Source organism: Paenibacillus sp. S28, assembly GCF_016624415.1.
Classification (GTDB): Bacteria; Bacillota; Bacilli; order Paenibacillales; family Paenibacillaceae; genus Paenibacillus_AQ; species Paenibacillus_AQ favisporus.
Genome location: NZ_JACVTM010000002.1, coordinates 574627 through 805312, shown reverse-complemented (window position 1 = coordinate 805312; position 230686 = coordinate 574627). Strand labels below are relative to the sequence as shown.

Genomic DNA, 230686 nt, shown 5'->3' with positions numbered 1-230686 from the left:
CGTAGGCGCAGGCACGACATATTCCGTACATCAAGCAAATGCTGCTGCGGCAGCCGATGCGGGTTACGCATCCAAACAGGCACTCCAGACGCTGAACAGCTTCTACAAACCGGCGCTGAAAGGCCAGTTCCCGGGGGCAGTTAGCGGCCTCACCGTTGGTAACAGCACCCGGCAGGACGTCCTTCACAAGATCGGGGAACCCGAAAATCCGATGAAGGATGCCGATGGGTTCGATGTATACAGCGCGAATATGGGCAATCCCGGCTACGCCATCAATTATAAGCTCGGCAAAATCCGTGAGATGCGCTACTTCGGCACCAACGTCGAACGCCAGACCAATATCGGCGGCATTACGATGAAGATGCTGAAGCAGAACTGGTATGCACCAAGTTCGGTGTCCACCTTCAAAACCGGGAACAAGACACAGACCAAGCTGACATACAACCGCGGCAACTATAAGCTCGAGTTTATTTTCAACAGCAGCACGGAGCTTGATCATATTAACCTTTTAACCAAATAACAGCCTTCGCCGAAGACAGTGGTTCACCTGGAGCCGCTGTCTTTTTGCGTGTATAGATGAGGTTCAAGCGGGCTAAGTATTTATTATACGTGATGGTCCTTCGATCGAAAATAGCCATTGGAGCATCGTCCGAACCTTGTCCGGGAGGCGTCAGTTTGCCATAATGTATAGGCGGCATCATGCCACAAAAGCCATACTTAACAAAGGAAGATTCCGATGAATATATCTGCACTCGCTTCAACGATCGCACCGGTCGACCTGAGAAGCTGCCTGATCAGCCAAAACGGCAGGCTGGTGTTTGAGCACTACCGTCATCCCCGCATCCCTGACGAGAAGGCGAAGGTTAATTCCTGCACCAAAAGCTTTCTGTCAGCCCTGATCTGCGCCGCAATGGACCAAGGCATCCTGCCGGGTGCGGAGACGCCGATCACCGAATTTTTCCCGCAGCTACGTTCCGCTTCCGATTCACGCAAGCGGGAGATTACGCTGGAGCATCTGCTGACGATGTCAGCCGGCTTTGAATGGAGCGAATTCGGCGGGATCAAATCGTTTCCGCGCATGACCAGAACCGGCAATTGGGTCGAATTTGTGCTCGAGCAGCCGATTTCCGATACACCTGGGACCCGGATGGAGTACAGCTCGGGATGCTCCCAGCTTCTGTCCGCGATCCTGGTTCAAGCCGCCGGCAAGTCAACGGCCCGGTACGCCGAGGAAAATCTGTTTGGACCGCTGGGCATCGAAGACTATCGATGGGAGTCTGACCCCCAGGGCAACCACACCGGAGGCTACGGCTTATGGCTCCGTCCTGGGGATTTGCTGAGGTTCGGGCAGCTGTATCTACAGCAGGGACGCTGGGAGCAGCGGCAGCTGATCACCCGTGACCTTGTGAACAGGTCCGTACAGCCGTCCATCCCCGCTGGTCCGCCAAACCGCGGCTTTTATGGCTGGCATTGGTGGACGGATACTTTTGGAGCCGAGCTTGGTGGTCATTCCGCTGCAGCATCCCCGCTTTCATTTGACTATTTTTACGCCCGCGGATATGCGGGACAGTTCATCTATATCGTCCCCGTCCTGGAGACGGTAGTAGTCCTGACCGATGACAAGCGTAAAAAAGAGCGGCATCCGGCGAATGTGTTCCGCGATTTCATCGCACCGCTGCTGCTCGAAGATTTGAAATAAGCTGCGCCGATGCATGGTAAACCGCCGTTGCCAGCATGTACATCGCCGCGGACCATGAAGAAAGGGGCTATCGCCAATCGATAGCCCCTTGTCTTCGTTCCCGCCGCATACCGCTTATTTCTGTGCAAACTCCCGCGGATGGCGGCGCTTCAGCTCATCCACGGCATGCCCTCTCCCGGTCTGTTCCAGCCGCTCGATGTACATCGGCAGATGCCCTTTCGCATGATACGGCCCGCCTTCCTGAATGACCGTCCACAGCGGATCGACGTCAAACTTCATCGACATCATCATCTCGTCATGCCACTCGTTCAGCAAGTAGACCGCTTCCCTGCACAGGTCCCTCCGTTCCTGAGCCAGGTTGTTCTGCTCGTGGGCATCCTCAGTAAGATTGAACAGCATCTCCTTGTCAAAAAGATGATATCCGTCATGGTACGTGCGGGTATACAGCCAGTCCCCGAACCGTACGCTGCGCTGGCATACGTGGGCGCACTGCGAGACGACGAGGTACTCCCTTCCGCCGGACTCTCCGCTGCGGAGCGTACCGGCGTAGCTGCGGCCGTCCCAGCTTTGCGCAGGTTGAACGCCCAGCAGTTCCGCGACGGTCGGCACCAGATCGAGATGATAGTGCAGGGAATCATCGGAAATCCCCTTTTGCATCCCCGGCCACCGGATGATCATCGGGATCCGGCAGGTGCCCTGGTCGGCGGTGCCGTGCTCGCCGTAAATGCCGAGCTCGCCCATGTTTTCGCCATGGTCGGCGGTGATGATGATCACCAGGTCGTCCATAACCCCCTTCTCCGTCAAACGATCGAAAATCATCCCGATGTTGTCATCCATATGCCGGATGCCGCAGTCATAGCCATCGATCATCCTCCGCAAATCGTCCATGTTCTGAATGTTGCCGGGATGACGGGGAAAATGAGGCGACGTGCTGCTGTTATACATATTGATTTCGTTCGCGCCATGTGGGCCAACCTTTTGCTTGTGACGCTCCAGCACTTCTTCCGTAATCCACTCCGGAAGCGGTTCGTCTTGAAACGGATTGCCGAACGATGCCGGCGCCCGGTAAGGGGTGTGCGGATCCCAGTAGTTCACGTACAGCAGCCAGTCTTCCTGGTCTGCGTTCCGCTCGATCCAATCCAGCACAACGGGAGTGACCTCCTCGGCCGACTCCATACCGCCCTTGCCCGTATTGTAAATTTCGTTGAATCCCGCATAAAAGGTCCATGCTGAATGCCGCTCCCCAAATGGGCTGACTAGGGCCGTCCGCATGCCCGCGCGGCGGAAGACCGCCGGGAAGCTCTCTGACGCGAGCTTGTCGTGGAAATCGCGGTCAGCTCCTTCGTACCGGACGTCCGCCGCCGTCCCGCCGTGTCCCACGACGCCGTTATGTATGCCGAAACGGCCCGTCATTAATGCCGTACGCGACGGGAAGCACGGGGCGTCCGATGTATAGTAGTTGTCAAAGCGTACGCCTTCGGCCGCGACCCGGTCGATATGCGGCGACGTATTGCGGTGGTAGCCATAACAGCCAAGGTGGTCCGGTCTCGTTGAATCCAAATCCAGCAGTAACACTCTCATCGTTCATCCGTCCTCTCCGGATAATATGAAATGCCTTTGCAGCTGAATTATAGGCGTGACGCTCCATATGCGTCCATGTACATTTCATTGATCTGATGTACATTTCTATCGCAATCTATAAGATTTATGCCGAATGCAAGGAAGCATAATTTACGAGAAGTCGGCATTATGATAGGGTTTTAATAAGTTATGGGATAAAGAGGTGCAGCTGCATGCTTCAAATCATGAGTGTAAATTTCGACAATGAAATCCCCCAATGGAGGACCAACCTTGAGACGATTCCGTACAACGTTCTGGTCGTCGTCCGGCAGGGCCAGGTTCGGTACGAGATTAATGGCAGTGTTGTGATCGCCGAAGCGGAGGACGTGCTCTTCATCCCCCGCGGAGCCCGCCGTTCAGGAGAGAACAAGGACGGCATTCCCCACCAAAAGCATACCGTTTTATTTACATGCGAGCCCGGGGCTGAGACGGGAATTCCGTTCGTGGATCAAGGACATTTCATCAAGTTCAGGCTCTCCCCAAGCCAGTACGCCTATCACCGCTGCGACAGGCTGTACGAAGAGATGCGGGGCGGGAAAAGCTACCGTTCCATCATCTGTCTTGGTATATTGCAGGAGCTCTTGGGCATGATTGCCCGGGAACTCGAACAGCCCGCACTGACACCGAGCAAGCTGAAATATGCCGAAGCGGTCAAAGCCTATCTGCTGGAGAATTACCGGGAGCAGATCGAGATTGCCCGGCTGGCCGCTTTGATAAGCCGCTCGCCCAATTACGTAACCGCCGTCTTCAAAGAAGTGTACGGCCGGTCCCCGATCCGCTATATGCATGAGCTGCGCATGCAGGAGGCCTGCAGCCTGCTGCTGGGCTCAAATATGACGGTCGCGGGCATATCGCAGTACCTCGGTTACTACGATACTTCGTATTTCCACCGGGTGTTCAAAAAGTACTGCGGCCTCTCCCCTACCGAATACGTTGCACAGGCGCAGCGGTCAGGCATGCCTCCGCTCATCAACACGATCACATGATATGACAGCTTCACTGGAACATTTCTCCATTGACTTCTCCTGCCTGTTTGTTAGAATCATAAATACCGATAAAACAAAGTGAATTACTCGTATATAAGCAAAGGAGGAGAATGACGTCATGTTGATGTTAACAGGCCTGCTGTGCGGCGCCCTGCTCGGCTTCGTCATGCAGCGTGGACGGTTCTGCCTGACAGGCGGATTCAGGGACATGTATCTGACCAAGGACAACCGCATGTTTTATGCCCTGCTGATTGCCATTTCGATTCAGAGCATCGGCGTGTTTGCGCTGATCCAGCTTGGACTCATCGAATTCAGCGCCGGCACGTTCCCTTGGGTGGCTACCGTGGTCGGCTCGTTTATATTTGGGATTGGTATTATTTTGGCCGGGGGATGTGCGACTGGAACCTGGTACCGGGCCGGTGAAGGACTGATCGGCAGCTGGATCGCACTGTTCGGCTATATGGCGATGAGCGCCACGATGAAATCGGGTGCCTTGGCGCCGCTCAATAACGGAATCAAGAAAGTAAAAGCTCCGGCCAACTCCATTCCGGACACCTTCGGCATTTCGGTTTGGCCGTTTATCGCCCTTTTAGCTATCATTACGATCGTGATGGTCATCCGTACACTGCGCAAACCGAAGGTGGCCATTCCGGCGATGAAGCCGAAGCGTACCGGACTCAGCCATCTGCTGTTCGAAAAACGCTGGCATCCGTTCTTTACCGCCATTCTTGTCGGCCTGATCGCCCTGCTGGCCTGGCCGCTGAGCGAGGCGACCGGACGCATGTCGGGTCTTGGGATCACGACGCCTTCCGCTAACATTTTGCAGTACTTGGTTACAGGAGACAGCGATAAGTATGTGAACTGGGGCATGTTCCTGGTGCTGGGTATCCTTGTCGGATCCTTTATCGCCGCCAAAGGCAGCCGGGAATTCCGCTTCCGCGCCCCGGATGCAAAGACGGCGGTTTCGAGCTTTGCCGGCGGCATCCTGATGGGCTTCGGCGCCAGCTGGGCGGGGGGCTGCTCGATCGGTAACGGTCTCGTCATGACCGCCATGATGACATGGCAGGGCTGGGTATCCCTCGTATTTATGATTTTGGGCACATGGACGGCTTCTTATTTCGTGTACGTCCGCCCTCGCACCAAAGCCAAGCTGAAGCAGTCCGCTTCGCTGCAAACCACGACAACCTAATTAGGAGCTTTACGTTAAACTAGTCACATCTTAAGGAGGTTACTTCCATGAAACAACAAAAACTAGCCGTTCTGGGCATGGTCTGTCCGTTCCCGTTAATTGAAGCCAAGCAGGCGATCGAAGAGCTGAACAGCGGCGACGAGCTGGTCATCGACTTCGACTGCACGCAGGCCACCGAAGCCATACCGCGCTGGGCTGCAGAAGCCGGCCACTCCGTCACGAATTTCGAACAGATCGACGATGCATCCTGGACGATTACGGTCCAAAAGAAATAATGTAACGCATAAGCAGGCGACCTTCCGTCATATTGGGGAGGCCGCCTTTTTGCATGTATTGGTTTGTTTAACCGCAAAAATCGCAGCGACCATGCCCGGTGTTCTTTTTTTCAATAAATTGACCGTAGCAGGACTACCTTATATACTCTACTCATTGGAAGAAATAGGAATGCTAGGAGGACCCCATGGACGATTGCGCAAATGATGGAGATATGAATTTGGATACGGCCGTATCCGCCTTGAACAACGCCTATTCATTAGAAAATTGGACTCTTCTGATTCGGCGATCGGATCAACTCTACAACGACGCGTATCAATCATTTATTCACAATAAACAGGCACAAAAACCGATTATTTATTATATAGGATATAGTCTGCTGATGAAGGGAATCGGCTATCAAAAAGACAAGCAATACGGGGAATCTCTGAAGTGTATTGAGCAGTATAAAGATCTTGGCCGGTTTTTGGACGGAAGCGAACGCAGCCAGCGGATACTCGACCAATATGCTTTTTATGCTTATGCCAATTCGCTGTCTGTACACCTTCTATCGGGAAATCTTACAAAACTCGAAGAGTACGCCCAATTTCTAAATCAGCATCCATCCGAAACGTTATCCGGATTGCTGACCCTTTTAGAATGTGCCCTTTCCCAGGATCTTAACGTCGATGAGTATATCGCGCCATTGACGGAGCGCTTTGATGCTTATCAGCATGACGATATGCGTCCGGAAGAGCAGACCATCTACCTGTCGATTCTCATGATGCTTTCCCGCTACTGCAGAAACAGGAAGCGGCTTGAAGAAGCACAGAAATACACGCAACAATTTTTATCCCTATCGTTCGATAGAGGGCCTGGTCAACAAGCATCAACATCTGCTGCTCCGCTTGAATAGAAAGCGACCTATTCGTAAAAATAACAAATGGTTCTCAAGGTAGGTAAGATATTTCTGAGAATAAAGGCGACCATCCCATTAACTGGGGAGATCGCCTTTGCTGTCATTCCGGGCGCAGGTATCGTTCCAGTATAGCTTCGACCGCTGTCCTGTCCCGTTCCAGCCGTGCAAGTTCGGCACCAATGGCCGGAATCTGCTCGCGCAGCACCTCAGGGCCGTCCGTACCTTCATCGTACCGGGTCATAAAATGCAGGAACACGTCCACGTTCCGCAGCTTCATCAGTACCGGGATCGCCCGGATTTCATCCGGGTCCATGCGGACGCGGCTGCCGAAGCCGCGGCAAAACTGAACGGCAGCCTCCATGCCGGTATCGGGATCATCCCCCAGCAGCCCTGGAAGGATGACCGCGGGCTCCATTGCCCGTACGTCACGGGTGCAAAATTCAAAGTCGAGCAGCGCCGTAACCTGCTCAGGCTGATCTGCATCCACCAACAAATTGGAGGCGTTCAGGTCCCCGTGCACAAGCTGCTGCGGCAGGCGCTCCAGCCCTTCAAGTTCGCGGATGACCTCTCTATGAGCTTCCCCGATCCTGCGAAGCGGGCCCTCCAATCCGCGGAAGGGCTCAGGCGGCGCGATGCAGAACTGCCCCACCCGCTCCTGGCTGCACCCCGGATACGAATGGGCAAGCTCATAGTAGGGCCGGTAGGCGGGTGACGGAGCAACCACGAGCCGGCTGAGCGCACCGGAGAGGCTGCCCGCCGCTTCGCCGAAGGAATACGCGGCCCGAAAACCGGTGGATTCGGGACGGATGCCGTCAATGTATTTGAAGAGGCAAGCATAACGCCCGCTCCCGTCATCCAGCTGGACGATCGTTTCGCCCGTTAGGGCAGGTATGGGTACAGGGGTGCGGAAGTCCAGTTTGTCCTGGGCGAGCAATGCCAGCACGGCGTGCTCAAACCGGATTTTATCGATGTCCCGATGCGTTTCGTAAATTCGCAGGACGCCGCGCCCCTCCGCTCCTTCGATAAACCGGGTCGTATTGTTCCAGCCGCTTGCCCCCTGTGTAATCTCACCTCTCCAGCAGGAATGATATTGGTTTAATATCGATGTCAGCATGATCAGTATTCGATTTCCTCCAATTGGGCCAGATTGCGGTTGGACTCCCGCAGCAATGACGTGAACGAGTCGGCCGTGTAATACACGAAATCCGGATCATGGATGTAGCTGATGATCTGCCCGTACGTCCCCTCTTCGCTCGGATCCAGGTCCAGCATCAGGTACAGCGACCCTCCGGCCATGCTCGCAAATGGGTACCACTGGCGGTGGAACAGGTAGGGCTTGAGTTCGCGATCCAGCTTGGCGATCTCCTCCGGTGAATAATATTCCTCCAGCAGTTCATCCCTCTCGCAGAAATATCGCTTGACGTCCTCCATTTCGGCGAGGGACATGAGATAAAAAGGAGCCGCCTCTTCCGCGTCCTCACCCGGATACAGGATATGAAAGGCATAGCCGCTTCCGTCTTTTTGTTCATAAAAGGCGCGAAAATCCTCCGGCAGAAGGATGCCGAATTTGTTCTCAAACTCATCCAGACGCGAAGGTGCCACCCCGCCATGAACCCTATATTGATCGTATAGACCTAGGATTTCCTCGTCCTGGATTTTGCCGGGGAGCAGCGTTTCCAGCTCCTCTTTCAGGGGAAGAACCCGGCTGCGCACGTATTCCCGGTAACCTTGGAACGCTTCCTCCCCTCCGCCATTTTCCAAAAGGATCATGACGGCATAGGATATCAGGTTCAGCCACGTTTCCATCGTTTCGATCTGTTCCTTCGAAAGCAGGCCGTTCGAACGCAGCATGCCTTCCGGTTCCAAAGCCCAGGCCCGGGCCAAATGGTAGAGGCCCCACAGGCTGGATATCAGTTCCCGGTTCACCTGGTCCCGGCCCAACTCGTCCGACAGCGCGCGCAGGGCGGCCATTACCTCATGAAGGTTCCCCTCGCGCAGCTCCCCGCGGAAGGGACGGAGGCTGCCCAGAAAGCCGTTTTCCATTTTCCAATGCTCTATGCGGTCATGGGTAAAAGCATGGCATTTCAGCAGCAGCTGTGCATCTTCAATATTCATCGTCGTTCTCTCCTCTCCCAACACCGGCGATGTATACTTACGTAGAAGCGTACTGTACGATCACGGCTTCCCTCGTCTCTTCATCATAAGCGATCCAAAGGTCATCGCCGACTTCCACGCCGTATACCGGCTCGATGGACTGCTCGATTCGGTACGAAATTCCGTTTCTTGTAACGGTAATGCGGGCAAATGGCCGTTCGCCGACGGTGCCATCAAACTGTACTGCCGTCACGTTGGCGCTGCCCTGCTTACCCCGAAGGAGGCGAAGCTCTTGTTCATACTCCGTCTTGTTCAACGACACCGGGATGACCGCACCTACCGCAACTGGCAGGCGAACCGGCACGAACTGGCTGTTAACCTTGCGTGACCTTTGATCGCCATGGGAAAGCAGCAGCTCGAACAGCATCAGATGTCTGTTCACGCTCTCCACGGGAATATGTTCGATCCGGATCACTTCACCTTCCAGCGTCAGCTGGTCTGCCCCTCTCGGGTCACGTGTCCTATTATAATTGTACAGCCGGGTGACGCCGCCGATTTGCATGAGATCCGCCTTATCCCCGGTCCGGTAGGCAAACCCGTTCGCCTGCACTACCGGGATGGCATAAGTTTGTCCGCCGGTATCGAAATGAAGCAATAGCGCTTCACCGCGGCCTGCCTTGCCATAGCTGTCGATCCGCGCCAGGACGGCGTCCCGGATGACCTCGGGCTCGGTTGGCGGCAGATCGTCACCGGTCACGAAAACCGCGCGATTTTTCTTTCGGTTGTAGCTGATCAACACGGGATCGCCCACGCGCGGGGCATGAAGGTATGAAGCCACTTTCTTAATGCTCGTTTCCTTCATCATTCCTTCATCCTCGAAACGGATGTCAAAGCGGATCATCGGTTGTTCGTTTACGTAGGTCCCGGTCTCTTGCAGACGGGTTACCGTCCCCTGCACAATCGTTCCTTCGGCCGTAAACTTCTTCTGTCTGGCTGTCATGATCCGGATCAGCAGTCCGATACCGCCAAACAGCACCAGCGGGATCAGCAGCCAAATCGCCCAGTTGATGACAAGCGCATTGCCGCGCTTCAGATAATGGGCGAAGCTTGTCCATGAGATCCGGTCGGCGCCCTCGGCAATCTGCCAGGTTTGCAGCGCTTCGCCGGTCATGCGGGTGAGCGTGCCCCCTTTGACGTTCAGCCAGCCGGCCGACTTTTCTGCGTCGGTAAAGTATAGCGTCGCATCTCCGGTTTCCTTGAAAAAGGACAGCGTACCGCTGCTTACATCCTCCGGTTCCAGGCTAGACAATGGCTGGGACAAGTCTGTAAACGACCGGGTCTGCCGATCGTAGAGATATCCGGTGACTTGACCTTTCCGTTCGTCCTTTGCCGTCGAGCCGAAGATGAGCGTCTCGCGGTCGTTCAGCGGAAAGACGGCAGCCTGATATACCGGAGCAGGGGTCTTAACGACACTCCCCCAATCCCCCTTGACCGCATCGTAGGTCCGTACCTGCTTTGGTTCACCGGATTCGGTCCTCCACAGCCGGGCAGGATCCACACCGGCAAGTGCGGCAAACTGCTGCTCCGCTAGATCCTCTGCATCAAAGCCAGATCCTCCCTCCGGAATGATCCGCATGGCTGCTTTGTGCTGTGCATTCAATAGGCCGCTGACGTATGCGGCGCTGCCATCTTTCAGATCCAGTTCATAAAGGGGGACGGCTCGGCTGTCGTTAAAACTGCCCATGACTTCGGACATTGACGTCGGCCTTGCGGGCAGTCCCGTGTCTTCGTTGAGATATGCCGTTTGGAATACTCCGTCCTTCACCTCGCCGACGACGAAGGTGTCATTTGCCGTTTCCCCTCCGACCAGCATGCGGCCATTCCAATGATGAACGGCCGATGTTAAAAAGCCGTCAAATTCCAGCGTACCTTTAACAAGCTCGTCCACATGGCCGTCGGGGCCAATGACGTTCAACTGCAGCCCCGAACTGTCATCCGTCATAGCGATCACAAGATTTCCTTTCTGATAGGTGCCTACAAACTGATTATGTATGTTGGAGCGCAAATGGATCGTGGTTACTTCCTCATGCGTCGCCGCATCGTAAAGAATGGCATCCATACCGTCAGAGCCATCCGTCAGGCTGATGACCTTGCTTCCCCCATCCAGGTAAAACAAACCCTCCACCGTCTGCAGACGGTCCTCAACACGGGCTACGTCCTGCTTGTAATCGTTCCAAACCGCGAAGCTTAAAATGACCGCAGGTACAAAAAATACGAGATTCAGCAGGTTGATCCTTTTCTTCATCGATTCCTCCCCTTCATCCATTCCCTATGAACTTATCATAGACGCGGCTGCGAATGCCAGGTAATGACAATATTTTTACCGCCCTACCGGACAATTTCCGGCTTCTTTTGCAGCTGTCTGAAGCATTCTTCTTGTTATACGAATTGCGGAAAGAAAATGTTGAATTTTTTTGTCGATAACCCTTTACAGACTTTTACATTTTCTGATAATATTGTCGTAGACAAGCTAATCAGAGGTTTGCAGATTTGACTACACCGTTGTCTAAAAAAAATTACCTATGGGAGTGAATTAAAAGATGAAAAAAACGATTCTCTCGACAGTAATCTTGCTTGGACTTCTTAGCGGACTCTTAGCGGCGGTGGCTTCGGCGGACGCAATCAAGCCGTTCAATCACGGTGCAAACTACGGCACACAGGATGCAATCAAGCCGTTTAATCACGGCGCTAATTACGACACGAAGGACGCAATCAAGCCGTTCAATCACGGCGCAAACTACTAAGTCTTACTTTCATAATTGGTGGTCATACTTAGATAAAAGGAAACGGCTCATGAACGGATATTCCATCCGCCATGAGCCGTTTTTCTTTTGGTTCCCTCTCATCCCCTGCAGCTTTACTTGAACCGCTTCGGACCGAGCTCGATCTGCCGGGTGATCTCCGCCGCGATTTTCGGTTCCGGAGCGAAGTCCCGCTCCCAATGGTCCGGCTTGATCACTTTGCCCACTTCGTTATAATGCGGCTTTCCGTCCGGAAAGAGCTTGCCCATGTTGGCGGTATGGACATGCTCAAAAATCTTGTCCGGCTCCACGCCCGCTTCGACGAATCCGCCGTTGGCAAAGTAGAGAATGTCGGTGAATGCATCGATCTGGCCGATCAGCTTGTCCTCCGGATAGGCTTTTTGCTGCTGCTTGCGGTATGTATCCTGCGCCCGTTCCATCAGTTCGGCAAAAAATGCCTTGAACCTGTCGTCATTGCCGGCCGTAGCATGCAGCAGTTCAACCACTTCCTCCATAATAAAGGCGGCGCGGTTCATCGCCAGCTTGTCGTTCAAAGCCTGCGGCTCTTCCGGAGCGGGGCAGTCAAAGCCCAAATGAAACTCGCGGACCTGCTGAAATTGGGTTTTTCCCAACGTTTTGGATTCCGTCATGTTAATTTCTCTGGCTCCTTTATCGGTGTAATCTCTAGTATTATAGCAAATTTATCGGCACAGCATTTTGGTAGAAAATAGATGCGTGCCGTTTCCGATAAAGAACGCCGCGAATATCATAGGTTCAGTCCTGTACTCAGAAAGGGGGAATTGACCATGACCAAGGATAAGTCCTTCGATGCCATATTCAGTCTTGGCAGCAGCTGCCAGGTCGCCTCCCAGCTGCGGAGGAACGGGCTGCGCACGGCTGCCGGTCCTTTCGACTGGTTCAACTTCGCCTCAACCCCGGGCTTCTGCCAGGTGCTTGAATCGCGATTTGAACGGTTTATGCTGCTGATCCGGACGGTCAAGCATACCGAAGATGCCTATCACATATTCGAGACGATCGAGAACAGCTACATGAATCCACATCTCCGATATTTATTTGTATTGCACAGCGGTGATCCGGATACGGCCGAGATCGATTCGGGACACCCGCAGATCCGCATCGTTCGGATGCCCGCCGGAGCGACCTGGGAAGGGGATGCCGAAGCTTGGAAAAAGGTGCTTGCTCCCTATTGTATCCGCCGCTGCCCCGGCAGTCATCCTTTTTAAATTTCCCTGGGATGCGCTGGCAGCCGCTCTTCCAGCTCCGCTTGCTGCCGCAAATGGTGGCGGAAGTGCATGCCGATCAGCCGGTACCATTCCTGCGCATTCAGCCAGCCGAAGCCGCCGTGCCGGACTTTGCCGCCCGGGTGAACCTCTTCCAATTTCAGCTCCCACTCCCGCATTCTTGCCATCACCTTCGCCAGCCCCTCGTCCAGTTCTTCGCTGCTTAACGCGTTATTCGGACTGGCGGCCTGCGCTCCTTCCAGCTTGATCTTGACCGGCGGAAAGCCGCCGCGCCGGAACACGTCATCTCCAGCCGGCGTTTTGCCCAGCGGCTGCTCCTCCGTACTCTCTGCACAAGTTTGGACAAAGTCCAGGTACTCCATGGCAACGGCGATCAGATGATCGTACATCTGGCCGATCGACCAGATCTCCGGTCCGGGAATGTACCGCAGCTGCCGGGCGGAATACTTTTGCAAATCAAGCCGGTATCGTTCAATCAACTCGAAGTCATCCATATTTAATGCGCACCTCATTCCGATTTTCCTATGCATTATACGCCCCTCTGTACCTACCTATTTCTTCCGTATTGCTGAAATATCCTGCTTCCTGCGGATCGTTCAGGTATCCGTCGTGATAGCCCGTACTGCCATGGAGCCCGGCCGACATGACGATTCATAGCCAAGCGACGGTATGAGAAATTTATCCTTATCTTAAGGCTTACAACGAAAAAAACCTCCTTTATCATGCCGACATATGCCGCAAGGAAAGGAGGTTTTGCTATAGGCCGCCAGTTGGCGGTCGACTTCACGGTTCACCGGTTGGTCATGCGGCTATTTTGCTTCCCGCAGACGATTCAGCGCCATCAGCACCGCGCCGTTGGCCGCGTCTTTTTTGGGCGTGATGCAGGTGATTTCCGGATAGCGCTCCTGCAGCCGCTCCAGAAAAGCGTCCCGGATATACACGTTGTTAAGCAGCACGCTTCCGGCCATGGCCAGTGCCCCTGCCTGCAGCGCCAGCTTCTCGGCAACGGGCGTTACCAGCTCGGAGAGCGAAGCCGCGCTGCGCTGCGCAATTCCCAGAGCAGCAGGGTCACCGAGCTCGCATGCCCGGGTCAGCAGCGGCGCCAACGCGGCGATGTCCTTTTTGCTTCGGGCTGGATCGTACACGTAGCCGATGATATCGCGTACCGATTTCAGTCCCAGCTTCGCGTAGACCAGGTCCGTAATGACTGTTTCCGGCAGCCGGCCGTCATAGGCCCGGACCAGAACGGACAGCAGATCCCGCCCGATCGCGTACCCGCTGCCCTCATCATCGATCAGGTGACCGCAACCGCCGGTGCGATGGGTCTCGCCGCGTTCATTGCGGCCGTAGCAGATCGACCCCGTGCCCGCGATCAGGATCATGCCGTACTCGCTTTCATGTGCGCCGCTCAATGCCGTTTCCTGATCGCCGGTGATCAGGAGGCCGCCCGCATAGCCGCTTTCCCTGACCTTGGCGGTCAGGCGGGCGCTCACGGCGGGATTGCTGACCCCCGCTGCACCGATGCACAGATAGGCGCAGCGGTCCAGCCCGCCGGCGGCCTCGCCGATCCGCCCCAGCATGTCGCGCAGGCTGGCTTCGATGCTGGCCTCGTCCTGCCCGTTGTAATTGATGCCGCCGGATTCGAAGGCAGCGATTACTGCGCCGCTCTCATCGGCGACAGCGACCGCCGTTTTCGTTCCGCCGCCGTCCAGCCCGGCTACGTACCGCATCGTCATCCCTTCCTTCGTCTGTCTAATAGATATGATACTGCTGCTTCATGTCAGCAAACGAGCGCGCTTCCTCACGGAACTGTTCCAGCAAGGCCGGCAGATCCAGCGGCTCGCTCCGGTACAGATCATCCCCGCCCAGAAGATCAATGAACGGCAGCTTGTTGCCCTTGTGCGGCGGCAAAAATTCGAATGCTTCATAGTTCCGCTTCAGCGTATACATCAGCCGGATTCCCGTCTCGAGCGGCTGCAGCGCCCGCTGGTCGGTAATATGCAGCTGCACGCCGCCGCACTGCTCGCCCTCATGCTTGGAGAACGTCGGCTTGAAATAAACCGGCCGGAAAATGACGCCGGGCAGCTTCATTCCGTTCATCTCGTCCGCCAGCTTCTCCGCCTCAACAAACGGTGCGCCAACGATTTCAAAAGGTGCCGTCGTTCCCCGTCCTTCGGACAGGTTCGTGCCCTCGAACAAACAGGTTCCCGGATAGAGGAGCGCGCTGTCAAAGCGCGGCAGCCCGAGCGACGGCATGACCCAGAGGTTTCCCGTTTCGGGAAACAGCATGTTCCGGTCCCAGCCGCCGCATGGAACGACATGCAGTTTGGCGTTCCAGCCCATTTGCTCGTTCGCCATCGACGCCACCTCGCCGGCTGTCAAGCCATAGCGGACGGCGAGCGGGTAATTGCCGACGAACGATTCAAAGCCGGGCTTCAGGACGTTGCCTTCCACCGTTACCCCGTCCAGCGGGTTGATCCGGTCGAGGACGATGAACTCTTTTCCCGCATTGGCGCAATCCTCCAGGGCGTACAGCATAGTATAAATGAACGTATAGTAGCGCACACCCACATCCTGGATATCGTAAACGACGGCGTCCACTTCGTCCAGCATTTCCGCGCTCAGCCGCTTGGAGTCCTTGCGGTACAAGCTATACACCGGCACGCCGGTAATCGGGTCCCGGTAGGTTTCAACCTGCGCCCCTGCTGCCTGATCCCCCCGAACCCCGTGTTCCGGCGAAAACAGCGCCGTCAGCTGGAACCGCTCATGCAGGATTTGAATGGTGGATTCAAATTTACGGTTTAAGCCCGTCGGTGACGTAATCAGCCCGAGCCGCTTCCCTTGGAGCAGATGGGCATAATCTTCGATCCGGTCAATTCCGTTAGCGATCATTGTGACCTCCTGGTAGTGAAATTAGTGTACGCCCCTAAAAAAATGACTGTAACAGAGGTATCGTCACAGTCACAAGCGCGCATGAAATGCCTGGCTCCGCTTACAGTTCGCTTTGGCGCAGGCGCATCGTTTCCGCCGGAATCATAAACGTTTCCGCGTACTCCTTACGCGCTTCGATTCCGCGCACGCGTGCCAGATGCTTATAGTACTCGAGATATGGGAAGGACTTGCTGTTCGTGACGAACCAGTGCTGCGATACCGCTTTCACCCACAGGTCAAATGCCTCCTGTGAAAAGTCCACGTACACGTACGGCTTGTAATCCACCGCATCCTCCCAGTTTTCCGCATAGTAGAGCTTGGAAGCGAAAAACGCGGGCAGTTCCCGCTCAAAGGACGCCAGGCCGGCAAAAAAGCGCGCATCGTTTACGATGTTATGCGTCGTCGCGTGGTCCTTGTGCATGCTGTTCTTCCAGTGGGTAATGATGATGTTCGGCTTCACGCGCCGGATTTCGTCGCATACTCTCAGACGCATGTCCTCGGTATCCTTCAGCTCGCCGTCGGGAATGTCGAACACGATGGACTCGCCCCCTAGCATGTCGGCAAACGCCTTGGCCTCGTTCACCTTTTGCTGGCGGTACTCCGCCATATCCTGACCTGCGGGCACGCCGCGTTCCCCTGCCGTCAGTGCCAGCGTGACGATGCGGTCGCCCTTCAGAGAATGGCTGGCAAGCACGCCGCCCGCCGTCAGTTCCGCATCCCCAACATGGCCGCCAATCGCCATTATCGTTAATTTCTGTTCGCTCATTGCTTTAAAACTCCCTTCTCAAGATCGAAAATGTCCGGACCGTCTTAAACCCTGCCTTCTCGTAAATCCGGATGGCCGGATTGGTGCTGCCGGTATACAGGGACATATAATCCGTCCCGATTTGCTGAAATGCTTCGCACAGCTTAAAAAAAAGGATGCTGCCGAGGCCGTGTCCCTCATGCTCGGGATGAACGCCGATGCCGGCAAAATAGCCGCGCCCGCTCTCCTGGCGGATAACCGGACCGGCGAAGCCGACCACCTTACCGTGGTGCGCCGCCACGACGACAGGCACCGCGTCCTCGGTCGATTGGGCGATTTCCTTCTGCCACAGCGGATTATCAAAGCCCTGCAGCATGTCCGTAACGCCGTGATGCTTGCCTTGGTCAAACAGCTCTACCGTGTATCCCTCGGTATTGGCCTTCTCTTCTTTCCCGCGAATCTCTTGCGGGATCGAGAACGAAGACAGGTTCAGGTACATCGCGCATTCCTGGGCCCTCTCCACGTATCCCTGGCCCAGCAAAAACGAATGGAGCCTGCTGCCTGTCGGCACACCGGGCGCATTGTTATGCTCATGGCGCGGCGTTTCCGGTATGTACCAGGGCAGCATCATCGGATTGAAAAACAGTACGTCGGCCTGTTTTTTGCCCAACGACTGAAAGCGCCCTTCCAGATGCTCCAGCATCATCTTGTAGTTGTCATCCGTGCGGACTTCGTCGGCAAGTACGATGCAGGTGATGTACCCCGCATGATCTCCAAGCGGCAGATCGCCGCCGGTGCAGCCGCAGGCAAAGCCCTTCACTTCGCCTTCTTCCACGAGAACAAACGTGTTCTCCGGATCGAAATAGCGACTATCCGTAAATATGCCGCTGAAGCTTGCCTCCGTCATCTCCTTGTAGCCGTCCCGCACAGCTACCGTGTTCCACAAACCGATGACAGCACCAGTGTATTGGTCACTCCAAGTGGTTACAACCATCTGGTGAGTTCCTCCATCCCTTTAAAAGCTGATTTTACCCATGACGACAGGTCTGGAAGCGCCGGTCACATGCGGAAGGTTATTCGGCCGGTTGGTGATCGCGTAATCCGCCAGAACGGCAACCGCCACGGCTTCCTTCGCATCGCTGTTATGGCCGATGGCCTCCTGCGTCAGCACTTGAACGCCTGCCTTCGCCATCTCCTTGCGGATCCATTCCATGAGCACCGGATTGTAGCTGCCTCCGCCGCCAACGATCATCGCATCGGCGGGATGGCCTGCCATCACATATCTGCGATAGGCGTCGCCGATCGACCAGGCGGTCAGCATCGTCACCGTTGCGACAATGTCCTCCGCCTGCATGCCGAGTGCTTCAGCATCATGCAGAAGCTTATCTATATAAGAGGAACCGAACAGCTCGCGGCCTGTCGATTTCGGCAGCGGCTGCGAATAGTAAGCCTCCTGCTGCAGCCTGCCCAGCAGACGCGGATCGGCGGTGCCCGCCCGAGCGATCGCTCCTCCAATATCCATCGTTAATTGTCCCGGATATAACCGCTCCACGACCCCGTCAATGATCATGTTTCCCGGGCCTGTGTCGAAAGCATATACCTTACCGGGGCTGCATCCGGCCGGAATCACCGTCATGTTCCCGATGCCGCCGATGTTCTGCAGCAGCAGTGTCCGGTGTTCCTCCCGGTACAGCAAATATTCGGTAAAGGGAACCAGCGGCGCTCCCTGACCGCCGACAGCCATGTCCGCCGGCCGGAAGTCCGACACGCAAGGAATCCCTGTTCTTGCCGCGATGACCGCACCTTCTCCGATCTGCACGGTGTAATGCACGTTACGGCCATGGTACGGCTCCATGCTTGGAGCATGATAGATCGTCTGACCGTGTGAACCGATCACTGAAACGTCCTCGGCGGACAGCCCCGCCTTTCCAATCACGGACAAAGCCGCCTCGGCGTACAGTTCTCCCAAAAGCACATTCATTTTTCCAACTCGGTCAACGGTTGCATTGCATGGATCGAATAAAGCAAAAATGTCTTCCCTGACACCCGCCGGGTAAGGCGAATTTTCAAAAGCGACCAGACGCACGCCTGGAGGCTCCTCCTGATTGCCGTTGATTTCCACGACTGCTGCATCGATGCCGTCTACCGACGTCCCGGACATCAGACCAACGGCATACCGGGGACGACGGAGCTCCGCTTTTTCTCCCGTTGTCCCCATATCAGCCCTTCACGGCTCCCACCGTGACTCCTTCCAGGAAGTACTTTTGCAGGCTGAAGAAGAGGATGAACATCGGCAGCGCGGAAATGGTGGCACCCGCCATCATCGGCGCAAAATAGGTCGTATTCGCAAACCGGAAGTTTTTCAGACCGACCTGAATCGTCTGCATATCCATCGTGTTTGTCACGAGGAACGGCCAGAAGAACGTGTTCCAGCTGTCCATAAAGGTCAGGATGGCCATGACCGCCAGCACCGTTTTGGACAGTGGCAGAATGATCCGGAAATAAATCTGGAACTGGTTGCAGCCTTCGATTTTGGCACATTCAAGGATTTCCCCAGGAATGCTACCCATGAACTGTTTGGCCAAGAAAATGTTGTAGACCGTGACGAGGCCCGGCAAAATCAAGGCGCTGTAGGTGTTTTGAATATTGAAAATGTTGACGATCAAAATGTAAAGCGGAACCTGGGTCACCTGATAAGGGATCATCATGGCAATCAGCAGGATCGTAAACAGAACCGTTCTGCCCTTAAACTTGATTTTGGAAAACGCGTAACCCGCCAGGCTGGCGAAAAACACATTCGATACCATAACCGTCGTCGCCACGATCAGCGAGTTCAGCAGCCAGCGGTACGAATATTCGCTGTAATCAAAAAAGAATTTATAGGAGTCCAGCGTGAATTTGGTCGGAAACAGGGAATAGTTCGCCGCCCCCGCTTCGATCGGATCGCCAAAAGACGACATGATCATGAAATAAATGGGGAAAATCGTTGCTAATGCAAATAGGATCAAAATGATAATGATCACACCGTTTCTGGCGCGCTTTGCCGCCGGCTTTCCGGTATGTTCGCTGTAAAGTGCCATGTTCGGATCTTCCTCCTTACTTAAGAGATCAGAAAGTATAACTTCTTTCGCTTAAGCATCCTGATCTCGCAAGAAAAACTTCCGCGAAGCGCGGTCTGTCTTCTGTGAAATGACGCCTTAGCGACGTATTTCTTAATATTCCACGTCTTTGCCCATAAACTTGAACTGCACCAACGAGATCAGCGCGATAATCGCCGCGAGCACGAGGGACTGGGCTGCCGCTTTGCCGAATTCGAAGTACTTGAAGGCGTTGTTAAAGATCAGGAGACCTACCATCGTCGTCGAGTTGTCCGGGCCACCGCCTGTCATAAGGTACGCATTCTGGAACACCTGGAAGGAACCGATAACCCCGGTAACCAGCAGGAACAGCGTCGTCGGCTTCAGGCTCGGAATGACGATGTACCACAGCTTCTGAAAAAAGTTGGCGCCATCCAAATCGGCGGCTTCATAATAGCTGGAATCGATGCCGAGCAGCGCCGCCAAATAAATGATAATGCTGGTGCCGTGGCTGGACAGCCAGGCCATCAGGACCAGCGAGAACATCGACGTGGCGCTGGAGCCAAGCCAGTTCTGGTTGCTGATGCCGAACAAGCTGATCAGCTTGTTGAAAATGCCTTCCGGCATCGGATCGAAGATCCACAGCCATACCACCGACAGCGCAACACCCGAAGCGACTGCAGGCAGGTAATAGACCGCCTTGAACGTCGTCTGCAGCTTTTTCTTCAGCGGCAGGATCAGAATCGCAATGGCGAAGGAGATGATTAACGATACGGGGACGGTTAAAATCGTGTACACGACCGTGTTGACCACCGATTTCCAAAACAAGGAATCCTTGAATGTGGCGATGTAGTTATCGAACCCCACATACTCTGAGCCGATCGGCTTGTATTTCTGGAAGCTGATAATAAACGCGCTCACGACCGGATAAGCGGTAAACATGGCGAAGACCACCAAAGCAACGGCGATAAAAGCATACGCCCAAGCTCCGTCTCCCCTAATTCTGCGTCTTTTGGCCGGTTTAGCTAGTTGAGCCATCTTTTGCGAAACTCCTTTCCTATCCCGTCTCACAGCATATATACCGGATAGCCGCGTGACCCGCACACGGCTATCCGCTTGATTCAGGGATTAGTCTTTCACTACTCCGTCTTCACCGAACGCGGAAACCGCGGCGGACTTGACAGCATCGTACATCTCTTCCGGCTTGATCTCGCCGGCAATGAGCGCCTGCAGCTTCGGAACGATCACTTCGTCCTCCAGCTTGATGGCTTTGGCTTCCAGTTCAGCCGGGATGTCCGGACGGGCCGGCGCCGCGTTCTTCAGCATCGTTTCAACGGCTGCCTTGTTGTCCGCATCGCGTTCAACCGTCATGCTTTCCGCCGCTTTTCTGCCGCTTTCCGTAATTTGTGCGACGAAAAGGTCGTTGTTCGTGGTTGCGGCCACTTTGCCGCTGGCCAGGAAGTACAGCGCCTTCACGACGTTTTGCTTATGGGCTTCGCTCGGTTCCTTTTTGCCGCGGAATGCGACGTAACCGTCAACGGCTACGCTCGAAACGGCTTTTTCGCCCAGGAAGGACGGAACCGGAAGAACCGTGTAAGTTACAGGAATGCTGCCTTTGACCGCACTGCCGTCGTTGGCTTTGATTTTCTCATTGTTCGTGTTTGCGGATTTTTCGAAGGTCGCCATCCCTTTACCGGTGATCATCGTTTGGCCGGTCAGGAACATGTTCCAACGTTTACCCGCGTCGATGGAGCTCAATTCCTTCGGCATGGAGCCGTCGTCGATCAATGCGCGGATATCCTTAAGTACTTCAAGATAGTTTTTGCTGGTGTACGCGTATTTCAAATCTTGCGTAAATGCGGAAGGCATACCTGCATTTTTGATCAGAATGCCCAAATAGTCTTTCGAAGTAACGCCGGCGGTAGCAAATACGAAGCCGTAACGGGACGTTTTGCCGCCTTCGGAAACGACGCCTTTCTTGATCGCTTCGCGGAACTCATCGAAGGTCCATCCTTGCTGCTGTACCTTTTTCCAATCGATGCCCGCCTTCTCGAGGAACTCGCGGTTACCGCCCAGCGCGTGGACTTCCATATAAGCCGGGAAGCCGTACAGGCCGTCGCCCTTCTTCATGTATTCCAGCGGTCCTTTGTCGTAATCGTTGATCATTTCCGGTGTGGCGATGTCCTTGATGTCAAGCGCCATGCCTTGGTCAACGTATTTGGAGATGCCGTCGGAACCAATAAACGCAATGTCCGGAGGGCTGCCGGCGTTCACCTGGGTATCAAGCTTCTGTGTCATGTCCTCCCAGCTGGCCGGTTCAATTTTCAGCGTCAGGTTCGGATATTTCTCCGTAAATTCCTTTTGAATGTCCGCGAAGGTGTCCTGGAAATTGCCCGATACCGGCGGCAGCAGCGCCGTAATGGTATCTTTCGCGTTCGGATCGGACGCTTCGGCCGATTTGGAATCGCCTTTGCCGCCGCAGGCCGTCAGTGTGGTCAGTGCCATGCTTACGGCAAATACGGATGCTAATACACGCATTCTTTTCTTCATGAACAACATGCCTCCTCAAGGATATCCTTTGGTATTAGACCACTTTCGAAAAATTGCGGATCGCCCTCTTCAGGCTCCCCTCGGCTTGATCCAGCGCTTGTTCCGCCGCCTGGGCGTCCAAGCCGGTTTTGATCATCATAATAGCCAGCTTGCAATTCATGGAAGCGCTTTCCAAATAGGAAAGTGCCGTCTTGTCATCGACCCCGGTTGCTGTCTTTATGATACGCACCGATCGGTCCCGCAGCTTGATATTGCTTGCTTTCAAGTCCACCATGAGATTGTTGTAGGTCTTGCCCAGCTTCACCATCGTACAGGTGGTCAGCATGTTCAGGACCATTTTCTGTGCAGTCCCCGCTTTTAATCTGGTTGATCCCATGATCACTTCCGGCCCTACGACAGGTGCTATGCATACGTCGCAGACGTGCTCCACTTTGGAATTTTTGTTATTGACGACGCCGATCGTAGCGGCTCCGATTTCCCCTGCCTTCTTCAAGGCAGCGATGACGAATGTCGCGCTTCCGCTGGCGCTGATGCCGATAACCGCATCCTTGTCTGTCACGCCGCACCTTTCAATTAAAGCGACCCCCTCCTCAGCATTGTCTTCATAACCCTCAACAGCAGTTCTCAGTGCTCCGTCTCCTCCGGCAATATGTCCTTGTACCAGCAAGGGATCCACGCCGAACGTGGGAGGACATTCAGAAGCGTCCAGCACACCGAGCCTGCCGGAAGATCCAGCCCCAACGTAAAACATTCTTCCACCATTCTTCAGCACATGATGGAGTGTGTCCACCGCCCTTACAATTTGCGGTATCTCTGCAGCGACTGCAGCCGGAACCTTGGAATCCTGTTCATTCATCAGGCGAACCATCTCTTCGGTTGAACATTCATCTATACTCAATGTTTTATCGTTGATCCCTTCTGTCGTTAACCCCGCCAGATACTCATCCATAGCCATCCCCCTATCCGTGTTGACTTCTATTTCTTGATTTCATAATAACGATAAATTTCATTCCGGTCAACGGTTTTTGAAATAATATTTTATTTCGGAAGTAATAATATTCTTTTATGGTAATTGTAAAAAAGTGCAGGCTGCTCCTGTTTGGGGCTGCTCCTGTTTGGGGCTGCTCTGTTTGGCCGGACTCTCTATCTTGTTTTGTGCTTCGCACAAAGCCAAAGACGTTCGCCCGTCCAAACATTCGCTGCTGTAGGGGTGGGCAATGTTGCTGTACAATCGCTTTGCTCTGTAATGAAAAAACATAAGGCAGTGAGTATTAACTCACTGCCTACTCACTGCCTGGCAACACTACACTGCCTTAGGTTCAGCGGCTAAATACTAACTCGTCCTTTCCTCATACCGAGTGAATACAACACATACGCTCCTAGGTCCGTGAAATATTATTTCACCGCAAAATAGGCCCTTTCTCTAATGAGAAAGGAGCCTTTTCCATCTTAGATTAAGGGAAGATTACACGCCTAGCGGATACTTTTCGATATAAAGATTGGGTACGCCCTTCTCGGCTTCCTTCATTTAAACAACTAAACAACATCTCTCGCTCAGGCTGTAACTCCCTGGCGAGGAGCTAACAACAAAACAACAAATTGTCCCAAACCATGAAAACGCAAAAAAGCCGCCATACCGGCGGCCTTTATTTAAGTATAGTCATGATCGCCCGATTTTTTCACCAGAGCGTAATCGCTGCAACGTTTGCCAATCGAAATCACTTTCGCCGCTGATCGTTCACCGCCCGTAGCAGGGTATGGCGGTTCGGACGGATCTGGTCGGCCTCCGCGAGGCTTCGCTTCAGCAGCTCCGAATCGATGTCCAGCTCCTGAATGGAAGCGGGGCCGCCGACCTTGCGCAGCCAGGCCCGCAGCGTATCAGGTGACGGCACCTTGGCCAGCTCCGCGCGGACGCGCTCCAACTGCTCCTCAGCAACCGGCAGGGAATTTTCCGCGTCCAGCCGGTGGTACAGCTGCGAAATTTCCGCACAGGCGACGCCGACCTTGGCCCCATGCAGTACCGCCCTTCTGCCTTCACGCAAAAACGCCATTTCCCAATAATGGGATAAATGGTGCTCCGCTCCGGAAGCCGGGTGCGACTGGCCGAACAGCAGCATGGCAAAACCAGACTCGATCAAAGCTTGCGTCAGCACCCGGATTCCTTCCGGCGTGCGGTCCGCGATCGCGTCGATGTGATCCACACACTGCTGCAGCGCTTTGGTTGTCATCTCCGCCACAATTTCGGAATAAGGCTCATCCGCCGTCAGACTCCCGAATTTCCAATCAAACAGCGACGTGCATTTGCCCAGCATGTCCCCGAAGCCGGCGGCGACCATCGTCCGCGACGCAGCCGTCAATATATCCAGGTCTGCGAAAATCGCCGCCGGACCGATCGATTGAATCGTGATTTTCTCGCCGCGGATAATGAGCGGCGCTCCCTTGGAATTAAATCCGTCCACCGATGGGGCGGTCGGCACGGATACAAACGGGATACCTGCCGAGTATGCGGCAAATCTGGATACGTCGTGCAGCGTTCCTGATCCGAGCGCAACCACCGCATCTGCCTTAGTGGATTTCACGTCAAGCAGCAGCTGCACAATTGACCGCTCGTCGGCGATGACATCGCCCTGCTCATCAGAGGAAATGAACGTAACGCTTGCGTCAACCCCTGCTTCCGTAACGGATTCCATCAGCTGTTCGCCGGCGGCTGCAAAGGTATTCTTGTCAGCCGTGACGATTACGCGGCGGTAATCCTGGTCTTTTAAAAATGCGCCCGCCTTCCGGATCGCACCGCTTTCCAGCACGACCGGGCAAATGTCGGCGAGTCGCTCATCCGCGTCATCCATACGTCCCGCCGCTTCCCTGATATCCTTCAACCAATCCGTCATTTGATTCCTTCCTTTCCCTTCAAGAGAAGCTGAAGCTCGGCCAGCGACTCCCAGACCATGTCCGGGCCTTCTGCGGCCGTCTCCGCATCCCGCCTTGTTGCCGATCCGCTCAGCACCAGCGCGGTGCGGATGCCTGCCCGGCGGCCGAGCTGGATGTCCGAGCCCAGGCTGTCCCCGATCACCAAGCACTGCTGCGGAGGCAGTCCGAGCACCTGTAAAGCCGCTTCGGCCATCAATGCCGACGGCTTGCCGATGACCACTTCGACCTCTTGGCCCGCCGTGGCGACGATGGCGGCGATCATGCCGCCGACGTCGATGCACTCCCCGTCATCCCCTGGGAACGATTTATCGTCATTGGTCGCGATGATGCGGGCACCGTTCCGCACGGCCCGGAACGCCTGATTCAGCTCCGCATAAGTCAGTTCCTCGTGCAGCGTGATGACGAGCCAGTCGGCATTCTCGGGTCTCTCAGCCAGCCCGATGCCGGCCAGTACCAGTTCATCCCGCAGTCCGTCCGGCCCCAGCACCCACGCCTGGCTTCCAGAGTGGTGCTGCTGAAGGTACCGGGCTGTTACCGTGGAAGTAAGCAGAATCTCTTCCGCAGGCACATCGATACCCATGGAAAGCAGCTTCTGATGGCACATCGCCCGTGAAATGTTCCCCCGGTTGCTGAGGAAAACCATCCGTTTGCCCTGCGATAAGAGCAGCGCAATGCTCTCCTTGGCCCCCGGAATAGCTTGCGCCCCCCGGTATACCGTCCCGTCCAAATCGATAATAAAACCGTCCACCGTCTCCAAACTCATTTTAGATCCTCCCGCCGTGTTCTTATATGTTCATTCTCCCTGTGATTGTCTGCGTTTGTCAACGATTGTTTGCTTTTGTGAACGTTTTTAAATGGCAATATATGACGATTTAAATTCAGTCAGACACGATCGCGGACCGCCGTATTATAAATAAGGAGCGATCAGCACCTCCGTCGTACCCAGCTGACGCAGAAACTCCGGGTCTGCCCCTTCATCGGTGATGAGCACGTCGATGTCCTCCATTTTGGCGGATGTAGCGATCGACCGCCGGCCCAGCTTGGTGTGGTCCACCAGCGCAACCGTTTTGCTCGAGCTCGCAATCATCAGCTTCTTCAGCTCCGCCTCGTACAGGCTGAAATCGGTCATGCCCTCCCTGATGCTCAGCCCCTCCGCAGAAGTAAAGAACAGGTCGGAATGAATCCCTTCCAAAATGCTTTTTCCCAGAACCCCCTCGATCGTTTTGGAGCCGGAGCGGAGAATCCCGCCGATCAAAATGACGTTGATGCGCGGATTCTGGTTCAGGATGGTGGCAGCCTCCAGTCCATTCGTCACGACGGTGAGATAATCATGCTCCACCAGCGCCTTCGCCAGCTCCAGCACGCTGGAGCTGGCATCCAGTATAATGCATTGGCCCCGGGTTACGAGTTCGGCAGCCCTTGTTCCGATCGCCCGCTTCTCCTCGTAGTTCAACTCGCTGCGGCTCGGATACCGGGGTTCGGCCGGCACCGGTTTGGTCCTCGCCGGAACCGCTCCGCCGTGGGTACGCTCCAGGACGCCCTCTTCTTCCAGCATCCGCAAATCCGTCCGCAGCGTCCCCTCAGACACCTGCAGCTCGCGAGCCAGCTGCTTCACCACAATTTGCTTGTCGCGCTGAAGCGCCTCCAGTATTTTTTCTCTTCGCTGGGTTGCAAACATAGTAACCTCCAACCGTTTTTCTTCATTATAAATACAAATGACAAGATATAACAACAAACGTCAATTCAAACAGAAGCATAAAACCATCAGGCCGTCTGCTGTCTGCATTCGATGCCCCTCCATGGTTCAACAGCTCGGAGGCCACATTCGACACAAACAGGCATAATGGAAACAAAAAAACAGCCCAACAAACTGTCGGGCTGTTCTTCTAAATCGTCTATAAAGTATCTTAACCTCAGCTAGCAAAACCGATTAATAGTTTGCACCGTGGTTCTGGATCGAATAGTTGGCTCCGTGGTTGGCCGTATCATAGTTGGCACCGTGGTTCAGCGTCGTAAAGGCGGATGCCGTCAGCAGACTAACACTAAATAGTCCTAATGCTACTACCGTCGAAAACAATACCTTCTTCATCTTCAATCGCTCCTTTGAGAATGTTTTTTTGGATAGACGAGTACGATTCTAGTTGAGACTGTGAAGCATGAGATCTGAAAGATTCGAATAAGGCGACGCATTTTTTGAAAATTTTGTCATCTTCAAGTTTATCAGATAATGTCAAAGCTTGTAAAGTCCTATCGAGCGCTTCTGCGTGATTTTCTTTTTTAAATCTATAAACCGCCAGCAAATACAAAAAAGAAATATAATAGGAGAGATCTACGGGATTTTGGTCAATCGGAATGAGCTGCGAATCTTCGACGACAAGAATATCAAGGATATGATCGACGTCATAGTTATGTATATTTGCTGCCTCTAAAATCGTGATTAGTCCAGGGAGAGTTTCGGATGGATTTTCCTGTATAAACGCTGAATAATCCTCCAGGCAGTCCAAATTCCCTGAAAGAATATTAAGCGTAAACATATTGGCTCTTGCGAAAAAACGGAAGTTTTCGACAGCCTGATTGTTGGCAGGAGATCCGTCAGACATGTAGCTTAGATCTTCATAGTTGGCTATGCACTGTTTAGCCTCTTGGTACATTTTCTTCTTTTGGTAGGCAAGCCCCTTCATGAGATGGCTGTACCCGAAATAATAGACGATCGGGCGTTCCGTAACCTGAAGCCGGCGATTCCGTTCCTTTTGTTCGACATACATCTCGTAAGCGGACTCATAAAGTTCGGTAGAAATTTTAATCATGTTATCCCAATTCTCAAAGGAGAAGGCCATTTTCAGCATCGTTACCAGCGTATCTATCTCAATCTTTACGGTCATGGATCTGTCTTCCAATCCGATTTCCTCCTTCGCTAATCTTTATATTATAAGAAGTATATAGTTAAATTAACGGACGGTCAATTATGTTAGTTCGTGAAAAAATGACCAAAAATGCTTGGTCAAAGCTGGTAATCTTTCTTTTTTCAGTCAATAAATCAATTTTGGGCGATAACAATCATAGATTACCCAAAAATGGAAAAATAGACACCGATTCTATCAGTGTCTATTCCGGCTTACCTGCTTTCACCTTTTAGATTTGAACGATGCCCTTGCTGACCCCCAGCTGAGGATAATTCCGCATCGCATCCGGCAGCTGCTCCAGTGTGAAGCGGTGGCTGATGAGAGGCGCGAGCCGGACCTTGCCGCGGGATACCAGCTGGATCGCATCCGTGTGGGTAAACGGGTTGATGAACGAACCCATGATCCGCAGCTCCTTCGAAAAAATGTCGAAAGGACGAATGGCGGCCTCCGCATCCGGAGCAGCCACGCCAAACAGCAGCACCTGCCCTCCCTTGCGGGCGGCACGAACGGCCGTCTGTACCGAATCCGTCCGCCCGACGCATTCGATTACGACATCGGCACTGGAAGCCAGAACGTCCGCGGTATCCGGATCGAGAGGCGATACGACCGCATCCGCCCCCAAGCCGCGCAGCGTCTCATGCTTGTAGGATGCCGGTTCGCTGACCGTAATCCGCGAAACGCCGCATTCGCGAACGAGCTGCAGGAAGATTTGTCCGATAAATCCGCCGCCGATGATCAGCACCTGATGCTGCGGCCGGATATCGAGCTTGCGAAACCCGTGCAGCACGCAGCCGAGCGGTTCAAGCAGAGCCGCTTCTTCATAGCTTATCGCGTCCGGGATCATGTAACAATTTTCCGCAGGAACAAGGCAGAATTCAGCCATGCCGCCGTCCCGCGTTACGCCAACCGCCTGCAGCCGGTCGCATAAGTGAAGCCTGCCGCTGCGGCAGTATTCGCAGCTTCCGCAGTATATATTCGGATCAACCGAAACCCGGTCCCCTTCCTTTAAACTGCTTACGCCCTGCCCGACCGCCACCACCTCGCCGGACAACTCATGCCCGAGTACGATTGGCGGATGCACTTCCGCCGAACCCGGATGGCCATGGTAAATGTGCTGGTCCGTTCCGCAAATGCCGCAGCTGTGCACCCGAATCAGCACCTCGCCTGTACCGGCCTCCGGGGTCTTCTGTTCCTTAACCTCCATTACTTCCTGGTCCACAAGCACTGCCGCTCTCATCGCCAATTCTCCCCTTCCTCATTTCGTAACCGGCCGTCGTCCATTCATCGCGACCGACGAGCTGTTTAATGCCGATACCTTCAATGTATTCCACGGAATCTCCTTGCCTTCCTTCTGTCCGACATGGATCACTCGCGTCTGTCCCGGAAGCAGGTCGAAATAATTGTCCTCCCAATCCAGCCAAGCTTCGTCCATCTCAAGCCTTACCATTCGGGCGGCATAGTCGGAGGATACCGTTACGCTCCCTTCCTCGGGGTTGACCTGAACGTTCAAGTTAACGGGCCGGAAGTTCATATCTTTATGGTCGCAAAAATAATAAAAGTTCTCTTCCCCGCAGCCGTCCATCCAGCGCACAACGCAGACGGCTTCAGCGGCGTCGAGACCTTGAAGCAGGTCGTCCAGCTTCACCACTGCGATGCGCTGTTTCCCGCATGCCTCAATCTCTGCAGCGAACGTCCGGGCATATACCTGACGGCCGTCCAAGCCGTAGACAACCAGCTCTGCCGTCTTGGAAACAGTTTTCCGCGTATCGTTCACGCCCCATAGCACGAGTTCCGCATCCCCGGGCGTATACTCTGCCGTCAACAGCAGCGGATGATAAAACTTGCGGGCGTAATGGTAAGCCGCTTTCGGTAGACCGTAATAGTCGATGACGGACCAGCTGGTGCCGGGCCAGCAGTCGTTGAACTGCCAGAACAACGCCCCGCTCGTCTCAGGCTTGTTTCTTCGGTAATGCTCAATGCCGTATTTGAGGCCTTCGGCCTGCGTCAACATGGAAAAATCGATGTATTCCTCCAAGTTGCCCGGAATCCCGGTGTATCCCTCCATCAGCATAACGCCCTTGAGATGATTGATATCCTTGTTGCGGTTCATCATTTCCGCACTGCCAAGCATCAGCTCCGTCTGCGGCACGTTCCGCTTCAGCGTGTACAAATTGGCGGAAGCATGCATGCCGAACTCGCTGGCGAACTTCGTACGGTCCTCCTTGAATTTCTTGAACGACAACCCATCCACGCTGTAGTCCTGAAGCTGGGGCTCGCCGAATACCCTCGGCTCGATGTTGCCGTGCCAGACCTGCCAGTTATGCGTGTCCCCTTCCTCACGGGAATTATGGTCGTTCCCTCCGTAAGGAGAGCTCGGCCAGAATGTCCGGGAAGGATCCAGCTGCTCCAGAAGCGCAGGCATCAGTTCATGATTGATTTTCTCACCGTAAAAAGGATGCGGGATGTCTCCGCTCACATGCAGCGCCTCATACAGCCAGTCATTTTCGTTATTGCCGCACCACAGGGCCAGGCATGTCCGGCTGCGCAGCCGCTTGACGACCTGCTGCACTTCTTCCGCGACGTTATCCATAAAATTGCGGTTATAGTCGGGATACAGGGCACAGGCAAACATAAAGTCCTGCCATACCAAAATTCCCAGGCGGTCACACTCATCATAGAAAATATCCCGCTCGTAAATGCCCCCTCCCCAGACCCGGAGCATATTCATGTTCGCTGCCTTCGCCATGTCAATCAGGCGGGAATAACGGACATCCGGCACCGCGCCGATAAAACTGTCGATCGGGATCCAGTTAGCACCCTTGGCAAATACACGAGTGCCGTTCAGCATAAAAGTAAAGGCAGGTTTTCCATCGGCATCCCGCTGCTTCAGCTCCAGCGTGCGAATCCCCAGCTTCTGGCTGCGCTTGTCCATGGTGATCCCGTCCGCGTGCACCGAAATCCGCAGCTCATATAAATGGGGCGTGCCGAGATCATGGGTCCACCACAGCTTGGGCTTCGATACGCGAAGTTTCGTTCCGCCCGCAAGGCTCATGCCGCCGGCCAATCCGGACAGCCCGCTGCCGGCGGTTCCGCTTATCTCCAACGTTTCTGCAGCCGCCACCTCCCCGCTCTCCCCGTCGAGCAGCTGAACAAGAACACTGTATGTTTTCCGGCGGTCCCATGAAGTCAATTCCACCGAAATATCGACCAGCGCCTCCATCTCGCCAACCTCCGCCGTCCGAGCATAGACATACTCTATTCTGACAGCATTGTATTTCTCGAGCCGGACTTCCTTCCAGATTCCCGCGCACAGGAGCGGTGGCCCCCAATCCCAGCCGAAATGGCTTTGGTTTTTACGGGTCCAGACCCGTTCCTTGCTAAAACCGGACCAGAACGTGGAGACGGCCTTACCGCCCACTTTCGCATGGACCGGGTCAAATTTGACGGCGATGACATTTTTGCCCGGCTTCAGCTCGCGGCTGACTTCGAACGTATGGCTGATAAACATGTTGTCCGTCGAACCAAGCTCCGCACCGTTCAAATATACGGTCGCAAAGGTGTCCAGCCCTTCGAACACCAGCAGCATTTTGTCGTCCGGCCGCGGTGCCTTGTCCAGTGTAAAAACGGTCCGGTACCACCAGATCCGCTCCTCCACCCACCGGCACTTCTGGTCGTTGTGCCCATAGAATGGATCGTCGATCAGCCCGTGGCGCATCAGCGTCGTATGGACGTCGCCCGGCACTTCCGCCGACATCCAAAAGTAATCGTCATACAGCGGCGAGGCCACTTCAAGATCCTTCGCCTCCCCTTCCCTGAAATCCCGCAGCTTCCAATGGTCTTTGATGATCATGCTGTTCCCCTCACTTCGCCCTTGCTGCAAGCCGAACCGGCTCGTCCGGGCCTGATGTAATAGAACGCCAAAACAATGATTTGTTTTGGCGTTCCGTGTCCCGATCCTAAACTTTGGCTTCGAGGTATTCGAGGCTGTCCAATATTTCCTTCACGCTGAGCTCCGCACAGGCCATGGAGGTATCTGCAACACCATAGAACATTTTCACCGTGTCACCGTCAATGACGGCGCCGCAGGAAAACACCACGTCTCCAAAAAAGCCCTGCTTTTCATATTCCGCCTCAGGCTCCATCACCGGCTTCCCGGAACGGGCGATCACCCGCGTCGGATCGTCCAGATCGAGAAGCACAGCACCCATGCAGTAGCGGTGATCCGATGTCGCTCCGTGATACAGCTCAAGCCAGCCTTTGTCGGTCTTGAACGGCACGGCGCCGCCTCCGATCCGGCCGCTGTCCCACATCCCGTCCCGGAGGCCGAGCAGATGCTTATGATTGCCCCAATAGAGCAGATTGTCGGATTCCGCGATCCAAATTTCCGGATTTCCGATGCTTTTCATCGTCGGACGATGGAGAGCGTAGTATTTGCCGTTGATCTTTTCCGGGAAAATGAGCACGTCCTTATTGTCCGGACCAAAGATCATGCCGTGATGCCGGGTCGTCACAAAGTCGGTGGTCGACACGAGCGATTCTCCGATCCCTACGGGAGACACGACGGAAAAATAAATATAGTAAGTATCGCCGATCTGCGTGACCCGTGGATCCTCGATGCCGAACGCTTCCTGTTCGTTGGACGGATAAATGAACGGCTGATCGTCCACCGTGAAGTGATGGCCGTCCTTGCTGCGGGCGATTCGGATATAAGAAAGGGACGTCAAATACTCAAACGTGCCGTTTTTGGATTTATTGCGGATCACCCGCGGGTCGGAAAAATCGTACCGGTCATCGTCTTTGCGGAAAGGAATCAGTTCAAGATCACCACGCTTTGCATTGAATACAGGGGCGATAACGACGTTCGGATCGCCGCTGACCGGACGCTCCGCCACACGCAGCAGCATCAGCGTTTCCCCTTGATACTCGGCGATGCCGGCATTAAATGCACCGATCACCTCAAAGCCCTCGCGGTGAGGCTTGACGTCGGCAGGGGTGATTAAAGGATTTTCAGGATATCGATAAATGTTCATTCGGATCAAGCTCCTTCATTGTATTAACTAGGATTCGAATCTCGCAAAAGGATCGGCTATGATCAGACGCTGTGCCTCCGCATCGCTTGTTCCTGCATACAGCACCGCCGTCCCGTCGCCCCGGCGCAGGATGCCGCCGCTGAATACGACGTCCTGAAGGTCTTCGCGCTTGGCCGGACCCGGCAGAAAATCATCCCGCACCGCAATCAGCATCATATCGGAAAACGCAGCCGTCTGCGGATCGAGTACAAAAATCATGGGATAATAATGACGATCGCCTTCGGCATCGTAACAGGCCGTATGTCCCAGCACGCCGAGAAGGCCGTTGCTTAGCACGTGGATTTCATTGGCCCCTCCCCATTCTTCGGGGATAAACTGGCCTTCCAGGAGCGGGGCTTCCTCAATCGCCTGAACAGTCAAGTCGTCCAGTGATGCGGCCTGGAAATAACCGATCTGGCCGCGCCCGCCTTTATCGCCCTGCGGGCGGGTGAATACGCCGATCCCGCCGTCCGGAAGTCCGGTGAGCCGCAGATCCTTCATGCCGTCCGGACCGGTGAAAAACAGCTTTAAATCCGCGATGCGGCCGCCCCGGTAAATTGCCGTGCGCCACATGAGCGCTCCCTCTTTCTCCGGGTGCGGGTAAATCTGAACTCCGCCCATGATCAGCTCTCCGCCGATCCGGGTATGAAACGGGTCCTGCAGTGCGAGTACCGGCGCTCCTTCAAGCGGCACCCAGGCACCGTCGTTTTCCACGAAGAACACGACCTGGGAATGCTCACTGTCGCGGGATTCCACCCGGCCCGCGATGACGGTCCGCCCATCATCCTCGAACGGAGCCGTGATGTTGTATACATCCCGGTCTCCGACGCCGGCAAAAACCAGCTTCTCCGCCTTGTGAGCAGGAGCGGTTCTCTCCCGCCCCGCCAAGTACTGTTCCAGCAGCACACGGCATGTTTTTACTTCCGTTTTGTTCACGTTTAACACGATGATCCCCCTACCTGGTCGAAGTTAAATTCATTGCATGTTATGGTTCGTGTTCGTTGCCCAGACCGCAGCCTCAAAGGGATCAATAACCAGTGAATGACAGCGATTCGAATCCGCGGACGTTTCTTTGCTGGTCAGCAGTAAGCGGTACGAAGCCGCGTCGGCTGCCAAATGGTTCAAATCGCACGGTCGGTTCCCGAAATTTAGCGCAACCCAAATCTCTTCCTCTTCCGATTGACGGCCGTAGTAAATACACTCCCCTTTCCGCTTCAAAAAAGTGTACTTCCCGGTTTGGAGAGCCTTATGCTTACCACGCAGCCGGATGAGGGAGCGGTAGAATTCCAGCAGTGAGTGCTTGCTCCCCCACTGCTTCTGGACGTGAACCTGCTGGGACGACGGGCCGAGGGGTATCCACGATCCGTGAAGTGAAAATCCGCCGTAACGGCTCCCATCCCACTGCATAGGCGTTCTGGAGTGATCCCGGCTTCGAAGGATTGCGGCGGTAAGCGCATCGGCCTCGGGCATCCCCGATTCCTTTGCCATCCGGTATGCGGTCAGCCCCTGAATATCGCGCATTTGCCCGATGTCCGCCGGCACGAAGTCCCGCATGCCGATCTCATCACCGTAATAAATGAAGGGAACGCCTTTGGCGGTCAGCATCAATGCCGCCATCAGCTTGGCGGTGCATAGGTCCAGGGAATCGTCTCCAGAAGAAAAGCGGCTATAATGCCGCGGCATGTCATGGCTGCTGAAGAAAATCGTCGGCACCTGATCCGGCCGGTGAAACTCCTCCATCCGAACAAGCTCGGCAAACATCTCATGAACCTTCAGTTCCTTGCGGCTGCCCAGATTAAAATTAAACACCACATCCAGCAGGTCCCCGCCGCTGTATCGGCGCAGCACCTCCATATCCTCGGAACCAACTTCGCCTACCATAAATACATCTTTGTTCTGAGACCGTACGAACTCGCAAATATCGCGGATGGCCTCCACAATGCCCTCCTGATTTTGGTCGAACCGGTGATCCTGTTCGCCATCCGCCGTGACCGGGTTTTCCTTAAACTGCCCGGACACCTTCAGGAAATTAATGACGTCCAGCCGGAAACCGTCAATCCCGCGGCCGAGCCAAAACAACATCACTTCCTTCATGGCCTCCCTGACCTCGGGATTCGCCCAGTTGAGATCTACCTGCTCTTTGGCGAAGGCATGGTAATAATACTGTCCGGTCGCCTCATCCCATTCCCATGCCGTCCCTCCGAAAAAGGACTCCCAATGGTTCGGTGTGCCGCCGTCCACGGCATCCTTCCAGATATACCAATCCCGCTTTGGACTCGTCCGTGATGACCGGGACTCTATGAACCAGGGATGCTCGGCGGATGTATGATTCAGCACCAGATCCGCGATCACGCGAATGCCGCGGCGGCGGGCTTCCCGGACGAAACGGTCAAAGTCATCCAGCGTCCCGAACACCGGATCCACCCCATAATAATTCGAGATGTCATAGCCGTTATCTACGCGCGGCGAGGGATAAAACGGAGTCAGCCAGATGCCCCCGATTCCAAGTTCCCGCAAGTAATCCAGCTTGGAGGTCAATCCCTGGAAATCGCCGGTGCCATCCCCGTTTCCGTCACAAAAGCTTGGCATGTAGATTTCATAAAAAACGCTGCTTTTCCACCAGGGTGTCTCTGCAGCCACCGTCTTCTCCCCCATGGAGATCCGCTCCTTCCTATCGCGCAGCGCTTATTTCAAGCTGACCTGCATGCCCTTCTGGAAGTTTTTGCCGAAGATGATGAACAGGATGATGATCGGCAGGGACAGCAGCACCGATCCCGCGTACAGCGGACCCGGATACGTTCCGTACGGACCAAACATCTGCGAAAGCAGAACGTTCAGCGTCAGCATCCCGTCGCTGCGGACCATGATCATATCCCACAGCAGCTCGGTCCAGCGCTCCATCAGCAGGAACAGAAAGACGACGCTGGTGATGGACTTGGACATCGGCATCATGATTTTGTACAAAATTTGAAAATCCCTTGCTCCGTCCAGCTTGGCCGCTTCAATAAATACGGATGGTACCGCCTTGAAGAAGTTCGTGTACATGAAGATCGCCCACAGGCTGACCCCTTTCGGAATGATCAGCGCCCAGTAGGTGTCGTACCAGCCCAGCTTTTGAATAATGAGAAAGCTCGGAATCAGCAGAATGATGGCCGGAAAAAACATATGGAACAAAATGAAGTTGTTGACGGTATCCCTGCCGCGCCATTTCAGCTTCGAAAGGGCATAAGCGACCATCACCCCGAACATCATCATGAGGAAGGTCGACAGCAGAGATACGATGATACTGTTTACAAAAGCGCCCAGCCAGGGCCGCGTGATTCCCGTCTCCCCGCCGGTAAACAGCCAGGTGTACGACTTCAGCGTATACGAACTCGGAATCAGCTTCCGATCCACCTGTGCCCAGTCGGCAAACGAATTCAGCACCATGTACAAATACGGATACACCATCACGAGCAGCAATACTCCCGCGATGATATAGCGGATGGTCAGACTGGACTTGCGGCTGCGTTTAGACCCAACCATTTCGCGCACCCCACTTTTCTAGCAGTTTCCGGATGATAAATATCGAGATAAAGGTAGCTACCGAGGCGAGCAGCGCCACCGCAGACGCATAACCGGCCTGCAGATTTTTGAACGCCTGGCTGTAAATTTCCATCTGCCACGTATTGGTGGCATTGTTTGGACCTCCGCCTGTCAGCTGGTACACCTCGGTGAAGATGCCGAAGGTGACGCCGAAAGCAAGAATCAGCGTCGTATAGAGCGCAGGGTACAGCAGCGGAAGCGTAATTTTCCAGAAGCGCTGCCGGCCGGTAACTCCGTCGATGGCAGCCGCCTCGTATACTTCGTGATCTATGCTTTCCAGGCCCGACGTCAGAATGAGCGCGTAGTACCCGGTAAATTTCCAAGCCATAATCATGCCGACGATCAGAAGTGCCGACCAGGAAGTCCCCAGCCAGTCGATGTTAATGCCGACTTTGCGCAGCGCCGTGTTGACCGGGCTGTTGAAAGACAGCAAACCTTTCACAATCAGCGCCGATACGACGCCGGAAGACAGGTACGGCAGGAAAAAGCCGATGAGAAACAAGCTTTTCAAACGCGGAAGACTGTGCACCAGAACCGAAACGACAAGCGACAGCACGATCACTAGCGGCACAAACACCATCATGAATTTATATGTCACCCAGAACGCGGCGTGCACGCCGGGCGATTTGAGTGCTTTGGTAAAATTGTCAAAGCCGACAAAGTCATATTCGGGAGCGATCAGATCCCAGTTCGTAAAAGACAAATAAAAGGACCAAACGAGCGGAATCAGGAAAAACACGAGAGAGTAAATGAGGTAGGGACTGGCGAACAGCCAGCCCAACCGGTTATTGTTTTCTTTCATTTAGAAGACTCCTTTTATTGAAGTTCCCCTTCAATGGCTTTCTTCATGTTCGCCCATCCGGCTGCCGGATCGATCTCCCCGCGGACGACCTTATTCCAGGCTTCTTGTCCAATAAAGGTCTGCAGGTCGTTATATTTCGGATTATCAATCGGCGGCACCGCATTCGGCACATTTTCGGCATAAGGCTTCAGTTCCGGGTTTTTGTCCAAAATCGCCTTGAAGGATTCGTTGGTGGTCAGGTCGTCGCGAGCCGGCGGCAGCTTCGTTTCATCGAACCACTGGGCGTCGTTTTTCGCGTCCGAATAAACCCACTTCACAAAATCCATCGCCGCCTGCTGCTGCTCCTTGGTGGCCGACGCATAGATCACAAGCCCCTTCGTATCGGCAAACGTTTTGGAATCTTTCGGGTCCACGCCGTCAGGTACCGGAGGCATGCTCAGCGTGTAATTCTGGTTGTATTTCATGTCCGGGAACTTCTCGGCCCAGTTCGTAAAGGTCCAAGGACCAAGGTCGATAAACAGGCTTGTGCCCGTCTCGAACGGATCCTGTACGTTTTGCGCCAGGATGCCCTTGTCCTTGCGGAGATCGTCAATAAACTTCAGCGTTTCGACGCCCGCTTTCTCATCCCCGACAAACTTGTTGCCTTCAATGAATTTGTTGCCGCCGGAAGCCGCGTTATACAGCATGAAGAAGTCAAACCATCTCTTCCATGCCGTCGGATCGGCGAGGTCCGCTTTGGCCCAGAAGTATTTGTCCGGATATTTCGCTTTCAGCTTCTTATTCACTTCAAGCGCTTCGCTGTACGTTTTAGGCGGCTCGTTGTACCCCAGTTCCTTCAGCAGGTCAAGGCGCCAGCCGAACAGCATCGCATTGGAGTAAATCGGAAGCACGTATTGATGCCCGTCGGCGAACTTCCATGGTTCAATCGTATTTTTCATATTACGGGTGGTGACGATATCGTTAAATCCGCTTAGCGTATCAAGCGGCACCAGCGCCTTGCTGTTTGCAAGCTGGGCGGCAAAACCGCGGTTGATGTTTTCCGAAATGGTCGGAGCGCTTCCCCCGGCAATCGCAGCCTGAATGCTGGCCTCGGAGCTTGGAGATTCCTTGATGACACTGACGTTGATTTTAACTTTGGAATTGGTCTGTTCGTACGCCTTGGCCATCTTCTCCCAGAAGGCTTGCTGCGTCGGATTGGCTGCCGCCCAAAACTCAATGGTCGTCACACCATCCGCCGTCGTTGCGCTTTGCTTTTTGGAACCGCAGGCGGCGAGCATGGAGGATAACACCAACACCAAAGCCAGAAGTCCGAGCATTTTTCTTTTCATCGAATCGTTGACCTCCTCAAAAAATTGTCTCGAAAGATTGAAACCATCATTCCAAAGACTCGAAACATTATTTTGTAACGTTACAAATTAAGATTACTTAATCTTTTGTAAGCGTTTGTGTAACCCTATTATTGTGCATTACAAAAACCTTGTCAACACTTTATTAAAGATAGAATAATCTTTTTATATAAAGGCTCTTTACTTATAGAACTTGTAACGTTACAATTTATCGTAATGTGATTTATTGAAAGGCAGGCTTCTTTTTAATTTTCTTAGAAAGAACTCCAATTATGCAGGCAAAACAAAGATTGAGGTGTCATATGAAGGATAAAGTAACCATGCAGGATATTGCGGAGCAGCTGAATATATCGAAGAATTCCGTGTCCCAGGCGCTGTCGGGAAAAGACGGGGTCAGCGAAGATACGCGGAAGCTGATCCTCGAGACGGCACACCGGATGGGATATGTGTATTCGCAAAGTCGTAAGCGCCGCTCCGGCGAGCTGGAACAGACCGGAAATATTGCGCTGATCGCTTCTGATTTTGCCTTTTCTATGAAAAGTTTCTTTGGTGAAATTTATTTGAGTATCGAACGCGAAACGGTGCGCAGGGGAAAAAATCTTCTGATCCAATCGGTCAGCAAACAGTCGGCTGATAAGCTGGCTCTCCCTTCGTTTCTGCTCAATCAATCCGTGGACGGCATCCTCATTCTGTCTCACATTACAACTGACTATATTAATACCATTACAAACATGGGTAAACCGACGGTCCTCATCGACCATCACCACCCCTCTATCCATGCTGACTGCATTTTAACCAATAACCGGTTTAGTGCATATGAGGCCATCCGTCACTTGACAGAACTGGGACATCGAAAGATCGGCCTGTTGGCCAACACTTCGTTTTCGCCAAGTTATTACGAGCGCTGGGAAGGATACGTACTGGCGATGAACGACTTCGGACTGGAGATCCACGAGCCATGGGTAATCAAGGATGCTGTAGAGAACACGGATTACATTTTGCAAAAAATAAAAACGCTGCCACAGCTCCCGACGGCATGGTTCTGCGTCAACGACGGGCTCGGCTTTTACCTGAATTCGGCCCTGCAGCAATCGGGTTACCGCGTGCCGGAGGACGTCTCCGTCGTCAGCTTCGACAACGGCTATTTGTCTCAGGTGTCCACGCCTCAAATTACGACGATGGATGTGGACCTGAAGCTCTACGGACGCAAGGCCGTGGAGCAGCTGTTCTGGCGGATGGATCATCCCGAGCATCCGTATACCGAACTACTCTTGCCCACCAAGCTGCTGAAGCGGGGGTCCAGCGGTCCAGCGCCCAGCGCTGGTACGGAGAAGCTGGAGGGTCATGAAACAGCGAACAGGAACGGGAAATAACCGTAAATAGACAGCGAAGAACTGAAATCAAAGCAAGCCGGTCCCTCAACTTGCGAGGGACCGGCTTTTTTACTGTACTTTTAAAAATTGCTAGGAGTAACGGTCGTATTCGGTCAGGTGGCAAGAAGGATCTCAATTATGGGACAAATGTGATCCCCGCGGATTACCGCCGAATGATCCCTTACGCTTACGCCCCTCCGTATAACCGCCGGTAAGCCGAAGGCGTCATCCCCTCATGCTCCATAAAACGCTTGTTGAAATAGCTCACGCTTGGATAACCCGCGTCCTCTGCGATCTGCCCGATCGTCGCACTCTTTCGCTCGAGCAGCCACTGCTTCGCCATCTGAAGGCGGCAGCGCGTGATGAACTCCATCGGCGTCATCTCGGTTACGCTGCGGAACAGCTTGCAGAAGTAGTAGGTGGATATGCCAAGTCTGCCCGCCCAATCCTCCAGGATGAACGGCTTGACCGCCTCCTGCTGCATGACCGGAAGCAGCTCCAGGATCCGGCTGCCCGAATTGTTCGATTTGACCGGAGACAACGGCGTGGCATGCTCGATAAATTCGGCCAGCAGCGCGTAAGTAAGTGTCGAGAGGCGGACCGGGTGGAGCATCCGGTGCTCTTCCGCCTCCTGCAGCAGATTTTCGTGCGCCTGCTCAAACGAAGCCGATTGGCGGATCGTCCATAAGAGGCTGTGGTGCAGACCGCGTTCGATCAAATAATCCTGCAGACCGCTCCCGTAGAAGTGAAACCAGCGGATATCCCACGGGTCTTCCTCGCTGCTGTAGTACCGCTGGCGCTGCATGGGAAAATACAGCACCGCCTCTCCCGGCCCCAGCTCGTAGACCACATCCTCCACTTCCACGTACCCTCTGCCTGCAGCCACGTAATGAATGTTGAAATTGTTCAAGGCCCCCGCCTCCCGGAATACACTGTGACCCGGATCGTTCCGGTAAAAGCCGACCGATTCGGGAAAACAGAAAAACGGCATCGACGGAAGGGTCAGCAAATGGCTTTGCCGCTTCACCTGTCCTCACCCCAAATGACAATATTGTTATAATACATTGCAAAATCGTATTATATTAATTTTAAATATAATCTTTTATAATCGCAATATAATCATAAATAAGCTTCTTGAGGAGATGATACACGAACATGAGCCAGAAATTGAAATGGGGCGTCCTGGGCTGCGCGGGCATCGCCAAGCGCTCGGTCATTCCCGGGGTGCAGCAGTCCGAGCTGAATGAAGTCGCCGCCATCGCCAGCCGCAACGAGGAGAAAGCTAAGCAGACGGCGGCGGACCTGAATATTCCGGTCGCTTACGGAAGCTACGAGGCGCTGCTTGAGGATCCGTCCATCGACGTCGTATACATTCCTTTGCCGAATCATCTTCATAAAGAGTGGACAATCCGCGCGGCGGAAGCCGGCAAGCATATCCTGTGCGAGAAGCCGCTGGCCCTAACCGAAAGCGAAGCAGCCGAAATGGCTCAAGCCGCCGCCAAAGCGGGCGTGTACTTGTCCGAAGCCTTCATGTACCGTTACCACCCCCGCTACGACAAGATCAAGCAGATTATCGACTCGGGCCAAATCGGCGAAGTCCGCGGCATCCGCAGCGCCTTTACTTTTAACAACGCCGGCGACAAAACGAACGTCCGCTACCGCAAGGATTGGGGCGGCGGCTCGATCTACGACGTCGGATGCTATCCGATCAACGCGGCTCGGCTGCTGCTCGGCAAGGAACCGATCGCCGTCACGGTGAACGCCTTTTTCTCGCCGGAGCATGACGATGTCGATATGATGGCCTCCGGCCTCATCGAATTTGACGGCTCCGTCGCACTGACCTTCGACTGCGCCATGTGGGCCGCGTCGCGCAATCCGCTGGAAATCCTCGGCACGGACGGCATCATCGAGGTGCCTTCAGCCTACGTTACACCGACGCCAGGCAGCGGCAACTTCTACTTGACCGTACGCGGGGAGCGGAGCGAAATCGAGGTTCCTCATGTAAACGCATACAGCCTGCAGGCCGATCAGCTCGCCCGGGCCATTATTAACAAGACGCCGCTGCAGTTCCAGCCCGAAGATGCGATTCACAACATGAAAGTGATTGACGCCTGCTTGCTGTCTGCACGCGAGCATACCCGGGTTGCGCTGTAACGAACCATTAAAAAACCACAATAGCTTAGGAGGGTATCATCCATGGAATACATTTCGGTCAAAGGTCTGGATAAAAAGGTTTCCCGTTTGATGAAAGGCACGGACTACTTTTACCACAATTCGTACGATAAAGCCGCGGCTAATATGGACGCGTATCTGGCCATCGGCGGCAATTCCGTCGACTCCGCCCACATCTATTGCGGCGGGGAAAGCGAAGAAGTGCTGGGCCGTTACATGAAGGAGCGCGGCAACCGGGATCAGATCGTCATCCTGACCAAGGGCGCCCATCACGACCAGAACGGTCCGCGCGTCAACAAGGAAGCCATCCGGCACGATATTACGACCAGCCTGAAGCGGCTGCAGACCGATTTTATCGATCTGTACGCGCTGCACCGGGACGATCCGAACGTGCCTGCCGGCGAAGTGATCGAAATTTTGAACGAATATGTCAAGTCAGGTACCGTCGGCGCCATCGGCTGTTCCAACTGGACGTGGCAGCGGATCAAGGAAGCCAACGATTACGCGGCCGAGAAAGGCTTGACCGGCTTTACCTTCAGCAGCCCGAACCTCAGCCTTGCCAAGCCGAACGAGCCATTCTGGAAAGGCTGCGTCTCGGCCGATGCCGAAACCTGCGCCTGGCATGAAGCCGAGCAGTTTCCACTCTTCTCCTGGTCTTCCCAGGCAAGAGGCTTCTTTACCGGCCGGTTTACGCCGGAAGTCCGCGACAACGCCGACCTGGTCCGCGTGTTCTACAGCGACGCCAACTGGGAGCGCCTGGAGCGTGCGAAGCAGCTCGGCGAGGAGCGCGGCGTGACCGCCATCCAAATCGCCCTCGCTTACGTGCTGAACCAGCCGTTCCCGACCTGCGCCCTGATTGGCGCCCAGTCGGCAGAAGAGCTGCGTTCCTGCGACGAGGGCTCCCGGATTCAGCTGAGCCGTGCGGAGCTTGACTGGCTGGACCTGACTTCGGACGAACGCTAAGCTATACAGCAGCGGTAAGCTGGGCTGCATTCCCTGACCTCTAGTCGTTCCGACGCCGAGCATGTCAAGCATAACAACAAGCCGCCTTCTCCCTAGTCTAACAGACCAGGCAGAGGGCGGCTTTTGTTCGTTATCGGCAGACGAGTTTACACGATGACGGCGGCCGACGGCTTGGGGAGCAGCTTATTTTCCGAGCTGCCGGCCCACTTGCCGTTCCGGGTTATGCCGCTCAGCATGTGCAGGTATATGTCAGGCCTCCAGTCCGGCACACCGGTCAGCGGATTGTGCTCAAACAACGGGAGCCGGCCTCCCGCCTGGCTCAAATCGAGGGTCGCCAGCACGACCGCCTCCTTGTCCTCGACCGGCGCCCCCTTGTATTCCGAGCCGATGTGGCTTGCAGGACCGACGATCATGCTGCCACCGGGAAAATACGAATCGTAATCCTGGCCGACAAGGTTCGAGCTGACGATAAACGTGCCGTTCTCCAGCGATCTCGATTTGAGCGTCGTGTAATACAGGTCCTGCCATCCTTCCACATTGTGGATCGCCGTCGGATTCAAATATATCCGCGAACCAAGCGCGGTATAATGCCGGACCAGTTCAGGGAAGCAGTAGGAATCGTAACAGATGCCGACCCCCACCGGTCCCCATGGCGTGTCGAACATGAGCGGCTCGCTGCCCTTTGTCGCCCATAGTGACTCCTTGGCTGCCGGATGGATTTTGCGGTAGGCGCCGATTACGCCTTCCGGACCGACCACGGCCGCGGAATTGTAGATGATATCCGGGTCCGCCGCATCCCGCTCCGGCATCCCAAGCACGACATACACACCGTATTCCTTGGACAGCTCTGCAAGGGCCAGCGTCGATTCGCCGGGCACCGTTTCGGCATTCTGCCTCTGCATTTCAGGGTCGTCATCCTTGACACCGTAGCCGGTTAGCGCGGTTTCCGGGAACAATATCAAATCCGCGCCCTGCTTCGCCGCCGTCCGCACATAGCCTTTCATGCGCTTCAAATTATCCGCCTTATCCCCCCATTTGGGATGAAAATTTATCGCAGCTACCGTAACGATGTCCTGAACCTCGCTAGAGCCGAACTTTGGATTTGTCATCGTATATTCACACACCCTTCTACAAATTTTGAACGGCCACCATTCCTTCGTGTACCAGCAAGCACGCCGTGTGATGACCCTCACCTACCTCAACAAGAGCCGGCACATTCTGTGCGCAGCGCGCTTCGGCGAACATGCACCGCGTCCGGAAGCGGCAGCCGGACGGCGGATTCAACGGACTCGGGAGATCACCCTTCAGCAGCACGGTTTCCGGCGCCTTGCGAACGGCCAGGTCCACCGAGGGCACCGACTTTAGAAGCGCCTGCGTGTAAGGATGCCGTGGATTCGCGAAAACTTCTTCCTTCGGCCCCTTCTCCACGACGCCGCCCAAATACATCACCATGACATCGTCGCTCATATATTCCACCACGTGCAGATCGTGGGAAATAAAGATCAGCGACAGGTCGAACTCCTTTTTCAGATCTTGAAACAGGTTCAGCGCCTGGGCCTGCACCGATTTGTCCAGCGCCGACACTGCCTCGTCGGCAATGACGATGTCCGGTTCGAGCACGAGCGCCCTGGCAATGGCCACGCGCTGCCTCTGCCCGCCGCTTAAATGATGCGGATACTTCGCGGCATAGGATTTGGGCAAGCCTACCGCATCCAAATAACGGTATGCCTGCGTACTGGCGGCAGCCCGCCCGGTTCCATTGGCCCACAGCGGGAACGCCACATTGTCCAGAATGGTCAGCTTCGGATTCAGCGAAGAATAAGGATTTTGAAACACCATTTGAATCCGTTTCCTCATTTTCTTCAAATCGGAACCGCCGAGCTTCAGCAAATCCTCGTTCTTGTATCGGACCTGCCCTTGGTCAGGCTCAATCAGTCTCATGATCAGCCGGGCCAAAGTAGACTTGCCGCATCCGGACTCGCCGACGATGCCGAGCGTACCCTTGGATTTCAGCGTGAAGGATACCCCGTTGACAGCGGACACCCCTCCCTTGCTCTGTCCGAATATTCCCCGCAGGGGAAAGGTCTTGCTGACATCGGTCACTTCAAGAATGTCCTCCATCCGTTATCCCTCCTTAACCTTTACTGTCCAGTACATCCGACAAGGCGTCGGATACGATGTTGAGCGCAAGCGATGTGACGAATATAAAGATGCCCGGGACGATCGTAACGATAGGGTCAATAAATATGACTTGCTTCAAATTGTTCAGCATAAATCCCCACTCCGGCGTCGGCGGCGATACGCCGAGTCCCAGAAAGCTCAGACCGGACGCGAGCATGAGGCAGATGCCGATCTGGGTCGTGCTGTAGACAAACAGTCGAGAAAAAATGTTGTTTACGACATGAAAACGGATGATGAGCCCCGTTCCGGCCCCGCTGGACAGCGCGGCTTCGATATACTCCTCCTTCTTCACCTCCTTCACGGCCGTTTCGGCAATGCGGGCAATCGGCGGAATGAAGACGATCGTCGCCGAGATCATGATGTTGCTGATGCCCGGACCGAGCGAAGCGGAGATGCCGATGGCCAGCAGAATCGCCGGGAACGAGAACAAAATATCCAGCGTGCGCATGATGAGCGTATTGACGATACCTTTAAAATATCCGGCGATGATTCCAAGCCCGCCACCTAGGATAACGGCGATCATGACCGGAACGATGCCTGACAGCAGGCTCAGCCGCCCCCCGTAAAAGATCCGGGTAAGCAAATCCCGGCCTTGTTCATCCGTGCCAAGAAGATGTCCCGCCGACCCGACAGGGAGAAGCCTCTCTTTGACGTTACCCGCGTAAGGATCATACGGGGACAGCCACGGGGCGGCGATGCAGGCGAGGATGATCGCGGCAAGAATGACCAGCGCGACCAGCGCCGCTCTCCGCCTGCAGAACGCCCGCCATCGTTCGGCAGCCTGCGAGGGCTGTTTTGGCAAACTTGCGGCCGAAGCCGCATCGGGAACAATGGATTGAACATTGGTAGCCATGCTGCCCACTCCTTTCAAGAATGCCTTACTCTTGGATCAAGAACCGCATGCAGTGAGTCGACTGCCAGATTGATGAGAACAAAAGCGACAGCTACCACAAGAACGCCCGATTGGACGATGGGAAAGTCCCGCTGCCCGATCGCCTGGTAGATCAACTGGCCGATGCCGGGCCAGGCAAAGACCGTTTCCACCAGGACGGAGCCGCCGATCAAATAGCCGAATTGGAGCCCGGCCACCGTCAAAATGGTCGGCATGCCGTTCTTGAGCACATGGCGCAGCACTTTGCCTGCCGGCGCACCTTTGGCCTGCAGTGCGAACACGAAGTCCTGCTGGAGCAAACCCGCGATCGTACTGCGCACCATCCTGGTCATAACGCCAAGCGTCGTCAGGGAGGCCGCAATCGTCGGGAGGATCAGGTGCCTGAAGGTATCCAGCAGCCCCCCATCCCCGATACTCTGCATCCCGGAGGAAGGGAGCCAGCCGAGACTGACGGAGAATATCCCGATCAGAATCAGCGCGGCCCAGAAATTCGGCATGCCGATTCCCGCGAGTCCCAGCACGTTGAACAGAGCAGCCGCCCACGATTTGGGACGGTATGCGCTGTAAACGCCGATGGCCAGGCCGAGGCCGAACGATACGACGGCGGAAGCCGCCGCCAGCAGCAGCGTATTTCCTACAGCCGGGAGCAGCAGTTCGCTGACCGGCAGCCGCTTGATGATAGATGTCCCCATATCCCCTTGAAACATATGGACGAGCCAATAGATGAACTGCACATAAATCGGCTTGTCGAGCCCAAGCTCGCGTGTTACCCGCATCCGCTCTTCCTCGGTCGCATCCGCAGGAACGATCGTGTTGACGGGATCTCCGGGGACCATTTGGAGCATCAGAAACACGATGACGGATACGCCAAACAGCGTGGGGATGAACAGAAGCAGACGTTTACTGATAAAAGCAACCATGCGCGTATACCCCCTTTTTTACTCGATGGAGATGCCCGTCAGATCCGCAAACCAGGACTGAGGCTGAACAAAGCCGTGAATATCCGGCGCGAGCACCCTCAAGTTCAGGTCATGCACGACGAAGATCCAAGGGGCGTCCTCCGCAATGATCGCCGAGGCCTGCTTCAGCAGCACATCCCGCTTACTGGCGTCGAAGCTGGTCTGCGCCTCGTTCAATATCCGATCCAGCTCCGGATTAGAGTATCCGCCGATATTCAAGCCTTTCGGAAACAGAGCCGACGACGAGAAGAAGTTCGGGAAGGAGTTCGGAGCAATGGTCGGAAGGGAAATATTTATTGCGCCCACTTCCTTGTCTTTGGGGAACCCTTGAAGATACTGGGTCAGCAGCGACTGCCACTCGATAGATTCGATTTTCACGTCGATCCCCACAGCCTTCAGGTCCTTCTGAACGTATTCGTTCATCTGCACCGGCCACATGTTGCCGGATCCGCTTGTCGGGACCAGGAAGGTGGTTGAGAAGCCATTGGGATAACCCGCTTCCGCCAGCAGCTTCTTGGCTTTGTCCGGGTCATAGGCATACGGCTCCGCATCGGAACTGTACCAAGCATGCCCTTTGTACATCAGCTGCGTCGCCGGGATGGAGGCGCCACCCAGCAAGTCGGCGCTCATGCCCTCTCGGTCGATGGCGTAATTCGCCGCCTGCCGCACCCTTTTGTCTTTCCATGGGCCATCGGCCGTGTTCAGGACATACGGCCAAATGTGCGGGTACGTATTGGTCAGCACCTGGAATCCCATGCTTTTCAGCTGCTCAATCGATTCGGTTGGCGGAATCTCGGCCCAGTTGACCTCCCCGGACTGAATTGCCGCGAGCCGGGCGGACGGATCGCTGATCGGCCGGAGCACCACCCGTTCCAGTTTCGGGACCGTGCCCCAGTACTTGTCGTTCTTATCCATAACCAATTCCTGCCCCTGCTTCATGCTCACGAATTTGAAGGGCCCTGTTCCGGTGGGATGATTCGCATAATCCCCGCCGTATTTCTTGACCGCTTCCGGGCTTGGTATCAGGATGCTGGCCAAGTCGTACAGCAGAAAGCTGTATGGTCCGTTGGTATAGATTCGAACCGTGTTTTCGTCCGCCTTGGCGTACTTCGCGATAAAACGAAGCGAGCTGCCGGTGGAACCGGCAATTTTTGCATCGTAATACGGGGAATCCGGCTTCAGCAGACGGTCGAGGGCAAAGATGACGGAATCCGCATTAAACGGCGTTCCGTCATGGAACTCAACCCCTTGGCGCAGATGAAAGGTCCACTCGGTCGGATCGCTGTTCGAATGTTCCCACGATTCGGCCAGGCCGCCCGTGAGTTCAGCCGGCTTATCGCCCTGCGTCAAATCCCATTTCACCAGCGCGTCGTACAGCTGATAGCCGACAAAGCGCATCCCTTCGTAGCCTTCGGTCGGCATCGTGTCCGGTACCGGGATGTTCGCGGCGGACATGGCAATCACCAAGGTCCCTTTCGCCGCCGAGCCTTCGGCGGCTGCTCCGCCTCTGCCGCACCCGCTAAGAACCATTGAGAGGCACAGGATAAGCAGCAGTGTGATGGCGTACGTTTTTTTCAAGCTTGAGTATGGTTTCATCTCCGGCACCTCCACAGGGTTCCATTATTTTTATTGGGCGTATCTTTCCCGGCCGGCAATCTGGAAGCAGGCCGCCTGCTGTGATCGTCCCGCGCTTACGTAATCCGGGACACTCTCTGTGCACCGGCTCTCGGCATAAGGACAGCGCTGTGCAAAAGCGCATCCCGGCGGCATTTCCGTAATGAGCGGCGGCTGTCCGGGGATGGTGGACAGCCTTCCCGTTTGCTTGCTCTGAGGCGTCGCCGCAATCAGCCCGGCCGTGTAGGGATGCATCGGTCTGGTCAGAACCTCCTCCGCCGATCCATACTCGACGATTTTGCCGGCATACATGACGGCGACCTCGTCGGCCATTTCGGCGGCCACGCCGATATCATGGGTGACCAGCACGATCGACATTCCGAACTCGGCCTGAAGCTCCTTGAACAGCCGAAGGATTTGCGCCTGAATGGTAACGTCCAGGGCGGTGGTCGGTTCATCGGCGAGAAGTAGATCGGGACGGCAGCCGAGCGCCATCGCAATGACCGCCCTCTGCCGCATGCCGCCACTCATCTCATGGGGGTAGGCGCGCACCCTTTCCTCCGGCGAAGGAATGCCAACCTTACGGAACAGCTCGATGACCCTATCCTTAGCTTCCCTTCTCCCCACTTTATGGTGCGCCCTGATCGTTTCCTTCAGCTGGTCGCCGACCCGGTACAGCGGGTCGAGCGCCGAGAGGGCGTCCTGGAATATCATCGCCACCCGGTTCCCGCGGATCCCCACCATTTCTTTCGGCGATTTGCCCAGCAAGTCTTCTCCTTCGAGCCGGACGCTGCCGGCAACATTCGAACCGCGCTGCGTCAGCCGCAGAATGGAACGGAGCATGACGCTCTTCCCCGAACCCGATTCCCCGAGAATAACCGTCGTCTTGCCTTTTTTGACCCGAAGGGTGACTCCCCTGACGGCATCCACCATCCCTTTCTTGGTCGAAAATGAGGTGACAAGGCTGTCGATTTCCAAAAGATTTGACATCATATTCCCTCCTTCGCAGCTTCTGAAAATTGGATCTCCCTGGCCTATGATCAATCGGTTTTTTTTGTAGCATGCCAGGAATGTTGTTTGTGTGATAAATACTAACATAAATTCTGCAATGTTAGGATATCGAAACATTCTATACCTTATTTCAGCCCCTTTTCGGCAAAATATATGTTATGTTTCTTGACAATCACCTCCCTTTACACACAAAACGATTGGATTTTTGCGTTCAAGGACCATTATTCTCCCATAGAAATGACACAGGTTGAAGGTGAATCAACTATGGGTGGATATCCTTAAAGAATCCATTTGTTCAAGTCATTCGAGAGGTAGAGCACTCATCCACAATCTTTTTTAGCAAAGGAGATGTTATCTATGACCACCATGCATCAGGAGCTGCTGTATGATACGATCGCCGGTTTATCGGAACGGATCCGCAGCCGCCGCATTTCACCCGTCGAAATTACGCAGATGCTTCTCGAACGGATTGAAACGCTCAATCCCCGGCTGAATGCGTACGTAACGGTTACGGCCGATCTCGCGCTCGCCCAGGCCAAAGCGGCCGAAGTTGAAATCATGAAAGGAGAGTACAGAGGTCCGCTTCACGGAATTCCTATCGCCCACAAAGATATTTACAATACCCAGGGAATCCGGACGGCTGTCGGCTCTAAAATCCTCGAAACATTCGTGCCGGATACGGATGCCACCGTCGTCCGTAAGCTGGCAGAAGCAGGCGCGGTCCTGCTCGGCAAAGTGCAGACCCATGAGTTTGCCGCCGGGACGCTGACGAACAGTCCTCATTTCGGTCCCTGCCGCAATCCGTGGAACCTGGAGAAATCGCCGGGCGGCTCAAGCGGTGGCTCGGGATCGGCCGTAGCGGCCGGACTTGCCTACATGGGCACAGGCACGGACACCGGCGGCTCAGTCCGCATTCCCGCAGCGGCCTGCGGCATCGTCGGCCTGAAGCCGACATACGGAAGGGTCAGCCGCCATGGCATTTTTCCGCTGTCGTGGTCGCTGGACCACGCCGGCCCGCTGACCCGCTCGATCCAAGACGCCGCCATCTGCCTTCAGGCTATGGCGGGGTATGATCCGCTGGACGATACGTCGGCCGACGTATCGGTCCCGGATTTCACCGGTATGCTTCGCGGCGATCTGCACGGCATCACCATCGGGATTCCCTCGTCCTTTTACTACGATGGCATTGATCCGGAGGTGGAGGCCGCCCTTCAGGCAGCCATGGGGCAGTTCAAGCTGCTTGGAGCGAATGTCATTGAAGTGGAGATACCGCTCCTAAGCCGTGTCAGCGCGATCGGCAACGGTATTTGCATGGGCGAAGTCGCCTCCATTCACGAGAAGTGGTACCGGGAACAGCCGGAGCAGTACGGACCGGATGTCAGGGGAATGATCGAAGGCGCCCGCCTGATCCCGGCCGTCCACTATTTGCAGTCTCAGCGGGCGCGCCGGCTCCTGCAGCAGGAGTATATGCAGGCGCTATCTGCAGCCGACGTCCTGCTTACCCCGACCCTCCCGGCAACTGCGCCTGGCATCCACGACGTCGAAATCAGCATGCGCTTCGCTGAACTGACCATGCCGACGAACGTAACCGGCCTGCCGAGCCTCGCCATGCCCTGCGGCTTCTCGGCTGCAGGGATGCCGATCAGCATGCAGCTCATCGGCAAACCGTTTGCCGAAGCGGAGCTCCTCGGCATCGGCCATGCGTATGAACAAAGCACGGACTGGCATTTCCGTCATCCGGAGCTGGACTAGTCGAAAAACCGGTTTCCGCATATCACCTGATCAGTGGACAGACGAATCAGCCTGCTACATACCATACCAGAGGAGGAATAACATGGATAACGAATACAAGCTAACAGCCACCACCCGGAAAGAAAGGGAGGCGGAAGAAAGCACCGCCGAGGTTCTGCAGGCAGCGATCATCGGCATCCCGATGGCCAAAGAGCGTATAGAAGCGGCAGCGTCTGCCGCCATTCCGCTCCTTTCGCTTCTAGGAACTTTGTATGACATCGATGTCGAGGGCATCGAGCCCGTCATCCAGCCGATGTTTAGAAAAGGTATGACAACTCCAACCGCTGCACCCGCATCATGATGAATCCGTGCACGATCGACTTCTTCGTTTGAATCCACACAAGCAAAAAAGCACCCTCCCGGCTCATTTCATCCAGGAGGGTGCTCCCATTTTGTATTTGTCTCCTTATCCATTCAAACCGCCGGAAGCGGCGGTGTGCCCTGCGCCCGGCTTGTATCTGGCAAGCAGCCTGCGCTGCAATTCGCCGATCGGCACGTCGAGCTGGACGGTTTCCGAGTATGCCATGTATACCGGCAGAGCCGGCAGCATGGAACCAAAAGGGATCATTCGGATCGGATAGGCCTCCAGGTACAACTCAGGGACGTAGCATTTGGGTACGAACGTGTATCCCTGGCCGTTGGCCACAACCCCCAGCATCATATCGCTGCTGTCCACGATTTGGAACTTGTCGGGCGTGGACCCAAACAGTCTGGACAGCACCTCCCATACATTCACGTAGGTGGCGATCGGATTTTCGAACAGCACGAACATGTCATGCTTGAGCACGTCGATAAGGTCATCATCCTTGCGGATCACGCCCCGGTAGGCTTCTTCCGAACACAGCAGCACCCATTCGTCGTCCAGAAGATGCACCGGCTGCAAATGGCGGGATTCCTTCACATCATAAAACAGCCCGATATCGATGACCCCGTACTCGATCAGATCAATGAGCAGCATGGACGAACGGGAAACATACTTACACTTCAGATCGGGGCGAATGCGCTGCAATTCGGCAACCAGAGGGTACACGAACCTGCTGGACAGTCCGGTGTCGACGCCGATCACCATCCGGTCCATGCGGGTCACTTCGGCAAGGGAGCGATCGAACTTCAGCAGGTCTGCTTTGTTCAGCATCGCGGAGGCATTGTTGAACTGGCTTACCATCTGGATCGCATAATACAGAAAATAATGCCCTTCCTGCGTCAGCTTCACTCCGTCCCACCCCCGGTCCAGCAGCTTGACTCCCATCCCCTCCTCCAGCTTGCGTATTCTCGCGCTAAGCGTCGGCTGGGTGACATGCAGCGTCTGGGCAGCCTTGGAAATGCTCTTCTCCTTGGCGATCGTTGCAAATGAATGCAGACCTTCCAGATCCATTCCATCCCCACCTTCCATAAAAATTGGTTTTACCGATCAGCAGGTCGGAGGAATTTTCGATTGTGTAAGAATAAATAACATACATCATCCTATTTATATCACACTTCTTGTGATTCAGGGTATAAAAAAGTGCGATATCCTGTAATCGGGGTTTTAATGTTATATTATTTGACATAAATACAACAATATTTATTTTGGAGGGATTTCATTTGAGTACCCATGCATGGCTTCATCCGGAGGATACCGCCCTGATCATTATTGACATGCAAAACGATTTTTGCCACGAAAACGGAGCCTGCGGCCGCGCGGGAATCGTTGATATTCCGGCGTTCCAGGCTTGTGTGCGGCCCATCCATGACCTTACCGGTCAAGCGAGGGCTAGCGGGGTGCCGGTCATCTTCGTACAAATGACGTTGGATGCGGGCACTACCTCCCAGGCATGGGAGCTGCAGCATACTGCCAGCGGCAACCCGCTTCGGATCGTCGAGAAGGGAAGTTGGGGCACGGAGCTGTACGGGCTGGAGCCCAAGGAGGGCGATTATGTGGTGGAAAAGCATCGGTACAGCGCATTTATCGGCACCAACCTCGATTTGATGCTGCGCTCTCTGGGGTGCAAATCCGTTGTCCTGACCGGCGTCCTCACAAACGTATGCGTGGAGTCGACCGCCAGGGACGCATTTATGCTCGACTATAACGTGACGCTCGTCGAGGACGCCTGCGCCGGTTCCTCTGCCGAGGCCCACGAAATGACCCTATCGAACATTGGGCATTACTTCGGAAAAATTATGAAAGCCGGAGACGTGAAGGCGGTCTGGTCGGAATTAACGGCCGGTGCTGCAGCCGTGAACGGATGAATATCCGCTCTAAAAGGCTAAGCTGTTATTTGTGTGGTTCCGCTCGATCATCAAAAAAAAGGGAGCCCGCCGGCTCCCTTTTCTTCATTAACGATTATTCTAATGCCTTATTTGACCAACTCCGCCTTAAACACGCCATCCAGCGTCTCGCCGGCGTCCAGCCGTTTCTTTAACGGAACCTTCACATCTCTGGCCAGTTCCTTGAAGAACGTTTGAACATCGCATTTGACGTCGTTCAGTTGCACATTGATGGTACCGTCGGCCGTAATGTCGCGGTTATCTTCAGAGGGAACCGACACGACAAGATCGTACTTTTTCATCAATGTCTTACTGTACCTCGTGAACACTTCGATCAGCTCCTCGTTTTCGAAGTTCCCGATGGCATTTTTGCCTTTGTTTGTAAAAATCAGTTTCATTTCCATTTCTCATTCCCCTTTTCCTGTATCACCATGGTTTTATTCGGACTCTGAGTTCCATTGGTCACGCGATGGTTCTAAACAAAGAAAGGGCCCACATTATCCAGATCAATCATATCTTTGTCTTATATATTATAACAGTCTTTATACCGATTAACTAGGCGATGCCACCATTTACAAAAAAAGAAAGCCCCGAAACGGGGCCCTCTTCACTCTTTATTTACATATTAGCCACTCTATTTTAAAAGCTGTATCAACGTCCCTGCACAATCTCACGGATCTTCTCCAGCGGAATCTTTGGCTGCCGGTCGTATGTCAGCAAACCGTTAATTTCCTGTTCGACGTCCGTCAGCTGCGTATAGCAGAAGCCCTGAAGCACGGGCGAAGCTAGAGCGCCCTGAACCACGTCGGCCAGGCGCCGTTCGAAATCTTCCTCATTCGACGCTCCGGAGTAACCCCACCCTTCCTGGTTCCCCTTCTGGAATGAGATTCCGCCGAATTCGGTAAGCAGCAGCGGCTGTCCTTCATAAGGATACCCCGGCACCAGAATCCAGCGGTTGCCCGGTTTTGCCTGAAGCGCCTGCTCCACGGTCGAATAGCGGTCTGCCAGCACTTCTTTGCGCCATTCGTAATCATGAATAGTAACCAGGTCGGTCTTGACCAGTTCCCAGCCGTCGTTAGAGATGACCGGACGTGACATGTCCAGCGATTTGGTCATGTGATACAGCGCCAGCGCATGCTGCTGCTCGGCAGGACTCACCAAAATATTCGTTACGCCCCAGCTTTCATTGAGCGGAACCCAGGCCACGATGCAGGGATGATTATAATCCCGCTCCACCGCCTGCAGCCATTCCCGGGTGATCTGACCGGCATAGGTTTCCGTGAACCGGAACGCGTTGGCCATTTCTCCCCAGACAAGCAGGCCCAAACGGTCCGCCCAGTACAGGTAACGTGGGTCTTCGATCTTTTGATGCTTCCGGGCGCCGTTAAATCCCATTTCCTTCGTCAGCTCAATGTCTTTTTTCAGCGCTTCATCGGAAGGAGCGGTCAGCAGGCCGTCCGGAAAATACCCCTGGTCCAGCACCATTTTCATATAATAAGGACGGTTATTGAGCAGAACGACGCCGTCCTCGATCGAAATTTTCCGCATGCCGAAGTAACTGGCGACGGTATCCACCGCTTCTCCGTCAACCAGGAGCGTCAGCTCCAAGTCATACAAATTCGGACGTTCAGGCGACCACCAGCGCCCCAAGCCATGATCGTTAAAATCGTGCAGGCGGATGCGGCGCATCTCGTCTTTCCCCGTCACCGAATAGGTATCTTCGGAAACGACTTGCCCCGCGAAAGAAATAACCGACTTTAATTGAAGCTTGGCCCGGGTGTCCCAGCCCTGAACGAAAGCCTGCAGGGACACTTCATTCGTATCGATATCCGGCGTCAGCCGAATCCTACGGATATGGAGGTCATGCACAGGTTCGATCCATACCGTCTGCCAAATTCCCGTCGTTCTCGTATAGAAGATCCCGGCGGATTGTTCCTCCCAGTACTGCTTGCCCCGCGGAAGCGCCGCGTCCCGGCTGTAATCGACGGCTTTGACCACGATCGAGTTGTCCGCTCCCTGAAGCAGGTCCGTAATATCCGCGTCAAACGGGGTATGACCGCCTTCGTGGATAGCCGCGAGCCTGCCGTTCACCCATACTTTGCATTCATAATCCACGGCACCGAAATTCAGAATCAGCCGCTTGCCTTGGTACGCTGTTGGCACCGTAAAGTTCCGATGGTACCACACGATATCATGGAACGAAGGATCTCCGATTCCGCTCAGCTTGCTCTGATAGCAAAACGGAACCTGGATGGTCCGCGAGAAGGAAGGATGCTCGTACCATTTTTCCCTCTCGCCGGCCGCTTCGTCATCAAATTCAAAATTCCATACTCCGTTAAGGTTGAGCCAATCCGCTCTAACCAATTGTGGGCGAGGATATTCGCCGCGCAGCATCTCTGTCATTTCTCTCTACTCCTTTGAAGTAATCACATTTAGCGCGTACGCTTGGTAACGATCCAGCTGCAAAATCCGCATACGGCGAGCCAGCCTGCCGCGTACAGCAAGCCGCCGCCGCTTCCGACGAGAAGATCCGGCCAGCTGCTTTTTACCGTAAAAATCAGTAAATTGCTGAGCACCAGATACAAAAGCACGTTCCGCCCCATCGACTCCAGAAAGCCAAACGCGTACGGAATGCGTTCCAATACCCTGGCCAGCAAATAATAACCATATAATATGAAGGCAGCACCGATAATCCAGAACAATGAAGGCGGAAACCGCGAGGGAAGCTCCCCGGCATACCGCCAATTTGCCGCAAACAGACCGGTTGCAAGCACCGATCCGGCGAGAACGAGCCAGTCGAAGCGAATCCGGTATTTGGCGAACAAGATCCCAAGCAGGTAATACGGAAAATATTGAACAGGCGGAAACGAGGCGAAATCCCTCGTGCCGACCAATAACCCAAGCTGGGGAACATGGACCGCTCCATAAGGAAACAGCGTCCCTGCAAGCAGCAGGCCTGCCGCCAGAAAACCCAGCCACTTTCGCCCGGATAGCCAGCGCAGCGGAACGAACAGCACCAAGCCGAGGACCATCAAATACGTAAAAGACACCAGGAACTCGGACCAGCCAGGAATATCCTTCAGCAGCATGATCGGCCGAATCGTGTCCCATTGGAGCGGCGCTCCGTCATGGAACACCCTGAACGCCGTTCCGGATACATAAAAGGCCAGCAGTGTTTTCAGCGCGGCTGTCAGCATCCGCGGGCAAGCGCTGCGAAACGGCTTGGAATAATAAGCAAGCTGCGATACATACCCGAAGCTGAACACAAACCCCGAGAAGGTGATGAGGTTGAAGAAATCGATCCAGCGGCTGATGGACGGGTACACGACCGGATCGCTGAAAAATTGCAGCGTGTGGCAGTACACCATCCCGACGATCAGCAGTCCTTTGAACAGATCGATGGCACGCTCGCGCCGCTTCGGCTCAATCCCGGCTACGGCCGAGCCGCTCACCCTTTAATCCCCGACAGGCTGATCCCCTTGATAATTTGCCGTTCAAAGATCACAAACAGAATAATGATCGGGATGGAAGACAGCGTGTTCACAACCATCGGCTTCACGTAATCCTCCGAGTACTGACTCATCAAGGTCGGAATTCCCATCGGCAGCGTAAACAGCTTGTCGTTTGTCAGCGACAGGAATGGCCACAGGAAATTGTTCCACGAGCCGATAAAGGTCAGAATCGCCATCGACGCGAGCGCCGGCCGGGTCAGCGGTAGCATGATCACCGCGAATATTTTCCATACGCCGCCTCCATCCATCTGCACGCTCTCAATCAGGTCGTTCGGGATGCCGTCAAAAAATCCTTTAAGCACGATAACCGCCATCGGCGAAGCCAGCGCTGTGACGATCAACCCCTGGTACGAATTCAGCAAATGCATGTCCTTGGCGACCTGATACAGCGGAATGATGGTTGCTTCGCCGGGAACGAGAAGACCCGCCAAAATGAAAAAGAACATGATGGCTTTAAACCGGAAAGGAATTTTGGACAACGCATAAGCCGCCATAGCCGCAACTAGAACGGTCAGAACCGTGACGACGCCTGCGACGAAGAAGCTGTTCCACACCCACTGCATCAGCTTGGTACCGCTGATAATTTGTCCGTACACCGCGAAAGAATATGGCGGCGTAAACCAGTCGAACAAACCGGAGACCTTCATCCCTTCCTGCTTGATCGATACGACCAGCATCCAGACCAGCGGAACCAGAAACACGCACGCCGCGATGACAGAAATGATCCGGTATACCCATTTCATGCCTTAAGCCGCCTCCTTCCGGTTGTTAACGACATACTGGATAATCGACAATACGAGCAAAATCGCAAACAGCATATAGGACATCGTCGCCGCGTAACCCAGGTCATTTTTTTTGAAACCGCTCTGGTAAATGTACTGGATGATCGGCCTTGTCGAATCCAGCGGTCCGCCGCCCGTAATGATGTAAATTTGCATGAACACTTTATAGGAAGCGATAATTTGCAGCATCAGAATCATCCGTGTGATCGAATTCATCATCGGCAGCGTGATCCGCCAGAACATCTGCCCTTTGGCCGCTCCGTCCAGCGATGCCGCCTCATAAATTTCGTCCGGAATTTCCTGCATGGCGGACAGATACAAAATAAAGTTGAACCCCACCGTCCACCACAGCGTCAGAGCGGCGACCGCAATCCAGGCCAGTGACGGCTCGGTGAGCCAGAAGATCTCTTTCCCTTCCGCCAGGATGCCGAGTCCATGCAGAATCCCGTTAATGAAGCCGGTATAGGGCTGGAACATAAACAACCCCAAATACGATGCCACCGAAACCGAAAGAATGCTCGGCAGAAAAAACGCGCTGCGGTACAGCTTCTGCAGCTTGGATTTCCGGTTCGCGATAAGTGCCAGCGCGATGGCCAGCACAATCATGGTCGGCGTCGTTAGAAAGACGAAAATCGTAGAATGCCAAACCGCAGCCCAGAACTGGTCGTCATGAAACATGCGCTGGAAATTGTCCCACCCGACATATTTCATCTTCCGGATCAGGGTCCATTTATAAAAGCTCATCTGAGCGCCCTTAATCATCGGCCAGATCGTAAACAACACATACACAATCAGAAAGGGCAGTAAAAAAATCAGTGCCTGCAAGTCGATCCGAAGCTTCTTCATGACTCACCTTCCTCTCCCACATCGCTCAGGCAGGCTTGGAGCCAGCCGCCCCAAACCTGTCTGATGGATCATACCCTCATGGTTACTCGCTTAAAACTTTACCGATCTCGGTTTGCATTTTGTCAACGGCATCCGAGCTCGACATCTTGTTGGACCAAACTTCGTTCAAATATTTAAAGAGCGCGTTATCACGGATCTGCCAGTTCTTATCGGAATGCTTGTTGAATTTAACTGTGCTTGCCACCGAGACATAATCGCTCCGGTACGGCATCTCTTTGAATTCCGGCTTGTCGAATACGGCTGGCTTCGAAGGGATATGGCCCGCTTTCGCCCAGATTTCTCCGTGGTCGGCGATCCAGTTGGCGAAAATCAGTGCAGCTTTGCGTTTCTCCGGATCTTCTTTGCTCGTTGCCGGCAGAATGATCGTATGCGAATCGCCCCATGTCGCTTCCTGATCGAAAACTTTAGGGATCGGCATGGCCCCGAATTCCAGCCCTTTCGTTTTCTCCCACGTTCCGGTCGCCCACACGCCGGTCATCATGATCGCCGCATTCCCGCTCTGGAACGTTTTATAGAAATCCGGGTCGTTCAGCTTGATGAAATTGTACTTATGGTATAAGTCCTTGATATAATCCGCGGCTTTTACGGCTTTGTCTTTGTCGATGTCGGCTGATTTCAGATCGTCGGATACGACGTCATTGCCGCCCTGCTGCGAATAAAGTGCCCACCAGAAACGGAATGGATCATCGTTGGAGCTCGAAAGCGCAAACGGATATTTGCCTTTCGGAAGCTTCTCTTTCAGCGTTGTCAGAAACTTGATGAATCCCTCGCCCGATTGCTCCAGAACCGGTTTGCCGTCTTCGCCGAGCAGCCCTGCGTCTTTAAGCAGCTTTTTATTGTAGTACATAATAAACGGATGTGTATCGATCGGAACCGCATAATGCTTGTCATCGTAAACGGAAGCTTCCAGAATGTTCTGGTTGAACGTGCTCCAGTCGATGTTGGCATCCTTTGCCGAATCGTCCAGCTCGGTGGCAACTCCCTGATTGATCAGGTCGGGAAGACGGGAAATATGGGAGATGCCCACATCCGGACCGTTGCCTGCGCCAACCGCTGTGATCAGCTTCGTATAATACTCGCCCCAGACGAGCTTCGTATTTTTCACCTGAATATCGGGATGCTCTTTATTGAACTGGTCTACCATCGCCTGCATGTTATCACCGTCTCCGCCGTCAAACAGCGTCCAGAAGGAAAGGTTCACTTTCTCGCCGCTGCCGCCGCCCGTATCCGTCGAAGCGCTTTCACCAGTACCGCCGGACGCGTCTCCGCCTGTACTGTCCGCCCCACCACTGCTGCCGCTGCCGCCGCTGCCGCAGGCGCTGAGCAATAAGGTCAGAGACAGTAATGTGATCCACATGAAGCTGAATTTTCTTCTCATACGTACCCCCCATTTTCGTCACCGTAGTCGTTCTAAAGAACAACGTTATTGTTTTATTACAATTTTATTGTTCTTATGGGGCTATATTACGGCGAAATTTCTATTTTGTCAACGCATTCATTTCATTTTTTTGTAATAAAAATTTTGATCTGTTTTTATTCTCGTGCATATCAAATTGGCTTCATCGCTTTATCAGCAAGAAGGAATTGCCTTAACCACGCTCTTTTCCCATAAAAATCCACAAGCACGGTGACAGAAACAAAAAAACCATTGTTACAAACTTGTTGTAACAAAGGTTTTACGCTTCCTCCGTGAGGGGAACATATTGAATACGCATCTTGATGTCCTGCTCATAATCGCCGAACTGCCGCCCGAAGATGTTCACCCCGCCTTTATGGACCGCATTTGGATCCACGCCGATCCGCAGGCGCAAATTCGGACGCCCTTCCAGATGAAGATCGTTGATGCCCACATCCGATACCTTTTTCATATCCAGCGTCGTTCGGTCCTCATCGACCCGCCACGTTTTCAAGAGGCCGTACTGCGTCGTCCAATCGAGCCACCAGGAGGGGTTCAGCCTGCCGCGGCGGTCCCCGAAATCCCCCGGACTCGTCCACATCCCGATCTCAAGCCCGTTCAGCCAGACCGATATGTCCGAGGGCCAATCGTTATCGAAGTTGGGCGCCTCCGAGCAGATTTCCATGGACAGCTCAAGCGATTTGATTTTGACGTTTTGCGGAAGCTCCAGCGGCAAAATGTACTCCAAGTAACCTTTCCGGAACCAGATGATCTGCGCATCGATATGCTTCGGATGGTAGAAGCTCGCCGGCTCGTCTTCCCGGATGATCATTTCGGTGCCGCTCGCCATGCCGCAGGTCGGGTATACTTCGCAATCGCTGTACAATCCGATCGGAATTTCGACCTCATACACGCCATAATTTTCCTTGGTCGATTGGATCGCCGGGTTGAGACTGATATGGATGTCATCATAACTGCGGGTGCATACCTTCATCGCCCCCCGGGCCGCTGGCAGAAGCTCTGTCGTCAGCAGCTTGGCGGCCTCCAAAATTTTGACGTTGTTCGCCACTGTCGACACCGGCAGCTTGAGTGCTTCCGAAATTTCTATTATATTCATGCTCCGCGTATAGAGCAGTTTCAGCATATCCACCCTCGCCCGGGTGGACAATGCATGGGCAACCTGAACCAGCTGATCCGGCTCATTTACATTCAGATCCAACATGCTAATCCTTCCTTCTTGTTCCAGCTCTTTTTATGCCTAAGTTTGAGTTTACCTTGTTTGGGACAGCAGAAGCAAGATCTTCGCAAGAAAACAAGAACTAGGGAATGCCGGTAATCCCGTTTCCTGATAGAGAATGGAGCCTTCGATCCGGAAATTATTTTCTTTTAGAAGGCGCAACCCTCATCGTAATGATGATACAAATTGGCTTAACTGTGACTGTTTCCTTCATCGAATTGACGTATACAATCACTGAATCCAAAAAATCCAAATTGATAGATCGAAAACGGTTTACCAGATTCTATTCTGGAATACTCCGTCATATCCTGATTATGGAAAAGGGCGTGATTATGCACGGCATCGATATGTTTATGCACTCCTTACGGCTATCCGGATACGCAAAAAAGGAGCCCGCAGGCTCCTGGAGGGGCTCTATATTTACCCCCTCTTGGTTATGGTCACCGGCAATCCGCTTCGTGCCGATTCGTTGGCAGCCAGCGTCACTTCCAGCGTGTGCATCGCTTCTTCATACGGGGCCAGAATTATGCTCTGGTCACCCGTGGCAACGGCCCGAATGAAAGCGTCGTCCTGGACTTTGTAGAAATCGGATTTACCGCGAAGAATGATCGTCTGCTCCGGTTCCAAAATGGTAAGTGATGTTCCTTCGAGCGTCAATCTGAAATCCCTTCCAATGATCTCCAGGGAGGAACGGCTGTCCGGCTGAGGTAGAAAACCGGTGTCAATGTGACCGATTGCGCCCGAATCGAACACCAGGTTGACCGAAGCGGCATCCGGCGTCGTAATACCGGGAACATCCCTGTTCAGCAGCAGGGCCATGTCGGCACTGACCTTGTGGACTGTTCCGGCCAAGTACAGCATAAGATCCACATTATGGGTCGTCTGCTCTACCAGCTGTCCGCCCGATTTGGTATGGTCCACCCACCAAGGGGTATCCGGCAACCCGCCGAACCTGTGGGCCCGCACCATGGCGATTTCTTTACCGGCCAGGTACTGTTTCGCCTTCTGTACCGGCTCCATATACCTTAGGCAGTAGCCTGTGGCCGTCATAACGCCCGCTTTCCGGATAAAATCCGCTTTTTGCCGTACAGTGCCCATATCCAGACCCAGCGGCTTTTCCACCAGCAGATGAATGCCTCTTCCTGCCGCCTGCTCTTCAATATCGCCATGGGCAAAGGGGGGGATGCACACAAAGAGCGCATCCAGCTGCTCGTTCGCCAGCATCCGCCGGATATCCGTATAAGCGACTCCACCATACCGTTTTACGGCTAATTCCGCCTGCTTCGCGGAAATATCGCACACGGCGACCAGCTCTGCCTGATCATGATCGTCAATATGCTTCAAATGCTCGGAGGCGATTCCGCCTGCCCCGACCAAACCAACACGAACCATCATGGGACCTCCTTACATACTGTTTTTCAAACACACGCAATGGGATCATTTGCTCCTGCCGCTAGGCAGCTACAATTTCGAATATCGTCCTTGCGTCTCCTGGTAAAAAGGAAGTGCAAAGGCCCCGTGAAGGGCCCTGCACTCGCTTTAACCTGTCACTTCAGATTGGCAGACCATTTCTCCGCGCGGTCCTGCAGTTCGTCCAGGAACTGCTGGATGTCCGGCGCGTTGCCGGAAGCCGCCTTGCTGATAAAGCCGTTGACGGCCGGGACGATATCGCTCATATAGAACGGATTGGCTTCGTCCATCAGCTCGGAGTGCCCGACATTGGCGATGTCCAGCGCCTTTTTCACATATTTGTCTTCCGGCTTCACAAAATCGGCCTGCTTGATCGTCGGTGTCATCGCGAAGTTCTCATACGTATATTTTTGCGTCATCGGGCTGGTCAGGAATTTGAGAACTTCCCAGGAAGCTTTCACGTCCTTGGCGTTCTTCGCCATGACGAACGGATCCACGGCCACCCAGCCTTCACCTTTCGGCCCCATATTCATCACCGGCTCGAACCGGTCCAGTAAATCCTTGTTATTGTTTGCGATAAATTCGTTCATCGTCGCGCCGCCGGTGCTGTCCAGCGCAATCGCGATGTTATTTTTCTCAAGCCCGAAGTTTTCCGCTCCCTGGGCTGTGATAAAGCCGGCCGGCGGCAGCTTTGCGGCTTCCTTAAGCCATTCCATGACCTTCACCATTTCCGGGGTGTTCAGATGCCATTTGATCGACTTTACGTCTTTCAGCGAGCCTTCGGCCCCTTTCGCTCCGAAAGCCAGGGTCAGCGCCACAAAAGTGGAGCCGTTCAGCGAGTTGCCCGACCAGTATACGCCGTAGTTCTGCTCGCCGGTTTTCGGATTTTTGCCGGTCATCTTTTTGGCTTTTTCCAAAATTTCTTCCGGGGTCGCTTTCTCCGTCAAGCCTTCGACGCCCCAGTCGCTGAACAGCTTTTTGTCATAGATCGTCATGCGGCGGCCCAGCACGGCTGGAATCCCGAACTGCTTGGATCCGTCCGGCGACTTGGTGCTGTAGGAATTGTTCATTATGCCGTCCAGATAAATGCCGGGATCAAACGATGTGTCTTCTTTGATCAGGTCGTCCAGATCACGCAGCAGTCCGTCCTGATACCATTGGGAGGCAAAAGCTCCCCCGGTGTACAGCACGTCGGCATCCCCCGACATGAGCATCGCCGTTTGCTTGGCCTTTACGTTCTCCCAAGGAATTTGGTACAGCTCCACCTTGATATTTGGGTACATTTTCTTGAACGTCTTATCCATGTACTCGGTCAGCCCGATCGTCGGATTGCCCGTCTGCGCGTTGATGCCGTTGTCGAGCTGCCATCCGGCCAGCGCCACCCGGACGGTTCCTTTCATGTCGGAGACTTGCTTGATCTCCACGCCGCCGGTCACGTCCTTGCCTGACCCTTCAGAGCAGGCTGCCAGCGTGAATACGAGCGTGCAGGACAGCAGCAGCATAAGCCATTTTTTCATGCATGTTCCCCCTTTTCATAATCAGTTTGTTCGCAATCATCATAGGTGCCGTGCGGCCCCAAGGCCGCGCTTCGCCGGGTTTACTGCTTGATCCCGGACAAAGCAATGCTTTCGATAATGTAACGCTGCAAAAACATATATACGACGACGACAGGAATGAGACTGACCGCCGTTGCAGCCATAATGATCGAGGGCTGTTGGTTGATGCCATTGTTATAGGTAAACATCGCCAGGCCGATCTGGATCGTATATTTGGCAGCGTTCTTCAGCACCAGCAGCGGCCACAGCATTTCGTTCCACACGCCCAGGAACAGGAGGATGATCATGGTGGCGATAATCGGCGTGCAGAGCGGCAAATACACCCGGCCGAAAACGGTGAACTCCCCGGCGCCGTCGAGAATGGCGGCTTCGCGCAGGCTGGACGGCAGCTGGTCGATGAAGGCTTTGGCCAAAAACGTGCCGAAGGCATAGTTAAGTGCTGGTAAATAAAAAGCCAGATAATTGTCCAGAAGCCCCAGCTTGCTGAAGAGCAGATACTGCGGAATCATGGTCATTTCAAACGGAATCATCATCGTACTCAGCGCCAGCAGAAGCACCAGGCTCGCCCCTTTGAACCGCAGCTTGGAGAGGGCATAACCGGACAGCAGCGCGGACAGCGAGCTGACAACGATAACGCCTGCGCTGACGATGATGGAATTGATGATATAGCGGAACATTTTAATGTTCGTAAAGGCCACTTCATACGTGCGTATGGACGGCTCTTCCGGCCAGATTTTCGGCGGAAACGTAATGTTCAGCCGGGCCCCCCAGTCAAAGCTGGTCACGAGCATCCACAGGAATGGCACGATCATAATAAAGGAGCCGAGAAACAGCACGATGGTGAGAATCCACTGACTGACAGGGATTTTTTTACGGCGCAGCGCCTTGGAATCGGCCGTTTGGATCATGGCGGGACCTCCTTTGCTTAAGTATGTAGTTCTGATATGACGTCGGTTTTGCCTAATGCGTCAGTCAAGGCTGTCTTTGCGTCGGTTCAACAGCATCATGACTGCGGTCAGCACCAAAATGATGATGAACAGCAGGTAAGAAGCGGCTGTGGCCAGACCCATTTGCGATGCCAAAAATGCGTTCCGGTATATGTACAGCACCACCGTCATCAGGCTTCCGCCCGGATTGCCCGCCGTACCGCCGATCAGCCACACGTCAGTGAACCGCTTCATGCCGCCGATCGTGCCCATAATGAGCATAAAGACGAAGATCGGACGTAGATAAGGGATGGTAATATGGAGCCATTTTTTGTACCCGCCCGCCCCATCGACTTCAGCGGCTTCATACAGGTCGCGCGGCACGCTTTGCAGGCCAGCCAGAAAAATGATCGTGTTGTAGCCAAGCGCCCCCCACAGGCTCATTAGCACGATGCTGTAGCGCGACACCTCCGGATTCGTAAACCAGCCGATGGGATGGTGAACCCCGAACCAGCTCAGTACAAAGTTCAGCAGCCCTTCTTTCGATGGGAAAAACAGAAACGAGAACAGGAGACTGGTCGCTACCGCCGACACGACGTTCGGCAGAAAGTAGACGGCCTTAAAAAAGTTTTTGCCGAAGTTCCATTTGAGATTGTTGATCAGGCTCGCCAGCACAAAGGATAATACGATGCCGAGCACCACGGACAAGACGCCCATCAAAAACGTATTTGTAAGCGCTTGCCAGAAAACCGGATCCTCCAGTGCATACCGGTAATTGCTGAGCCCCACCCACTTTCCGTTCAGCGACAGGCCCGACGTCTGGTGAAAGCTGATAAACAATGCGGCAAACATCGGATAGATGGCAAATGCGAGCACGCCGATAATTAATGGGGCGCTGAACAAATAGCCGGTCCAATCATTGCGCGTGAACCATTTTTTTCGTTTGGGTGTCATTTTCTTGTCAGCATTCATCTCATTGCTTACTATCAATCGGCCCTCCTCCTTCCAAAAGGATCCCTAATGCCAACAACATGCGTCATCATTGGGTGATCATCAGCTTTGGTACATATTTATGTCCGGGACAGCCGTTTATGTTCGTTTGTTATTTCGATGTAAGACTTAAAAATAACTGGCACACTCGCCCATCCCGTGAATAGACTGTGTACCATCAAAAGCTTAGGGAAGGATTGGCCGATGAACTATCCGTATGCTAAATATGGCGTCATTCACCAGTGCAAGGACATTCCGGTGGCTTTTCCGCCGGATCAGCACCAGCACGGGCAGCCGGGCATTGAATATGTGATGAACCCGCTCCCCGTATCTGAAAATCCGAACTATATCGGAACCGGTAAATTAAAGGACAAGGTGGCGATCATCACCGGAGGAGACAGCGGTATCGGCCGTGCGGTCGCCATCGCTTTTGCCAAAGAAGGCGCCGACCTTGTGATCGTATATCTTAATGAGCACAGGGATGCGCAGGACACGGAGCGGCGAATCCGCCAGCTCGGCAGAAAATGTCTATTGCTTCCCGTTGACGTGCGGTCGCCGGGTTTCGCTTCACATATCGTGGACCGCACCCTCCGGACATACGGAAAAATCGATATTCTTATCAACAATGCCGCAATTCAGTTCGTCCGGGAGTCCTTGCTGGACATATCCGAGGAACAGCTGCGCAATATTTTTGAGGTGAATATCCTTTCTTTCATTCTGCTGACCAAGGCGGTCCTCCCCCACCTTCGTCCGGGAAGCAGCATCGTGAACACCGCTTCCGTAAACGCTTATGTTGGCCATGACAAGCTGATGGACTATTCCTCGACCAAAGGGGCGATCGTCAGCTTCAGCCGTGCACTCGCCCGTAACCTGGCCAGTCAATCCATTCGAGTGAACACGATCGCTCCGGGGCCTGTATGGACGCCGCTTATCCCTGCAACGATGACGCCGGAGATGGTAGCAACCTTCGGCCGCAGCGTACCGCTGGGGCGTGCCGCCCAGCCTTACGAGCTGGCACCAGCGTACGTGCTCCTTGCTTCGGACGACGGATCTTATATCACCGGACAGACGATCCACATCAACGGAGGGCAAATGGTTACTGATTAGTGCTGAGGCAGAACCGCAAAGCGGCGGCGCTTTAGCATCGATGCAAATTCGATCTTTACGGGACAGAGAACTCGGGTCAGAATCGTCAAGCGGTTTGCAGGCAAAAAAAGAGAGCTGGAATATAGCTCTCTTTTTTGCAGCTTATGATTTTCCTTTTCCGCTGACAAGTCCAATGATCATGACGACAAGTGCCAATAAAGCGATCAGCTGATCGATCGTCATCGCCGCCCGCCTCCTCTGTGCAAGGATGGCTCTTCCCAGGCGGCTTCTCTCTCCCGTGCTGCTGGCGTACGTTCCCCATTACAAATATATGAGGTGGCCGGGTGGAATATGACCGATCCATAGAACGGTGATTACAAATCCCGCAGAAATCGCTGAACCCGCTCCTTGTACATCTCCTTATCCAAATAGCCTTGAAACAGCCTATTGCTGGTTACCTGCTGTCCCCCGAAGAAAAAGCGTTCGTAGAGCTGCTGCCGCCCGCCGAAACCGCTGCTGCTCAGCTCCCAGGCCAGCCGGAACAGCGCAGTCTTATCCCGGGCGTCCATGCTGTTGCCTTTGAGATAATTCGATAAATAGGGAGCAATCCCGGATGCCTTAAAATCCTGCTCCGACGGAATCATAATGACGCTGCTGGACCCGAGCAGCTGGATAATTTCCATCATCCGTGCATACATTTGGGGATAGATGACGGTAGCGGACCAGAGCGGCTTATAGTCGGGCAGCATGCTTCCCCACCGATCCACCTGCGCTCCCGCTTCGGAGGCGAGCAGCAGCGCCTTGAGCGACTCCAGATTTACGATCACCTCTGTCACTTGTTCGGTGACCACGCTTCCGGTTCTTTCCAGTGCGTCGACAATGGACAAAATGATTCCAAGTACAAACTCAGTCTTCGCCACGTATCGGCAGCAAACCTGGTGCGCTGCATGCACGTGAAAGCCGCTCTGTGCAAAGAAGCGTATGGACAGGCTGTCGTTGCCAAGAATAAATATACGCTCCCAAGGAACGAGCACGTGATCGAAAATGACAAGAGTGTCCATCTCCTCAAATCGCGAGCTGAGGGGATAATCGTAAGCCGAATCGCCGCCGACCAGGCTTTCCCGGCTTATCCACTTCATACCCGGAAGGTTGTTCGGGACGGCAAAAGCAAAAGTTTCAGGATTGTCTTCCTCCTGAAACATGAACGATGCCGGCGGATACACGAGTATTTCATCAGCTGTGACTCCCTGGGTCGCCAGCAGAAACGCGCCTGACACGATGACGCCTTCTGTCGTCTGGTCGACGATGCGTGCCGCGGTATTGACGATCGTTCCGTCATCAAGCATTTCGGCGGTACGGCTCGCCGCCGGCTGCACGAAGGCGTGGGACAGCGTAATGTCATTCTCTGAGCAGTAACGGTAGTAATTCCGCATGTTGTCCGCATACTTCGCATCCGCTTCAGCCAGCAGCTCCGAGGCGGCAGCGTAGGCCATAACGGCCGTATTCATATAATCCGGCGATCTGCCGAGCAGGCCGAAATGCCGCTCACCCCACAGCGTCATGGCTCTTCTGCGTCTGGCTAAATCTTCCTTGGTCTTCGGCTGTAAGTACGATAAGCCTACCGGCTCCCCGGTTTCCGGAGACGTGTATGTCAGAAGCATCGCATACTCCTCCGCGACCTGCATATCGTACAAAGACGCCTGAGTGCTCATTAACCCGCGGAAAGCCGCATGGTCGGACAGCTTTCCTTGGATTTGCTTACCTCGAAGCCAAACCTCCGGCTGTGCCTGGTCGATCCGTTCTATATACTCCTTACCGTTTTTCACCGGCATACGGATGGCTCCCTTCCTAGGAAATGTTACATTCATCCTATTCCGTGCCGCTGTATGAAGTGAGGTATGACCGCCTAATGATGGAGGCTTCGCATGAACAAAAAAACCTTGCATAAATTGCAATTCACTCTCTTTAACGCCTAATAGGAACATGATATGATAGCAGAAAATAACGAATATGGGGGAAGCAGACTATTCTTAATCCAAGTCAACTAGGCGATATCTCCGCTCTGCAGGAGCTGTGCGAGCGGGCCGATGCCATCACTCTGAAATTAAACTGGAGCATGCTGAAGTCCCGTCCTGCGGACGCAAAGCTGGACTTTTTTCATTATTCCGGCGATATGCTGACCGGTTTTCTCGCCTTATATCCGCTCGGCGGCGGTCTCGAGGTATGCGGCATGGTACATCCGGATTACCGGCGTCAGGGAATATTTACGAATCTATGGAAGGACGCCATCCGCTCGGCTAACGTTTCAGCCTATAAGACCGTCCTTCTGAATACCCCGGCTTCCTCTTCCAGCGGCATAGGCTTCATCGAGTCCCAAGGAGGGGTGTTCTGCCATTCGGAGTATCAAATGAAATGGCATGACGACGGCCAAACTGTCACGGAAGCGGACCCGTCGGTCCAACTGCAAAGCGCAGAGCTTGCCGACATGGAGGACATCATCGCTATCGATCAGGAAGGATTCGAGATGAGCCGGGAGGAATCGGCTGAAATCTACTCCTCGCTGCTGCAGGAATCGGGAACCCGGCCGCTCATCATTAAACGGGATGGGGTTACCGTCGGCAAGGTATCTCTTGAAGATACAGGATCCGATACGTGGATATACGGCTTTGCGGTGAAAGCATCTGTTCGGGGTCAGGGGATCGGCCGCAGCACATTGATGCTCATCGTATCCGAAGCGATAGCCCGGGGGCGAGACATATGGCTGGAGGTGGCGGTTCAGAACCCCAATGCGCTCCGGCTGTATGAGTCCTGCGGCTTCAAAGTGATGAGACAGCAGGACTACTACGAGTACATGGCGTCCCAATAATCGCCACAAGAAAAACCGGCTGCGCTTGGCATGTCCAAGGCGCAGCCGGTTTATTGCGTTGTGCGGGGCAGGATGGACTGGGGTTTACACCCGCTCCGCATTCAGCTTGGCTTCCATCGATAGAACGGCCTGGAATTCGTAGACCAGCGCCCCGTTATCCGCTACCCGTAAATGGACCTGACCCTTGCGGCGCATCGCTTCCAGCGCCTCGCCGGCCTGCTCCATGCTGAGCGCCGTATTCAAGGCAACGTCCGCAGCGGTCAGCAGGTTCTCCTGCTCCGCAGCCAGGTGGAGAATGCTCTTCTCCATCTCGGGGGTGATCTCCATCCATGCTCTCGCTTTTTTCGTTTTCGTGCGCAGTATAAGTCCGATTCCAAGCGGAAGCACGGCGAAGACAAGAAAGCCAAACCAATCCTTCGTGCCGCCACGGACCGCCAGATTGACATAAAGAATGCCGCAAAACAAGCCAAACAAAGTGAGAATCCACGATATTTTCCGTCTGCTGCTCACCGGCAAGTCCTCCTTTCGCGAGGGGTTATCTTTATTATACCTTTACCCGCCCCGAGTATGAAGAAAGTGCATTGTATGTACGAAATGTTGTACAATATAAGCTAAATGAAATTAAAGAACAGAAGGATGGAATGCATTCATGTATGTAGCACGCGATTGGCAGGATTATGAATTGATTGATACCGGGGACGGGGAAAAGCTGGAGCGTTGGGGAGACGTCATTCTCCGCAGACCCGACCCGCAGATTATATGGCCGCTCACCAACGAAACGGGGCAGTGGCGCCAAGTTCATGGACATTACCACCGAAGCTCTTCGGGCGGCGGCCAATGGGACATGAAAAAGCTGATCCCCGACCGCTGGACCATTTCCTACGACAAGCTGAAGTTCCATATCCGCCCTACCAACTTTAAGCATACCGGTTTGTTCCCCGAGCAAGCAGCCAACTGGCGCTGGATGATGGACAAGATTGCCGGGGCGGGCCGGCCGATCCAGGTGCTGAACCTGTTCGCCTATACCGGCGGAGCCAGCGTGGCGGCAGCTTCCGCAGGTGCCCATGTCGTCCACGTCGACGCCGCAAAAGGCATGGTTCAATGGGCCAAGGAGAACCTGCAGCTGTCCGGCCTCGGGGACCGTCCGGTCCGTTTCATAACGGACGACGTGTTCAAATTCGTGCAGCGCGAACAGCGCCGCGGCAATAAATACGATGCGATCATCATGGACCCACCATCCTACGGCCGTGGACCCGGCGGGGAAATGTGGAAGCTGGAGCAGAGCCTCTATCCTTTCGTCGAGAGCTGCATGAGCATTATGTCGGACAACCCATTGTTTATGCTCATTAATTCGTATACGACCGGTATTTCGCCGACCGTACTGCATAACATCCTGTCCATGACGGCAGCCCGCCGGTTTGGAGGAAGCATTTCCTGCGGCGAGCTCGGACTGCCGATTACTGCCTCCGGACTGAATCTGCCGTGCGGTATTTTGGGAAGATGGGAGTCTTAAACCATGAGCAGAGCCGATGGTCAGGACGTCCGCATTCCGATTTTGTATGAGGACAATCATTTATTAGGCATCGTGAAGCCGGTCAACGTTCCTACGCAGGAAGATGCCTCCGGGGACGCCGATCTGGTCAGCCTGCTCAAGGAGGACATCAAGATCCGGTATAACAAGCCCGGCAACGTATTTGTCGGCCTGGTGCATCGGCTGGATCGTCCCGTCGGCGGGGCGATGGTGTTTGCCAAGACATCCAAGGCCGCCTCTCGGCTGTCGGAAACGGTACGCTCCCGCAAGTTCCGCAAAGTTTACGCGGCCGTCGTACACGGGAGGCTGCCTGCGCCGACAGGTAGCCTGAAAGACTTCCTGCTCAAGGATGCCAAGACCAATACCGTGTCTGTGGTGAAGCCAGGAACATCCGGCGCGAAGGAAGCGCTGCTGGATTACGAAGTGATCGCAGAGGCGGACCGCTATAGCTTGGTCAAGGTGGAGCTACATACCGGCCGGTCCCATCAGATTCGGGTTCAGATGAGCCATGCCGGCTGTCCGCTCTACGGCGATCAGAAATACGGCAAAGGGCTCAATAAGCCGGGGCAGCAGATCGCCCTGTGGTCTGTCATCGTCGGCGTTCCTCATCCCATCACAAAGGAAGAGATCGTTCTTGCCTCACTTCCGCCTGCAGAGCATCCCTGGAATTTGTGGCCGGAAGCGACCCTGAACGCTTTGACGGACAAGGAATCATAATTCATCCCGCCCGGCGGCTGTAATCGGCCGCAACAGTATAAAAGCCGGAGAGCCCTGCATATGCAGGCTCTCCGGCTTTTTTATGATTTTAATAAGAATAAGTTCTGCGGAACTGACAAAAGACGGTAACGAACCAACTTCGGCATTATGCCGGCATCCAACGTCTGTCTCGTTGGCCATTCTTTTTCCCGTCAGTTTCTTGTCAGCACCAGCATAGAGGATGCTCCGCGCTGGAACTCGTAGTCCGACGGCCGTTCCTCGGCTGACCATCCGTTTCCAGCGGCGAACGTCAGCAGCTTCCCCATGTCCTCGTACCTGCGGCTGCTCTGGTCCACCAGCGGAAAAATCCGGATTTCCTTCTTCGTCACCCGCATCAGCTCACCCACCGTCTGCTCATGAAACGCGTAATCCAGCTTGTCGCTGTACATAAACAAAAAATGCGCCGACAGCGTCATGTCAAACTGCCGGTCTGCAAAGGGCAGCACCGGCAAAACCGCGGCAACGTATCGCTCAGGATGCTGTTCCATATCCTCGACCGTGGCGGTCAAGGCCATTGTACGCTCGCTGCGGAGCCCCTCGGGACCGCCGAATTCGTCCCACCGGTACTGATCGCCCAGGCTCTCCACATGCTGCACCGCATGTCCGATATCGAGCCTTCCCTTCGCCTCAAGTGCCGCAGGATCAAACTGATAGGCTATATCCGCAGCAACGGCTTCAATGCCGATCTGCCTCGCTTTGGCCGTAAACGAGCATGCCCCACCGGGGCAATCCAGGACGGTTCGTCCCTTCAAGTCCTCGGGCTTCAAATTAAACATCCGCAAATATTCGTCATAGGTTCTACCGATGAAGACGATCCGCTCCAGCCGGATGTCCCCCGCATCCCCTTCGGAAAGGCTAAACTGATCACGGCTTGGCTCCTCATCGGCCAGCCCTCTGCTTGTCATCCCTGCTGCGGTACCTTGTTCTGCGGTACGCTCATTCTCGTCAATCTCTGCTCTTCTCAACTCTTCTCGGCTCATCTCCAGGGCCACAACCTTTCTGCTCACATCTTAATCCCAACAGGATTTCACAAATTGTATCCGCCAGAGCCCCATGTTGTCAATATCCCCCTTGGTGTCAAGACGCGCCTGATGTGCTTTCGCACCGAGTGCCGGCTTACTGCTTCGATAATGCTGCACAAAAAAAGACGGGCGCTGCAGTGATGGCAGCAGCCCGTCCGGCTTGTCTTGGAATCCATGCTATTATTCAAAATGATAAGTCCAGAACCGCTCTTGGCTGAAGCGCTCCAGCACGGCTTTATCCAGTTCCGACTGTCCGCTCGTCTCCCAGCGGAACTGCGACTGATGGGCGCGGATCGAGGCAAACTTCTGCGGCAAATAATCGCGCACATCCACGAAGACATCCGGTTTGCCAAGGATCTTCTCGCACCCGTTAGAGAACGCCAGGCAGTGCACTTTCGGCCGCTCTTTCTTCGGCATGGCCGTCACGGTCCGGATAACCGCGGCTCCGGTCGCGTCGTGGTCCGGATGAACGGCGTAACCCGGGTAGAACGTGATGATCAGCGACGGCTTCACTTCGTCAACCAGCGCGCGCAGGCGGCTGGTGAGCATCTCCTGATCCTCAAACTCCACCGTCTTGTCATGCAGACCCATGAGGCGAAGATCCTGGATGCCAATCGCCCGGCAGGACTCCTCCAGCTCCTTCCGGCGCAGCTCAGGAAGCGTCACGCGGTTCGCCAAGATGGGATTGCCCATGTTGCGGGCCATTTCCCCCAGGGTTAAACAGGCGTACGTCACCTGGGTTCCGGCCTGAATATGCTTAGCCAGCGTCCCCGACGTGCCGAACGACTCATCATCGGGGTGGGGAAACACCACAAGGATATGTTTTTCCATATGTCTAACCTTCTCTCTCGTTAAAATGGTTGGCGGCTCAGCTGAAGCGCCACGACGAGCTTGCCGTCGCTGTCATGTCCGGCCATGATCAGCCGATCCGTTTCCGTTTCTTCAAAATGGGTCAAGCCTTGGGAATAAACCCAGCCCTGCTCCATCTTGAGGCCGACCCGGTAAGGGCCAAAGCCGGCGATGGAGCCCTGCGAATATCGGACGACGCCGTTATGAATAAACGTCGATGCGGTAAATTTGGAAGAATCGTTGTGTGAAGCGTAAGCACCTGTTGTCATTTCAAGGTGTATATAAAGGTCCTGGTTTTTCAATGAATCTAGCATCTCCTGGACCATGCCGGGATTGATCAGCTGCATATTCCTTCCCCCATTCTGATAGCGTCTAACTGCAACAATATTTATTATAATTCAAAACAACCGGAAATCACAATCAAACCCGTAGATTTAGTCATCTTGGGCGGAAGAACGAGCGTGGCAAAGTCCAAAAATATGCATGACGAAAAAGGAAAGAAGCTGCCCGGGACAGCTTCTTCAACACATGACGTATTTATTGCCGTTTAATCGGCCAGTTCCTTGCCTTTGGTTTCCTTACCAAGAAGCAGCACTCCGATTGCACCGATCAGCACAATAACAAAAAACATGCCGAAAATGGTATCGATGCTGATGCCCTTGCCAACCATCACGCCTACGAGCAGCGGGGCAATGACGCCGCCGACCCGGCCGACCGATGTGGCCAGCCCCACGCCGGTGGACCGCACCCGGGTCGGGTACAGCTCCGGCGTATAGGCATACATGCCGCCCCAGGCACCGAGGTTAAAGAAGGATAAGCAGATGCCCGCGGCAATCAGCATGCCTTCTGTGTCTGCATAACCGAACCACAGCGCACTCAGCGCCGTCAGCGTCAAATAAGCAACCATAACGAACTTGCGTCCGAACTTCTCGATGAAGTAAGCCGCGGTAAAATAACCGGGCAGCTGGGCAATCGTCATGATCAGCACGTATTCAAAACTTTTGACCAAACTGAAGCCTTTGAGAACCATGACCGACGGCAGCCACAAAAACATGCCGTAATAGGAAAACACGACGGTAAACCACAGAATCCACAGCATCAGCGTGGAGCGGCTGTGCTCTTTAGCCCAAATCGACTTGAATTTGGTCCCGAAGGACAGCTTCGAGACGCTTGCCTGCTGTTCCTTGAAACGCGGCGCATCTTCGATGGATTTGCGTAAATATATGGCATATAGCGCAGGTAAAGCCCCGATGACAAACGCAATCTGCCATCCGTACTTCGGAATAACGAAGTACGACACCAGCGCAGCGACCAGCCATCCTCCCGCCCAGAAGCTCTCCAGCAGGACGACGGCTCTGCCGCGGTCGCGTGCCGGCATCGACTCCGAGACGAGCGTTGAAGCCACTGGCAGCTCGCCGCCAAGACCGATGCCGGTAATAAACCGCAGCAGGCACAGCACGGCAAAGCTTGCGGCCAACGCGGACAAGCCGCTCGCCACCGAAAAAATGAGCAGGGTCCACATCAGGATCGTCTTGCGTCCGAACCGGTCAGCCATATAACCGGCAGCAGCCGCTCCGATTACCATGCCGACGGAGTTCATGCTGGTCAGGACCCCGACCTGCTGCGGTGACAGCTTCCATTCGACCGTTAATGCCGTTACGATAAACGATATGATGCCGACATCCATAGCGTCGAACAACCAGCTGAAGCCGGCGCTAAAGAGCAGCTTTCTTTGCTTGGGGTGCCGCAAAAGCTCTAACTTACTCATCCATGATGACTCCTCTTGAAGAAATAATAGGGATATAAGCATCGTTATCCATACGATGCCCTAAACGGCGCCTTCCAACACGCCTGGCCCGGTTTAGGCCGTGATTTTGCCCAATAGATACACCAGCAGCTGCTGGTTGTGAAGCGAGATTCGGCTCAGCACGCCGGACAGGAACGCATCGCGGATCTGCAGACCGCGGAGCACTTCGTTCTTGCCCTTTTCCGAAATGGACACCCATACGATCCGCCGGTCGTTCAAATCCCGCTCACGCTGGATCAGCCCGTTCTTCTCCATACGGTCCAGCAGCATGGTGACCGCGGCAGGGCTTGTCGCCAACAGCGGGGTCAAGTCCGAAGGCTTCATCCGTTCCTGATCGCTCAGCACTTCAAGCACGGTTAGCTGGGACTCCGTCAGGGCCGGGGCGAGCTCGTTTTCCATATGTAATTTGTAATCTTTGCTTAGTTTAGACCACATTTTCGCAAATTCGGAAGTCTGCACTGTATATCCTTCCTTTCGCTCAGTATCTTGTAATCGCCATGATTTACATGATTAAGTTTCGCGCAATTTAAAGCAATTCCTTCTTCACCATGAAAAATTTCTTTGTTTGGTTCGTGAAAACTGTGTAAATTTACAGGAAAAACATCCCCTATAACGCGGCTCCGATGGCCTTCCCGTGCCCATTTAGAACCTTTTCGGGGAGCCACGAAATTTTTAAAAATTTTCGGTTAAAAACAAAGGGCATCCCGCAGCCCGGGATGCCCTTTCAGTTATTGATTTTATGATTTGGACTCCGTCCGGCTCGGTTCGGAGCCGGTCACGAGCAAATCGATAATCTCGTCCTTCTTCTCCACATGCACGAGCAGCTTTCCGATCGATTTCCGCTCGGCGAGCGGCGCCTGCTCCGAATTAAAGCTGAAGCTTTGGCCGGCCTGGGTCATGGCCGTGATCTCGAGCGGCTCGCGGCAATAAAACGCTCCTGCGATGCGGGTTCCGTTCGGCTTCACTCGCTTACCTTCCTTGAACTCGAACGTAGCCAGTCCCTTGCCGCCGCGGCTCTGCGGCAGATAGTCCGCCAGCAGCGTCCGTTTGCCGTAGCCCAGATCCGTCAGAGTGAGGATTTCGCCTTCGTCCTCTTCCACCCACAGGGCGGATACGACCTCATCGCCTTCCTTGAGCTGAATTCCGCGGACCCCGGCGGATACGCGGCCCATCGCATTAACCTCCTGCTCCTTGAAGCGGATGCTCATGCCGTCCCTGCTGACCAGCAAAATGTCTTTGTCGTTATTGCTCATCGTTACCGAAAGGACCGCATCGTCGCTGCCGACCTTGCAAGCGGCAACCGCGCTGGAGCGGTTTGTCATGTATTCTTTCAGCTCCGTCCGCTTCACTTGGCCCTTACGGGTCACGAAGACGAGCGATTTATCGGGCTGGTCAAAATTGTTGACAGGGATGGCCCCGACGATCTCATCTTCCTTCGCCAGGTTGATGACGTTGACGATCGCCGTTCCCGGGTCCTTCCACTTGAACTCCGGCACCTGATGCACCGGCAGTAGGAAGAATTGGCCACGCTGCGTAAAGATCAGCAGATTATCCAGCGTGTTGACCTCCAGCACCCTGTTGACATAATCGCCTTCCTTCACCCCGGAGCTGTCCAGCTCCCCGCCGGAACGCGTAAACGACAGCATGCTCGTCCGCTTGATGTATCCATCGTTGGACAGAGTTACGAGCACATCCTCCGAGCTGACCATGACTTCCAGGTTGACCTTGATTTCCTCAACCTCGCCCTGGATCGAAGAGCGCCGGTCCACGCCGTACTTGTCGCGGATTTCGAGCAGCTCCTTGCGGATCAGCGCGATCAGCTTCTTGTCGCTCTCCAGAATCGCCTGGTACTGGGCGATCTTCTTATGCAGCTCGTCCAGCTCCTTCTGCAGTGTCGTGATCTCCAGGTTGGTCAGACGGTACAACTGCAGGGTCAGAATCGCATCGGCCTGACGCTCCGTAAACCCGAACATCCATTGCAGGTTGTTCTGCGCATCCTGGCGGTTGCTGGAAGCCTTGATGGCCGCGATGACTTCGTCCAGAATGTTCAGCGCCTTGACAAGACCTTCGAGCACATGGGCTCTCGCCTCCGCCTTCTCGAGGTCAAACTGCGTCCGGTAGGTCACGACCTCGCGCTGATGCTCGATGTAGGCTTGCAGCATCGCTTTCAGTCCAAGCTGCTGCGGCGCCTTGTTGACGATGGAAACCATGTTGAAGTTGTACGTCACCTGCAAATCGGTCTTCTTAAGCAGATACGCCAGAATGCCCTGGGCATCCGCTTCCTTCTTGATTTCGACAACGATGCGCAATCCTTCGCGACCGCTTTCGTCACGAACCTCCGAAATTCCCTCGATTTTTTTCTCGAGTCGAATATTCTCCATTTGTGTCACCAGACGCGATTTGACGACCTGGTACGGAATTTCGGTAATGACGATTTGCTGCTTGCCGCCGCGCAGAAACTCAATGTCCGCTTTAGACCGGAGATAAATCCGTCCCTTGCCTGTCTGGTACGCTTCCTTGATGCCGTCTCCGCCCATGATCAGGCCGCCCGTCGGAAAATCGGGACCTTTGATAAAGGTCATAATCTCGTCCAGTTCGATTTCCGGCTTCTGCATGACGGCGATGCATGCGTCGATCACCTCGCGCAGGTTGTGCGGCGGAATCTCGGTTGCAAAACCCGCGGAAATGCCGCTGACCCCGTTGACCAGCAGATTCGGATACCTGGAGGGAAGAACGACCGGCTCCTTGGCGGTATTATCAAAGTTGTCCTTGAACTGCACGGTGCGCTTCTCAATATCCCGCAGCAGCTCCATGGCGATCGGCGACAGGCGGGCTTCCGTGTACCGCATCGCTGCGGCCGGGTCATCGTCAATCGAACCCCAGTTGCCGTGACCGTCCACCAGCACATGCCCCATCTTCCAAGGCTGGGCCATCCGGACCATGCCGTCATAGATGGACGCATCCCCGTGGGGATGATAGTTGCCCATGACGTCCCCGACGGTTTTGGCGGATTTGCGGTAAGGTTTATCCGGTGTGTTGCCCGAATCGTACATCGCGTACAGAATCCGGCGCTGAACAGGCTTCAGGCCGTCCCGCACGTCGGGAATAGCCCGGTCCTGAATAATATATTTGGAGTACCGGCCAAAGCGGTCGCCGACGACCTCCTCCAGAAAGGCCGGCAAAAATTGTTCCGATAAGCTCATCCATTCACCTTCTATTCCTCGAACTCTCTAAAGTCCACGTTTTCCACGATCCAGCGCTTGCGCGGATCAATCTTGTCGCCCATAAGCGTGGAGACGCGCCGTTCGGCCTTGGCGGCATCCTCGATCTGCACCTGCAGCAGCGTTCTGGTGTCCGGGTTCATCGTCGTTTCCCACAGCTGTTCGGGGTTCATCTCGCCCAGTCCCTTGTAGCGCTGAAGCTCGTAGTTTTTACCGAATTCTTTTAAATAGTTTTGCAGCTGCTCGTCGTTATATGCATAACGGATCGTCTCCAGCTTGCCGGACTTCCGCGTAATTTTGTACAGCGGAGGCTGAGCGATATACACTCTTCCGGCATCGATCAGCGGCTTCATGTAACGGTAGAAAAAGGTCAGCAGCAGCACTTGAATGTGCGCACCGTCCGTGTCTGCGTCGGTCATAATAATAATTTTGGAGTAATTGCTGTCTTCGATTTCAAACTCGTTGCCGATGCCGGCCCCGATGGCGGAAATGATCATCCGGTATTCTTCGTTCTTCATAATGTCGGCGAGCTTCGCCTTCTCCGGATTCATCGGCTTCCCCTTCAGCGGAAGGATTGCCTGAATTTTGGAATCCCGGCCCTGCTTGGCCGATCCGCCCGCAGAGTTCCCTTCCACGACAAACAGCTCCGTACGGGTAAAATCCTTCGACTGCGCCGGCGACAGCTTGCCGCCCAGATTCGAACTCTCGCTGCGCTTCTTGCCGCTGCGCATATCGTCGCGCGCTTTCCGCGCGGCTTCCCTCGCTTTGGAGGCCTGAATCGCCTTTTTGATCAGCGTCTGGGCCACCTGCGGATTTTCCTCAAGGAAAATCTGCATTTTCTCCGACACGACCGCATCGACGGTGCTCCGCGCGGAAGCGCTGCCGAGCTGGTCCTTGGTCTGGCCCACGAATTCGACCTCGGCCATCTTAACGCTGATGACCGCCATCATGCCTTCGCGCAGATCGTTCCCCTCAAGGTTTTTGTCCTTTTCTTTCAGCAGGTGATTTTTGCGGGCATAATCGTTCATCACGCGTGTGTAGGCCGTTTTAAAGCCTGTTTCATGCGTACCGCCGCCGCGAGTCGGAATCGAGTTGACGAAGGAGGCGATCGTTTCGGTATATCCTGCGTTATACTGCAGGGCGACCTCGACCTCAACGTCTTCCTTTTCCCCGTAAAAGTGAATGACGTCATGCATGACGTCTTTGCCTTCGTTCAGAAATTCGACGAACTGGCTGGCGCCGCCTTCATAGAAAAACTCGTCCTGACGGTCCGCACGCTCGTCCTTCAGGACGATCCGCAGCCCGGAGTTCAAGAATGCAATTTCCTGAAGCCGTTCGGCGAGGGTATCGTAAGTTACGTTGATACCGCCCTGAAACACACGCGCGTCAGGCTTAAACGTCACCTTGGTGCCGGTCTTGTTCGTATTGCCCAGCACTTCCAGGCCGGTCACCGGCTCGCCGACGTGCTCCTTGCCTTTCTTGTCCTGCCAATATTCAAAACGCATCCGGTGGATCTTGCCTTCCCGGTAAATTTCCACCTCAAGCCATTCCGACAGCGCGTTGGTCACCGAAGCGCCTACTCCGTGCAAACCGCCGGACTTCTTATAACCCGATCCGCCAAATTTGCCGCCGGCATGCAGGATCGTATAAACGACCTGCGGCGTAGGGATACCCGTCTTGTGCATTCCTGTCGGTATCCCCCGCCCGTTGTCCAGAACGGTGATAGATCCGTCTTTGTGTACCGTAATTTCGATTCTCGTGCAGTATTTGGCTAAATGCTCGTCTACAGCATTATCAACAATTTCCCATACCAGATGATGAAGTCCGGATGAGCTGGTGCTGCCAATATACATACCTGGCCGTTTGCGAACCGCAACCAGGCCTTCGAGCACTTGAATGTCGTCAGCATCGTATCCGGTTTGGCCGTTCGGGCCGCCCTTTGATGACTCTGCAAACATATCGATCTGCTCGACCATTCATGCTCCCCCTTTGTGTATCTTTATGTAGGATGAATTTCATCCAAAATGCAAACAGATGTTTTGTTATCCTTGTCCATTTTAATTCAAGATATCCCTTTTCGTAAAGACAAGGAAAGAGATTGCAATCGCAGCAGCCCCCCAAACCGTCAGCACGATGAGTGAAAACGTCAAGCTCATGCCCTCGATCGGCGCCGGCGTGCCCGACAGGTAATTGGTCAGCTGCAGGTTGACCATAAATAAATATTTGGCGCTGTTCCATGCGGACGCCATGTTCGTCAATATTGAGCCGGCAATCAGAGCCGCCATCATGACGACGATACTGGCGGCGGTGCTGCGGACAAGCACGGACACCATAAATGCGAGCACCCCGACGACAAGGCTGACGAACCAGGCAAGACCCGCCTGCATCAGCAGGTATTCCCACTGTGGAACGGCATGAACGGCGGACATATCCACCTCCGAGCCGCGGATAAGAAAGCCGGTGAATACCGGAATCGTAAAGCCTTTGTAGCCAAATACCGCGCCCGAAATCAAATAAGTGATGATGACCGTCGCCACGACGATTAACGAATTGTACATGACCAGCGCGATCAATTTACTGAGCAGCACCTTCCACCTTTTAACCGGCCGGGTCAGCAGCATTTTGATCGTGCCCGATGTCCTCTCGCCCGATACGATATCCGAGGCGATCGCCATTACCAACAGAGGTATGAACAAGGAAATGGAGTTGTCCAGAAACTCGCGGGTAAAGGTGACGCCGTTCGGCTCGTTCGGGTTCACTTCATGGTCCAGATAATACTGCAGCTGCTGGATAAAAATTTTCCGGAACTTTTTCCATTCGTCCGGAACGCGGTCGCTGCTGAGTGAATTTTCATTATCGGTGATCTGCTGCTGAACTTCAAGCCGCCAATCGCCGTGAAACTTATCGCGTGTCCGTTCGGCCGAGCGCATCTGGGCGTAGGTGAACATGGGCACCAGGACGACAAGGATCAGCAATACGACATAAAACCGTTTCTTTTTGATGATTTTGATCGTTTCGTTTTTGACCAGCGGAAGCAGGTTAATCAATGCTCTCACCTTCCGTCATTTTGAGGAACAGCTGTTCCAGAGTCGGATTAATTTTATGCACGCCCTTGACTTCAATCCCTGCTGAAACGAGCTGTCTGACGATGGAGGCGACATGCTGTTCGTCCATCCGGGTCACGATCGCTTCCTGCCCCATACCGGCGATGATGGCGTCATCGAGCACCTCTTCGGCGTCCGTAATTACCTCTACGCCTGCCTGCCGGCTGAGTAAGGACCTGCCTTCTCCTACGGAAGAGAGATCCCATATGATATATTGGGCATTTTCCGATACCAGCTCTTCAACAGGACCCACGGCCAGTACGCGCCCCTTGCTGATGATGGCCACCCGGTCGCACAGCAGCTGGATTTCACTCAGCAGGTGGCTGGACACAAATACGGCGAGCCCTTCATCGGCCAGCTGGCGGATAAACTGTCTCAGCTCCTTGATTCCTTTCGGATCGAGCCCGTTGGTCGGCTCATCCAGGATCAGCAGTTTGGGCCGTCCCAGAAGGGCTTGGGCGATTCCAAGCCGCTGCCTCATCCCGAGCGAATACGTGCTGACCTTGTCATGAATGCGCTGGTCGAGCCTGACGATGTCAACCACTTCCTGGATACGCTGACGGTCTATGCCGCGCTGCATCCGGGCAAAATGCTCGAGGTTCTCCCATCCTGTCAAATAAGTATACGCCTCCGGGTTTTCGACGATCGAGCCTACAAACCGGAGCGCCTGCTCCTGATTCTTGTTCACGTCGTATCCGCACACCCGGATGGTACCGCTGGTCGGCTTGATCAAATCCACCAGCATGCGGATGGTCGTCGTTTTGCCAGCCCCGTTCGGGCCCAGAAAGCCGAACACTTCGCCCTCCCGAACGTCGAAGGTGACATCGTGAATGATCCACTTCCGTCCGATCTTCTTCTTCACATGCTCCACCGACAGAACGACGTCATCCTGAGATTTCAAGATGCTTCCTTCAGACATATGCGCGCCTGACGCCCCTTTCCCGCTTCTTTCTCACAACATTCCCTGTACAATTCGCTCGGCAATCCGCTCATATCCTTGATCGTTCGGATGGAAATGGTCCGTCGACAAATACTTGTTCAAATGGTGCTGAAACAGGTCGAACGTCGGAACAAGCGTCATGTTGTCATATTTATTGATGACCGTGAGCGCGGCACTGTTCCACTCCGAAACGGCTTGATTACCGGCCACTTTAAGATCCTTCACGTCTCCAAACGGATTATAGAGCCCGACGTAAATGATGAGCGCACCCGGGTTGATCTTCCGGATTTGCTCCAAAATTTGCTGCAGCTGTTTCTTCGCCTGGGGCAGCGCTTCCAGCATCTCATCAGGGTCCAGATCCGCAGCCTCTCCGTCGTTGGTTGCGGTACCGGTCTGGCTGCCTGACAGCAGATCCGCCCCCTGGAACAAATCATTGCCCCCGATGGACAACAGGATGATGTCCGCCTCGCTAAGCACGTACCGGGTCCCTTGTTCCTTCAGCTTCGGAAGCAGTCCGGATGTGGTCAGCCCGTTAATGCCGAGATTGTTCAGCAGGGTCACCTTCTTGCCCGTAGCCTCCGCAAGCTTGGTCACACTTCGCCGCGCGAAGCCGCTCCCGGTGCTGTCGCCGGTTCCTTTGGCCAGGGAATCTCCGATGACCGCAGCCTTCAGCTCTTTTTTCTGTTCAATATTGCCCGTTGCCGTTCCTTCAGGTTTGGCGGAAGGAGCCGACAGGTTTAGCTTGCTGCCTTGGGGATGGTTGATATCCTGTACCGCATAGGCGAAGCCGGCGATGAGGAGGAGCGTTGCCGCTACGGACAGAATGCCGATAATCCGCCAAATCCACTTCGATGAACTCAAGACATAATCCCTCCACAGATCAATCTGAACGGTCGTTTCCGTAAACGTTATGTACATAAACATAAAACTTCTCCCGGCAATTTGCAAATCATGCCATATTCCCGGTTTTAGCGTCAGCCTTTTTTGTCGTTTTTGTGAACATAGTGGATATTCGGGAGAAACGGAGTTATAATATTCTCTGTTAGACGACGCGGGTTATTAGCTTAGCTGGTAGAGCAGCCGACTCTTAATCGGCAGGTCGCAGGTTCGACCCCTGCATAACCCATCAAAGCAGAATTCGTATGCTGAAGCATGCGGGTTCTGCTTTTTTCAATTCGTATGCAATCATCGGACTCACCGGCCAAACCCGGTTTTCCATATCCCGAGGGATTGACCGAACTTTTTTTAAAATTAAAGGGCACCCCTGCCGAACGGCCATGGGGCACCCTTTTTGTTTAAATGATATGAATGATTAGTTCGCAATAAACTCTTGAACCCAGACCCCATTATAGTAGGCCACGCCGATCGTGGTGTAATGGCTGTTCAAAATGTTCGCGCGGTGGCCTTCGCTGTTCATCCACGCATTCATGACGTCAGCCGGATCCTTTTGGCCTTTGGCGATGTTCTCGCCGGCATAGCTGTAAGAAATGCCGTACTTCTTCATCATGTCAAACGGAGATCCGTACGTTGGAGAATTGTGGTCAAAGTAATTGTTGCTGTACATGTCTTTCGCTTTGTCCATCGCCATGCCGGACAGTTTCGTATTTTCCTTCAGCGCACCGAGGCCGGCTTTCGCACGTTCCTGGTTAACCAGCTTGATAACTTGAGCGGCATAGCCGGACTTGTCCGCCGTGTTGCTTCCGCTGTTGTTGGACGGAGTCGAAGGCGTCGTAGTCGTTGGCGTGGACGGCTTGCTCGTCTGTGGAGCCGAAGGCTTGCTTGTTTGCGGCGTAGAAGGTTTGGTCGTCGTTGGCTTGTCCGTTCCATTTGTTGGTACGTTTACTTGCCCATTGGAAGGCAGCTCGTATACGAAGTTCCAATTATAAGAACCGCCGTTATTTTGAAGCAGCTGCTCCAGGTAAGCCTGCAGGCTGCCGAGATCTTGTTTTTGAGGAGCGGAGGTGGCAGAAGCGGCTGATGCAGATCCGGACCCGATCAGTCCTGCAGCCAGTACGGCAGCGAAAGCTCCTCCGGCGATGGTCTTCATCATTTTGTTTTTCATCTTGCAAACATCTCCTTTTCGCAGTGAAATATCGTAAGTTGATTTCGTTTACACAGGTTACAAAGTTGTAAACAATCTACCCTCACATTGTAACATGTTTGTTTCTTCTGGCTACGCCTCAAATAATGGTAATCCGTCATACATCAACCATCCGTCCTTCTTTCAGCCGAATTACTCCAGCTCCAGCACAAATAAGCCGCAGCATGAAATGCCGCAGCTTGTTTGCATGACGAGAAGATCGATTCCTTTATGGCCTATTATTTTTTGGCAGCATACTTCCGCATGTCGAAAGCGACGGCCGCTACGATGATCAATCCCTTAATGATGAGCTGCCAGTAAGGGCTGATGCCGATAAAGGTCAAGCCATAGTTGATGATCGTAAAGATCAGCACGCCCACCATGACGCCGGGCACCGTGCCGATGCCGCCGGTGGTAGACACCCCGCCGACGACGCAGGCCGCAATGGCGTCCAGCTCGTACATATTCCCGTAGTTGTTCGTTGCGCCGCCGGTTCTGGAGGCTTCGAGCACTCCCGCCAGCCCGTAGAGGGCGCCTGCGATGGCATAGATATAAATCAGGTACTTGGCGACGTTGATGCCCGATACTTTGGCCGCCTGGATGTTGCCGCCGATCGCGTACATGTATTTTCCAAGCTTCGTTTTCGTAAAAATGACCCAGACGATGAACGCCACGAAAATGGCGATCAGCACGATATAAGGCACGGAATACTGCCCTTCGCCGATATATCCTGTACCGATCGCGGTGAAATCTTTGCGCAGCCCCCCGATCGGCTGGGAGTTATTCGGCTCCATATCAAAATACAGCGAGTTCAGGCCATACACTGCAACCATCGTACCTAGCGTTGCGATAAACGGCGGAACGTTCAGCTTCGAGACGACCAGCCCGTTAACCAATCCGCACAGCAGGCCGACGATAATGGCCAGGACAATGGGCAGCCATACTTGAAGATGCGGCAGATTCGGAAAAAAACGCGCAGCATAGTCCGAGCTCTGCAGCATGGATGCCGAGATAACCGCGGTCAGGCCGACGATTCGGCCAGCCGACAAGTCGGTTCCGGCCGTGATCAAAATGAACGCAACGCCAAGCGCGATGATGGCGCGGGTCGATGACTGGATAAGAATGTCACGCAGCGAGTTTACGGACAGAAAAGAAGGATTGTAGATCGTAATCCCGATGACCAGCAGCACCAGCACGATGTAAATCGCATACTGCGAGGCAAATCCCTGAAATCTCCTGCCTGTGTTGATTTTATTGGTGTTCAGCATGTTAGTTCCTCCTTCGGCTTTCCCTAATGCTGGGCGGCCAGACGCATGATTTCTTCTTCTGTGGCGCTGCTTCCGTCCACGATACCGGTCAGCCGTCCTTCAGACATCACCATAATCCGGTCCGACATACCGAGCAGCTCCGGCATTTCGGAGGAGATCATGATGATGCTTTTCCCCTGTTTCGCCAGGTCTTTGATGATCGTATAGATTTCAAACTTCGCCCCGACGTCGATCCCCCTTGTCGGCTCATCCAGCAGCAGAATTTCGGGTTCGGTCAAAAGCCATCTGGCCAGCAGCACCTTCTGCTGGTTGCCGCCGGACAAGTTCATGATCAGCGCCCGGGTGGTCGGCGTTTTGGTGCGCAGCTTCTCCACCATTTGATCGGCTTCCTGCTTTTTGCGTTTGCCGTCCAGCAGGAACAACGCTTTGCGGTATCTGCCCAAATTGGCGATTGCCGCGTTTTCGTGCACAGGCAGAACGGAGAAGATGCCGGTGACCCGCCGTTCTTCCGTCAGCAGTGCCATACCGAGCTTCTTCGCATCCTCCGGCGACTTGATTTTGACCGGGCTGCCGTTCAGGAAAATGGAACCCGTGGCGATGTCCCTCAGCCCGAACAGCGCTTCAATCAGCTCGGTGCGCTGGGCGCCGACCAAGCCCCCGATGCCGAGAATTTCCCCTTTGCGCAGCTCAAAGGAAATGTCTTTAAACGATTTCGGGATGGGCGAAGTCACGCCATCAACCTTCAATATCACTTCGCCAGGCACATTCTCTTTCTCCGGAAACCGGTGTGTCAGGTCCCGTCCGACCATCTTCGCGATAATCATCTCTGTGGTCAGCTCGCTGGCCGGCCACGTGCCGATTTTGCTGCCGTCGCGCATAATCGTGACATCGTCGGAAATTTGCAAAATTTCCTCCATTTTGTGCGAGATGTAGATGATGGCCACCCCGCGTTTCTTCAGGTCGCGGATGATGCGGAATAAATGCTCGACTTCCACACCGGTCAAGGATGACGTCGGTTCGTCCATGATGATGACCCGCGCATGAAAGGATACTGCCTTGGCGATTTCGATGGACTGGATTTTGGAGACCGACAGCTTGCCGACCATCACGTCCGGCTCAATATCAATGTCCAGCTGCTTGAACAGCTCCTTCGTGTCCCGGTACATTTTTTTATGGTCGATAAACCGGATGAATCCCACGCCCTTTGTCGGAAAACGCCCAAGCCAAATATTTTCCATCACATTGCGAAAAGGCACCGGGTGCAGCTCCTGATGAATCATCGAAATCCCCAGGTTCAGCGCATCCTTGGAATTGTTGATCTGGACCTTATTGCCGTCCAGCAGAATATCGCCCGCGTCCGGCGAATAAATGCCGTACAGGCATTTCATTAAAGTGGACTTGCCGGCACCGTTCTCCCCCATCAGGGCATGAACCGTACCGGGCCTTACCTGCAGCGTAACCCCGTCCAGCGCCTTAACGCCGGGAAACTCTTTGCTGATCCGGTTCATTTCCAGTAAAAATTCACGCTCAGCCATAACTTCCGCTCCCTGCCCTCATCCAGAGGAAAGGACGGACCGCGCTTCTCGTCCGCCCTTTCCGGGGATGGTTAGTTTAAGTCCAGCCTGTCGGCTTACTTCGCATCGTCGATGTTGTCTTTGGTAATTTTTTTGTAAGGAATCCACACATATTGATTATCCGTGATGTCGAACCCGACATTCTCCTTGGTCGGCGTTTCGCCCTTGGCCAGCAGCGTGGCCAGCGTCACGGAAGCTTTGCCCTGGTTATTCGCATCGTTTAGCACCGTGCCGAGCAGCGTGCCGTCCTGCAGTGCTTGAAGCGCCGGCGCCGTGGCGTCCACGCCGACAACCGGCATCGTTTTTCCGCCCGTGAAATAGCCTGCCGCTTTCAGCGCTTCGATCGCGCCAAGCGCCATGTCGTCGTTGTTCGCGAGAACGGCTTCGATTTTATCGCCATGCGAGCCAAGGAAAGCGGCCATCTTCTCCTGCCCTTTCACGCGGTCCCACATCGCGGTGTCTTCCGCCAGTTTTTCGACCTTGATGCCTGCGTCTTCGATCGCCTGGATCGAGTATTTGGTGCGCAGCTCCGCATCCTGGTGTCCGGGTTCTCCTTTGAGCATGACGTACTGCAGTACACCGTCCTTGTTTTTATCCGCTTCCGGATGGGCCTTCCAATAGTCCGCGATCAGTTCCCCGGACATCGTGCCGGATTCTTCCGCTTTGGCGCCGACGTAATACACTTTGTCCCATTTCTTCATGTCTTCGGGCAGCGGCTCACGGTTCAGGAAGACGACCGGGATGCTGGCCGTTTTGGCCTTGTCGATAATCACGCCGGCCGCCGTGCGGTCCACCGGGTTGATCAGCAGCGCATTGGTCTTTTTGGTGATGAACAGATCGACCTTGTCGTTTTGGGTCGGCTGGGAGTTCTGGCTATCCACAATATCCACCTTTGCCTTGCCTTCCGCATTGGTTTTGATAGCATTGCGTACACCCGTCATGAACGTATCGTCGAATTTATAAATGGCTACCCCGATGGACGGCTCCTTGCCGCTGTCCGCGCTGCCGCCCGAAGCCCCCGAGGATTTGTCGCCGGAGTTCGAACAGCCGGCCATGACCGTACCCAGCAGCGCACCGGCTAGGATGACGGAAGTGATTTTTTTCATCGTTCACAGACCTCCTGATATTCTCTTTAACGAGCCTCTCGTATCTCTCTTGGATACGTTTACATTATGCTGTATCCGTGGGCAGATTCGAATATAAAATTCTCATGTGTTCTATGAAAATTCTCATGACGTGGGGGAATGATGTGCTGAACGCAAAAAAAGTGCCGCTTAAGGAGGTGCGGCACTCGGTTCACCAATAGCTCAGCGGACAAACGGAAACAGCTGCTTCTGATTTTCCGGCCAGAGCATATTGTCGAGATCGATGATTTTGGATTTGGTATCGATGCGCTCAGGGACGTCCAGGCCCTCCATCGCTTCAACAGCGTGCTGCACAGCCAAATAACCGTTGTTAAACGGGTTCTGGATGACCGTTGCCTGCACGATCCCCTCCTGCAGCAGCTCCATCACTTTGGCCGGGCTGTCAAACGTGATCAGCTTCACGCGTCCGCCGGCCCCCAGCTTCTGTATCTCCTCTCCTGTGCCGATCGACGCCACTTCGTTAAGCGCCACAATCCCGTTTATATCGGGATGCTCGTTCAGCATTTTGCGGGTAAGCTCACGCGCCAGCTGTTCATTGGACTGACAGTATTCCACGGCCACGACCTGAACCCCGGGAAACCGGGCGATATAATCCATAAAGCCCTCCTCGCGCTCGTCGCCGTTTTTGGAGCCCTGCACAAAATTCATCACGCCGATGCGGCTGTTCGTTCCGGTCAGGGCGACCATCCGTTCCGCTGCCTTCTGGCCCGCTTCGTAGTTGTTTGTGCCCACGAACGTTTTGACCCGGGCCGATGCAACCTCGGAATCCATTGAGATGACCGGGATTTTGTAATAGGCGGCGCGGTCGGTCACCTGGGCCAGCTTCATATAGTCGCTCGCAGACAGAATGATGGCATCCGCCTTGTTTTGGATGGACTGATCCATCAGGCGAATTTGCCCGTCGATATCGCTTTCGTTATCAGGCGCCTTAAACGTCAGCTGAACGTTGAATTCTTTGGCCGCCACCTCGGCGCCCATTTTCACCGTGTTCCAGTAGTCGCCGTGGTTCATCTTGACGATCATGTCGATGGTCCGCGGCTTGCCGGAGGCGCGGAGATTCGGTGGCGATGAGGAACAAGAGCCCGTGAGGAGCAAGATTGCAAGCAGCAGCGCTGCTCGGACGATTCCTTTGCTTAAGCTCATGATATCCCCCTCTCCAGTTCCTCCGCACGGTCCGATACCGCCGGCAGCGTGATCGTAACACTTGTCCCTTCTTCCAGTTCGCTCGCAAAATGCAGACCGTAAGGCTTGCCGTAGCACAGCCTTATGCGCTCGTTCACGTTCTTCACGCCGACACCCGATCCGCTGCCGCTGCGGTGGTTTCCGCTGAGAATCTGATCCATCACCTGCGGGGTCATGCCAAGCCCGTTATCCTTGACGGTCAAGACGAGCTGCTCTCCCTGAACCGCCGCCGAGATGGAGATCCAGCCTTCGTCCGGCATTTTTTCGATTCCATGATAAATGGCGTTCTCTACGATCGGCTGCAGGATCAGCTTCAGCGTCCTGCAGGAGCGTGCGGCTTCATCGCACTGAATCTCATAATTGAACTTATGCTTGTAGCGGATCTTCTGGATGATCAAATAATGGCGCACATGCTCCAGCTCTTCTTCCACGGTGATGATCGTGTTCCCTTTGCTCAGACTGATCCGGAAAAACTTGGACAGCGAAGTGATCGTCGTCACGACCTCTTCCTTTTTACCTTTTTCCGCCAGTCGGATCACCGAATTCAGCGTATTGTAGAGAAAATGGGGATTGATTTGCGACTGCAGCACATCCAGCTCGCTTTTCCGCTTCGCTTCCTGTTCGTGAATGATCTGGTCCATCAGCTGGCGGATGCGATGCAGCATAAAATTAAACCGCTTGGACAGCTGCACCACTTCATAAGCGCCGCTGACGTAGATCGGTGTGCTAAAATCCCCTTGTCCGACGCTTTGGACCGACCGCTCCAAGCGGCGGAGCGGCTGGGATATTTTCGCCGAGATGAAGACCGCGAGGAGTACCACAGCCGTAATGACGACCACGAGAAACCAGAAAATAAACTGATTCAGGTCCTGCTTGGTCGTCACAATTTCGTCTGGAAAGGCAACCCCGACGATTTTCCAGCCGATGGGCTGTACCGTCCGGATTGTGATATACCGCGGCACGCCGGTCGATTTATCGATATAGCTGCCATAGGCATAGTCAAATACGGGCTCCAGATTTTCGTACTTCAAACCGGCATAGATCAGCTGCTGCTGCGGATGGTAGACGATGTTCCCAAGCTCGTCGATGATGTAAGCATAACCCTGCTTGCCAAGGCTCACTTTGCGGCTCAGCTCATCAATCGTCCGGAAGTTGACGTCAACGAGCAGAATTCCGCGCTTTACTTTTCCCTGGTCCCGATATTCGATCATGCGGCTTAACGATACGACCCACTTGTACTGGCCCTTGTATAGATTTTGGATGTGCGGCGGGGAAAAAGACAGCTTCTGCGGCACTTCCCGTGCCGATTCGTACCAGCTCTGTTCGGTCAGCTTGGTGTTCCGGCGCATTTCGGCATTCGGAATGTCCAGCACCAGCCGGCCGTCGGGCGTAAACAGCGCCACGGATACAAGGTCTTCCCGTGTATGAAGCAGTGTGGTCAGCTGCTCGCGGAGCACCCCGCTGCTGACGTCAGCCGTTTGATCAATCTGCTGCTCGACTACGGCATAAATGTCCTGCATCCCTTTGACATACAGCTCCAAGTGGTAATTGACCTGCTCGATGATTTGCTGAATATTGAGGTAGGCGTTCTCCTCCGCCGTCTTGGAAAATTTGTTGTACAGCATGATGCTGACCAGGATGACGACGAGCACCGTCATACCGGCAAAGGTCGCGGTGATGATCGTTTGAATGCTCCGCAGCCGGAAGGACATGGGCAGCCGGGGAGCGCGGGGCTTCAGGCGATGATGCGGAATCTTCAAGCCGATTCGCCTCCTCCGTGGCCGCTGCGGTATTCTTTCGGCGTAATGCCGAACTTCTTGCGGAAGCAGAAGCTGAAGTAGTTCGGATCCGCGAACCCAAGCGTTTCGGCGATTTCGAACGCTTTCAGCGACGTCGATCGCAGCATCTCCTTGGCCGCTTCCATGCGTACATGCAGCAAGTAGGCTACGAAGGTCATCTTCATTTCCTTTTTAAAAATGCTGCTGAAATACCCGGTGCTGATGTGCAGATGCCGGCATACTTTGTTGATGGAAATGTCGCTTTCCCGGTAATGCTCATGAATATACGCTTTGGCATCCTCTACAAGCTGGTTATATCCGGACTGCCTTCCCTGCGCGATCGTTATCATCAGCCGTGAGGATACCCGGTGTATCCACTCGCGAAGCTCCTGTAAATTGTTGTAGTGATACATGTCGGCGAACGGCAGCGATCCCCGGCCAAACACCTCTTCGAGCTCGATGCCGAACTCCTTCGCCACCCGGATGACGGCGGTCAACACGCCGATGATATACACTTGGCAGTCCTGCACGCTAACCTTGGACGACTCCAGGCCGTCAAACATCCGCCTTACCGTCCCCTCCAGCTCTTCCGCCGTGCCTACGCGGATGCTCCGGACGAGTTCTTGCTCCTTCAGGCTGTCGAATACGAGCGGATCCGCCTTCCGCTGTTCCACATCATCGATCCAGATGACTCGGTTGTTGCCGAGAATAGGACGATAGTCCAGCGCCTGCGACGCTTCCGCGTAAGAATCGAACACATCGCCCAACGACCGGTATACAGAGCCGGCCCCTGCCGTCACCGTCAGCTTCAAATATTTGTTCACGTTCAGACGGATTTCCTCCAGCAGCTCCAGCGTCCGCTGCGCCGCCGCGCTTTCATCCGCTTCCGGCAGCACCGACAGGAGAACGCAGTCGTTATGGTGAATAAACGCCTTGAACCCTTGCCGCAATTGGCAAATCTCTGCCGCCACGTTGTACACGGCAAACAGCAGCAGGTACCGGTCCTCCGAGTATTTTAGCGACATCGCTGATGCCGGATCCTCCGCTTCCTCCCGAACATCCCGTTCTCTCTGCACTGGATCGGGACGAATGATCGAAGCCATAAAGGTTTGTCCGTCTAAGCTGATCCCGTAACTGGCTCCTTTCTCGATGTATTCCTCAGGCGTAAGCCTCCGGGTCACCAGTGAAGACAAAAAAAGCTCCCTGAGTACAGGTATGCTTTTCCGGTAATGCTCCATCAGCAGCTGGACGTTTTCCTTCTCAGCCCGCTCGGCATCGATATGCGTTTTCACCTTCAGCAGCACATCCACGAGCTCCCGGGAAGAAAACGGCTTGAGCACATATTCGTCAATCTGCAGCTTAATCGCTTTTTGGGCATACTCAAACTCATCGTATCCGGTCAAAATAATGATTTTGGTGGACGGGGCATGCTCCCGGATCCACGCGGCCAACTCCAAGCCGTTCATAAAGGGCATTTGGATGTCGGTCACGACGATGTCCGGCATCTCCTTTTCCATCCATTCCAGCGCTTCGCGGCCGTTTTCGGCTGTACCCGTCACCTGAAAGCCGTGAAGCTCCCAGTTGATTTCCTCGACCAGCCCATCCCGGACGTCTTCTTCGTCTTCCACAAGCAGCAGTTTATACATCATTCATCCCTCGGCTGTTCCAAATTTGTACTCACACTTGTCAGAACATGATCAATAGGCTCCTCTGGCCGCAAACTACATTGGTTTTGTCGAAAAATGTAACCGCTTTCGTAATATCACTCACGTATTGTATATCAATTCATATGTATTGTAAATATTGAACATTTTTGTAGAAAACCATGGTGCCCAAGCATATAGGAAATAGAAAAAAGCCCTCCTCTGCAGGGGGGGCCGGTATGTTGGAAATCGGTATTATTTCAGCTTTCTGATGAAGCGGTAGCCGACTTTATCAAAACCGATATGTTCATAAAAGGCATGGGCCGGGGCACGTTCCACACGGTTGCCGCTCGTCAAAAACAGAACCTGGCTGCCGTGGGCTCTTCCCCATTCTTCGCTGCTGCGGATCAGGCGTTTGCCGATCCCTTGGCCGCGGTGTTTCTCGGATACGATCAAAGCGGATACCTGAGTCGCCGTCTCGCCTGTGGCATAGGAGTGAACCTGATTCAACGCCACCATGCCGACAACTTCTCCGTCCAGCTCTGCCACCATCGTGCACAGTTTCGGATTGTCTTCCGAGGCTTCCATCCGTTCGCGCATAACGTTGATCGTCGTTGGATAGTTGAGCTCGCGCATTAACGCCGTTACAGACTCCAGATCGCAATTGCAGTTCGATTTGCGGATTTGCAAAGTAGGAGCCGACAAATTACTGTTCATGATCATATTCCTCCACTTTTAAAAGACTGGCGGCTTGCTTAGCCGTGTTCCGTGCTTTCTGAATATCCGGGTCAGTGCTTAACGCTACCGCCATCCTCCGGCCGATCTTCGTTTCAGGCTTGCCGAAAATCCGAACCTGTGTCCGGGGAAGGCTTAGTGCTTCCTCTACACCGCTGACGGCAAAATTCGTACTTGCATTCACCGCTTTCAAAGTTGCCGAAGCTCCCGGTGTCAGCAGTTCAACCGACGTAACCGGAAGTCCGAGAATCGCTCTGACATGCAGGGCGAACTCCGATAAATCCTGCGTCACCATGGTCACCATGCCGGTGTCATGCGGACGCGGGGATACTTCACTGAATATGATGCCTTGCTTTGTAACAAACAGCTCCACTCCGAAAATGCCATATCCCCCGAGCTCGTCTGTAATGGCTTTGGCAATGGACTCTGCCTCCCGCAGCTGCTCTTCACTCATGACATGAGGCTGCCAGGATTCAACATAATCCCCATCCTTTTGAATATGTCCAATCGGCGGGCAAAAGGTGGTTCCGCTCACAGAGCGGACCGTCAAGAGCGTAATTTCGCTCTCAAACGTAACAAATGCTTCGACGATCACGCGGGTGCTCTTCGCTCGTCCGCCTTCCAGGGCTGCATTCCAGCATTCTTCCGCATCTTCTGGCGTGCGGCAAACGCTCTGCCCTTTACCGGATGAGCTCATGATCGGCTTGACCACGCAAGGCGTGCCAAGCACGGCTACCGCTTCTTGCAGCTCTTCCAGGCTGTCGGCGAATCGATAATCCGCCGTAGGAAGTCCGAGATCTTCCGCAGCCAGGCGGCGAATCCCTTCGCGGTCCATCGTCAGCCGGGCGGCGCGAGCCGTCGGAATGACGCGGTACCCTTCCTCTTCCAGCTCAAGGAGAGCCTGTGTAGCTATAGCTTCAATTTCCGGGACGATGATGTCCGGATGTTCCTGATGAATAATCCGCTTCAGCGATTCGGGATCGAGCATATCAATGACATGGCTTCGATGGGCCACCTGCATCGCAGGGGCGTGTTCATATCGGTCCACGGCAATGGTTTCTACGCCCAAACGCTGAGCCTCGAGAACTACTTCTTTTCCCAATTCACCGCTGCCTAGAAGCAGCAGTTTTGTAGCATGTGCAGAAAAAGGAGCACCCCACACCACTTCCCAATTCCCCCCTACTAATGTATACCACAAATGTATACCTCTCTATCATTTTCGGGGTTCCGAAGGAAGAATGCAAGAGTGCTCCGACATTTTCCTGCAAAATTCACAATCTCTCCTTATTTGAATGGCGATCATTGGAGAAGCTTGCTTGATTTTACAATTTTGGTTGTTTGTTAATTGGCTGTAAACGCACCGTTAACTTCCGGCGACCGGGGATATGAATCTATATCCACCGTTGTACCTACGGAAGACAGTCCATCCTTAGCGAATCATCATCCTCAGACAAACCGGAACTGCGCTTCGATCAGACCATGGTACGTTCCCTGCTTCTGCATCAGTTCCTGATGGTTGCCTTCCTCCTTGATTTCGCCGTGATCCAGTACGACGATTTTGTCCGCATGGCGGATCGTCGATAACCGGTGCGCGACGATAAAGGAAGTACGTCCTTTCAGGAGCACCTTCAGCGCTTCCTGAATTTTCAGCTCGGTCTCCGTATCGATGCTGGCCGTCGCCTCATCAAGAATAAGAATGCGCGGATCGGCCAGAAGCGCCCGGGCGAAGGACAGCAGCTGCCGCTGCCCCATGGAGAGCATGTTCCCACGCTCCTCGACCTCCGTATCGTAACCGTTCGGAAGCTTCATAATAAATTCATGAGCGTCGACGGCCTTGGCTACTTCCTCGATCTCCTCGTCGGTCGCATCCAGCCGGCCAAAGCGAATGTTATCGCGGATCGTTCCCGAGAAAATGAACGTGTCCTGCAGCACGATTCCGATTTGGCTGCGGAGCGTATCCAGCTTCACGTCCCGGATGTCCAGACCGTCAATCGTAATTTCGCCCCCTGTTATATCATAGAACCGGCTGAGCAAATTAATGATTGTACTTTTTCCTGAACCGGTATGCCCGACAAGGGCGATCGTTTGACCTGCCTTGACGTCGAGGTTGATGCCCTTGAGTGCCGGCCGGCCCTTCTCGTATTCGAACACGACGTTCTCCAGCTTGATGTCGCCATGAATTTTCGGCATCGGCCGGGCATTCGGCTTGTCGTCGATATGCGGCTTCTCATCGATAAATTCGAAGATCCGCTCCGAGGAAGCCATCGCCACCAGCAGCTGATTATACATTTGGCCGAGCCGGTTGATCGGCTCCCAGAAGTTGCCGACATAGCTGGAGAAGGCGACCAGAAGACCAACGGTCAGCTGGCCCTCCTGAATCAGGTAAGCCCCGAACCAGAACAGGATCAAGGTGCCGATGCCCCCTGTGATTTCGATCAGCGGGCCGAACCCTTGGTTCAGCGTGGACGCGCGGTCCCACGACTTTTTGCTGTCCATGTTCATTTTGTCGAAAAACTTGATGTTCTCCTGCTCCTGCGTGTAAGCCTGCGTAACGCGGATCCCCTGGATCGATTCGTTCAAATGCGAGTTGATCCGGGAGTTCTTCATGCGCACTTCCTGCCAGGCGCGGCGGATCTTGACCCGCAGCTTCGTGGAGATGAAAAACATGATCGGGACGGTCAGAACAACCGCAAGCCCGAGCTTCCAGTTGATCAGCATCAAAATGACCACAATCCCGACCAGCTGGACACAGTCGATCATCAGGTTGACGACGCCGTTGGTGAACAGCTCTTGCAGGGAGTTGACGTCGTTGGTGATACGCACGAGCACGGAGCCTGCGGGCCGCTTGTCAAAGAAGTTGAAGGACAGCCTCTGGATGTGCTGGAACAAATGCGAACGCAGGTCGTAGATGACGCGCTGTCCGATAATGTTGGTCAGGCGGATCCGGTACGTACTCGCGATCCACTGAATAATGTAAAGAACAAGTGCCCCTGCCGTAAGCAGGTACAAGAGCGTCAGGTTCGTATTACCGTCTTTCGGCGCGATTGCCTTGTCGATCGCCTGACTGGTCAGGAACGGAACGGTCAGTTTCGTAATCGTCCCGAGGACCATCATCAGCAGGACGAGCGGCAGCATTTGCTTGGCATAAGGTTTCATATAAGCGAACAGCCGGGTCAGCTGGGACCAGTTAAAAGGCTTTTCGATGACTTCGTCATCCTGATACACGAAGCGTTCGCCGGTTACACCCGGCGTCTTCCCCTTCGGGTTGTTCTTATTTGCGGCTCCCGGCCGCTGTTTATTCGTTTCCGCTGCGGGATTCATGAGCTCACCTGCTCTCCTGCATTCCCATTCATCCGGGCAATGTGGTCTGCATATTGAATATGGTATACATCCTGGTAAGGGCCAGGCACCGTGATTAAATCTTCATGCTTGCCGCGCTGCACGATTTTGCCCTCGTTCAGCACGAGAATCTCGTCGGCATGCCGCAGGGAAGAGATCCGGTGGGCGATGATGAACGTCGTCCGTCCCTTCATCACTTCCTGGAAGCCCGACTGGATTTCATGCTCGGTTTCCATGTCGACGGCGCTCGTCGCGTCATCGAGGATGAGGATCTTCGGATTCTTCAGCAGCGCGCGCGCAATCGCGATCCGCTGCTTCTGCCCTCCGGAGAGGCCCATGCCCCGTTCGCCGACCACCGTATCGTAACCGTCCGGCATTTCCATAATGAAATCGTGGGCTTTTGCCAGCTTGGCGGCCCGGATGATCTCGTCCATCGTTACGTCCTTCAGGCCGTAGGCGATGTTATTGCGGATGCTGGACGAGAACAGGAACGTCTCCTGGAACACCGACGCGATTTGGCTGCGCAGGCTCCGGACTTGAATGTCATTGATGTTCTTGCCGTCCAGCTTGATGCTTCCGCTGTTGACGTTATACGCATGCATCAGCAGCTGGATGACCGTCGATTTCCCTGATCCGGTTCCGCCGAGCAGGCCGATGACCGATCCTGGAGGCGCATCCAAATTAATGTCCTGGATAGCGGCCAGCTTATTGCCATAAGCAAAGGTAACATGTTCAAAAGTGACATGCCCTTTCACTTCGTCGGAAGACAAAACGACGGCATTGTCTTTATCCTTGACGTCAATCGGCTGGTTCAGGAGCTCGAGCACCCGCTCTCCCGAAGCTTCCGACTGCGTGTAGTTGTTGATGAGATAACCGATATTCCACATCGGTCCGATAATGTACCAGATCAAGCTGAAGAAGGCAACGAGCTCGCCCAGCGACAGCGATTGGTGGATGACCAGCGTGCCTCCGACGCCGAGGAGCAGCACGACGCAGATGGACGCGAGAAGCTCCATGACCGGAAAGTAGCGGCTCCACAAACCCGAAGCGAAGATCTGGTTGTTTTTGTAGCGTTCGTTACGCACGGAAAACTTATCGACTTCGTGAGGCTCACGCGCAAATGATTTGACCGTACGAACACCTGTAATGTTCTCTTGTACCGAAGTTGTCAGCGCACTCAGCGCCAAGCGCATTTCCTGAAACGCCGGGTGGATCTTGCCTTCGAACTTCAGGGCGACAAACACCAGGAACGGGATGCTGATCATGGTAGCGAGCGTCAGCTGCCAGCTGATGGACAGCATCATGACCGCCCCGAACACAACCATGAGAATCGTGTTCAAAATTTGCGGGATACCGAAGGCGATAAATTGACGGATCGCTTCGAGATCCCCGGTCAGACGGGACATCAGGTCGCCGGTTCTGGCCGTGTCGTAATAGCGGAAAGACAAGACTTGCAGCTTCTCGTAGCAGCCGTTACGCAAACGGTATGCCAGATAGTTCCCCAGTCTTCCGCCGAGCATGCCGCTTAAAAACTGCATGACGGCTTTGAGGGTGACGACACCGATGACGGTGAGCGCCAGAGCGGGAACGAGCTCAAAATGCTGCGGAACGATCGCTTCGTCGATCAGCTTCCGGAGCAAATTCGGGGTAACAAGCCCCAGCGCAGTAGCTATGGCGAGGCAGAGTATAGATAAATAAAGAAAACTGCGCTTCGCCCAAAAAAAGCCCTGCATTTGCCTGAGAACATTCATGGTTCTCCTCCTTCGAGTCATGTGAATGCTTGAAAATCATTCGCGTTAAGTTGTGAACATTTATGAAGTTTAACACCGTCTCTCAGAGGCGGCAAAGAGGATAACAGCGCATATTTTCGCCGCTTTGTCAATGGTTCGGCATTAACTGGATATAATCCGGGTTTACTTATCAAATCATGCCAAATCCTCTCAATCTCTGCGCTTCCCTATAAAAAGCCGGGTGGTGCTGTAAAAGCGCTTCCTGACTTGGGGGAAAGCTTCCATTTTTCGGTGTCCGAAACGGTCTTCGAGAGGTTAGCGTTACGGTCAGTACCTGGACTTGCCAACCCTACATATTGAAAACAAAAAAGCCCCTGTAACAGGGACTTCGGCATTGAAATTACCGGCTTAGCCGGTGATGGGAGTATTTAGCTAACATCATTCCTGTTTTGCATGAGGTTCTGATGAGAACGGTCCTTATCGACTGCTCTGTGGCCATCAGTACGACGAGGCTAGGTCTCGAAACAGCTATCGACCAAACACGAATCGGTGTCTCCTCCGTGACCGTACGGTTTCCTAAGATGTCATTCGCTGTTCAATATGAAGCAGTTCGGCGGCGAGGGTATCCCACGTCTCCGGCCGTTCGCCCTGTTCAAGCGAGCCGGTCAGCGCATCGACCGTTTCCTTCAGCTGCTCCTGCAGGGCGCCGGCCTGCCTATGCTGGGCATCCCCCATCCGCTGCGCGTAAAAATCAGACAGCAGCCCTTCCTGAGCGGATACTTCGCGGCTCAGCGCTTCCTTAATCTGTTCTTCTACAGCCGCACGCATTTTTTCGCGTCCTCCGCCTTCAAAGAAAGCCTTCGGCGATTTAAAATATCCCCAGGCCGCGTTCCAGTCGACGATGCCTTCCAGCTGAACTTCCTTAAGCTCCGGCGTTTCCCACTCCTTTTCCTCAGGCGGATTCAGAACCAAACCGGCATCCAGTGCGGATATATCCTCTGTCGTCTGTACGGCGGCCGCATGCACGATTTGTTTGCCTTTGTTCTCCAATCGAAGCGTCGTGGCCAGCAGCTCCTGCTCCAGCTCACGGACGAGCGTCCGTTCCAGCTCGCGTCCGCATCCGGCAAACACCCGCTTCAGCTGACCCGCATCCTCACGCAGAACGGAAGGATGAAACGTTTCGTTAAAAAAGTCACCCATTCCAAAACCGATACGCTGTCTGACGTGGAACAGCAGCTCTTTCGTTTCCTGTGCAATCAGGTTCCCCTGCTGCATTGTGGCAAACTGCCTAACAAGCCCCTTAGCCTGCTCGGCTGTCCGGACCAGCTCCTGCTTGCGCCGCTGCCTGCTGCCTGCATCCTGCCGGGACAGACGCGCCCATTCCTCCGCCCTTTTCCGTGCAGCCGAAACCTCGGATGCGGCGGCTTGAAGGGACAGCTTGGGCAGCTCTTCCCCGGCGAAAACTCCGAGCGCATCTTCAAATGCACCGAGTCCCGATAGCGCCAGCATAGTTTCATCTCCGCCCAGCTTCGCCTCGAGCGCGGTCATGCTGGAGAGGGGATAAATATGCGGCAGCCGGATGCCCCGGGCTTTCAGGTTGCCGTCCACATGCTTGACGACCTGCTCCAGCTCTTCCGGGGAAGCAGCCAGATCGGCCGCGTTGACGATGAAAAACATTTTATCGAGGGCAAAGCTGTCCTTCACCCGGCCGAGCTGGGTCAGGAACTGCCTGTCACCCTTGGAAAACGCGTGATTATAATACGTTACAAAAACGATGGCGTCCGCCTGCTTCATATATTGGAACGTCACGCCGGTATGGCGGGCGTGCAGCGAGTCGGCCCCCGGCGTATCCACGAGCACGATTCCCTGCTCCGTCAGCGGTGAACTGTAATACAGATCAATCCGATCGACAAAGCAAGATTTGGTCTCATCGGCTACAAAAGAGCGGTACTCCGTCATATCAACGGTTCGAACGCTGCCCAGCAGCGGTTTCGCCAGTTCCCAGCCCGTGGCGGCCGCCTTGAGAAATCCGTAATGCGGCAGGCCGGCCGGATGAACACCTTCCGGCTTCATGGAGCGTACCGCCTCGAGCCAGCCGTCGCCTTCCGGCTTGCTGAGCTGGAGGATCGAGAAGGAATAAGCCAAATCGTCCTGGAAAGCCTCGGCCGACTTCATTTGCACCCTGGCCGTCCCGTGCGCATACTCGCCTTCAGGCGCCAGGATGCGGTTGATCGCCGCTGTCGTCGGATGCGGCGAGACGGGCAGCACGCTGTCGCCGAGCAGAGCGTTGGCGAACGAAGACTTGCCGGCACTGAACGCCCCGAACAGTGCCATCGTGAACGAGCCGCCGGCCAGCGCCTCGGCTCGGCCCTCCAGCCCCCGCGCGGCGGAAGCGAGCGCGGGATGGCGCCCCAGCAGCGCAGCCGCTTCGCGCAGCTGCGCCGCGGCCGCGTCAAGCCGCTGGCGGCGGCCCTTGGCCGCGCCGCCCTGCGGCCCCGCCCCGCCATGCGGGGCGGGCTTCACAGCGGGCGCCGCCATCGGCGCGCCCGCGTCTTCCCCGGCCGGCTGCGCCGCCGGCCGGGTTGGGGCGCTCACCCGCGGCAGGGTGCCGGGGGTGAGCGCCTGGTGCGGCGGCAGCAGGCGCGCCGCCGCTTCCGTGCGCGCCGCGATGGCCGCTGCCAGCTCCGTGTAGCGGGCCATCGCGGCGGACTGTTCCTGCAGCGCGGCCAGCTCCTGCTGTGCGCGCTGCTTGGCGGGCGCGGCGGATGCCTCGACATCCGCCAGCATCTCTTCCGCCGCATCCAGCGCAGCGCGGCGGTACAGCGCCTTGATTTCTGCCGACAGCTTGCGGCAGTAATTCAGCAGGTATTCGCCGGACAGCACCGCTCCCGGCTCCACCGTGCCCTCCAACAGTTCCGGACCGATGACCGGCATCCGATCGGCAAGCTGCTGATCGCGTTCCTCGTTCCAAATCCGGTGGGACTGTCCCCAGCGGCGCAGCAGCTCCTGAAGATGCCACCCGATCTGGGAGGCGCACTGCTCCCGCAAAGACGACAGAAAGCCTTCCAAGCGCTCCTGCTTCTCCTGCTCCGTCTTCGCCCCGGCGAACAGAAAGCCCTTCTTGAAGCCCGGCTTGCGGCTTTCGAGAAACAGCTGCGCCCGATCCCGGAGATCGGCCGGCGTCAGGTTGGCATTCTCGAGCAGTCCTTCCGCCTCACGGCGGACCGATTCCCGCTCCAGCTGCCGGATATTCGCAAACCGTTCGATCTCCTCCCTGAGGGCGCCCATCTCCCGTTCCAGCTCCGCCGCCTTTTCGGCGCCTCCCATCTCCTGCAGCAGCTGCTCCATGTCCTCCTGCAGCGAATCGGCGAACTGCGCCGTATGCTGCTCGGCGATATGACGCGCGGAACAGTCGATGCTGTAAGACAATAGCGGTCCCCGCTGGGCGATCAGCTCCTGCACCAGGCCATCCAGCTGAGCCCGCTGGTTATACGGATGCTCCGGATTCTTCAGCGAGATAAACAGCAAATTCTCGTAATGCACCTGCCACCGCTTGAAAGCCGCCTCCACTTCCTGGCGGTAGGTATCAAAGGATAGCTCCCGCTCCCGGTGCTTATCGATTTGGTTGACGATCAGGTACAGCGGTTTGCCCCAATCCGACAGGCTCTTGGCAAACACCAAATTGTTTTCGGACTGGACATGGTTATAGTCCATCACATACAGAACGACATCCGCCAAATGAAGCGCGGAGTGAGTCGCTTTTTGATGACCGTCGTCCGTCGAATCCACCCCGGGTGTATCCATGAAGACGCCGTGCTCCCCAAGCAGGGGAACATCATCCCACACTTCTACTGATGAATAGTCACCACCGTTGGTGCAGTACTCGTACAGTTCCTTAAGCGAGACTTGAAGCGGGTCCGCGGTCTCTCTCGGGGCTTCATCCCCTGCGCCTGCGGCCGGATAGATCAGGGCGCGCGGCTCGCCATCGCGGATGGAGACGACGTTGGCGCTGGTCGGCACCGGACCGGATGGAAGCACCTTTCGTCCGCATAAGGAATTGATCAGGCTGGATTTTCCCGCCGAGAAATGGCCGCAAAAGGCGATGGTCATTTCCCCGGCGTCTGCTTTATGTATTAAATCGTCGATGAGACTCGCCGATCTCGCATCGCCCCAAGCGGCAAGCTGCTCTTTCAGTGGCTGCAGCGCAATAGATCCTTGGCTAGCTGTGGTTTGGACAGTGAACGACATGCTGACTACTCTCCCTTGTGTCAATTGACCGAATGAGGCGGCTCATGACGCTTTTTGCCGGAAAACCCATTCAAATAGTTTTATTTTAACATTCCACCGATGGGTTGGAAATCATTTTGCCAGACAAAAAAAATAAAACCGAATACCATTCGGTTTTATCCTGGGCCTTACGCTGCATAAACAGGCCGTTAAATCGACGCGCTTTCCAGTTCCGGAATCAAAATTTCAAAGACTTTGCCGTGCTGCAAAATTGTCAAGCCACGGGACTTGTCCTTCATGACAACGACTTCAGGCTTAACGGACATCCGGTCCAGGTAATGCTCAGGCACGTCGCCCGAATGGCTCACCGTGATTCCCTCGACTTCCTTCTCTTCGTTTTCACTCAGTTTGCTTTCCACAACCGTGTCAAAAATATCGGAAAACATTTCAAAATTGTCTGTGTACACCGAAATGCATTTCATCTAAATCCCATCCTTCTCCATCTTTGTTCTTCCTATCCTGTATGTTCCTTATCTTTTCTGATTTGGGACGTCTTCATACGTTTTTTTCCTTCACGGCACACATCGAGCAGCGGACATATCTGACATTTCGGATTCTGTGCCTTGCAGTGATACCGGCCGAAGAAGATGAGCCTGTGGTGCGTGATCGTCCACTCTTCCTTGGGCACCCGCTTCATCAGCTTTTTCTCCACTTCGAGCACGGAGTCCTTCCAGCCCGCCAGAGCAAGCCGCTTGGATACCCGCTCGACGTGCGTATCCACCGCAATCGCCGGAACGTCAAATGCATTCGACACCACCACATTGGCCGTCTTGCGTCCTACGCCGGGAAGCTGTACCAGCTTGTCATGTTCTCGTGGAACCTCTCCGCCGTACTGTTCAATCAGAATGCGGCACAGGTTGTGGATGTGCTTTGCTTTGTTCCGGTACAGGCCGATCCGGCGGATATCCTGTTCGAGCTCCTCCAAGGGAACCGAAACATAATCCTCAGGCGTTTTATACTTTTGAAAAAGATCCTTGGTTACCTTGTTTACCGTTTCGTCCGTACACTGGGCGGACAACAGAACCGCGATCGTCAGCTCGAACGCATTGCTGTGGTTTAATTCACAATGCGCGTCAGGGAACATCGCTCCGATCGTGTCCAAAATATAGCGAACGGTTTCAGCCTTCATGCGAAGTACCTCCTGCAAAAAAAAACGTCCTGACGCGGGTAAGAACCCCGCATCAAGACGGTGTATCTTATGACCATTCCCAAAGCATACTATTGTTTCTGTATTTCTACAATCGTTCCATTGTTTAAATACAATACAATAGTATCATTTTCTTTCAGGGATTGCACGGTCAATATCGTGTCACCTTGGTGAATATATGCGCCAGGCGAAAGCGTGTATAGGTTGGCATCATTGACATTTTGCCGTTTCACATATATTTCCTTCGCATAACTGTCATATTTCCAGTAGGTCTGGGTCGTTACGTTCAGCACCTTGACCACGGCATTGCCGCTTTCGTCCTTGCGGACTTCGACACGGTTGCCCGCAGCCAGGTTCCCCAGGCTCAGAGCGCTGCCGGCGTCATTGACGATTTTCGACCCGGTTCCCAGCTTGAACGTTTCCGTCGTGCCGGCATAATCCTTCACCGTAATGCTTGGTGATGCCGCAGAAGAATCCACCGCCGTGATTTGGCCCGTCGTCAGCTTCACGATTTGTGCTGCAGCCGCGTTTGTTCCGTTAAACGTCACGTTGAGGATCTGTCCGGCACGAATATCCGCCAGCTCCACCGCCTGTCCGTTATCTCCTGTCAGTGCTGCTTTGTCCAGATAGAACTGGCTCGTCACGCCATCCTTCTTCACCGTAATTCGGCTGCTGGTATAGTTCATGTCCACGACTTCAAATTGAACCGTCGATTTCAATAGAATGGACGAAATGGCATCCTGCGTCGCATTCAGTACGAGGGCGACGTCACTGCCGATCTTTACGTCGGACAGCGACGCGTTGCTCTTGCCGTATGCCTGTACGGCCGGATTACTGTATGGCAGCACAAGTGTTTCCCCGCCAGGGGTGACCACAGTCATCTTCTTGGCAGCCGTATCGATCGCGGTTACCTTGCCGTCGTACTGGTAGATGACCTCAAGCGACAGCGCCCGGTTCGTCAGATAGCTGACGTTCACTTTACGGCCGGTCGTCAGCAGCGATTCGATGCCGGACAGCGTCGGATTGGCCGTGTTGTACACCAGTTTGGTTTTATCGTCGAGCGTCACAACGAACGGTTTTTTGTTGGCATCCATCAGCGTGAGCAGCTTCGTCTTCGGTTCATAGGACACGACCGAGGCTCCGCGTTTTTGCTCCATCTGGCGGTTCAGCACTTCGATTTTGGTTACCTGCTCGTCAGGATTCAGCGTAATTTGCACCTGGTCGCCAGCGGTGGAATCCGCGATCAAATCGCTAAGAAGCGGTGCGCTGATGCCGCTGATGACGATTTCCGGCTTGCTGGCAAGAAGCTTCACTTCAAGTGCTCCGCCGTCCCGCTTGTAGGTGATGGTCGAGCCGTTTGCTCCAACCTCATACAAGGAGCCGCGAATCGTACGCTCTACTCCCTGTTTTAATTCAATGGATTGAATAACGTTGTTCCTGATCGTGTAATTAATGGTCGAGCCCGCTTTCAGTTCAGACGGAGACAGAATCTCATTCTGGTAACTGAAGAACGAGTTGGCATCCCAAGTGTAGCTCTCGAGATTGCCCGCGTCATTTTTGATGACGAGCGACTTGGTGGCCGTATCGATGCTCTGCAGCGTTCCGGTGCCCGTCTTGTTCACGATCCCCGATTTCACTTGAACGATGACCGTTTTCTTGGCGGAGCTGAACGTTTCACGAGATACCGATACCTTGCTGCCGACCGCGATGACGGAAGGATCGATCTTCGCACCGTTCTGATCCAGGAACGTCGTGCCCGCATCATATGTAAACTGCTGGAACGTGCTGTTCGTTTCGATCCAGAGAATGTTCCCCGGAGACAGCTTCTGGAACGTTCCTTCCGTACTTTCCAGCTGAACGGTTGGATCCGTCACTTCCACATACCCTGCCTTCGTCCCGCTGCCGATGACCATCACTTTGGTGTACGGCTTCAGTTCCGTAAAGGCAATCTTCGTTTCCGAATCCTTTGTAAAATATCCGGTTGACGCATCAAGGGCGTAGCTCTTCACACTGCCGTCTACATACAAATCAAGCTTATTATCGCTCAGCCCGGTGATGATGCCTTCGGCGGAGTTGTCGTACTTAATGTTGTTGTAGGCTTCGGCCCGGCTGAAAAAGGTCGCCAGCTGGGCACGCGTAACCGAACCTTGCGGATCAAAGCGGTTACCATCCACACCGTTCGTCAAGCCCAGCTCCAGCGCAACGTTCACAAAGCCGCGTTTTGAAGCGGAAATTTTGCCGTTATCGGCAAACGTCGTGGCCTTCGAGGCTGCGGCGGAAGCTTGGCTTTCCTTGCCCAGAGCGCGGACCAGCACTTCGGTGATCCACTCCCGGCTCGCCTTCCGCTCGCCCCAGGTTCCCTTTTGACCGGTGGCCGCGCTTTCGGACGCCTTGTTCAGCATGCTTTGCTGGAAAGCGAGTGCAACGTATGGCTTGAAATAATTATTTACGACGACATTCTCCGGCAGCGCAACGGCCGTGTCCGTGCTCAGCTTGTTCTGAAGCCCGGCAAAACGGATCGCCATCGTAACGGCTTCCTGCTGAGTCACATAATCGTTTGGACGGAACAGCCCTTTATCGCCGAGGATGATGCCTTGGGCAGCAAGCTTGTATATATGCTTCTCAGCCCAGAATCCGCTCTTGACGTCACTGAACTGGCCGACGGAAGCTGCTGTTACGCTCGCTCCGGTCGTCGCCGGGGTATCCGCGAATACGGCTGTGCCCGAGCTTAATGCCATCATACCGACCAGGACGGCGGAGACGACTTTTTTAGAAGGTAAGGAATGATTGCTGCGTTTCTGAACCATGATAGTGCCCCTCTCTGAAATAAATAGAAAGAACTAAAGCGGAGTCGCCCGTTCCCCGGGAATCATAGCTCCCACAAAGGATGCGCAACGCTCCAACTTTAGTTCGTTACTATCAGCCATGCTCTAGCTGTATATAATTCGACATCCAGGAGCCGAGCTCCTGCTATATTTCCTGAATTTCCCCAAAAAAATCAGTGTCTTGTCATCGGATGCTCCAAATCGACATGCCCCATCAGGCTTTCCACCTTGGCGCCGTCAACCAGCAGCTCGATCGACTTCACTTCGTCAAACTGAAACAACGTGTTGTCGAGCGCGTCGAGGGCGAACTGCTCTCCCCCTGCACCGAGACGAGCTTCATCCGGCAGATGAATGTCGATGGTAAGCTGACCGTCCTTCATGCTCAGCGATTTAAGTTCCACCTTGCCCCAGAGAGGGACCAGGTCCGATTTGTCGCTGGCCTGCAGCGCTTCGAACGCCTTCTTATACTTTTCATCATCGCTGCTGAAGTTGATTTCCTTCTGGGCTTTGTGCAAATCCAGTTCCTCAGGATCTGTATAATAGACATCGATATTCAAGCTTTTTTGGTTCGAATTCGTCGTTTGCGTGGACGTGGATTGGCCCTGGCCAGTCGCCTCTTGACCCTGTCCTTGCCCTTGCGAACCGGATGAGGCCTGACCTTGGTCTGAACCTTGGTCCTGCCCGCTGTCGGAAGTAACGGCACCGTTATTGCCTTCGGTTCCCGTTTCTCCGGCTGCCGTATCTCCGCCGCTTCCAGTCACCTGCTGATCGGAGGCCGTCTCCTGCTGCTGATCTGGTGCGGCGGTCGGCTTCTGGCCGCAGCCTGCCAAAGCAACCAACGCCAGAGCCAGAACCCCTGCACACCAAACTTTTTTATTCATTGACTTCCCGCCTCCTTGTTCCTGCGACTCATCATGATTTCACACCCAAATACTCTTTAATACCACTGACGATGCCTTTGGCAACCCGCTGCTGGAAGCTTTCCGAGAAAAGGGCGGCCTCGTCGTTTTTGTTGCTCAGATAGCCGACTTCCAGCAGCACGGCCGGCATCTTCGTTTCGCGAATGACGTGGAAATTACCGTAGCGAACGCCGCGGTCCTTCAGCCCGGTGGCTTGTACCAGGTACTTATGCATCACGTTGGCCAGCGCCTTGCTGGCATCCCGCTGATAATAGGTTTCACTTCCTGTTGCCACAGAGGAGCCTGCACTGTTCGCATGAATGGAAATAAACACATCCGCCTTCAAATCGTTGGCGATCTTTACCCGTTCGCTCAGTTCAAGGAACGTATCGTCGCTGCGGGTAAGAACGACATCGATGTTTGGATCATTTTTGAGCAGAGCCCCTACTTTGAGGGCAACCGCCAAGTTAAACGCTTTTTCTTTTTTGCCGGAAACGCCTGATGCGCCAGGATCCTGATCGCCATGGCCTGCATCAATGACGACGATTTTTTTGCCGCCTCCGCCAACTGGAGTGGAAGGAGTGCCGCTGTCTGATGTGTTCAAGTCGATGATATACATCCCGTTTTCATTGGTCAGCTTATAATTTTTTGCATAATTCAGATCAATGACCACGCGTACCGTGGAAGGATTATCGTTATACAGCGAGTAACGGACCTTGGATACATCCGGATAGCCGCTGACGTTGATTGAGCCGTTATAATTGCTGTCCAGCGGAGAAGAACCGCTGAATTGATCCGAAAATTTCGCGTTCGTCAGATCGATGACGACCCGATCGGGACCGGTCATTTTAAAACTGCTGGCTTTAACCGACCCGCTGGTTGCGATCAGCAGCCGGTTGTCGCTGAAGCTGAGTCCATTGACGAGCCCGACGCTACTGTCGTTATCGCCGCTGCCGTTGCCGGGTACGGTTGTCCCGCCGTTGCCTGCACCGGTGCCGGCATTTCCGCTGTTTCCGGAATTCGAATCCGGGGTAATTAAATATACCACTTTCTTCACATTATCCCAGCTGACGGTCAGTCCCATTTGCTCACTCACAAAGCGAAGCGGGACGATGACCGTGTCGGTGCGCAGAATCGGCGCGATATTAAGTGCAACCTTACTGCCGTTAACCGTAGCATTCTTTTGATTAACAACAAGCTTTATGACTGTCGAGTCCTTTTGTATGGTTACCGTGCCGGTCTTCTGCTCCCATGCGACTTCAAATCCCAGACTCTCTCCGACCACACGAAATGGGATCATCGTATTACCCTTCACATTTTCAACCACTGCATTACCTGTTAGCTTCAGCTCATTGTCATTCAAAAAAATCTTTGTGCTCCCTGCCGCAGCCTGTCCATTATGAGGAAACGCCAAAATGAAGACAAATATAAACGCAAACAAAAAACCAAACTTCTTCATTATTCACCCCTACCATTCTCAAATTTTTCAACTGCTTTTTGACGTTTCGGCTTCGGCATCTTCGACATCACCAGACATTTATTAGACGCGAGCCCCCTTGAAAAGTTGCGAATATATTCCTCTATATGCAAAAGTTTTACTATGACTTTGGATGGACAAAACCGGGATTTTATGTATTATCGATTCAAACACCCCTGCTGAAAAGCATGGTTTCCGCAAAAAAGCATGCCGACTCCCAATAGGAATCGGCATGCTTGTTCGTTATGATTGAAACGATGATCTACTCGCCTCTCTTGATCGGATGGTCGAGATCCATGTGGCCCATCAGACTCTCCACGGCTTGGCCGTCGACGAGGATGTCGATCGCTTTGATTTCGTCGAATTGAAACATCGTTTGCTTGAGCGAGTCGAGGGCAAATTGTTCCCCGCCCGATCCCAGCCGGGCTTCGTCCGGGATATGAATATCCATATGCAGGAGTCCCGTATCTGTGTCCAGCGACATTTTGGTCAATTCGATTTTACCCCACAGCGGAACGAGGTCGGTGCTGCCGCTGTCTTGAAGCGCTTTGAACGCCTCAACGTATTTCTCAAGAGGAACCTGGTAGCTGATCTCCTTCCGGGCTTTCTTCAGCTCCATTTCCTGCGGGTCGGTGTAATATACATCAATGGTCAATTTCTGAAAGCTGGGTTGATCCTTAGCTGCCTCACCGGTTGATTCACCCTTGGTTTCCCTGGTCCCTCCACTGCTGTCATTGCCCGAATTGCTACCTGCCGTGCTGTCATCCGGAGCAGTACCTTCCGTAACCGGCGGCGATGTGCTCTCGTCCGCTTGAAGTGAGCTCGGTTCGGAAGCGCTCGCTGGCGGAGGAGGAGCCGTCTTCGCTTTCTGACCGCAGCCTGCTCCCACAATCATCACGGCGGACAGAAGAACTGCGCACCATATTTTTTTATTCACCATAACACTCCTTTCAGCCAAGTTCCGAATTCTATAATCCCAAATATTCCTTAATGCCGTTCACGATCCCCTGCGCGACCGACTGCTGAACGTTTTCGGAGAACAAGGTTGCCTCATCCTTCGGATTGCTCAGATAACCAACCTCCAGGAGAACAGCCGGCATTTTGGTTTCCCGAATGACGTGGAAGTTGCCGTATTTCACTCCCCGGTCCGCCAGGCCGGTAGCCTGAACCAAATACTTGTGCAGCACGTTCGCCAGCGATTTGCTTGCATCACGCTGATAATAGGTTTCGCTGCCGCTCGCCGCAGACGAGCCCGCGCTGTTCGCATGGATGGATACAAATACGTCGGCATTCAGATCGTTGGCTATTTTAACACGGTCCTTCAACTCGAGGAAAGTGTCATCGCTTCTCGTCAGAACAAAATCGATATTCGGCTCGCTCCCGAGAAGCTGTCCGACCTTTAGGGCAACCGCCAAGTTGAAGTCCTTCTCCTTCGTTTTCGAATAGCCGATCGTCCCGGGATCCTTGGCACCGTGCCCGGCGTCGATCACGACGACCTTCTTCCCGCTGCCCCCGACCGGAACCGACGGCGTCTCTGAAGCTAAATTCAAATCGACGATAAACATCCCGTTTCCGGACGGATCCGGGTATGCGGCATAGTTTTTGGCATAGTTCAAATCAATCACGATCCGAACGGTGGACGGACTGCTGCTGAATAACGAATACCGGATCCCGGAAACGTCAGGATACCCGCTGACGTCCAGCTTCCCTTGAGCGTCGGCGCTCAAGGGGAGTGTCTCGCCCAGTGCTCCTGAGAATTCGGTCTGCGGCAGATCCACGACGATGCGGTCCGGATTTTTCATCGTAAACACTTTCGGGACCACATTCCCATTGCCGGAGGTAGCGATCATCAGGCGGTTGTCGCTAAAACTGATGCCAGTCAGCTCGGCAGTCCCCTCCTGGCCGGTCACGCCGGATCCTTCAGAACCGCCTGACGGAGCGGTGCCTTCCGAATTGCCGCTCCCCGTATCAGGAACCGGTATCGTGCCTCCACTGCCTGCTCCTGTTCCCGGATCGGCTCCCGACGGATTCGATCCATCCGTCGACAGATACACAGTTTTGTTGACGCCATCCCAACTGACCGCAAGCCCCATCTGTTCGCTCACGAACCGGATCGGCACAACGACGCTGCCCTTCTGCAGGAGCGGCGGCTGATCCAAGCTCACCTTTTTGCCGTTCACGGTTGCCGATTTCTGCTTCACGACAAGCAGCATCTTGGTGCTGCCTTTCTGAATCGTGACCTTCTGCGACTTCTGCTCCCAATCTACAGCAAATCCAAGATTTTCACCGACCACGCGGAAGGGAACCATAATGCTCCCGTTCACGTTGACTACCCCTGCGTCCGCAGGCATGTCCAGTTGTTTCCCGTCCAGCACGATCTCAGTGCCGCTTGCCGCCGATACCGACGGCGCCTGGGCGCCGACAATAAAGGCGAACATCAATAAAAACAGTAAAAAGCCGAATTTCTTCATGTTCCACCTCTGACAAACTGATTTTTTGCTGCAGCTCGTGACAAGCCGCAGAATGTATGTATGAAAAAAACATTAACGGAATTTGACCTGTAACAATTTCTGTGTGCTAATCTTATATTCCTGCTTGATTTTACAAATTTTTACCTGTTTTCTTTCCCGATTTATCCAAATATCGACCTCCCTTAACTCCTCCTTCGGCTCCTCGGGTATACTCCAGCGCCCAGCAAAAAAGCCCCCACACTCCTTATCGGAGCATGGGAGCTTATAATGAAGGGCAGTGCCCATCCGGCTGGATAAGTTACGCGAACAAGCGATCCGCGTGCTTTTGCTCATAGGCGGAGATGGCATCTTCATGCTGAAGGGTCAGGCCGATATCGTCCAGGCCTTGCAGCAGGAACTGACGGCGGTGCTCATCCAGGTCGAAATCGATACGCAGACCTTGGGCATCCGTGATCGTTTTGTTTTCCAGGTCAACGTTCAGCTCGTAGCCTTCATTTGCTGCCGTACGCTGGAACAGGTCTTCCACCTGCTCTTCCGACAGTTTAATCGGCAGAATGCCGTTCTTAAAGCAGTTGTTGTAGAAAATGTCTGCGAACGATGGCGCGATGACGCATCTGAACCCGTAATCCATGATCGCCCATGGCGCATGCTCACGGGAAGAACCGCAGCCGAAGTTCGCTCTGGAGATCAGAATCGAAGCGCCTTTATAGCGCGGCTGGTTCAGCGAAAACTGCGGGATGTCGTTGCCCTGCTCATCGAATCTCCATTCATAGAACAGAAATTGTCCGAAACCGGTGCGTTCGATCCGCTTCAAAAATTGTTTAGGAATGATGGCATCCGTATCCACGTTCACCCGGTCCACCGGAGCGACGAGACCTGTTAATTTCGTAAAAGCTTCCATGTTTATTCTCCTCCTTAGCTGCTGACCGCTTCCGTTTTGAAGTTCCAATCACGGACATCCGTGAACCGACCCTTGATCGCTGCTGCTGCAGCCATTGCCGGAGACACGAGGTGCGTGCGTCCGCCGCGGCCTTGACGGCCTTCGAAGTTCCGGTTGGACGTCGATGCGCAGCGCTGTCCCGGCTGGAGAACGTCCGGGTTCATCGCCAGGCACATGCTGCATCCGGCATCACGCCATTCGAAGCCCGCTTCGGTGAAAATTTTGTCCAGTCCTTCCTTCTCTGCCTGGATCTTAACGCGTCCCGAACCCGGAACGACGATCGCCGTTACCCGGTCGGACACCTTGTGCCCCTTGGCTACCTGGGCCGCAGCGCGCAGGTCCTCGATCCGGCCGTTGGTGCAGGAACCGATAAACACGTAGTCGATTTCGATTTCCGACATCGGCGTTCCCGGCGTCAGGCCCATATATTCAATCGCTTTTTCAGCTGCTTTGCGTTCGTTTTCGGTCGGCAGTTCCGCCGGCACCGGCACGCGAGACGTAATGTCCGTACCCATACCCGGGCTCGTTCCCCAGGTCACTTGCGGGATCAGGGTTTCCACGTCAAACTCCACAACGCGGTCGTATGCTGCGCCTTCGTCGGTGACGAGCTGCTTCCACTGCTCCACCGCTTGGTCAAAGTCGCTTCCTTGCGGCACGTATTGGCGTCCGCGCAAGTATTCGAATGTCGTTTCATCCGGAGCGATCATGCCCGCTCTCGCACCGCCTTCGATCGACATGTTGCAGACGGTCATGCGCTCTTCCATCGACAGCTCACGGATCGCTTCGCCCGTGTACTCAATAACATAACCTGTAGCAAAATCCGTGCCATACTTGGCAATGACGCCGAGGATCATGTCTTTCGCCGTTACGCCGGGATTGCGCTTGCCGACGAAGCGCACTTCCATCGTCTTCGCTTTGGCCTGCTGCAAGCATTGGGTAGCCAGCACGTGTTCCACTTCGCTTGTGCCGATCCCGAACGCCAGAGCGCCGAATGCGCCGTGAGTCGAAGTGTGGCTGTCGCCGCAGACGATCGTTTTGCCCGGATGGGTCAAACCGAGTTCCGGCCCCATAACGTGCACGACCCCTTGATCAATCGTATCCAGATCAAAGAGTGTGACGCCGAAGTCGCGGCAGTTCTGCGACAGCGTGTCGATCTGCTGCTTGGAGATCGGGTCTGTAATGTTAAAACGGTCCTTCGTCGGTACGTTATGGTCCATCGTTGCGAACGTCAGCTCCGGACGGCGTACCTTGCGGCCGCTCAGGCGCAGGCCCTCGAAGGCTTGCGGGGACGTTACCTCGTGGACGAGGTGCAAATCGATGTACAAAATGCTCGGCTTGCCTTCTTCCTGATGAATCACGTGGTTATCCCAGATTTTCTCAAACATCGTTCTTTTACTCATCACTGTCACCTCTTCATGGTTTCGTTCCTTGGAAGAGACGCCTGACAGAAGTCGATTCAGCCCGGCAGCCTCTTGAATTACACTAAATATAGCATTTGCAGCTTAATTGATCCAAGATATAATATCTATAAAAGTAATAGGAATTAACTATCAAGAAAAGCGTGTTTTATCCGCTACTTTATAGAAAGCAAAGGAAGGTGTCTCATGGAACTTAGACAGCTGCAATACGCACTCCAAATCGCCCAAGAGCGAAATTTCTCCCGAGCCGCCGAGAAGCTGCATATCGCCCAACCCTCCTTGAGCCAACAGCTGTCCAAGCTGGAGAAAGAGCTCGGGGTGCTGCTGTTCCAGCGCAATACAAGCACAGTAGAACTGACGCATGCCGGGGCTTCCTTTATGGAGCAGGCCCAAAAAATTATGGACGCAGTGGAGCTGCTGCGCCAGGAAATGGCTGATATCTCCCAGCTGAAGAGCGGCAAGGTGGTCATCGGCAGCATGCCGATTACAGGCGCACACTTGCTTCCGCATGTGCTTCCAACATTCAAACGCCAGTACCCGAACATCGAAATCACCCTGCTGGAGGACTCCTCCATGAACCTGGAGAAGCTTACGGCGGGAGGCAAATCTGACCTCAGCCTGCTCTCCCTGCCGCTGCAGGAGCCTTCGCTGACATACGAAGTGATCGGCGAAGAAAAGATCGACCTCGCCGTACCAGAATCGCATCCGCTCGCTGCCAGAGCCAAAGCCGGGAAGCCGATTCCGGTCCGGATCGATGAGCTGAGCGGGGAATCGTTTATCGTGCTCAAAAAGGGACAGGGCTTCCGCAAAATAACCTTTGACCTGTGCCAGCAGGCCGGTTTCGAGCCCAAGGTTGTCTTTGAGAGCAACAACATGGAGACGATCCAGTCGCTCGTCGCCACGGGCATGGGCATCACGCTGGTGCCGCGGTTTATCGCGCGGGCGCCGCGAAGCGAATTCGTGCCGGTATACCTTCCACTTGCCGAGCCGGTGCCTAGCCGTACACTTGTGGTCGCATACCGGCGCGGACGGTATTTGTCCAAAGCGGCGGAGGCTTTTATCGAAACGTTCAAGGATACGCTGAATGATCTGGTCTAAAAAACGTGTAAAGGCCCGGGCGGAGAGCCCGGACCTTTTTTTCATGTGCGGTTTCCGGTTTGAAGATTGAGGTTTGAGGTTACGGTTTACGGTAAATATCGGGGCGGCGGTCCTCGAACACCGGAATCCGGCTCCTCACTTCATCGACCAGCCCAAGATCGAGGTCACCGGTCACGATCTCTTCGCCTTCGCCGCCCTCAGCCACAATCTCGCCCCAGGGGTCGATGATGAGCGAATGGCCGAAGAACTCGGTGCTTCCGCTCACCCCGACGCGGTTGCAGGCGATGACATACATCTGGTTCTCGATCGCCCGGGCCATCAGCAGCGTGCGCCAATGGTGCTGGCGGGGATGCGGCCATTCGGCAGGCACGATCAGCACCTTTACGCCGTTCAGCGCCTGGGTGCGGGCCAGCTCCGGAAAACGGATGTCGTAGCAGATCGAAGCGCCGGCCTGAAAGCCCTCACGCAATGCAAAGCTGACGATTTCATCGCCGGCCTCAAGATGCTTCTCCTCGTCCATCAGCCGGAACAGGTGAATCTTGGAATATTGGGCCGTTGTGTCCCCTTGTTCGTTAAAAACGTACATCGTGTTGTAGATGCCGCCGTCCTTCTTCTCCGCGATGGAGCCGCCAACGATCGTCACCCCGTGCCGCTTGGCAAAAGCCGATAACCATTCCCGGCTCTCCCTGCCATCCGGATCGGCGAGCTCCTGGATCTGCTCCAGCGCGTAACCGGTATTCCACATTTCGGGCAGCACCAGCAGTTCCGGCTTCGGCTCCGCTGACACCGCCCGTTCCAGCAGGTCTTCCATATGGAGGCGGTTCGCCTCCGGCTGGCCGATTTGAATATCGGCCTGTATTAAAGCGGCTCGCAGCACCGCGCGTTCATTTAAAGGCATGATTGGTTCCTCCCCTGGATCATGGCGCGAACGGCTTGATCCGCAAAATCTCATTTGTATACCATCATAGTCGCTGCCCATTCCGCGTGCAAGCAGTCATTTCCCTCTATACAGCCCGGATAAATCGTGATAGATTTAAACATATTATTCTCGAGTCCAGACCGGAGTGATTTGATATGCATTCATCAGAGGACAACGCACGTCCGACATCCGCTTTTCCCATCGTACCCGCCGAAGTGATGACCCAGCTGCCGACCCAGTTTTTCGCTACCCTCGTGCAGAAGGTGAACCGGGAAATCGCCGCTGGGCATGACGTCATCAATCTGGGGCAAGGCAATCCCGATACACCGACGCCGGGACACATCGTGTCCGCGCTGCAAGAGGCGGCAGCCAACCCGCTCTATCATAAATATTCGCCGTTTACCGGCTTTGCCTTTTTAAAGGAAGCGATCGCGAAGCGCTATCTCGAGGATTATGGCGTGGAGCTTGACCCTGAGAAAGAGGTCGCCATTTTGTTCGGCGGCAAAACGGGACTGGTGCAGCTTCCGCAGATTTTGCTCAATCCCGGCGATCTGTGCCTCGTTCCGGATCCGGGATACCCCGATTACTGGTCCGGCGTAGCGCTGGCCAAAGCCGAAATGTCGTTTATGCCGCTGCTGGCGGACAACGCCTTCCTGCCGGATTACAGCCGGATCAACCCGGCGGACCGGGCACGCGCCAAGCTGATGTTCCTGAATTATCCGAACAATCCAACATCGGCCGTCGCCCCGCTAAGCTTCTATGAGGACACGGTCCGCTTCGCCAGAGAGAACGGCATCGTCGTCGCAAGCGACTTCGCTTACGGCGCCATCGGCTTTGACGGCGAGCGCCCCGTCAGCTTCCTGCAGGCACCGGGCGCCAAGGAAGTTGGCATCGAATTTTACACCCTGTCCAAAACGTACAACATGGCTGGCTGGCGCGTCGGATTTGCGCTGGGCAACAGGGACGTGATTACGCTCATCAACAACCTGCAGGATCATATCTACGTCAGCCTGTTCGGCGGCATCCAAGCCGCGGCCGCTGCGGCGCTCACCTCCTCCCAGGACTGCGTACAGGAGCTCGTGCAGCGATATGAATCGCGGCGCAACGCCTTTTTCGACGGTCTCGGCCGCATCGGCTGGACGGCGGAGAAGCCGGGCGGTTCCTTCTTCAGCTGGCTGCCGGTGCCCAATGGCTTTACATCGGAGTCGTTTGCCGACCTCCTGCTGAATGAAGCCAAGGTGGCCGTTGCTCCCGGCATCGGTTTCGGCCGGCATGGCGAAGGCTACGTCCGGGTCGGGCTGCTGACCTCCGAGGAGAGGCTGCAGGAAGCTGCCGAGCGGATCGGACGGCTGAATCTGTTCGTATAACCTTTTGCAAAGACCGCCGCTTCGTGGTATTCTAGGTGAAAATAAAGCGGATGAACCAAAGGAAGCATATATAGAAACATAATGAAACGCGTTGACGGGACCAGTAAGAACGGCCACTCGCGCCCAGAGAGTAAATTCCACCGGCTGAAAGAATTTACCGCGAGCCCTTCCGAAACCTACCCCTGAGCGGCCTGCCTGTGTGCAGGACAGTGCCTTCTGTTACAGGGCCCAAAGCCGGATGATCCAATCATCAATAAAGGTGGTACCGCGGAAGTATAAACTTTCGTCCTTTACTCCAAAGGACGAAAGTTTTTTTGTTGTACCAAGAAGTTTTTATGAGGAAAATAAAGCAGTCTTATATTAGAAAAGGAACGTGATATCATATGCCATCTCGAGTCGTCGTCAAAATCGGCAGCAGCTCGCTCACTAGCGTTGAAGGCGGACTGAACCGCGATGCGGTCGCCTTCTTTGCGGGCGAAATTGCAGCACTCATCAAAGCCGGATGCGAATTGCTGCTTGTCACCTCCGGTGCCGTCGCGGCCGGCTTCCGGGCGATCGGCTACAGCTTCCGGCCCAAGCTTCTGCACGAAAAGCAGGCCGCGGCCTCCGTCGGCCAGGCGCTGCTTATGCAGGCGTACCAGGAAGCATTCGCCTCGCACGGCATCACCGCCGCGCAAATCCTGCTAACCCGCACCGACTTTTGCAGCCGCAAGCGCATGAACAATGCCAGCATGACCGTCGAGGAGCTGCTGAAGCAGGGGGCGGTCCCCATATTCAACGAGAACGATACCGTTTCGGTCGATGAGCTGAAATTCGGCGACAACGACACGCTGTCGGCGCTCGTCGCCAACCTGGTCAAAGCCCAGCATCTGCTGATCCTGACCGATACGGACGGTCTCTATACGGCCGATCCGAGGAATAATCCGAATGCGATCCGGTTTGACCATGTCGGAGAAATTACCGAGGAGATCTACTCCATTGCCGGCGGCGCCGGTTCATCCGTCGGTACGGGCGGCATGCGCTCCAAAGTGGATGCCGCCAAAATCGCCACCCGCGGCGGCGTGCCGGTCTTCGTGGGCCGCGTAATCGAGAACGGCGATCTTCGCAGCGCCATAGAAGGCCGCGGCAAAGGAACCTACTTCGACACCGAGCTGCACTCGCTGCCGATGAAGAAGCAGTGGCTCGGGTTCATGTCCACCCCGCTCGGCACTCTCTACGTGGACCGGGGAGCGGAGGAAGCGCTTGTTCATGGCGGCCACAGCCTTCTCCCCGTTGGCGTGAAGCAGGTCGAAGGCCAGTTTCATGCCGGCGACGTCGTCGAGGTGCTGAACCTGGAAGGGACGGTCTGCGGCCGCGGCATCGTCAATTATGACGATGAGCAGCTCAGGCGGATTCAGGGCTTGGGCAGCGCTGAAGTGATCCGGACGCTGGATACCGTTCACCGGCTCGAAGTGATTCATCGGGATGAGTGGATTACCTTAAAATAGGTTACTCACATAATAAGGACAAGGAGGCATTTATGATATGAGTGAAGTAAGATCAAAAGCAGAACGCGCCGGCGCTGCCGCCGCCGTATTGAACCGGCTGAGCACCGACGAGAAAAACCAGGCGCTGCTTCGCATGGCCGAGGCGCTGCGTCAGAAACAGGATGAAATTATCGCGGCCAACGCCGAGGATCTTGAGCGCGGCCGCCAGCAGGGAACTTCATCCTCGCTGCTCGACCGCCTGGCGCTTAATCCGCAGCGGATCGACGCCATCGCCGCAGGGCTCGAGCAAATCGCCGAGCTCCCCGATCCGGTCGGCGACGAGCTGGAGAATATCGAACGTCCAAACGGGCTCCGCATCCGCAAATACCGCGTACCGCTTGGCGTTATCGGCATCATTTATGAAGCGCGCCCGAACGTGACCGTCGACGCCGCCGGCCTGTGCCTGAAGACAGGCAATGCCGTGGTGCTGCGGGGTGGTTCCTCCGCCCTCTCCTCCAACCGCAAAATCGTCGAGGTGCTCCATGGCGCCCTCGCCTCCACCGCCATTCCGCCGGAGGCGCTTCAGCTGATCGAGGATCCGAACCGTTCCTCGGTCGACGAGATGCTGAAGCTGAACGGCCTGCTCGACGTCGTCATTCCACGCGGCGGCAGCTCGCTCATCCGCACTGTAGTAGAAAACGCCACCGTGCCGGTCATCGAAACCGGCGCCGGCATCTGCCATACGTATCTGGATGAGACAGCCGATCCCGTGATGGCCGAGGAGATCTCGATCAATGCCAAAGTACAGCGTCCGTCGGTCTGCAATTCGATGGAGACGCTGATCGTGCACCAGGCGTATGCCAAGGAACACCTCTTGGCGCTGGCCGGAACATTCAAAGAAGCCGGCGTCGAGCTGCGCGGCGACGAAGAAACCCGCAGAATCGTCGACTGGGCTCTCCCGGTCACAGAAGAAGATTATGCAACGGAGTACAATGATTACATTTTGAACGTAAAAATTGTAGAATCGATAGATGAGGCCATGCAGCACATTGCTGCTTACGGTACCAAGCATTCCGAATGCATCGTTACCGCCAATCAGCGCCATGCCGACCGTTTCCTTCAGGAAGTGGACGCTGCCGCCGTATACCATAACGCATCCACCCGCTTTACGGACGGCTTCGAGTTCGGATTTGGCGCGGAGATCGGCATCAGCACGCAAAAGCTGCACGCCCGCGGCCCGATGGGCCTGCCGGCTCTGACTTCCACGAAATACATCATCCATGGAAATGGACAAATTCGCGGGTAATACCGGAGCTCTACAATACCGGCTTGCCGCGCAAGGAGGAATTATAATGAGTCAACAACAGGCCATGATTGCCCAGCCCATTACCTTTTACGGTGCAGGAGCGATGGCGGAAGCCATCGTCAGAGGATTGATCGGAAGATCGGTCGTCAATGCCGGAAGCCTGACTATGCTGAACCGCTCCAACTCGGGGCGGCTCGAAGAGCTCAAGCACCGCTACAATGTCAAAACGAACAATGACCCGGCGGAAACCACGGAAATTTTGCGTGAATCTCCGATTATCGTGCTCGCTATCAAACCGAAGGATGCGGCTAACGTGCTGCGCAAACTCGGTCCGCTGCTCTCCGATAACACGCTGATCGTATCCGTCATCGCAGGGCTCACCATCCGCACGATCCAGGATCTGCTCGGACGCAAGCAGCCCGTCGCCCGGACGATGCCGAACACCTCCAGCTCCATCGGCCTCGGCGCAACCGGCGTCTCCTTTTCCAAGGAAATCAACGACCAGGACCGCCAGACGGTCATGACGCTGTTCCAGGCCGTAGGTACGGTAACGGTCGTGGACGAAGAGAAGCTGGAAATTCTGACCGGCATCTCCGGCAGCGGCCCCGCTTATATCTATTACATGATGGAAGCGATGATGGCTGCCGGCATCCGCGGCGGTCTGACGCCGCAGCAGTGCAAGGAACTTACGGTGCAGACGGTTCTCGGCGCCGCACGGATGGTGCAGCAGACCGGCGAGGAGCCTGCCGCCCTCCGGGCGAAGGTGACATCGCCGAACGGCTCCACCCAGGCTGCACTGGAGACGCTTGATAAAGGCGATTTCTTCGAGACGGTGATCGCCGCCGTGAACCGCTGCGCGGAACGCTCCCGGGAAATGGGGGCCGCGCTGAAGGAGGGAATTTCATGAGCCGCTGCACAGCCACGTACCGGCTGTATGACGACAAGGCCGACTTTCGTAAAAAGGCCGAATCGATCGCCGTTGGCATGACCGTCGGCAGCTGGACCGAGCTTCCCCAAGCGAAGCGGGAATCGATGCAGAAGCATCTTGGCGAAGTGCTCCAGGTGGACGTTCATGAGCCGGAAGGCGCAGCACCCGGCGAGCGTTACGCCGACGTCACCATCGCGTACCCGGACATCAACTTCAGCCGCGACATTCCGGCCCTGCTTGTCACCGTTTTCGGCAAAATCTCGATGGACGGCAAAATCAAGCTGAACCGCCTCGGCTTTTCAGATCATTACGTCCAGGGTTTCCCCGGCCCCAAATTCGGCATCGCCGGCATTCGGGACATTCTCGGCGTCCATGACCGGCCGCTCCTGATGAGCATTTTCAAGTCCGTCATCGGCCTCAATGCGGACGAGCTGCGCGAGCAGTTTCTGAGACAAGCCCTCGGGGGAGTCGACCTGATTAAAGACGACGAGATCCTGTTCGAAAACGAACTGACGCCGATCGAAAAGCGCGTGGAAGTATGCCTGAAGGCTGCGGAAGCAGCACAGAAGGAAACAGGCAAGAAGCTGCTGTATGCGGCCAATTTGACCGGACCGACATCCAGCTTGAAGAGCCAGGCGAAGAAGGCAATCGGTGCCGGCGCGAACGCGCTGCTGTTCAACGTCTTGTCCTACGGCTACGACGTGCTGCATGAACTGAGCAGCGATCCGGAGATCAACGTTCCGATCGCCGCGCATCCGGCCCTTGCGGGAGCCTTCTACCCGTCGCCGCATTACGGTATTTCGGCCTCGGTGCTGCTGGGCCAGCTTATGCGGCTCGCCGGGGCGGATCTGGTGCTCTTCCCTTCCCCTTACGGATCCGTGACGATGCCTAAGGCGGAAAACATGGCGATTCGTGACGAGCTGATCAGCCGGGAACTGCCAATGAAGGCCAGCATGCCGGTGCCTTCGGCGGGAATTCACCCCGGACTCGTGCCGCTCATCCTGCGGGATTTCGGAACCGACGTGGTCGTGAACGCCGGCGGCGGCATTCACGGCCATCCGATGGGTACGGAGGCCGGCGGACGGGCGTTTGTGCAGGCGATTGCTGCGGCGCAGCAGTCCATTCCGCTCGCCCAGTATGCCGAAGACGGCCATCCTGAGCTGAAGGCCGCCCTGGACGCCTGGGGGGGCGAACGATGACAGCTAAGAAACGCGTAATCTTTTGCGATTTTGACGGCACGATCACACTGTCGGATAACATCGTGGCGATCATGAAGCATTTTGACCCGGCCGGGTACAAGCCGATCATGGAAGATACGGTCAGCCAGAAGATCACCCTGCGCGAAGGCGTCGGCGCCATGTTCGCCCTGCTGCCTTCTTCGATGAAGGACGAGATTGTCAGCTACGTCTTGAGCCGGGCAGGCATTCGCGACGGCTTCCGTGAATTTCTGGACTATGCTAAAGAGGAAAATATCGACTTTTACGTGACCAGCGGCGGCATGGACTTTTTTATCGATCCGCTCCTCGAGCCGTTCGGGATTCCGTCCGACCATATTTTTTGCAACAGCGCCGATTTCAGCGGAGAGCGGATCGAGATCCTCTGGCCGCACCCTTGCCAGGATCCCTGCCATAACGGCTGCGGGATGTGCAAAACGACGGTCATACGCCGGTTCCCGGAAGACGAATACGAGCGGATTCTGATCGGCGACAGCCTGACAGACTTCGAAGGCGCCAAAATCGCCGACCTCGTCTACTCCCGCTCCATCCTGACGGACAAATGCGCGGAGCTTGGCGTGAAGCATGTTCCTTTTGAAACCTTTTTTGACATTATCGAGGACATGAAGAAGAAACAACGACAAGGAGTGCTGTAGACATGACCTTTGCCGGCATTAGCCTGGAGCATAAGCAGCAGGTTCTCGGGGAGTTGAGCCTGATCAAACAGCAGTTTGCCGCGAAGAACTGGTTTCCGGGAACCAGCGGCAATCTTTCGATGCGGGTGGGCGAATTTGACCCGGAAGCCTTTTATTTCGCCATTACGGCGAGCGGAAAAGACAAGTCGCTGACGACGCCTGAAGACTTTTTGTTCGTGGACAAAAGCGGCCGGGCGGTGGAAACGACCTCACTGAAGCCCAGCGCGGAGACGCAAATCCACTGCGAAATATACCGTCTCACCGGCTGCGGCGCCGTGTTCCATGTGCATACGATCTTTAACAACCTGATCAGCGAATGTTTCGGGGAAGCCGGAGCCGTGCCGGCTCAGGGCATCGAGTTGATTAAAGCTTTCAACATTTGGGAGGAAAATGCGCCGATCTCCATCCCTGTGCTTCCGAACTATGCGGATATTCCCCGCATTGCCGAACTCGTGGAAGGCGTGCTGAACCCGGCCGTACCGGGAATCCTGCTGCGCAACCACGGCATTTATGCCTGGGGCAAAAACGCGTTTGAAGCGAAAAAGCATCTGGAGGCGTTTGAATTCATTTTTGAATATTTGTACCGCAGTATGCTTCTTCAGAACAGCGCCGCCCCGCTTACGCTGGATGGCCGTCGTTAATCAGCGGCAGAAGCAATCCTGCTGCTCATGAAGGAAAGAGCAAAAAATCCTTATTCCAAACCGGATCTGCCGGCGTCGGAGTAAGGATTTTTTTGTCCGGTTAAATACCCGATTCGATTGTTTTGAAAAGGATGGTATAGGCGTTCTCCAGGTTTGAGAAAGGGTCGTTTTGTTCGTCCAAGACCAAGGAAAATGTTTTATTCTGCTCTCCCTTCTTCACATAACCTAACGCAAATTCATTGGATTCGGAAGTATTCTTCCGGAGCAAGCCCTCGCCGCTCAAGAGAGGATCCGGTATATTCGAAGATTGTAAAAAAAAGATCGGAACGCCGTCCTCTAAGTTCAGTTCATTATTTTCCATGAGAGCTTCAAAATGAGACACATGCTTCTTCATGATAAACACGGCATCATAACGGGTTAAATTCGCGGCATCTTTCTCCAGATCTGCTTCTTTTAAGGTTACAAAGGTAACGTTGTTCTCCCTTACGGAAGGCGCCCCTCCAACCACTCCGATCGTTAAGCTTCTGCCCTTATACTCAGGCATGCTGTAAGATTGGGAGACGGAAGCACAACCGGTAAGTAACAGTAGCAGCACTAACAGCGAGCAGCCGATGATTTTCAGGACATGTTCCCCCTTATTCAATACGACATAACCATCTATAGCCCGGTTTCGATCTGCCTGAAGATATCGGAGTAAGCGCTTTTGACATTCGTCTCGATTTTGGTGTCGTTGTACAAACCGGTGCCAAATTGATGCCCTGTCCCTCCATCATATCCAAGTACGAAGAAACCGGGTCCCATGTCAGGCCAATCCTCGTAAGAAATCGTAGCATCACCACACCCCGATCTTCAAGCTTCGGCCTTGATACAGCGGGGAGCTGAACGTATCCTTTTCTGGGCTGCAGCCCGCTAAGATGAACACAACCAGCAGGAAAGCAGTCATTATACTTTTCAATCGAGCGCCCCCTTCAAAAGATGTTACGTTATTTTCTCTCTATATATAACGCTTCAAGTGCAAGGAAAGTAACGCCTGATTCCTTTATGTAGGCCTGTCAAGTCATCGAAGATCCGGGCTATAATGGGATAAAGGAAAATTCTAGCACTGTGAACTTTATTTGATAAACAAAGGGGAAATATATAGTGTTGAAAAAATGGTTTATCGGCGCGTCGAGAGCCTTGGTTCTGCTATCCGTATTGTTGTGGATCATGCTTCAAACCCACCTTCTATACCCGGCTTTTCCGCTTCAAGGGATCGACAAAAAGACGGCATGGAATCAGGGGATGCTGTCCGGTGATTCGACTACAGTCCTGCTGTCAGATGAAAAAAACACTTGGTATATCAGCCGGCTCAATTCACAGCAGAATGGTCAGCGCATCATTTCCATGCTGGAGGAGCAGGGGTGGAACTATAAGGAGCAAGAAGGGAGCGGCTATTTTTTCACGAAAGGAGACCGCACCCTCATCGCCACTACCCAAAGATGGGGCAGCCGGTTTGAGCTAACCAAAATCCCCAGCAATTAAGCCATGTTTACTGCCTTGGCATTCGGGCAGCTGGCACCGTCATCCCTAACTGGTTCGGTGGCGCTTTTCAAAAAAATTTCGTCCGTTCCCGTTGGACCACGACCATACGCTCCCTGCGGATCATTATCGGCCGTTTCAATCACCGGACAGAGCCCGGCGAATACTGGCCCGTGCTTCTTCCGCCACCCCGGCATCCTGGATTTGAACCGCCTGAGCCAAAAGGAGCATCGGAATAAACACGCCGATTAGCCTTGCCAGCAGCCTGGTTTCCTCATCCACTTCGCCGTACTGTTCGAAGAACAGCTGCCTCTCTGCCGGCCCCAAAAAGCTGTAAGCGATATTGAGATCGCAGCCCGGATGGCCGACATTCAGATCTCCCCAGTCGATCACGCCACTGATTTGCCCACGCTCGTCTGCCAGCATATTTTTAAAGTGCAGATCGCCATGGAGCATTACTTCCTGCGGGGTAATCCGGTCCACGGTAACACAGTGGTCCAAATATTTCTGGATAGCATCATGCTCCTCCCTTGGCAGATGAGGCTTCAGGCTGGACAGGATGTCTACCATTTTCATCTTGCGTGAAGTTACGTCCGTCAGGTTCCGGTGGTCTTCAGAAACCCTCGCTTCCCTTGCCGTTCCCACCGGAAACGAATGAAGTTTACGCAGAAAGCTTCCTAAAGAAGCCGCCGATAAACGCCGCTGTTCATCAGTCAGTCCAACGGGAAACGTTCCGGGAATATAAGTGTAACCAAGAAACGGAAACGGATATGCCTCGCTTTCCAGTCCGTAGAACACCGGTTCGGGATAGGGAAGCGTAATGTAATCGCGAAGGAGCGGCAGCAGCCTCCCTTCTGTGCGCAGAAGTTCTACGGCGAAACTTCTTCTTGGAAAACGGAACGTATAGCGGTCTCCCACTTGATAAACGGCGTTATCCCAGCCTTCCCCAATCTGCCTGATCCGAAGTCCGGCCAGATCCGGGAACTGGCTTTCGATCAGCTCGCAGACCATTGCATCCGTGATGTTAATATCGGCATCCCACTGGTTCATATGTACGATAATACCTCCTTCTCAGTCATGTCCTGGGCAAGCTGCGGACTTCCATGATAAAAACCTTCATACCCGATTCCGACCCGAACTCATGCTTGAGCATGGGCTATCATAACATTTCCTGAAACAGGAAAGCAATCGATATCGTGCTCCATTGGTTACCGCTATAAGTCATTTGCTCGTAAGGCCCCAATGTCACCATACTTAGCCTCTTTAATCCCAATAAAAAAACAGCCTGACTCAAGTCAGGCTGCATGAAGGACCGAAAAGTATCTTAGAGTGAATATCCGTTTAAAAATCCCCGTGGCTTCTCTCCCTGCCGTTCGGTTTGGGCCCGGTCAACAGCCGGATGCCTACGCCGATCAGCAGTAGGGCCACGATGGCTGTTTTCAAGTAATGCGAAATCCGGTAATCGATATGGAACTCGGGAAACCGCGCTTCAAGCTCGGGAATGATCAGGCTCGTTGCGATATAGTACACGCCGAGTGCCATCAGGCCTATGCCAAGCCACTTCTGGTGCAGCTTGATGCCTTCAATGACAGGCCGGTCGATGAGGGGCTCCCGCCCGTATCGGCTCGTCTGCTGCAGCCCGTCGAAGAAGGCGTAAAACCAGATGAGCGGAATGAGAAACATGAACAGGGACAGACGCAGCAAATCCAAAATGTAGACGCTCCCCAGGAAAATCACCATCAGCTGCAGCCCTCTTTTTTGCAGGCCTAGATACATATGTCCGGCTCCCGGGAAAGCAGACAGCAGCGTAGCGAGCACTTTGCTGCGGCGTCCTTCCGCCCGGCCGGCCTCCATCTCGTCGAACAGGGTGCGGTCCTCAACCCGTTCGCCAGCCTGCTTGCGGTGAATCAGCTGCACGGCGTCAAACATGCAGTACAGCCAGATGATCGGCAGGATGCCGAGGAACAGCATAAAGAACGCATGGCTGGTCAGGCCGGTCAGGAAGAACATGACGGTCCCCAGCCCAAAAAAGGCGATTAGGAACGACAGACCCCGCTGCATCAATCCCATATGAAGATGTCCAAGCCCTGGAATAAAGGAGAGTAGAATCGTAAAGAAGCGCTCGTTCTCCGGGCTGGGCTGCGGATAAGGGGGGTACGGCTGCTGCGCATACATTCCTTCCTGGGCAAATTCGGGTCCATTCCCCGGAAACCCAGGCTGTCCCTGCCCGCTATATCCTCCAGGATAAGGACCGGCCCCCGGTTCCCAATGCGGAGGATAAGGCTGCGGCGGATACCCGGGTTGCGGAGCAGGCATGCGCACCAAATACACGATCAGGTCCAGCATGCAGATCCCCCAGAGTATAGCCGCACACAGCAGGGTAAAAGCAAAAAACATGCCGCCTTCACCCAGTGCGATCGCCACCATTACTCCAAACAAAATGCCTCCAAAAAACAGCATAGGGTATATAACCCCTCTCAGCTTCCGTCCCATGTAGTAGTGGCCGAGGCCCGGGATGAAATTGAGAATAAAAGCAGCCATCTTACTGCGTTGTGGATACAAAGTCATCGTTCCTTTCCTTGATTCTGAATGGTCATCGATTCCCTCTTTTTATGGCTTCAGCCGGTCCAGCCAGCCTGTCGTCACATGAACGAGCTTTTCACCATACGTCGGCTGACCGCCGGTCCCTGCCTTTTGCAGCGTTTCAGGGCCCAGCTTGTCGAACCATCCGGTCGACAGGAATACGAGCGTAATGCAGGCCGCCACGGCGTAATGGAACATGCGATGTTCGTACCACCGCCGGCGCCAATTTTCGTTTGCTCTGCGCTCCACATCTTTGTCTTCGGAAGGAAGAGCATCCATGACGTTGTCGATGAACCGCTGCTCATATTCGAGATCGGGCAGCTTCGGCCCCAGATCATTCATGACCTGCAAGTATGCCGCCAGTGCCGAATCGTCCTCCAGCAGCAGCGACTCCAGCGAATCCGCTTTTTCCGGGGAGCAAGCCCCCTGAATGTACTCCACCCAGTCCTGCGTCACCGGCTGGGAGCGCTCTTTGTGACTCATTTCCACTCCTCCTCCTTCCAATGGGTGCGGACCCAGCTTCTCGCCCGGTACAGCCGGGATTCCACCGTTTTGACGGCAATTCCCTGCTCCTTGGCGATCTGCTCGTAATTTTTTTCCTGGATATAAAAATGAATCAAAATTTCGCGGTGCTGCTGCGGAAGGCGATGTAACCTTCGCTCCAGCGTCTCCTTTTTCTCCTTCTTGACCAGCTGGGCCAGCAGATCCGCTTCGCCGGATGGCCATTGGTTCAGCTTCTCTGCATCCGCAAGCTGGTCTTCCCTGCGCCTTCCCAGCTTTCTTTTAGCATCGATGGCTTTATGTAAAGCAATGCGGGTCAACCACGTCTTGAATCCTTGGGACCGGTATTCGGAGAGAGATTTATACACTTGTATAAAGGCTTCCTGGGCCGCGTCCTCGGCTTCCTTGGCATCTTTCAGCACCGAGTAGGCCGTATGGAACACATGCTGTCCGTAACGCTCCACGAGCGTGCGGAACGCGCTTTGGTCGCCATCACGAATTTGCTCGATCAATGCTTCCTCGTCAATAACTCTCTCCTCCTTCCCGTATCTATAGACGCCAGCCCTCCGGGTTAACCCTGCATGTTTTTCAAAAAAAATTCGTGCCAATATCATCCAAAAGAAAAACAGCCCCTCCCCGAAGGAAGAGGCTGCCCTAAATTGCCGGTTGAATGAATCCGTGCCTGGCTGCCCCAGGCCAGCTGAAGCGCCGCAAATCTTTTTCTAAACATTCTCCTGCTGAGATAGCTGCTTGATCAAAGCCGGAACCCACGAGCGGATCGGCTTAAACGAATATCCCAGCCGTTCCGCCTTGGAGGTATCCATCGTCCAGGACTCCGGCACGCCAAAAGGAGAAGCATTTTCTTTCGCCGACTCCCGCTGGATGATGGCTTTGCGTCCCGTTTCCTTCTCGATCCAGCCAATGATGTCCGACAGTTTGACATCCCCCTGCGAGCAGGCATTGATCGGCCCCTCCACACGCTGGGTTCTCAGCCAGCTCAGGAAAGAGGCGGCCTCTTCAGAATCGATCAACGACAGCTTGGCGCTCAGATTCGGCATGCCTATCGGCGTACCGCTTTGGATCCGCCGGATATGGAATTCAAGCCGCTCCGTGTAATCATCCTCCCCCAGCACGATCGGGAAGCGGACGGCGCAGACCGGGAAGTCGGCCTTTTGGAAAAAGACAGCCTCGGCGAGCCGCTTGCCTTCCGCATAGGAGAAATCATCCTTGCCTCCCATCGTGATCGGATAAATGTACGGGTTGACGTCCTTCTCCTGATTCTGGTGCGAAGTAGGATCGTACACCGACAGAGACGAGGTAAGTATGTATCTTTTGACTTTTCCCTGAAATACGTCACAGGCATCCTGGGCCGCTTGAGGGGAATAGCAGATGTTGTCATATACGACCTCCCACACCCTTCCGTCTGCCACGGCCTGGGCCAGAGATTCCTTATTCTCGCGATCCAGCACCAGCCGCTCTACCCTGTCGCCAAAGGGATCCGGCGTGTTTCCTCTTGTCGCGATGGTGACTTCATGCCCATCCTCCAGCAGCCGCTCAACAAGCCGTTTGCCAAAAAAACGGGTACCGCCAAGGATCAGTATGTTCTTCATGGATATCCTCCTTTAACGTATAAAAAGCTTACAGCCCAGCTTCTTGAACACTATGAAATATTGTACCATACTCCTGCCTTCCGATCATGTTCCCGCCGCCCGCCGATCCGCCTTTTTTATATGGAAACGTCCATCGAACCGGCACATATTCAGACGGAAACCAAACCGCTTCCAAGCAGCAGCTGTCCTTACCTGATTCAAACACACGGCCTAATCGTTCTGTTCAGACGCTAAAAAAGCGTACCCTTCCGTTTAACCGGAAAGGCACGCTTTCAACTCAACTCTCTGATGTCAGGCTCTGCCGCCGCCGCGGAACTTCTGCGTGTAGGCTCTGGCGTCCTCGGCACTACGCACCCGGTTGCGGCTCCATTCCAGCAGGATCCGGTCTATGTACCGAAAATGGACCTTACCGGCAAAGACCGCCTCCTTCAGCGCCATGCGGATGAGCTCTTCAGGGTAACGGTCCTGGTCCATCCAACCCGATATCGTTTCGCATTCCATCGGTGAGAGAGGACGGCCGAATTCCTTTTCGAAAACGGTAAACATATTGCTGCTGTCCGTCTCCGGCTTGGCCGCCTTCTTCGTCCGTCTATTCGCAGCCTGGGTTCGCTGCTTCTCCTCACTCGCCAGGCACAGGCTCAGCTGATGATACAGTCCGGACAAGTTGTACCGTTCATATTGAATGCCGCGCAACTCGTCCAGCTCCTCATCGATGGCGATGAACCCTGCCCTCATCAGCTTTTGCAGGGACTCCGCAATCGACTGGGCGCCGGATCCCGTAACCTCCTCCAGCTCCTCCATCGTCGGAAAGTCCTTCTGCTCGACCTGCTTGAACGCAATCAGGTGAACGAGCAGCATCGCTTCGCTATCCGTCAGCTTCAGCTTGCGGTAATGGCGAAGCAGCACATACGGAATGACCGCCATGCCTGCCCCGAGTCCGGATGATGCTCCCTCGGCCCATGTCTTCCAACCTGCATTGTCCATGAGCTCCACCTCTTCCGGCATTATGGGTACAAGCGGTACAGCGTCCGCGGGAACGGAATCGTCTCACGCACATGATCCAGACCGCAAATCCAGGCTACCGTCCGTTCCAGTCCGAGACCAAATCCGGAATGCGGCACGGTTCCGTATTTACGCAGGTCCAAGTACCATTGGTAGGCGTCCGTGGACAGCTCATGCTCCTTGAAGCGTTCCTCCAGCAGCTGCGGATCGTCGATCCGCTGCGAGCCACCGATAATTTCGCCGTATCCTTCCGGAGCGATCATGTCAGCACACAACACGACGTCCGGACGGTTCGGATCCGGTTTCATATAGAACGCCTTGATGCCGACCGGATAGTGCGTAATGAACACCGGCTTGTCGTAATTTTCGGCAATCGCCGTTTCATGCGGAGCGCCAAAATCCTCGCCCCAAGGGATATCGAAGCCTTGTCCATGCAAAAATTCGATCGCTTCATCGTACGTGATGCGCGGGAACGGCGCCTGGATGTTCTCCAGCTTGGATACATCGCGTCCCACCGCTTCCAGCTCTGCGCGGCAGTTTTTGACGACGGACTGCACCACATGCGCAATGAACTGCTCCTGCACACGGAGGCTCTCTTCGTGATCCGTAAATGCCATTTCCGGCTCGATCATCCAGAACTCGATCAAATGGCGCCGGGTTTTGGACTTCTCGGCACGGAAGGTCGGTCCGAACGAATACACCTTACCGAGGGCCATCGCCGCGGCTTCCATGTACAGCTGACCGCTCTGCGTGAGATAGGCGTCCTCCTCGAAGTATTTCGTATGGAACAGGTTCGTGGTTCCTTCTGCGGACGTCGGCGTCAAGATCGGCGGGTCCACCAGGGTGAAGCCGTTCTGGTCAAAGAACTCCTGCACAGCGCGAATAATTTCGGCGCGGATCACCAGGATCGCCCGCTGCTTGGACGATCTGAGCCACAGGTGGCGGTGATCCATCAAGAAGTCGACGCCATGCTCTTTCGGCGTAATCGGGTAGTTCTCCGTCAGATGAATGATTTCCACATCCGTGACGGTCATCTCGTAGCCGGACGGACTGCGCGGCTCCTCGCGCACGACGCCTGTGACATACAGGGAGCTCTCCTGCGTCAAGCTTTTCGCGTCTTCCCACACTTTATCGGTGACTTCGCTCTTGACGACGACGCCCTGGATGTATCCGGTGCCGTCGCGCAGCTGCAAAAATTGAATTTTACCGCTGGAACGCTTGTTGTTGATCCAGCTGCCAATCGTGACGGTTTCACCCACGTGCTTGCTTACGTCACGAATTACACATTTGGTGGCCATGCCTCAATCTCTCCCTTAACTTTACTTGCCTGTATCCCTTCAGCCTAGGCGTTCAAGGATTGAACGATCCGGTTGGTATCGCGGGCGATCACCAGTTCCTCGTTCGTCGGAACGACCAGCACTTCCACCTTGGAGTTCTTGGAAGAAATGCGGCGCGGTTCGCCGGAACGGACGGCGTTCAGTTCTTCGTCCAATTCCACGCCCAGGTAAGTCAAATTTTCGCATACTTTTTTACGCAAAACAACCGAATTCTCACCGACGCCCGCCGTGAAGACGATCACGTCCACGCCGTTCAGCGCGGCTGCATATGAACCGATGTACTTGCGCAGACGGTATTCGTACATGTCAAAGGCCAGCTTGGAATGGGCATCGCCCTTCTCCATCCCTTCGGTAATTTCGCGCATGTCGCTGCTGATGCCGGAAATGGCCAATAGACCGCTGTGTTTGTTCAGCATGGAGTTCACTTCGTTGACCGTCAGCTCTTCCTTGTTCATCACGTAAGGAACGATCGCCGGATCCAGGTCACCACTGCGTGTACCCATCATCAAGCCCTCAAGCGGCGTCATGCCCATGGACGTGTCGACCGATTTTCCGCCATCCACGGCGGTTAGGCTGGCCCCGTTACCAATGTGGCAGGTAATGATCTTCAGATCTTCCAGCGGCCGGCCCAGATACTCCGCTGCAGCTTTGCTGACAAAATCATGCGAGGTGCCATGCATACCGTAACGTCTGACTTTGTATTTGTTGTACAGCACTCTCGGAATGGCATACAGATAAGCCGTCTCCGGCATGGTCTGATGGAAGGCGGTATCAAACACGACAACCTGCGGAACGCCAGGCATATTCGCCTCCGTTGCTTTGATCCCCAGCATGGATGCAGGGTTATGAAGCGGTGCCAGATCGAACAGCTGGCGGATTTTAGACTTGGCTTCCGCATCCACCAGAGCGGATTCCTTGAAGAATTCTCCCCCGTGCACGACCCGGTGGCCGACCGCCTGGATTTCATCCACGGATTCGATCACGCCGTTCTCTTTATCCGTCAGCAGGGCAAGCACTTTGCGGATCGCCGTCGTATGCTCCAGAATTTCGCTGACCTCAGTCACGTCCGGACGGCCGGTAGGTTTATGGGTAACGATGGATGAGTCCATGCCGATCCGTTCTACGAGTCCTTTTGCAAGTACACTTTCGTCTGTCATATCATACAGCTGGTATTTCAGCGAAGAGCTGCCAGCATTGATTACCAAAATTTTCACACGCGGTCACCATCCTTGTCATACTTGAAGAAGCCTACTCCCGTTTTCACGCCCAAATGCCCGGCACGAACCATTTTCTTCAGCACGATGGACGGGCGGTATTTCAGTTCGCCGAACTCGCGGAACATGCGCTCCAGAGCGGCCAGGACCGAATCCAGACCGAAGCGGTCCGCCATTTCGAGCGGTCCATGCTGGAACGAATAGCCGATCCGCATAGCATCGTCAATATCCTCCGCGGAGGCGACGCCTTCCTGCAGGATATGCAGCGCTTCGTTAATCATCAGGCAGATCATGCGGCTCGTCACAAAGCCTGGGGACTCATATACCATGATCCCTTTCTTGTCCACGACTTCCTCCACAAAACGCTTCGTTTCCCCGAACGTGGAATCAGACGTCTTCAGGCCGCGGATAATTTCCACGAGGTCAACCTTGCTGACAGGATGGATAAAGTGCAGACCGATGACACGTTCCGGATACATCGTCGTGCTCGCAAGCTCCGTTAAGCTGAGCGTAGAAGTATTGCTGGCGAGAATAATATGATTAGGACACACTTGATCCAGCTGGGCAAATACTTCCTTCTTCGCTTCGAGATCCTCCGAAATGGTCTCAATGACCATATCGCAGCTTCCCAGCTCGGCAAAATGGACCACCTTCTGGATTCGGCCCAAAATGAGCTTTTTCTCCGCCTGGGTGATCGCCCATTTCTCAAGCTGCTTATCGAGACTCGTTTCGATCATGCTGTACGAATAATCGAGTTTCTCCGGCGTTTTCTCGACCAGCAGAACGTCCAGGCCTCTGGCGGCCAGCATTTCGGCTATGCCTTGGCCCATCGTCCCCCCGCCGATAACACCAATTTTTTTAAAGTACATGTTTCTGCTCCACCTTCCATGGTCTTCTATATTTATTGTACCCTTCTTGTCGAAAAATACATTTACGACCTAACTTATAATAATAACGCAGCATTAAAAAAAAGTAAAAAAAAGAGCCAGCGCATCAGGCTGGCAGTAGTGAAAACTCATGAAACAGCTTGCGGAATTGTTCGCCGGACAGCGTTTCTTCTGCCAGCAAAATATCCAGAGATTTGTCGAAAATGATCCGGTGGTTCTCCAGAAGGCTGCGCGTTCTGCCCATCAGGTCTTCCAGAATCTCATTGTTCACCTTCATCAGCTCTTCGGTCGTGACCATATCCATGTTTACGATGCCAAGCGACGTAAGGCCGGATCTCATCATTGTCTTGACGATGTCGAGCGCCTGTTCAAAGTCGTTGCTCGAACCGGTGCTGCGTCCGCCGTAAAAAATTTCCTCCGACGCCGCGCCGCCAAGAGCGATCATGATCTGCTCTTCCAGGAACGATTTCGTATACAGGTACTGCTCCGACTGCGGGTTATGGCGCACGTAACCGAGCGCCTTGCCGCGTGGGCTGAGGGCCACCTGGCTGACACTCCCCGGACGCACCAGCTCTGCCATGATGGCATGTCCAAGCTCATGGATGGCGACGCGTTTCTTCTCTTCGATCGTCGATTCACGGTCGGTGCGCTCACCCATCATCACCTTGTCGATGGACATGGACAGATGGCGCTGCTCGATCTCTTTCAGACCTTCGCGCATCGTGTAGATCGCAGCTTCGTTCATGACGCTCTCGAGCTGGGCGCCGGAGAAGCCGTAAGATTCCTCGGCGATTTTATCGAGGTTGACTTCCTCGTGCAGCGGCTTGTTCTTCGCGTGCAGCTCCAGAATGTGCTTGCGTCCCTTCTTGTCAGGCAGGTCCACCTGAATATGACGGTCGAACCGTCCCGGACGAAGCAGCGCGCTGTCCAGCATCTCTTTGCGGTTGGTCGCCGCAATCAAAAGGATTCTCGGGCTCTCCGAAGAATAAATGCCGTCCATCTCTGTCAGCAGCTGGTTCAGCGTCTGATCGTATTCGCGCTGCTGCCCGCCTTCGCGCTTGCCGCCGATGACGTCGATCTCATCGATGAAAATGATCGCGCTCTGCTTGTTCTCCTTGGCTGCCCGGTTTCTCGCATCGCGGAACAGATCCCGGACACGGCCCGCGCCGACGCCGACGTACATTTCTACGAACTCACTGCCGGATGCGGCAACGAATACCGAATCTGTGTAATGTGCGGCCGCCTTGGCCATCAGCGTCTTCCCTGTTCCGGGAGGGCCTGTCAGCAGAATTCCTTTCAACGGGCGAATGCCGAGCTTCTGGATTTCATCATGACGGATCAGGAAGTCCAGTGCCTCGCGCAGCTCCTGCTTGGCATTATCCTGGCCGCCGATTTCTTCAAAAGTGAGCTTCTTCGGCCCGCCCTTTTTACGCTTGCGTTCCGAAGCAGCACCTACCGTCAGTCCGCCTCTCATGTTGGTCATAAACAGGAGTCCGCCGATCATCAGGCCGGCGATAATAAGAGGGATGACATTGACCCCTACAAAAGCTAGAAAAATGAATAATACCGGCACAAATCCGATCAAAACTTCCTTCAGCAATCTAGGCATTATTCCCACACTCCCATCTTGCCGGGATCACGGGGCAGAACAAGAAACTTGCTTGAGCTGCCGTCCGTCAGCGTAATATAGACATTTTTCGTGTCCATTTCGGCTTTCGTCTGAATTCCGGTACCCTTAGCCAGATCCTGCAGCTTGACCGGAATTTCCGTATAGCGCTTGTTTTCCATCGCTTCGGCTACAGAGAACATCGCTTTATCCCAATACTGGTTCAACTTGTCTGATGAATGATCCACAAAATCGAACTTCAGCGCCCGGGTGCCGACGACGGATTTGCCTTCGGTGGAGATTTTATCCGCCAAATCAGCCAAATTTACATTCGGCTTCAAATCGAGTTTCAAATCCACCTGATCGCGGGTAATATTAAAATGTGCGTTATTCACGCCCTGATAATTGCTGACGATTTTTTGCAGCGGACCCTGCAGGGTCGTTTGCCGATAAAAGAACCAGCCGCCAAACAGTACGGCTACCGAAACCACAACAGTTATAATAATAGGCAATGGACGCAATTTCACTTGTTGTCCCCCTTTCGAAATGGCAAAGCAAAAAAAAAGTAAACTTTAGATGACAAAAATAAATATTTCGTTAGTGGTTCAAGTCCATTGGTCGGTCACCATGCTTCTGTTCAGTCCGATTCGATGGATGGTTTTGCGCTTGTCGCGAAACACAAGCATCTCTTCGTTGAATACACGCATCTGACCACACTTCTATATACCATGTTTTTCAATAAAGAGCAGAAAAATCATCTTCCAAGCTGAAGCGGGCTCCTGAATTTTACTGAAAAACGCTGTCCTCTAATTATAGTACAATCCGGGCTGTTCGTCATATATATCTCTTCAATACAAATAAGAGTATATCACATTGTATATACTAAATCGAAGGTAAAGTGTGAATATATTTTAAATATTATCCTTTGTAAGCCAAAGAACCCCATTTGAGGATGGGGTTCTTTCTGCATGATATGGCCGTTTAAACAAAATCATCGATTGGGCAGCGTGAACGGGCTGCCGATTTCCGCTCCGTCGCTGAACCGGTAAAATTGATAGTAATAGTGATCTTTCACCTTGTAGAACAGCTGCCACACGTATTCTCCGTTATAGACACCCGGTACGAGGCGCATATCTTTAATGCCGGGAATGGAGCTTTTGATTTTGGCCTTCATCTTCTCTTTGGACATACCGCTGCTCAAAAGCTCTTGATGCACAGTATTCTGGCCTTCCTTGGGTTTTCCCTGATCGGTGAACTGCACCCAGACCATGACCTCCTGGCCGGTCTTGTTCGTCCCTTCCACGACCCAGTAGATGCTGTTCTGGTCCCACACGGACTTTTGGGCATCGGCGACCGACATGATTCCGGCTTCCTGCTTCGCTTTGGCAATAGCGGTGTCCTTTTCGCTCCATTGGTCCTGCAGCACGTAAATAAAATAACGGTAAGCGCCGAAAATGATCAGCAGCAGGGCGACAATGCCGAGAAAGATCCATTTTTTCTTGTTCTTCAACCTGAACTTCCTTTCTGAAAGGTGAGCTAATCATCCCGGTCTTATCGGGAGAGAAGACCTTCAAAAGCCGCTTGGGCTTCCCTGCGGATGCGTTCCTCGTCCAGGGTGAGACAGCTGCCGTGCTTCACGACCTGCTTCCCGTCCACCCAGACGTGCTCTACGTCCTTCGCGCTGGCCGAATAAATGACGTGTGAAATGAAGTCCGTACGCGGCAGAAAATGAGCCTGGTCCGTATTCACCGCGATAAAATCCGCCTTCATTCCGGCCTCAAGTGCACCGACTCCCTCCAGGAACAAGGATTGGGCTCCGTAGATCGTGCCCATACGCAGCGCTTCCGCCGCGGGAACCGCCGTCGGATCTCCCGAGACGCCTTTATGTATCAAAGCAGCAAGGCGCATTTCTTCAAACATGTCCAAATTGTTGTTGCTCGCCGCACTGTCGGTTCCCAGGGAAACCGTAATGCCTGCCTGCATCATGTCGGTAACGCGGGCCACACCGCTCGCCAGCTTCAGGTTGCTGCCAGGGTTGTGTGATACCGTCACGTGATGCTTCGCCAAAATGTCGATTTCCTCGTCTGTCAAATGGACCGCGTGTGCCAGAATCGTCGGCCGTGAGAACATGCCGAGCTTCTCCAAATGAATCGCCGGACGCGTTCCATAATCGCGCACATTCTGCTCCACTTCCGCCTTGGTCTCCGACATATGCGTATGCATCGGAAGATCCAGGTCATGCGCCGCCTGAACGAACTTCTCGATAAAATCAGGAGGGCATGTGTATGGTGCATGCGGAGAAATCATCGCAGTGATCCGGCCGTCTGCCTGCCCGTGCCAGTCCTTGGCGAACTGAATGGCTTCGTTCAGCTTGTGCCGCTGCACATCCTCCGGGCACAGGCCGATGACACCGCGGGTCAGGACAGCGCGCATGCCGGATTCAGTCACCACTTTGCCCACCTGATCCATATGATCGTACATATCGAGGAACGTCGTCGTGCCGCCCTTCAGCATTTCGAGCACCGACAGCGAAGTCCCCCAGTAGACGTCACTGGACATGAATTTCGCTTCCATCGGCCACATTTTTTCCTGCAGCCATTCCTGGAGCACCATGTCATCTCCGTAACCGCGCAGCAGCGACATGGCGGTATGTCCATGGGTGTTGATCAGGCCCGGCATAAAAAATAAATGCGTGCCGTCGACGACCTGTACGCCCTCCTCCAGCTGCGGCTCCTCTTCACCGATATAGGTGATGCGGTCGCCCTCAATGACCATCCAGCCGTTCAATACCGGCTGCTCCGGCCGCAAAACGGCAAAGCTGCCGTTCTTGATGGCCCATTTAGGATTGGCGCTCCGGCTGCTCGAGCTCTTCAAATTGTCCGTCATCTTCCGTGTCGTCCTTTCCGTTGTTCAAATAATAAGCGAGGCTGAGCAAATCCGTCGTAAAATCGGCGGCATGGATCCGGATGCTAGCCGGCGCCTTCAGAATCGTCGGCGCAAAATTCAGAATCGCTTCGATCCCGGCCGCAATCAGCTGATCGGCGACGTTTTGCGCTTCGAAATCCGGGACGGTAATAATCCCGATCCGGATATTTTTACTTTGTATCGTTTCTTTCAGCTCATCCATAGCCTGTACCGTCAAGGTGTTGATGCGCGTGCCGATTTTGGACGGATTGGCGTCAAACACGGCCACGATCTTCATATTTTCCTTCAGGTAAAAGTTATAGTTGGACAAAGCTTGACCAAGATTCCCCGCTCCGACCAGCACCGCGTTGATCTGCTGGTCCAAATTCAGAATTTGACGGATCTTCTCGATGAGATAGGACACGTCATACCCTATCCCCTTACGGCCAAAATCCCCGAAATACGCCAAATCCTTGCGGATCTGCGCCGGGTTGAGATCCAGCTTCTGCCCGAGCTCCTGGGAGGAGACCGTGGCCACCTCCCGTTTGTTCAGCTCATTTAGATATCTAAGATATATAGGCAATCTGCGGACAACCGCCTCGGATATTTTCTCCGATTTCATGCATGTTCCCCCTATTGAACGGCTTGAATATTTATTTGGTTATATAGATTGAACTAAAGTTTTGCATTGAACTTCCTGTTCTAACCGCTTTAGTTCATTCTATCTAATGGACTCATTTAAGACACACCGTCCTGATGAAGCCATTCAGAGATGCGCGGAACCATCTGGTCTGTCTGCATATGCTCCATTTTCGGTCCAGGCAGCGAGTACAGGAAGTACTTCCCGTAATACGATTCGATGACGCGCGTATCGTATACGATGACGATGCCCCGGTCATGGGCGGTGCGGACCAGCCGCCCGAAGCCCTGCTTGAAGCGGATGACGGCCTGCGGGACCGACAGCTTCATGAACGGGTTCTTCTTCTGGCGCTGCAGCAGCTCGCTCTTCGCTTCCACCAGCGGATGGTTCGGCGGCTGGAACGGAAGCCGGACGATGGCCAGGCACGTCAGCGCTTCACCCGGGATGTCCACGCCTTCCCAGAAGCTGCTCGTTCCAAGCAGCACCGAAGCGCTGCTGTCCGTAAACCGCCGGATCAGCTTCGTGCGGCTGCCGCTGTCTACGCCCTGTCCAAGCACGGCGATGTCGCTTTGTGCAAGGGCTTCTTTCAGCGGCTCGTATACCTGGCGCAGCATGCGGTACGAGGTGAACAGCACCAGCATTCGGCCGTGGGTCGCGATCGCAGCGTCCGCGAGTGAGCGGGCCAGCGTTTCGACAAACAGGGCGTCCCCGACGCTTCCCTTCACGCTTGGAAAATCCCGCGGAATGACGAGCAGCGCCTGGTCCCTGTACCGGAACGGGGACGGAAGCTGGACCGTCACAAGGCGTCCGCTGTCCTGGTCCTCCTGCAGTCCAAGGTTGTCGATCATATACTGGAACGATTTATCTACGGATAAGGTGGCGGACGTCAGGATGACGCTCTTTTTCTTATCAAAAAACAGCTCCTTGAGCTGCTTGCTGACGTCAACCGGAACAGCGTACAGCTGGAGCGATTTGCTGCGGAAATGGCCGCTCGCCTCCATCCAGTACACGACGGTTTCGTCGTTCAGCGTCATAAAGAACCGGAGATTCTCCCGCTCGGAGCTGAGGTCCTTGAGCAGCCCGCCGATATCGGTGATCAGGCTGTCGGAACCGTAATCATCCTGCTCCTCCTTGTATTCGGACAGCATCTTTTCGCCTTTGCGGACGATTTCCCCTACCGTGACAAAAATCTGGTTTTCGAGCGCCGCCAGCGTCTCCCACTCTTTCGGCTTTTTCCCCGGCTGAAGGCGCAGCGTATACTGGCCGCCGTCGCCGGGAGCAGCGTCGCTCCGTTCCGGAAGCAGACCGAAGAGCAATTCGCTCAGCTTGTCCCAGTGCTCTTTAACATCGACCAAATCCTCGCTCATCCGGTCGATAACGGCGGTCCATTCACCGGCCTGCTCATAGGCCGACGATTGAAGCAGCTGGCGAAGAGCCGGCAGCTGCCCGCTCCGGGCGTCCTTATAGAGCCGCGTCAGCGTATGGACGACCGTAAAGTACTTCAAATGAAGTCCGAGATGCTTGCCGGCAACGTCTTCCAGGTGATGGGCTTCGTCGATCACGAGCCGCTCGTAGGAAGGCAGCAGCTGATGGCCTGCCTTGACGTCCGTAAACAGCTTGGAATGGTTCGTTATGACGACATCCGCGATTCCGGCTTCATGCTTGGCCCGATGGTAATAGCACTTGCGGAACCAAGGGCAGGCACGGCCCTGACAGGAGTCCGAGTCGCTGCTTACGGTCTCCCAGAAGTCTCCCGCACGACCGCCGAGACTCAGCTCCTCGTCATCACCCGATTCGGTCTGGGCGAGCCAGACGATCATCTGGGCGGCTGTGATGGTGTCTTCCTTCGGATTGATAAAGTCTCTTCTGTTTATTTTATGTTCAAATTTTCTCAAACACAAATAGTGCTGTCTGCCCTTGAACACAGCTGCCTTGAAAGGGAAGGGCACGACCTGCGTTAAGAGTGGGATATCCCGCTCCCGGAGCTGCTCCTGCAAGTTGATCGTATGCGTGCTGACCATCACCTTCTGGTCCTGCTTCACGCTCTGATAAATCGAGGGGATCAGGTAGCCGAGCGACTTGCCCGTCCCGGTCCCGGCTTCGATCAGCAGATGCTTGTCCTGATCCAGCGCATTCATCACCTCATCGAACATGATCGTCTGCGGCTCACGTTCCTCGTAATGAGGCATAATATCGCGCAGCCGTTTTTCGATCTCGGCCAAATATTCCTTAAACTCGACGCCTTTGAGCGGATTGTCGTCCACGTCATCTCGCGGCGGGGCCATTTCGGTCCAGTCATCCACCTTAAGCGCCAGCTGGCGGTAAAAGGTGTGGCTGTTCAGGTCTTGAGCGGGTTCCCGCTCCTTTTCCTGGCAGAGGCCGTCGAAATACCAGCCGAGGTCGCTATCCTCATCGGCAAACAGCTCGGCCAGCCGCTGCAGCGTAATCAACGGCAGGCCGTTCAGCTCATCCAGGCACTTCAGCAGAACGTATGCCGTTGCCAAAGCGTCGCTGTCGGCCTGATGCGGCCGGTCATGCTGAAGACCGAAGTGTCCGGTCACCATGCCCAGCTGATAGGAAGTCAGCGAAGGGAAGCATATTTTGAGCAGGTCGAGCGTGTCCAAAATCCGCCCAGAGAACGGCAAATAGCCGCACCGGTCGAGTGCGTTTTGCAAAAAATTAAAATCGAATGCTACATTATGCCCCACCAGGACCACGTCGTCGAGCAGCGGCACGAGCTCCATCATCATTTCTTCCAGGGCCGGAGCTGCGGCCACATCCTCATTCGTAATGCCGGTAAGTCCCGTAATAAACGGAGGGATTTCGATACCCGGGTTGACATAAGAGCCATACACCTTTGAAATCGTCCCATCCTCTTCTATAATGGCAAGTCCAACTTGAATTATTTCGTCTGCGGACTGGTTGCCTGTCGTTTCGAAGTCAAGTACGGCAAATTTCATGATTCCTAAATCCTTTCGTCCAGTCTCCTTAACAGCATAACAGAAGATTTCACATTTGAAAATTCAAGGAAGGAAAAACTTGAACTTCCGGTTCTATAGAAAAAGACGACACCCGGCGCTTTCCGTGCAGCGGGCATCGTCTTCTCACATGCATTACATCAGCGATATTAACTGGCTTCCATACTGAAGCTGACCGCACTGTTGCTGGCAAACCTGCAGATTCATTAACGGATCCGGGAACGAGGGATCATGCGAAAGCGCCAGCGTAAAATAATCCTGGGCCTTGCCAAGCTGCCCTTGCATCGCCTCGACACAGCCAAGCGCATTCAGCACCATCGCCTTCAGCTTGGGATGCTGGGCAAGCGGCAGAATCCACTGGAAATGATGGCGGGCTTCCGCCGGCTCCTCCAGGTGCAAATACGCCATGGCCAAGTACATCCGGGCCAAAAAGCTGTCGGGGAATTCGAGAATCACCTGCGCAAATTGCTGGGCCGCCTGCCTGTACATCAGCAGCTTGAAATATCCCTGCCCCCGGATAAAGGAATCCATCTCGACCTCGGGCGTTTCATGCTGCGGAAATACAGGCGCGATCTTGGCCTGCTCCCGGAAAGCGCCCATTTTCTCTTCAAAAGACAACCATTCTTCTATGATGCCGTCGCTCATCGTTTTGAGCAAATTCCACTTTTGAATCAGCTGGTGCTTTTGGGCCTCCTGCGCTGTGGGGTAATGTTTCACGATTTCGTCTAACATGTTGTTCATTTCCGCGAATACATGCTGAAACATGGCTGCATCCCACCTTAACAAAAATGAAATCAGTGCGGTCACCTGAACTCATTTTTTGTTAACCCGGGCTTTTTCATTCCCGCTCCGGGCTGCCATTCCTTGTCTTAGCTTCCCCGCACATACATGACCAGTCCTTAAATAATCGTGGCGTGAACCTCTTTGCTCATCGTGTTCATCGGCTTGTTGGATTCATTCACAAAAACTACCGTCGGCTTGTGGCTCTTGATTTCCTCATCGGACATGACGGCGTAGGATATAATAATGACGGTGTCGCCGGGCTGAACCATGCGGGCTGCCGCCCCGTTCAAACAAATCACACCGCTCCCGCGGGGACCTGGGATGACATAGGTTTCCAGACGCGCCCCGTTATTGTTATCCACCACTTGGACCTTTTCGTTCTCCAGCAGGTCGGCGGCTTCCATCAAATCTTCATCTATCGTAATGCTTCCCACATAATTCAAATTCGCTTCGGTAACGGTCGCACGGTGGATTTTGGATTTCATCATCGTTCTGTACATCGGTCAATTCGCCTCCTTGGGATTAATTAAACGGTTATCGATCAGGCGCGTCCGACCGAAACGGACGGCTAGGGCCATCAGGACGGCCTCGTCCTTACGGCTGATTTCTTCGTCATCGGGATAAGGCTGAAGCCCAGGGAAAGACACGACCTCGGCGTATTCGATATCGGCCAGTGGAGACTGGCTGATGACGCGCTGCAAGAGGTTTCGAATGTCCCCGGCGGTTACCGCCGTCCCCTCGCTCACAGCGGCCGCAGCCTCGCGCAGAGAGCGTGACAGCACCAGCGCCTGCCGGCGTTCCTCTTCGCTCAGGTACACGTTGCGCGAGCTTAGAGCTAGGCCGTCTTCCTCGCGTACGATCGGGCAGGGAACAATCTCCACGCTCATGTTGAGATCCTGTACCATCTGCTGAAGCACAGCGACCTGCTGCACGTCCTTCATGCCAAAATATCCTTTATCGGGCTGAACGATGTTGAACAGCTTGCTCACCACCGTCGTCACGCCGTCAAAATGTCCCGGACGGGATGCGCCGCAAAGACGGGTCGTAATGTCCGATACCATGATTTTGGTCTTGGTCGGCTGCGGATACATCGTCTCCACCGACGGAAGGAAGACCAGATCCGCCCCTTCCGCTTCGGCCAGTGCCAGATCTCTTGCTTCGTCACGCGGATAAGTTTCGTAGTCCTCACCCGGACCGAACTGGATCGGGTTAACGAAGATGCTAACGACGACAATTCCGTTATCTTCGCGGGCACGGCGGATTAAGCTGGCATGCCCCTCATGCAAATAACCCATCGTTGGAACCAGGCCGACCGTGGCTTCCGGTCCCAAATTTATTTGTAGCGCCCGTATACCGCTGCGCAGTTCTTCGATCGTTCTTACAGCTTTCATACGCGTCCCACCTTCTCCTTTCCTTTGCCGTACAAGTTCTCGACGACCTGATCGTCTGCCGTAAATACATGGGTCTCATCCGGAAAAGAGCGGCTCTTCACGTCATGAACGTACTGACTGATCCCGTCGCGAACGATCGTTCCGATGTCACCATAGGTTTTGACAAAACGCTTGTCGCGATACGGGGATGCGTACTTAAACAAATCATGGAATACGAGCACCTGGCCGTCGACATACCGCCCGGCGCCAATCCCGATGGTCGGAATCGACAGCTGCTCGGAAATAAAGCGGGCCACTTCCTCCGTTACCAGTTCAAGCACGACGCCAAATGCCCCTGCTTTTTCTAGAGCCTTCGCATCTTCCAGCAATCTGGTAGCATCCGCCTCGTCTTTACCTTGAATCCGGTAACCTCCGATCTGGTTCACCGACTGCGGCGTTAAGCCGATGTGGCCAAGCACGGGGACGCCGGCTTTGACGATCGTTTCCACAGCGGTGCAGATCTCGCGTCCGCCTTCCATTTTCACGGCATGGGCATGACCGTCCTGCATCAGGCGTTTGACGTTGTCCAGCGTGCTGTCACTACTTCCGTGGTACGTCATAAACGGCATATCAGCCACGATAAATGTATGCCCAGCGCCTCTGACAACCGATCTCGTATGGTACACCATGTCGTCGATCGTCACCGGCAGCGTGGAATCATAACCGAGCACCACGTTCCCGAGCGAATCCCCGACCAGGATCATGTCCACGCCGGCTTCCTCCGCCAAGCTCGCCGAAGGATAGTCATAGGCGGTTACCATGGAGAGCGGAATGCCATCCGCCTTCATCTTTTTCATTTTCACGATATTCAGTGGTTGTTTGTTTGCCATTGTGCTTCTTCCCCTTTCGATGAGTGTGAAAAATAGGATAAAAACAAAAAAACCTTTTAGTGTGTCACTAAAAAGGTCCGAAAGGGCATAAAGGGTCACTTGCGATCGTCCCTTCTGTCTCGGTCCTTCCGGCTCAGAGCAGAATCCAACGTAACGGCAATATTCCATTTGCAGTTATGAGGGTGTTCTTCAAACAAAAACATGCAGAGTGCAGTTCGATCATTCGTCGATACCGCCTCTACATGTCATTATACCAAAAGTTCATTATATTTTCATCGTCTAAGTTCGACATCTCCGGAAAAAACAGGAATCTGCTCGCCTGAATCGGTACGAACCCGAAGCGCGCCGCTTGCATCGAGCCCGTCGGCCATTCCTTCGATCGGCCCGCGTGCCGTCTGAATCGACACACGCTTGCCCAACGTTACCGACAGCGCCTCCCACAGCGAGGCGACCGGCTGAAATCCGTCTTTGCGGTACAGCTCGTACAGCATTTCAAACTCTTCCATCACCGTAGCGATGAGCGACATCCGGTCGATCGACTCACCCGCCTCGATCTTCAGGGAAGTTCCGACCCCCGTCAGCTCTTCCGGATAATCGTCAGGGTCCAGGTTGGCGCTGATTCCGATGCCGGCAATGCAGTAGCGGACATGCTCGTCCTCCGCCGCCGACTCCAGCAAGATGCCGCAAATTTTCCGCCCGTCGACCAGCAGGTCGTTCGGCCATTTCAAGCCGGCCATGACGCCGGTCACCTTGCGGACCGCCCGGCACACCGCCACTCCGGTCAAAAGGGTAAGCTGCGGTGTGTAATGGAGCGGCTGCTCGGGTCGAAGGACCAGGCTCATCCAGATGCCTTTTCCATAGGGCGAAAACCATTTGCGGCCCATCCTCCCCTTGCCGCCGGTCTGTTCTTCGGCAATGACCAGGGTGCCTTCCGGCGCCCCCTCCTCAGCCAGCGCTTTCGCTTCTTCCTGCGTTGATACCGTCGTCCCCAATATTTTCAGCTGCGATCCCATCACTTTAGACTGTATCCGCTGCGCCAGCTCCTGCTGATCCAGCAGGTCCGGCTTGCTCACAATCCGGTAGCCTTTATGAGGAACCGCTTCAAATTCGTACCCTGCCTCACGGAGCTTGTTGATCTGTTTCCAGACCGCGGTTCTGCTGACCGACAGCCGCCGGCTGATCTCCTCGCCCGAAACAAATTCTTCCGCATCCAGCAGTATATCCAAAAGGGTCTCAGCCTTTTTCATCGGTAACCATCACCCGTCTCACTTCTTCTGTCAAATCCAATTTCGTATTGGGCAGCATGCCTGCCGCCGCTTTAAACAGCAATTGCTTTAGCAGTTCTCCCACCCAAGGTCCGCCCTTCTTGCCCGAAACCGCGATCAAATCGGAGCCGCCGATCTGGAGCTCGTGCAGGTGGAAAATCTTCATTTCGTCCATCCATTCCAGCCCGCGGGCCAGCAGCTCATCCGCTGCCGTCCCCCTGTGCTCCTGCGGCAGTACTGAGCTAAGCAGGAGCCAGCGCCGGACGGTCTCTTTACCGTACTTTAGCACCAAGCCTACCCACTGCTCCCTGAGATTGGTCTCGCGAATCAACCCTTCTACCTCTTCTTCCAAATACAAAAGGGCTTCGACCCTCTCGCGGGCATCGTTGGAAAACGTATACTGGCGCATCAGGTTTCCGGCTTCCTGTCCGGATAAGCCGCAGGCCAACATAAGCAGGGCCCATCTGACAGCGGTCTCCTTGGAAGGGATATCGCCGATCCTGGACAGGAAACCGTCCACGGTGGTAGATGTAAACGGTACCCGGGCTTTTTCCAGCAATCGGCTCCTACCCAGCAGGCTCAGGCCGAGATAAGGATGAGGTCCCTCCATCATTTTATCGAGCTCCGCCCGAATCCGCTCCAGCGCGATATACTGAATTCCGTCTCTTTCCAGGAGAAGGCCTTTCCAGGTGTTAAAGGCAATGCGGTAGCCGAACACCGAGGCAAACCGGATGCACCGCACCATCCGCAGGGCATCCTCCTGAAAGCGGACGTGGGCCTCTCCAACGCAGCGGATAATGCCTTTTCGAATGTCGTTTTCACCATGGTAAGGGTCAACATACCGTCCCTGCCGGTCACAGGCAATCGCGTTCATCGTGAAATCCCGGCGGCGCAAATCCTCCGTCAGATTTCGCACAAAGGCCACTTCCGCTGGCCGGCGGTGATTTTCGTACGAACCTTCCACCCGATATGTAGTAACCTCAAAGGCGTAGTCTCCAACCAGAACGGTGACCGTTCCGTGCTCAATCCCCGTAGGCACCGTCCGTTCAAAGAGCCGTGTCACTTCATCAGGGCGGGCCGAAGTCGTAATATCCATGTCGTTGACCGGCCGGCCCATCAGTTCATCACGCACGCATCCGCCGACCCAATACGCTTCATGCCCATGCGCTTCGAGGACGGACAGCACCTGCTCGGCGCAGCCCGCCATCCCGGCATCCGCCTGCTTCCATTTCATAACTTTCCTTGACCCCCTAAATGAGTACCTCTTATCTGCACACCGCATCCAGCTGGGGCACCTCGCGTCCGAGAACGCGATAATAGATCTGTTCATACTTGCGTGTGATCAATGCGTCGGAAAACTCCCGGCATGCCCGTGTCAGACAGGCCTCGCGGAACCGTGCGGCAAGATCGCCGTCCGACAGCAGCCGCAGCACCTGATCGGCCATCTGGTCCGTATCTCCGATCGGGGACAGGAACCCGGTCTCGCCATGAACCACCAGCTCGGGAATTCCTCCGGCGAGTGATCCCACCGTCGGAACGCCGCATGCCATCGCTTCAAGCGCAACGAGGCCGAAGCTTTCTTTTTCCGATGGAAGCAGAAGCACGTCAGCCAACGAGATGACTTGTGCGATCTCGTCCTGCTTGCCCAAAAAGTGAACTTTATGCTCCAGTCCGAGCTCCTTGATCTTGCATTGGACCTTCGGCAGCTCCGGACCTTCCCCGACGAACAGCAGCTTGGAAGGCATCCGCTCGTTGACTTTGGCGAAGATGTCCACGACGTCACCGACGCGTTTGACCGGGCGGAAGTTGGAAATATGCATCAAAATTCTCTCGTCAGGTTCGGCATAGTCGCCTCGAAGCGAGGACGTATCGCGCGGATAGTAGATGCGCTTATCCACAAAATTGTACGTCAGATCGATATCGCGGCTGATATCCAGCACTTCACGGGTTTCCCGGATCAAGTCACCGGATACCGCCGTGACCGCATCGCTTTCGTTGATTGCCAGGCGAATCAGGTCCTTTAACGATTCGTCCTGCGCCAGTACCGTAATATCCGTGCCATGAAGCGTCGTGACCACCTTCAGGTTGCTTCCTACCATCTGCTTGGCCAAGAAGGCGCACACCGCGTGAGGAACCGCGTAATGGACATGCAAAATGTCCAGCTGCTGCATATTTGCCACTTGTGCCATTTTGGTCGCAAGGGATAAGTCATAAGGAGGATAGCGGAATACGTAATAATCACTGACTTCGACCTCATGATAAAAAATGTTTTTATGGAATTGCCCTCCCAGCCGGAATGGAATGCTGTGGGCAATAAAGTGTACCTGATGGCCCTTTTCGGCCAGCAGCTTGCCGAGCTCGGTCGCGACTACACCTGAGCCTCCGAGTGACGGATAGCAGGTGATGCCAATTTTAAGTGATTGACCCAAGCTTCGTGTCCCCCCTTCTTTACATGCCTTCTCTATATTATGTACCCAGAGAATATTAAAAACGTCTGGCGACGTTTCATTTTACAGCGGACAACCGCTCAACCGGGTATTTCGATTGCGCGCTTTCAGCTTATAAAAAGTCAGAACTGAAATCAAGCCTAAAGATTGGGCGCTTGACTTCAGTCCTGTCTATCGGTCATTATTAGGATCCTGAAATGAACATGTCCACGACGTAAGGCGACTTGATCGCAAAGCCTTCTGCGTAGGGAATGAGCCTGCGCTGGCCGGTCAGCCGGTCGCGGGATCTGACGCGTTCGATATATCCCTGATTCAGCGGGGTAACCACCGTATCCCCTTCAACCGGAGTTATCTCAAACTGCGACCGGTAACACAGGAGCGCCTGTTCCTTCATTTCCTGCTGTGCGGTAATATCCACCATCAAATCGGCTCTGCCCATATCATTAATGAAGTAAAAATACAGCTGCTCCACCTGTACAGGCGGCTTGTCCGGCATGTACCGGCGCAGCTTGGCGTTGAACACCGCTTCCTCAACCAGCTTGCTGCAGGCTACATGATCGGGATGGCGGTCTTCCCAATACGGAGCGAAAACGACCCTCGGCGCATGACGGCGGATTTCCGAAGTGATGGCTTCCACATGTTCCGGCGTGATGAATAGTCCACGGTCCGGCAGTCCAAGGCTGCTCCGCATGGAAAGACCAAGAACGCCAGCCGCGGCTGTCGCTTCCTGCTTCCTGCGCTCGACCGTTCCATTAGAGGACATTTCCGCATAGGTCAAATCGCAGATCCCCACTTTAAGCCCGGCCTGCACATGCTTGATGATCGTGCCGCCCATCCCGATTTCGGCATCGTCCGCATGGGCGCCGAAAATCAGAATATCCAGCCGTTCACTCATATTTCAGCACCCGGCTTATATTTATGTACCAGCTCGCGCCAGGCAAAATCTCCGCGGTCCAGCGCCTTGACCAAAATTTCGGCCGTTGCGATGTTGGTCGCAAGCGGAATTCCCTGGACGTCGCAAAGACGGAGCAGCGCATTGATGTCCGGCTCGTGAGGCTGTGCCATCAGCGGATCCCGCAGGAAAATAATGAGGTCCATCTCATTCTCGGCCACGAGCGCCCCGATCTGCTGGTCACCGCCGAGCGGACCCGACATGAACCGGTGGATTTTCAGGTCGGTGCCCTCCATAATCCGCTGTCCGGTCGTTCCTGTGGAATACAGCTGGTGTCCCTCAAACACATGCTCATAAGCCGTGACAAAGTTGACCATCTCGTCTTTTTTTCGGTCATGTGCGATGAATGCGATTTTTAGCATGTTGTAACCCCTCCTGAACTACTCTATAAAATGGTCAAACCCGTAAACCATACCCTCGTACGTCATAACCTTCTCGACCGCCATTTTGACGCCAGGCATATATCCTGCCCGCTCATAGGAATCGTGGCGGATCTTCAGCGTTTGGCCAAAGCCTCCAAACAATACCTCCTGCTGGGCGAATACGCCAGGAAGGCGGACGCTGTGAATGCGGAAACCGTTATAATATCCCCCGCGAGAGCCTTCAATCGTCTCTTCCTCGTTCGGATTTCCCTGGCGGATCTCCTGGCGGTTCTGGGCAATCATCTCTGCCGTTTTGATGGCGGTGCCGGAAGGCGCGTCGAGCTTCTGATCCCCATGGAATTCCATGATTTCGAGATGTGGGAAATACTTGGCTGCCTGCGCCGCAAATTTCATCATCAGTATGGCCCCGATGGAGAAATTCGGTGCGATCAGCCCGCCGATCCCCTTCTCCTTGCACTGCTTGTCCAACTCTTCGATTTGTTCCGGGGTGAAGCCCGTCGTGCCGATCACGGGACGAACCCCGTGGTTTACGGCCAAGACCGTATTGGGGTATGCGAACTGCGGCGTCGTAAAGTCCACAAGCACGTCCGGCTTACCTTCGACCAGTGCCATCTCCAGATCGGAGGTCAGCTTCACGCCGCATTCCGGCAGCCCGGCCAAAGTGCCCGCGTCCGTCCCCTCTCCGGACCGTCCGACGGCGGCAACCAGCTCCAGATCGGGATCCTCGAGTACCAGTTTGACGACTTCCTTGCCCATTCTGCCTGCTGCTCCTGCGACGGCTACTTTGATGGTTGACATGTTAGCTCCCCACTTTCTCATGATTTATAGAATGAACTAAAGAAAGTCCTTTTCTGACACGGAAAAATGACCCGGGGATCCAGACATTACATGAGATAAACTTTAGTTCATTCTATTTAGGTGGATGAATCGTATAAATACGAGTTTAGCCGGCCTTTTAATTGCTCCAGCATATCCTGCAGGCCGTGGTCATGGGGTTGAAGGGCGATGACTTCCTTGATAGCCGATATGGCAAGCGCGTGCTCGTTCAGCTGGCTGTAGGCAAGCGCAAGCCAAATATACGCCTCCCCGTAGAGTGGGTCGAGCCGCACCGCTTCCTTCAAAATAGATACCGTTTCATACAATTGATTGGCAGGTGCTACATCGGGAGAATCGATCGTTTTCTTCGCATCCTGCACGATGCGCATCGCCTGCAAATGCTGAACATACAAACCGTATTCCGGCTTATCGGGTGCAAGCCTGGAGGCTTCTAGCGCACGTTCCATGGCCTTATCCAGCCGGTTGCTTCTTGCATAAGTTACGGAGCATCTATAATGAATTTCTGCATCCTCGGGGTTTTCGGCGATCGCTGCTTCAAACCAATGAAGTGCTTCTTCAAAATCGTTCTGCAAAATACAATGGTAAGCCTTTTGGACAAAAGGTTCGGACTGCATGGCTGCTCCCCCCGTTCAGGCGGTTTTCCTACAGCATATGTTCATTTCGCCTAATCGGTGTCCTTTTTCGTCCAACGGTCCTTATCACGCGTATTGAATTTGTGCATGACCTTGTCGTGCGCTTCCGTCAGGTCGATCCCCAGCGAATTCGCAAAGCACATCGTTATGAACAAAATATCTCCGAGCTCGAGCTCAATGGAATTATCCGCTTCGGAAGACTTCTTCGGCTTTTCCCCGAACCGGTGGTTCACCTCGCGGGCCAGCTCACCGACCTCTTCGGACATCCTTGCCAGCATCGATAACGGACTGAAATACCCTTCTTTGAACTGGGAGATGTACCGGTCGACTTCCCGCTGCATCTCTGCCAATGACTTCTCCATGATACCGAACCGTCCCCCTCTTTCGTATGTACAATGCTTCACGTCACGCCGGACGCTAGTTTACTCCATATGTTATCGCAAAGCGGAAATGAAAACAAATATTTTTTAATCGCCGGGGAAAAAGGTATACTATGGAATGGAGCGAAGAAAAACCTTTCTTCCTACTTCTGGTATTGCGGGGGATTTCATGAGTTCATCCAAGTTGTTTATTCAGCTCAAGCTCGTATTGCCCATCATTTTGGGCTCTGCCGTATATGCCTTCGGCCTGCTTTATTTCATTATCCCTAACCAGCTGATGGAAGGGGGCGTTACAGGGGTAACGGTCCTCCTGAATTATGCATTTTCCATTCCGCCTTCCCTGTCGACCCTGGTGCTGAACATCCCGCTCTTCCTTCTCGGCTGGAAGATCCTTGGCGGCAGACAGATGATTTATACGGGCGTCGGGATCGCATCGCTGACGTTTTTTCTGTGGTTCATCGAAAAGCTGATCGATGCCGGGTGGATCACGCCGTTTCAAACGGAAAGAGACTACATATTGGCTTCCCTGTATGCAGGCGTCACTCTCGGAGCCGGACTGGGCATCGTATTCCGCTTCGGCGGGACGACCGGCGGATCGGATATCATTGCACGCATTTGCAATCGGCGATTTGGCTGGAGCATGGGACGGGTCATCCTCGTGATCGATATTATCATTATCGGAGCTTCCCTGTTCTTCATCCCTAGAGAGCGGATCCTGTACACCTTCGTAGCCGTCTTCATCGCCTCCAGGGTGATTGACTTTATCCAGGAAGGTGCCTATGCAGCCAAAGCCTTTACGATTATTAGCGACCACGCCCAGGAAATCGCCGACCAAATCACGGTCGAGATGGAACGGGGCGTCACGCTGATTCCGGCCATAGGAGCGTACTCCAAGCAGGCCAAGCATATGGCCTACTGCGTCGTCGGACGCCAGGAGATCCGCAGGCTCAACGATATTGTGAAATCGGTGGACCCGCGGGCATTCGTCATCATTAGTGATGTGCATGACGTTCACGGCGAAGGTTTTAAGGAAGAATAATCGGAAGCACAAAAAAAGCCCGCCGGCTCTTGAAGCTGGCGGGCTTTTCCAATGGACAGCAAATGCGGCCCAGTACCCCCCATAAGAACTACAGCTCTTTGGGCTTCACGCTTTTAAAGCTGTCCCGCTCCCCTTTATATTTCCGGTAACCGGTATAAGTCAGGATCAGGATGATAAACGAGCCGGCCCAGAAGGTCCACGGCCACAGTCCGTTGACCTCGTCAATGGGGGCGAAAGCCGGGTTATCGTCTTTTTTCTTACCGAATAAGCCGTTAAACACTTCTTCGCCGGAAGTCACGACATTCTGAATTTCGGCAGCCGAAGACGATGAAGACTGAACCAAGCCGCCTGCATAAGATACCCAGGCATCCGCTGCTGTGATTTCCTCCGGCTTACGCTGAATGATCACGGCCGGGCGAATGATCTCATAATGGTTCTGAAGGCTCTCGTAAGCCGCTTTCATCCCCCGGGAGTCGGCAGCGGCCGCTCGGGCCTTCATTTCGCTCAGATCCTCACGAAGCACCTTGTAGTACTGCATCCACATCGGCTGCTTGGGGTGACTTAAGCTGTCCGCTGCCAACCGAAATTTGGCCGAAGCGGTCTGCCATTGTTCCTGCTGGATTTGCGCCTGATTCGTCGCTTCCTTCATTTCCACCAAGCTCTCCGACAAGGCATGAAATCCTTCCACACTCGTCAAGCCTTGAAAGGAAGAATGCTCAAATATATCGCTGGCCTGCAGAATTTCCTGCCGGACGAGATTGATGTTACCTTCCAGTACATGCTGATAAAGCGAGTCGGCCAGCATATCTAGCTGCTCCGCCTGCTTCACCGCCTCAGCATTCCCGCCTGAGCCTCCTGCAGCCGACAGCGTATCGGCGTCCGCCGCCACCCAGGATAGACTGCAGCCGAGTCCAAGCAGCACCATGATGACCGCCAGGCTCCATCTGGCAGCCGTGCCTCTACGTAACATGGGACATCCCTCCTACCGTATATGTATGGCAGAAGGGATGTCCCTAGAACTGAACTTGAAGTCAGCGCCTTGCCTGTCTGATGACAAGCCAAGCCAGCAGCGCGCTGAACAGCGTCAAACCGAAGGTAAAATATTGTACGCTCGCGATATCGTCCATCAGCTGAACGGGCAGCCAAGGAAATACCCCGTATGTATAGTCCACCGTATCGTTCAGGAATGTCCAGGCCGCAGCCGGAATCAGCATCGTCTCGCCTAACTTGAACAGGCGGACGTACAGCAGCGCTTCAATGGCCATCGCCGAATGGGAGATGACCAACATCCAGTCCTGCCATACCAGCGGGGATCCCTGTGCATATCCGGCAAATATGATACTCACCGCCCAAATGCCGTATTTCACCGACGTGACAACGGCCAGCGCCTCAATCAGCAGCCGGAATCCGTAGCCGGACTTCGTCTTAGGCGGATACAGCAGCATATAGATTGCGATCGTAAAAAATAAGCTTGCCGTCGGACTGTCCGGAACGAAAATGACCTGCCAGAAGGGATTGTTCGCCACGGTATATTCCATTTGTTCCGCATACCAATAGTAACCGTATACTGTTCCGAGCAGGTTGCACCATAACAGGAGCCATAAAAATCCCCGGTTTCCGAGGAGCGAACGGCTCCAGAAATAAGCGATCGACACGCTTGTCCCTCCTTGTACTCCCACGATCCCTTTGCCGCTAAAGCTGGGCTATTGAGCTTCGTTCATCGTGTTTTTAGCATGTAAGCCGTACTTTCTGACCTCTTAAAAAAACCTGATCGTAAATACGATCAGGTTTTCATAAGTATGGCCGCTTATTGCTCTGCCTTTTGCTTCGAAAGCCATTCTGCCAAATGATCGATGTCTTTGTCGGTCAGGCCTGCAGCGATTGCTGAGTCGTACATGGCAGGCATCTTTCCTTCATAGCCCTCTTTGATGATTTTCAGAATGTCTTCTTTGTTATGTTTGTCGCCGACTCCACGGAGAGACGGACCCGCAGCACCTTTCATATCCGCTGCGTGGCAGGTAATGCAGCCTGCTTTTTTATAAGATTCCATTGCCGGATCTTCTTTATCGACGATCGCAATCTCTTTTTGCTGGTTCGCGCTGGTCGTCGGAAGCCCTTTTGCCTTGTTCTCGGCCGCTTTCTCTTCACGCTGGATGTTCTCCGGAATTTGACCGGTTGCAGCCATTTCTTCTTTGTAGTGATGCCATGCGCTGTTTGTTAAATAAACGCAGGCGATCAAAGACAGCAGCATTAACGAGGATGCGATCGGTCTACGATAGAAGCGGCGTTCTTTGCCTGTGTCCAGAAACGGTGCCAATAGCAACGAACCAAATGCTACACCACTCACCCCGATGACGCCTAACACGACATAATCACCAGATGCATATGGCAGCTTCAGGTATTGATACAGGAACAAGAAGTACCAGTCAGGCATTGGAATAATAGACGCGCTCGGGTTCGCAGGAAACCAAAGTGGAGCAGGCTCCGCAATGGTGAGTACGAGAAATCCGACGAGTACAACAACACCGACCATCCATTCTTTCAAAAGAAAGTTAGGGATAAACGCTTCCGATTTACCTGGATATGACGTGTAGTCCGGCGGCGTAATGAACCCGTTGCCTTTGCGGACGCGCGAGTCGCCTACATACACCACTTTTTCTTTTGAATTGTTTCCGTGTGTCATCGATATTCCTCCCTTCTTATTATAGTGGACCGGAAATGCCCTGTCTGCGGATCATGATAAAATGTCCGACCAGAAGAATGAGCAACACGGCCGGGAGGAAAAAGACGTGAAGTGCGAAGAAACGCGTTAACGTCTCGGCGCCTACGATTGTACCGCCCTGCAGGAATTCCTTAATGATTGGTCCAAGCCATGGAACGGAATTCGCAATTTCCAGCGTAACCTTTGTTGCAAAGTAGGCCTTGTTATCCCATGGAAGGAGATAGCCTGTCAGGCCCAAGCCCAACATGATAAAGAATATCAGCATACCCACAACCCAGTTCATTTCGCGAGGCGCCTTATAGGAACCTGTGAAGAACACGCGCATGGTATGTAGGAACATCATAACGATAACCAAGCTCGCCCCCCAGTGATGCATACCGCGGACGATTTGCCCGAAGGCTACTTTCGTCTGGAGGTACTCAACGCTGGCGTAGGCGTTAATGATGTCCGGAACGTAATACATGGTCAGGAACATCCCCGACAGGATCTGGATGACCGTGATAAAAAACGTCAATCCGCCAAAACAATATACAAACGCAGAGAAATGATGCGCCGGGTTAACGTGCTCCGGCACTTCATGGTCCGCCACGTCTCTCCAAATCGGCGTGACATCAAGACGTTCATCAATCCAGTTGTAGACATTCTTAAACATCCGAATCTACGCCTCCTATTTCACTTCAGTATTTGGCTCTACCCCGCCCAAATAAATCCAACCGTTTTCAATTTTCAATTTGTAGGTGTCGAGCGGCTTCGGTGCTACAGCCAAGTTCTTGCCTTCTTTGGTATAACGTGCCCCGTGGCATGGGCAGTGGTATTCATCCGGGAAGCTTTTATCATTGTTCCAGCCGACCGTACAGCCCAAATGCTTACAGATCGGGGACAGCGCATAGATTTTCCCCTGTTCATCCTTGCGTATCCAAGCGGTTAATGTAGCAGTGCTTGCATACCATCCATCCTGCTGCTTCAGCTCAAAAGAGAATTCTTGAGGCTCGTCGGTAATTTTGCTTTCTTCGACAACTTTAATGAACTCTCCCTCGCCCTTCTTGTGCAGGATCGGATCCACAGCAAAACGCACCATCGGCAGGACTGCACCGGCTGCCATGTAAGCAGTGGCACCGCCCAATGTATAAGTCAGAAATTGTCGACGGGACATTTCTTTACGACCGGGTGGTTTGTGAGATGGTTCATGGTGCTCATTTTGGTTGCTCATAATGTCTTCAACCCCCTTTGTCAACCAAGTCTTAAAGTGCTTTCAATGATTATTATCACACGACTTACTAGGACATAATAATAATATATTAGCCTTATAAGACCGTCAAGAATATCCAACTCTTTTATGAGGCGGAAGAAGATTTACCCAATTAAATTGTTGAATTTCTGTCACATTTCCATCTTGCTGTCACGCTGCCACATTTCCTGTATTTTATCCTTAATCTGGCCTGCTATACCTGCTCCGCCCGTTTCTTCATTGAATACTACTTTCCGGGACAGAACCAAATCGCAGCCTTCAATCTGGCCTTGGATCAGCTCGATGTCTGCTGTCATGACAATGACGTAAGCAAAGCCCGCTTCCCTTACATTGTGACAAACTTCCTGCAATAACGACAAATCCTCCCCTTGGCCGTATTGTACGGCCGGATATGTAATGATCCTCCCTTTAAACGGGATCTCGACCAGGTCCATAAAATCCCGCAGCCGCGCCAGTGCCTCCGTCGCTTCTATGGGAGACTCTTTGCCCGACAGGCCGGTGTAAGGGATGAGGCAGGTGTCGTAATAGGGGGAGAGCTCACTCCATGTTGCCTCTTCCACTTCGCTGAACTTCATTCAAGGGTTCACCCTTTCCATTATTTTTCACCATTCCATTCTATAATATGCTTGTTCCCGTGTCAGCAATTTGTAAAATTCATTGGCGCAGGCCATCCCAACAAAAAAGAAATGCAGCATGGATGTCTGCATTTCTTTTCATTTATTCCACTTAATTAAGCAACTTCAGTTCATCCGTCAGGTTACGGAAAGCCGCCTCGTCTCCGGATGCCAGAGCCCTGTCTATTTCGCGGTAAAGCTCTTCGCTCCGGTGTTTTCGCAACGCTTCGTCCCATACCATTTCAGCCGCCAGCCCCAACATGACTTCATAAGTAGCTTTCATCTTATCCATTAGGATGCACCTCCGAACCTTTGATTAGAACATCCTATACTCTTTACCCTTGTCCACATAGTTTTGAGTGGTACGATACATTCTGCGCAAGTCTTCTTCGGTTAATTCACGGACCACTCTCGCCGGCGAACCCAGAGAAAGCGTATAGGGTGGTATTTTTTTGTTTTCAGTAACGATAGATCCTGCCCCTATTAAAGCATATTCACCAATCTCGGCCCCGTTCAGTACGATGGCCCCCATTCCGATTAATGTACCTTTGCCTATTGTGCAGCCGTGAACGATGGCGGCATGTCCGACAGAGACGCCGTCCTCTAGAATCAGCGGCTCGTCCGTATTGACGTGACCTACCGCTCCATCCTGAATGTTGCACCGGTCACCGATCACGATGGGTGCCATATCACCCCGAAGCACGGCGTTAAACCATACGCTTGATTGCTGTCCAATTTGAACGTCACCGACAATTTTGGCACCCTCCGCAACATAGACGGACGGGTGGATCTTTGGCAGATGCTGGCCGTAAGGTAACAGCATATTTTCATCACCCCTTAACTTTGGGAGTGATTGTAACAAGGCGGCTATGACTTGTCAATGAGCGGTTCCAGCTCGCCGCTTCCGAGGTTCAGGCTTTTGCTGGCCAGCTTTTGTCCGAAAGCAGTCATTTTCAGAACCATGCCGCTCTCCGGACTTTCTCCGATGCGGATCAGCCCAAGATGCATCATCATCGCGATAATTCTTTCATTTAATATCGACTCTGCAGTGTCGTAATAAAACGGTTTGATCAGCCAGCCCAAAGCATCATGCAGGGAAGCGGCGGTTACCCATTCCTTGGCGCATTCCCCGGTCCAATAGACGAGGGATGCCAAGTTAGGTATGGCGCTTTTATAAAGTTTTAACCAAAAGCGGAAAATTTGTACCATGCTCTCTTTCGTCCCGCTTTCCAGCAGCTCTGCGCCCTTGCCCGACAGCTCCAGCCGGCTGCCGTTTTCTTCGATATATCTGTGGTAGAACGCATAGTCATACAGAAGCGCCATCCGGTTGGGGTATGCATTGAAGCTCCTGCCGTAGCCAAAGCGCCATCCCCCTTTGGTCAGCAGGGGCTCGCTGACATGGAACATGTCCATTAACTGCTGCTGGTATCGCTTGTACATCACGAATTCCTGATTCAGCTCGATCTCCTGCTGGTCCACATACTTCAGCATGTACATCAGATCCTCGGCGCACAGATCCTGCTCTTCCCGGTAAACCGGAGGCTCTCCGGATTTAACGACCTTTCGCTTCAGCGTGTGTCCAAGCTCGGCCCGGAACCGGTCCTTCAGATCGCTCGGCATTTGAAACAGATATTTGGTGCTGGATGTCATCCCGTTGAACAGCCAGCCGCTGCGCTTATAGCGGGCGATAGCTTCCCTCGGAGTCTCATGCACCTCGTTTGCCGGGATGTCAAAAGTCGTCTGCCGGACGACAGCCGCCAAATCTTCTACGCTGTAAAACGATCTGCTGTCAAACAAGACTGAATTCAGAAAGCGTAAATCTTGAAGGGAAACCGTGTTGACCTGCTGCGCGATAAACTCCCTCCGGTTCAGCGTGACCAGGATGCTCTGAATCAGTTCATGCTTGGAATTCCGTTTGCACTGGCATTGGTAGTGGCTTGCAATGGTAGTCAGCTGGCCGATATCCGCATACGAAAGCATATCCGCTAAATTCATGTCATCATCGCCTCGCCGTTTTACTACCATTATGGGAATTATTACAATTTTTATTCGATCCGGGCAAAAAAAATAACCCGGCGCTTGTCCGAGTTATCCGTTCTTTTCCGCCAGATGGCGGGTGCAATTATAGAGGAGCGGCACCCAGTCGATATCCTTTTTCTCCAGGATCGTAAGCGACAGGTTGCCAATCCGTTCCGTATATTTATCCCTGTACAGTGACTTGTACAGCTGTGCCAGCAGCCCGCCGTGACTCACGACGAGCATGTTTTTATCGGGGTAAGCCGTCCACATATCCTCCATAAACGCCAAAGCTCTAGCCTCAATCTGCTCGATTGTCTCCTGTCCCAGGTCATGCACGTCCCACTGCTTGCCCCAGCGGCTTTCCCGCTCATCGGCCGTCAGTCCCTCCGCTTGCCCAAAACTCCGTTCATTCAGCCGCTCATCGGGCTCAAGGAGCGGAATGTGGAGCTTGTCGGCCAGAATTTGCCCGGTTTCCCGCGCGCGGGAGAGCTTGCTGCTGATGATAAAATCCCAGCGGTACGGTTCGTGAAGCAGCCTTTCCCCAAGCCGTTCCGCCTGCTGCCTGCCCTCTTCATTTAAAGGGATATCGCTCTGTCCCTGAATTTTGCCGAGCTTATTCCAATCCGTCAGGCCGTGGCGGATCAAACCGATCATCATACGCGTACCCCCTTTCTTCTATATATATATGCGAAAGAACCTATTTCCTGATACGGCTGACCCTTCCCAATGAAAAGAGGGCCATTCCTACCCCGAGTACCGACAGAATCATCCAGTACTGTGGATGGGTCGGACCCATACCGGCGACAAGCGGCTCGATAATCCCGCTGTTCGTCTTCGGGATCACATAACTGACCTGTTCCGTCACCACGGACGAACCCGCAACGCCGGTCGGAAGAATCCCGGTAGGTACAGCTTCGGCTGTCTCTTTAACAAACGGCTTATCCATGATGGCCCAATACAGAAAGCTCACCAAAAATACCATGACAAACCCGGCAATCCACCAGGACATGCGTTTTCGGGTAGATGCAGGTACAGCAAAAGGTTTGCTCTGATCCGGAATCAGCCACGGAGACTCCCGGTATATACGGTCCATGACGTTCCGGTTGATTTCCTCCGCCTGTTCTTCCGTCGGCTCCTCCTGCAATTCCATCATGAGAAGCCGGCTTTCCTTCCATAACGCCAATTCTGCTTGGCAATCACTGCAAGTGGCTGTATGCTGTTCGAGCTCAATCCGTCTCGGATCGTCTTCTTCCAAATCCAAAACGATGCCGAACAGGCTGTGAGCCTCATCGCAATTCATTTGCTTTTCATCCCTTCATATTCTTCATACGTCAGCTCGTAAAAATACGGCTCCAGCTGAACTTTTACACTGGACCTTGCCCGGAATAGAAGAGATTTAACAGAGCTGACGCTTTGACCTAAAATGTCGGCAATCTCCTGGTAATCGAGCTGATCGTATTCCCGTAAAATGATCGCGGATCGCTGCTTTTCCGGAAGGTTGTTAATGGCCTCGCGAACCAGCTCCACCTTCTCGGTGCGCAAAATGGCCTGCTCCGGTGCCACCTCCATCGGTGCAACCGGTGTAACCCCGCTCTCCTCCAGCGGCACATTGGCGCTGCGCTGCTTTCTCAGCTCGCTGAGCACCGTGTTCCGGGCAATCGTATAGAGCCATGTGGAGAACGACGCGTCGACCTCACGAAACGAATGCAGGCTCTTGAAAGCCTTATAAAAAGTCTCTGAACACAGGTCTTCCGCCATTAACTCCAAATGTGAACTTTTAAGCATATGATATACAAAAGCCAATATTTTCCGCTGATAACGGCGCATCAATTCAGAGAAGAGCTCAACATTGCCCTTCTTGATGTCCTGTATCATCTGCGAATCCGTCATTTCCATTGTGACCTCCTCGACCGTACACAAGCATCCCCGTTCGATTCAGTTATATGTTTGTACTGAACAGGTGATGAAAAGTTGCGGTATTTACGCCACCGCGCGGCAGTATAAACGTCCAAAAAGCTATGTATTCGGCAAAATCGGCAACGATTCTACAAATATATCATTTCCATTGTAACATATTAATTCCTGCTAGTCAGTCGAACCTCAAACGGAATTGCCAAATCCAAGGAGATATTAACGCTTTTTGGGACACGCTGAATCATCACTAATCTCTTAATAGACGAATTTCGCCCCGTAAATGTTGCTAGATTATAGAAAAAAATGGCCGCAAAATAAAAAAAGGCAAAAAAAAACCACCCGCATCGGGTGGCTGCACAAAGTGCCATTTATTTGGATAGGAGTGGAGAGAAACCATACTGTACTTTTATTATATGTATACGTTTTCATTTTGTCAACACTAAAGTAAGCGTTTTTTTGTAAACGTTTTAAAATTTACTGCGATACCTGATAACTCATGGATTGCAGCAGTTCCTTGGCCCGCTCCAAATCATGTTCCTGCCTGAAGGACAGGCGCAGAATGCCCGGGACATCCTCCCGGCTCTCGATGATCTGCATGTTGCTGAGGTTGATGTGCCTAACGCCCAGCTCTGTGGCGATTTTTCCGATAATACCGGGCGTATCCGGTACGTCGAGGTACAGATCAAAACTAGGCGTAATCATGCCCTTGCGGCGTTCCGGAAGCTCGCTGCGGAAATCGTTCGCCTTGGCAAACGCCTCTTGAATGGCCTGTCCATCGCCCTCTTCCAGCATCTCTACGAACGCGGCGATGCCTTCATTCCAGTCCTTGAGCTGTCTGAGCAGCACGTTTTTGTTGCCCAGCAGAATGTCGCGCCATATCAGCGGATCGCTGGATGCAATCCGGGTAATGTCACGAAAACCGCCTGCCGCCAGCAGCCGGTATAAGGAATTGGAATGATTATAATCGCACACCTGGTTCACCAGCGCCACTGCGATGATATGCGGCAGATGGCTGATCGCCCCGACGATTTCATCGTGCAGGACCGGATCCACCTTGACGATTTGGGCGCGGGTGTAAGACAGCAGCTGCGCCAGCGCATCATAAGCATGATCAGGCGTGCCCGGAGGCGGAGTCAGCACGTAATACGCGTTCTCAAACAGCAGCGGCGTGGCCGCCTCTACACCGGAACGCTCGGAGCCGGCCATCGGGTGCCCGCCGATGAAGTAAAAGTCCTTGAAATCATGCGCACGCGCCGCCTGCGCGATGCTTGCCTTCGTGCTGCCCACATCGGTGATGATGCAGCCCTTTTTCAATGGCAGGGCGCTTAACCGGTCCAGGTATTCTTCCAGCATACCGACAGGAACGCACAAAAAAATGAAGTCCGCATCAAGTGCGGCTTCTTCCATGGACAGCGTCGCTGCGTCGACGACGCCGCGGCTCATATATTTGTCGGCCAATTCAGGGAGATGGGCATGGCCCACGACGGTTAAGCCGGGCTTCCCTTTAAAGCAAAGCGCCAGCGAACCGCCGATCAGACCCACTCCAAATATAGCAATCTTCGTTGTATTCATGTTCCCTCACTCGTTTGTTCGCACTTACTGCACTTGGGCCTTATCTTCGCTCAATACTTGCTCCAATGCGTGAATAAATGCTTTATTTTGTTCCTCGGATCCAACGGTTACACGAACATGATTCGGATACTTGCCGAATCCGGCGCGAACGATGATCCCCTTCTGAAGCAGCGATTGGAACATTTCCACCGCAGGCTTACGCACATTGACCATAATAAAGTTGCCGTGCGCAGGGAAGTAATCGAGGCTTAGCCGGTCGAACTCAGCCTGCAGCTGCTTGATGCCCTCCGCGTTCGCGGTGCGGCAGTTGGCCACGTATTCCTGATCGGCAAGCGCCGCTTTGGCCGCTGCCTGGGCTGCCCGCGTCGTGTTGAACGGTTCGCGCACCCGGTTGATCAGCTGAATGACTTCAGGCTGAGCTACGCCGTAGCCGATCCGCAGGGAAGCCATGCCGTAGATCTTCGAGAAGGTCCGGAGAACGACCAGGTTTGGATATTGGGATAGGAGCTTGCTTCCGTCCGGATAGGAGAGGTCGGTTACATACTCGAAGTAAGCCTCATCCAGCACGACCATCACATTCGATGGAACTTGATCCAGGAAACCAGTCAATTCGGTTTCGGAGAGAATGGTTCCCGTCGGGTTGTTCGGATTGCAGATCCACACGATCTTCGTCTTGCTGCTGAGCTTGGCGAGCATCGCTTCAAGATCATGCTTTCCGTTCACCAGCGGAACCTCGATGCTGACGGCCCCTTCGATGTCGGCGTTGCTTTTATACACGGAGAAGGTTTGATCCGCCATGATAGTTTCGTCGCCGGAAACCAAGAACGCGCGGCAGATCAAGGCGATGACTTCGTCCGATCCGCAGCCGAAAATGATTTGCCCGGGCTCAACACCCAGGAAGCGGGCCACTTCAGCCGTAAGTTCCACCGCGCCTCCGTCCGGGTACAGACTGATGTTGTCGAGCTCGGCAAGCACCGCCTCCTTTACACGCGGCGAAGCGCCGTAAGGATTTTCGTTGGAAGCCAGCTTGATGACTTCGCTGAGACCAAGCTCCCGCTTGACTTCTTCAATCGGTTTGCCCGGCTCATAGACCGGAATGTTCACTATCTGGGATTTTGGTTTCACCGTATCCCCCCTCACTTTCAACTCAAGATTATGGTTTTAATTGTGCCACAAATTCACGGATTTGCAAAAGGCCCTGTTCATGCGTATCTCCGCCCTGCAGCAGCGGAATGGCTTCTTCGACCTTGCGGACGATGGCGCTGCCCACGACGACACCGTCGCAGATCCGGGAAAAGCGCACCGCCTGCTCCCTGTTCGAAATACCGAAGCCAATAGCTACCGGAATGTCCGTATACTTCTTCACGCTGGCGATGAAATCTTCCACGCCTTCGTGGAAGCTCGCCCGCTCACCCGTCACGCCGAGCGAGGATACGCAGTAAATGAAGCCTCTGGCTCCTTCCACGATCGATTTGATCCGCTCATGGGAGGTCGGAGCCACCAACGGAACGACATGGATATCCGAGCGCTCGGCCCGGGTGCGCACGTCGGCTGACTCCTCGATCGGCAGGTCCGGAATGATGATGCCGCTGATGTCATGCGCTTTGACCTCTTCAAAAAAGCGGTCCAGCCCGAACTGAAGCACCGGATTGTAATAAGTAAACAGGATGAACGGCAGCTTCACCCCGGCCTTTCGTGCTCTGACCGCCGTTTCCATGCAGGTTTTGATCGTTACCTGATGCTTCAGCGCCCGCTCGGAAGCCCGCTGAATAACCGGGCCGTCGGCCAAGGGGTCCGAATACGGCACGCCCAGCTCGATCATGTCGGCACCGGCCGCTTCGAGACCGGCTATAATTTCAACCGACGTATCGGGATCCGGATCACCGATGGTCAGAAACGGAATCAGAGCCGTTAGATTCTCCTGTTTAAGACGGGCAAACGTTTGATCCATCAAATTCATGCCTGTTTACCTCCCGTATAAGCCATGATGGACTCCACGTCCTTGTCTCCCCGTCCGGACAGGCAGATGACAACAATGTCGTCCTCACTGAGCCGCGGCGCCATCTTCACCACTTCAGCGATCGCATGTGCGGATTCCAGGGCCGGAATGATCCCTTCCGTCCGGCATAGCAGCTGAAGCGCATCGAGCGCTTCCTGGTCCGTTATCGGAACGTATTGGGCGCGCTCAATATCCTTAAGGTAAGAGTGCTCCGGTCCGACGCCCGGATAATCCAGGCCGGCCGATATGGAGTGGGCTTCCTGTACTTGGCCGAAATCGTCCTGCAGCAGATAGCTCATGGAACCTTGGAAGACGCCATGGGTGCCCTTGCTCATCGTCGCCGCGTGGAAGGCGGTCTCCACGCCTTTACCTGCGGCCTCCACGCCGATCAACCGGACGTCCTTGTCTTCGATAAACGGATAGAACATGCCGATCGCATTGCTGCCGCCGCCGATGGCTGCCACTACATAGTCCGGAAGACGCCCTTCGGATTCCTGGATCTGGCGGCGCGTCTCGTCGCCGATAATCCGCTGGAAGTTGCGCACCATCATCGGATACGGATGCGGCCCTACGGCAGAGCCAAGGATATAGAACGTATCGTCGACATGGCTGACCCAGTACCGCAGCGCCTCGTTGCCGGCATCCTTCAGCGTGCGCGAACCGGATGTAACGGGTACGACTTCGGCGCCCAGCATCTGCATCCGGAATACGTTCAGCGCCTGCCGCTTCGTATCCTCTTCCCCCATGAACACCTTGCATTCCATGCCCAGAAGTGCGGCTACGGTTGCCGTTGCCACACCATGCTGGCCTGCTCCCGTCTCGGCAATGACCTTCGTCTTGCCCATTCGTTTGGCGAGGACGCCTTGTCCGAGCGCGTTGTTGATTTTATGGGCGCCGGTATGATTGAGATCCTCCCGTTTCAGGTAGATCTTCGCCTGCCCCAAATGCTTGCTGAGACGCTCCGCATAGTACAGGGGCGTCTCACGGCCGGAGTACTGCTTAAGCAGATAGTTCAGCTCCTCCTGGAAGCTTGGGTCGTCCGAATATCGGTTGTATGACTCCTCGAGCTCGATCAGCGCGTTCATGAGCGTCTCGGGAACGAATCTTCCGCCAAATGGTCCGAAGCGCCCGTTCTTGTCTGGTAATTGTGTTGTCATGCCTGCTTCACCCTTCCCACAAATGCTGCGATTTTGTCTATATCCTTCACTCCGTCACTTTCCACGCCGCTGGAAACGTCTACGCCGTCCGGGCTGTACTTATCAATCAGCTCGGCCACGTTGGACGGCAGAAGGCCTCCGGCTACAAACAGCGGAATCCCTTGGGCTCTCGCCCAATCGCGGTATGCCGGTATCTCCTCCCAGGCAAACGTGCTTCCCGATCCTCCGCCATACACCGGATCGAATGTATCAAGCAGCAGGCCATCGATCACGCCTGCGTAAAGTTCATGATTTATAGATGCTTCGGAATTCTCATTAAGGGATTGAACTGATAGTACCTTGAATACCCGGGTCCCCAAGCGCTCCTTGACCTCCCGGCAAAATTGCGGGCTTTCCTGTCCATGGAGCTGAACGACGTCGAGCTGGGCCTCCTCCACGATCGCGGCAAGCTCTTCCAGGTCCGGGTTGACGAACACGCCGACGCTTTGCGGAATTTCGGGCGTCTTCCACGCCTTCAGCTGCGCTGCAAGCAGGGCAGCCTGCTCAGGCGTTACCCGGCGCCGGCTCGGTGCGAATACGAATCCGATATAATCCACAGGCAAGTTTACCATTGATTTTAGCACTTCAACGTCCTGAAGTCCACAAATTTTTACCGCCGTCTCACCCACGATGCTTCACTTCTTCCCCGGATAAGGTCGGCCCCATCAAGTCACGGACCGCCTCCGCGATGTCATCCCGGCGCATGAAATACTCTCCGATCAGCACGCCGCTTGCTCCCGCCTGCTCCAAATACGCCATATCTTCTTTGCCGGCGATACCGCTCTCACTGATGACCGGAATCCCTTGTGGAATCAGCTCCCGAAGCTTTGCCGTTGCCTCCAGGGAAGTCTCGAACGTATGCAGATTCCGGTTATTGATCCCGATCAGCGCCCCTTGATGCAGATCCGCTCCGAGGCCAAGCACGGCTTCGAGCTCTTCCCGGCTGTGAACCTCAATCAGGGCGTCGAGCCCGAGCGCACCCGCCCGCTGCAGGTAAGCGGCGATTTGATCGGGCTCCAGAATGGCCGCGATCAGCAGCACCGCGTCCGCACCGAGGAGGCGGGCTTCATAAATTTGCCGCTCGTCGATGATGAAGTCCTTCCGCAGCAGCGGCAGGTTCACCGCGGCGCGCACATCGCGCAAATATTGCCCGCTCCCCTGGAAGTATTCAACGTCCGTCAGAACCGACAGGCAGTCGGCCCCTGCCGCTTCATAAGCCTGGGCGATACGCACCGGATGAAAATCCGGACGGATGAGACCCTTGGAAGGTGACGCCTTCTTGACCTCGGCGATCAGACCCATGCTCCGCTTGCGTCCTGCAGTCAGCGCCCGGTGGAACCCTTTGGTTGCGGGCATCGCAGCGATTTGGCGCTCCGCTTCCGCAAGTGAAAAATGCTCGGCGAGTCGGGCCACCTCGGTCCGTTTGGTTTGTACGATTTTATCAAGATACATAGCTCAGCTCTCCTGTCATTTGGATCAGTTGCTCAAGTTTGGCCGATGCGCTGCCGTTGTCGATAGCCCGTGCCGCCGCCTGTACGCCTTCCGCGATGCTGTCTGCTATGCCCGCGACATAGATACATGCCCCCGCGTTGGCCAGCACGATGTCGCGGTACGGGCTCTTCTCGCCTGCTAGCACCGAGCGGATAATGGCGGCATTCTGCACCGCATCGCCGCCCAGAACGGCTTCCAGCGGGTGGGCGTCCAACCCGAGATCATGCGGGTGAATCTGATAGGTCCGCACTTCGCCGTGACGCAGTTCGGAAATTTGCGTCGGCCCCGAGATGCTGATTTCGTCCAGCCCTTCCAGGCTGGTCACAACAAGCGCCCGTTTGGAGCCGAGCTCCTTCAGCACGTTTGCGATCGTTTCGGTCTTGTTCCGGTCGTAGATACCCAGCAGCTGACGGTCAGCTCCGGCCGGATTCGTCAGCGGTCCGAGCATATTAAATACCGTCCGCACGCCGAGCTCCTTGCGCGGAGCGGCTGCATGCTTCATGGACGGATGGTAGATTTGGGCAAACAGGAAGCAGATGCCGATTTCCTCGAGGCACTGTTTAGCCTGTTCACTGCTCAAGTGAATGTTAACGCCGAGTGCCTCCAGCACATCGGCGCTGCCCGCGCGGCCGGAGGCCGAGCGGTTGCCGTGTTTTGCCACCCGGACCGAAACGGAAGAAGAAATAATCGCCGAGACGGTGGAAATGTTGAATTTGTGGATCCCCGATCCGCCCGTTCCGCAGGTATCCAGCAGCCTAGCGTTATCGGTCGTTACATGGCTCGCGACGCTTCTCATCGCTTCGGCAAACCCCGTAATTTCCTCCACGGTCTCCCCCTTGATCCGCAGCGCCGTCAGCAGCGCCCCGATCTGGGAAGATGTCGCCGCTCCTTCCATGATGCACTGCATCAGTCCGCGGGCTTCCTCCCTTGAAAGATCCGCGCCTCCGATCAATTGTGACAAACTCGCATGTATCAATTCGCTTGCGCTCATGCTCTTTCCTCTCCTTTCCGGTCCATTAAGGTGTATATTCAAAGAAATAATCCTGATTGGTCACTTCCCGCTCCAGTTTGACCGGCGGGAACATCGCTTCCGCCGTCCGGATCGATTTCAGGAGCGCTTTGGCTTTGTTCACCGTCTCCTCATACTCTTTCTCCGGAACGGAGTCCCACACGATGCCCGCGCCCGCCTGCACGTACGCCTTGCCCTTGCGGAATATGATCGTCCGGATCGTAATACAGGAGTCCATGTTGGCGTTAAAGCCCAGATACCCGATAGCGCCGGCATAAGCGCCCCGCGCCTCCCGCTCCATCTCGGCGATGATCTCCATCGCTCTCAGCTTCGGTGCTCCGGACACCGTTCCCGCCGGCAGGCAGGACAGAAAGGCATCGAAGAAATCTTTGTCGTCCCGCAGCGTTCCCGACACATTCGAAACCATGTGCATCACGTGCGAATACTTCTCAATTTCCATAAAGCTGTCGCATTTCACGGTGCCGAACGCCGACACCCTGCCAAGATCGTTGCGTCCTAAATCCACGAGCATCAAATGCTCGGCGCGCTCCTTCTCGTCGGCGAGCAGCTCGGCGGCAAGACGGCTGTCTTCGGCCTCATCGGCCCCACGCGGCCGCGTGCCTGCGATCGGCCGGGTGCCGACCTTGTTGCCGTCGACCTTGACCAGCGCCTCGGGTGAGGTACCTACAATGATTTCTTCATGCATTTTCAAATAATACATATAAGGCGAAGGATTCAGTGTTCTCAGCACCCGGTACACATGCAGCGGGGACACTTCCGTCTCGATATGAAAGCGCTGGGACAGCACCACCTGAAAAATGTCCCCTGCGCGAATATACTCCTGCGCTTGGCGAACGTTCGCCATATACTGCTCCTTGGTCATGTTCGACTTGATTTCGCCGAGGTCGATATCCACCGGAATGCTGCGGCCGTTGACATTCTCTCGCGGCCCCTGCTCTTGCAGCTGCCCCGCGATCTCCTCCAGCCTGCGGTCCACCTCGTCATACGTTTTGCGGATCGCTTCGTCGTTGTCCCCTTCCTTTACATGCACGTTGCCGACCAGCAAAATTTGCTGCTTCACATGATCGAACACGATGACCGTGTCGCAGAACATGAAGCGGATGTCATCCATTCCCAGATCGTCGACCTGATGCGCGGGAAGCTTCTCATAATACTGCAGCAGATCGTATCCAAAGAAGCCGATCGCTCCTCCCGTGAACGGAGGAAGATCATCGAGTTTCGGGCTTCGATACGAGCGAAGCAGCGCTTTGAGCTCCTCAACAGGCTTCCCTTTCATGAGCTGCTTCTGTCCGCCCTGCTCCAGCACGATTTCCCCCTTCTTGCCGGAAATCATCATGAACGGGTCCGTCCCGATAAACGAATAACGGGCCCACTGGCTTCCTCCCTCCACACTTTCAAGCAGAAATGCGCATTCCCGCTGGGCATAGCGCTGAAATATACGGATTGGTGTTTCCATATCGGCCAGCAGCCTCTTGACGACCGGGATCAGATTGTACTGTCCGGCCAGGGCGATGACCTGCTCTTTACTAGGATTCAACATCGTGTACCCTCCTTCGATTGATCAGGACTTTGTTGAGCAGCAGACGCGAAAGCAACAAAAAAACCTCTACCGAAGTAGAGGTTTGGATTTCAATAAGTATATGAAAGAGTCCGACAGCATGAACCGCATCAGCATTCACGCGTCCCCTAATACAAGGAAACACCTTGACTGCCACAGCACGGACATGTTGACGAAATATAACATGCAACCCTATGGACTCTGCTCTTCTATACTTAACTCATCTCATCTAAACTCTACTCATCTCAACTACCTACACTATACAGGAACATTCCCTGTTATGGCAACCATGTTTTTCAAATCAGGCTTTAGGTGCGGCCAAATCCGGGCGCAGCTTCTTAGCTTCATTCAGGTAGACGTGGTTGATCTCTGCCTGGCCCTTCTCGGTATTGACCGTCACCATAAGTCGGATACAGCGAGGCAGGCTTCCCTTGACAGGAACCTCCATCGAACACATCAGCGGCACAAGCTCCCAGCCTTCCAGCTGGCGGATCGCTTTGGCAGGAAACGCTGCATCCAGATCTTGGGTCAGCGTAATCCAGATGCTGCAAATGTCTTCCGGATTGATCTCGTTGCGGTCGGCAATTTCCTTCATCAAACGAAGGGTTTCATCCAGAATTTCCTGTTCGTCGTTGCGGGTTACTGTCGTTGCTCCCCGTATTCCCCGGTTATACATGCTCAGGCTCCTTTCTTCTCAGCTCTTCGATCACTTCGCGGACCAGAGCCTCCGGAATGTCTTTCACAATGCTGACCTCCCCGATCCGATCCGGGACGATAAACACCATAGTACCTTCCGTAAATTTCTTGTCATGCTTCATCGCCGCGATCAGTTCATCCGTGGACAAGTGCTCCGGCAGTACGACCGGAAGCTTCAGTGCCTTCAGCATGGACACCGTTTCCGGATAGATGGAGGCATCGCGTCCCAGTTTGACAGCCAGCAATGCCGAGCCCGCCATCCCGATGGAAATCGCCTCACCGTGCAAAAATTCCCCATAGCCGCCAACCGCTTCAATCGCATGGCCAATCGTATGGCCCAGATTCAAAATGGCGCGCAGGCCGCCCTCGCGTTCATCGGCCGACACGACATCGGCCTTGATGGAGCAGCCGCGTTCCAATCCGTACGCCAGCGCCTCCCGGTCCAGGGACAGCAGCTCAGACGCGTGGTCGCGGCACCAGCCGGCAAACTCCGCATCCCGGATCAGGCCGTGCTTGACCATCTCGGCAAGACCGGCGGATACTTCGCGCGCCGGGAGCGTCTGCAGCGTATCCATGTCGTATAGCACCAGCTCGGGCTGGTGAAAGGCGCCGATCATGTTTTTCGCGAGCCGATGGTTGACGGCTACCTTCCCGCCGACGCTGCTGTCATGCGCCAGAATCGTGGTCGGAATCTGTACGAATTTGACGCCGCGCATATATGTAGCAGCCACGAAGCCGGCAAGGTCTCCAACCACGCCGCCGCCGAGCGCCAGAACAGCCGAGCTGCGGTCCAGACCGCCCTGGATGGCCGTCGTCATCACTTCTTCATACACCGTGAGGGACTTGGACGTTTCCCCCGACTTGACAATCGAGACGACCGCTGTATATCCCCGGCTTTCCAGACTTTGCTTGAGGGTGTCCAGATGGCGGGCCGCAACCTGCTCATCCGTGACGATCAGATGCGTGCTTTTCTTGGTCAGCCCATGCTTCTCCAGATAACTTCCTGTTTCGGGAAGAAGGCCCTGGCCAATATAGATCGGATACGAACGGTCGCCAAGCTCCACTTGTACGGTTCTCATCATCAGTACCTCTCCACTTGGGCAAGGTAATTTTCATAGTTGGCTTTGATTTCGTCCATGGAATCGCCGCCGAACTTCTCCAGGAACGCCTTGGCGATTTCCCATGCGACCACATGCTCCATCACCACGCTCGCCGCCGGAACGGCGCAGGCGTCCGAACGCTCTACCTGAGCGGTATACGGCTCTTTTGTATCAATATCCACGGTCTGCAGCGGTTTGTACAGCGTTGGGATCGGCTTCATCACACCCCGGACGACAACTGGCATGCCGTTGGTCATGCCGCCCTCAAAACCGCCCAGGCGGTTGCTGGCCCGGGTATATCCCTTGCCTTCCTCGTACAGGATCTCGTCGTGGACCTGGGATCCGCGCAGCACGCCGGCCTCAAACCCGATGCCGATCTCGACGCCTTTGAACGCGTTGATCGACATGACCGCCTGAGCGATCCTTCCGTCCAGCTTGCGGTCGTACTGCACATAACTCCCGAGACCGACCGGTACGCCCTCAACGACGCACTCCACGATCCCCCCGATGGAATCGCCTTCTTTCTTGATTTCATCGATGTAGGCTTCCATCTTCGCTTCCGTCTCAGGATCTACCACCCGAACCGAGGAAGCCTCGGTGCGTTCGATCAGTTCGTCGACGCTCAGGTTGTTGGCCGGCGCTTCAATTTCGCCGATCCGAATCACCTGGCCGGCAATTTTGATGCCGAAAGCTTCGAGAAACTGGCGGGCGATCGCCCCGCAGGCAACGCGTGCCGCCGTCTCTCGCGCGCTGGAGCGCTCCAGCACGTTCCGCAGGTCTTTATGGTTGTATTTCAGGCCGCCGTTCAGGTCGGCATGTCCCGGGCGGGGACGGTGAACGCGGCGTTTCTCTTCATCCGACCCTTCGATCGGCTCCACGTTCATGATGCTGCTCCAGCTCGCCCAGTCCTTGTTCTCAACCACGAGGGCAACCGGAGCTCCCGTCGTATAACCGTGCCGGACACCGCCGACAATATTCGCCGTATCCTTCTCGATTTGCATGCGGCGCCCGCGTCCATGCCCCTTCTGTCTGCGTGCAAGCTGAAAATTGATGGCTTCAAAGTCCAGTTTCAACTGGCTCGGTAATCCTTCGATAATGGCCGTGAGTTGAGGTCCGTGCGTCTCCCCCGCCGTTAAGTAGCGTATACTCATGGTGCTTTCCCCCTTTAAACTGTTAAACATTAACTGGCTAAAATCCGCAGATATCTTTTGCCATTATAGTATAGGTGCCACGCTTTGACAAGAAACCCCTATAGCTATATGCAATGTACTAAAGCCAGGGAAAACACTTCGGTTGTATTGAAGATGGATCAAGGAGAAGCTTGGTTCATATTAGCCCGTTATATTGAAATCCCACGATCAAGGCCAGCTGTTCGGTTCGTTTGCAACTTCAGTCCTTTGCATGGGGACACCCGAAAGAATAGCCCCGTAACCAAGCACAAAAAAGCACCGCCTTTCCTAATGAAAGTACGGTGCTTATTAGCGCCAGCTTCCGCCTGCCTACCGGCTGACCGGCTGACTGCTTCGCTGCGTATTCTTCTGACCTTCCAGGGAATCCTGTACCAGGCGGCTCAGCTGGACGCTCTCAATGCCCAGAATCTGTCCGCATTCCTGAATGGTAATAAACCCGCGCTGATACGCGGTAATTACCTTTCGTTTGTCCATGATGTGCAAACCTCCGCTTTGTCTGATGCCGTAATATAATCGTAGTATCGCAAAGAGAAGGTTTGAATATACCTTGACACCTTAAGCGTCGGCCTTTTTCCGGTAAAAAAAGGTTTCGGTCGGCTCGAGCCCGTATTGGCCGGGCGTAAAAATTTGCTCAGTGCTTCCCACAAAAAGATATCCCCCGGGACGCAGGGCAGCGGCGAATTTATGGTAAAGCTTGGCTTTGGCTTCTTCAGTAAAATAAATCATCACATTCCGGCAGACGATGAGATCGTGATTCTGCTCAAACGTGTCGGTCAGCAGATTCTGCTTACGGAATTGGACGTTTGCCTTGAGTCCTTCGCTGAACTTGTACATCGGACCTTCCTGGGAAAAATACCGGGCCGCGACTTCCTTCGGCACGTCCTTCAGCGAACGCTCGAGGTACAAGCCTTGTTTCGCTTTGGCCAGCGCGCCCTCATCGATATCTGTGGCGACCAGCGTACTCGTCTGCAGCAGCCCTTTGCCGTCCAAAATCATGGCCAGCGTATAGGGCTCCTCTCCCGTGGAACATGCGGCGCTCCACACCTTAAGCTTGGACCGCGCACCTGCGGTCAATTCCGGAAGGATCACATCGCGCAGCACTTCCCAGCGGTTCGGGTTGCGCCAAAATTCCGAGACGTTGATCGTCATCCGGTCCAGAAACTCATGAAACAAGCGCTTATCCTTTTGCAGCGCCTCGAAAAATTCCGCAAAACTGCTATATCCGTTCTTTACCCTGAGCGTCGTCAGCCGCCGCTTCATTTGGGCTTCCTTATAGTCCGAAAGGTCGATTCCCGTGCTTCGCTTAATATTCTGGATAAACCCTATGTAATCCGGGTCGGGCGTCCCTGGCTCTTCCGACGCGCCGCTATTATATAAAACAGGCTTTACATCCACGGCGTAATGCTGCGGTCGTAATCCACCAGTTCATGCGCTTCGAAGAAATTGGCGATTTCGCGTGCGCTGCTCTCCGGTGAATCCGAGCCGTGAATCAGATTATGGGGCGTATGGGAAGCGTAGTCCCCGCGGATGGTGCCCGGCAGAGCCTCCGTGACTTCTGTTTTGCCCATCAGAATGCGGGACAATTGAATAATGTTATCCCCTTCCCATACCATGGCGAACACAGGGCCGGACGTGATGAACTTTACCAGGTTGTCATAAAAGTCCTTGCCCTCATGCTCCGCGTAATGACGCTTGGCCTGCTCGTCCGACACCTGCACCAGCTTGCCGGCCACCATTTTGAAACCTTTGTCTTCCAATCTGCCGATAATTTTACCGATTAAACCACGCTGCACTCCATCAGGCTTGATCATTAAAAAAGTTCGCTGCATAAACTCACTCTCCATTTCCTCAAGTCATTGCGAATGTTGTACATAGTTATGATTTGTATTGTAAACAGAAAGTCGGATCAGCGGAAGTATCAATACGAACGTTTGGTCACAAAATGGGCGATATCGCGCAAATTTTTCTTCGTCCGCTGGTTCGGAAGCCGGTCGAGCGCCTCCAGCGCCTTGTTGATATAGCGGGTAGCCAGCTCCTCCGCCCGGGCAATTCCCGTGCTGGATTTGATGAGCGAAACCGCTGCGGAAACGTCGCATTCCCCGTTCTGTTCCCGGATGACGGCGATCTCCTTCAGCAGCGGTTCCCGAATCGCCTCGTCCTCCAGGGCATACAGCACAGGCAGCGTAATGTTGCCCTGCCGGATATCGCTTCCAGGCGGTTTGCCGATTTGTTTCTCCGTTCCGCACAGATCCAGGAGATCGTCCTGAATCTGGAATGCCATCCCTACGTTGTAGCCGTAGCGGTAGAGCAGGTTGCCTACCTTCGGCTCCGCGTCTGCCGCTACCGCTCCCAGCTGGCAGCTGATCGCGATTAGAAGGGCAGTTTTGCGCCGGATACGGAGAAGGTAACGACGGATGCTCTGTTCCGTATTGAAGAAGTCCCGGATTTGCTCCATTTCCCCGATGGACATCTCGACCATCGCTTTGGAGAGGATTTGATGAATCTTCGGGTTCTCCAGCTTGGTGGCCAGCAGCAGCGCCCGGGCGTATATATAGTCCCCCGTATACATCGCGATTTTATTATCCCACTTGGACTTGACGGTCAATTGACCGCGGCGCGTCTCGGCGTCGTCAATGACGTCGTCGTGCACCAAGGAAGCCATGTGGATCAGCTCCAGGGGAACGGCCACATGCTTCAGCTTGTCCAGGTCATAGCTGCCGAACTTGCCGCCCATCAGCACAAACACCGGACGCAGCCGCTTGCCGCCTGCCTTCAGCAGGTGCATGGACGTCTCGTTCAGCAGCTCGTGATCGCCCTCAATGCTGCGAAAGAGCTCTTGTTCGATTTGATTCATATCTTTTTTCAGTAAGCCGAATATGTCTAATCTCTTCATTCCTTCACCCGTATCAGCGTAATGTTACTCCGCATTTCCCTGTCCGTTCATGTTCAAATCATCGGCTTGAGCATGGCCCGCATAGCAGAAACAAAGAGCACTGGCGTTCTTCCATTCATTTTCATCTTATTTTAAATCATAGCATACAATTCGTGCTGCACGAATGGGTTTGGAGGACTGTCTATTGTTTGGTACCGGACTCTGCAGCTTTGGCCTGTCCGGCCAGCCCGCCGTCCCAACGCCTGAACAGCTCATGCTCGATCCGCATCATATCAAGCACCTTCCCCACCTGGAAGTCGATCAAATCCTCGATCGTCCGGGGGTGAAAGTAAAAAGCCGGCATCGCCGGAATCATCTTCACTCCGAGCCTGGCGAGCTTCAGCATATTTTCCAGGTGAATGGCATGAAGCGGCGTCTCACGAGGCACCAAAATCAGCGGCCTTCCTTCTTTCAGCATGACGTCTGCAGCGCGGGTCATCAAATTGTCGGACGATCCGTTAGCTACAGCGGACAGTGTCCCCATCGAGCACGGCGCAATCACCATGCCCTCCACCTGATAGGAGCCGCTGGCAATCGTTGCTCCGATATCCGCCACCGGATGGTAATAGACGCTGCCCGGATGGCCGCCAAATTTCTCGCTTAGCACAAGCTCCCTTTGAGCTGTTTTCCAGCCGAGCTCTTCGCCGAGCACCCGCCAGCCTGCATTCGAGACGACGATGTGCACGTCATAGCCCTGCTTCAGAAGAACCTCCGTTAACCGAACCCCATACACCGAACCGCTGGCGCCGGTAATCCCGACGACCCAGCTTCTTCTCTTGTTCTCCGTCTGCGTCACAAGTACTGCACCACCAAATCAATCAGGGTGAATACGAAAACGAGAATGCTGAGGACGCTGTTCATCGTAAAGAAGGCGACCTGCAGCTTGCTCATGTCATTCGGGGACAAAATAAAATGCTCGTAAAAGAGAATAATATAGGCGATCAGCATCCCGGCAAAATACCACCAGCTCAGCTCGGTCGTAAAGAACAGGATAACGAATCCGATCGCGGTAATGAAATGAAAATACCGTGCGATGAGCAGCGACTTGCGGACGCCGAAGCGCGCCGGAATGGAGTACAAGCCTTCCTTCTGGTCAAAATCGATATCCTGGATCGCATAAATGATATCAAAGCCGGCAGTCCAGAAGGCAACCGATACGTACAGAACGATCGACGGCCAGTCGATTTCGTTGGTCACGGCCACCCAGCCGCCGAGCGGAGCCAGGGCGATCGTCAGACCGAGTACGAGATGGCAGAGCCAGGTAAACCGCTTCGTATAGGAATAAATAACGAGAAGAAACACGGCGATCGGAAGCAGCTTGAGTGCCAGCGGAGACAGCTCATAGGCCGCCCACAGCAGAAGCAGGAAGCAAACAACTGTAAACAGGATCACTTCCGCACTTTTCAGCAGCCCTGCCGGAATGGCCCGGTTTGCCGTCCGCGGATTTTTCTTGTCGATCACCTGGTCAATCATCCGGTTCAGGCCGAAGGCTGCACTTCTGGCCCCGAACATGGCTAACAGGACCCAGCCGATCTGGGCCCATGATGGAAGGTGACCATTTACGACGACCGATCCGAGGATCGCGCCCATAAACGCAAAAGGTAACGCAAATAATGTGTGCTCAATTTTGATCATTTCTAGAAAAATGCCGATTTTCTTAAACATGCCGATTCTCCTTGATCCCAATATGTAATGCTGCGACGCCGCCAGTTAGGGGATAGGCTTCGACATTCTGAAGACCGATGCTGCGGAATATGCTTGCCAGTTCCTCTCTTCCCGGGAAAAGAGCCAACGATTCCGGCAGCCATTTGTACTGCTCATATCTTTTGGCCAACACCTTTCCGAGTCCAGGCAGTATATACTTGAAATAAGAATAATAAATTCCTTTAAAAGGCTGCCACGTCGGCTTGGATACCTCCAGGCATACAACCATGCCTCCAGGCTTGACCACCCTCTGCATTTCTTTCAGCACCTGCACCAGGTCAGGCACGTTCCGCAGACCAAAGCCGATGGTGGCGTAGTCAAAACGGTTATCCTCAAACGGCAAATTCATGGCATCCCCCTGAACCAGCGTAATCTGATCCTCGAGGTGTCTCGCCTTGATTTTGTCCATGCCGACCTTCAGCATGTTCGGGCTGAAATCGAGGCCGACCATCTGCCCCGTGCCACTGGCTTCCGCCATGCTCAACGTCCAGTCGCAAGTCCCGCAGCATAGGTCAACCGCCGTATCTCCGGGTTTCATCGCCATTTTCTTCATCGTGAACTTCCGCCAGGCTTTGTGCCTGCGAAAGCTTATAATATCGTTCATCACATCGTACTTCGGTGCAATGCTTTCAAAAACGGATTGGACATGTGAGTATTTGTTTTCCGTCTTCGTGTCCCGTTCACTCATGCTGGTATTCATCCTCTCGCCAATCCCTCCCCTACAGCGGATCCCGGTGTGTTAAGCTGACGAAGGAACGGGTCAAGCACCTGTCCGATCTCCCGGAACATTCCGTCTCCCTTAACCATTTTCAGGATGGACTGCACGCTGTTCACCGCCTGCTGCAGCTTATCCGCCAAATGTTCTCCGGCCTTGTACTTAAGCAGCATCTTCTTCCAGTCTTTCGGCTCAACCCGGTTTTCCTTCAAGGCCAGCTTGTCTTCATCCGAGGCCACATCCAGGATGTGCCAGAACGAATAGCTGTACAAGAACGGCTCCGAGCCGGAGCTCAGATGCATTTCCCGAACGACCGTTTCGCATTCGCTGAAGCCGCGGAGAAGCGATTTCCACAGTTCCTTTAACGAGTCATCCAGAAAAGGGGTAAAAGAAAGAAACAGCTGCATATTCAGCTGTACCCGTTGCCGTAAGTATTCCTCCGCTGACAGGAGAAGGCTTTTCATTTTGCCGTACAGATTCATTTTCAAAATATTCACATCGCAAATAGCCGCGCTCAGCGTCGATACAGCCTCGATTTGCCCCTTCTGGGACAGAAGCTGATAGAACCGGCTGCTGAAATAGTCTCCCGCGAGCACTTTAAGCTGACGGGAACGCATTTCTCCCTCGTTCTGTTTGCCCTGGATGGTGTCGATCGTTTCATGCGTGTCAATACCCATCTGAACGAGCGACGTGACAAGCGCCAGCAGCTCTGTATGCACGGAAGGCTTGCGGCTTCCCTGGTTCAGAAAAATATATAGAAGATGAACACGGGCATCCGGATAGGGCGGCAGCTCCGTATGAGTTTGGATCATGTCGTAATCGACATATTTCTTTGCTAGTTGGGGTATGCGGTACGGTTTCATCGTCAGCCTCCGAGCCTATAACTTTCTCACTTCTATGTCGTCTGTTGCGAGCAAGAACTTTTGTTCACAATCTTTTTTATTATAGCACAACTTGTCAGACCACGCACAGTATGCTTACTTCTTTTTACCCGTTTTCCTGCGGATCGAACCGGTCTCTCCACAGTTTCGTTTCGGTGAGGTGGAATCGGGCTTTGATGTCGTCCGCAAGCGGGCCTTCTCCCGCTTCGCCAAGCGCCAGTTTCAGCTCCGGACTCCACTCCGTCCGCCGGACATCGGCAGCCAGCAGCAGATGCCGTGTGCCGAGCCATTTATCTTCTGCGACGAGCCGAAGGAGAATCTGGTCGACATTGGAAGTGCCGTCAAAGCTAAATGAGAGGATCTCGGCGATATTCGAATAGATTTCAGACACGGACACCTCCGGTGTGGCCACCTTCAGGTCGACCGTCAGCACGCGGGATTCCCACTCCACCTTGCGGATTGGCAGCGTCAGGGGAAGGCTGTCCAGCGCATCCACGATATTCGCATTGTCGAGCGTCCAGCCCGATTGGGGATGAAACGCGGCCAAAGCCCGGCTTTCCCGGGCAAATGTATGCTCCGCATGATACAGCGCAGGCAGGAAGAGGACCGAGCCCAGCGTAACGGCTAGCACCAGGCCAGGAATGAGAAATCGTTTCAAGTACAGCCCTCCCATCGTCATAGTATCCCTTAGTTTCGTCCGGACACGTGCTGTCCATACCTCATTCTACAACGAAAAAAAGCAGGCTATGCCTGCGTTTGTACAGATTGCGCTTAAGGTAAGTTGCCATCCCCTGACCAGCAGCTAATTTGCATTCAAGAGCTGTTTTTCTGAGCTCCTTGCTATTAGCTGTCGCTTTCGAGACTTCCGTGTTTCGTCCACACTTCGGCTTTGCCGCGAATTTTAATGGCGGAGGTATGGTCCGTAAACTGGGCGATCAGCACTTCGCCTTTGTCTAGCTTCTCCGTGTGATGAAACCGGGTATCCTGGCCTCGGGTTAGTCCAATGACCTGCACCCCTTGATCCTTCGCCTTGATCACGATAAAATCGCTATTCCCCGTATTCCCTTTATTCTCCATGAGTGTATCCTCCTTTCTTCAGCGAGCCTTACACACAGCCTATAATTATTTTAAAATCCTGTGGCTATACTACCCAATGTAATAAAGTCCAAGGAGTTGAGAACATGCAATATGAACCGGCGCCCCTGCGGGAAGGGCAAATTTCCAAGCTTCGCGAATACGAGCAGCAGCTGACCCAGCTGACGGGTTCTCCCGTCATCCTGATCGCCTATTCGGAAAAGGACGACAACGGCAATCCTCTCGAAGGAGATGTCAGCCCTACCCCTACAGAAAAGAAAAGGCCGTGAACGAGCGTCACGGTCCTCTTCTTGCGTATGGAATATGTAGAAATCTTATTTAATTCCGTCTTTGAGCGCTTTACCAGGCTTGAATGCCGGAATTTTGCTCGAAGGGATTTCGATTTCTTCACCGGTTTGCGGGTTGCGGCCTTTACGTGCGGAACGCTCGCGCACTTCAAAGTTACCAAATCCAACGAGTTGGACTTTGTCCCCGTTTTGCAGAGCCTGTGCGATGGATTCGAATACAGCGTCAACCGCTTTCGTCGCATCCTTCTTGGACAGTTCTGTCGTTTCAGCTACTTGGGAAATCAGTTCGGACTTGTTCACTATCATTTCACCTCCCAAAATAATAAATCGATGTTATCAATCTTTCCGTTTTGCCGTAAAATATACGTTCATCTGTGAGATTTACAGATAGAATCGCCATATAGACCGTATTCAGCCGCAGGCGCGGAACAAACTTATAGTAATACAGCAACCGCAGAATTTCAAGAGTTTTACGTTCGCGAGCGGTTCAAAACGTAAAAAGTGACGGCGAGAGCGAGGACAAGAACGATCCCTTTGACGATATCATGTGTAAAATACTGCAAATTCATCATGGTCAGTCCGTTGACCAGTACCCCGATCAATACCGACCCGATAAATGTGCCGATGACGTTGGGCTTGCCGGCGCCAAAGACCGAAAAACCGACGAACACAGCCGCCACGGATTCCATCAAGAGCGGCGATCCCGCGTCAATTTGACCGGATCCGACCCGGGAGGCGTAAATAATCCCGCCAATCGCGGCGAACACGCCGGAAGCGACGTACGCCAGCGTACGCACCCTTTTCACCTTGATCCCGGACAGTCGCGCCGCTTCCTCATTACCGCCCGTGACGTACATTTGGCGGCCGTATTTGGTCCGCGTCAGAAAAATATGCACAAGCGCCACAGCGATAATGAGGAGGACGGCCGAAATCGGAATGCCGAACCATTTGCCCTGTCCAAGCTGCAGGAAGGCGGCGCTCATCTCGCCGGGGGCTTTGGTGCCGTCTGGGAATTCCATATGGTTGTAAATCGTGTAGCCCGCGGCATACGTTTTGTGAATCCCGCCGACAATGTACATCACGGCAAGGGTCGCCAGAAGATCCGGAATCCGCAGCTTGACGATCAGGAATGCGTTAACGAGCCCGATGACGGCACCCAGGATGAGCGGCACGATGATGACGACCCACAGCGGCTGCTCATACCATATCATCAGCGACGCGGCGCCTACGGTGGTCAGCGACACGGTTGAGCCTACCGACAGGTCAAAGCCGTCCACGACCAGCGACAAGGTCACCCCAATCGCCACAAAGGTCACGATCGTGATCGAGCCCAGAATGTCGGTCAGGTTCCCGTACGTGAAGAAATAAGGCAGTCTGAATGAAAAAAATGCAATAACCCCGATGATAACGACAACCGCCCCGTACCGGAACGCCAAGTTTAACAGTTTATCCTTCATGGTCTTCCTCCAAGCCTCCGCTCGCATAATATAGGAGCTGGGCTTGCGTCGCTTCTCCCCGAGCAAATACTTTGCTGATGGTTCCGCCGCTCATGACGGCGATCCGGTCGCCGATTCCCAGTCCTTCTGCCAATTCGCAGGTAAAATACAAAATGCCCTTGCCGGCATCCGCCAAATCTCCGATGATGCGGAATATATCGCTTTTCGCGCCGATATCGACCCCTTTGGTCGGTTCATCAAAAATAAAAACTTCCGCCCCGCTGTCCAGCCATTTGCCGATCGCCAGCTTCTGCTGGTTACCGCCGCTCAGGAACTTCACCAGCTGGCTGCCAGAGGCAGCCTTGACCCCGAGGGCCCCGATCATTTTGGCGGATAAAGCCTTCTCCTTCTTCCGCGAGATGAACCCCAGCCTGCTGACTTGGTTCAGCACCGGTATGGACAGGTTCAAATCCACCGATTCGTGGATAAAGATTCCCTCTTTCCGGCGCTCCTCCGGGATGGAGACGATTCCCGCGGATACCGCGTCCGCCGGTTGCTTAAGCGACAGCTTCCTCCCTTTCAGATGGATGCTTCCCTCGTCCGGCTGATCCGCACCGCTCAGGATCCGGGCCAGTTCGGTTTTACCGGCGCCCACCAGGCCGACTACAGCTACAATTTCACCGCGGCGGACCTCAAGATCCGCGCCCCGCACCTTGTGTCCGCGCTTGACGCCTTCGGCCTGAAGGAGCACGTCCCCGATCACGGTATCCTTTTTCGGAAACTCTTCTTCAAACGTTTTGCCGAGCATGTGCCCGATAATGCCTTCCCCGGTGATCTCCTGTGTCTGGCCGGTGTAAACCTTCCTTCCGTCACGCATCACGGTCACCATATCGCTGTGCTGCAGCACTTCCGGCAGGCGGTGTGTAATAAAGATACACGCCACACCAGAGTCTTTCAGCGAGTGCATCATCCGGAAAAAAGCCTCGCATTCGCTGTCGCTCAGCGGAGCGGTCGGCTCGTCGAATATAATCACCTTGGCGTCCTGGGACAAAATGCGGGCCAGCAGGACAATCTGTTTTTGCGCAAGCGACAGCTCGTACACCTTTTTATGAATGTCTATACTGTCATCCAGCCTGGACAAAATCGCCTTGACCTGTTTGTCCATAGACCGGTAATTGACCCACATGCTTCCCCGGCCTGAAGACAAGGCGTCCAGCATGACGTTTTCGGCGACGCTCAGCTGCGGGACGAGGGCTGAATCGACCTCCTGATACACGCAGTGAATGCCGTGCTGCTTGGCCGCGGCCGGAGAGGTAATGTGCAGCTCCGTGCCGTCAGCCGCAATGCGCCCGCTGTCCGGCTGATAAGCGCCCGACAGAATCTTCATCAACGTGCTCTTCCCGGCGCCGTTGGCACCGAGCAGCGCATGAATCTGGCCGCCGCGAACCATAAAATCCACCGTATGCAGCGCAGGAACGCCGCCAAATTGTTTGCCGATTCCGCTCATTTCCAGCTGAAATGATGATGTCACACGGCATTCCTCCTTCAAAAAGTAACCCCACAAAGTGGAGTGAGGCTAAACCCCTGTTCCTGAAAAAGGGCAGCGCCTCAGCACCACCCCAAGACTTGCATTTGCCGGTTTGACCGGATCTTTTTTACTTGCTGTACTCGTTCATCCAGTCCTGAAGTCCTTGCTTGCTGGCACCCCAGCCGTCTACGTATTGGGACAGCTCGGTGGTGGAAATTTGCTCCTTAGGAAGCGCGTCGCGGGATACGTACACCGGATTCAGAACGACTTTGTCCTCGGTTTGATCCCCGTGCAGCTTCTGGTAGCCATAGCGGACCTGGATGCGTCCGATATCCTTTGGATCGACAGCGGCGGAAGCGACCCACGGGTTGCTAGGATCCTGGATCATTTGCAGGTCCTCGTCACTCATATCGATACCGTACACCTTGATTTCATCGCGTCCGGCCTGCTGGATGGCGCGCGCCGCCCCTTTGGCGAACTCGTCCCATGCAGCCCATACGGCCGAAATCTGGCCCTTCGGATACTGCTTCAGAATCGCTTCCATCTGGGTCTGCGTGTCCAGTGCCGGGTTATTCGCCGTGCCGAACGTAGCGATTTCCTTAATATCCGGATTCTCTTTCATAAATTTCGCGTAAGAGGTTTGGCGCCGTTCCATCGGTGCGAATCCGGCCACCCATACTTTAACAATGTTGCCCTTGCCTCCGATGTCCTCCTTCATCTGCTGCAGCGTCAAGTCGGCCATCTTCTGGTCGTCCTGAGAGAGCACGGTTGCGCCGGGAACATTCACGTCAGCGTCGAAGACGACGACAGGGATCTTCTGCTCCACCGCCTTGCGCAGGCCCGGTTCGAGGAGCGAATCACCGTGGTCGGTCAGAATCAAGTCAAAATGCTGCGTGATGGCCGAATCCAGCAGAGACGCCATTTTTGCTTTATCGTTGGCGGCCACGAATTTCGTCAGCTTTCCGCCGAATTTCTCCACTTCCTCGGTTACCCCTTGAACGTATTGCTGGGAAAACGTCCCTGTGTTAAACTCCATAATAAGCGCTACTCGTTTGCCTGCCAGAGGCTTGTCCGCGTTTGCACCGGATGCACTCCCCGATTCCGCTGCCGGCGGCGCGTTATGACCGCAGGCACTCATCACCATCGACAGCACCAGCAGGACGGATGCCAACACGAAACCCCTTTTTTTACCTCTTAAACGCATTTCTCTCTTCCCCCTTAAAAGCTTCACTATGTTAAAATGTTATACACTAATATAAAGCCTATACCCAAGTATGTAAATAGGTTTTTAAGAGTTTGTATAAATACTTTCTTTTTTTCATAAAAAACCTGCTATAACGGTCCTTTAACTCGGCTCCGAGCATCCATATGCTTATTTTTATGTATAAAACAGGAATTGCTATCAACAGGTATCCATTGCTGCATTCAAGCACAAAAAAAACCGCAAGCAAGCGAGCGCCTGCCTACGGTTTTGGCTTAATTCTATTACGATTACAAAATAATCGCGATCAATCCGCCAGAGCCTTCATTGATAATGCGTCCAAGCGTCTCCTGCAGTTTATATCTCGCATTATCCGGCATCATGGCGATCTTGCCTTGAATGCCTTCCCGTACGATAGAGTGCAGCGATCTGCCGAAAATGTCTGAATCCCAGATCTTGATCGGATCGTTTTCGAAGTCCTGGATGAGGTAGCGCACGAGTTCCTCGGACTGTTTCTCCGTACCGATGATCGGCGAGAATTCCGACTCGACATCGACGCGGATCATATGGATCGAAGGCGCCGTCGCCTTCAAGCGAACCCCGAAACGGGATCCTTGGCGGATCAGCTCCGGCTCATCGAGCGACATTTCGGCCAGCGACGGAGCGGCGATGCCGTAACCGGTCGTCTTGACCATCTCCAGCGCCTCGGCGAACCGGTCGTACTCCCGCTTGGCATGCGAGAATTCCTGCATCAGCTGCAGCAGGTGGTCCTTGCCGCGGATTTCCACGCCGACCACTTCCATCAGGATTTGATCGTACAGTTCATCCGGAGCGAACAGGTCGATCTCGGCTACCCCTTGGCCCATATTCATGCCGCTGAGCGCCGCGCGGTTGATGAAGTCGTAGTCCATGAACTGGGTAACCACCCGGTCCACGTCGCGCAAACGGCGGATATCCTTGACCGTATCGCGTACGGAATTTTCATAGTTGCTGCGCAGCCAGTGCTTCTCGTTCAGCACCATAACCCAGCTAGGCAGGTTGACGTTGACTTCGTGCACCGGGAATTCGTACAGCACTTCGCGCAGGACGCCGGTGACATCATCCTCCGTCATTGTCGCCGCACTGAGCGCCATGACCGGAATGTCGTATTTCTCGGCAAGCTCATTGCGCAGCTGCAGCGTTTCTTCACTCCGCGGCTTCGTGGAGTTGATGACCAGCACAAACGGCTTGCCGACTTCCTTCAGCTCGGCGACGACGCGTTCTTCGGCTTCCACATAGGAGTGGCGCGGAATTTCGGCAATCGTGCCGTCCGTAGTCACCACGACGCCCAGCGTGGAGTGCTCCTGAATCACTTTCCGCGTCCCGATTTCGGCTGCCTCCTGGAACGGGATCGGCTCCTCGAACCATGGCGTCGATATCATGCGCGGACCGTTTTCATCCTCATAGCCTTTGGCGCCTTCCACCGCGTAGCCTACGCAGTCCACAAGGCGGACGTTCACTTCCAGACCTTCGGTGACCTTCAGCTGCACCGCATTGTTCGGTACAAACTTCGGCTCGGTGGTCATAATCGTCTTCCCGGCAGCGCTCTGCGGGAGCTCATCGACCGCTCTGGCGCGGTCTGCTTCGCTTGCAATGTTCGGCAGTACGATTGTTTCCATAAACCGTTTAATAAATGTTGACTTTCCTGTGCGGACGGCGCCGACGACACCCAGGTAAATGTCCCCGCCAGTTCGTTCGGCAATGTCTTTAAAAATGTCCACTTTTTCCAAAAGAGATCCCCTCCTCATTTACTCCGAAGGAAAAATGCTTTAAGAGCATCCGCTTCGTGTTCCATCTGGAGCCTCGAGCCATTGCAACGGATTGGAGCCTTACAATGTCGTCAGTAGTCCGCCGCCGGTAGTCAGGTAGGATGGGAAACGGCAAAGCGGCGTTACTCCGTAGGCATTTGGACTAGTATCATAGTATGTACCTATTAAAAACAATATGACGGGTATTCGGAATAAAATTCATATAATCCTGCGTCGTTCGCATGCCCCTCGTCATCCCTCTCAGATATATGCCGGGGCAGAAATAAATATGTATATGAAGCATGCAGCACAACATAACTACTTGCGCACAGCCGCACAGCCACACAGCCGCTCATCCGCTTGTTGATGCTGTTTTGCTAGCGGGAATCCCGAAAAACATAGCAATACGCATTAAAAAAGACCCGCTGTTTCCAGCAGGCCTTTCTCTTCCAATCTGTACGTTCAGCTTCACGCCCCTATCTCCGATTTGGCGACTGGCGCATCCCCTGACCACTCGTACGGCAGCGACTTCACCGGCACATAATCGGAAGACTTGATCAGGTAATCTCGTAAATCCTCGTCTTTGGAAGGCTTCACGCCTTCCTTGTCAATCATCTGCATAATATCAAACGCATAATCCGCATAAACCACGCCCTTGGCATCCATGATAAAGCTCATGTCCTGACCCGAATATACGCTCTTCAGCTCAACATTGTTTGTGCCGGCCAGATCCGGGTCAACAGTATGGATCCCGGGATAAATTTCTTCGCCGGCCGGCAGCTTCCCATCATGCTTGGACTTATACAAATCGACCGCCCGCTGCACGTCGTTGACCTTTTGCACCGTGACGAGATCCATGACCTTAACGGTCGGGTCGGTCTCTTCGTTCTGTACTAGAAAGTATGCGCTTCCGCCTTTCTCAAAGGCGGTCGTTGGGATATCGTCCAAGTAGCCCCGTTTTTGGAGCTGGTCCAGGTCGATGCGGAACTTCTCAAAGCGCGGCGTCGTTTCATCCGCATTGATGATCGGCAGGATCCCCTGATCCTTTTGAAAATCGTCCATCGCGGACTGGATGCGCTTCACGCTTTCACGGTAGGATACCCTCGTCTCACCGCTCTTCTGATCCGGATACATGCAGGCTGTGGCGGTCATGATCAACAGCAGCACCATGACAGCCGTCGCCGCCTTCCGGGCTCCCTTCATCATCTTGTTGGTCAAAGCCGATGTCATCAACAAATATCACCCTTTGCATATAGTAAAGCCGATTGATACATCAAGCAGCCTGTAACGTGTTTGTCCTGCCCGCCGCTACCACAGGTCGTCCTCCCTGTCACGGTTCCTTGCTGCTTCCAGCTGCTTGCGGACCGCCGCCTTCAGTTTGTCTTCCGGGACTGTCACCGTCACAGCCCCGCGCACTCTGGCTTGACAAGAGAGCCTGGTGCCGCTGCGGATCAGGGAGCCGAGCTTGCGCTTCTCCGCCTCGGCGGGAGGGGTAAGCTGCCCGGCGCTGGCGGCGTCAACCTGAACTTTGCACATCAAACAGCCCATTTTGCCCCCGCATCGCGTGGGTATGTATACACCTGCATCCCTGGCCGCATGGAGCAGCGATATGCCTTCGCGGACGAGAACGCTTTTGCCTGACGGCTGGAACGTAACTTTATGGTTCATTGGCTTTCCCGCCCGGCATGGCCTGAATCCCGCCCGCTTACCGCAAATCGTACTAACGACTCGGTATGGAGCAGTTGGGAAATGATCTGAATGTGCTCGGATTGGAACTCATTATCCGTGAGCAGATCCTCCAGGAGCGGTAAATGGGCCTGCAAATCTGCCCGCATGGCAGCGGCAATCGCCGTGTACCGGTCCTCCCGGTTCCGAAGCACATTAAACAGCAGCTCATGGCTGAGCGGCATCAGCGGAATCCGTATTGTGTTTGGTTTCGCATGGACGCCCGCAGGGGCCAGCTTCCGGTTAATTTCAACCTTATAATGCGAACCCTCCGCCTGAACTTCGAACCCTCCCACCAGTTCCAGCGTGTACCGGCTCAACTTATAATGGCTTAACACGGACCTGTATTGATCCGTAACGCTCAGGACCGGCTGATCCACCGCCCGCCCTGCAAGGGCATGATGAAGCTCCGATACGGAGGCCGAATCGGCGTAGATGTCAATATCGCGTGGCGGTTTATCCAAATGCACGTCCTGCAGCAAAAGCCCGCAGCTTCCGCCAATTAACCAGCAGGATGAGGTTTGCGACAGCGCATGAGAGGCGTCATGCAGCGCTTGCTGTAATTCGGCTGGGATCTGCACGGCACACACTCCAATCTTCCGGTCCATTTAAAAATACGTTTTGTTTCGGGCAACGATTTTACCCGCCGTCTTGACCACGGCTTGGCACCCTAGACGATAGCCCTCGTCAAACTCTTCCGGGTCGAGGCGAAGATGTTCCGCTTTCGTCGGTTCCTCCAGGTGCTCTGCCCCCTCGGAAATCAGACAGCGGCAGCGGGCACAGGTACCGCGGGTGCAGAGGTGCTGCCAGTCCACTTTGTTGTCCTTCGCATGCTGAAGGATGCTTTTGCCCGGTTCAGGCACGACGGTTTTCTCGATTGTTCTTCCAATTAGCTGTAATGCTGCTTCCATGTTCGTTATCCACCGTTCCTTTGCTACATTAATGCTGCCATTCCGCCCAAAAATCCGACCACCATAATGACAAATGCGACCAAAGAGAGGGCTCCCCGAAGAACCCCCTTTGTTTTGGTTCGGGCGAAGGTAATGAGAAAGACGGATAGCCCCATAATCAAGATGGCGATCAGGGATACCCACATTTTTGTCATTGGATCCATACGCTAAAACTCTCCAATCTGTTCCATCATTAACCGTATTATAACACGAAACTTGTCCAATTTCGCAAAATGCGCCCACAAAGTAAGGCTCGGTCAGCAGTCCCCGTACTTCTTCCTCTCATCGGAACGGCACAGACGATTTGACACATATAAAAAAAGAGCGAAAAGCCCTGCAGCCTCCGGCTCCAAAGACTTCATGCTCTTTTTTCGTCTGACCTATATGATTATTTCTTCATCATCATTTTCATCAACGCTTCCATGTTTTCTGGATTCATCCCGCTTTTCTTCACGGCGCTGATGATATCCTTGATGGTTTCCTCGCTGACGGGAACGTTAGCCATCGCGGATACTTGTTTAATCAGCTGACGGAGCTGGGCCTCGTTTTGCATGGTCGACGGCTTAACCGTGCTGGCCAGTTTTTTGACGGCACTTTCAGAGATGTTTTTACCCGTTTTCTTATTGATCGCCTTCAGCGCATCCCTAGAAATGTTTTTGCTCAATGTCTTCTCCCCTCCTCCGGCATTCCTCAACCCTAATATATGAGGAAGTGCGGAAAAAGGTGAATAAGCATTAACGGTGCCACTGCTCCCACGTTTCCAGCTTCATCGTCTCCATTTCGGTCTTCGGGTCCCGGCCCATGAGCGCCTCGACGGCAATGCGCGGATTCCGGTTCAAAAAGAGCACATGGTACAGCTGATCGGCTATCGGCATCTGTACGCCGTATTTTTTTGAGATGTCATGCGCCGCTTGGGTCGTCCGGACACCTTCCACCACCATGCCCATCGAATCCAGCACCTCATCGAGGTTTTTGCCTTGACCAAGCATGGAGCCTGCGCGCCAGTTCCGGCTGTGCCTGCTCGTTGCCGTGGCCACCAGGTCCCCGACGCCCGCGAGGCCGGAGAACGTGAGCGGGTTCGCTCCCATTTCGACGCCGATCCGGGTGATTTCAGCCAAACCTCGCGTCAGCAGCGCCGCTTTTGCGTTGTCCCCGAAGCCAAGTCCATCCGACATGCCCGCGCCGAGGGCAATGATATTCTTCAGCGCTCCCGCGAGCTCGACCCCGACCATATCCCGGTTGGTGTATACGCGGAAGTCGGAATTCATAAACAAGTCCTGCGCGGCGACCGCCTCGCTCTCGGTCAGTGAAGCGACCACAACGGTGGTCGGGCACCGCTTGACGACTTCCTCCGCATGGCTTGGACCGGACATGACTACGATTCTTCCCTCTTCGCAGCCCAGCTCTTCAGCGATGACCGTAGACATCCGCTTCAACGTTTCGGTCTCAAAACCTTTCGTCGCATGGATCACGAGCATTTCCTTCTGCCAATGAGCGCTTAAGTCCCGCGCCACCTGCCGCATCGCTTTGGATGGGGCAACGATAACTACGGCCTTCGCCCCCGACACCGCTTCCCCCATGTCGCTTGTCGCTTTCAGATTGACCGGCAGCTGAGCGTCCGGCAGATAGCGGTTGTTGGTATGCTGCTCATTGATTTCCTTGACCTGATCCGGATTTCGGCACCACAGCACCACCTCCGGATGGTTTGCAGCCAGCACGCTGGCCAAAGCCGTTCCCCAGCTGCCTGCGACCAATACAGCCACTTTATTTGACAATCCCTTTACCCCCTTTGGGCCCTCCGGATCCGATCTTATTTTCCCGGCCCTGAAGAATTTTCACAATATTGCTCCGATGTCTCCAGAAGGCAAATAAACAAATAATGAGACTGGTCCAAAAAATCGGCCAGGCATAACCCAAAATGAGCAAAAATACAGGCGTAAGCGCCACGAACACCAGCGATCCCAGCGACACGTACCGTGTAACCACGATCAGCAGAATGGCGATAATGCCGGCATACAGTGCTGGCAGAAAGCTCAGTGTCGCCATGACGCCAATAGTCGTCGCAATGCCTTTACCCCCACGGAAGTGAAAATACACCGGCCAGTTATGCCCGACGATCGCACCGATGCCGCATAATGCGGGAACCCATGCCTCGCCTCCGCCCAACCACACGCCGATCCAGACCGCCGCGATTCCTTTGAGAACGTCGAGCGCCAGAACCAGAACGGCCGGACCCTTCCCCAGTATGCGCAGCGTATTCGTCGCTCCCGCATTACCGCTGCCGTGCTGGCGGATGTCGATCCCTTTCAGCAGCTTGGCAAGGACAACGCTGAAGCTGATGGAGCCGAGCAAGTAACTCAGTATAATGGCGATGATCTGTAGAACCAAGCTATTCTCCCCTAACTTTCATCCGATTTGCGCCGAGTAAAGATGCGTATAGGCGTTCCTTCAAAATCAAAAGCAGACCGGATCTTGTTCTCCAAATAACGCTCGTAAGAGAAGTGCATCAGTTCCGGATCGTTCACGAAAATGACCATCGTCGGCGGCTTGACCGCAACCTGCGTCGCATAGTTGATACGCAGGCGGCGCCCCTTGTCCGTCGGAGGCGGATTAATCGCCACGGCGTCGGATACGACGTCATTCAAGAGATGCGTCTGCACCCGCAGCGAATGCTGCTCGGCGACGTGCTGAACGACCGGCAGAAGCTTGTGGAGCCGCTGCTTCGTTTTGGCGGACAGAAACAGAACTGGCGCATAGGTCATAAACAGGAAGTGATCGCGGATCTTTTTCTCAAACTGGTGCATCGTCTTGTCATCCTTCTCGACGGCGTCCCATTTATTGACGACAAAAAGAGAAGCTTTGCCGGCCTCGTAAGCGTAACCAGCAATATGCTTATCCTGGTCGATGATCCCTTCTTCGCCGTTAATGACGACAAGCACCACATCCGCTCTTTCGATAGCGCGCATCGCCCGCATAACGCTGTACTTCTCGGTCGTTTCGTATACTTTTCCGCGTTTGCGCATACCGGCGGTATCGATCAGCACGTAACGCTGCCCGTCCCGCTCAAACGGAGTGTCAATGGCATCCCGGGTCGTTCCCGCAATATCGCTGACAATGACGCGTTCTTCGCCAAGGATCGCATTAACGAGCGACGATTTGCCGACATTCGGCCGTCCGATCAGTGCAACCCGAATCACGTCCTCATCGTACTCATCATCCGTCAGATCTGGCAAAATATCTACAATAGCGTCCAGAAGATCGCCGATCCCGGTTCCGTGACTGCCGGATATCGCGATCGGGTCCCCAAAACCGAGGCTGTAAAACTCGTAAATGTCGTCATTGCGCTGCAAATTGTCCACTTTGTTTACGGCCAGCACGATCGGTTTTCCGGACCGGAAAAGCATCTGGGCTACTTCTTCATCAGATTGGGTTACGCCGCTCTTGGCATCGCACATAAAGACGATGACGTCGGCTTCTTCGATAGCAAGCTCAGCCTGCATACGGATCGATTTCAATATTACATCGTCACCGTCAATTTCAATACCTCCCGTGTCAATGACACTGAAAGGTTTGCCGTTCCATTCGGCAACGCTGTAAATCCGGTCACGCGTCACGCCCGGCTTATCTTCTACAATGGCCAGCCTGTCCCCGACCAAACGGTTAAAAATGGTGGATTTCCCCACATTAGGCCTGCCCACGATTGCCACTACGGGTCTTGCCATAGTCACTCCTCCTGTCAATTCTTACGATAATCATCATAGCAAAAAACGTTTCTTTTGGCTAACCTTTCATAGGAATAGCCGAATGTTAATTGTATTTTTCCTAAGCATACACAGAACCATGCATGGCCGATTCTTTGGCTTTAAAGATCGAACATTTTGAACCAATTTGGCCCAAGTCAGCATACTTGCTGATCTAAAAAAAAATCGGTAAACCCGTGTAAGGGTTCACCGATTTCAATTTTGGAGGCCCAAATCATTTAAATTTGCTGAGTTTGTCTCCAAAACGTTCACCGAGTGTAATGCTGAGGCCTTGGTTGCTGAGAGATACGTTCGGGTTGTCTTTCAGATCATCCTTGTGCGCGCTGCTCTTCGGTGCTCTTTCCGGTCTTGGAGCTGCCGCAGGAGCTTCCTCGGTTTCCTTGATGCTCAGGCTTACGCGCTTTTCAGCCGTGTTGATGTCCAAGATTTTGACTTGAACTTCTTGACCTTCTTTGAGCACTTCATGCGGTGTGCCGATGTGCTTATGGGAAATTTGCGAAATATGAACAAGTCCTTCGACACCTGGCGCCAGCTCAACGAAAGCACCGAAAGTGACAAGACGCTTCACTTCGCCTGTAACTACATCGCCGGTATGGAACTTGTCGGCTGCGGATTCCCATGGTCCTGGCTGGGCAGCCTTGATGCTCAGGCTGATTTTGCCTTTTTCCGGATCAACTTTGAGCACTTTTACCTTCACTTGGTCGCCTTCGGACACGACATCGGAAGGTTTGTCAACATGATGCCAAGCCATTTCGGACACGTGAACCAGTCCGTCAACGCCGCCCACGTCAACAAAGGCGCCGAATTGAGTCAGACGCTGCACTGTACCTTCGATTTCTTGTCCTTCTTGGAGTTCACCCATCACTTTTAGCTTGTTGGCTTCGAACTCTTCTTCGAGAACGTCTTTTTGCGACAGGATCACTTTGTTGTTCTCACGGTCAAGCTCTTTTACCTTCACGCGCAGCGTGCGGCCTTTATAGTCGCTGAAGTCTTCAACGAAATGACGCTCTACCATGGAAGCCGGGATAAATCCGCGTGCGCCTACGTCTGCGACGAGACCGCCTTTCACCACGTCAGCTACGGTAACTTCGAAAGCGTCCTGAGCTTCGAAATGCTTCTCTAGCTCATCCCAAGCATTCTCGCTGTCGATCGCGCGCTTGGAAAGAACGAGTCTTTCCTTCTCGTCGTCGATGCTGACAACCTTGCATTCCACTTCCTGACCAACCTGCACCGCTTCGGATGCGTTGTCAAGGTGTACGGAAGACAGTTCGCGGACCGGAATGACGCCGTCATATTTATATCCAATGCTTACATAAGCTTGGTTGTCCTCCAGTTTGACGATCGTGCCTTTCACGGTGTCCCCTTTTTTCAAGGATACGAATTGATCCAATTCCTCTTGGTTTACCGCTTCTGCAGTTTCTTGATTTTTCGTTTCTTCCGACATGTCAATACCCTCCTCAATTCAAAAAAACCCATTTATTCAAACCTGCTGACGCAGAGTTCAAAACATCATAAAGCAGTACGAATCATATGTTTCCAATAAGTGCTTGTGTTCATGCACGCCCGGCTAATTCCCCGAAGGTCTTCCGGTCTTCTCCATTTCATGGATCCGGTCCATGATGCGTTCTGTCACCAGCTCGAGCGGATCGCCATCCACCTCGCCGCTTTTCAGGTCATCCAGGACGATAGGTTGTCCATACACGATTTTCATTTTTCTGAAAATCTTGTAATCGCCGATAATCGCGGCCGGCACGACGGCGGCATTGCCGCGAAGCGCAAACATGGCAGCCCCTTTCTTGGCGGCGCCAGTATCGGAGAAGCGCGTGCCTACCGGAAAGATGCCCATGATTTCACCGCCGCGCAAAATGGAGATGGAGGTCTTGAAGGACTCTTTGCTGACTCCCCCCCGCTTGACGGGAAACGCTCCAAACTGGGTGATCAGCCATCCCAGTATGGGAACTTTGAACAATTCTTCCTTGGCCATGAACTTGACCTGCCGCTTCACCTTGATCCCGACGGATATCGGATCGAGCAGACTTTTGTGATTGGAGCAGAGCAGCACCCCGCCTTCTTTGGGGATATTCTCCGTGCCGACCGCTTCAAAGCGGTACAACAAGGTGAATATTGCCCTAAGGATATCCCGGCAAAAAACGTAAATCTTCAATTCTTCTCCCCACCCCTGTACGTTTTGCAGTAATCAACGATGGTGTCGACAACCTGAGGTATATCCATGTGAGTCGTATCCAGGACAATGGCGTCATCGGCGCAGCGAAGCGGCGAAATTTCGCGCTCTGCGTCCAGACGGTCACGTCTTTCGATATCCTTCTCAAGCTGTTCAAGTGTCAATCCTTCCGCATCGTTCATTTCCTTGTACCGGCGGAGAGCACGCTCTTTGACGCTTGCCGTCATGAAAATCTTCACTTCGGCATCGGGAAGCACGGTCGTTCCGATATCTCGTCCATCCATCACTATGCCTTTGTGCAGAGCCATCTGCTGCTGCAGCGCAACGAGGTGGCGTCTTACTCCTTCAATTTGCGAGTATTGGGATACCATCCCGTTCACCTGCAAAGAACGGATGTAAGGGGTCACATCTTCGCCGTTGACCAGAACTTTCTGCCCGTCTTCCCCGGGTATTAATTCAATCACCATCTTTTGGGTGAGTTGAAGCACTTTTTCAGGAAATTCCGGTCCAATTCCTTGCTCCATCATAAACCACGTTACGGCCCGATACATGGCTCCGGTGTCCACGTATATGTACGAGAGGGCTCTCGCCACCAGGCGGGCAATCGTGCTTTTGCCGGCCCCGGCAGGTCCATCGATCGCAATGTTGATTTTCAAGTTATCCTCTGTCCCCTGCCTAACCAAAGGGGCATTCCTCCTCAAACATAAGCCTCAAGAAAAAAGCAGGCATTGCCTGCGTCGAGAAAATTATACCACACAACCTATTCCGATGCAAAAACGTCCACCCATTTTACTCTTTCCAATCCCTGACATCCCGCTCTTTGACAGGGATACCGTCAAGCTTGTACACCGGGGACAAGTAAGGTCTGACCGGCTTGATATGAAGCGCCCCCTGTATGAGGATCAGCATAACGACAAGCACAATCAAAGCCCTTTTCACCCATTTGGACAAAACGTCAAAGCATTCCCCGAACAGCCGGAGATACTGCCGAACGCGATCCTGTTCATCCATCAGATACACTCCCTGAATTTTCCTACTAGTGTATCCTTGGCAAAACAAAATATTCCCTCACCCGATCTCTCAGCGGTTCCGAAAATCAAACTGGCGCTCGAAGCAGTACCGGATCAGCTTTTGCCGTTCCATATCCGTAATCGCTTCAAACTTCAGCATCACGATTTTCCGACCGTTTTCGAGCTGCTGGATCCGAACGACGCTGCCCTTAAACGGAACGTGCTCCAGGTTTCCGTTCTTATACGGTACGAGCACCCAGCAGGACAGCATGTCCCCTTCACGGATCGCCTTGTCGGCGTCGCTATAAAAAGAAATGCCGCCCCCGCCGACATCTTCTGTACGCGTGACGAAGCGGATATTGTGTTCGGTCTGAACCGCCACCTCCAATCCGGCATTGACGCGCAAAAAACTTCGTCGCTGGACTTTGCCGATCGACTCGGGCTCAGGCCTGCGGATCCGCACCATGCGGACGACGTCTTCCTTGAAGCCGAGCACGTAAGTATTGAAAAAATTTTTAACGCCGCCGTCGGTCAAAAAATACACCGAAAGCTCGTCACCCATGTGCAGTCGCTTCAGCTGCCCGGTCTTTTCCTGGATGGGCACCTCCATCAGAATGGACTCGTCATCCAAATCCGTGATGCGGGACTTGTACTCCATCCCCGCTTCTTTCTGGTCTCCGGAATCCACGGAGATAAACAATTGATCGCTGATTTTAGGAAACAACAAACTCACCGCCAGCCTGTAAAATAGCATTCTATCCTGATTATACCATGTCTTTGTTCATAGGTAAGCAGTGTTTTTGCGCAATATAAAAAGCCCCTCGGCTGATCCGAGAGGCTTTGCTCATCACTTGATCCTTGCAACTTTTTGCCTATTTCACCGCTTTTTTATCCGAATCCTTGAGCTCCTCTACGACCCGTTCAGAGCCATCATTGGCATCCAAGTATATCCGGTATCTGGAGCCGTTAATGTTGCCTCCGAATTCGTAGCAGAGAGCTTCCTGGCCTGAATCGTCCTTGATCAGCGCCAGCCGGTTGTAGTTTTCCTTAAACTCGGGATTCAGCTTTTTCCGCGCCTGGCTCAAGGTAAGCTTCGGTTTTGGAATTTTACGCGCCTGGGATTGCTCGTAAACGAGATCGCTGGCCTGGAACCCGGTCACCTCGCCGTTATCGAGCCCGACCCGAACCGTCATTTTTTCCGGGTACACCAGTACGCCGTCCTGCTTGCGCACATATGTGAAGTTGCCCATATTATCATACTGGTCTGCTGTAACGGCCGTCATATCCTTATAGCCTTTACTTTGCAGAAACTGATCGGCCTTCTTGCGGGCTTCTTCCATCGTAACCGCCTTCGGTCCGACCTCCCGGTTATCGGAAAAGGAAATCAAGTGGCCGCCTTGACGGGTGAAGTTCAGCGACAGCGGAGCAGGCCGGTTGTTGGAGCTGACGGTGGCGGTGTACGACGCCCATTCGGTTCCTTTCCCGTTTTCGGTTACTTGAACGTTGGACTGGCCACCTCTCGCGCCGGCAAACTCGGCTGCTTTGCGCTTAATATCGTCGGGAGATACCGGCTGTGCCGACAGCTTTTTCACCGACCGCTTGTCATAGATGCTGGATACCGAAGGACCCCAGTTCAATTCCGGGTATTCGCCGACCCTTTTGTCTACCGTTTTGAAGCCGTCAATAATGGTGTTGTCCAGCTTCTTGTCTTCCGTGGCCATCGCGCTTTCCACGTCCATCCAGCGCAGCCGGTTGCTGATCACCTTGGACTGCACGTCCTGGAGATCCTTGGTGATTTGTCCGGAGTTGGCATAGAGTGCCTTCAGGTTTTTGATCTCCTCATTTGACAGCGGCTCTTTCTCCAAATTCCGCATGGAGGTCTGGTAGGAAAACTTCGATATTTTGGACAGAAACTCTTCGGTTTTGTTAAACGGCAGCATGGTGAGCGGCAGCTGGTTGATTTCGTTCTGCGCTTCGCTTGTCAGCCGCCACACGTTGACCAGCCCTTTCCGGTGCATCGCATTGGAAGCCGAGCTTACGGCCAGCGTATTGCCAAGCTCGCTGTGCAGGCGGTCCATATGATAGGACAGGTCATGAAAAGCCCGCTGATACTGGTTTTCCGCCTTGATCAGCACGGCGTTCTTCTCCTGGTTCTCTTGGTACCCCCACACAAACGCTCCGATCATAAACAGGGTGACTATGGGAAATAAAACAGCGCTTAATCGCTTGTACATGTGAAGTCTCCTTTCATCAACTTAAAGCTGGTGTTAGTTTGACTAGAAGAAAGGAGTCTTATGCATCGTTTCCCAGGTATCGGTTCAAAACGGGTCTTCTTCGATATCGAACTGGCTTTGGTTGTTGCACAGGCACTGCTTGAAGCCGGTTTCGATCTTCCCGCGTTCTTTTTTGCCGCGCAGCACGTAGCGTTCCCCGCATTGCCTGCAGACGATTTTTACTTTGACACGCAAAAAAGGACACCTCCATCCTAAAAAGATTGTATCCGAATGCGGATTGTAACTTCTTAGGATAAAGTGTGCCCAATTTAATTACGTATTAACCTCTTCCTCCCGCTTCAGGAAACGGAACGGGGAGCGGTTGTTGGCCCGGTATACCTTGCCCATGCCTCCGTACCATAGAAAAGCCATCAGCGGGACGATAAACCAGATCCAATAATGCGTCATCGTGCTTAGAATAAAGTCGTAGACCCCGTGCCAGAACCACGGGATGATCATCGAATAGACCAGAAAACGCTTGGCCTTGGCTCCGGTCGAAAACCTCGCTCTGCCGAGGTAATAACCCATCATCACCCCGAACATGGCATGCCCCGATACCGGAAGCAGCGCCCGCAGGAACATCGCCCCGAAGGATGCGTGGCTGTACCAGGCATACATCACATTCTCCACAGTCGCGAAACCAAGCGAAATCGCTACGGCATACACGATCCCGTCGTACGGCTCGTCAAACTCCGTATGGTTGTATATCATGTGAAACAGCACGAACCATTTCAAAAATTCCTCAACAAACGCCGATATGACAAAAGAATCCAGATACGGATTGCCGCCGAGCCCCGTTGTAAGGCCCCGCTGGATGATCATGACCGGAACCACGATCATAAAACCAAGCAGAAACACCTTGATCACCATAAGCAGCGGTTCCTGATCGTATCTGTCCTTTAAATAAAAATAGGTCAGTAGGGCAAGACCCGGCGCCAATGCCGACGCAATAACCGAAAACAAAAGCACCGTTCTTAATCCCTCCACTTCCTGGCAGTGACCTTAGCGGCCCTGTCGAATGTAACTCCAGCTTCAAAGCAAAGTTCATCCCATGAAGATGAATCCTCATGGGATGTCTCAATCAGGATAACGGTGTTAATCCTGGCGCTTGAAATGTGTGCAAATGACGTCAACCGCGTTCTCGGCAATGACGACTTTGCCGTATTCCTCAAGTACGGCTTCCGTATAGGATGCAGCTTCTCCGAACTCAGCAAGAACCGCGATCAGCGAAGGAAGCTGATTAGCGTCGATTTCTTCTGGGTCCATGTACAGAACCCATTTATCTCTATAATGATAAAGCCGCCCGGCTTCGGTGATATGTCGTTGAAGTACGTGTGCAGCTTCGATCAGCACTTCGAAGTCGTTAAAAGCATACACGATGGAGTCGCTTTGTTCAAGCGTGACTTCCATTTCGTAAACTTCTTCAGGGAGTTCATCTTCACCCAGTTGACTGTACTGATGATGATCGTATTTCCCCCGGGTCACGATGACGACCATTCCTTGAGCAGGAAGGGCAAACACTTCCACGGCGAGCGGTCCCGTTGCATCAAAGCCCAGTTCGTTATAGGCCTGATCCATCATTTCGGTAAACAGCTCGTGCACCTTCGGGATTTCTTGCCACATGTCCTCCTTCTGGATGCCCCGTTCACTCAGGTCGTCAAACGTAAGGAAAATCCGTATCTTATCTGAGCTTAAGCGTTCTATTTTCATGACAGGATCCTCCTTGTAAGCATTGTTATAACAAATTATGATGTCTCCCATAATATGTGCTGAAAATAGTTCTATGTAAGTATGTTATCATTATATAACCATAAATGCACGCTGTAAAATGGACAAAAAAAGAATCATTTGGAGCGGATAACCGCCCTTTAAATGATTCTAATGGGTTTGACGCGTTTACAATCCAGGTATCACCGTATTTGTCTCTTTCAGAATCATGTCCACTTCCCGCTTGACATCCGGATTGGTTCGGATAAAATCTTTAATCTGGGTAACGCTCGATCCCTTGGAATACGAATCGTTGTGAGAACCATGAGCGTCGTGACGATGGGACGAGCCCATGCCGATGTTCGCCATGTCCATCATTTTGTCCTTGGCATTGCCGCCCATGACGGACGTAATCATGTTGCGTCCCCGGTTTCTGGACAACAGCGTCGTTGCAGCAGCACCAATCAAAATACCGCCAATAAAAGCAGAAGTGTTCATTTAGGTACAACCTCCTTATGGGATGAAGTCGAATATATTTTGAGCGAATACGGTCCTGCTCATGCGGCATAAATTCAGGAAAGCGAGATGAAATCATGGTTAAAATCACGGCGGCGCTGGCTCTATGCTCACTGCTCATCCTTAGCGCCTGCGGAAACGAGGGACAAAAAGACCAAAAGGCGGTCCCTCCGGCTCAAACAAGCGAAGTACATAAAAATAATTCAAGCGGTACCACAACAAACGGGACGACCGGCACTCAAACCGACGGATCGGGATCGGAAAATTCTCCGGAAACGAACAAGAATCAAACGAATAACGATCAAACGAATCAAGGCAGCGCATCCAAGCCGGATTCCAAGGATCAGCAGCCCTCTACAAAAGCGGTAACGGTGCAGTATCGCATGAATAAAGCCTACGATATCGTTCCGAGTGTTGAAGGGATTCCGAAAAAAGTCGTACTGCTAACCTTCGACGACGGCCCTAAAAAGGCAGAAATGATCAACGGGTTGATCGATACGCTGGACAAGCATCACGCCAAGGCGATATTTTTCGTCAATGGATACCGCGTCAAGCAGCATCCCGAGCTGTTGAAATTAATAGCGGAACGCGGGCAGACCATCGGCAACCACAGCTGGGATCACATCATCCTCAAAAATAAGCCCGAAGCGGAAGTACGCAGGCAAATCGAGGATACGCAGCAGATTGTCAAGGCAACCGTTGGCAAAGCGCCTGTATTTTTCCGTCCCCCCAATGGGGCTGGCGGTGATACCGGCAAGAAAATCGCCAAGGAGAACGGTCTCCTGTACATGACCTGGTCCAACGGCTCGCTCGATTGGACGATGAGCTCCAAAAGCAGCAGCAATGCCGACAAGGTTGTCTCGAACGTGCTGGACCAGCTGCACAGCGGCAGCAACATTTTAATGCATGAGCTTCCGTGGACCGTCGAAGCGCTGGATACGCTCCTTACCAAACTGGAAAGCAAAGGCTACACCTTTGTAGATCCCGAAAGCATCGATACTCAAATCAAGTAAGGAATCATGCAATGCACAAAAAAGCAGCCGGCATTTCGGCTGCTTTTACTCGTTTATCTGTGTTTTTCTATGGGTTCTGTCCTTAGCGTAAGGACATGCATTTCTGCAGGGCAGCACAGGCGGAGCGGAACGCGTCTTGTGCCGAAACCGCGGCTGATCAGCATGCGCGGCCGGCGGACCTCCGCTTCCGGCTGCTCCCATTCAAACCATCCCGAAGCATACTTGCGGTAAAATTGATTCAGCCGGACCGGTCCGAGCCAAGGCAGCGTAATTTGTCCGCCATGGGTATGGCCGGCAAGCACAAGGTCCGCCTGGATCGTCTTCTGCTTCTGCAGCCAGGCCGGGTCATGAACGGCTAGGATGCGGCATTCCGCACCGGCATCACGGACAGGCAGCTGTGGAACCGGAGGATAATCGTTTCGTTTGTACCGCGGATAATCAACACCGGTTAACCAGATGCGCGCGCCGTTTCGCAGCAGAGGAACGTTTTCATCCCGCAGCAAAGTGACTCCGCATGCGTTCATCAGCTTTTCCAAACCTTCGGGATCGGCCTTATAATCATGGTTGCCGTATACGGCATACACCGGGGCGATTTCGGCGAGCAGCCTTAAGTTGTGCTCTACCTGGCTCAGCGGTACATTCCGTTCCATAATATCCCCACCAAGGATCACCCAATCAACCGTTCCAGCCAGCTGCCGAATCGTCTTCCCCGTCAGCCTTCTGCTATGCAGATCCGATATGAACAGGAGCTTGCAGCCGTCAAAGGGTTTTGGCAGCCTCTCCAGCCTCACGTCGGCCTGCTGAACCAGCTCCAGCCTCGCCTCATACGACATCCTGGCGTAAAGCGCTGCAGCCGCAGCCACGACGCCTGCCCCCGCCCAGACGAGCCAGGGGGCTACCATAGATCCTCCAGCGGGGGGGCGCCTTTAATTCCCCAATAAACAAGAAATGCCGTTAAACCGATAAATAAAAAGATTAAAGAGTTCGTAAAATATTTACTGATCTTGATGCGTCGAGAACCGTAAGTGTCCGCTCTTGCCGGAACGGCGGATTCGCCTTCCGTCTCTCTTTTTCCGGCAGTCCGGTTACTCCGACGGGACTGCGGGGCTGCCGCCGAGCCGGAAGCGGCTGCAGCAGTTCTGGCGGCCGCCGGCCGCTTCCCTGCATTTCCTTCCGTTTTTCCGCGTCTCAGCGTTCCGGCCGCCCGTGTTGAAGACGTCTCTGCTGCCTTGGACTTGGGCGGAGTCCGTTTACCGGCACCGGCTGAAGGCGCCTTTTTTACCGGTGTCTTCTTCCGATTTTTTCTGTACGTTTCAACTCTGCTCAATTCGCTGTTCATGCTTCCCTCCGAAATCGAATCACTAGCCCGGATACACAATCAATCATAAAATGGCATAAGACCGGGGCAAGCAGTGTTCCGGAATGTATGTAGATATATCCGAGGCCGTAACTGCTCAAAAAAACCCAGCCGGTTGGAATCCAGTGCTTCAAATACCGGACGTGAATGACCGCAAATAATATACTGGTCCAATACGGACCGAACGCATGCTGTACGGCTCCACGGAACAGCAGCTCCTCGCATACCGCCACGACCGCGGAGATGACTATAATATGCCATACGGGACGGCGCTGGAACAGCATGTTGTTGATTCCGCCGTCATCCATCACTTCCTCCGGTGTAATCCGGGAGACGAGGAAATCGACGGCAAACATAACGGCGGCCAGCCCAAGCCCCCATGCTGCAACTTGTCCGGGATGCTGAAGCTGAAACAAGGCAAGCGGATTTCTTCGCTGCAGCAGAATCCATACGAGACCGATCAATAAGGTTAGGCCCTGGGTGATATACAGATTGATCAGAAGTAGACGGTCATTCAGCTGTTCAGGCTTAGCCTGCTGAATTTTGGGTAATTTCCATTTCCTTTTTTTCATGATGAGGCCTGCCTGTCTATTAAGTTTCTGTTACTAGAGTGGTTGCAAACATCCCACAACGTGAAGGTTTTACTCCAACATCTGTTTGTGTTCTGCGGGACCCCCGAAATATACGATTTAACTTTGTTAAAAAAGTCCTCCCAGCATTAGAATCATAGCAGATTAAGAGCAGAACATTCAAGGGAAGCACTTTTACCTATTGACACGCCTGATAGGCCCGTGATACATTATGGAAAAATTAATTGAGCGAAACACGATGAAGGAAAGAAGAGGCTTTATCGTCTCCAGAGAGCCGGTGGTTGGTGCAAACCGGTGACAGAGAAGTCATCTTTAGCGTTCCAGAGCAACTGCATTGAACTACTCAGTAGGTGCAGTCGGATGATTCCGTTATCAATCAGGTCTTCAATCGGAAGACCTTGAGGCTGCCGTTCGCGAAGACGGCGGTGAATTAGGGTGGCACCACGATAACTCTCGTCCCTTACTACGGAAGTAGTATGCGGATCGGGAGTTTTTTTGTTGTTCAACTAAAGAATAATGAGAAAAAATGCGGTCAGCTGCACGTTCATCCTTTGGCACAGTACCGCGTTGCTTTACGGAATGAACTTAGGCGTCCGCCTGATTGCCTCCCATAGGCTCAGCGGCTCCACTTTCGGCTTCACGGATATGTTCCTATCGGACATGTCCTTATATATAAGCGTTCTAGATATTTAAGGAGGATGGAAACCAATGTTTAAAGTGTTAGTATCGGATCCGATCAGCGATCTCGGAATCCAGCAGTTAGTCGATGCACCTGATGTCACGGTAGAGAAAAATACAGGGCTCTCCGAAGACGAGCTTGCGGCGATCATCGGGGATTATGACGCCCTTCTCGTTCGCAGCCAAACGCGTGTTACCGAAAAAATTATGGCCGCGGGAACCCGCCTGAAAGTCGTCGGCCGCGCCGGCGTCGGCGTGGACAACATCGACCTCGAAACGGCAACCCAACGCGGCATCATCGTTATTAATGCCCCTGACGGCAATACGATAACCACCTGCGAGCATACCTTTGCGATGATGATGGCACTGGCCCGTCACATCCCACAAGCTTATGCCAAAACGATCGGCGGAACATGGGACCGCAAATCGTTCCTTGGCGTCGAGCTTCGCAACAAAACGCTCGGCGTACTAGGTATGGGACGGATCGGCAGCGAGGTGGCCAAACGTGCCAAAGCGTTCGGCATGAACATTCTGGCATTCGACCCGTTCCTGACCCAGGAACGCGCCGAGAAGCTCGAAGTGAAGCTGGCAACGGTGGATGATATTATCCGGAACGCCGATTTTATGACAGTGCATACGCCGCTTACGCCGGAGACCCGCCATATGATTTCCCGTCCGCAATTTGAAGTGATGAAAAAGGGTATGCGCATCATCAACTGCGCCCGCGGTGGCGTCATTGACGAGATGGCCCTGGTTGAAGCGATCGACGAAGGCATCGTTGCAGGCGCCGCATTCGACGTGTTTGAATCGGAGCCGCCGCAGCAGGACCATCCGTTCCTGAACCATCCGAAGATTATCGTTACGCCTCACCTCGGCGCTTCCACCATCGAAGCCCAGGAGAACGTAGCCATTGACGTTTCCGAAGAAGTGCTGCATATTCTGCGCGACGAGCCGTTCAAGAACGCTGTCAACATGCCGCCGGTGGCACCGAGCATCATGAGCCGTCTGCAGCCTTACTTCTCGCTCGGGGAGAAACTGGGCAGCTTTGCCGCCCAAATTACGAAAAACCAGGCGATCCATGAAATTCATGTGGACTATGCGGGAGATTTGTCCGACATCGACACCCTTCCGCTGACTCGCTATATCGTCAAAGGCGTGCTTGCCCATCACCTTGGCAGCGAAGTCAATATCGTCAACTGCATGCATCTCGCCAAAAACCGTGAAGTCAACGTGGCCGTATCCACGGCTCCTAAATCCAAAGGCTTTACGAACCTGCTTACCGTTACCCTCAAAACCTCCGAAAACGAAGAGCGTCTGGTAGCGGGCACCCTGCTTAACGGCTATGGCGAGCGGATCGTGCAGCTGAACAAGTTCCCAGTCGATATCGCTCCGGAGGGTCATCAAATCCTGATTTCCCATAACGACAAACCGGGTATTATCGGCCAAGTCGGAACGCTGCTCGGCAAGAACGACGTTAACATCGCTTCGATGCAGGTCGGCCGGAAAATTATCGGCGGCGAAGCCATCATGATTCTGACCGTCGACAAAGGCGTGCAGAAAGAAGTGCTGAATGAGCTGACGACGATTCCGGAACTCAACAGTGCCGTCGAAATCGTCCTTTCCTAGTCGGTCCATACTTTATTAAGAACAGCGTAAGCAGGTTCAAGTGAGCCTGGCTTACGCTGTTTTTTGTTGGTGGGTAAACAAGCTGATGTTCCACGTTGAACAAGATTAATCTTTTTTCTTCAACAAAAAAACACCCCGTCAGAGGTGTTTCCTGTTCTTTTTCCATTATTTACGGCTTTCGACAGGCAGCAGCATCGTAAAGGCCGTTCCTTCGCCCAGGATGCTGTCCACCTGAATGCTGCCCTGGTGCGATTCTACGATGTTCTTAACAATGGCTAGCCCAAGACCCGTTCCGACCGATTCCCCGCGTACCCGTGCCTTGTCCGCCTTGTAAAACCGTTCAAACACGAACGGCAGGTCCTCCGGCGGAATGCCTACGCCCTCGTCCTTCACCACGATTCGGATCATCGGCTTGTTGTCCGACAGGACACGGTCGGCAAGGATGCTGATCTTCTTCTCTTCAGGCGTGTGCCTGAACGCATTGTCCAGCAGGTTGGTCATCACCTGCTCTAAACGGTCTTCGTCGGCCTCCTCAAGCACCATATCCTCCGTCTTGCGGTCATAAAGGAGCTCGATATTCCGCTCCTTGGCCCGTACCGTAAACTTGCGGTATACCCGCTCCAGCAGCTCGTTGAGGTCAAGCTGCTTTTTGGCCATGTCGACATGCCCCGCTTCCATCCGCGCCATGTCAAGCAGATCCTTAACTAGTCGCCCCATGCGAAGGGATTCGTCATGAATGACCTGAATCAGTTCCTGGCTCTCCTCCGGCGACGCCGCCATGCCATCCAGCAGCGCTTCGCTGTATCCCTGCATCATGGACAGCGGTGTACGGATCTCATGCGACACGTTGGCAACGAAGTCCTGGCGCATTTTCTCCAGCTGCACTTCCTCGGTTACGTTGCGGAGCACCGCAACCGCCCCGCGGATGTCGTTATCCGAATACAGAGGCGCCATATGAACCGACCAGACGCCCTGCTTGACGTGAAGATTCGTGCTCGTGTCGCCGCTTCCCTCCAGCATATTGTCGAACAGGTCCAGCAAAGGCTCGGGTACCTGCTGTTCTTCCTCCCCTTCGGCGTCCTCCTGGTCCAAGTTCCAGTGGATATCCTTCCATTGGGTGATCAGCTTCTGTCCCGGTGGATTCGTCAAGATCACCTTGCCTGAAGTATCGAACGTAATAACGCCGTCGCTCATACTTCGAAGGACGCTCGCCAAATGCTCCTTTTCCTGGTTCAAATTGCGGATGTTGTCTTCCAGCTCAGCCGCCATATGATTGAACGTGTTCGCCAGCTTCCCGATCTCGTCGCTCGTATTGATCGACAGGCGCGTGTTGTACTCGCCTTTACGGATCGCTTCGGTAGCCTGAATCATCTGCTGCATCGGCTGCGTAATCTTCGTCAGCAGAAACAGCGCAAAGAAAGTCGTCATCGAAAACCCGATGATCGCCGTGTACGTAAACAGCCGCTTGATGTCCCCGGAGTTCGAATAATTCATATCGATGTATGGAAGCAGAAATAACCCGAGAATAATCAGGATGCATGCTACCAGGCAGATGATGGTCGCCCAGAGCTTCCCGACAAGAGAGGTCCAGAAATTCATGTTATTTCGGTACCTCGAGCTTGTAGCCTACGCCCCAGACGGTGGTGATCATCGCCGCCGACTCAGGTGAGACCTTGTTCAGCTTCTCCCGCAGGCGCTTCACGTGCGTGTCGACCGTCCGCAGGTCACCGAAAAATTCATAGTTCCATACATCCTTCAGCAATTCTTCCCGGGAAAAAACTTTGTCCGGCGAGACCGCCAGGTAATGCAGCAGCTCGTATTCCTTAGGCGTCAAGCTGACCTCTTGTCCGTTCGCAGTCACCCGATGGGCATCGTGCTCAATCACAAGATGCGGAAACACGATGTTGTTGCTCGAATTCGTTTCCTTCGACAGGTACGCCGTTGCCGAAGAGCGCCGCAAAATCGCTTTTACCCGGTAAATGACTTCCCTCGGGCTAAATGGCTTCACGACATAATCGTCGGCGCCGACTTCAAAGCCTTGAACCCGGTTGATCTCCTCGCCTTTGGCGGTCAGCATCAGCACCGGCGTCGATTTGAGCTGGCGCAGCCGATTGCACACCTCGATGCCGTCCATGCCGGGCAGCATCAAGTCCAGCATGATCAGGCCATAATCCTGATTGGATGCTTTACGGAGCGCGGTTTCGCCGTCCTCGGCCTCCTCGACTTCATAGCCTTCCTTCTCCAAATACATTTTCAGCAAGCGGCGGATCCGTTCCTCGTCGTCCACGACCAGGATCCGGTTTGTATGTTCTGACATAAGACAACCTCAACCCCTTCTATGTTTCTGTGAAGAACTTGTCATAACTCCATGCTAATCTTAACAAAAATCCGTTTCAACATCCAAGCGAGCAATGTGAAACGGATTATTCAGTGCTAAATGGATTGAACTAAAGTAAGAATGTACTCTAGTTCAATCCATATAAAATTGTCATATTCGAATCAGTTTGTACCCGCATAGGAGTGAAGTCCCGCAATGACCAGGTTCACGCCGACGAGGGTAAACATAACCACCAGGAAGCCGAGAACCGACAGCCATGACGACTGGCGCCCCTGCCAGCCGCGGGACAATCTGAGATGCAGATAGGCACTGTAGAACAGCCAGCAGATGAGCGCCCACACTTCTTTCGGATCCCATCCCCAGAAACGTCCCCAGGCCACCTGAGCCCAAATCATCGCAAAGATCAAGGCGCCGAGCGTAAAGATCGGAAACCCAATGGCGATCGCACGGTAGCTGATCTCATCCAAATCATCGGGGTCGATCCCGTCCAGAAACGGAGAGGCCGCACGTCCAAGCGGCTTGCGCGCGATCAACCGGAGGATTCCGTACAGGATAATGCCGGAGATCACCGTCCAAATAATCGTGTTGAACTTGCGTCCCGCGTTGATCCCGTTCATCCAGGACGGAGCGCTGAACAGCGGCTTCGTCATGCCGAGGAACGGCTGATAGCTTTCGATCTTGCTGTGGTACGGCGCAACGATCGGCGGCAGCTTGTATTCGACGGTCTGCGTAACGCTCGTCGTTTGCCCGGCCGTTCCGGAAGCCTTCGTCTGGGTGAACACGGATTCATAACCGGCTGCACGGAAGGCAAAGACCGTAATGATAAACGAGATAACCAGAATGATCGAGAAAAATACGATTTCGACCCAGCGCTGCTGGCGTCTGTCCTTTTTATCCGTGCTGCTGAAATTCACCGTGCGCAGCAGGTACATAAAGCCTGCTGCAAATGCGATCGCGAAGAACGACTCCCCGGCCGCCGCCATCGTGACGTGGATTTTCAGCCAATAGGACTGCAGCGACGGAATCAGCGGCTGCACCTCCTGCGGAAATACCGCGGCGTATGCCATGATGATGATCGTGATCGGAACGGCGAACAAGCCGAGTATCGTTTTGCGGTAAATGAGATATACCACCGTAAACGCCACCATGACCATCATCGAAAGGAATGACATGAATTCGTACATGTTGCTGACGGGAATATGTCCGCCGCCCGCCCACCGGGTAAAGAAGTACGTTAGCTCCAGCACCAGGCCGAGGGAGGATACCCCGAACGCGATATTCCCCCACTTCCTGCGGTGCGACTCCGGATCCCTGTTGCTCCACCGCCGGCCCATAATGGCGACCGCGAACAGGATGAACGCCGCGCAGTACAGGAAGAATGCGACGACGAACATGTTGCTGCTGAAATTTAACAATCCACTCATGAGTGATTCCCTCCGTTATCCAAGGACTTCTCGTCCACTTCCAGATTCATTTTGCGAAGTATTGCCGCAATCTCCCGGCGGATGCCGAACCAGTTCTTGCTGGTATGCGCACCGAGGGTCAGGTTCCCGTTGTCAATCCGCAGCCAGATCCGGCGGTGCTGCCAATAGAAGCCGAGTACAAGTCCAAGCATGACGATGGCTGCGCCTACCCAGACAAAAGGCATCGCTTTGTCCACCCGGATGTTCAAATAGGTGGTCGACATCGATAAGTCCACATTTCCCATTCCTTTGACATCCAGCTCAAGCGGAACGCTGCCGCCGTTCATTTTGGCGTTGATGGCATCCTGCTGGAAGCGCTCCTTGTCGATTTGTTTCGGGAAATAGAAATAATGTACGCCTACGGCTGGCAAATTCGGCCCTTTAATCAGGAAGAGAAAAGCCGGCGCGTTTGGATTCGGAGTTTTCGTGACAGGCTGACCGTTCTCGTCCAGCCCAAAATCGTTGTACTTCTCCTTCAACTCAAGCGAATATGGCCCCACCTTGTAGTTCCGCTCAGGATCCTTGATCCTCAGCTGGAACGTTCCGTAATCTTTGCCGGTCTTCTTGTCCACCAGGGAAGGCTTGACCGAACGGAGGACCGGTGTCAAATCGTAGTCAAACTGATAGGCCTTCAGGCCTTTGTAATCCATCGGGTCGTTAACCTCGATATTGTGATGGTCAACGGCCTTGAGCGTAGGCTGTTTGGACGGATCATTGCAGTTGGCCGTACATTCGTACAGGGTCGCCTGCGTCTTGAACAGTTTTGGAAGCACCTTGTTTTTGCCCTGAAATTCCTTTGGCAAATCTTGCTCCGAGTAATATTCAACCGTAAACTTCTCGTTCTTCAAATAATACGACGTATTCGGAATGTGCTTGATTTCGCCTTCTGGAAAAGCGACATGCTGATCCATGTGCAGACCGGGCAAGCCGCGTGCCAGCACGGCCAGCAGGAAAATGATCAGCCCGATATGGATGACATAAGGTCCCCAGCGGCTGAAGCGGTACTTTTCTGCGAGTAAAGCGTTATCCAAGGTATGTACACGGTAGCCTCTTTTCTTGATGTGGACGGATGCCTGCTCCACCCATTCCTTGGACTCCAGCTCTACCGGTCCCTGATACACCACGCGCTGACGGGTCAGGAACTGCTTATGCTTCAAAATTCTTTGCTTGGTAAGCGCTTTGTACAATGGCAGCACCCGGTCCAGGCTGCAGATGACCAGCGACGCGCCGATCATGACGAGCAGGAGGATAAACCACCAGGATTCGTACGTATGCGACAGGCCCAGCTTGTAATAAATCCATCCGGCCGTGCCGTAAGTTTCCTTGTAGTACGTTGAGGGATCGATGTTCAGAAATGTGTTTTCCTGGGGGAAAATCGTCCCGAGCATCGATCCGAGCAGGGTCAGGATAATCATGTATACGGCGATCTTTACAGACGAAAAGAAGTTCCAGATCCGGTCTATGAAATTCGGGTTGGCACGCTGAGAGCGTCGTGCCATCCCGTCATAGCGCATCTCCAGAACTTCGTTGGACTCGCGGTCTTGTTCTTCCAATGGCCTTCCGCAAGCCTCGCAGAGCACCGTTCCCACGGGGTTTTGGTGCCCGCACTCGCACTTTGTGTTCTTGAATGCAATAACTTCCTTCATCATCAGGAATTCACCAACTCTTCAATTTGCTGATCGAGAGTTTGCAAATCCAGCTGTCCCAGATGGATCTTATTGATCTTCCCGTTAGGCGAGACAAAAAACGTCGTAGGCAGCGGGGATATTCCGTAGGATTGAATGGCGTCCTTCTCAGGATCCAGCATTACCGGGAAGCTGACATGGACCTGCTTCACAAAATTTTCTACGGCCATCTTGTCCTCGCCGGCGTTGATGCCAACGATGACGACATCCTTATCCTTCCACTTATCATACTGGGCCTGCAGAGCGGGCATTTCCTTCACGCATGGTTCGCACCAGGTTCCCCAGAAATTGACAACAAGCGCCTTGCCTTTATATTCATCGAGCGTATGAACCTTGCCGTCCAGCCCGAGCAAGTCAAAGTTCGGCGCCTTACTGCCTTCCGTCGGTTTGCCATTAGAGCCCGAAACCTGTGTCGTAATGGCGTAACCGCCCAAAATGACAATCAACAGCAGGATAATGATTTGAACCTTTTTTCTAGATTTACCCATGCCAAAAGCTCCCTTTCCATGACAAATCACATATTTTAAGCGCAGAGTTTGAACAACCTATGAACAATTATAGCGAAATAATGTCACAGGTGCTCCGGGAGTATTTGAAAATTATGTGTCCTTCCGTTCTATCTTTTGTTTAAATTTCCCGATTTAGCCATATTTAATAAACTTTGTACTTCATCCTTTGTCAGGTGGCGGTACAAACCGCGCTTCAAATTGTGCAGCAGCAGGTCACCGAACGCTATGCGTTTCAGCCGGATCACCGGATGTTTGATCGCATCAAACATCCGTCTGACCTGCCGGTTGCGGCCTTCATGAATCGTGATGCTGATTACGGCTTCGTTCTTCCCCGTGTCGATATCTTTATATTCGACTTCAGCAGGGGCCGTCATACCATCCTCCAGCTGAATGCCGGCTTTGAGCTTGTCCAGATCGCTGCCATGCGGGATCCCCTCCACCGTCGCCAGATACGTTTTGGGCACATGATGCCGCGGGTGAGTCAGCAGATTGGCAAATTCGCCGTCATTGGTCAGCAGCAGCAGACCTTCGGTATCGTAGTCCAGACGGCCGACCGGATAAACCCGCTCTTTGATGCCTTTCAAATAATCGGTTACGATTTTTCGTCCTTCCGGGTCGGACGCGCTGGTAATTACCCCTTTTGGCTTGTTGAAAACGATGTAAATCTTCTGCTCGTGCTTGATCGGTTTGCCGTTCACCTTGATGATATCTTGATTCGGGTCCGCCTTGGTCCCCAGCGTGGTTACGGTTTCCCCGTTAACTTCCACTTTGCCGGCCAGAATCAATTCTTCGCACTTACGGCGCGAAGCGATACCGGCCTGCGCTAACACTTTCTGTAATCTCTCCATGTTCAATAGGTCACCTCAACCCTAATGATAACCATCAACAGGATAAATCACAAGTTCGTTCCATGGAAAATCCGCTCCTGGGCAGGTGTCGGAGTGAGGATACAAATAGAGGGGGGAAATGTTGTAGCGGCGTGCCAGCTCCATAATAAGTTTGCTGGCCACGAACAACTGCTGTTTTTCGGCAGCGCGAAACAGGGTGTATTCGCGGTTAAAATCACCCTGGAGGCAAATATGGATATGGGACGGATCGGTGATGTAAGGGGAAGAAACGACCGAGGCATCCTCCCCGATCCAAAAATCATACCCTTTCCCGTTGATGGAAGGGCATGCAGAATGATGGATGATAAAGCCTTCGAATGTCATGCGGATCACCTCATTTAAACTAGCCTGAGCTTGTTACAGTATATGAGGTGTCCATGAAACCGTTCCACACGGCTGGCCGGTTATCCGAAGAACAGCAGGCAGACGGCAATGGCCGCTGCAAATCCTACCGCATCCGATAAGAGACCGACCTTAAGCGCATACCTCCCGTTGCGGATCCCGACCGCACCCAAATAAACAGTGAGCACGTACAGCGTCGTATCCGTACTCCCTTGTATCGTTGAAGCCATCCGTCCGATCATGGAATCCGGGCCGTACACCGAGATCAGATCAGTGGCGAATGCGAGGGACCCTGTTCCTGTCAGCGGCCGCAGCAGACCCAGGGGCAATATTTCGCTCGGAACGCCCAAATGCTGAAGGAAGGGACCTGTCCAGCCCACAAAAAAATCAAGGGCCCCTGAGGCCCGGAAAATGCTGATCCCTACCATCATCCCGACCAGGTTAGGAATGATTTGAATGGCCGTTTGAAATCCCTCTTTGGCTCCGTCGACGAAGGACTCGTACACCGGCACCTTCTTAGTAAAAGCATAAAGGGGAATAAACGCGATCAGTACCGGGATCGCCCAGGCCGATATCATATTGATGAACGCCACCATACGCCCTGCTCACCCTTTCAGCTCAGATTGGGAGGAAGAAACGGGACCCGCATGCACCGGCGGCTTCTTCGGCCTGCTGCGCATAAATTTGCGCCGGTACCAGCGGTCCATCACGATGGCGGCCAACGTGGCCACGGCGGTCGCCATCAGCGTGGTGCCAACGATATCGGTCGGATTGGCGGACTGATAGTTCATCCGGATCGCAATCAGCGTAGTCGGAATCAAGGTGATGCTGGCCGTATTAAGCGCCAGCAGCGTGCACATCGCCGGACTGGCGGCCGTCTTATCGGGATTCAGCGTCTGCAGCTCCTGCATCGCCTTGATGCCCATTGGCGTAGCTGCGTTGCCTAGACCGAGCAGATTCGCGCTCATATTGGACAATATGTAACCCATCGCAGGATGGTTTTTCGGCACATCCGGAAATAAAAAGGTGACGATCGGGCTCAGCAGCCGGGCTATTTTTTTCAGCAGGCCCGAATCTTCCGCAAGGCGCATCATACCGAGCCAGAAGACCAGCACGCTGATTAACCCGAAACATACTGTCACCCCAGTCTTAGCCCCGTCGAAGGCCGCAGAAGTGACCAGTTCAATTTTCCCCTGGGCTGCTGCAAAACCGAATCCAATCAGAATAAGCCCCAGCCAAATCGCATTGATCATTTCGTATCCCCTCTCCCCAGGTTGTTACGTTAACATCAGGCACCAGGCTGAAGCAGACGCTTCAGTACCACGTTAAACCATTGTCCCCAATTACTTTGGTGAACGGGTGCCATCGTCTGCTTAGCAGATGTTCCGGACGCCGTTCGTTCCGGCAGCACGCTTCCTTTTCTGTAGACCGGAATTTCTCCGATCTTTTCCCCTTTCAGCGACACCTCGATTTTCCCTCTCAGCCCGAATCTCAAATCCGGCGATCCTTCCTCAGCTTCAGGATAGAGCACCAGCTTCTTGTTGACCTGAGCTTCCTCACCATCGGCAAAAGGGTACTGGAACGTTTGGCTGACCACCAGGTCCTGTCCCTGTACCGACTCCCCTTTTTCGGTCAGCTGTTTCAGCGGGTAGTATTCAAACCCGTAATCCAGCATTCTGCCGTGGTCGTTCCAGTCGTCCCCGTCATTCAGTGTCACGGCGACCAGCTGCTGGCCGTTGCGGGTTGCCGAGCTGACCAGGCAGCGGAACGCCTTTTTGGTATAGCCGGTCTTAACCCCGTCCGCTCCTTCATAAAGGCGGAGCATTTTATTTTTGTTATCCCATTTGTAGTCCCATGATTCATTCGGATTCGGAACCTTCTTCGTCGGCGTCTTCACGATTTCCTTAAAAACCGGATTATGCAGGGCATATGCCGTCAGCTTGGCCAAATCGTTGGCCGATGAATAATGGCCTTCCTCGTCCAGTCCGTGCGGATTCATAAAATGCGAATGGGAAAGGCCCAGCATACGGGCTTTCTCGTTCATCAAATATACAAACCCCTCCACAGAACCGCCGACGTGCTCGGCAATCGCCGTGGCCGCGTCATTGCCTGAACGCAGCATCAGCCCGTACAGCATATTTTCCAGGGTCATTTCTTCCCCCAGCTTGAGATAGATGGAAGACCCTTCTTTGCCAAAGGCGTTTTTGCTGACCTTCACTTCGCTGTCCAGCTTGCCATGCTCAATCGCTACGATGGCGGTCATGATTTTCGTCAGGCTGGCGATCCGGAGCTCATCGTCCCCGTGGCTGGAATACAGCAGCCTGCCTGAAGTGACATCGATCAAGGCTGCGGCCTGAGCGTGGGTACCGAGAGCGGGTAAATTTTTCGCGGCCGATACCCGGCTTGTACCGGCAAAGCCGCTGGCGATGAGCGTGATGACCGCAATCCAGCTCCATATTCGTTTATGCTTGATCCACATGTTATCTTTCCTTTCGGTTCGGAAAATCTTGTACAAGTATATGCTTGGCCTAACTCGGGTATGCCAAACGTGCAAACCAGAAAAAATCGATGCCCTTTTTCAGAAATCGTTTCTTCACAAAAAATCCCTCCCGGCTGACGGAAGGGATTGGCACAGGCTTAAAACAATGAAGGATTGATCTCCGAAGTCGTCGTTTGGGCTGGATTGACTGCACCAGCACCCGTTTGCGTATTCGTTTGGAACATCGACGTGATTTTATCCACCATGGACGGTGCGGAATCAATTAATTTCTCGAATAAATGCGTTTGATTATCGAGCGGAACGATATTCACGCCTGCTTTGCCGACAACGAGAAATGCGATCGGACGAATCGAAACTCCGCCGCCGCTGCCCCCGCCAAACGGCAAGGACTTGGATTCATGTCCGGGAGCCGCGCTCACGCTTTTACTGATATCATCCGCGTTAAAATCACTTCCTCCTGCAGCAAAGCCAAAGCCCACCTTACTGATCGGAAGGATGACGCTGCCGTCAGGAGTTTCTACAGGGTCGCCGACGATTGTGTTGACATCAACCATGCCTTTGATGTTTTCCATCGCAGTCTGCATTAAGCCTTGAATCGGATGCTCTGCCATGTTGATTCCTCCTAGTGTGTTGATATTAAGCTCTGAGCCACAGATGTTAGCTTGCCCATATCCCTTTGAAGTATGTAGGCCCGCCTGCACGGCTGGTACCGTTAAATTAAGTAAGCCTTTGCTATCGCAGAACCTGTTTGGCCAATCTGAACCAATGGATCGGACCTCCCGGTACTTTGAGAATTCGGGCCATCAACATGATGCCGGCATACAAGGCATAACCGCAGGATATGCGAGCGACGCAGGACAGCTCGGTGGCAAACTGCGGCTCATCCTTAAACACCGGAACGACAAAGAGCCTAGGATTGTTTCGCATGCGTACTTTAAAGGAAAGCCAGCCCACCAGGGTCGTTTTAAGCCCCCACACGGTTCCCGTTGCAATCGCAGTCCAGGCTGCATCGCCTGTTGATAAATTGGTGGACCAATCCAGCTTCATGATGTTCACATGCTGCATGGTACGGTTAAACCATTCCTTTAAAGAAGCCGTCGACTGGAGCATAATCCTCACTTCATCTGCCCAATGGTCAATCCGTCTTTTGTTAATATGCGCTTTTCCGGCGGTTTGGCCGCTACGAAAACTGTTTTTACTTTCAAGCCGGAGCATAAAGCCCTTTTTCATATTGGCAAACACCAGGGAAGGCATCTCATAATGCATCTTTACGATTCCATACAGCATCTTGACGTCCAATACGGCTTTGTCATCCTTATTGTGCTTGCTGTACCATAATGTAATGGTAATGCTTGACATTATGATGGCAACCAGCAGAATGATCAGGATAACAATAATGGCGACTACAATCCACACGTATAAACCCCCAAGTCTGTCCTTAAATCTTCCTGTGCATAGTATGGCATTCCCTAATGGAAAAGATTCGGCCACAAGCTTTTTTTGAACGCCAAAAACCCACCCGGGGAATCCGGATGGGTCTTGTTGTTTATGCAGTTTTACGGCACATCGTCAAACGTCAGCTGTCTTCCGTCCAGCTTTTCGAACAAGAGCTGGGTTTCTTCCTCCAGATTATCCGTATCTTCAAATATGGCCGGCTCCGGGAGCGCCTGAAGATTCGGCAGGCCAAAGTAATCGAGGAACGACTTGGTCGTACCGTACAAAATCGGACGTCCGATCGCCTCCGCCCGTCCCGTCTCCTCGATCAGGTCCTTGTTGACCAGCGTCTGGATCGCCCGCTCGGATTTGACGCCGCGGATCTCTTCGATTTCCACACGGGTAATCGGCTGCCGGTAGGCCACGATGGCCAGCGTCTCGAGAGCCGCCTGCGACAGCGAGGATCGGGATGGGGAATAAGCGAGCCGCTCAAAATACGGGGCGTGATCGGGCAGCGTAGCCAGCTGATAGCTGCCGGCAATCTGGACGACCTGGATCCCCCTTTTCTCCCTGACAAAATCCTCCTTCATTTCTTCCAGGGCGTCGGTCACCAGCTCGGGACGATGCTCGACGACCTCGGCAATCTGCTTGGCCGTCAGCCCTTCATCCCCCGCCAAAAAGAGCAGACCCTCAATAATCGATTTCAACGTCGGAAAGTCCATTCGAGAGACCTCCCCCTTTCCATTCCATCACAATGTCGTCGAACAGCTTTTCCTGATAACAAATAATTTGTTTCATCTTCATCAGCTCCAAAATGGCCAGAAACGTCACGACGATTTCATGCCGTACCATCTCATCATGCAGCAGCTTGGAAAACAATAGCTTGCCGCCGGGCCCGCTGGATTCCAGGGCATGCACCACCTCGCGGATCCGATCCTTCACCGAAATTTCGTCCCGCTGGATTTTGGCGTAGCTGGTCCGCTTCGACGCCTTGCGCAGCGCCTTCTGAAAAGCCGCGACCAAATCGGAGGCGTGCAGGCCTTTGACCGGATTGTCCGACACACGCGGCACCCACGGCGTTAGATCCTCGGGCTCCTTGGAGTAGATCAGGCTCCGTTCAAATTCCTTTTCCTGCAAATGCTTGGCAATCCCTTTATATTTGCGGTATTCGATCAGCTTCTGCACGAGCTCCGCCCGCGGATCGATTTCTTCTTCTTCATAAAAGTCAAACTCGTCCATTTCAAATACCGGAGGCTTCGGCAGCAGGAGCTTGCTCTTGATCGACAGCAGCGTGGCCGCCATAACCAGAAACTCGCTGGTGATATCCAATTCGAGCTCCTGCATGCTCTGCAAATATTCCATATATTGATCGGTAATCTCACTGACGGGGATATCCTGGATGTCGATTTCCGCTTTGTCAATCAGGTGCAGCAGCAAATCAAGCGGTCCTTCAAACGTCTCCAGCTTGTATAATACAGTGTTCACGGCTTATCCTCCCGTCACTTAAAGTACGCCCGCCAAGCGGGGCTGTGTCCCAATGGCGCTTAAGGCACTTTGCGGACATAAAAAATGCAGTACCCGTAAAAAAGGGTACTACATTAAATAAGCACTATTTTAACTGTTTCGTCAAGTTGGCCATTTCAATTGCCGCCACCGCAGCATCGTATCCTTTGTTTCCGGCCTTCGTTCCGGCCCGTTCCACCGCCTGCTCGATGTTCTCTGTCGTCAAGACGCCGAAAATGGTAGGAACGCCGGTTTTCAGGTTGATCGCCGCCACGCCTTTGGCCACCTCGTTGCACACATAGTCGTAATGGGAGGTTGACCCCCGGATAACCGTGCCGAGCGTAATGACGGCGTCGTACTTGCCGCTTTCCGCCATCTTCTGGGCAATCAGCGGGATTTCGAAAGCGCCCGGAACCCATGCCACGTCCACTTCTTCTTCCTTGGCGCCGTGACGCTTAAGGCCGTCAAGTGCGCCGCCCAGCAGCTTGCTGGTGATGAACTCATTGAATCTTCCTACCACGATGCCGTATTTTAATCCTTCGGATACCAAGTTTCCTTCATAAATATGTGCCATGCTTTATCAGCCTCCTGTAATTATTCGGTAGTCGTCGTCAATGAATCGGGCTGCTCAAATTTCAGCATGTGCCCCAGCTTCATTTGCTTCGTATGCAAGTAGTTCTCGTTGTCCTTATTGGCCTGCATTTGGATCGGCACGCGCTCGACGATTTCCAGCCCGTAGCCTTCCAGGCCTTTGATTTTGCGCGGATTGTTCGTCAGCAGCCGAATTTGGCGAATGCCGAGATCCTTCAATATTTGAGCTCCAATGCCGTAATCGCGAAGATCCGCTGGGAATCCAAGCTTCAGGTTGGCATCGACCGTATCAAGGCCCTCTTCCTGGAGCTTATAGGCTCTCAGCTTGTTAAGGAGCCCGATACCGCGTCCCTCCTGGCGCATGTACAGCAGCACGCCGCGGCCTTCTTCGTTGATCTGCCGGAGTGCGGCTTCAAACTGCGGGCCGCAATCGCAGCGATGGGAATGGAACACATCCCCTGTCAGGCATTCGGAATGGACGCGGGTGAGCACCGGCTCCCCGGATGCGATGTCCCCTTTGACGAGCGCCAAATGTTCTTTATTGTCCACCGCATTCGTGTAGGCGACTACCTGGAACTCGCCGAAGTCCGTCGGCATCCGCACCGATACCTCGCGAGTAACGAGCTTTTCCTTATTGTTGCGGTACTGGATCAAATCCTTGATGCTGATCAGCTTGAGGCCATGTTTCTTGGCGATTTGCGCGAGGTCCGGCAGCCGTGCCATCGTCCCGTCCTCTTTGATGATCTCGCAGATCACTCCGGCCGGGAACGATCCGCTGAGACGGGCGAGATCCACCGCCGCTTCGGTATGGCCGGCGCGTCGGAGCACGCCGCCGGTTTTGGCAATCAGCGGAAACATGTGGCCGGGGCGCCGGAAATCTGCTGCAGTCGCTTCCGGGTCGGCCAGCGCTTTGGCGGTCAGGGACCGCTCATAGGCGGAGATGCCCGTAGTCGTCTCCTTGTGGTCGATGGAGACGGTAAAAGCCGTGCCGTGATGGTCCGTATTGTTCGATACCATCGGCTTCAGGCCGAGCTCTGCGGCTCTTTCCTCGGTAATCGGCATGCAGACCAGTCCGCGTCCTTCCGTGATCATGAAGTTGATGACTTCAGGCGTTGCCTGATCCGCTAAGGCGATAAAATCTCCTTCGTTCTCGCGGTCCTCGTCGTCTACGACGATAACGACCTTGCCTGCCGACAAGTCAGACACCGCATCTTCAATGCGGTCAAACACAAAATCCTCCTCCATGGGTTTCCCTCCTATTCCTGCATGGGCATATTGGCCTGTCTGTCCTCTTGCCTGCCTCATGCAAATCCGTGTTGTGCTAGCAGCTCCAGGCTGATTCCTGAAGGTTCAGGACGCCCATTCCCTTCCCCTGTTCGGTAGTGAAGCAAATGGTCCACATATTTTCCGAGAATGTCGCATTCCAGATTCAGGGCACTTCCAGGCTTTCTGTCTGCCAGACTCGTCTCCGCAAGCGTATGTGGGATAATGGAAACGGTGAATGTTGTGGCGCTCGTCTTGACCACCGTCAAGCTGATGCCGTCCAGGGTAATAGATCCTTGCGGGATGATATAGCGGAGCAGAGCTGTATCTTCCGGCTCCACTTCGATCAACACCGCATTCTGATCCCGGTCCATCGCCCGGATCGTCCCTGTCCCGTCGGCATGTCCCTGCACGATATGTCCGCCGAAGCGGGCGCCCACCTGCATGGCGCGCTCCAAATTCACCCGGCTTCCAGCCCCCAGCGATTTCAAAGTGGAATGGCGGTACGTTTGCGGCATGACGTCCACCGCGAACGAACGGGCTCCAATCTCGACAGCCGTGAGGCAGACGCCATTGACCGAGACGCTGTCCCCGATTTTGAGATCGCCCATAATCCGGGAGGCCTCGATATGGAGGATCATCGCTTCCCCTTTGCTGGAGACGCCCCGCATGACGCCGACCTCTTCAACCAAACCGGTAAACATCGCAACCGCTCCTTTCTGTCCTGTAAAGAAGTATTTCATACGATTCATATCGTTAACCGTGTGCAGCTCATTAAATAGTTAAGTATCGTTTTTCCGGATCATGTCATGCCGGCCAAACCGGCTTTCCGCTGATGCAGACGTTATCCCCGAGCACTTCGGTCTCTACGTCTTCTAGCCGGACGGCGTCCGCCATCTTGTCGGCTCCTCGCAGCGAGAAGTTGACGGGGGCCGCCGTGCCTCCAACGATTTTCGGTGCGAAATAGAGTACGATCCGGTCGATCAGCCGGGCCTCCAGCAAGGCACCGTTCAGCCGACCGCCGCCTTCCACCAGAATCGAGCCGATCTCACGTTTGCCCAGCTCCTGCATCGCCAGGCGAAGATCGACCTGCGGGCCCGATCCGCAGCGGATCGTTTCTACGCCGAACTCCTTAAGGGCATCCGCCTTATCCAGATCGGCGCGTTCCGTCGTCAAAATGACGGTCGGCGCAGCTCCATCCTGAACCACCTTCGACTCAAGCGGAATCCGCAGCAAGGAATCGACGACGATCCGTACAGGATTCAGACCGATGGCGCCCTGCAGCCGGGTAGTCAGCTGCGGATTGTCCGCGATCACTGTATTTACGCCAACCATAATCCCTTGATGGCGGTGGCGGAGCGTATGAACCTGCTCCCGGGCCGCTTCGTTCGTGATCCATTTACTGTCTCCCGATTCGGCTGCGATGCGCCCGTCCAGCGTGCTTGCTGTCTTGACCGTCACATAGGGAAGCCCGGTCGTAATATACTTGATAAACTTTTCGTTCAAGCGGCGGGACCTGTCACCGAGCAGCCCAACTTCCACCTCAATCCCGCTGCGGCGGAGCAGCTCAATTCCTCTGCCCGCCACCTGGGGGTTGGGATCTTCGCAGGCCACGACGACCCGCTTCACCTTCTCGCGTATAAGGCGTTCGCTGCAGGGCGGCGTTTTTCCGTAATGGCTGCAGGGCTCCAGCGTTACATAGACCGTACTCCCTTCCGCACGGTCACCCGCCATATTCAGCGCATGGACTTCCGCATGGGCGGTTCCCCGCTGCAAATGCGTGCCAAGCCCAACCATAGCCCCGTCTTTAACGACGACGCAGCCAACAACCGGATTGATCCCGGTCTGACCCTGTGCCCGCTCCGCCATATCGAGCGCAAGCGCCATATAGAATTCATCGTTGATGATGCCGTCCATTCATCTCCCCCCTTGTTCGTAATCGGGACATCCCCTCAAAGCTAAGTCTCGGCTTCGGGCGCTTTGCAGATACTTCACAAGTTGTAAATTCCATGGTAAATAACCTTACCATGTGCATCTTTAGCTCCGCGCTGTTCAAACCGGTACTCTCCGGGGATGCCCAGGTCTTTGTAAAAAAGCAAAAAGCCCCGGGATGGCTTAAACCATCCTCGGGGCTGTGAGAGACAAGTCTGATACACTCCAATAAGGCTGCAGAATCCCAAAATTCAGGATCAGCCAAATAAGTCATCGGTAGCGTAAAGTCGTCAACAAACAGAAGCCATCCCTCCAGGGACAACCTTCTACTATGTGAAAACAACCACGTACACGTGACATCTTATTGGACAGCTGCACTCCGAACTGAAGTGCACGCTTTCTCTCCTTCTCCCATCCAGACTATACTGTCGGTCCCGGATTTGCACCAGGTCCACCGTACGCTCAGCGTCAAACGAAGCGTCCGGGTCACGGACTGAGACGGGCGCCAGAACTGATCTGCCTGCCGCGTCATCACCGCCGGTAGGGAATTTCACCCTGCCCCGAAGGATATAACCAATATCAATATGCAATTGCCAGATGGAATGGCTGCCTAGTGGGAGCCCCATCTATACTAGGAAATGTTAACACTGCCTCGGCAAAAAATCAATACGCCTCTTTTCCCAGCCCTGAACAAAAAGCCGCTTGTCCCTTTTGGAAACAGGGAAAGCGGCTGATAAATCGTGCGCGACTCGCAGATTAAGCTTCGTATACTTCGACCGTCTTCATCACGTCGCGGCCTTGGAACGCGTCGACGTATTCCATACCCTTCGTCACTTTGCCGAATACGGTATGTTGTCCGTCGAGATGCGGCTGCGGTTGGTAGCAGATATAGAACTGGCTTCCGCCTGTGTTGCGGCCGGCATGTGCCATCGCCAGCGATCCGCGCTCGTGTTTGTTCGGGTTGATCTCGCAGTTGATTGTGTAGCCTGGGCCACCGGTACCGGTGCCGTTCGGGCAACCGCCCTGCGCAACGAATCCCGGAATGACGCGGTGGAACACCAGACCGTTGTAGAAACCGGAGTTTGCCAATTTTTCAAAGTTCGCCACCGTGTTCGGAGCGTCTTTTTCAAACAGATCGAGCAGCACTTCGCCGCCGTTTTCAAGAGTGATTTTTGCTTGCTTGGCCATTATGTCAATGACTCCTTTCATGTCTTTCCTGAGTGTTAACAGACATCTTCTAGTTTACTATGAAATCCCGGGCGAAGCAAAATAATTCCGCATTTCTCCTCGTTCTATAAACGCGCAAAAGGACCCCTCTGCATTCCCCAATACAGAGATGATCCTTTATACTGCGCACCAATTCACTTACCAGAGGCGCTGGCGAACAGCGCCTGTCCCCTTAATGCATCTCCTTACTTAAGCACAGCCTGCTTTGCGATCCGCTCAGGAATGACATCGTGGCCGATGATATCCTGAAGGCTCTCGCGGCGAACAACCAGGTCGCTTTGACCTTGGTTCACGAACACGACCGCCGGTTTGCGAATCCGGTTGTAGTTGCTCGCCATGGAATAGTTGTAGGCCCCTGTGCACGAAACGGCGAGCAGGTCACCGTTATTGACTTTCGGAAGCTCTGCATCCCATATCAACATGTCGCCGCTCTCGCAGCATTTGCCCGCAATGGACACGGTTTCTTCCGGCTTGTCGTTGGCACGGTTGGCCAGCATGGCCTCATACTTCGACTCGTACAGCGCCGGACGCGGGTTGTCCGTCATGCCGCCATCCACGGCCACGTACTTGCGCACACCCGGAATATCCTTGCTGGTGCCGACGGTGTACAAGGTTGTCCCCGCATCGCCCACGATGCTGCGGCCCGGTTCCACCCAAATTTCCGGCAGCTCGCTTCCCCACTCGGCAAAATGCGTTTTCACCGCGTCGGTAATCGCCTTCACGTACTGGCTGACTTCAAGCGGCGTGTCGCCTTCAACGTAACGGATGCCAAAGCCTCCGCCGAGGTTCACTACTTTGAACTGCACGCCCAGCTGTTCTTTGACACTCTTGGCAAATTCGGCTACGCGCTGAACCGCCATCTGAAATCCGTCGACCTCGAAGATCTGCGACCCGATATGGGAATGGACGCCAAGAAGCTCCAGATGCTCCTGAGCGGCAGCTGCTTTGACGGCTTCAAACGCAGAGCCGTTACCGATGTCGAAACCGAACTTCGAGTCGGTTTGGCCGGTTGAAATATATTCATGCGTATGAGCTTCAACCCCTGGTGTGACACGGAGCAAAATGTTGACCTTCACCTTTTTCTCAGCCGCCACCGATTCCAGCACATGCAGCTCAACAAAATTGTCTACGACGAAGCAGCCGATGCCGGCGTCGATCGCCATTTCCATCTCTTCCACTGTCTTGTTGTTGCCGTGGAAATGGATGCGCTTGGCCGGGAAGCCTGCCTGAAGCGCCGTGAACAATTCGCCGTCGGACACGACGTCTAGAGACATGTCCTCTTCCTCTGCGATCCGGCACATGGCCATGACGCAGAACGCCTTGCTGGCGTAAGCCACCTGGAACTTCAGTCCGGACGCGCGGAACGCATCGACGTATTCGCGGCACCGCGTGCGGACCAGCTCCTCGTCGACGATATAAAGCGGCGTACCATACTGCTTCTTCAGCTCGGTAACGTCACAGCCACCGATTTCCAGGTGACCGTCCGCATTGATTTTACTTGTACCATGTAGAAACATATTATGCATCCCTTCGCTTTCCTTGGAAATGTAAATATTCCATGTGAACTTTTACATCAGTATACCAGACAAGGGAAGAGAATGAATGGATTTTTTTGCACAACATTTGTGTTTTCCTACGACTGTTCGCGGTTGTCCGGGTTCTTCGCCATCCGCGTATTATCCCTCGTTTTGTTGAAAGACGGCCTTTTCTTGCTCTCAAGCACCGGGAAGCGCAGCAGCACTTCAGACAGAGCCTTTGCATTAAACGGTATAAACGGCCATAGATAAGACGAGTTGTAAGACCGGTGCAGCGTCAGCAGCAGGATCAGCAGCGTCGTCCCGACAACGAATCCCTGCACTTTGAAAATAGCCACCGCGACCAGCAGCACAAGCCTCACCATCCGGTTGGCCAACCCCAGCTCATAGCTCGGCGTGGCGAACATGCCGATGGCCGCTACGGCCATGTACAAGACGACCTCATTGACGAACAAGCCTGTTTTCACCGCTATGTCCCCGACGAGGATCGCCGCGATGAGGCCCATGGCCGAAGCCAGCGGGGTCGGCGTATGCACAGCGGCCAATCGGAGGAGATCGACGCCGAACTCGACCAGCAGAAACTGGGCGATAAGCGGAATTTTGCCCGTATCATGCGGCCCGATGAAATTTAATTCCGGAGGCTTCAGATGCGGATCGATCACAAGCAGCATCCAGAGCGGAAGCAGAAACATGGAGGCGAAAATGCCCAGAAACCGAACCCACCTGAGGTACGTCCCCATAAAGGCCGTCTGCCGGTTCTCTTCGGCATGCTGGCACAGGTCGAAAAACGTAGTCGGCATGACCATCACGCTCGGCGAGGTGTCCACGAACACCACTACCCTGCCTTCCAAGATATGCGAAGCGACCACGTCCGGTCTCTCTGAATATCTGACCAGCGGATACGGATGCCATCCCTTATTGATAATGACTTCCTCCAGCTGCTTGTCGCCTTGGGGAAGGCCGTCGATGTCAATACTTTTGATTTTCTTCCGGATGGAGTCCACCTGAACCTTGTCTACAATATCGTCGATGTAGGCAATACAGACGTCTGTCCTCGTTCGCCGCCCGACCTGCACAAGCTCGCTTTTGAATCCGGGGTCGCGGATCCGCCGCCGCACGAGGGCGATGTTGGTAAGCAGCGTTTCGGTGAACCCGTCGCGCGCGCCCCGCACCACTCGTTCAATGCTAGGTTCTTCGGGACTACGGACCGGATAATTCCGGGTATCTAAAATGATGCACGCCCGTTCTCCCTCGATGAATAGTGCGGACATCCCCATCAGTACTTTATTGACTGCCGCGCTGAGCTTGTCGACAATCTCGACCTGAATATGCGGGATGTAAAATTCAAAAAAGGACTTAAGCGCATCCGAATTAAGCTGGTCGGCGGACAAATAGGTGAGCCGCTTCAGTATTTCCAGCATGATGTTGTCTTTGGCAAAGCCGTTAATGAAGAACAATCCCGTGTTCTGGCCGGCGAGGGTCATTTCGCGAAACACGATGTCAAAGGATGAACCCAGGCCCACCACTTCCTTGAGCGTGTTTTTGGTCGTCTCCAGGCTTTCCGGAATTTCATCCTTATCCTGCCAATAGATGATGGATTCCTCGACGGTGTCGGACCTTTCCTGGTCGCGTTTTTCCTGCATCCGCTTATCTTCTCCGCCGTCACCCGCTGCCTTATGCTCACCCTCAGCCTGTTCTTCGCCGCCTTCACGCCGGCCCGCCGTCCTCCGGGGCTCCTTCCCCTCCTCCGACGGATGAGAAGCGTCTTCCTTCTTCTCTTTCGATTCGTCCCCGTACTGCATGATCATCGCAATGCCGGCAGGGTCCTCTACGTTGATTTCCTGATCCTTGTCATCTCTCACGAAGCGTTCCTCCTTACTTTCTGTAAACAAACCAGTCAAACAGGGAACCCGCCACTTTTCCCGTGACCATCGCCATCAAAAAACCGAACAGGTAGCGGGTCATCTGCAGCCTTTTAGCCAAAATGGGCAGCACGTTGAGCACTTCGGTGAGCGCGGCGGCCAGCATACCGACGAATATCCCGTTATACAGCCCGATCAAGAGGCTGGCCAGCGGTCCCAAGGATAGTTTCCAGTTCCAAAAGTCGAACACGGTCCCGACCAGCGACCCTGTTACCATCGCCCCTTCGTACCAGTGAACCCGGTTATAGGATGAAGTCAGCTGAGCCAGCCTTGGGATCATGTCCAGAACGATGAACAGCGCAATAACACCGCCGCCAACCGCAATTCCCCCGGCAATCCCGAGCAGTATTTGGATGATCCAGCCGACCAGAATCAAGACGAATCCCCCTGACGGCTCGCGGTTTTCATCCGTTTATATTCCTCGGCAACGACGTACTGGTCGATATTTTCCTGGTACAGAAACATTTCCACTTCCAGCGGGGTCGGCTCCTCGTTCCACTTCTTTTTGAATAAATGGTTGAAGAAAACGACCATGCCAAACCCGATGCCGAAGGAATAAGCCGTCTGGAACAAGTAGGGATGCTCGTCCCGGCGGCCGGTCACCATTTCCACCGTACGGATTTGCACCTCCTGCATGTTCACGTCCGCATGGAAATTCATGATCGTCAGCGCTGACCCGAAGAAAAGGAGGAGCCAGACGAGGATGAATAGGATCAGTGACGGTTTCTTCTCCTTTTTTACCACTTCCACCAGGGAGTGCTTGTTCCCCATCGACTCAATGCGGACGCCCGGAATGAGCTCCTGGATCTTCGGTATGATGTGCATCATGTCAATTAACAACAAATTTCCATCCCACTTATGGGGATGAACCAGCTCCAGGCTGCGGAGCGAAGATTCCCACTCGGGGTCGCATAAAATCCGGGCGATGTGGCCGAGGGTCACGACCCTTCCATGGGAAATCGGTACGCGGCTGCGCAGCTGCAGGTAGACCGTAGGCAATCCGTGATCAGACATCCAATCACTCCTTTTGCTGCTGAATTACCGTTAGTATAGGAAAAAGGTC

Annotated in this window: 224 protein-coding genes, 1 tRNA gene, 1 riboswitch and 1 other annotated feature (1 of these 227 cut by a window edge); of the genes, 32 read left to right on the top strand and 193 right to left on the bottom strand. The window is 54.0% G+C overall.

What is annotated here, in order from left to right; translation table 11 throughout:
• Both IAE55_RS08220 and IAE55_RS08215 read left to right on the top strand, forming a co-directional pair.
• Window positions 1–520, top strand: the 3' portion of a protein-coding gene (locus tag IAE55_RS08220; RefSeq protein ID WP_145158688.1) for a YjgB family protein. 71 nt of this gene lie to the left of the window's left edge; the window shows 520 of its 591 coding nt (coding positions 72–591); its start codon lies off the left edge, out of view; its stop codon occupies window positions 518–520.
• A 216-nt stretch (window positions 521–736) separates the two neighbouring features.
• On the top strand, window positions 737–1699 hold the full coding sequence (locus IAE55_RS08215) for a serine hydrolase domain-containing protein (RefSeq protein ID WP_200631633.1): 963 nt from the start codon (window positions 737–739) through the stop codon (window positions 1697–1699).
• Window positions 1700–1813: 114 nt separating this feature from the next.
• Here IAE55_RS08215 and IAE55_RS08210 read toward each other — a convergent pair whose 3' ends face one another.
• Window positions 1814–3280 (bottom strand): sulfatase family protein, encoded by a 1467-nt coding sequence (locus IAE55_RS08210; protein ID WP_200631632.1) that lies wholly within the window; start codon window positions 3278–3280, stop codon window positions 1814–1816.
• Window positions 3281–3492: 212 nt separating this feature from the next.
• Here IAE55_RS08210 and IAE55_RS08205 point away from each other — a divergent pair, with 212 nt between their 5' ends.
• From IAE55_RS08205 to IAE55_RS08190, 4 genes are all read left to right on the top strand, one after another.
• Complete coding sequence (locus IAE55_RS08205) at window positions 3493–4305, top strand: helix-turn-helix domain-containing protein (protein ID WP_200631631.1); 813 nt, start codon at window positions 3493–3495, stop codon at window positions 4303–4305.
• A gap of 118 nt (window positions 4306–4423) precedes the next feature.
• Window positions 4424–5494, top strand: coding sequence for a YeeE/YedE family protein (locus tag IAE55_RS08200; RefSeq protein WP_200631629.1), 1071 nt, complete (start codon window positions 4424–4426; stop codon window positions 5492–5494).
• A gap of 47 nt (window positions 5495–5541) precedes the next feature.
• The gene (locus tag IAE55_RS08195) at window positions 5542–5769 is read left to right on the top strand and encodes a sulfurtransferase TusA family protein (protein WP_145158678.1); all 228 of its coding nucleotides are present in this window, start codon (window positions 5542–5544) and stop codon (window positions 5767–5769) included.
• 185 nt (window positions 5770–5954) lie between these two features.
• The gene (locus IAE55_RS08190; protein ID WP_200631627.1) at window positions 5955–6662 is read left to right on the top strand and encodes a hypothetical protein; all 708 of its coding nucleotides are present in this window, start codon (window positions 5955–5957) and stop codon (window positions 6660–6662) included.
• Between the two features lie 103 nt (window positions 6663–6765).
• Here IAE55_RS08190 and IAE55_RS08185 read toward each other — a convergent pair whose 3' ends face one another.
• The 3 genes from IAE55_RS08185 to IAE55_RS08175 are packed head-to-tail and all read right to left on the bottom strand — an operon-like array spanning window position 6766 to window position 11064.
• Window positions 6766–7779 carry a phosphotransferase gene (locus IAE55_RS08185; RefSeq protein ID WP_200631625.1) on the bottom strand — a complete coding sequence of 338 codons (1014 nt, stop codon included), beginning with the start codon at window positions 7777–7779 and terminating at the stop codon, window positions 6766–6768.
• Window positions 7780–7781: 2 nt separating this feature from the next.
• Window positions 7782–8780 (bottom strand): SMI1/KNR4 family protein, encoded by a 999-nt coding sequence (locus IAE55_RS34235; protein WP_313960361.1) that lies wholly within the window; start codon window positions 8778–8780, stop codon window positions 7782–7784.
• A 37-nt stretch (window positions 8781–8817) separates the two neighbouring features.
• Complete coding sequence (locus IAE55_RS08175) at window positions 8818–11064, bottom strand: hypothetical protein (protein WP_200631623.1); 2247 nt, start codon at window positions 11062–11064, stop codon at window positions 8818–8820.
• 295 nt (window positions 11065–11359) lie between these two features.
• Here IAE55_RS08175 and IAE55_RS08170 point away from each other — a divergent pair, with 295 nt between their 5' ends.
• Window positions 11360–11563, top strand: a complete 204-nt coding sequence (locus IAE55_RS08170; RefSeq protein ID WP_076171102.1) for a hypothetical protein — start codon at window positions 11360–11362, stop codon at window positions 11561–11563.
• Window positions 11564–11676: 113 nt separating this feature from the next.
• On the opposite strand, the gene IAE55_RS08165 is transcribed toward IAE55_RS08170, so the two are convergent.
• Window positions 11677–12210, bottom strand: coding sequence for an HAD family hydrolase (locus tag IAE55_RS08165; RefSeq protein WP_200631622.1), 534 nt, complete (start codon window positions 12208–12210; stop codon window positions 11677–11679).
• Between the two features lie 156 nt (window positions 12211–12366).
• Between IAE55_RS08165 and IAE55_RS08160 the strand changes: the two genes are divergently transcribed.
• Window positions 12367–12804 (top strand): DUF1796 family putative cysteine peptidase, encoded by a 438-nt coding sequence (locus tag IAE55_RS08160; protein ID WP_200631621.1) that lies wholly within the window; start codon window positions 12367–12369, stop codon window positions 12802–12804.
• On the opposite strand, the gene IAE55_RS08155 is transcribed toward IAE55_RS08160, so the two are convergent.
• The 23 genes from IAE55_RS08155 to IAE55_RS08045 all read right to left on the bottom strand — a co-directional run bounded on the left by IAE55_RS08155 (window position 12801) and on the right by IAE55_RS08045 (window position 38740).
• Complete coding sequence (locus tag IAE55_RS08155) at window positions 12801–13316, bottom strand: DinB family protein (RefSeq protein WP_200631620.1); 516 nt, start codon at window positions 13314–13316, stop codon at window positions 12801–12803. The genes IAE55_RS08160 and IAE55_RS08155 overlap by 4 nt on opposite strands.
• A 315-nt stretch (window positions 13317–13631) precedes the next feature.
• Window positions 13632–14552 carry an N-acetylglucosamine kinase gene (locus tag IAE55_RS08150; RefSeq protein ID WP_200631619.1) on the bottom strand — a complete coding sequence of 307 codons (921 nt, stop codon included), beginning with the start codon at window positions 14550–14552 and terminating at the stop codon, window positions 13632–13634.
• A 22-nt stretch (window positions 14553–14574) separates the two neighbouring features.
• Window positions 14575–15714 carry an exo-beta-N-acetylmuramidase NamZ family protein gene (locus IAE55_RS08145; protein ID WP_200631618.1) on the bottom strand — a complete coding sequence of 380 codons (1140 nt, stop codon included), beginning with the start codon at window positions 15712–15714 and terminating at the stop codon, window positions 14575–14577.
• Window positions 15715–15814: 100 nt separating this feature from the next.
• Complete coding sequence (locus IAE55_RS08140) at window positions 15815–16519, bottom strand: PIG-L deacetylase family protein (protein WP_089547956.1); 705 nt, start codon at window positions 16517–16519, stop codon at window positions 15815–15817.
• 4 nt (window positions 16520–16523) lie between these two features.
• Complete coding sequence (locus tag IAE55_RS08135) at window positions 16524–17492, bottom strand: GNAT family N-acetyltransferase (RefSeq protein WP_200631617.1); 969 nt, start codon at window positions 17490–17492, stop codon at window positions 16524–16526.
• A gap of 21 nt (window positions 17493–17513) precedes the next feature.
• Window positions 17514–18716, bottom strand: a complete 1203-nt coding sequence (locus tag IAE55_RS08130) for an anhydro-N-acetylmuramic acid kinase (RefSeq protein ID WP_200631615.1) — start codon at window positions 18714–18716, stop codon at window positions 17514–17516.
• Window position 18717: 1 nt separating this feature from the next.
• A complete protein-coding gene (locus IAE55_RS08125) occupies window positions 18718–19578 on the bottom strand; it encodes a carbohydrate ABC transporter permease (protein ID WP_076171078.1) in 861 nt (286 codons plus the stop codon).
• 132 nt (window positions 19579–19710) lie between these two features.
• Entirely contained in the window at window positions 19711–20613 is a 903-nt protein-coding gene (locus tag IAE55_RS08120) for a carbohydrate ABC transporter permease (protein ID WP_076171075.1), read from the bottom strand.
• 90 nt (window positions 20614–20703) lie between these two features.
• Window positions 20704–22125 carry an ABC transporter substrate-binding protein gene (locus tag IAE55_RS08115; protein WP_105442183.1) on the bottom strand — a complete coding sequence of 474 codons (1422 nt, stop codon included), beginning with the start codon at window positions 22123–22125 and terminating at the stop codon, window positions 20704–20706.
• 34 nt (window positions 22126–22159) lie between these two features.
• Window positions 22160–23074: an N-acetylmuramic acid 6-phosphate etherase gene (murQ, locus tag IAE55_RS08110; protein WP_105442182.1), complete on the bottom strand. Its 915-nt coding sequence runs from the start codon at window positions 23072–23074 to the stop codon at window positions 22160–22162.
• A gap of 769 nt (window positions 23075–23843) precedes the next feature.
• The gene (locus IAE55_RS08105; protein WP_200631614.1) at window positions 23844–25013 is read right to left on the bottom strand and encodes a sn-glycerol-1-phosphate dehydrogenase; all 1170 of its coding nucleotides are present in this window, start codon (window positions 25011–25013) and stop codon (window positions 23844–23846) included.
• Complete coding sequence (locus tag IAE55_RS08100) at window positions 25010–25816, bottom strand: HAD-IIA family hydrolase (RefSeq protein WP_200631613.1); 807 nt, start codon at window positions 25814–25816, stop codon at window positions 25010–25012. Before IAE55_RS08100 ends, IAE55_RS08105 begins: the two co-directional genes overlap by 4 nt.
• 144 nt (window positions 25817–25960) lie before the next feature.
• Window positions 25961–26731 (bottom strand): DeoR/GlpR family DNA-binding transcription regulator, encoded by a 771-nt coding sequence (locus IAE55_RS08095; RefSeq protein WP_200631609.1) that lies wholly within the window; start codon window positions 26729–26731, stop codon window positions 25961–25963.
• A gap of 252 nt (window positions 26732–26983) precedes the next feature.
• Entirely contained in the window at window positions 26984–27142 is a 159-nt protein-coding gene (locus IAE55_RS08090; protein WP_163876363.1) for a hypothetical protein, read from the bottom strand.
• A complete protein-coding gene (locus tag IAE55_RS08085) occupies window positions 27096–27950 on the bottom strand; it encodes a hypothetical protein (RefSeq protein ID WP_089547964.1) in 855 nt (284 codons plus the stop codon). The genes IAE55_RS08090 and IAE55_RS08085 overlap by 47 nt, the downstream gene beginning before the upstream one ends.
• Before the next feature lie 235 nt (window positions 27951–28185).
• Window positions 28186–29193 (bottom strand): zinc-dependent alcohol dehydrogenase family protein, encoded by a 1008-nt coding sequence (locus IAE55_RS08080; protein ID WP_200631608.1) that lies wholly within the window; start codon window positions 29191–29193, stop codon window positions 28186–28188.
• A gap of 18 nt (window positions 29194–29211) precedes the next feature.
• Entirely contained in the window at window positions 29212–31806 is a 2595-nt protein-coding gene (locus IAE55_RS08075) for a beta-mannosidase (protein ID WP_200631607.1), read from the bottom strand.
• 106 nt (window positions 31807–31912) lie between these two features.
• On the bottom strand, window positions 31913–32986 hold the full coding sequence (locus IAE55_RS08070) for a BtaManbiosPhlase (protein ID WP_145158644.1): 1074 nt from the start codon (window positions 32984–32986) through the stop codon (window positions 31913–31915).
• Between the two features lie 27 nt (window positions 32987–33013).
• Entirely contained in the window at window positions 33014–33970 is a 957-nt protein-coding gene (locus tag IAE55_RS08065) for an MTP-1 family protein (RefSeq protein WP_200631606.1), read from the bottom strand.
• Between the two features lie 30 nt (window positions 33971–34000).
• Window positions 34001–35680, bottom strand: a complete 1680-nt coding sequence (locus tag IAE55_RS08060) for an alpha-glucosidase (RefSeq protein ID WP_234489349.1) — start codon at window positions 35678–35680, stop codon at window positions 34001–34003.
• Window positions 35681–35710: 30 nt separating this feature from the next.
• A complete protein-coding gene (locus tag IAE55_RS08055; protein ID WP_145158640.1) occupies window positions 35711–36550 on the bottom strand; it encodes a carbohydrate ABC transporter permease in 840 nt (279 codons plus the stop codon).
• On the bottom strand, window positions 36537–37412 hold the full coding sequence (locus IAE55_RS08050) for a carbohydrate ABC transporter permease (RefSeq protein WP_200631604.1): 876 nt from the start codon (window positions 37410–37412) through the stop codon (window positions 36537–36539). The genes IAE55_RS08055 and IAE55_RS08050 overlap by 14 nt, the downstream gene beginning before the upstream one ends.
• A 14-nt stretch (window positions 37413–37426) precedes the next feature.
• On the bottom strand, window positions 37427–38740 hold the full coding sequence (locus IAE55_RS08045; RefSeq protein ID WP_200631603.1) for an ABC transporter substrate-binding protein: 1314 nt from the start codon (window positions 38738–38740) through the stop codon (window positions 37427–37429).
• 320 nt (window positions 38741–39060) lie between these two features.
• Here IAE55_RS08045 and IAE55_RS08040 point away from each other — a divergent pair, with 320 nt between their 5' ends.
• The gene (locus IAE55_RS08040; RefSeq protein WP_105442175.1) at window positions 39061–40131 is read left to right on the top strand and encodes a LacI family DNA-binding transcriptional regulator; all 1071 of its coding nucleotides are present in this window, start codon (window positions 39061–39063) and stop codon (window positions 40129–40131) included.
• 187 nt (window positions 40132–40318) lie between these two features.
• Here IAE55_RS08040 and IAE55_RS08035 read toward each other — a convergent pair whose 3' ends face one another.
• Entirely contained in the window at window positions 40319–41158 is an 840-nt protein-coding gene (locus tag IAE55_RS08035) for a helix-turn-helix transcriptional regulator (protein ID WP_089547970.1), read from the bottom strand.
• Between the two features lie 128 nt (window positions 41159–41286).
• Here IAE55_RS08035 and IAE55_RS08030 point away from each other — a divergent pair, with 128 nt between their 5' ends.
• Window positions 41287–42285: a Gfo/Idh/MocA family protein gene (locus IAE55_RS08030; RefSeq protein ID WP_200631601.1), complete on the top strand. Its 999-nt coding sequence runs from the start codon at window positions 41287–41289 to the stop codon at window positions 42283–42285.
• A gap of 42 nt (window positions 42286–42327) precedes the next feature.
• Complete coding sequence (locus IAE55_RS08025; RefSeq protein ID WP_145947692.1) at window positions 42328–43266, top strand: aldo/keto reductase; 939 nt, start codon at window positions 42328–42330, stop codon at window positions 43264–43266.
• A gap of 146 nt (window positions 43267–43412) precedes the next feature.
• Here IAE55_RS08025 and IAE55_RS08020 read toward each other — a convergent pair whose 3' ends face one another.
• The 6 genes from IAE55_RS08020 to IAE55_RS07995 are packed head-to-tail and all read right to left on the bottom strand — an operon-like array spanning window position 43413 to window position 49902.
• Entirely contained in the window at window positions 43413–44375 is a 963-nt protein-coding gene (locus IAE55_RS08020; RefSeq protein WP_200631600.1) for a carbon-nitrogen hydrolase family protein, read from the bottom strand.
• A gap of 19 nt (window positions 44376–44394) precedes the next feature.
• On the bottom strand, window positions 44395–45387 hold the full coding sequence (locus IAE55_RS08015; RefSeq protein ID WP_200631599.1) for an ABC transporter ATP-binding protein: 993 nt from the start codon (window positions 45385–45387) through the stop codon (window positions 44395–44397).
• 13 nt (window positions 45388–45400) lie between these two features.
• Window positions 45401–46300, bottom strand: coding sequence for an ABC transporter permease (locus IAE55_RS08010; RefSeq protein WP_145158628.1), 900 nt, complete (start codon window positions 46298–46300; stop codon window positions 45401–45403).
• 14 nt (window positions 46301–46314) lie between these two features.
• Window positions 46315–47259, bottom strand: coding sequence for an ABC transporter permease (locus IAE55_RS08005; RefSeq protein ID WP_145158626.1), 945 nt, complete (start codon window positions 47257–47259; stop codon window positions 46315–46317).
• An 18-nt stretch (window positions 47260–47277) separates the two neighbouring features.
• Complete coding sequence (locus IAE55_RS08000) at window positions 47278–48894, bottom strand: ABC transporter substrate-binding protein (protein ID WP_200631597.1); 1617 nt, start codon at window positions 48892–48894, stop codon at window positions 47278–47280.
• 30 nt (window positions 48895–48924) lie between these two features.
• Window positions 48925–49902 (bottom strand): ABC transporter ATP-binding protein, encoded by a 978-nt coding sequence (locus IAE55_RS07995; protein WP_200631596.1) that lies wholly within the window; start codon window positions 49900–49902, stop codon window positions 48925–48927.
• A gap of 378 nt (window positions 49903–50280) precedes the next feature.
• On the opposite strand from IAE55_RS07995, the gene IAE55_RS07990 reads away from it, so the two are divergent.
• A complete protein-coding gene (locus IAE55_RS07990; protein WP_200631595.1) occupies window positions 50281–51675 on the top strand; it encodes an amidase in 1395 nt (464 codons plus the stop codon).
• 82 nt (window positions 51676–51757) lie between these two features.
• On the top strand, window positions 51758–52015 hold the full coding sequence (locus IAE55_RS07985) for a hypothetical protein (RefSeq protein ID WP_200631594.1): 258 nt from the start codon (window positions 51758–51760) through the stop codon (window positions 52013–52015).
• Window positions 52016–52120: 105 nt separating this feature from the next.
• Here IAE55_RS07985 and IAE55_RS07980 read toward each other — a convergent pair whose 3' ends face one another.
• Complete coding sequence (locus tag IAE55_RS07980; protein ID WP_200631593.1) at window positions 52121–53089, bottom strand: LysR family transcriptional regulator; 969 nt, start codon at window positions 53087–53089, stop codon at window positions 52121–52123.
• Between the two features lie 209 nt (window positions 53090–53298).
• On the opposite strand from IAE55_RS07980, the gene IAE55_RS07975 reads away from it, so the two are divergent.
• A complete protein-coding gene (locus IAE55_RS07975; RefSeq protein WP_200631592.1) occupies window positions 53299–53943 on the top strand; it encodes a cysteine hydrolase family protein in 645 nt (214 codons plus the stop codon).
• Between the two features lie 107 nt (window positions 53944–54050).
• Here IAE55_RS07975 and IAE55_RS07970 read toward each other — a convergent pair whose 3' ends face one another.
• The 11 genes from IAE55_RS07970 to IAE55_RS07920 form a co-directional block, all read right to left on the bottom strand.
• Window positions 54051–54365: a hypothetical protein gene (locus IAE55_RS07970; protein ID WP_105442164.1), complete on the bottom strand. Its 315-nt coding sequence runs from the start codon at window positions 54363–54365 to the stop codon at window positions 54051–54053.
• Window positions 54366–54612: 247 nt separating this feature from the next.
• A complete protein-coding gene (locus IAE55_RS07965; RefSeq protein WP_200631590.1) occupies window positions 54613–56364 on the bottom strand; it encodes a glycoside hydrolase family 2 protein in 1752 nt (583 codons plus the stop codon).
• Window positions 56365–56393: 29 nt separating this feature from the next.
• Window positions 56394–57413, bottom strand: a complete 1020-nt coding sequence (locus IAE55_RS07960; protein ID WP_105442162.1) for a hypothetical protein — start codon at window positions 57411–57413, stop codon at window positions 56394–56396.
• Window positions 57410–58216: a carbohydrate ABC transporter permease gene (locus IAE55_RS07955; RefSeq protein ID WP_105442161.1), complete on the bottom strand. Its 807-nt coding sequence runs from the start codon at window positions 58214–58216 to the stop codon at window positions 57410–57412. Before IAE55_RS07955 ends, IAE55_RS07960 begins: the two co-directional genes overlap by 4 nt.
• A gap of 3 nt (window positions 58217–58219) precedes the next feature.
• Window positions 58220–59101: a carbohydrate ABC transporter permease gene (locus IAE55_RS07950; protein ID WP_076171002.1), complete on the bottom strand. Its 882-nt coding sequence runs from the start codon at window positions 59099–59101 to the stop codon at window positions 58220–58222.
• An 82-nt stretch (window positions 59102–59183) separates the two neighbouring features.
• The gene (locus IAE55_RS07945; RefSeq protein ID WP_145158604.1) at window positions 59184–60539 is read right to left on the bottom strand and encodes an ABC transporter substrate-binding protein; all 1356 of its coding nucleotides are present in this window, start codon (window positions 60537–60539) and stop codon (window positions 59184–59186) included.
• 298 nt (window positions 60540–60837) lie between these two features.
• Complete coding sequence (locus tag IAE55_RS07940; RefSeq protein WP_200631581.1) at window positions 60838–61779, bottom strand: ArsR/SmtB family transcription factor; 942 nt, start codon at window positions 61777–61779, stop codon at window positions 60838–60840.
• A 435-nt stretch (window positions 61780–62214) separates the two neighbouring features.
• Complete coding sequence (locus IAE55_RS07935; RefSeq protein WP_234489348.1) at window positions 62215–63189, bottom strand: Gfo/Idh/MocA family protein; 975 nt, start codon at window positions 63187–63189, stop codon at window positions 62215–62217.
• Window positions 63190–63341: 152 nt separating this feature from the next.
• Complete coding sequence (locus tag IAE55_RS07930) at window positions 63342–64721, bottom strand: extracellular solute-binding protein (RefSeq protein ID WP_145158598.1); 1380 nt, start codon at window positions 64719–64721, stop codon at window positions 63342–63344.
• Window positions 64722–64801: 80 nt separating this feature from the next.
• Window positions 64802–65668, bottom strand: a complete 867-nt coding sequence (locus IAE55_RS07925; protein WP_094596352.1) for a carbohydrate ABC transporter permease — start codon at window positions 65666–65668, stop codon at window positions 64802–64804.
• A gap of 60 nt (window positions 65669–65728) precedes the next feature.
• On the bottom strand, window positions 65729–66658 hold the full coding sequence (locus IAE55_RS07920) for a carbohydrate ABC transporter permease (protein WP_145024618.1): 930 nt from the start codon (window positions 66656–66658) through the stop codon (window positions 65729–65731).
• A 222-nt stretch (window positions 66659–66880) separates the two neighbouring features.
• Between IAE55_RS07920 and IAE55_RS07915 the strand changes: the two genes are divergently transcribed.
• Window positions 66881–67783, top strand: coding sequence for a glucose 1-dehydrogenase (locus IAE55_RS07915; protein ID WP_145158594.1), 903 nt, complete (start codon window positions 66881–66883; stop codon window positions 67781–67783).
• Window positions 67784–68136: 353 nt separating this feature from the next.
• On the opposite strand, the gene hpaB is transcribed toward IAE55_RS07915, so the two are convergent.
• Window positions 68137–69594 carry a 4-hydroxyphenylacetate 3-monooxygenase, oxygenase component gene (gene hpaB / locus IAE55_RS07910; RefSeq protein ID WP_145158592.1) on the bottom strand — a complete coding sequence of 486 codons (1458 nt, stop codon included), beginning with the start codon at window positions 69592–69594 and terminating at the stop codon, window positions 68137–68139.
• Window positions 69595–69878: 284 nt separating this feature from the next.
• Here hpaB and IAE55_RS07905 point away from each other — a divergent pair, with 284 nt between their 5' ends.
• Complete coding sequence (locus tag IAE55_RS07905; RefSeq protein ID WP_200631579.1) at window positions 69879–70628, top strand: GNAT family N-acetyltransferase; 750 nt, start codon at window positions 69879–69881, stop codon at window positions 70626–70628.
• A gap of 84 nt (window positions 70629–70712) precedes the next feature.
• Here the strand turns inward: IAE55_RS07905 and IAE55_RS07900 are convergent, their stop codons facing one another.
• A complete protein-coding gene (locus IAE55_RS07900) occupies window positions 70713–71138 on the bottom strand; it encodes a hypothetical protein (RefSeq protein WP_200631577.1) in 426 nt (141 codons plus the stop codon).
• 139 nt (window positions 71139–71277) lie between these two features.
• Between IAE55_RS07900 and IAE55_RS07895 the strand changes: the two genes are divergently transcribed.
• Window positions 71278–72141 carry a class I SAM-dependent methyltransferase gene (locus IAE55_RS07895; RefSeq protein ID WP_200631575.1) on the top strand — a complete coding sequence of 288 codons (864 nt, stop codon included), beginning with the start codon at window positions 71278–71280 and terminating at the stop codon, window positions 72139–72141.
• Window positions 72142–72144: 3 nt separating this feature from the next.
• The gene (locus IAE55_RS07890; protein ID WP_200631573.1) at window positions 72145–72876 is read left to right on the top strand and encodes an RluA family pseudouridine synthase; all 732 of its coding nucleotides are present in this window, start codon (window positions 72145–72147) and stop codon (window positions 72874–72876) included.
• A 191-nt stretch (window positions 72877–73067) separates the two neighbouring features.
• Here IAE55_RS07890 and IAE55_RS07885 read toward each other — a convergent pair whose 3' ends face one another.
• The 10 genes from IAE55_RS07885 to IAE55_RS07840 form a co-directional block, all read right to left on the bottom strand.
• Complete coding sequence (locus tag IAE55_RS07885; protein ID WP_325168612.1) at window positions 73068–73922, bottom strand: SAM-dependent methyltransferase; 855 nt, start codon at window positions 73920–73922, stop codon at window positions 73068–73070.
• A gap of 195 nt (window positions 73923–74117) precedes the next feature.
• The gene (gene bshB2, locus IAE55_RS07880; RefSeq protein ID WP_200631571.1) at window positions 74118–74768 is read right to left on the bottom strand and encodes a bacillithiol biosynthesis deacetylase BshB2; all 651 of its coding nucleotides are present in this window, start codon (window positions 74766–74768) and stop codon (window positions 74118–74120) included.
• 20 nt (window positions 74769–74788) lie between these two features.
• Window positions 74789–75133 (bottom strand): YojF family protein, encoded by a 345-nt coding sequence (locus tag IAE55_RS07875; RefSeq protein ID WP_076170972.1) that lies wholly within the window; start codon window positions 75131–75133, stop codon window positions 74789–74791.
• A 200-nt stretch (window positions 75134–75333) separates the two neighbouring features.
• Window positions 75334–76554 carry an MFS transporter gene (locus IAE55_RS07870; protein WP_200631570.1) on the bottom strand — a complete coding sequence of 407 codons (1221 nt, stop codon included), beginning with the start codon at window positions 76552–76554 and terminating at the stop codon, window positions 75334–75336.
• A gap of 93 nt (window positions 76555–76647) precedes the next feature.
• Window positions 76648–77052 carry a MarR family winged helix-turn-helix transcriptional regulator gene (locus IAE55_RS07865; protein ID WP_076170968.1) on the bottom strand — a complete coding sequence of 135 codons (405 nt, stop codon included), beginning with the start codon at window positions 77050–77052 and terminating at the stop codon, window positions 76648–76650.
• Window positions 77053–77330: 278 nt separating this feature from the next.
• Window positions 77331–79796, bottom strand: a complete 2466-nt coding sequence (gene gyrA / locus IAE55_RS07860; protein ID WP_145158583.1) for a DNA gyrase subunit A — start codon at window positions 79794–79796, stop codon at window positions 77331–77333.
• Window positions 79797–79807: 11 nt separating this feature from the next.
• Window positions 79808–81790 carry a DNA topoisomerase IV subunit B gene (gene parE, locus IAE55_RS07855; RefSeq protein WP_145158582.1) on the bottom strand — a complete coding sequence of 661 codons (1983 nt, stop codon included), beginning with the start codon at window positions 81788–81790 and terminating at the stop codon, window positions 79808–79810.
• Window positions 81791–81871: 81 nt separating this feature from the next.
• Window positions 81872–82861, bottom strand: coding sequence for an ABC transporter permease (locus IAE55_RS07850; protein ID WP_145159463.1), 990 nt, complete (start codon window positions 82859–82861; stop codon window positions 81872–81874).
• Entirely contained in the window at window positions 82854–83837 is a 984-nt protein-coding gene (locus IAE55_RS07845) for an ABC transporter ATP-binding protein (RefSeq protein ID WP_145158581.1), read from the bottom strand. The genes IAE55_RS07850 and IAE55_RS07845 overlap by 8 nt, the downstream gene beginning before the upstream one ends.
• Window positions 83838–83870: 33 nt before the next feature.
• Entirely contained in the window at window positions 83871–84782 is a 912-nt protein-coding gene (locus IAE55_RS07840; RefSeq protein WP_325168611.1) for a GDSL-type esterase/lipase family protein, read from the bottom strand.
• A gap of 129 nt (window positions 84783–84911) precedes the next feature.
• Here IAE55_RS07840 and IAE55_RS07835 point away from each other — a divergent pair.
• Window positions 84912–84984 (top strand) — tRNA-Lys (locus IAE55_RS07835).
• Between the two features lie 186 nt (window positions 84985–85170).
• Here IAE55_RS07835 and IAE55_RS07830 read toward each other — a convergent pair.
• The 21 genes from IAE55_RS07830 to leuC all read right to left on the bottom strand — a co-directional run bounded on the left by IAE55_RS07830 (window position 85171) and on the right by leuC (window position 115778).
• Window positions 85171–85920: a CAP domain-containing protein gene (locus IAE55_RS07830; protein WP_105442149.1), complete on the bottom strand. Its 750-nt coding sequence runs from the start codon at window positions 85918–85920 to the stop codon at window positions 85171–85173.
• Window positions 85921–86177: 257 nt separating this feature from the next.
• Entirely contained in the window at window positions 86178–87206 is a 1029-nt protein-coding gene (gene mglC / locus IAE55_RS07825) for a galactose/methyl galactoside ABC transporter permease MglC (RefSeq protein WP_089547997.1), read from the bottom strand.
• Window positions 87207–87229: 23 nt separating this feature from the next.
• Window positions 87230–88741: a sugar ABC transporter ATP-binding protein gene (locus IAE55_RS07820; RefSeq protein ID WP_145158579.1), complete on the bottom strand. Its 1512-nt coding sequence runs from the start codon at window positions 88739–88741 to the stop codon at window positions 87230–87232.
• 95 nt (window positions 88742–88836) lie between these two features.
• A complete protein-coding gene (locus IAE55_RS07815) occupies window positions 88837–89886 on the bottom strand; it encodes a galactose ABC transporter substrate-binding protein (protein WP_145158577.1) in 1050 nt (349 codons plus the stop codon).
• Window positions 89887–90087: 201 nt separating this feature from the next.
• Window positions 90088–91068: a substrate-binding domain-containing protein gene (locus tag IAE55_RS07810; RefSeq protein ID WP_200631568.1), complete on the bottom strand. Its 981-nt coding sequence runs from the start codon at window positions 91066–91068 to the stop codon at window positions 90088–90090.
• A complete protein-coding gene (locus IAE55_RS07805; protein WP_145159461.1) occupies window positions 91065–92819 on the bottom strand; it encodes a sensor histidine kinase in 1755 nt (584 codons plus the stop codon). Before IAE55_RS07805 ends, IAE55_RS07810 begins: the two co-directional genes overlap by 4 nt.
• A gap of 44 nt (window positions 92820–92863) precedes the next feature.
• Window positions 92864–94534, bottom strand: coding sequence for a response regulator (locus IAE55_RS07800; RefSeq protein ID WP_325168610.1), 1671 nt, complete (start codon window positions 94532–94534; stop codon window positions 92864–92866).
• A gap of 249 nt (window positions 94535–94783) precedes the next feature.
• A complete protein-coding gene (locus IAE55_RS07795; protein WP_234489346.1) occupies window positions 94784–95245 on the bottom strand; it encodes a GNAT family N-acetyltransferase in 462 nt (153 codons plus the stop codon).
• Entirely contained in the window at window positions 95235–96425 is a 1191-nt protein-coding gene (gene purT, locus IAE55_RS07790) for a formate-dependent phosphoribosylglycinamide formyltransferase (RefSeq protein WP_145947921.1), read from the bottom strand. Before purT ends, IAE55_RS07795 begins: the two co-directional genes overlap by 11 nt.
• A gap of 284 nt (window positions 96426–96709) precedes the next feature.
• Window positions 96710–98584: an ABC transporter ATP-binding protein gene (locus IAE55_RS07785; protein ID WP_145158569.1), complete on the bottom strand. Its 1875-nt coding sequence runs from the start codon at window positions 98582–98584 to the stop codon at window positions 96710–96712.
• Window positions 98581–100353 carry an ABC transporter ATP-binding protein gene (locus IAE55_RS07780; protein WP_145158567.1) on the bottom strand — a complete coding sequence of 591 codons (1773 nt, stop codon included), beginning with the start codon at window positions 100351–100353 and terminating at the stop codon, window positions 98581–98583. The genes IAE55_RS07785 and IAE55_RS07780 overlap by 4 nt, the downstream gene beginning before the upstream one ends.
• Window positions 100354–100908: 555 nt before the next feature.
• Window positions 100909–104580 (bottom strand): dynamin family protein, encoded by a 3672-nt coding sequence (locus IAE55_RS07775; protein ID WP_200631566.1) that lies wholly within the window; start codon window positions 104578–104580, stop codon window positions 100909–100911.
• A gap of 188 nt (window positions 104581–104768) precedes the next feature.
• Window positions 104769–105041 (bottom strand): NAD/NADP transhydrogenase alpha subunit, encoded by a 273-nt coding sequence (locus tag IAE55_RS07770; RefSeq protein ID WP_145158563.1) that lies wholly within the window; start codon window positions 105039–105041, stop codon window positions 104769–104771.
• Between the two features lie 32 nt (window positions 105042–105073).
• Window positions 105074–105748, bottom strand: a complete 675-nt coding sequence (nth, locus tag IAE55_RS07765) for an endonuclease III (RefSeq protein WP_145158561.1) — start codon at window positions 105746–105748, stop codon at window positions 105074–105076.
• 89 nt (window positions 105749–105837) lie between these two features.
• Window positions 105838–108573, bottom strand: coding sequence for an S-layer homology domain-containing protein (locus tag IAE55_RS07760; RefSeq protein ID WP_145158559.1), 2736 nt, complete (start codon window positions 108571–108573; stop codon window positions 105838–105840).
• Window positions 108574–108764: 191 nt separating this feature from the next.
• Window positions 108765–109472: a GerMN domain-containing protein gene (locus IAE55_RS07755; protein ID WP_200631564.1), complete on the bottom strand. Its 708-nt coding sequence runs from the start codon at window positions 109470–109472 to the stop codon at window positions 108765–108767.
• 31 nt (window positions 109473–109503) lie between these two features.
• On the bottom strand, window positions 109504–110949 hold the full coding sequence (locus tag IAE55_RS07750; protein ID WP_200631562.1) for an N-acetylmuramoyl-L-alanine amidase family protein: 1446 nt from the start codon (window positions 110947–110949) through the stop codon (window positions 109504–109506).
• A 280-nt stretch (window positions 110950–111229) separates the two neighbouring features.
• Complete coding sequence (locus IAE55_RS07745; RefSeq protein WP_234489344.1) at window positions 111230–111907, bottom strand: GerMN domain-containing protein; 678 nt, start codon at window positions 111905–111907, stop codon at window positions 111230–111232.
• A gap of 28 nt (window positions 111908–111935) precedes the next feature.
• Window positions 111936–113438, bottom strand: a complete 1503-nt coding sequence (locus IAE55_RS07740; protein ID WP_200631560.1) for an N-acetylmuramoyl-L-alanine amidase — start codon at window positions 113436–113438, stop codon at window positions 111936–111938.
• Between the two features lie 298 nt (window positions 113439–113736).
• Entirely contained in the window at window positions 113737–114339 is a 603-nt protein-coding gene (leuD, locus tag IAE55_RS07735; RefSeq protein WP_105442141.1) for a 3-isopropylmalate dehydratase small subunit, read from the bottom strand.
• A 14-nt stretch (window positions 114340–114353) separates the two neighbouring features.
• Window positions 114354–115778, bottom strand: coding sequence for a 3-isopropylmalate dehydratase large subunit (leuC, locus tag IAE55_RS07730; protein WP_116229744.1), 1425 nt, complete (start codon window positions 115776–115778; stop codon window positions 114354–114356).
• Between the two features lie 204 nt (window positions 115779–115982).
• On the opposite strand from leuC, the gene IAE55_RS07725 reads away from it, so the two are divergent.
• Window positions 115983–116894 (top strand): LysR family transcriptional regulator, encoded by a 912-nt coding sequence (locus IAE55_RS07725; protein ID WP_200631559.1) that lies wholly within the window; start codon window positions 115983–115985, stop codon window positions 116892–116894.
• A gap of 79 nt (window positions 116895–116973) precedes the next feature.
• Here the strand turns inward: IAE55_RS07725 and IAE55_RS07720 are convergent, their stop codons facing one another.
• Complete coding sequence (locus IAE55_RS07720) at window positions 116974–117792, bottom strand: carbon-nitrogen family hydrolase (RefSeq protein ID WP_200631558.1); 819 nt, start codon at window positions 117790–117792, stop codon at window positions 116974–116976.
• 176 nt (window positions 117793–117968) lie between these two features.
• Between IAE55_RS07720 and IAE55_RS07715 the strand changes: the two genes are divergently transcribed.
• The 7 genes from IAE55_RS07715 (at window position 117969) to mtnB (ending at window position 125430) form a co-directional block, all read left to right on the top strand.
• A complete protein-coding gene (locus IAE55_RS07715) occupies window positions 117969–119180 on the top strand; it encodes a pyridoxal phosphate-dependent aminotransferase (RefSeq protein ID WP_200631557.1) in 1212 nt (403 codons plus the stop codon).
• 383 nt (window positions 119181–119563) lie between these two features.
• A complete protein-coding gene (proB, locus tag IAE55_RS07710; protein ID WP_200631556.1) occupies window positions 119564–120667 on the top strand; it encodes a glutamate 5-kinase in 1104 nt (367 codons plus the stop codon).
• Between the two features lie 37 nt (window positions 120668–120704).
• Entirely contained in the window at window positions 120705–121952 is a 1248-nt protein-coding gene (locus IAE55_RS07705) for a glutamate-5-semialdehyde dehydrogenase (RefSeq protein ID WP_200631555.1), read from the top strand.
• 46 nt (window positions 121953–121998) lie between these two features.
• A complete protein-coding gene (gene proC, locus IAE55_RS07700; protein WP_234489343.1) occupies window positions 121999–122859 on the top strand; it encodes a pyrroline-5-carboxylate reductase in 861 nt (286 codons plus the stop codon).
• A complete protein-coding gene (locus IAE55_RS07695; RefSeq protein ID WP_200631554.1) occupies window positions 122856–124079 on the top strand; it encodes a 2,3-diketo-5-methylthiopentyl-1-phosphate enolase in 1224 nt (407 codons plus the stop codon). Before proC ends, IAE55_RS07695 begins: the two co-directional genes overlap by 4 nt.
• Window positions 124076–124750 (top strand): 2-hydroxy-3-keto-5-methylthiopentenyl-1-phosphate phosphatase, encoded by a 675-nt coding sequence (locus IAE55_RS07690; protein ID WP_200631551.1) that lies wholly within the window; start codon window positions 124076–124078, stop codon window positions 124748–124750. Before IAE55_RS07695 ends, IAE55_RS07690 begins: the two co-directional genes overlap by 4 nt.
• A 2-nt stretch (window positions 124751–124752) precedes the next feature.
• Window positions 124753–125430, top strand: a complete 678-nt coding sequence (mtnB, locus tag IAE55_RS07685) for a methylthioribulose 1-phosphate dehydratase (RefSeq protein WP_200631544.1) — start codon at window positions 124753–124755, stop codon at window positions 125428–125430.
• A gap of 100 nt (window positions 125431–125530) precedes the next feature.
• On the opposite strand, the gene IAE55_RS07680 is transcribed toward mtnB, so the two are convergent.
• Both IAE55_RS07680 and IAE55_RS34105 read right to left on the bottom strand, forming a co-directional pair.
• On the bottom strand, window positions 125531–125938 hold the full coding sequence (locus IAE55_RS07680) for a hypothetical protein (RefSeq protein ID WP_200631540.1): 408 nt from the start codon (window positions 125936–125938) through the stop codon (window positions 125531–125533).
• 324 nt (window positions 125939–126262) lie between these two features.
• Complete coding sequence (locus IAE55_RS34105; protein ID WP_267917899.1) at window positions 126263–126385, bottom strand: hypothetical protein; 123 nt, start codon at window positions 126383–126385, stop codon at window positions 126263–126265.
• Window positions 126386–126570: 185 nt separating this feature from the next.
• On the opposite strand from IAE55_RS34105, the gene IAE55_RS07675 reads away from it, so the two are divergent.
• The gene (locus IAE55_RS07675; protein WP_200631539.1) at window positions 126571–126951 is read left to right on the top strand and encodes a hypothetical protein; all 381 of its coding nucleotides are present in this window, start codon (window positions 126571–126573) and stop codon (window positions 126949–126951) included.
• 135 nt (window positions 126952–127086) lie between these two features.
• On the opposite strand, the gene IAE55_RS07670 is transcribed toward IAE55_RS07675, so the two are convergent.
• The 27 genes from IAE55_RS07670 to IAE55_RS07540 form a co-directional block, all read right to left on the bottom strand.
• Window positions 127087–127998: a phosphotransferase gene (locus IAE55_RS07670; RefSeq protein WP_234489342.1), complete on the bottom strand. Its 912-nt coding sequence runs from the start codon at window positions 127996–127998 to the stop codon at window positions 127087–127089.
• A gap of 291 nt (window positions 127999–128289) precedes the next feature.
• Window positions 128290–129516, bottom strand: coding sequence for a hypothetical protein (locus tag IAE55_RS07665; protein ID WP_200631538.1), 1227 nt, complete (start codon window positions 129514–129516; stop codon window positions 128290–128292).
• A 42-nt stretch (window positions 129517–129558) separates the two neighbouring features.
• Window positions 129559–130014: a hypothetical protein gene (locus IAE55_RS07660; protein ID WP_200631537.1), complete on the bottom strand. Its 456-nt coding sequence runs from the start codon at window positions 130012–130014 to the stop codon at window positions 129559–129561.
• Window positions 130011–130646: an RNA polymerase sigma factor gene (locus IAE55_RS07655; RefSeq protein ID WP_200631535.1), complete on the bottom strand. Its 636-nt coding sequence runs from the start codon at window positions 130644–130646 to the stop codon at window positions 130011–130013. The genes IAE55_RS07660 and IAE55_RS07655 overlap by 4 nt, the downstream gene beginning before the upstream one ends.
• Before the next feature lie 108 nt (window positions 130647–130754).
• Window positions 130755–131642, bottom strand: coding sequence for an NAD-dependent epimerase/dehydratase family protein (locus IAE55_RS07650; protein WP_145158521.1), 888 nt, complete (start codon window positions 131640–131642; stop codon window positions 130755–130757).
• A 291-nt stretch (window positions 131643–131933) separates the two neighbouring features.
• The gene (locus tag IAE55_RS07645) at window positions 131934–132626 is read right to left on the bottom strand and encodes a DnaD domain-containing protein (protein ID WP_076170893.1); all 693 of its coding nucleotides are present in this window, start codon (window positions 132624–132626) and stop codon (window positions 131934–131936) included.
• A gap of 20 nt (window positions 132627–132646) precedes the next feature.
• Complete coding sequence (gene asnS / locus IAE55_RS07640; RefSeq protein WP_152398270.1) at window positions 132647–133942, bottom strand: asparagine--tRNA ligase; 1296 nt, start codon at window positions 133940–133942, stop codon at window positions 132647–132649.
• Window positions 133943–133986: 44 nt separating this feature from the next.
• Window positions 133987–135195 (bottom strand): acetate/propionate family kinase, encoded by a 1209-nt coding sequence (locus tag IAE55_RS07635; protein WP_116229725.1) that lies wholly within the window; start codon window positions 135193–135195, stop codon window positions 133987–133989.
• Entirely contained in the window at window positions 135192–136064 is an 873-nt protein-coding gene (locus tag IAE55_RS07630) for a 3-hydroxyacyl-CoA dehydrogenase family protein (protein WP_076170885.1), read from the bottom strand. The genes IAE55_RS07635 and IAE55_RS07630 overlap by 4 nt, the downstream gene beginning before the upstream one ends.
• Before the next feature lie 124 nt (window positions 136065–136188).
• Complete coding sequence (locus IAE55_RS07625) at window positions 136189–137691, bottom strand: AAA family ATPase (protein WP_145158517.1); 1503 nt, start codon at window positions 137689–137691, stop codon at window positions 136189–136191.
• Window positions 137691–138215 carry a hypothetical protein gene (locus IAE55_RS07620; protein ID WP_105442124.1) on the bottom strand — a complete coding sequence of 175 codons (525 nt, stop codon included), beginning with the start codon at window positions 138213–138215 and terminating at the stop codon, window positions 137691–137693. Before IAE55_RS07620 ends, IAE55_RS07625 begins: the two co-directional genes overlap by 1 nt.
• 464 nt (window positions 138216–138679) lie before the next feature.
• Window positions 138680–139198, bottom strand: a complete 519-nt coding sequence (locus IAE55_RS07615; protein ID WP_145158515.1) for a cell wall elongation regulator TseB-like domain-containing protein — start codon at window positions 139196–139198, stop codon at window positions 138680–138682.
• 41 nt (window positions 139199–139239) lie between these two features.
• Entirely contained in the window at window positions 139240–140574 is a 1335-nt protein-coding gene (locus IAE55_RS07610) for an amidohydrolase (protein WP_200631527.1), read from the bottom strand.
• The gene (locus IAE55_RS07605; protein WP_145158511.1) at window positions 140528–141214 is read right to left on the bottom strand and encodes a redox-sensing transcriptional repressor Rex; all 687 of its coding nucleotides are present in this window, start codon (window positions 141212–141214) and stop codon (window positions 140528–140530) included. Before IAE55_RS07605 ends, IAE55_RS07610 begins: the two co-directional genes overlap by 47 nt.
• 116 nt (window positions 141215–141330) lie before the next feature.
• Entirely contained in the window at window positions 141331–144192 is a 2862-nt protein-coding gene (gene dinG, locus IAE55_RS07600; protein WP_145158509.1) for an ATP-dependent DNA helicase DinG, read from the bottom strand.
• A 153-nt stretch (window positions 144193–144345) separates the two neighbouring features.
• Window positions 144346–144975 carry a tetratricopeptide repeat protein gene (locus IAE55_RS07595; RefSeq protein ID WP_105442119.1) on the bottom strand — a complete coding sequence of 210 codons (630 nt, stop codon included), beginning with the start codon at window positions 144973–144975 and terminating at the stop codon, window positions 144346–144348.
• 134 nt (window positions 144976–145109) lie between these two features.
• Window positions 145110–145493 (bottom strand): aspartate 1-decarboxylase, encoded by a 384-nt coding sequence (gene panD / locus IAE55_RS07590; RefSeq protein WP_076170868.1) that lies wholly within the window; start codon window positions 145491–145493, stop codon window positions 145110–145112.
• Between the two features lie 3 nt (window positions 145494–145496).
• Entirely contained in the window at window positions 145497–146384 is an 888-nt protein-coding gene (gene panC / locus IAE55_RS07585; RefSeq protein WP_200631525.1) for a pantoate--beta-alanine ligase, read from the bottom strand.
• Window positions 146381–147253 (bottom strand): 3-methyl-2-oxobutanoate hydroxymethyltransferase, encoded by an 873-nt coding sequence (gene panB, locus IAE55_RS07580; RefSeq protein ID WP_200631523.1) that lies wholly within the window; start codon window positions 147251–147253, stop codon window positions 146381–146383. Before panB ends, panC begins: the two co-directional genes overlap by 4 nt.
• 272 nt (window positions 147254–147525) lie before the next feature.
• Window positions 147526–148500 carry a biotin--[acetyl-CoA-carboxylase] ligase gene (locus IAE55_RS07575; RefSeq protein ID WP_145947639.1) on the bottom strand — a complete coding sequence of 325 codons (975 nt, stop codon included), beginning with the start codon at window positions 148498–148500 and terminating at the stop codon, window positions 147526–147528.
• Window positions 148487–149752, bottom strand: coding sequence for a CCA tRNA nucleotidyltransferase (locus IAE55_RS07570; protein ID WP_200631521.1), 1266 nt, complete (start codon window positions 149750–149752; stop codon window positions 148487–148489). Before IAE55_RS07570 ends, IAE55_RS07575 begins: the two co-directional genes overlap by 14 nt.
• Window positions 149753–149783: 31 nt before the next feature.
• Window positions 149784–150947, bottom strand: a complete 1164-nt coding sequence (gene bshA, locus IAE55_RS07565) for an N-acetyl-alpha-D-glucosaminyl L-malate synthase BshA (protein ID WP_145158501.1) — start codon at window positions 150945–150947, stop codon at window positions 149784–149786.
• Between the two features lie 202 nt (window positions 150948–151149).
• Entirely contained in the window at window positions 151150–151860 is a 711-nt protein-coding gene (gene bshB1 / locus IAE55_RS07560; protein WP_200631520.1) for a bacillithiol biosynthesis deacetylase BshB1, read from the bottom strand.
• Window positions 151857–152279 (bottom strand): methylglyoxal synthase, encoded by a 423-nt coding sequence (mgsA, locus tag IAE55_RS07555; RefSeq protein WP_116229712.1) that lies wholly within the window; start codon window positions 152277–152279, stop codon window positions 151857–151859. The genes bshB1 and mgsA overlap by 4 nt, the downstream gene beginning before the upstream one ends.
• An 18-nt stretch (window positions 152280–152297) precedes the next feature.
• Complete coding sequence (dapB, locus tag IAE55_RS07550; protein ID WP_145023933.1) at window positions 152298–153098, bottom strand: 4-hydroxy-tetrahydrodipicolinate reductase; 801 nt, start codon at window positions 153096–153098, stop codon at window positions 152298–152300.
• Window positions 153099–153214: 116 nt separating this feature from the next.
• Complete coding sequence (locus IAE55_RS07545) at window positions 153215–153751, bottom strand: tetratricopeptide repeat protein (RefSeq protein ID WP_076170121.1); 537 nt, start codon at window positions 153749–153751, stop codon at window positions 153215–153217.
• 50 nt (window positions 153752–153801) lie between these two features.
• Entirely contained in the window at window positions 153802–154131 is a 330-nt protein-coding gene (locus IAE55_RS07540; protein WP_200631518.1) for a nucleotide pyrophosphohydrolase, read from the bottom strand.
• Between the two features lie 187 nt (window positions 154132–154318).
• Here IAE55_RS07540 and IAE55_RS07535 point away from each other — a divergent pair, with 187 nt between their 5' ends.
• Complete coding sequence (locus IAE55_RS07535; RefSeq protein ID WP_145158497.1) at window positions 154319–155188, top strand: YitT family protein; 870 nt, start codon at window positions 154319–154321, stop codon at window positions 155186–155188.
• A gap of 88 nt (window positions 155189–155276) precedes the next feature.
• Here IAE55_RS07535 and IAE55_RS07530 read toward each other — a convergent pair whose 3' ends face one another.
• The 33 genes from IAE55_RS07530 to mtrB all read right to left on the bottom strand — a co-directional run bounded on the left by IAE55_RS07530 (window position 155277) and on the right by mtrB (window position 182847).
• Window positions 155277–156158 carry a sporulation protein YpjB gene (locus IAE55_RS07530; RefSeq protein WP_200631517.1) on the bottom strand — a complete coding sequence of 294 codons (882 nt, stop codon included), beginning with the start codon at window positions 156156–156158 and terminating at the stop codon, window positions 155277–155279.
• Window positions 156159–156219: 61 nt separating this feature from the next.
• Entirely contained in the window at window positions 156220–156843 is a 624-nt protein-coding gene (locus tag IAE55_RS07525; RefSeq protein ID WP_145158493.1) for a DUF1405 domain-containing protein, read from the bottom strand.
• 152 nt (window positions 156844–156995) lie between these two features.
• Window positions 156996–157871, bottom strand: a complete 876-nt coding sequence (locus IAE55_RS07520) for a menaquinol-cytochrome c reductase cytochrome b/c subunit (protein WP_200631515.1) — start codon at window positions 157869–157871, stop codon at window positions 156996–156998.
• Window positions 157872–157890: 19 nt separating this feature from the next.
• Window positions 157891–158562, bottom strand: coding sequence for a menaquinol-cytochrome c reductase cytochrome b subunit (qcrB, locus tag IAE55_RS07515; RefSeq protein WP_076170115.1), 672 nt, complete (start codon window positions 158560–158562; stop codon window positions 157891–157893).
• A 15-nt stretch (window positions 158563–158577) separates the two neighbouring features.
• Window positions 158578–159120, bottom strand: coding sequence for a ubiquinol-cytochrome c reductase iron-sulfur subunit (locus IAE55_RS07510; protein WP_181153012.1), 543 nt, complete (start codon window positions 159118–159120; stop codon window positions 158578–158580).
• 170 nt (window positions 159121–159290) lie between these two features.
• Window positions 159291–159734, bottom strand: a complete 444-nt coding sequence (locus tag IAE55_RS07505) for a DUF2487 family protein (RefSeq protein WP_200631513.1) — start codon at window positions 159732–159734, stop codon at window positions 159291–159293.
• Window positions 159735–159885: 151 nt separating this feature from the next.
• A complete protein-coding gene (locus tag IAE55_RS07500; RefSeq protein WP_076170113.1) occupies window positions 159886–160065 on the bottom strand; it encodes an IDEAL domain-containing protein in 180 nt (59 codons plus the stop codon).
• A gap of 24 nt (window positions 160066–160089) precedes the next feature.
• A complete protein-coding gene (locus IAE55_RS07495; protein ID WP_200631511.1) occupies window positions 160090–160596 on the bottom strand; it encodes a gamma carbonic anhydrase family protein in 507 nt (168 codons plus the stop codon).
• Window positions 160597–160640: 44 nt separating this feature from the next.
• Window positions 160641–161768 carry a hypothetical protein gene (locus tag IAE55_RS07490; RefSeq protein WP_105444693.1) on the bottom strand — a complete coding sequence of 376 codons (1128 nt, stop codon included), beginning with the start codon at window positions 161766–161768 and terminating at the stop codon, window positions 160641–160643.
• 93 nt (window positions 161769–161861) lie between these two features.
• Window positions 161862–162449, bottom strand: coding sequence for a histidine phosphatase family protein (locus tag IAE55_RS07485; RefSeq protein WP_145158489.1), 588 nt, complete (start codon window positions 162447–162449; stop codon window positions 161862–161864).
• A 40-nt stretch (window positions 162450–162489) separates the two neighbouring features.
• On the bottom strand, window positions 162490–163092 hold the full coding sequence (locus tag IAE55_RS07480; protein ID WP_152398289.1) for an anti-sigma factor: 603 nt from the start codon (window positions 163090–163092) through the stop codon (window positions 162490–162492).
• Window positions 163089–163682 (bottom strand): RNA polymerase sigma factor, encoded by a 594-nt coding sequence (locus IAE55_RS07475; RefSeq protein WP_145159459.1) that lies wholly within the window; start codon window positions 163680–163682, stop codon window positions 163089–163091. Before IAE55_RS07475 ends, IAE55_RS07480 begins: the two co-directional genes overlap by 4 nt.
• 498 nt (window positions 163683–164180) lie before the next feature.
• The gene (locus IAE55_RS07470; protein WP_089548044.1) at window positions 164181–165278 is read right to left on the bottom strand and encodes a prephenate dehydrogenase; all 1098 of its coding nucleotides are present in this window, start codon (window positions 165276–165278) and stop codon (window positions 164181–164183) included.
• A gap of 24 nt (window positions 165279–165302) precedes the next feature.
• A complete protein-coding gene (gene hisC, locus IAE55_RS07465) occupies window positions 165303–166403 on the bottom strand; it encodes a histidinol-phosphate transaminase (RefSeq protein WP_200631509.1) in 1101 nt (366 codons plus the stop codon).
• 28 nt (window positions 166404–166431) lie between these two features.
• Window positions 166432–167238 (bottom strand): tryptophan synthase subunit alpha, encoded by an 807-nt coding sequence (trpA, locus tag IAE55_RS07460; protein ID WP_200631507.1) that lies wholly within the window; start codon window positions 167236–167238, stop codon window positions 166432–166434.
• A complete protein-coding gene (gene trpB / locus IAE55_RS07455) occupies window positions 167235–168434 on the bottom strand; it encodes a tryptophan synthase subunit beta (protein ID WP_200631503.1) in 1200 nt (399 codons plus the stop codon). The genes trpA and trpB overlap by 4 nt, the downstream gene beginning before the upstream one ends.
• Window positions 168431–169102, bottom strand: a complete 672-nt coding sequence (locus IAE55_RS07450; RefSeq protein ID WP_200631502.1) for a phosphoribosylanthranilate isomerase — start codon at window positions 169100–169102, stop codon at window positions 168431–168433. The genes trpB and IAE55_RS07450 overlap by 4 nt, the downstream gene beginning before the upstream one ends.
• Window positions 169095–169925: an indole-3-glycerol phosphate synthase TrpC gene (trpC, locus tag IAE55_RS07445; RefSeq protein WP_145158479.1), complete on the bottom strand. Its 831-nt coding sequence runs from the start codon at window positions 169923–169925 to the stop codon at window positions 169095–169097. The genes IAE55_RS07450 and trpC overlap by 8 nt, the downstream gene beginning before the upstream one ends.
• Entirely contained in the window at window positions 169915–170955 is a 1041-nt protein-coding gene (gene trpD, locus IAE55_RS07440) for an anthranilate phosphoribosyltransferase (RefSeq protein ID WP_200631501.1), read from the bottom strand. The genes trpC and trpD overlap by 11 nt, the downstream gene beginning before the upstream one ends.
• A gap of 25 nt (window positions 170956–170980) precedes the next feature.
• Window positions 170981–172534, bottom strand: coding sequence for an anthranilate synthase component I (gene trpE / locus IAE55_RS07435; protein WP_145158475.1), 1554 nt, complete (start codon window positions 172532–172534; stop codon window positions 170981–170983).
• 319 nt (window positions 172535–172853) lie between these two features.
• Window positions 172854–173228 carry a chorismate mutase gene (gene aroH / locus IAE55_RS07430; protein ID WP_076170100.1) on the bottom strand — a complete coding sequence of 125 codons (375 nt, stop codon included), beginning with the start codon at window positions 173226–173228 and terminating at the stop codon, window positions 172854–172856.
• On the bottom strand, window positions 173221–174327 hold the full coding sequence (gene aroB / locus IAE55_RS07425) for a 3-dehydroquinate synthase (protein ID WP_200631719.1): 1107 nt from the start codon (window positions 174325–174327) through the stop codon (window positions 173221–173223). Before aroB ends, aroH begins: the two co-directional genes overlap by 8 nt.
• 2 nt (window positions 174328–174329) lie before the next feature.
• Window positions 174330–175499 carry a chorismate synthase gene (gene aroC, locus IAE55_RS07420; RefSeq protein ID WP_076170099.1) on the bottom strand — a complete coding sequence of 390 codons (1170 nt, stop codon included), beginning with the start codon at window positions 175497–175499 and terminating at the stop codon, window positions 174330–174332.
• 348 nt (window positions 175500–175847) lie between these two features.
• Window positions 175848–176012 (bottom strand): hypothetical protein, encoded by a 165-nt coding sequence (locus tag IAE55_RS07415; protein ID WP_163879324.1) that lies wholly within the window; start codon window positions 176010–176012, stop codon window positions 175848–175850.
• 81 nt (window positions 176013–176093) lie between these two features.
• Window positions 176094–176933, bottom strand: a complete 840-nt coding sequence (locus IAE55_RS07410; RefSeq protein WP_280117506.1) for a CheR family methyltransferase — start codon at window positions 176931–176933, stop codon at window positions 176094–176096.
• The gene (gene ndk / locus IAE55_RS07405) at window positions 176924–177367 is read right to left on the bottom strand and encodes a nucleoside-diphosphate kinase (protein WP_076170097.1); all 444 of its coding nucleotides are present in this window, start codon (window positions 177365–177367) and stop codon (window positions 176924–176926) included. The genes IAE55_RS07410 and ndk overlap by 10 nt, the downstream gene beginning before the upstream one ends.
• A gap of 89 nt (window positions 177368–177456) precedes the next feature.
• Window positions 177457–178431 (bottom strand): polyprenyl synthetase family protein, encoded by a 975-nt coding sequence (locus IAE55_RS07400; RefSeq protein ID WP_145158471.1) that lies wholly within the window; start codon window positions 178429–178431, stop codon window positions 177457–177459.
• A 181-nt stretch (window positions 178432–178612) separates the two neighbouring features.
• The gene (locus IAE55_RS07395; protein WP_105444684.1) at window positions 178613–179266 is read right to left on the bottom strand and encodes a UbiX family flavin prenyltransferase; all 654 of its coding nucleotides are present in this window, start codon (window positions 179264–179266) and stop codon (window positions 178613–178615) included.
• Window positions 179263–180135, bottom strand: a complete 873-nt coding sequence (locus tag IAE55_RS07390; RefSeq protein ID WP_145158469.1) for a UbiA-like polyprenyltransferase — start codon at window positions 180133–180135, stop codon at window positions 179263–179265. The genes IAE55_RS07395 and IAE55_RS07390 overlap by 4 nt, the downstream gene beginning before the upstream one ends.
• On the bottom strand, window positions 180128–180862 hold the full coding sequence (locus IAE55_RS07385) for a demethylmenaquinone methyltransferase (RefSeq protein ID WP_076170190.1): 735 nt from the start codon (window positions 180860–180862) through the stop codon (window positions 180128–180130). The genes IAE55_RS07390 and IAE55_RS07385 overlap by 8 nt, the downstream gene beginning before the upstream one ends.
• Before the next feature lie 8 nt (window positions 180863–180870).
• Complete coding sequence (locus IAE55_RS07380; protein ID WP_116229691.1) at window positions 180871–181752, bottom strand: heptaprenyl diphosphate synthase component 1; 882 nt, start codon at window positions 181750–181752, stop codon at window positions 180871–180873.
• 124 nt (window positions 181753–181876) lie between these two features.
• Window positions 181877–182428, bottom strand: coding sequence for a hypothetical protein (locus tag IAE55_RS07375; protein WP_200631500.1), 552 nt, complete (start codon window positions 182426–182428; stop codon window positions 181877–181879).
• A 185-nt stretch (window positions 182429–182613) separates the two neighbouring features.
• Window positions 182614–182847 (bottom strand): trp RNA-binding attenuation protein MtrB, encoded by a 234-nt coding sequence (gene mtrB / locus IAE55_RS07370; protein ID WP_076170091.1) that lies wholly within the window; start codon window positions 182845–182847, stop codon window positions 182614–182616.
• 104 nt (window positions 182848–182951) lie between these two features.
• On the opposite strand from mtrB, the gene IAE55_RS07365 reads away from it, so the two are divergent.
• Entirely contained in the window at window positions 182952–183134 is a 183-nt protein-coding gene (locus IAE55_RS07365; RefSeq protein ID WP_200631498.1) for a hypothetical protein, read from the top strand.
• A 45-nt stretch (window positions 183135–183179) separates the two neighbouring features.
• Here the strand turns inward: IAE55_RS07365 and IAE55_RS07360 are convergent, their stop codons facing one another.
• The 24 genes from IAE55_RS07360 to IAE55_RS07245 form a co-directional block, all read right to left on the bottom strand.
• Complete coding sequence (locus IAE55_RS07360) at window positions 183180–183452, bottom strand: HU family DNA-binding protein (protein WP_076170090.1); 273 nt, start codon at window positions 183450–183452, stop codon at window positions 183180–183182.
• Window positions 183453–183622: 170 nt separating this feature from the next.
• Complete coding sequence (locus tag IAE55_RS07355; protein WP_105444680.1) at window positions 183623–184609, bottom strand: ABC transporter permease; 987 nt, start codon at window positions 184607–184609, stop codon at window positions 183623–183625.
• Window positions 184599–186095 (bottom strand): sugar ABC transporter ATP-binding protein, encoded by a 1497-nt coding sequence (locus IAE55_RS07350; RefSeq protein WP_200631717.1) that lies wholly within the window; start codon window positions 186093–186095, stop codon window positions 184599–184601. The genes IAE55_RS07355 and IAE55_RS07350 overlap by 11 nt, the downstream gene beginning before the upstream one ends.
• 148 nt (window positions 186096–186243) lie before the next feature.
• Entirely contained in the window at window positions 186244–187320 is a 1077-nt protein-coding gene (locus IAE55_RS07345) for a sugar ABC transporter substrate-binding protein (protein WP_200631496.1), read from the bottom strand.
• 287 nt (window positions 187321–187607) lie between these two features.
• Window positions 187608–189086, bottom strand: a complete 1479-nt coding sequence (gene spoIVA, locus IAE55_RS07340; RefSeq protein ID WP_076170087.1) for a stage IV sporulation protein A — start codon at window positions 189084–189086, stop codon at window positions 187608–187610.
• A 486-nt stretch (window positions 189087–189572) separates the two neighbouring features.
• Complete coding sequence (locus IAE55_RS07335) at window positions 189573–190334, bottom strand: DUF3939 domain-containing protein (RefSeq protein ID WP_234489340.1); 762 nt, start codon at window positions 190332–190334, stop codon at window positions 189573–189575.
• 78 nt (window positions 190335–190412) lie between these two features.
• Window positions 190413–190772 (bottom strand): 2Fe-2S iron-sulfur cluster-binding protein, encoded by a 360-nt coding sequence (locus IAE55_RS07330; RefSeq protein WP_089548058.1) that lies wholly within the window; start codon window positions 190770–190772, stop codon window positions 190413–190415.
• Window positions 190769–191410: a hypothetical protein gene (locus IAE55_RS07325; protein ID WP_200631495.1), complete on the bottom strand. Its 642-nt coding sequence runs from the start codon at window positions 191408–191410 to the stop codon at window positions 190769–190771. The genes IAE55_RS07330 and IAE55_RS07325 overlap by 4 nt, the downstream gene beginning before the upstream one ends.
• A gap of 27 nt (window positions 191411–191437) precedes the next feature.
• Complete coding sequence (locus IAE55_RS07320; RefSeq protein ID WP_089548059.1) at window positions 191438–191740, bottom strand: 2Fe-2S iron-sulfur cluster-binding protein; 303 nt, start codon at window positions 191738–191740, stop codon at window positions 191438–191440.
• Between the two features lie 23 nt (window positions 191741–191763).
• Window positions 191764–191943 (bottom strand): DUF2768 family protein, encoded by a 180-nt coding sequence (locus IAE55_RS07315; protein ID WP_076170084.1) that lies wholly within the window; start codon window positions 191941–191943, stop codon window positions 191764–191766.
• Between the two features lie 224 nt (window positions 191944–192167).
• Window positions 192168–192443: a stage VI sporulation protein F gene (locus tag IAE55_RS07310; protein WP_076170083.1), complete on the bottom strand. Its 276-nt coding sequence runs from the start codon at window positions 192441–192443 to the stop codon at window positions 192168–192170.
• 70 nt (window positions 192444–192513) lie between these two features.
• Entirely contained in the window at window positions 192514–193554 is a 1041-nt protein-coding gene (locus IAE55_RS07305; protein ID WP_200631493.1) for an NAD(P)H-dependent glycerol-3-phosphate dehydrogenase, read from the bottom strand.
• Window positions 193544–194167 carry a glycerol-3-phosphate 1-O-acyltransferase PlsY gene (gene plsY, locus IAE55_RS07300; RefSeq protein WP_105444675.1) on the bottom strand — a complete coding sequence of 208 codons (624 nt, stop codon included), beginning with the start codon at window positions 194165–194167 and terminating at the stop codon, window positions 193544–193546. The genes IAE55_RS07305 and plsY overlap by 11 nt, the downstream gene beginning before the upstream one ends.
• Before the next feature lie 11 nt (window positions 194168–194178).
• The gene (der, locus tag IAE55_RS07295) at window positions 194179–195501 is read right to left on the bottom strand and encodes a ribosome biogenesis GTPase Der (RefSeq protein WP_105444674.1); all 1323 of its coding nucleotides are present in this window, start codon (window positions 195499–195501) and stop codon (window positions 194179–194181) included.
• A 253-nt stretch (window positions 195502–195754) separates the two neighbouring features.
• On the bottom strand, window positions 195755–196984 hold the full coding sequence (gene rpsA / locus IAE55_RS07290; protein WP_105444673.1) for a 30S ribosomal protein S1: 1230 nt from the start codon (window positions 196982–196984) through the stop codon (window positions 195755–195757).
• Window positions 196985–197107: 123 nt separating this feature from the next.
• A complete protein-coding gene (locus IAE55_RS07285) occupies window positions 197108–197704 on the bottom strand; it encodes a lysophospholipid acyltransferase family protein (protein WP_234489339.1) in 597 nt (198 codons plus the stop codon).
• Window positions 197701–198405, bottom strand: a complete 705-nt coding sequence (gene cmk, locus IAE55_RS07280; protein ID WP_076170078.1) for a (d)CMP kinase — start codon at window positions 198403–198405, stop codon at window positions 197701–197703. Before cmk ends, IAE55_RS07285 begins: the two co-directional genes overlap by 4 nt.
• Window positions 198406–198511: 106 nt before the next feature.
• On the bottom strand, window positions 198512–198733 hold the full coding sequence (locus IAE55_RS07275; RefSeq protein WP_145131968.1) for a hypothetical protein: 222 nt from the start codon (window positions 198731–198733) through the stop codon (window positions 198512–198514).
• A gap of 69 nt (window positions 198734–198802) precedes the next feature.
• Window positions 198803–199456, bottom strand: a complete 654-nt coding sequence (locus tag IAE55_RS07270) for a flagellar brake protein (RefSeq protein WP_181153011.1) — start codon at window positions 199454–199456, stop codon at window positions 198803–198805.
• 148 nt (window positions 199457–199604) lie between these two features.
• Window positions 199605–200966: a germination protein YpeB gene (gene ypeB, locus IAE55_RS07265; RefSeq protein WP_145158461.1), complete on the bottom strand. Its 1362-nt coding sequence runs from the start codon at window positions 200964–200966 to the stop codon at window positions 199605–199607.
• A gap of 84 nt (window positions 200967–201050) precedes the next feature.
• A complete protein-coding gene (locus IAE55_RS07260) occupies window positions 201051–201200 on the bottom strand; it encodes a hypothetical protein (RefSeq protein WP_163879344.1) in 150 nt (49 codons plus the stop codon).
• 78 nt (window positions 201201–201278) lie between these two features.
• Complete coding sequence (gene prsW, locus IAE55_RS07255) at window positions 201279–201974, bottom strand: glutamic-type intramembrane protease PrsW (protein WP_076170075.1); 696 nt, start codon at window positions 201972–201974, stop codon at window positions 201279–201281.
• A 126-nt stretch (window positions 201975–202100) separates the two neighbouring features.
• Window positions 202101–202715, bottom strand: coding sequence for a genetic competence negative regulator (locus IAE55_RS07250; RefSeq protein ID WP_076170074.1), 615 nt, complete (start codon window positions 202713–202715; stop codon window positions 202101–202103).
• A 186-nt stretch (window positions 202716–202901) separates the two neighbouring features.
• A complete protein-coding gene (locus IAE55_RS07245; RefSeq protein ID WP_145158459.1) occupies window positions 202902–203210 on the bottom strand; it encodes a hypothetical protein in 309 nt (102 codons plus the stop codon).
• A gap of 95 nt (window positions 203211–203305) precedes the next feature.
• Here IAE55_RS07245 and IAE55_RS07240 point away from each other — a divergent pair, with 95 nt between their 5' ends.
• Window positions 203306–204241 (top strand): polysaccharide deacetylase family protein, encoded by a 936-nt coding sequence (locus tag IAE55_RS07240; RefSeq protein ID WP_145158457.1) that lies wholly within the window; start codon window positions 203306–203308, stop codon window positions 204239–204241.
• A gap of 53 nt (window positions 204242–204294) precedes the next feature.
• Here the strand turns inward: IAE55_RS07240 and IAE55_RS07235 are convergent, their stop codons facing one another.
• Genes IAE55_RS07235 through IAE55_RS07225 form a run of 3 tightly spaced genes read right to left on the bottom strand, consistent with a single transcriptional unit; the run spans window position 204295 to window position 206170 of the window.
• Window positions 204295–205143, bottom strand: coding sequence for a metallophosphoesterase (locus IAE55_RS07235; RefSeq protein ID WP_105444667.1), 849 nt, complete (start codon window positions 205141–205143; stop codon window positions 204295–204297).
• Window positions 205137–205580 (bottom strand): hypothetical protein, encoded by a 444-nt coding sequence (locus IAE55_RS07230; protein ID WP_200631491.1) that lies wholly within the window; start codon window positions 205578–205580, stop codon window positions 205137–205139. Before IAE55_RS07230 ends, IAE55_RS07235 begins: the two co-directional genes overlap by 7 nt.
• A complete protein-coding gene (locus tag IAE55_RS07225; protein ID WP_076170069.1) occupies window positions 205577–206170 on the bottom strand; it encodes a CPBP family intramembrane glutamic endopeptidase in 594 nt (197 codons plus the stop codon). The genes IAE55_RS07230 and IAE55_RS07225 overlap by 4 nt, the downstream gene beginning before the upstream one ends.
• 247 nt (window positions 206171–206417) lie before the next feature.
• Window positions 206418–206652: a binding site (T-box leader), on the top strand.
• A 244-nt stretch (window positions 206653–206896) separates the two neighbouring features.
• On the opposite strand from IAE55_RS07225, the gene serA reads away from it, so the two are divergent.
• The gene (gene serA, locus IAE55_RS07220) at window positions 206897–208492 is read left to right on the top strand and encodes a phosphoglycerate dehydrogenase (RefSeq protein ID WP_200631489.1); all 1596 of its coding nucleotides are present in this window, start codon (window positions 206897–206899) and stop codon (window positions 208490–208492) included.
• 165 nt (window positions 208493–208657) lie between these two features.
• On the opposite strand, the gene IAE55_RS07215 is transcribed toward serA, so the two are convergent.
• The 23 genes from IAE55_RS07215 to IAE55_RS07105 all read right to left on the bottom strand — a co-directional run bounded on the left by IAE55_RS07215 (window position 208658) and on the right by IAE55_RS07105 (window position 230637).
• Window positions 208658–210091, bottom strand: coding sequence for an ATP-binding protein (locus IAE55_RS07215; protein ID WP_105444665.1), 1434 nt, complete (start codon window positions 210089–210091; stop codon window positions 208658–208660).
• 1 nt (window position 210092) lies between these two features.
• Window positions 210093–210809: a response regulator transcription factor gene (locus tag IAE55_RS07210; protein WP_076170066.1), complete on the bottom strand. Its 717-nt coding sequence runs from the start codon at window positions 210807–210809 to the stop codon at window positions 210093–210095.
• A gap of 182 nt (window positions 210810–210991) precedes the next feature.
• A complete protein-coding gene (gene ccsA / locus IAE55_RS07205) occupies window positions 210992–212254 on the bottom strand; it encodes a cytochrome c biogenesis protein CcsA (protein WP_105444664.1) in 1263 nt (420 codons plus the stop codon).
• Window positions 212251–213942, bottom strand: coding sequence for a cytochrome c biogenesis protein ResB (resB, locus tag IAE55_RS07200; RefSeq protein WP_234489338.1), 1692 nt, complete (start codon window positions 213940–213942; stop codon window positions 212251–212253). The genes ccsA and resB overlap by 4 nt, the downstream gene beginning before the upstream one ends.
• Complete coding sequence (gene resA, locus IAE55_RS07195; RefSeq protein ID WP_076170064.1) at window positions 213942–214466, bottom strand: thiol-disulfide oxidoreductase ResA; 525 nt, start codon at window positions 214464–214466, stop codon at window positions 213942–213944. The genes resB and resA overlap by 1 nt, the downstream gene beginning before the upstream one ends.
• A 128-nt stretch (window positions 214467–214594) precedes the next feature.
• Complete coding sequence (locus IAE55_RS07190; RefSeq protein WP_145158449.1) at window positions 214595–215335, bottom strand: pseudouridine synthase; 741 nt, start codon at window positions 215333–215335, stop codon at window positions 214595–214597.
• A gap of 21 nt (window positions 215336–215356) precedes the next feature.
• Complete coding sequence (locus IAE55_RS07185; RefSeq protein ID WP_200631487.1) at window positions 215357–215698, bottom strand: N-acetylmuramoyl-L-alanine amidase; 342 nt, start codon at window positions 215696–215698, stop codon at window positions 215357–215359.
• A gap of 80 nt (window positions 215699–215778) precedes the next feature.
• Complete coding sequence (locus IAE55_RS07180) at window positions 215779–216312, bottom strand: spore maturation protein (protein WP_105444663.1); 534 nt, start codon at window positions 216310–216312, stop codon at window positions 215779–215781.
• Between the two features lie 9 nt (window positions 216313–216321).
• On the bottom strand, window positions 216322–216969 hold the full coding sequence (locus IAE55_RS07175) for a nucleoside recognition domain-containing protein (protein WP_145023865.1): 648 nt from the start codon (window positions 216967–216969) through the stop codon (window positions 216322–216324).
• A gap of 35 nt (window positions 216970–217004) precedes the next feature.
• Window positions 217005–218195, bottom strand: coding sequence for a D-alanyl-D-alanine carboxypeptidase family protein (locus IAE55_RS07170; RefSeq protein WP_200631484.1), 1191 nt, complete (start codon window positions 218193–218195; stop codon window positions 217005–217007).
• Between the two features lie 158 nt (window positions 218196–218353).
• Window positions 218354–218827, bottom strand: coding sequence for a GerW family sporulation protein (ytfJ, locus tag IAE55_RS07165; RefSeq protein ID WP_105444660.1), 474 nt, complete (start codon window positions 218825–218827; stop codon window positions 218354–218356).
• Between the two features lie 121 nt (window positions 218828–218948).
• Window positions 218949–219632, bottom strand: a complete 684-nt coding sequence (locus tag IAE55_RS34230; protein ID WP_145158445.1) for a DUF2953 domain-containing protein — start codon at window positions 219630–219632, stop codon at window positions 218949–218951.
• Window positions 219633–219772: 140 nt separating this feature from the next.
• Window positions 219773–220372 carry an SMC-Scp complex subunit ScpB gene (gene scpB / locus IAE55_RS07155; protein ID WP_105444744.1) on the bottom strand — a complete coding sequence of 200 codons (600 nt, stop codon included), beginning with the start codon at window positions 220370–220372 and terminating at the stop codon, window positions 219773–219775.
• Window positions 220341–221135 (bottom strand): segregation and condensation protein A, encoded by a 795-nt coding sequence (locus IAE55_RS07150; RefSeq protein WP_145158443.1) that lies wholly within the window; start codon window positions 221133–221135, stop codon window positions 220341–220343. The genes scpB and IAE55_RS07150 overlap by 32 nt, the downstream gene beginning before the upstream one ends.
• Window positions 221136–221259: 124 nt before the next feature.
• Window positions 221260–221727, bottom strand: a complete 468-nt coding sequence (ribH, locus tag IAE55_RS07145; protein ID WP_089548072.1) for a 6,7-dimethyl-8-ribityllumazine synthase — start codon at window positions 221725–221727, stop codon at window positions 221260–221262.
• Between the two features lie 20 nt (window positions 221728–221747).
• A complete protein-coding gene (locus IAE55_RS07140; protein ID WP_234489337.1) occupies window positions 221748–222989 on the bottom strand; it encodes a bifunctional 3,4-dihydroxy-2-butanone-4-phosphate synthase/GTP cyclohydrolase II in 1242 nt (413 codons plus the stop codon).
• A 56-nt stretch (window positions 222990–223045) separates the two neighbouring features.
• Window positions 223046–223711, bottom strand: coding sequence for a riboflavin synthase (locus IAE55_RS07135; RefSeq protein ID WP_200631482.1), 666 nt, complete (start codon window positions 223709–223711; stop codon window positions 223046–223048).
• Between the two features lie 103 nt (window positions 223712–223814).
• On the bottom strand, window positions 223815–224924 hold the full coding sequence (ribD, locus tag IAE55_RS07130) for a bifunctional diaminohydroxyphosphoribosylaminopyrimidine deaminase/5-amino-6-(5-phosphoribosylamino)uracil reductase RibD (protein ID WP_200631481.1): 1110 nt from the start codon (window positions 224922–224924) through the stop codon (window positions 223815–223817).
• Between the two features lie 414 nt (window positions 224925–225338).
• A riboswitch (FMN riboswitch) is annotated at window positions 225339–225511 on the bottom strand.
• Window positions 225512–225695: 184 nt separating this feature from the next.
• On the bottom strand, window positions 225696–226127 hold the full coding sequence (locus IAE55_RS07125; protein WP_076170052.1) for a peptidylprolyl isomerase: 432 nt from the start codon (window positions 226125–226127) through the stop codon (window positions 225696–225698).
• A 224-nt stretch (window positions 226128–226351) separates the two neighbouring features.
• Window positions 226352–227683 (bottom strand): diaminopimelate decarboxylase, encoded by a 1332-nt coding sequence (lysA, locus tag IAE55_RS07120; protein WP_076170182.1) that lies wholly within the window; start codon window positions 227681–227683, stop codon window positions 226352–226354.
• Window positions 227684–227799: 116 nt separating this feature from the next.
• A complete protein-coding gene (locus tag IAE55_RS07115; RefSeq protein ID WP_145159453.1) occupies window positions 227800–229503 on the bottom strand; it encodes a spore germination protein in 1704 nt (567 codons plus the stop codon).
• Between the two features lie 73 nt (window positions 229504–229576).
• The gene (locus IAE55_RS07110) at window positions 229577–229999 is read right to left on the bottom strand and encodes a stage V sporulation protein AB (RefSeq protein ID WP_234489336.1); all 423 of its coding nucleotides are present in this window, start codon (window positions 229997–229999) and stop codon (window positions 229577–229579) included.
• The gene (locus tag IAE55_RS07105; RefSeq protein WP_145947602.1) at window positions 229996–230637 is read right to left on the bottom strand and encodes a stage V sporulation protein AA; all 642 of its coding nucleotides are present in this window, start codon (window positions 230635–230637) and stop codon (window positions 229996–229998) included. The genes IAE55_RS07110 and IAE55_RS07105 overlap by 4 nt, the downstream gene beginning before the upstream one ends.
• Window positions 230638–230686 lie beyond the last annotated feature (49 nt).

Coding starts and splice junctions, on each gene's coding strand:
- IAE55_RS08215 (WP_200631633.1), top strand. CDS start 737: ATGAATATATCTGCACTCGCTTCAACGATCGCACCGGTCGACCTGAGA.
- IAE55_RS08210 (WP_200631632.1), bottom strand. CDS start 3,280: ATGAGAGTGTTACTGCTGGATTTGGATTCAACGAGACCGGACCACCTT.
- IAE55_RS08205 (WP_200631631.1), top strand. CDS start 3,493: ATGCTTCAAATCATGAGTGTAAATTTCGACAATGAAATCCCCCAATGG.
- IAE55_RS08200 (WP_200631629.1), top strand. CDS start 4,424: ATGTTGATGTTAACAGGCCTGCTGTGCGGCGCCCTGCTCGGCTTCGTC.
- IAE55_RS08195 (WP_145158678.1), top strand. CDS start 5,542: ATGAAACAACAAAAACTAGCCGTTCTGGGCATGGTCTGTCCGTTCCCG.
- IAE55_RS08190 (WP_200631627.1), top strand. CDS start 5,955: ATGGACGATTGCGCAAATGATGGAGATATGAATTTGGATACGGCCGTA.
- IAE55_RS08185 (WP_200631625.1), bottom strand. CDS start 7,779: ATGCTGACATCGATATTAAACCAATATCATTCCTGCTGGAGAGGTGAG.
- IAE55_RS34235 (WP_313960361.1), bottom strand. CDS start 8,780: ATGAATATTGAAGATGCACAGCTGCTGCTGAAATGCCATGCTTTTACC.
- IAE55_RS08175 (WP_200631623.1), bottom strand. CDS start 11,064: ATGAAGAAAAGGATCAACCTGCTGAATCTCGTATTTTTTGTACCTGCG.
- IAE55_RS08170 (WP_076171102.1), top strand. CDS start 11,360: ATGAAAAAAACGATTCTCTCGACAGTAATCTTGCTTGGACTTCTTAGC.
- IAE55_RS08165 (WP_200631622.1), bottom strand. CDS start 12,210: ATGACGGAATCCAAAACGTTGGGAAAAACCCAATTTCAGCAGGTCCGC.
- IAE55_RS08160 (WP_200631621.1), top strand. CDS start 12,367: ATGACCAAGGATAAGTCCTTCGATGCCATATTCAGTCTTGGCAGCAGC.
- IAE55_RS08155 (WP_200631620.1), bottom strand. CDS start 13,316: ATGGATGACTTCGAGTTGATTGAACGATACCGGCTTGATTTGCAAAAG.
- IAE55_RS08150 (WP_200631619.1), bottom strand. CDS start 14,552: ATGCGGTACGTAGCCGGGCTGGACGGCGGCGGAACGAAAACGGCGGTC.
- IAE55_RS08145 (WP_200631618.1), bottom strand. CDS start 15,714: ATGATCGCTAACGGAATTGACCGGATCGAAGATTATGCCCATCTGCTC.
- IAE55_RS08140 (WP_089547956.1), bottom strand. CDS start 16,519: ATGAGCGAACAGAAATTAACGATAATGGCGATTGGCGGCCATGTTGGG.
- IAE55_RS08135 (WP_200631617.1), bottom strand. CDS start 17,492: ATGGTTGTAACCACTTGGAGTGACCAATACACTGGTGCTGTCATCGGT.
- IAE55_RS08130 (WP_200631615.1), bottom strand. CDS start 18,716: ATGGGGACAACGGGAGAAAAAGCGGAGCTCCGTCGTCCCCGGTATGCC.
- IAE55_RS08125 (WP_076171078.1), bottom strand. CDS start 19,578: ATGGCACTTTACAGCGAACATACCGGAAAGCCGGCGGCAAAGCGCGCC.
- IAE55_RS08120 (WP_076171075.1), bottom strand. CDS start 20,613: ATGGCTCAACTAGCTAAACCGGCCAAAAGACGCAGAATTAGGGGAGAC.
- IAE55_RS08115 (WP_105442183.1), bottom strand. CDS start 22,125: ATGAAGAAAAGAATGCGTGTATTAGCATCCGTATTTGCCGTAAGCATG.
- murQ (WP_105442182.1), bottom strand. CDS start 23,074: ATGGATGAGTATCTGGCGGGGTTAACGACAGAAGGGATCAACGATAAA.
- IAE55_RS08105 (WP_200631614.1), bottom strand. CDS start 25,013: ATGACGGATTGGTTGAAGGATATCAGGGAAGCGGCGGGACGTATGGAT.
- IAE55_RS08100 (WP_200631613.1), bottom strand. CDS start 25,816: ATGAGTTTGGAGACGGTGGACGGTTTTATTATCGATTTGGACGGGACG.
- IAE55_RS08095 (WP_200631609.1), bottom strand. CDS start 26,731: ATGTTTGCAACCCAGCGAAGAGAAAAAATACTGGAGGCGCTTCAGCGC.
- IAE55_RS08090 (WP_163876363.1), bottom strand. CDS start 27,142: ATGAAGAAGGTATTGTTTTCGACGGTAGTAGCATTAGGACTATTTAGT.
- IAE55_RS08080 (WP_200631608.1), bottom strand. CDS start 29,193: ATGAGAGCGGCAGTGCTTGTGGACCAGGAAGTAATGGAGGTTAAGGAA.
- IAE55_RS08075 (WP_200631607.1), bottom strand. CDS start 31,806: ATGATCATCAAAGACCATTGGAAGCTGCGGGATTTCAGGGAAGGGGAG.
- IAE55_RS08070 (WP_145158644.1), bottom strand. CDS start 32,986: ATGAACATTTATCGATATCCTGAAAATCCTTTAATCACCCCTGCCGAC.
- IAE55_RS08060 (WP_234489349.1), bottom strand. CDS start 35,680: ATGGGGGAGAAGACGGTGGCTGCAGAGACACCCTGGTGGAAAAGCAGC.
- IAE55_RS08055 (WP_145158640.1), bottom strand. CDS start 36,550: ATGGTTGGGTCTAAACGCAGCCGCAAGTCCAGTCTGACCATCCGCTAT.
- IAE55_RS08050 (WP_200631604.1), bottom strand. CDS start 37,412: ATGAAAGAAAACAATAACCGGTTGGGCTGGCTGTTCGCCAGTCCCTAC.
- IAE55_RS08045 (WP_200631603.1), bottom strand. CDS start 38,740: ATGAAAAGAAAAATGCTCGGACTTCTGGCTTTGGTGTTGGTGTTATCC.
- IAE55_RS08040 (WP_105442175.1), top strand. CDS start 39,061: ATGAAGGATAAAGTAACCATGCAGGATATTGCGGAGCAGCTGAATATA.
- IAE55_RS08030 (WP_200631601.1), top strand. CDS start 41,287: ATGAGCCAGAAATTGAAATGGGGCGTCCTGGGCTGCGCGGGCATCGCC.
- IAE55_RS08025 (WP_145947692.1), top strand. CDS start 42,328: ATGGAATACATTTCGGTCAAAGGTCTGGATAAAAAGGTTTCCCGTTTG.
- IAE55_RS08020 (WP_200631600.1), bottom strand. CDS start 44,375: ATGACAAATCCAAAGTTCGGCTCTAGCGAGGTTCAGGACATCGTTACG.
- IAE55_RS08015 (WP_200631599.1), bottom strand. CDS start 45,387: ATGGAGGACATTCTTGAAGTGACCGATGTCAGCAAGACCTTTCCCCTG.
- IAE55_RS08010 (WP_145158628.1), bottom strand. CDS start 46,300: ATGGCTACCAATGTTCAATCCATTGTTCCCGATGCGGCTTCGGCCGCA.
- IAE55_RS08005 (WP_145158626.1), bottom strand. CDS start 47,259: ATGGTTGCTTTTATCAGTAAACGTCTGCTTCTGTTCATCCCCACGCTG.
- IAE55_RS08000 (WP_200631597.1), bottom strand. CDS start 48,894: ATGAAACCATACTCAAGCTTGAAAAAAACGTACGCCATCACACTGCTG.
- IAE55_RS07995 (WP_200631596.1), bottom strand. CDS start 49,902: ATGTCAAATCTTTTGGAAATCGACAGCCTTGTCACCTCATTTTCGACC.
- IAE55_RS07990 (WP_200631595.1), top strand. CDS start 50,281: ATGACCACCATGCATCAGGAGCTGCTGTATGATACGATCGCCGGTTTA.
- IAE55_RS07985 (WP_200631594.1), top strand. CDS start 51,758: ATGGATAACGAATACAAGCTAACAGCCACCACCCGGAAAGAAAGGGAG.
- IAE55_RS07980 (WP_200631593.1), bottom strand. CDS start 53,089: ATGGATCTGGAAGGTCTGCATTCATTTGCAACGATCGCCAAGGAGAAG.
- IAE55_RS07970 (WP_105442164.1), bottom strand. CDS start 54,365: ATGGAAATGAAACTGATTTTTACAAACAAAGGCAAAAATGCCATCGGG.
- IAE55_RS07965 (WP_200631590.1), bottom strand. CDS start 56,364: ATGACAGAGATGCTGCGCGGCGAATATCCTCGCCCACAATTGGTTAGA.
- IAE55_RS07955 (WP_105442161.1), bottom strand. CDS start 58,216: ATGAAATGGGTATACCGGATCATTTCTGTCATCGCGGCGTGCGTGTTT.
- IAE55_RS07950 (WP_076171002.1), bottom strand. CDS start 59,101: ATGAAGAAGCTTCGGATCGACTTGCAGGCACTGATTTTTTTACTGCCC.
- IAE55_RS07945 (WP_145158604.1), bottom strand. CDS start 60,539: ATGAGAAGAAAATTCAGCTTCATGTGGATCACATTACTGTCTCTGACC.
- IAE55_RS07940 (WP_200631581.1), bottom strand. CDS start 61,779: ATGTTGGATCTGAATGTAAATGAGCCGGATCAGCTGGTTCAGGTTGCC.
- IAE55_RS07935 (WP_234489348.1), bottom strand. CDS start 63,189: ATGATGGTTCGTGTTGGTTTGGTCGGGGCAGGCGGAATCGCCTCCGAG.
- IAE55_RS07930 (WP_145158598.1), bottom strand. CDS start 64,721: ATGAAAAAATGGCTTATGCTGCTGCTGTCCTGCACGCTCGTATTCACG.
- IAE55_RS07925 (WP_094596352.1), bottom strand. CDS start 65,668: ATGATCCAAACGGCCGATTCCAAGGCGCTGCGCCGTAAAAAAATCCCT.
- IAE55_RS07920 (WP_145024618.1), bottom strand. CDS start 66,658: ATGAATGCTGACAAGAAAATGACACCCAAACGAAAAAAATGGTTCACG.
- IAE55_RS07915 (WP_145158594.1), top strand. CDS start 66,881: ATGAACTATCCGTATGCTAAATATGGCGTCATTCACCAGTGCAAGGAC.
- hpaB (WP_145158592.1), bottom strand. CDS start 69,594: ATGCCGGTGAAAAACGGTAAGGAGTATATAGAACGGATCGACCAGGCA.
- IAE55_RS07905 (WP_200631579.1), top strand. CDS start 69,879: ATGCTGAAGTCCCGTCCTGCGGACGCAAAGCTGGACTTTTTTCATTAT.
- IAE55_RS07895 (WP_200631575.1), top strand. CDS start 71,278: ATGTATGTAGCACGCGATTGGCAGGATTATGAATTGATTGATACCGGG.
- IAE55_RS07890 (WP_200631573.1), top strand. CDS start 72,145: ATGAGCAGAGCCGATGGTCAGGACGTCCGCATTCCGATTTTGTATGAG.
- bshB2 (WP_200631571.1), bottom strand. CDS start 74,768: ATGGAAAAACATATCCTTGTGGTGTTTCCCCACCCCGATGATGAGTCG.
- IAE55_RS07875 (WP_076170972.1), bottom strand. CDS start 75,133: ATGCAGCTGATCAATCCCGGCATGGTCCAGGAGATGCTAGATTCATTG.
- IAE55_RS07870 (WP_200631570.1), bottom strand. CDS start 76,554: ATGAGTAAGTTAGAGCTTTTGCGGCACCCCAAGCAAAGAAAGCTGCTC.
- gyrA (WP_145158583.1), bottom strand. CDS start 79,796: ATGAGCTTATCGGAACAATTTTTGCCGGCCTTTCTGGAGGAGGTCGTC.
- parE (WP_145158582.1), bottom strand. CDS start 81,790: ATGGTCGAGCAGATCGATATGTTTGCAGAGTCATCAAAGGGCGGCCCG.
- IAE55_RS07845 (WP_145158581.1), bottom strand. CDS start 83,837: ATGTCTGAAGGAAGCATCTTGAAATCTCAGGATGACGTCGTTCTGTCG.
- IAE55_RS07840 (WP_325168611.1), bottom strand. CDS start 84,782: ATGTTTATGTACATAACGTTTACGGAAACGACCGTTCAGATTGATCTG.
- IAE55_RS07830 (WP_105442149.1), bottom strand. CDS start 85,920: ATGAAAAACAAAATGATGAAGACCATCGCCGGAGGAGCTTTCGCTGCC.
- mglC (WP_089547997.1), bottom strand. CDS start 87,206: ATGCTGAACACCAATAAAATCAACACAGGCAGGAGATTTCAGGGATTT.
- IAE55_RS07820 (WP_145158579.1), bottom strand. CDS start 88,741: ATGGCTGAGCGTGAATTTTTACTGGAAATGAACCGGATCAGCAAAGAG.
- IAE55_RS07815 (WP_145158577.1), bottom strand. CDS start 89,886: ATGAAAAAAATCACTTCCGTCATCCTAGCCGGTGCGCTGCTGGGTACG.
- IAE55_RS07810 (WP_200631568.1), bottom strand. CDS start 91,068: ATGAGCTTAAGCAAAGGAATCGTCCGAGCAGCGCTGCTGCTTGCAATC.
- IAE55_RS07805 (WP_145159461.1), bottom strand. CDS start 92,819: ATGTCCTTCCGGCTGCGGAGCATTCAAACGATCATCACCGCGACCTTT.
- IAE55_RS07800 (WP_325168610.1), bottom strand. CDS start 94,534: ATGATGTATAAACTGCTGCTTGTGGAAGACGAAGAAGACGTCCGGGAT.
- IAE55_RS07795 (WP_234489346.1), bottom strand. CDS start 95,245: ATGAACAGTAATTTGTCGGCTCCTACTTTGCAAATCCGCAAATCGAAC.
- IAE55_RS07785 (WP_145158569.1), bottom strand. CDS start 98,584: ATGAATCCCGCAGCGGAAACGAATAAACAGCGGCCGGGAGCCGCAAAT.
- IAE55_RS07780 (WP_145158567.1), bottom strand. CDS start 100,353: ATGAATGTTCTCAGGCAAATGCAGGGCTTTTTTTGGGCGAAGCGCAGT.
- IAE55_RS07775 (WP_200631566.1), bottom strand. CDS start 104,580: ATGTCGTTCACTGTCCAAACCACAGCTAGCCAAGGATCTATTGCGCTG.
- IAE55_RS07770 (WP_145158563.1), bottom strand. CDS start 105,041: ATGAAATGCATTTCGGTGTACACAGACAATTTTGAAATGTTTTCCGAT.
- nth (WP_145158561.1), bottom strand. CDS start 105,748: ATGAAGGCTGAAACCGTTCGCTATATTTTGGACACGATCGGAGCGATG.
- IAE55_RS07760 (WP_145158559.1), bottom strand. CDS start 108,573: ATGGTTCAGAAACGCAGCAATCATTCCTTACCTTCTAAAAAAGTCGTC.
- IAE55_RS07755 (WP_200631564.1), bottom strand. CDS start 109,472: ATGAATAAAAAAGTTTGGTGTGCAGGGGTTCTGGCTCTGGCGTTGGTT.
- IAE55_RS07750 (WP_200631562.1), bottom strand. CDS start 110,949: ATGAAGAAGTTTGGTTTTTTGTTTGCGTTTATATTTGTCTTCATTTTG.
- IAE55_RS07745 (WP_234489344.1), bottom strand. CDS start 111,907: ATGGTGAATAAAAAAATATGGTGCGCAGTTCTTCTGTCCGCCGTGATG.
- IAE55_RS07740 (WP_200631560.1), bottom strand. CDS start 113,438: ATGAAGAAATTCGGCTTTTTACTGTTTTTATTGATGTTCGCCTTTATT.
- leuD (WP_105442141.1), bottom strand. CDS start 114,339: ATGGAAGCTTTTACGAAATTAACAGGTCTCGTCGCTCCGGTGGACCGG.
- leuC (WP_116229744.1), bottom strand. CDS start 115,778: ATGAGTAAAAGAACGATGTTTGAGAAAATCTGGGATAACCACGTGATT.
- IAE55_RS07725 (WP_200631559.1), top strand. CDS start 115,983: ATGGAACTTAGACAGCTGCAATACGCACTCCAAATCGCCCAAGAGCGA.
- IAE55_RS07720 (WP_200631558.1), bottom strand. CDS start 117,792: ATGCCTTTAAATGAACGCGCGGTGCTGCGAGCCGCTTTAATACAGGCC.
- IAE55_RS07715 (WP_200631557.1), top strand. CDS start 117,969: ATGCATTCATCAGAGGACAACGCACGTCCGACATCCGCTTTTCCCATC.
- proB (WP_200631556.1), top strand. CDS start 119,564: ATGCCATCTCGAGTCGTCGTCAAAATCGGCAGCAGCTCGCTCACTAGC.
- IAE55_RS07705 (WP_200631555.1), top strand. CDS start 120,705: ATGAGTGAAGTAAGATCAAAAGCAGAACGCGCCGGCGCTGCCGCCGCC.
- proC (WP_234489343.1), top strand. CDS start 121,999: ATGAGTCAACAACAGGCCATGATTGCCCAGCCCATTACCTTTTACGGT.
- IAE55_RS07695 (WP_200631554.1), top strand. CDS start 122,856: ATGAGCCGCTGCACAGCCACGTACCGGCTGTATGACGACAAGGCCGAC.
- IAE55_RS07690 (WP_200631551.1), top strand. CDS start 124,076: ATGACAGCTAAGAAACGCGTAATCTTTTGCGATTTTGACGGCACGATC.
- mtnB (WP_200631544.1), top strand. CDS start 124,753: ATGACCTTTGCCGGCATTAGCCTGGAGCATAAGCAGCAGGTTCTCGGG.
- IAE55_RS07670 (WP_234489342.1), bottom strand. CDS start 127,998: ATGAACCAGTGGGATGCCGATATTAACATCACGGATGCAATGGTCTGC.
- IAE55_RS07665 (WP_200631538.1), bottom strand. CDS start 129,516: ATGACTTTGTATCCACAACGCAGTAAGATGGCTGCTTTTATTCTCAAT.
- IAE55_RS07660 (WP_200631537.1), bottom strand. CDS start 130,014: ATGAGTCACAAAGAGCGCTCCCAGCCGGTGACGCAGGACTGGGTGGAG.
- IAE55_RS07655 (WP_200631535.1), bottom strand. CDS start 130,646: ATGATATTGGCACGAATTTTTTTTGAAAAACATGCAGGGTTAACCCGG.
- IAE55_RS07650 (WP_145158521.1), bottom strand. CDS start 131,642: ATGAAGAACATACTGATCCTTGGCGGTACCCGTTTTTTTGGCAAACGG.
- IAE55_RS07645 (WP_076170893.1), bottom strand. CDS start 132,626: ATGGACAATGCAGGTTGGAAGACATGGGCCGAGGGAGCATCATCCGGA.
- asnS (WP_152398270.1), bottom strand. CDS start 133,942: ATGGCCACCAAATGTGTAATTCGTGACGTAAGCAAGCACGTGGGTGAA.
- IAE55_RS07630 (WP_076170885.1), bottom strand. CDS start 136,064: ATGTACTTTAAAAAAATTGGTGTTATCGGCGGGGGGACGATGGGCCAA.
- IAE55_RS07625 (WP_145158517.1), bottom strand. CDS start 137,691: ATGCCTAGATTGCTGAAGGAAGTTTTGATCGGATTTGTGCCGGTATTA.
- IAE55_RS07610 (WP_200631527.1), bottom strand. CDS start 140,574: ATGACGGACAATTTGAAGAGCTCGAGCAGCCGGAGCGCCAATCCTAAA.
- IAE55_RS07605 (WP_145158511.1), bottom strand. CDS start 141,214: ATGAAATCGGAGAAAATATCCGAGGCGGTTGTCCGCAGATTGCCTATA.
- dinG (WP_145158509.1), bottom strand. CDS start 144,192: ATGAAATTTGCCGTACTTGACTTCGAAACGACAGGCAACCAGTCCGCA.
- IAE55_RS07595 (WP_105442119.1), bottom strand. CDS start 144,975: ATGTTTCAGCATGTATTCGCGGAAATGAACAACATGTTAGACGAAATC.
- panD (WP_076170868.1), bottom strand. CDS start 145,493: ATGTACAGAACGATGATGAAATCCAAAATCCACCGTGCGACCGTTACC.
- panC (WP_200631525.1), bottom strand. CDS start 146,384: ATGAAAGCTGTAAGAACGATCGAAGAACTGCGCAGCGGTATACGGGCG.
- panB (WP_200631523.1), bottom strand. CDS start 147,253: ATGGCAAACAAACAACCACTGAATATCGTGAAAATGAAAAAGATGAAG.
- IAE55_RS07575 (WP_145947639.1), bottom strand. CDS start 148,500: ATGAAAAAGGCTGAGACCCTTTTGGATATACTGCTGGATGCGGAAGAA.
- IAE55_RS07570 (WP_200631521.1), bottom strand. CDS start 149,752: ATGAAATGGAAGCAGGCGGATGCCGGGATGGCGGGCTGCGCCGAGCAG.
- bshB1 (WP_200631520.1), bottom strand. CDS start 151,860: ATGAGTGAACGGCTGGATATTCTGATTTTCGGCGCCCATGCGGACGAT.
- mgsA (WP_116229712.1), bottom strand. CDS start 152,279: ATGCTAAAAATCGCATTCATCGCACATGACCGAAAAAAAGACGAGATG.
- dapB (WP_145023933.1), bottom strand. CDS start 153,098: ATGTCAACCATCAAAGTAGCCGTCGCAGGAGCAGCAGGCAGAATGGGC.
- IAE55_RS07545 (WP_076170121.1), bottom strand. CDS start 153,751: ATGCAGTCCGAACCTTTTGTCCAAAAGGCTTACCATTGTATTTTGCAG.
- IAE55_RS07540 (WP_200631518.1), bottom strand. CDS start 154,131: ATGGAGAAGTCATTGGCAGAGATGCAGCGGGAAGTCGACCGGTACATC.
- IAE55_RS07535 (WP_145158497.1), top strand. CDS start 154,319: ATGAGTTCATCCAAGTTGTTTATTCAGCTCAAGCTCGTATTGCCCATC.
- IAE55_RS07530 (WP_200631517.1), bottom strand. CDS start 156,158: ATGTTACGTAGAGGCACGGCTGCCAGATGGAGCCTGGCGGTCATCATG.
- IAE55_RS07520 (WP_200631515.1), bottom strand. CDS start 157,871: ATGACACACGGAAACAATTCAAAAGAAAAAGTGGTGTATGTAGGCGAC.
- qcrB (WP_076170115.1), bottom strand. CDS start 158,562: ATGTTTAAGAATGTCTACAACTGGATTGATGAACGTCTTGATGTCACG.
- IAE55_RS07510 (WP_181153012.1), bottom strand. CDS start 159,120: ATGAGCAACCAAAATGAGCACCATGAACCATCTCACAAACCACCCGGT.
- IAE55_RS07505 (WP_200631513.1), bottom strand. CDS start 159,734: ATGAAGTTCAGCGAAGTGGAAGAGGCAACATGGAGTGAGCTCTCCCCC.
- IAE55_RS07500 (WP_076170113.1), bottom strand. CDS start 160,065: ATGGATAAGATGAAAGCTACTTATGAAGTCATGTTGGGGCTGGCGGCT.
- IAE55_RS07495 (WP_200631511.1), bottom strand. CDS start 160,596: ATGCTGTTACCTTACGGCCAGCATCTGCCAAAGATCCACCCGTCCGTC.
- IAE55_RS07490 (WP_105444693.1), bottom strand. CDS start 161,768: ATGAATTTAGCGGATATGCTTTCGTATGCGGATATCGGCCAGCTGACT.
- IAE55_RS07485 (WP_145158489.1), bottom strand. CDS start 162,449: ATGATGATCGGTTTGATCCGCCACGGCCTGACGGATTGGAATAAGCTC.
- IAE55_RS07480 (WP_152398289.1), bottom strand. CDS start 163,092: ATGAATTGCGATGAGGCTCACAGCCTGTTCGGCATCGTTTTGGATTTG.
- IAE55_RS07475 (WP_145159459.1), bottom strand. CDS start 163,682: ATGACGGATTCGCAGATGATACAGGACATCAAGAAGGGCAATGTTGAG.
- IAE55_RS07470 (WP_089548044.1), bottom strand. CDS start 165,278: ATGAATACAACGAAGATTGCTATATTTGGAGTGGGTCTGATCGGCGGT.
- trpA (WP_200631507.1), bottom strand. CDS start 167,238: ATGAATTTGATGGATCAAACGTTTGCCCGTCTTAAACAGGAGAATCTA.
- trpB (WP_200631503.1), bottom strand. CDS start 168,434: ATGACAACACAATTACCAGACAAGAACGGGCGCTTCGGACCATTTGGC.
- trpC (WP_145158479.1), bottom strand. CDS start 169,925: ATGTATCTTGATAAAATCGTACAAACCAAACGGACCGAGGTGGCCCGA.
- trpD (WP_200631501.1), bottom strand. CDS start 170,955: ATGAGCGCAAGCGAATTGATACATGCGAGTTTGTCACAATTGATCGGA.
- trpE (WP_145158475.1), bottom strand. CDS start 172,534: ATGTTGAATCCTAGTAAAGAGCAGGTCATCGCCCTGGCCGGACAGTAC.
- aroH (WP_076170100.1), bottom strand. CDS start 173,228: ATGTATAACCGGGGAATACGGGGAGCAACGACAGTAACCCGCAACGAC.
- aroB (WP_200631719.1), bottom strand. CDS start 174,327: ATGAGAACCGTACAAGTGGAGCTTGGCGACCGTTCGTATCCGATCTAT.
- aroC (WP_076170099.1), bottom strand. CDS start 175,499: ATGAGTATACGCTACTTAACGGCGGGGGAGACGCACGGACCTCAACTC.
- IAE55_RS07415 (WP_163879324.1), bottom strand. CDS start 176,012: ATGGACAAACGAAAGGTAATTACCGCGTATCAGCGCGGGTTTATTACC.
- ndk (WP_076170097.1), bottom strand. CDS start 177,367: ATGCAGCGAACTTTTTTAATGATCAAGCCTGATGGAGTGCAGCGTGGT.
- IAE55_RS07400 (WP_145158471.1), bottom strand. CDS start 178,431: ATGAAGAGATTAGACATATTCGGCTTACTGAAAAAAGATATGAATCAA.
- IAE55_RS07390 (WP_145158469.1), bottom strand. CDS start 180,135: ATGTTTAAGAAAATCGGCATTTTTCTAGAAATGATCAAAATTGAGCAC.
- IAE55_RS07385 (WP_076170190.1), bottom strand. CDS start 180,862: ATGAGTGAACGGGACACGAAGACGGAAAACAAATACTCACATGTCCAA.
- IAE55_RS07380 (WP_116229691.1), bottom strand. CDS start 181,752: ATGAAACCGTACCGCATACCCCAACTAGCAAAGAAATATGTCGATTAC.
- mtrB (WP_076170091.1), bottom strand. CDS start 182,847: ATGGAGAATAAAGGGAATACGGGGAATAGCGATTTTATCGTGATCAAG.
- IAE55_RS07365 (WP_200631498.1), top strand. CDS start 182,952: ATGCAATATGAACCGGCGCCCCTGCGGGAAGGGCAAATTTCCAAGCTT.
- IAE55_RS07355 (WP_105444680.1), bottom strand. CDS start 184,609: ATGAAGGATAAACTGTTAAACTTGGCGTTCCGGTACGGGGCGGTTGTC.
- IAE55_RS07350 (WP_200631717.1), bottom strand. CDS start 186,095: ATGAGCGGAATCGGCAAACAATTTGGCGGCGTTCCTGCGCTGCATACG.
- IAE55_RS07345 (WP_200631496.1), bottom strand. CDS start 187,320: ATGCGTTTAAGAGGTAAAAAAAGGGGTTTCGTGTTGGCATCCGTCCTG.
- IAE55_RS07335 (WP_234489340.1), bottom strand. CDS start 190,334: ATGACATCGGCTTTGACCAACAAGATGATGAAGGGAGCCCGGAAGGCG.
- IAE55_RS07330 (WP_089548058.1), bottom strand. CDS start 190,772: ATGAACCATAAAGTTACGTTCCAGCCGTCAGGCAAAAGCGTTCTCGTC.
- IAE55_RS07320 (WP_089548059.1), bottom strand. CDS start 191,740: ATGGAAGCAGCATTACAGCTAATTGGAAGAACAATCGAGAAAACCGTC.
- IAE55_RS07315 (WP_076170084.1), bottom strand. CDS start 191,943: ATGGATCCAATGACAAAAATGTGGGTATCCCTGATCGCCATCTTGATT.
- der (WP_105444674.1), bottom strand. CDS start 195,501: ATGGCAAGACCCGTAGTGGCAATCGTGGGCAGGCCTAATGTGGGGAAA.
- rpsA (WP_105444673.1), bottom strand. CDS start 196,984: ATGTCGGAAGAAACGAAAAATCAAGAAACTGCAGAAGCGGTAAACCAA.
- IAE55_RS07275 (WP_145131968.1), bottom strand. CDS start 198,733: ATGGATGAACAGGATCGCGTTCGGCAGTATCTCCGGCTGTTCGGGGAA.
- ypeB (WP_145158461.1), bottom strand. CDS start 200,966: ATGTACAAGCGATTAAGCGCTGTTTTATTTCCCATAGTCACCCTGTTT.
- IAE55_RS07250 (WP_076170074.1), bottom strand. CDS start 202,715: ATGAAAATAGAACGCTTAAGCTCAGATAAGATACGGATTTTCCTTACG.
- IAE55_RS07245 (WP_145158459.1), bottom strand. CDS start 203,210: ATGAACACTTCTGCTTTTATTGGCGGTATTTTGATTGGTGCTGCTGCA.
- IAE55_RS07240 (WP_145158457.1), top strand. CDS start 203,306: ATGGTTAAAATCACGGCGGCGCTGGCTCTATGCTCACTGCTCATCCTT.
- IAE55_RS07235 (WP_105444667.1), bottom strand. CDS start 205,143: ATGGTAGCCCCCTGGCTCGTCTGGGCGGGGGCAGGCGTCGTGGCTGCG.
- IAE55_RS07230 (WP_200631491.1), bottom strand. CDS start 205,580: ATGAACAGCGAATTGAGCAGAGTTGAAACGTACAGAAAAAATCGGAAG.
- IAE55_RS07225 (WP_076170069.1), bottom strand. CDS start 206,170: ATGAAAAAAAGGAAATGGAAATTACCCAAAATTCAGCAGGCTAAGCCT.
- serA (WP_200631489.1), top strand. CDS start 206,897: ATGTTTAAAGTGTTAGTATCGGATCCGATCAGCGATCTCGGAATCCAG.
- IAE55_RS07215 (WP_105444665.1), bottom strand. CDS start 210,091: ATGAATTTCTGGACCTCTCTTGTCGGGAAGCTCTGGGCGACCATCATC.
- IAE55_RS07210 (WP_076170066.1), bottom strand. CDS start 210,809: ATGTCAGAACATACAAACCGGATCCTGGTCGTGGACGACGAGGAACGG.
- ccsA (WP_105444664.1), bottom strand. CDS start 212,254: ATGAGTGGATTGTTAAATTTCAGCAGCAACATGTTCGTCGTCGCATTC.
- resB (WP_234489338.1), bottom strand. CDS start 213,942: ATGATGAAGGAAGTTATTGCATTCAAGAACACAAAGTGCGAGTGCGGG.
- resA (WP_076170064.1), bottom strand. CDS start 214,466: ATGGGTAAATCTAGAAAAAAGGTTCAAATCATTATCCTGCTGTTGATT.
- IAE55_RS07190 (WP_145158449.1), bottom strand. CDS start 215,335: ATGGAGAGATTACAGAAAGTGTTAGCGCAGGCCGGTATCGCTTCGCGC.
- IAE55_RS07185 (WP_200631487.1), bottom strand. CDS start 215,698: ATGACATTCGAAGGCTTTATCATCCATCATTCTGCATGCCCTTCCATC.
- IAE55_RS07180 (WP_105444663.1), bottom strand. CDS start 216,312: ATGGTGGCGTTCATCAATATGATATCGGCCTGGGCGATCCCGGTACTG.
- IAE55_RS07175 (WP_145023865.1), bottom strand. CDS start 216,969: ATGATCAATGCGATTTGGCTGGGGCTTATTCTGATTGGATTCGGTTTT.
- IAE55_RS07170 (WP_200631484.1), bottom strand. CDS start 218,195: ATGTGGATCAAGCATAAACGAATATGGAGCTGGATTGCGGTCATCACG.
- ytfJ (WP_105444660.1), bottom strand. CDS start 218,827: ATGGCAGAGCATCCGATTCAAGGCTTAATGCAGACTGCGATGGAAAAC.
- scpB (WP_105444744.1), bottom strand. CDS start 220,372: ATGGACTTTCCGACGTTGAAATCGATTATTGAGGGTCTGCTCTTTTTG.
- ribH (WP_089548072.1), bottom strand. CDS start 221,727: ATGGCACATATTTATGAAGGAAACTTGGTATCCGAAGGATTAAAATAC.
- IAE55_RS07140 (WP_234489337.1), bottom strand. CDS start 222,989: ATGGAGGAGGATTTTGTGTTTGACCGCATTGAAGATGCGGTGTCTGAC.
- IAE55_RS07135 (WP_200631482.1), bottom strand. CDS start 223,711: ATGTTTACCGGTTTGGTTGAAGAGGTCGGCGTCATGCGGGGCGTCTCC.
- ribD (WP_200631481.1), bottom strand. CDS start 224,924: ATGGACGGCATCATCAACGATGAATTCTATATGGCGCTTGCGCTCGAT.
- IAE55_RS07125 (WP_076170052.1), bottom strand. CDS start 226,127: ATGGCCAAGCAAGCAAAAATCACTCTTGAAAACGGCGGCGAAGTGCTG.
- lysA (WP_076170182.1), bottom strand. CDS start 227,683: ATGTTTCTACATGGTACAAGTAAAATCAATGCGGACGGTCACCTGGAA.
- IAE55_RS07115 (WP_145159453.1), bottom strand. CDS start 229,503: ATGCAGTACGGGGACGAATCGAAAGAGAAGAAGGAAGACGCTTCTCAT.
- IAE55_RS07105 (WP_145947602.1), bottom strand. CDS start 230,637: ATGTCTGATCACGGATTGCCTACGGTCTACCTGCAGCTGCGCAGCCGC.